Origin of the sequence: Leeuwenhoekiella aestuarii, assembly GCF_004104055.1 — a bacterium.
Classification (GTDB): Bacteria; Bacteroidota; Bacteroidia; order Flavobacteriales; family Flavobacteriaceae; genus Leeuwenhoekiella; species Leeuwenhoekiella aestuarii.
This window is the reverse complement of the sequence record NZ_QOVJ01000003.1, coordinates 230687-461372: the sequence shown is the minus strand read 5'-3', so window position 1 is coordinate 461372 and position 230686 is coordinate 230687. Positions and strand designations below refer to the sequence as shown.

Annotated in this window: 192 protein-coding genes (2 of these 192 cut by a window edge); 90 read left to right on the top strand and 102 right to left on the bottom strand. The window is 37.1% G+C overall.

What is annotated here, in order from left to right:
• Both ychF and DSM03_RS10905 read right to left on the bottom strand, forming a co-directional pair.
• Positions 1-711 carry the 5' portion of a redox-regulated ATPase YchF gene (gene ychF, locus DSM03_RS10910; RefSeq protein ID WP_128760549.1) on the bottom strand. It extends 384 nt beyond the left edge of the window, so only the first 711 of its 1095 coding nucleotides appear in the window; its start codon is at positions 709-711; its stop codon lies beyond the left edge, outside the window.
• A 151-nt stretch (positions 712-862) separates the two neighbouring features.
• On the bottom strand, positions 863-1213 hold the full coding sequence (locus DSM03_RS10905) for a 4Fe-4S dicluster domain-containing protein (protein ID WP_128760548.1): 351 nt from the start codon (positions 1211-1213) through the stop codon (positions 863-865).
• A gap of 139 nt (positions 1214-1352) precedes the next feature.
• Here DSM03_RS10905 and DSM03_RS10900 point away from each other — a divergent pair, with 139 nt between their 5' ends.
• From DSM03_RS10900 to DSM03_RS10875, 6 genes are all read left to right on the top strand, one after another.
• Positions 1353-2414 carry an acyl-CoA reductase gene (locus tag DSM03_RS10900; protein WP_128760547.1) on the top strand — a complete coding sequence of 354 codons (1062 nt, stop codon included), beginning with the start codon at positions 1353-1355 and terminating at the stop codon, positions 2412-2414.
• A 278-nt stretch (positions 2415-2692) separates the two neighbouring features.
• Complete coding sequence (gene serC, locus DSM03_RS10895; protein ID WP_128760546.1) at positions 2693-3757, top strand: 3-phosphoserine/phosphohydroxythreonine transaminase; 1065 nt, start codon at positions 2693-2695, stop codon at positions 3755-3757.
• A gap of 31 nt (positions 3758-3788) precedes the next feature.
• Positions 3789-4742: a D-2-hydroxyacid dehydrogenase gene (locus tag DSM03_RS10890; RefSeq protein WP_128760545.1), complete on the top strand. Its 954-nt coding sequence runs from the start codon at positions 3789-3791 to the stop codon at positions 4740-4742.
• A gap of 116 nt (positions 4743-4858) precedes the next feature.
• Positions 4859-5494: a DUF937 domain-containing protein gene (locus tag DSM03_RS10885; protein ID WP_128760544.1), complete on the top strand. Its 636-nt coding sequence runs from the start codon at positions 4859-4861 to the stop codon at positions 5492-5494.
• A 233-nt stretch (positions 5495-5727) separates the two neighbouring features.
• On the top strand, positions 5728-6159 hold the full coding sequence (locus DSM03_RS10880) for a DUF6146 family protein (protein WP_128760543.1): 432 nt from the start codon (positions 5728-5730) through the stop codon (positions 6157-6159).
• Positions 6160-6202: 43 nt separating this feature from the next.
• The gene (locus DSM03_RS10875; RefSeq protein WP_128760542.1) at positions 6203-6718 is read left to right on the top strand and encodes a DUF6787 family protein; all 516 of its coding nucleotides are present in this window, start codon (positions 6203-6205) and stop codon (positions 6716-6718) included.
• Positions 6719-6726: 8 nt separating this feature from the next.
• On the opposite strand, the gene DSM03_RS10870 is transcribed toward DSM03_RS10875, so the two are convergent.
• Positions 6727-8259, bottom strand: a complete 1533-nt coding sequence (locus DSM03_RS10870) for an NAD(P)H-hydrate dehydratase (RefSeq protein ID WP_128760541.1) — start codon at positions 8257-8259, stop codon at positions 6727-6729.
• 334 nt (positions 8260-8593) lie between these two features.
• On the opposite strand from DSM03_RS10870, the gene thrA reads away from it, so the two are divergent.
• The 8 genes from thrA to DSM03_RS10830 all read left to right on the top strand — a co-directional run bounded on the left by thrA (position 8594) and on the right by DSM03_RS10830 (position 20790).
• Positions 8594-11032 carry a bifunctional aspartate kinase/homoserine dehydrogenase I gene (gene thrA, locus DSM03_RS10865; RefSeq protein WP_128760540.1) on the top strand — a complete coding sequence of 813 codons (2439 nt, stop codon included), beginning with the start codon at positions 8594-8596 and terminating at the stop codon, positions 11030-11032.
• Between the two features lie 11 nt (positions 11033-11043).
• Entirely contained in the window at positions 11044-11973 is a 930-nt protein-coding gene (locus DSM03_RS10860; protein ID WP_128763167.1) for a homoserine kinase, read from the top strand.
• Between the two features lie 87 nt (positions 11974-12060).
• Positions 12061-13359 carry a threonine synthase gene (gene thrC, locus DSM03_RS10855; protein ID WP_128763166.1) on the top strand — a complete coding sequence of 433 codons (1299 nt, stop codon included), beginning with the start codon at positions 12061-12063 and terminating at the stop codon, positions 13357-13359.
• 54 nt (positions 13360-13413) lie between these two features.
• Positions 13414-14496, top strand: coding sequence for a glycine cleavage system aminomethyltransferase GcvT (gene gcvT, locus DSM03_RS10850; RefSeq protein WP_128763165.1), 1083 nt, complete (start codon positions 13414-13416; stop codon positions 14494-14496).
• A gap of 36 nt (positions 14497-14532) precedes the next feature.
• Complete coding sequence (locus tag DSM03_RS10845; protein WP_128760536.1) at positions 14533-15342, top strand: sugar nucleotide-binding protein; 810 nt, start codon at positions 14533-14535, stop codon at positions 15340-15342.
• A 7-nt stretch (positions 15343-15349) separates the two neighbouring features.
• Positions 15350-16423 (top strand): DUF3810 domain-containing protein, encoded by a 1074-nt coding sequence (locus tag DSM03_RS10840; protein WP_128763164.1) that lies wholly within the window; start codon positions 15350-15352, stop codon positions 16421-16423.
• A gap of 90 nt (positions 16424-16513) precedes the next feature.
• A complete protein-coding gene (locus tag DSM03_RS10835) occupies positions 16514-19489 on the top strand; it encodes an amidohydrolase family protein (RefSeq protein ID WP_201740428.1) in 2976 nt (991 codons plus the stop codon).
• A gap of 2 nt (positions 19490-19491) precedes the next feature.
• Positions 19492-20790, top strand: a complete 1299-nt coding sequence (locus tag DSM03_RS10830; protein WP_128760534.1) for an amidohydrolase family protein — start codon at positions 19492-19494, stop codon at positions 20788-20790.
• A gap of 85 nt (positions 20791-20875) precedes the next feature.
• On the opposite strand, the gene DSM03_RS10825 is transcribed toward DSM03_RS10830, so the two are convergent.
• Entirely contained in the window at positions 20876-22141 is a 1266-nt protein-coding gene (locus tag DSM03_RS10825; RefSeq protein ID WP_128760533.1) for a tetratricopeptide repeat protein, read from the bottom strand.
• A 28-nt stretch (positions 22142-22169) separates the two neighbouring features.
• A complete protein-coding gene (gyrA, locus tag DSM03_RS10820) occupies positions 22170-24710 on the bottom strand; it encodes a DNA gyrase subunit A (protein ID WP_128760532.1) in 2541 nt (846 codons plus the stop codon).
• Positions 24711-24959: 249 nt separating this feature from the next.
• On the opposite strand from gyrA, the gene DSM03_RS10815 reads away from it, so the two are divergent.
• Positions 24960-27506 (top strand): ATP-dependent Clp protease ATP-binding subunit, encoded by a 2547-nt coding sequence (locus tag DSM03_RS10815; RefSeq protein WP_128760531.1) that lies wholly within the window; start codon positions 24960-24962, stop codon positions 27504-27506.
• A 33-nt stretch (positions 27507-27539) separates the two neighbouring features.
• The gene (locus DSM03_RS10810) at positions 27540-27986 is read left to right on the top strand and encodes an STAS/SEC14 domain-containing protein (RefSeq protein WP_128760530.1); all 447 of its coding nucleotides are present in this window, start codon (positions 27540-27542) and stop codon (positions 27984-27986) included.
• Positions 27987-28017: 31 nt separating this feature from the next.
• On the opposite strand, the gene DSM03_RS10805 is transcribed toward DSM03_RS10810, so the two are convergent.
• The 3 genes from DSM03_RS10805 to msrA all read right to left on the bottom strand — a co-directional run bounded on the left by DSM03_RS10805 (position 28018) and on the right by msrA (position 29604).
• The gene (locus DSM03_RS10805; protein ID WP_128760529.1) at positions 28018-28326 is read right to left on the bottom strand and encodes a hypothetical protein; all 309 of its coding nucleotides are present in this window, start codon (positions 28324-28326) and stop codon (positions 28018-28020) included.
• A 116-nt stretch (positions 28327-28442) separates the two neighbouring features.
• Complete coding sequence (gene folE, locus DSM03_RS10800) at positions 28443-29042, bottom strand: GTP cyclohydrolase I FolE (RefSeq protein WP_128760528.1); 600 nt, start codon at positions 29040-29042, stop codon at positions 28443-28445.
• 10 nt (positions 29043-29052) lie between these two features.
• Entirely contained in the window at positions 29053-29604 is a 552-nt protein-coding gene (gene msrA, locus DSM03_RS10795) for a peptide-methionine (S)-S-oxide reductase MsrA (RefSeq protein ID WP_128760527.1), read from the bottom strand.
• A 310-nt stretch (positions 29605-29914) separates the two neighbouring features.
• Here msrA and DSM03_RS10790 point away from each other — a divergent pair, with 310 nt between their 5' ends.
• The 8 genes from DSM03_RS10790 to DSM03_RS10755 all read left to right on the top strand — a co-directional run bounded on the left by DSM03_RS10790 (position 29915) and on the right by DSM03_RS10755 (position 38228).
• The gene (locus DSM03_RS10790; protein WP_128760526.1) at positions 29915-30577 is read left to right on the top strand and encodes an ABC transporter ATP-binding protein; all 663 of its coding nucleotides are present in this window, start codon (positions 29915-29917) and stop codon (positions 30575-30577) included.
• On the top strand, positions 30558-31349 hold the full coding sequence (locus DSM03_RS10785) for a TIGR02757 family protein (RefSeq protein WP_128760525.1): 792 nt from the start codon (positions 30558-30560) through the stop codon (positions 31347-31349). Before DSM03_RS10790 ends, DSM03_RS10785 begins: the two co-directional genes overlap by 20 nt.
• 145 nt (positions 31350-31494) lie before the next feature.
• Complete coding sequence (locus tag DSM03_RS10780; RefSeq protein WP_128763163.1) at positions 31495-32706, top strand: sensor histidine kinase; 1212 nt, start codon at positions 31495-31497, stop codon at positions 32704-32706.
• 40 nt (positions 32707-32746) lie between these two features.
• Entirely contained in the window at positions 32747-33994 is a 1248-nt protein-coding gene (locus DSM03_RS10775) for a sensor histidine kinase (RefSeq protein WP_128760718.1), read from the top strand.
• 74 nt (positions 33995-34068) lie between these two features.
• Positions 34069-35988 carry a vWA domain-containing protein gene (locus DSM03_RS10770; protein WP_161568060.1) on the top strand — a complete coding sequence of 640 codons (1920 nt, stop codon included), beginning with the start codon at positions 34069-34071 and terminating at the stop codon, positions 35986-35988.
• Positions 35985-37238 (top strand): dihydroorotase, encoded by a 1254-nt coding sequence (locus DSM03_RS10765; protein WP_128763161.1) that lies wholly within the window; start codon positions 35985-35987, stop codon positions 37236-37238. Before DSM03_RS10770 ends, DSM03_RS10765 begins: the two co-directional genes overlap by 4 nt.
• 2 nt (positions 37239-37240) lie before the next feature.
• Positions 37241-37570, top strand: a complete 330-nt coding sequence (locus DSM03_RS10760; RefSeq protein ID WP_128760521.1) for a DUF4870 domain-containing protein — start codon at positions 37241-37243, stop codon at positions 37568-37570.
• A 1-nt stretch (position 37571) separates the two neighbouring features.
• Positions 37572-38228: an alpha/beta hydrolase gene (locus DSM03_RS10755; RefSeq protein WP_128763160.1), complete on the top strand. Its 657-nt coding sequence runs from the start codon at positions 37572-37574 to the stop codon at positions 38226-38228.
• Here the strand turns inward: DSM03_RS10755 and DSM03_RS10750 are convergent.
• Positions 38225-38710, bottom strand: a complete 486-nt coding sequence (locus DSM03_RS10750) for a hypothetical protein (protein WP_128763159.1) — start codon at positions 38708-38710, stop codon at positions 38225-38227. The two genes, DSM03_RS10755 and DSM03_RS10750, sit on opposite strands and share 4 nt — an antisense overlap.
• A 5-nt stretch (positions 38711-38715) precedes the next feature.
• Positions 38716-39480 (bottom strand): MBL fold metallo-hydrolase, encoded by a 765-nt coding sequence (locus DSM03_RS10745; RefSeq protein WP_128760518.1) that lies wholly within the window; start codon positions 39478-39480, stop codon positions 38716-38718.
• Positions 39481-39588: 108 nt separating this feature from the next.
• Here DSM03_RS10745 and DSM03_RS10740 point away from each other — a divergent pair, with 108 nt between their 5' ends.
• Positions 39589-41043 carry a TonB-dependent receptor gene (locus DSM03_RS10740; protein ID WP_128760517.1) on the top strand — a complete coding sequence of 485 codons (1455 nt, stop codon included), beginning with the start codon at positions 39589-39591 and terminating at the stop codon, positions 41041-41043.
• Positions 41044-41111: 68 nt separating this feature from the next.
• Here DSM03_RS10740 and hisS read toward each other — a convergent pair whose 3' ends face one another.
• Complete coding sequence (hisS, locus tag DSM03_RS10735; protein ID WP_128763158.1) at positions 41112-42482, bottom strand: histidine--tRNA ligase; 1371 nt, start codon at positions 42480-42482, stop codon at positions 41112-41114.
• A 141-nt stretch (positions 42483-42623) separates the two neighbouring features.
• Here hisS and DSM03_RS10730 point away from each other — a divergent pair, with 141 nt between their 5' ends.
• A complete protein-coding gene (locus DSM03_RS10730; protein WP_128763157.1) occupies positions 42624-43865 on the top strand; it encodes an ABC transporter permease in 1242 nt (413 codons plus the stop codon).
• Between the two features lie 91 nt (positions 43866-43956).
• On the opposite strand, the gene DSM03_RS10725 is transcribed toward DSM03_RS10730, so the two are convergent.
• From DSM03_RS10725 to rpsF, 4 genes are all read right to left on the bottom strand, one after another.
• Entirely contained in the window at positions 43957-44433 is a 477-nt protein-coding gene (locus DSM03_RS10725; protein ID WP_128760514.1) for a DUF6495 family protein, read from the bottom strand.
• A gap of 68 nt (positions 44434-44501) precedes the next feature.
• Positions 44502-44951, bottom strand: a complete 450-nt coding sequence (gene rplI / locus DSM03_RS10720; protein WP_073096572.1) for a 50S ribosomal protein L9 — start codon at positions 44949-44951, stop codon at positions 44502-44504.
• Between the two features lie 13 nt (positions 44952-44964).
• On the bottom strand, positions 44965-45264 hold the full coding sequence (rpsR, locus tag DSM03_RS10715; protein WP_128760513.1) for a 30S ribosomal protein S18: 300 nt from the start codon (positions 45262-45264) through the stop codon (positions 44965-44967).
• Positions 45265-45266: 2 nt separating this feature from the next.
• Positions 45267-45605: a 30S ribosomal protein S6 gene (rpsF, locus tag DSM03_RS10710; protein ID WP_128760512.1), complete on the bottom strand. Its 339-nt coding sequence runs from the start codon at positions 45603-45605 to the stop codon at positions 45267-45269.
• 204 nt (positions 45606-45809) lie between these two features.
• On the opposite strand from rpsF, the gene DSM03_RS10705 reads away from it, so the two are divergent.
• Positions 45810-46511 carry a LytR/AlgR family response regulator transcription factor gene (locus tag DSM03_RS10705; RefSeq protein ID WP_128760511.1) on the top strand — a complete coding sequence of 234 codons (702 nt, stop codon included), beginning with the start codon at positions 45810-45812 and terminating at the stop codon, positions 46509-46511.
• 43 nt (positions 46512-46554) lie between these two features.
• Here the strand turns inward: DSM03_RS10705 and priA are convergent, their stop codons facing one another.
• From priA to nadC, 4 genes are all read right to left on the bottom strand, one after another.
• On the bottom strand, positions 46555-49011 hold the full coding sequence (gene priA, locus DSM03_RS10700) for a replication restart helicase PriA (RefSeq protein ID WP_128763156.1): 2457 nt from the start codon (positions 49009-49011) through the stop codon (positions 46555-46557).
• A 68-nt stretch (positions 49012-49079) separates the two neighbouring features.
• Positions 49080-49508: a DUF2147 domain-containing protein gene (locus tag DSM03_RS10695; protein ID WP_128763155.1), complete on the bottom strand. Its 429-nt coding sequence runs from the start codon at positions 49506-49508 to the stop codon at positions 49080-49082.
• An 82-nt stretch (positions 49509-49590) separates the two neighbouring features.
• On the bottom strand, positions 49591-50541 hold the full coding sequence (locus tag DSM03_RS10690) for a YihY/virulence factor BrkB family protein (protein ID WP_128760508.1): 951 nt from the start codon (positions 50539-50541) through the stop codon (positions 49591-49593).
• Positions 50541-51398 carry a carboxylating nicotinate-nucleotide diphosphorylase gene (gene nadC / locus DSM03_RS10685; RefSeq protein ID WP_128763154.1) on the bottom strand — a complete coding sequence of 286 codons (858 nt, stop codon included), beginning with the start codon at positions 51396-51398 and terminating at the stop codon, positions 50541-50543. Before nadC ends, DSM03_RS10690 begins: the two co-directional genes overlap by 1 nt.
• 127 nt (positions 51399-51525) lie before the next feature.
• On the opposite strand from nadC, the gene rlmH reads away from it, so the two are divergent.
• On the top strand, positions 51526-51999 hold the full coding sequence (rlmH, locus tag DSM03_RS10680; RefSeq protein WP_128760506.1) for a 23S rRNA (pseudouridine(1915)-N(3))-methyltransferase RlmH: 474 nt from the start codon (positions 51526-51528) through the stop codon (positions 51997-51999).
• Positions 52000-52034: 35 nt separating this feature from the next.
• Here rlmH and DSM03_RS10675 read toward each other — a convergent pair whose 3' ends face one another.
• Positions 52035-52535 (bottom strand): GyrI-like domain-containing protein, encoded by a 501-nt coding sequence (locus DSM03_RS10675; RefSeq protein WP_128760505.1) that lies wholly within the window; start codon positions 52533-52535, stop codon positions 52035-52037.
• 108 nt (positions 52536-52643) lie between these two features.
• On the opposite strand from DSM03_RS10675, the gene DSM03_RS19215 reads away from it, so the two are divergent.
• Positions 52644-52775, top strand: a complete 132-nt coding sequence (locus DSM03_RS19215) for a hypothetical protein (RefSeq protein ID WP_262707734.1) — start codon at positions 52644-52646, stop codon at positions 52773-52775.
• A 3-nt stretch (positions 52776-52778) separates the two neighbouring features.
• On the opposite strand, the gene DSM03_RS10670 is transcribed toward DSM03_RS19215, so the two are convergent.
• The 6 genes from DSM03_RS10670 to DSM03_RS10645 all read right to left on the bottom strand — a co-directional run bounded on the left by DSM03_RS10670 (position 52779) and on the right by DSM03_RS10645 (position 62269).
• Complete coding sequence (locus DSM03_RS10670) at positions 52779-57692, bottom strand: DNA repair ATPase (protein WP_128763153.1); 4914 nt, start codon at positions 57690-57692, stop codon at positions 52779-52781.
• Between the two features lie 337 nt (positions 57693-58029).
• On the bottom strand, positions 58030-58188 hold the full coding sequence (locus DSM03_RS19270) for a GIY-YIG nuclease family protein (RefSeq protein ID WP_338068246.1): 159 nt from the start codon (positions 58186-58188) through the stop codon (positions 58030-58032).
• Between the two features lie 149 nt (positions 58189-58337).
• Positions 58338-60404 carry a flotillin family protein gene (locus DSM03_RS10660; protein WP_128763152.1) on the bottom strand — a complete coding sequence of 689 codons (2067 nt, stop codon included), beginning with the start codon at positions 60402-60404 and terminating at the stop codon, positions 58338-58340.
• Positions 60405-60419: 15 nt separating this feature from the next.
• Positions 60420-61139 carry an OB-fold-containig protein gene (locus DSM03_RS10655; protein WP_128763151.1) on the bottom strand — a complete coding sequence of 240 codons (720 nt, stop codon included), beginning with the start codon at positions 61137-61139 and terminating at the stop codon, positions 60420-60422.
• A 2-nt stretch (positions 61140-61141) separates the two neighbouring features.
• A complete protein-coding gene (locus DSM03_RS10650; protein ID WP_128760501.1) occupies positions 61142-61861 on the bottom strand; it encodes a PspA/IM30 family protein in 720 nt (239 codons plus the stop codon).
• Positions 61862-61873: 12 nt separating this feature from the next.
• Positions 61874-62269 carry a type III secretion system chaperone family protein gene (locus DSM03_RS10645; protein WP_128760500.1) on the bottom strand — a complete coding sequence of 132 codons (396 nt, stop codon included), beginning with the start codon at positions 62267-62269 and terminating at the stop codon, positions 61874-61876.
• A 267-nt stretch (positions 62270-62536) separates the two neighbouring features.
• On the opposite strand from DSM03_RS10645, the gene DSM03_RS10640 reads away from it, so the two are divergent.
• Entirely contained in the window at positions 62537-63292 is a 756-nt protein-coding gene (locus tag DSM03_RS10640; protein ID WP_128763150.1) for a helix-turn-helix domain-containing protein, read from the top strand.
• Positions 63293-63310: 18 nt separating this feature from the next.
• Here the strand turns inward: DSM03_RS10640 and DSM03_RS10635 are convergent, their stop codons facing one another.
• The 5 genes from DSM03_RS10635 to ruvX all read right to left on the bottom strand — a co-directional run bounded on the left by DSM03_RS10635 (position 63311) and on the right by ruvX (position 66848).
• Entirely contained in the window at positions 63311-64267 is a 957-nt protein-coding gene (locus DSM03_RS10635) for a sterol desaturase family protein (protein ID WP_128763149.1), read from the bottom strand.
• Between the two features lie 89 nt (positions 64268-64356).
• Positions 64357-65130: a nucleoside triphosphate pyrophosphohydrolase gene (gene mazG / locus DSM03_RS10630; protein WP_128760497.1), complete on the bottom strand. Its 774-nt coding sequence runs from the start codon at positions 65128-65130 to the stop codon at positions 64357-64359.
• Positions 65131-65228: 98 nt separating this feature from the next.
• Positions 65229-65657, bottom strand: coding sequence for a DUF5606 family protein (locus DSM03_RS10625; RefSeq protein ID WP_128760496.1), 429 nt, complete (start codon positions 65655-65657; stop codon positions 65229-65231).
• A gap of 160 nt (positions 65658-65817) precedes the next feature.
• On the bottom strand, positions 65818-66405 hold the full coding sequence (gene def, locus DSM03_RS10620) for a peptide deformylase (RefSeq protein WP_128763148.1): 588 nt from the start codon (positions 66403-66405) through the stop codon (positions 65818-65820).
• Between the two features lie 38 nt (positions 66406-66443).
• Entirely contained in the window at positions 66444-66848 is a 405-nt protein-coding gene (gene ruvX, locus DSM03_RS10615; RefSeq protein WP_128760494.1) for a Holliday junction resolvase RuvX, read from the bottom strand.
• A gap of 282 nt (positions 66849-67130) precedes the next feature.
• On the opposite strand from ruvX, the gene DSM03_RS10610 reads away from it, so the two are divergent.
• Positions 67131-67946 (top strand): 2,3,4,5-tetrahydropyridine-2,6-dicarboxylate N-succinyltransferase, encoded by an 816-nt coding sequence (locus tag DSM03_RS10610; RefSeq protein WP_128760493.1) that lies wholly within the window; start codon positions 67131-67133, stop codon positions 67944-67946.
• Between the two features lie 57 nt (positions 67947-68003).
• Complete coding sequence (locus DSM03_RS10605) at positions 68004-69059, top strand: glycosyltransferase family 9 protein (RefSeq protein WP_161568059.1); 1056 nt, start codon at positions 68004-68006, stop codon at positions 69057-69059.
• Here DSM03_RS10605 and DSM03_RS10600 read toward each other — a convergent pair.
• Positions 69056-69883, bottom strand: coding sequence for a glycosyltransferase family 2 protein (locus tag DSM03_RS10600; protein ID WP_128763146.1), 828 nt, complete (start codon positions 69881-69883; stop codon positions 69056-69058). The two genes, DSM03_RS10605 and DSM03_RS10600, sit on opposite strands and share 4 nt — an antisense overlap.
• Here DSM03_RS10600 and DSM03_RS10595 point away from each other — a divergent pair.
• On the top strand, positions 69874-70938 hold the full coding sequence (locus tag DSM03_RS10595; protein WP_161568058.1) for a glycosyltransferase family 2 protein: 1065 nt from the start codon (positions 69874-69876) through the stop codon (positions 70936-70938). The two genes, DSM03_RS10600 and DSM03_RS10595, sit on opposite strands and share 10 nt — an antisense overlap.
• Here the strand turns inward: DSM03_RS10595 and DSM03_RS10590 are convergent.
• Positions 70935-71696: a Kdo domain containing protein gene (locus DSM03_RS10590; protein ID WP_128763144.1), complete on the bottom strand. Its 762-nt coding sequence runs from the start codon at positions 71694-71696 to the stop codon at positions 70935-70937. The genes DSM03_RS10595 and DSM03_RS10590 overlap by 4 nt on opposite strands.
• 79 nt (positions 71697-71775) lie before the next feature.
• Positions 71776-72564 carry a glycosyltransferase family 2 protein gene (locus DSM03_RS10585; protein WP_128763143.1) on the bottom strand — a complete coding sequence of 263 codons (789 nt, stop codon included), beginning with the start codon at positions 72562-72564 and terminating at the stop codon, positions 71776-71778.
• Positions 72565-72666: 102 nt separating this feature from the next.
• Between DSM03_RS10585 and DSM03_RS10580 the strand changes: the two genes are divergently transcribed.
• From DSM03_RS10580 to DSM03_RS10560, 5 genes are all read left to right on the top strand, one after another.
• The gene (locus tag DSM03_RS10580; protein ID WP_128760488.1) at positions 72667-73254 is read left to right on the top strand and encodes an L-threonylcarbamoyladenylate synthase; all 588 of its coding nucleotides are present in this window, start codon (positions 72667-72669) and stop codon (positions 73252-73254) included.
• Positions 73255-73349: 95 nt separating this feature from the next.
• Positions 73350-74777 carry a CCA tRNA nucleotidyltransferase gene (locus DSM03_RS10575; protein ID WP_128763142.1) on the top strand — a complete coding sequence of 476 codons (1428 nt, stop codon included), beginning with the start codon at positions 73350-73352 and terminating at the stop codon, positions 74775-74777.
• Between the two features lie 44 nt (positions 74778-74821).
• Positions 74822-75853: a COX15/CtaA family protein gene (locus tag DSM03_RS10570; RefSeq protein WP_128763141.1), complete on the top strand. Its 1032-nt coding sequence runs from the start codon at positions 74822-74824 to the stop codon at positions 75851-75853.
• 33 nt (positions 75854-75886) lie between these two features.
• Positions 75887-76411: an IS1096 element passenger TnpR family protein gene (locus DSM03_RS10565; RefSeq protein WP_128760485.1), complete on the top strand. Its 525-nt coding sequence runs from the start codon at positions 75887-75889 to the stop codon at positions 76409-76411.
• Between the two features lie 83 nt (positions 76412-76494).
• Entirely contained in the window at positions 76495-77553 is a 1059-nt protein-coding gene (locus DSM03_RS10560; RefSeq protein ID WP_128760484.1) for a nucleoid-associated protein, read from the top strand.
• Between the two features lie 76 nt (positions 77554-77629).
• Here the strand turns inward: DSM03_RS10560 and DSM03_RS10555 are convergent, their stop codons facing one another.
• Entirely contained in the window at positions 77630-77971 is a 342-nt protein-coding gene (locus DSM03_RS10555) for a MotA/TolQ/ExbB proton channel family protein (protein WP_236638763.1), read from the bottom strand.
• A 186-nt stretch (positions 77972-78157) separates the two neighbouring features.
• Here DSM03_RS10555 and DSM03_RS10550 point away from each other — a divergent pair, with 186 nt between their 5' ends.
• Both DSM03_RS10550 and DSM03_RS10545 read left to right on the top strand, forming a co-directional pair.
• Positions 78158-79213 (top strand): sensor histidine kinase, encoded by a 1056-nt coding sequence (locus tag DSM03_RS10550; RefSeq protein ID WP_128760482.1) that lies wholly within the window; start codon positions 78158-78160, stop codon positions 79211-79213.
• Entirely contained in the window at positions 79206-79925 is a 720-nt protein-coding gene (locus DSM03_RS10545) for a LytR/AlgR family response regulator transcription factor (protein ID WP_128763140.1), read from the top strand. The genes DSM03_RS10550 and DSM03_RS10545 overlap by 8 nt, the downstream gene beginning before the upstream one ends.
• A 1-nt stretch (position 79926) precedes the next feature.
• Here DSM03_RS10545 and uvrB read toward each other — a convergent pair whose 3' ends face one another.
• The 4 genes from uvrB to DSM03_RS10525 form a co-directional block, all read right to left on the bottom strand.
• Positions 79927-81927, bottom strand: a complete 2001-nt coding sequence (gene uvrB, locus DSM03_RS10540; protein WP_128760480.1) for an excinuclease ABC subunit UvrB — start codon at positions 81925-81927, stop codon at positions 79927-79929.
• Between the two features lie 250 nt (positions 81928-82177).
• Entirely contained in the window at positions 82178-84895 is a 2718-nt protein-coding gene (locus DSM03_RS10535) for a T9SS type B sorting domain-containing protein (RefSeq protein WP_128763139.1), read from the bottom strand.
• Between the two features lie 117 nt (positions 84896-85012).
• Positions 85013-85843, bottom strand: coding sequence for an ABC transporter permease (locus DSM03_RS10530; protein WP_128760478.1), 831 nt, complete (start codon positions 85841-85843; stop codon positions 85013-85015).
• A gap of 3 nt (positions 85844-85846) precedes the next feature.
• Positions 85847-86746, bottom strand: coding sequence for an ABC transporter ATP-binding protein (locus DSM03_RS10525; protein ID WP_128760477.1), 900 nt, complete (start codon positions 86744-86746; stop codon positions 85847-85849).
• A 138-nt stretch (positions 86747-86884) separates the two neighbouring features.
• Here DSM03_RS10525 and DSM03_RS10520 point away from each other — a divergent pair, with 138 nt between their 5' ends.
• A complete protein-coding gene (locus tag DSM03_RS10520; protein ID WP_128760476.1) occupies positions 86885-87958 on the top strand; it encodes a hypothetical protein in 1074 nt (357 codons plus the stop codon).
• A 68-nt stretch (positions 87959-88026) separates the two neighbouring features.
• On the opposite strand, the gene DSM03_RS10515 is transcribed toward DSM03_RS10520, so the two are convergent.
• Entirely contained in the window at positions 88027-89838 is a 1812-nt protein-coding gene (locus DSM03_RS10515; protein WP_128760475.1) for a glycoside hydrolase family 15 protein, read from the bottom strand.
• A gap of 109 nt (positions 89839-89947) precedes the next feature.
• On the opposite strand from DSM03_RS10515, the gene DSM03_RS10510 reads away from it, so the two are divergent.
• From DSM03_RS10510 to DSM03_RS10495, 4 genes are all read left to right on the top strand, one after another.
• Positions 89948-92152 carry a bifunctional alpha,alpha-trehalose-phosphate synthase (UDP-forming)/trehalose-phosphatase gene (locus DSM03_RS10510; protein WP_128760474.1) on the top strand — a complete coding sequence of 735 codons (2205 nt, stop codon included), beginning with the start codon at positions 89948-89950 and terminating at the stop codon, positions 92150-92152.
• 179 nt (positions 92153-92331) lie between these two features.
• Positions 92332-93681: a M28 family peptidase gene (locus DSM03_RS10505; protein WP_128760473.1), complete on the top strand. Its 1350-nt coding sequence runs from the start codon at positions 92332-92334 to the stop codon at positions 93679-93681.
• Positions 93682-93727: 46 nt separating this feature from the next.
• Positions 93728-95353: a M1 family metallopeptidase gene (locus tag DSM03_RS10500; protein ID WP_128760472.1), complete on the top strand. Its 1626-nt coding sequence runs from the start codon at positions 93728-93730 to the stop codon at positions 95351-95353.
• 2 nt (positions 95354-95355) lie between these two features.
• Complete coding sequence (locus DSM03_RS10495; RefSeq protein WP_128760471.1) at positions 95356-95931, top strand: YdeI/OmpD-associated family protein; 576 nt, start codon at positions 95356-95358, stop codon at positions 95929-95931.
• 52 nt (positions 95932-95983) lie between these two features.
• Here the strand turns inward: DSM03_RS10495 and DSM03_RS10490 are convergent, their stop codons facing one another.
• The 10 genes from DSM03_RS10490 to DSM03_RS10445 form a co-directional block, all read right to left on the bottom strand.
• Complete coding sequence (locus DSM03_RS10490) at positions 95984-97168, bottom strand: aldose epimerase family protein (RefSeq protein WP_128760470.1); 1185 nt, start codon at positions 97166-97168, stop codon at positions 95984-95986.
• A 21-nt stretch (positions 97169-97189) separates the two neighbouring features.
• Positions 97190-98701 (bottom strand): L-arabinose isomerase, encoded by a 1512-nt coding sequence (gene araA, locus DSM03_RS10485; RefSeq protein ID WP_128760469.1) that lies wholly within the window; start codon positions 98699-98701, stop codon positions 97190-97192.
• Between the two features lie 41 nt (positions 98702-98742).
• Positions 98743-100392 (bottom strand): solute:sodium symporter family transporter, encoded by a 1650-nt coding sequence (locus tag DSM03_RS10480; RefSeq protein ID WP_128760468.1) that lies wholly within the window; start codon positions 100390-100392, stop codon positions 98743-98745.
• A 31-nt stretch (positions 100393-100423) separates the two neighbouring features.
• Entirely contained in the window at positions 100424-101122 is a 699-nt protein-coding gene (locus tag DSM03_RS10475; RefSeq protein WP_128760467.1) for an L-ribulose-5-phosphate 4-epimerase, read from the bottom strand.
• Positions 101115-102812 (bottom strand): ribulokinase, encoded by a 1698-nt coding sequence (locus tag DSM03_RS10470; RefSeq protein ID WP_128760466.1) that lies wholly within the window; start codon positions 102810-102812, stop codon positions 101115-101117. Before DSM03_RS10470 ends, DSM03_RS10475 begins: the two co-directional genes overlap by 8 nt.
• A gap of 92 nt (positions 102813-102904) precedes the next feature.
• On the bottom strand, positions 102905-104899 hold the full coding sequence (locus DSM03_RS10465; protein WP_128760465.1) for an alpha-L-arabinofuranosidase C-terminal domain-containing protein: 1995 nt from the start codon (positions 104897-104899) through the stop codon (positions 102905-102907).
• 23 nt (positions 104900-104922) lie between these two features.
• A complete protein-coding gene (locus tag DSM03_RS10460; protein ID WP_128760464.1) occupies positions 104923-107289 on the bottom strand; it encodes a glycoside hydrolase family 127 protein in 2367 nt (788 codons plus the stop codon).
• A gap of 1 nt (position 107290) precedes the next feature.
• Entirely contained in the window at positions 107291-108271 is a 981-nt protein-coding gene (locus DSM03_RS10455) for an arabinan endo-1,5-alpha-L-arabinosidase (RefSeq protein ID WP_128760463.1), read from the bottom strand.
• Between the two features lie 3 nt (positions 108272-108274).
• Positions 108275-109279, bottom strand: a complete 1005-nt coding sequence (locus tag DSM03_RS10450) for a glycoside hydrolase family 43 protein (protein ID WP_128760462.1) — start codon at positions 109277-109279, stop codon at positions 108275-108277.
• Positions 109280-109309: 30 nt separating this feature from the next.
• Positions 109310-110860, bottom strand: coding sequence for an alpha-N-arabinofuranosidase (locus DSM03_RS10445; protein WP_128760461.1), 1551 nt, complete (start codon positions 110858-110860; stop codon positions 109310-109312).
• A 322-nt stretch (positions 110861-111182) separates the two neighbouring features.
• Here DSM03_RS10445 and DSM03_RS10440 point away from each other — a divergent pair, with 322 nt between their 5' ends.
• The 6 genes from DSM03_RS10440 (at position 111183) to DSM03_RS10415 (ending at position 116393) form a co-directional block, all read left to right on the top strand.
• On the top strand, positions 111183-111872 hold the full coding sequence (locus DSM03_RS10440) for an NUDIX hydrolase (RefSeq protein ID WP_128760460.1): 690 nt from the start codon (positions 111183-111185) through the stop codon (positions 111870-111872).
• A gap of 134 nt (positions 111873-112006) precedes the next feature.
• A complete protein-coding gene (locus DSM03_RS10435; protein ID WP_128760459.1) occupies positions 112007-112912 on the top strand; it encodes a MerR family transcriptional regulator in 906 nt (301 codons plus the stop codon).
• Positions 112913-112919: 7 nt separating this feature from the next.
• Positions 112920-114380, top strand: a complete 1461-nt coding sequence (locus DSM03_RS10430) for a phytoene desaturase family protein (RefSeq protein ID WP_128760458.1) — start codon at positions 112920-112922, stop codon at positions 114378-114380.
• Positions 114381-114389: 9 nt separating this feature from the next.
• Positions 114390-115229, top strand: coding sequence for a phytoene/squalene synthase family protein (locus DSM03_RS10425; protein WP_128760457.1), 840 nt, complete (start codon positions 114390-114392; stop codon positions 115227-115229).
• A gap of 1 nt (position 115230) precedes the next feature.
• A complete protein-coding gene (locus DSM03_RS10420) occupies positions 115231-115683 on the top strand; it encodes a sterol desaturase family protein (protein ID WP_128760456.1) in 453 nt (150 codons plus the stop codon).
• Complete coding sequence (locus DSM03_RS10415; RefSeq protein WP_128760455.1) at positions 115680-116393, top strand: YqjF family protein; 714 nt, start codon at positions 115680-115682, stop codon at positions 116391-116393. The genes DSM03_RS10420 and DSM03_RS10415 overlap by 4 nt, the downstream gene beginning before the upstream one ends.
• 17 nt (positions 116394-116410) lie before the next feature.
• Here the strand turns inward: DSM03_RS10415 and bshC are convergent, their stop codons facing one another.
• A complete protein-coding gene (gene bshC, locus DSM03_RS10410) occupies positions 116411-118015 on the bottom strand; it encodes a bacillithiol biosynthesis cysteine-adding enzyme BshC (RefSeq protein ID WP_128760454.1) in 1605 nt (534 codons plus the stop codon).
• Between the two features lie 310 nt (positions 118016-118325).
• On the opposite strand from bshC, the gene DSM03_RS10405 reads away from it, so the two are divergent.
• The 3 genes from DSM03_RS10405 (at position 118326) to DSM03_RS10395 (ending at position 122618) form a co-directional block, all read left to right on the top strand.
• Positions 118326-120797, top strand: coding sequence for a M14 family metallopeptidase (locus DSM03_RS10405; RefSeq protein ID WP_128760453.1), 2472 nt, complete (start codon positions 118326-118328; stop codon positions 120795-120797).
• Positions 120798-120957: 160 nt separating this feature from the next.
• Positions 120958-121380, top strand: a complete 423-nt coding sequence (locus DSM03_RS10400; RefSeq protein WP_128760452.1) for a mechanosensitive ion channel domain-containing protein — start codon at positions 120958-120960, stop codon at positions 121378-121380.
• A 227-nt stretch (positions 121381-121607) separates the two neighbouring features.
• Entirely contained in the window at positions 121608-122618 is a 1011-nt protein-coding gene (locus tag DSM03_RS10395; RefSeq protein ID WP_128760451.1) for a carboxypeptidase-like regulatory domain-containing protein, read from the top strand.
• On the opposite strand, the gene DSM03_RS10390 is transcribed toward DSM03_RS10395, so the two are convergent.
• The 17 genes from DSM03_RS10390 to DSM03_RS10310 all read right to left on the bottom strand — a co-directional run bounded on the left by DSM03_RS10390 (position 122581) and on the right by DSM03_RS10310 (position 137863).
• Positions 122581-123021: a hypothetical protein gene (locus DSM03_RS10390; RefSeq protein WP_128760450.1), complete on the bottom strand. Its 441-nt coding sequence runs from the start codon at positions 123019-123021 to the stop codon at positions 122581-122583. The genes DSM03_RS10395 and DSM03_RS10390 overlap by 38 nt on opposite strands.
• 35 nt (positions 123022-123056) lie before the next feature.
• The gene (gene rimO, locus DSM03_RS10385) at positions 123057-124364 is read right to left on the bottom strand and encodes a 30S ribosomal protein S12 methylthiotransferase RimO (protein WP_128760449.1); all 1308 of its coding nucleotides are present in this window, start codon (positions 124362-124364) and stop codon (positions 123057-123059) included.
• Positions 124365-124542: 178 nt separating this feature from the next.
• Positions 124543-126183 carry an amidase family protein gene (locus DSM03_RS10380; protein ID WP_128760448.1) on the bottom strand — a complete coding sequence of 547 codons (1641 nt, stop codon included), beginning with the start codon at positions 126181-126183 and terminating at the stop codon, positions 124543-124545.
• 82 nt (positions 126184-126265) lie between these two features.
• Entirely contained in the window at positions 126266-127219 is a 954-nt protein-coding gene (gene ftsY / locus DSM03_RS10375) for a signal recognition particle-docking protein FtsY (RefSeq protein ID WP_128760447.1), read from the bottom strand.
• 130 nt (positions 127220-127349) lie between these two features.
• Entirely contained in the window at positions 127350-127502 is a 153-nt protein-coding gene (locus DSM03_RS10370) for a DUF4295 domain-containing protein (protein WP_072979645.1), read from the bottom strand.
• 3 nt (positions 127503-127505) lie between these two features.
• Complete coding sequence (gene rpmG / locus DSM03_RS10365; RefSeq protein WP_028375871.1) at positions 127506-127688, bottom strand: 50S ribosomal protein L33; 183 nt, start codon at positions 127686-127688, stop codon at positions 127506-127508.
• A 23-nt stretch (positions 127689-127711) separates the two neighbouring features.
• Positions 127712-127951: a 50S ribosomal protein L28 gene (gene rpmB, locus DSM03_RS10360; RefSeq protein WP_009780710.1), complete on the bottom strand. Its 240-nt coding sequence runs from the start codon at positions 127949-127951 to the stop codon at positions 127712-127714.
• A gap of 79 nt (positions 127952-128030) precedes the next feature.
• Positions 128031-129278, bottom strand: coding sequence for a competence/damage-inducible protein A (locus DSM03_RS10355; protein WP_128760446.1), 1248 nt, complete (start codon positions 129276-129278; stop codon positions 128031-128033).
• Complete coding sequence (locus DSM03_RS10350; protein WP_128760445.1) at positions 129278-129619, bottom strand: Hpt domain-containing protein; 342 nt, start codon at positions 129617-129619, stop codon at positions 129278-129280. The genes DSM03_RS10355 and DSM03_RS10350 overlap by 1 nt, the downstream gene beginning before the upstream one ends.
• Before the next feature lie 16 nt (positions 129620-129635).
• Positions 129636-130250 carry a fumarylacetoacetate hydrolase family protein gene (locus tag DSM03_RS10345; protein ID WP_128760444.1) on the bottom strand — a complete coding sequence of 205 codons (615 nt, stop codon included), beginning with the start codon at positions 130248-130250 and terminating at the stop codon, positions 129636-129638.
• 3 nt (positions 130251-130253) lie between these two features.
• On the bottom strand, positions 130254-131030 hold the full coding sequence (locus DSM03_RS10340; RefSeq protein ID WP_128760443.1) for a 3'-5' exonuclease: 777 nt from the start codon (positions 131028-131030) through the stop codon (positions 130254-130256).
• Between the two features lie 150 nt (positions 131031-131180).
• The gene (locus tag DSM03_RS10335; protein WP_128760442.1) at positions 131181-132518 is read right to left on the bottom strand and encodes a dihydrolipoamide acetyltransferase family protein; all 1338 of its coding nucleotides are present in this window, start codon (positions 132516-132518) and stop codon (positions 131181-131183) included.
• Between the two features lie 83 nt (positions 132519-132601).
• A complete protein-coding gene (locus DSM03_RS10330) occupies positions 132602-133720 on the bottom strand; it encodes a glycosyltransferase family 2 protein (RefSeq protein ID WP_128760441.1) in 1119 nt (372 codons plus the stop codon).
• A gap of 3 nt (positions 133721-133723) precedes the next feature.
• Positions 133724-134341 (bottom strand): recombination mediator RecR, encoded by a 618-nt coding sequence (gene recR / locus DSM03_RS10325; RefSeq protein WP_128760440.1) that lies wholly within the window; start codon positions 134339-134341, stop codon positions 133724-133726.
• 132 nt (positions 134342-134473) lie between these two features.
• Positions 134474-135598 (bottom strand): non-hydrolyzing UDP-N-acetylglucosamine 2-epimerase, encoded by a 1125-nt coding sequence (gene wecB / locus DSM03_RS10320; protein ID WP_128760439.1) that lies wholly within the window; start codon positions 135596-135598, stop codon positions 134474-134476.
• Complete coding sequence (locus DSM03_RS10315; RefSeq protein WP_128760438.1) at positions 135585-136856, bottom strand: nucleotide sugar dehydrogenase; 1272 nt, start codon at positions 136854-136856, stop codon at positions 135585-135587. Before DSM03_RS10315 ends, wecB begins: the two co-directional genes overlap by 14 nt.
• Entirely contained in the window at positions 136856-137863 is a 1008-nt protein-coding gene (locus DSM03_RS10310) for an SDR family oxidoreductase (protein WP_128760437.1), read from the bottom strand. Before DSM03_RS10310 ends, DSM03_RS10315 begins: the two co-directional genes overlap by 1 nt.
• A gap of 188 nt (positions 137864-138051) precedes the next feature.
• On the opposite strand from DSM03_RS10310, the gene DSM03_RS10305 reads away from it, so the two are divergent.
• From DSM03_RS10305 to DSM03_RS10290, 4 genes are all read left to right on the top strand, one after another.
• Positions 138052-138543: a Dps family protein gene (locus DSM03_RS10305; protein WP_128760436.1), complete on the top strand. Its 492-nt coding sequence runs from the start codon at positions 138052-138054 to the stop codon at positions 138541-138543.
• Between the two features lie 33 nt (positions 138544-138576).
• Positions 138577-139524 carry a mechanosensitive ion channel family protein gene (locus DSM03_RS10300; protein WP_128760435.1) on the top strand — a complete coding sequence of 316 codons (948 nt, stop codon included), beginning with the start codon at positions 138577-138579 and terminating at the stop codon, positions 139522-139524.
• Positions 139525-139528: 4 nt separating this feature from the next.
• A complete protein-coding gene (locus tag DSM03_RS10295; protein ID WP_128760434.1) occupies positions 139529-140407 on the top strand; it encodes a hypothetical protein in 879 nt (292 codons plus the stop codon).
• A gap of 69 nt (positions 140408-140476) precedes the next feature.
• Complete coding sequence (locus DSM03_RS10290) at positions 140477-141619, top strand: pentapeptide repeat-containing protein (protein WP_128760433.1); 1143 nt, start codon at positions 140477-140479, stop codon at positions 141617-141619.
• A gap of 5 nt (positions 141620-141624) precedes the next feature.
• Here the strand turns inward: DSM03_RS10290 and DSM03_RS10285 are convergent, their stop codons facing one another.
• Together DSM03_RS10285 and DSM03_RS10280 are read right to left on the bottom strand one after the other, a co-directional pair.
• Entirely contained in the window at positions 141625-143196 is a 1572-nt protein-coding gene (locus DSM03_RS10285; RefSeq protein WP_128760432.1) for a bifunctional GNAT family N-acetyltransferase/carbon-nitrogen hydrolase family protein, read from the bottom strand.
• A gap of 32 nt (positions 143197-143228) precedes the next feature.
• A complete protein-coding gene (locus tag DSM03_RS10280) occupies positions 143229-146936 on the bottom strand; it encodes a metallophosphoesterase (RefSeq protein ID WP_128760431.1) in 3708 nt (1235 codons plus the stop codon).
• A 57-nt stretch (positions 146937-146993) separates the two neighbouring features.
• On the opposite strand from DSM03_RS10280, the gene DSM03_RS10275 reads away from it, so the two are divergent.
• Complete coding sequence (locus DSM03_RS10275; RefSeq protein WP_128760430.1) at positions 146994-148199, top strand: Pycsar system effector family protein; 1206 nt, start codon at positions 146994-146996, stop codon at positions 148197-148199.
• Positions 148200-148247: 48 nt separating this feature from the next.
• Here the strand turns inward: DSM03_RS10275 and DSM03_RS10270 are convergent, their stop codons facing one another.
• Positions 148248-150623, bottom strand: coding sequence for a GAF domain-containing protein (locus tag DSM03_RS10270; protein ID WP_128760429.1), 2376 nt, complete (start codon positions 150621-150623; stop codon positions 148248-148250).
• Positions 150624-150807: 184 nt separating this feature from the next.
• On the opposite strand from DSM03_RS10270, the gene DSM03_RS10265 reads away from it, so the two are divergent.
• The gene (locus tag DSM03_RS10265) at positions 150808-151950 is read left to right on the top strand and encodes a TlpA disulfide reductase family protein (RefSeq protein WP_128760428.1); all 1143 of its coding nucleotides are present in this window, start codon (positions 150808-150810) and stop codon (positions 151948-151950) included.
• Between the two features lie 78 nt (positions 151951-152028).
• Here the strand turns inward: DSM03_RS10265 and DSM03_RS10260 are convergent, their stop codons facing one another.
• From DSM03_RS10260 to DSM03_RS10235, 6 genes are all read right to left on the bottom strand, one after another.
• On the bottom strand, positions 152029-155364 hold the full coding sequence (locus DSM03_RS10260) for a VCBS repeat-containing protein (RefSeq protein WP_128760427.1): 3336 nt from the start codon (positions 155362-155364) through the stop codon (positions 152029-152031).
• Between the two features lie 95 nt (positions 155365-155459).
• Complete coding sequence (locus DSM03_RS10255) at positions 155460-157067, bottom strand: SusD/RagB family nutrient-binding outer membrane lipoprotein (protein WP_128760426.1); 1608 nt, start codon at positions 157065-157067, stop codon at positions 155460-155462.
• A 1-nt stretch (position 157068) separates the two neighbouring features.
• On the bottom strand, positions 157069-160125 hold the full coding sequence (locus DSM03_RS10250) for a SusC/RagA family TonB-linked outer membrane protein (RefSeq protein ID WP_128763138.1): 3057 nt from the start codon (positions 160123-160125) through the stop codon (positions 157069-157071).
• A 402-nt stretch (positions 160126-160527) separates the two neighbouring features.
• The gene (capB, locus tag DSM03_RS10245; protein WP_128760424.1) at positions 160528-161784 is read right to left on the bottom strand and encodes a cysteate-C-fatty acyltransferase; all 1257 of its coding nucleotides are present in this window, start codon (positions 161782-161784) and stop codon (positions 160528-160530) included.
• A gap of 111 nt (positions 161785-161895) precedes the next feature.
• Positions 161896-162936: a cysteate synthase gene (gene capA / locus DSM03_RS10240; RefSeq protein WP_128760423.1), complete on the bottom strand. Its 1041-nt coding sequence runs from the start codon at positions 162934-162936 to the stop codon at positions 161896-161898.
• Between the two features lie 85 nt (positions 162937-163021).
• Entirely contained in the window at positions 163022-165103 is a 2082-nt protein-coding gene (locus DSM03_RS10235; RefSeq protein ID WP_128760422.1) for a S9 family peptidase, read from the bottom strand.
• Between the two features lie 182 nt (positions 165104-165285).
• Between DSM03_RS10235 and DSM03_RS10230 the strand changes: the two genes are divergently transcribed.
• The 3 genes from DSM03_RS10230 to gloA2 are packed head-to-tail and all read left to right on the top strand — an operon-like array spanning position 165286 to position 166344.
• On the top strand, positions 165286-165609 hold the full coding sequence (locus DSM03_RS10230) for a YbaB/EbfC family nucleoid-associated protein (RefSeq protein ID WP_128760421.1): 324 nt from the start codon (positions 165286-165288) through the stop codon (positions 165607-165609).
• Positions 165610-165617: 8 nt separating this feature from the next.
• Positions 165618-165923: a DUF6122 family protein gene (locus DSM03_RS19115; protein ID WP_128760420.1), complete on the top strand. Its 306-nt coding sequence runs from the start codon at positions 165618-165620 to the stop codon at positions 165921-165923.
• A 37-nt stretch (positions 165924-165960) separates the two neighbouring features.
• Positions 165961-166344, top strand: a complete 384-nt coding sequence (gene gloA2, locus DSM03_RS10220) for an SMU1112c/YaeR family gloxylase I-like metalloprotein (protein WP_128760419.1) — start codon at positions 165961-165963, stop codon at positions 166342-166344.
• A gap of 33 nt (positions 166345-166377) precedes the next feature.
• On the opposite strand, the gene DSM03_RS10215 is transcribed toward gloA2, so the two are convergent.
• Complete coding sequence (locus DSM03_RS10215) at positions 166378-167394, bottom strand: LLM class flavin-dependent oxidoreductase (RefSeq protein ID WP_128760418.1); 1017 nt, start codon at positions 167392-167394, stop codon at positions 166378-166380.
• Between the two features lie 123 nt (positions 167395-167517).
• Here DSM03_RS10215 and DSM03_RS10210 point away from each other — a divergent pair, with 123 nt between their 5' ends.
• From DSM03_RS10210 to DSM03_RS10200, 3 genes are all read left to right on the top strand, one after another.
• On the top strand, positions 167518-167955 hold the full coding sequence (locus DSM03_RS10210) for a hypothetical protein (RefSeq protein ID WP_128760417.1): 438 nt from the start codon (positions 167518-167520) through the stop codon (positions 167953-167955).
• Between the two features lie 189 nt (positions 167956-168144).
• Positions 168145-169167 (top strand): LacI family DNA-binding transcriptional regulator, encoded by a 1023-nt coding sequence (locus DSM03_RS10205; protein WP_128760416.1) that lies wholly within the window; start codon positions 168145-168147, stop codon positions 169165-169167.
• A gap of 107 nt (positions 169168-169274) precedes the next feature.
• Positions 169275-170588: a rhamnogalacturonidase gene (locus tag DSM03_RS10200; protein WP_128760415.1), complete on the top strand. Its 1314-nt coding sequence runs from the start codon at positions 169275-169277 to the stop codon at positions 170586-170588.
• 277 nt (positions 170589-170865) lie between these two features.
• Here the strand turns inward: DSM03_RS10200 and DSM03_RS10195 are convergent, their stop codons facing one another.
• The 4 genes from DSM03_RS10195 to DSM03_RS10180 form a co-directional block, all read right to left on the bottom strand.
• The gene (locus DSM03_RS10195) at positions 170866-172467 is read right to left on the bottom strand and encodes a RagB/SusD family nutrient uptake outer membrane protein (RefSeq protein ID WP_128760414.1); all 1602 of its coding nucleotides are present in this window, start codon (positions 172465-172467) and stop codon (positions 170866-170868) included.
• A 10-nt stretch (positions 172468-172477) separates the two neighbouring features.
• A complete protein-coding gene (locus tag DSM03_RS10190; RefSeq protein WP_128760413.1) occupies positions 172478-175501 on the bottom strand; it encodes a SusC/RagA family TonB-linked outer membrane protein in 3024 nt (1007 codons plus the stop codon).
• Between the two features lie 308 nt (positions 175502-175809).
• Positions 175810-176997: a glycine C-acetyltransferase gene (gene kbl / locus DSM03_RS10185; protein WP_128760412.1), complete on the bottom strand. Its 1188-nt coding sequence runs from the start codon at positions 176995-176997 to the stop codon at positions 175810-175812.
• A gap of 11 nt (positions 176998-177008) precedes the next feature.
• On the bottom strand, positions 177009-177962 hold the full coding sequence (locus DSM03_RS10180) for an NAD-dependent epimerase/dehydratase family protein (RefSeq protein ID WP_128760411.1): 954 nt from the start codon (positions 177960-177962) through the stop codon (positions 177009-177011).
• A gap of 167 nt (positions 177963-178129) precedes the next feature.
• Between DSM03_RS10180 and DSM03_RS10175 the strand changes: the two genes are divergently transcribed.
• Positions 178130-178591 carry an Lrp/AsnC family transcriptional regulator gene (locus DSM03_RS10175; RefSeq protein WP_128760410.1) on the top strand — a complete coding sequence of 154 codons (462 nt, stop codon included), beginning with the start codon at positions 178130-178132 and terminating at the stop codon, positions 178589-178591.
• Here DSM03_RS10175 and DSM03_RS10170 read toward each other — a convergent pair whose 3' ends face one another.
• Positions 178592-179515, bottom strand: coding sequence for a metallophosphoesterase family protein (locus tag DSM03_RS10170; protein ID WP_128760409.1), 924 nt, complete (start codon positions 179513-179515; stop codon positions 178592-178594). It abuts the gene before it with no gap.
• 145 nt (positions 179516-179660) lie between these two features.
• Between DSM03_RS10170 and DSM03_RS10165 the strand changes: the two genes are divergently transcribed.
• The 5 genes from DSM03_RS10165 (at position 179661) to DSM03_RS10145 (ending at position 184315) form a co-directional block, all read left to right on the top strand.
• Positions 179661-181103 (top strand): sensor histidine kinase, encoded by a 1443-nt coding sequence (locus DSM03_RS10165; RefSeq protein ID WP_128760408.1) that lies wholly within the window; start codon positions 179661-179663, stop codon positions 181101-181103.
• Complete coding sequence (locus DSM03_RS10160) at positions 181100-181792, top strand: LytR/AlgR family response regulator transcription factor (protein ID WP_128760407.1); 693 nt, start codon at positions 181100-181102, stop codon at positions 181790-181792. Before DSM03_RS10165 ends, DSM03_RS10160 begins: the two co-directional genes overlap by 4 nt.
• Before the next feature lie 139 nt (positions 181793-181931).
• Complete coding sequence (locus tag DSM03_RS10155) at positions 181932-182939, top strand: hypothetical protein (protein WP_128760406.1); 1008 nt, start codon at positions 181932-181934, stop codon at positions 182937-182939.
• Positions 182940-183089: 150 nt separating this feature from the next.
• Entirely contained in the window at positions 183090-183689 is a 600-nt protein-coding gene (locus DSM03_RS10150) for an RDD family protein (RefSeq protein WP_128760405.1), read from the top strand.
• Positions 183690-183871: 182 nt separating this feature from the next.
• Positions 183872-184315, top strand: coding sequence for a 3-oxoacyl-ACP synthase (locus tag DSM03_RS10145; RefSeq protein WP_128760404.1), 444 nt, complete (start codon positions 183872-183874; stop codon positions 184313-184315).
• A gap of 125 nt (positions 184316-184440) precedes the next feature.
• On the opposite strand, the gene DSM03_RS10140 is transcribed toward DSM03_RS10145, so the two are convergent.
• The gene (locus DSM03_RS10140; protein WP_128760403.1) at positions 184441-184899 is read right to left on the bottom strand and encodes a hypothetical protein; all 459 of its coding nucleotides are present in this window, start codon (positions 184897-184899) and stop codon (positions 184441-184443) included.
• Between the two features lie 90 nt (positions 184900-184989).
• Positions 184990-186264: a serine hydroxymethyltransferase gene (gene glyA, locus DSM03_RS10135; RefSeq protein ID WP_128760402.1), complete on the bottom strand. Its 1275-nt coding sequence runs from the start codon at positions 186262-186264 to the stop codon at positions 184990-184992.
• A 109-nt stretch (positions 186265-186373) separates the two neighbouring features.
• On the opposite strand from glyA, the gene fahA reads away from it, so the two are divergent.
• The 3 genes from fahA (at position 186374) to DSM03_RS10120 (ending at position 189511) form a co-directional block, all read left to right on the top strand.
• On the top strand, positions 186374-187666 hold the full coding sequence (gene fahA, locus DSM03_RS10130) for a fumarylacetoacetase (protein ID WP_128760401.1): 1293 nt from the start codon (positions 186374-186376) through the stop codon (positions 187664-187666).
• Positions 187667-187923: 257 nt separating this feature from the next.
• The gene (pnuC, locus tag DSM03_RS10125; protein ID WP_128760400.1) at positions 187924-188526 is read left to right on the top strand and encodes a nicotinamide riboside transporter PnuC; all 603 of its coding nucleotides are present in this window, start codon (positions 187924-187926) and stop codon (positions 188524-188526) included.
• On the top strand, positions 188495-189511 hold the full coding sequence (locus DSM03_RS10120; RefSeq protein WP_128760399.1) for an acyl-CoA dehydrogenase family protein: 1017 nt from the start codon (positions 188495-188497) through the stop codon (positions 189509-189511). Before pnuC ends, DSM03_RS10120 begins: the two co-directional genes overlap by 32 nt.
• A gap of 105 nt (positions 189512-189616) precedes the next feature.
• On the opposite strand, the gene DSM03_RS10115 is transcribed toward DSM03_RS10120, so the two are convergent.
• Positions 189617-190624, bottom strand: a complete 1008-nt coding sequence (locus DSM03_RS10115; RefSeq protein WP_128760398.1) for a 3-oxoacyl-ACP synthase III family protein — start codon at positions 190622-190624, stop codon at positions 189617-189619.
• Between the two features lie 339 nt (positions 190625-190963).
• Here DSM03_RS10115 and DSM03_RS10110 point away from each other — a divergent pair, with 339 nt between their 5' ends.
• The 3 genes from DSM03_RS10110 to DSM03_RS10100 all read left to right on the top strand — a co-directional run bounded on the left by DSM03_RS10110 (position 190964) and on the right by DSM03_RS10100 (position 195328).
• Positions 190964-193414: a S9 family peptidase gene (locus tag DSM03_RS10110; RefSeq protein WP_128760397.1), complete on the top strand. Its 2451-nt coding sequence runs from the start codon at positions 190964-190966 to the stop codon at positions 193412-193414.
• A 54-nt stretch (positions 193415-193468) separates the two neighbouring features.
• Positions 193469-194158: a carboxypeptidase-like regulatory domain-containing protein gene (locus tag DSM03_RS10105; protein WP_128760396.1), complete on the top strand. Its 690-nt coding sequence runs from the start codon at positions 193469-193471 to the stop codon at positions 194156-194158.
• Between the two features lie 192 nt (positions 194159-194350).
• The gene (locus tag DSM03_RS10100) at positions 194351-195328 is read left to right on the top strand and encodes an acyl-ACP desaturase (protein WP_128760395.1); all 978 of its coding nucleotides are present in this window, start codon (positions 194351-194353) and stop codon (positions 195326-195328) included.
• An 84-nt stretch (positions 195329-195412) separates the two neighbouring features.
• On the opposite strand, the gene DSM03_RS10095 is transcribed toward DSM03_RS10100, so the two are convergent.
• A complete protein-coding gene (locus tag DSM03_RS10095; RefSeq protein WP_128760394.1) occupies positions 195413-196150 on the bottom strand; it encodes a hypothetical protein in 738 nt (245 codons plus the stop codon).
• 180 nt (positions 196151-196330) lie between these two features.
• Here DSM03_RS10095 and map point away from each other — a divergent pair, with 180 nt between their 5' ends.
• A complete protein-coding gene (map, locus tag DSM03_RS10090; protein ID WP_128760393.1) occupies positions 196331-197095 on the top strand; it encodes a type I methionyl aminopeptidase in 765 nt (254 codons plus the stop codon).
• A 125-nt stretch (positions 197096-197220) separates the two neighbouring features.
• Here the strand turns inward: map and DSM03_RS10085 are convergent, their stop codons facing one another.
• The gene (locus DSM03_RS10085; RefSeq protein ID WP_128760392.1) at positions 197221-198216 is read right to left on the bottom strand and encodes an NADP-dependent oxidoreductase; all 996 of its coding nucleotides are present in this window, start codon (positions 198214-198216) and stop codon (positions 197221-197223) included.
• A gap of 1059 nt (positions 198217-199275) precedes the next feature.
• Here DSM03_RS10085 and DSM03_RS10080 point away from each other — a divergent pair.
• The 6 genes from DSM03_RS10080 to DSM03_RS10055 all read left to right on the top strand — a co-directional run bounded on the left by DSM03_RS10080 (position 199276) and on the right by DSM03_RS10055 (position 208113).
• On the top strand, positions 199276-200319 hold the full coding sequence (locus DSM03_RS10080) for a serine hydrolase domain-containing protein (RefSeq protein WP_128760391.1): 1044 nt from the start codon (positions 199276-199278) through the stop codon (positions 200317-200319).
• Positions 200320-200360: 41 nt separating this feature from the next.
• Complete coding sequence (locus DSM03_RS10075; RefSeq protein ID WP_128760390.1) at positions 200361-201557, top strand: DUF418 domain-containing protein; 1197 nt, start codon at positions 200361-200363, stop codon at positions 201555-201557.
• A gap of 40 nt (positions 201558-201597) precedes the next feature.
• On the top strand, positions 201598-202458 hold the full coding sequence (locus DSM03_RS10070) for a CPBP family intramembrane glutamic endopeptidase (RefSeq protein ID WP_128760389.1): 861 nt from the start codon (positions 201598-201600) through the stop codon (positions 202456-202458).
• Positions 202459-202674: 216 nt separating this feature from the next.
• On the top strand, positions 202675-203979 hold the full coding sequence (locus DSM03_RS10065) for a DEAD/DEAH box helicase (protein ID WP_128760388.1): 1305 nt from the start codon (positions 202675-202677) through the stop codon (positions 203977-203979).
• Positions 203980-204124: 145 nt separating this feature from the next.
• Complete coding sequence (locus DSM03_RS10060) at positions 204125-204607, top strand: hypothetical protein (protein WP_128760387.1); 483 nt, start codon at positions 204125-204127, stop codon at positions 204605-204607.
• Positions 204608-204867: 260 nt separating this feature from the next.
• On the top strand, positions 204868-208113 hold the full coding sequence (locus tag DSM03_RS10055) for a S41 family peptidase (RefSeq protein ID WP_128763137.1): 3246 nt from the start codon (positions 204868-204870) through the stop codon (positions 208111-208113).
• 58 nt (positions 208114-208171) lie between these two features.
• Here DSM03_RS10055 and DSM03_RS10050 read toward each other — a convergent pair whose 3' ends face one another.
• Positions 208172-208519: a DUF983 domain-containing protein gene (locus DSM03_RS10050; RefSeq protein ID WP_236638761.1), complete on the bottom strand. Its 348-nt coding sequence runs from the start codon at positions 208517-208519 to the stop codon at positions 208172-208174.
• A gap of 101 nt (positions 208520-208620) precedes the next feature.
• Between DSM03_RS10050 and DSM03_RS10045 the strand changes: the two genes are divergently transcribed.
• Positions 208621-209502 (top strand): AraC family transcriptional regulator, encoded by an 882-nt coding sequence (locus tag DSM03_RS10045; protein ID WP_128760384.1) that lies wholly within the window; start codon positions 208621-208623, stop codon positions 209500-209502.
• 10 nt (positions 209503-209512) lie between these two features.
• Entirely contained in the window at positions 209513-210124 is a 612-nt protein-coding gene (locus DSM03_RS10040; RefSeq protein ID WP_128760383.1) for a DUF1684 domain-containing protein, read from the top strand.
• A gap of 465 nt (positions 210125-210589) precedes the next feature.
• Here the strand turns inward: DSM03_RS10040 and DSM03_RS10035 are convergent, their stop codons facing one another.
• The 5 genes from DSM03_RS10035 to DSM03_RS10015 form a co-directional block, all read right to left on the bottom strand.
• A complete protein-coding gene (locus tag DSM03_RS10035) occupies positions 210590-212422 on the bottom strand; it encodes a DUF4859 domain-containing protein (protein ID WP_128760382.1) in 1833 nt (610 codons plus the stop codon).
• Positions 212423-212555: 133 nt separating this feature from the next.
• Positions 212556-214895: an ethanolamine ammonia-lyase subunit EutB gene (eutB, locus tag DSM03_RS10030; protein ID WP_128763136.1), complete on the bottom strand. Its 2340-nt coding sequence runs from the start codon at positions 214893-214895 to the stop codon at positions 212556-212558.
• A 218-nt stretch (positions 214896-215113) separates the two neighbouring features.
• The gene (locus tag DSM03_RS10025; protein WP_236638760.1) at positions 215114-216787 is read right to left on the bottom strand and encodes a M1 family metallopeptidase; all 1674 of its coding nucleotides are present in this window, start codon (positions 216785-216787) and stop codon (positions 215114-215116) included.
• Positions 216788-216790: 3 nt separating this feature from the next.
• Positions 216791-219490: a DUF5695 domain-containing protein gene (locus tag DSM03_RS10020; protein ID WP_128760380.1), complete on the bottom strand. Its 2700-nt coding sequence runs from the start codon at positions 219488-219490 to the stop codon at positions 216791-216793.
• Between the two features lie 14 nt (positions 219491-219504).
• Positions 219505-221844, bottom strand: a complete 2340-nt coding sequence (locus DSM03_RS10015) for an alpha-L-arabinofuranosidase C-terminal domain-containing protein (protein ID WP_128760379.1) — start codon at positions 221842-221844, stop codon at positions 219505-219507.
• A 444-nt stretch (positions 221845-222288) separates the two neighbouring features.
• Here DSM03_RS10015 and DSM03_RS10010 point away from each other — a divergent pair, with 444 nt between their 5' ends.
• Positions 222289-223134, top strand: a complete 846-nt coding sequence (locus tag DSM03_RS10010; RefSeq protein ID WP_128760378.1) for an AraC family transcriptional regulator — start codon at positions 222289-222291, stop codon at positions 223132-223134.
• Here the strand turns inward: DSM03_RS10010 and DSM03_RS10005 are convergent.
• From DSM03_RS10005 to DSM03_RS09990, 4 genes are all read right to left on the bottom strand, one after another.
• On the bottom strand, positions 223131-223823 hold the full coding sequence (locus DSM03_RS10005; RefSeq protein WP_128760377.1) for a peptidoglycan DD-metalloendopeptidase family protein: 693 nt from the start codon (positions 223821-223823) through the stop codon (positions 223131-223133). The two genes, DSM03_RS10010 and DSM03_RS10005, sit on opposite strands and share 4 nt — an antisense overlap.
• Positions 223824-223912: 89 nt before the next feature.
• Entirely contained in the window at positions 223913-225634 is a 1722-nt protein-coding gene (locus DSM03_RS10000; protein ID WP_128760376.1) for a hypothetical protein, read from the bottom strand.
• A 2-nt stretch (positions 225635-225636) separates the two neighbouring features.
• Positions 225637-226236, bottom strand: coding sequence for a hypothetical protein (locus DSM03_RS09995; protein WP_128760375.1), 600 nt, complete (start codon positions 226234-226236; stop codon positions 225637-225639).
• Positions 226220-226711: an RNA polymerase sigma factor gene (locus tag DSM03_RS09990; protein WP_128760715.1), complete on the bottom strand. Its 492-nt coding sequence runs from the start codon at positions 226709-226711 to the stop codon at positions 226220-226222. Before DSM03_RS09990 ends, DSM03_RS09995 begins: the two co-directional genes overlap by 17 nt.
• A 189-nt stretch (positions 226712-226900) precedes the next feature.
• On the opposite strand from DSM03_RS09990, the gene DSM03_RS09985 reads away from it, so the two are divergent.
• On the top strand, positions 226901-227551 hold the full coding sequence (locus tag DSM03_RS09985) for a hypothetical protein (protein ID WP_128760374.1): 651 nt from the start codon (positions 226901-226903) through the stop codon (positions 227549-227551).
• Positions 227552-227599: 48 nt separating this feature from the next.
• On the opposite strand, the gene DSM03_RS09980 is transcribed toward DSM03_RS09985, so the two are convergent.
• Positions 227600-228025, bottom strand: a complete 426-nt coding sequence (locus tag DSM03_RS09980; RefSeq protein ID WP_128760373.1) for an organic hydroperoxide resistance protein — start codon at positions 228023-228025, stop codon at positions 227600-227602.
• 261 nt (positions 228026-228286) lie between these two features.
• On the opposite strand from DSM03_RS09980, the gene meaB reads away from it, so the two are divergent.
• Entirely contained in the window at positions 228287-229327 is a 1041-nt protein-coding gene (gene meaB, locus DSM03_RS09975) for a methylmalonyl Co-A mutase-associated GTPase MeaB (protein ID WP_128760372.1), read from the top strand.
• A 5-nt stretch (positions 229328-229332) separates the two neighbouring features.
• Here meaB and DSM03_RS09970 read toward each other — a convergent pair whose 3' ends face one another.
• The 3 genes in view from DSM03_RS09970 to DSM03_RS09960 are tightly spaced (at most 26 nt apart) and all read right to left on the bottom strand, a layout consistent with a single transcriptional unit that may run on beyond the window.
• Positions 229333-229602 (bottom strand): hypothetical protein, encoded by a 270-nt coding sequence (locus DSM03_RS09970; protein ID WP_128760371.1) that lies wholly within the window; start codon positions 229600-229602, stop codon positions 229333-229335.
• Positions 229603-229628: 26 nt separating this feature from the next.
• The gene (locus DSM03_RS09965) at positions 229629-230573 is read right to left on the bottom strand and encodes an NAD-dependent epimerase/dehydratase family protein (protein WP_128760370.1); all 945 of its coding nucleotides are present in this window, start codon (positions 230571-230573) and stop codon (positions 229629-229631) included.
• Between the two features lies 1 nt (position 230574).
• A protein-coding gene (locus tag DSM03_RS09960) for a phosphatase PAP2 family protein (RefSeq protein WP_128760369.1) crosses the window boundary here: on the bottom strand, positions 230575-230686 show its 3' end. Its footprint extends 461 nt past the window's final position; only the last 112 of its 573 coding nucleotides appear in the window; its start codon lies off the right edge, out of view; it ends in the stop codon at positions 230575-230577.

Below are 230686 nucleotides of genomic sequence, written 5' to 3'. Positions count from 1 at the left end.
AGCAAGAACTAAAACTTCTGCGTTCTCATCTTTAACCGCCTCTCGTACTTTTTCAACATATTCATTTCCGCTTACAGCAGCACCTTCATCTACATTACAAACATACATCACCGGTTTATCAGTAATAAACTGCAAAGGCTTTACAAATTCTGCATAATCCTCATCAGAAAATTCAATAGCGCGAATGGAGATACCCTGCTCTAAAGACTCTTTTATTGTTACCAAAACCGCTTCTTCTTTCTGAGCATCTTTATTACCCGTACGAGATGCTTTTTTTACCTTCTCAAGCTTTTTTTCTACCGTTTCCAGATCCTTTAACTGCAACTCGATGTCTATAGTTTCCTTATCTCTTACAGGATCTACACTATTATCAACGTGTACGATATTGTCATTATCAAAACAGCGCAATACGTGCAAAATAGCATCGGTCTCTCTAATGTTTGCTAAAAACTGATTCCCCAGACCTTCCCCTTTACTTGCTCCTTTTACTAAACCGGCAATATCTACGATATCTACAGTAGCAGGAACTACACGCTCAGGATTTACCAGTTCTTCTAGTTTAGCTAAACGCGGGTCGGGTACATTTACCACGCCTACGTTAGGCTCAATGGTACAAAATGGAAAGTTTGCGCTTTGTGCCTTTGCATTAGACAAACAATTAAAAAGAGTTGATTTACCTACGTTAGGCAATCCTACAATACCTGCTTTCATGGCTTCAGAATTTTGAGGCGCAAATATAGGAAGCTTATCTAAAACAAAACACGTTAAAAGAAAACATTATATACAGCAGATTCACACCCTATTTTACATAGAAAAGCCCGGTAAAAACCGGGCTTTTCTAATTTATAGTTGATAGAAAATTCTAGTTATGATGCATAAATGCTTGTTTTCCCAGAAGTTCTTCTTCAGTTTCTACGTGATCTTCATCAGGCACACAACAGTCTACAGGACATACAGCAGCACATTGAGGTTCCTCGTGAAAGCCCATACATTCCGTACATTTATCTGGTGCGATGTAATAGACCTCATCGCTAATAGGCTCTTGAGTTTCTTCTGCATCTACTTCTTTTCCGTTAGGTAACACTACTTTACCCTCAAGATCAGTCCCGTCAGAATAGCGCCAGTCATCTGCTCCTTCATAAATAGCTGTGTTAGGGCATTCTGGTTCACAAGCCCCACAGTTAATGCATTCGTCGGTTATTATAATTGCCATAGTATAATCGTTTTCTTATCCGTAATTTTGACGCTTCAAAGCGCGCTTTAAAAGTAAATAATAAAACCTACTAATTAAATAGGCTTAAAACTTTTAAGGCGTAAAATTAAGACCTGAGTATAACTCTACCAAACCATTTATGGATTTAAACCAAAGAATTACTGCATTCTCAAACCTCGGACAATTTTTAAAGGATTTTGTGGCTAATGCCGAAAAAACCGATTTACAATTAGACGATTTTGATAGTTTAAAAGAAGAATTACACGCTGTTATTGAAACCGCAAAACGGCAAAACGCCTGGTTCTCAACTGAAAATACACGAAAAGCTTTGACGAGCTGGTCTGAAAATCTTAATTCTGAGACACTCAACAACTGGTTATCACCTTACGCTATCACTAAAACCGAAACTAAAGAAGTAGCCGTTATTATGGCGGGAAATCTGCCGTTAGTAGGGTTTCACGACTTTTTAAGTGTTTTGATCACCGGGCATAAGATCATTGCTAAATTGTCTAGTGATGATCAGTTATTGCTCCCTTTTCTTGCAAAAGTGCTGATACAGCTTGAACCACAATTTAAAGACTCAATCACTTTTACTCAGGAGCGCCTTCCTCAATTTGATGCTGTGATCGCTACCGGCAGCAACAATACAGCGCGGTATTTTGAGTTCTATTTCAAAAACAAACCCAATATCATTCGTAAAAACCGTAATGCAGTGGCGGTTTTAAGCGGAAATGAAACCCACGAACAACTGGTGGGTTTAGGAACTGATATTTTTAGGTATTTTGGGATGGGATGTCGCAGCGTTTCTAAGCTTTTTGTTCCCGAAGACTATAATTTTGATGCGTTTTTTAAAGCGATGTTTGAACATAAAGACATCATCAATCATCATAAATACGCGAATAATTATGACTATAATAAGGCGGTTTATTTGATGAGCCTCTTCCCCATTCTGGATAATGAATTTATGATCTTAAAAGAAGATGAGAACTTCTCCTCTCCCATTTCGGTCGTATTTTATGAGCGCTACGATACGAAGGAAAAACTAAACACATTTTTAAATGAGCGAGAAGCTGAAATTCAATGTGTTGTTGCAGACGGTTTTTCAGAAAATGAAATCTCTTATGGAAATGCCCAGCAACCAAAACTTAATGATTATGCAGACGGTGTAGATACTGTTGCGTTTTTATTAAAAATTAGTTAGAATTTATCAATAATTTATTGATTTATCAGATTGAATTGGCTCTCTTTTAAGCATCTTTGCATGGCTTTTTGACAACGCTATTTCAGCATTATATATAAGCTTGGAATCTTATGTATTCTGTTCTAAAAGCTGTAATTTTCCAACAGATTAAAATACCTAGGGGCAATCCCACAAGGCATTTGTTAAAAACAAATTTTCTATTTCGAGGCAAGCTTCGGGGTATTAAACCCTTTGGCGATGCCAATAAAACCAAAATTAGCAGACCAAATATTCAATCCATGAAAAAACATAATTTCAGTGCCGGACCAAGTATCCTTCCGCAGGAAGTACTAAAGCAGGCCTCTGACGCAGTATTAAATTTCAACAATCTTGATCTTTCTCTTCTAGAAATTTCACACCGTAGTAAAGATTTTGTTGACGTGATGGAAGAAGCACGTGAACTTGCTCTTGAACTTTTGGGCCTAGAAGGTAAAGGATATAAAGCACTCTTTTTACAAGGTGGTGCCAGCCAACAATTTGTGATGGCAGCTTATAACTTGCTTGAGAATAAAGCTGGTTATTTAAATACCGGTACGTGGAGTGACAAAGCTATTAAAGAAGCTAAAGTTTTTGGAGAAGTTGTAGAAGTTGCAAGTTCTAAAGACAAGAACTTCAACTACATTCCTAAAGGTTTTGATATTCCTAAAGGTTTAGACTATTTACATCTTACTACAAACAACACGATTTTTGGCACACAATTAAAAGAAATTCCTGATACAGATGTACCACTTATCGCAGATATGAGTAGTGATATCTTCTCTAGAGAATTAGACTTTTCAAAATTCAGTATCATCTATGCCGGTGCTCAGAAAAATATGGGACCTGCAGGTACAACTCTTGTTGTAGTAAAAGAAGATATCTTAGGTAAAGTAACACGCCAGATCCCAAATATCTTAAGCTACGAGCAACACATCTCAAAAGGTAGTATGTATAATACACCTCCTGTTTTTGCTGTTTACACATCATTACTAACCTTACGCTGGTTAAAAGCTAAAGGCGGTATTAGTGGAGCTGCAGAAGAAAACGAGAAAAAAGCTACGCTTATTTATTCTGAGATAGATCTTAACCCGCTATTTAAAGGTTTTGCAGCTCAGGAAGACCGTTCTACTATGAACGCAACTTTCAACTTGACAGAAGATAATCTGAAAGAAACTTTTGATACTATGGTTAAAGAGGCAGGTATTAGCGGCGTTAACGGTCACCGTAGTGTAGGTGGTTATCGTGCTTCTATGTATAACGCACTTCCATTAAACAGCGTCGGTGTCTTAGTTGATGTAATGAGCGAACTAGAGCGTAAAGCTTAACAAACCAAAATAAAATTCTAAAATTTAAAACATGAAAGTTTTAGCAAATGATGGTATTTCTCAATCTGGTGTTGATGCTTTAAAAGCAGCCGGTTTTGAAGTGATTACTACAAAAGTTGCCCAAGAGCAACTGGAAACGTATATAAACGAAAATAATATAGACGCCCTTTTAGTACGTAGTGCTACAAAGGTTCGCAAAGAACTTATTGATGCCTGCCCAAGCCTTAAATTGATAGGCCGTGGTGGTGTTGGTATGGATAATATTGATGTTCAGTATGCAAAAGACAAAGGTCTTAGCGTGATCAATACTCCTGCCTCTTCTTCTGCTTCAGTTGCAGAATTGGTTTTTGCGCATCTTTATGGTGGCGTGCGTTTTCTATATGATGCTAACCGAAATATGCCGCTTGAAGGTGAAGCTAAATTTGGCGCTCTTAAGAAAGCATATGCAAAAGGTGTTGAGCTTCGCGGAAAAACTTTAGGTGTGATTGGTTTTGGCCGTATTGGTCAGGCTACCGCTAAAGTTGCATTGGGTGCAGGTATGAAAGTGATCTATTCTGATCCTTATATGGAAAAGGCTGAAGTAAAAGTTGATTTCTTTGACGGTCAGGAAGTTTCTTTCAAATTTGAAAGCAAGTCTAAAGACGAAGTTTTACAGGAAGCTGATTTCATCACATTACACGTTCCTGCTCAGAAGGAATATGTAATCGGTAAACCTGAATTAGAAAAAATGAAAGATGGTGCTGCTCTTGTAAATGCTGCTCGTGGCGGTGTTGTAGATGAGATCGCATTGATTGATGCATTAGATTCTGGCAAACTAGCTTTTGCTGCGCTTGATGTTTTTGAAAGCGAACCAAAACCTGAACTTAAAATTCTAATGCATTCTAAGATTTCTTTATCTCCGCACATTGGTGCTGCGACTAATGAAGCTCAGGATCGTATAGGTATTGAACTTGCAGATCAGATTTCTTCAATCTTAAAAGGTTAAGGATCAAATCATAAATCACAAAAGCCGAATTTACATTCGGCTTTTTTTATGCTCAAAAGTTAAAAACTTTAACACGAGTATGTATCTTTATCGTAATAACTTAAAACCAACAAAAAATGGCTGGATTATTAGATGTATTAAATAGTGACCTAGGTAAACAATTGATTAGCGGTGCGAGTGCTCAAACCGGAGCTTCAGAAAGCAAAACCGCAGATGTTTTAAGCATGGCAATGCCGCTTTTGTTAGGAGCTATGAAAAAAAATGCTTCAAGCCCAGAGGGTGCTTCGGGACTCATGGGCGCTTTATCAGAAAAACACGATGGAGGTATTCTGGATAATTTAAGGAGTCTTCTTGGAGGCGGAAGCGTAGACCAAAGCGTTATAAATGATGGTGCCGGAATATTAAGCCATGTTTTAGGCGGAAAACAACCGGTTGTTGAAAATACCTTGAGTCAAAAAACAGGTTTAGATGCGGGAACAATTGCTCAAATTCTAAAAATTGTTGCTCCGGTTCTTTTAGGAATTATAGGAAAACAGACTAAAGAAAATGGCATTAATGATTCTGATGGATTAACCGGAATCTTAGGAAGTATGCTTGGAGGTCAGCCTAAAGAAAACCAAAGCTTAATCGAAAGTCTTATTGATGCTGATGGTGATGGAAGTGTTCTAGATGACGTTGCAGATATGGTATTAGGTTCTTACAAAAAGAAAGGTGGCCTGGGCGGTATGCTAGGAGGACTTTTTGGAAAGTAATTTTTTTGGTGCTTACCCGTACATAGAAAACAAATTTCTTTTTAAATTCAGAGTAAGCCAACTTGGAGCATTCAAACCTCCATCATCTAGTTAAACTGAGCCTGTCGAAACCAAAATGCAAACTGTAATTTAGTTTCGACATACTCAGTTTAATAAATCAATTCAAATTTCTTTTAAGTCTTTTTGTAAATAGGATATGGCAAGAGTTTTGTAGCTTTAAAAGAAAAGATACTATGAAGACATTTCTATATTTCCTCTTTGCGCTGTTTTTGGTTTACGGTTGTGCCAGTACACAGAATGATAAACCAATGACACAAACAGACCCAGCTACCACTGGAAACGATACCGTACGGATTGCTAACGACAGTCTTGAATACGAGATTATCATTATAGAACCCGGCTACAATACCTTTTTAAATTCTATCGCTCGCCCTGAAGGTTTTTACGCTCAGAATTATCTCGAAAACAAGAATAGATTTTTAGTTCCAGAATATAATCAACGGGTAAATCAACCTTTTAGATACAACAACAATTTATACCCACAGCAGATAGACTACAACAGCTCTGTAGATTATGGCTACGAAGTAAACTACAAATTATATTACTATTTTGTATACTTCAGCAGAAAATACCAGCAACGTTTTAGTGTGCCAACGCGTATTTAGAATTAAAGCTATTTACTTTAATTCTAAATAGTATATTTGGCCTGTGAAAAACTTTAAAGACAACTGGGAAATCACCCGAAACTGGCAACTCATTTATCCGCTATTAGGAATTCTCTTATCGTTAGGTTGCGGGTATTTAATTGCTACAAGACTTGATTTCTTTTTTGAATCGGACACTATTCAACATACAGGCTACTTAGTTGCCCTGACAATCCTTATTACCTATTTGATACTCAAAATCAGCTTGTATTGCTTTAGAAAATTGAAAAATCGATGGATTTTAGAATATCGATGGCAATTTATAGCAGTATTTATGGTTTTTGCAATTACCGGTTCTACTGCCGGTAAAATATCAAGTCCTGTGATGAATGCTATTGGTCTCGGTGGTGATTCAATTTCAGGGTGGGTCTATTGGCCACTACGCATTCTTATAATCTTTCCTATTTATCAGGTTCTACTACTTATTGTTGCCTGGATTTTTGGACAATATCAATTCTTCTATGCTTTTGAAAAGAAAATGCTTTCCAGAATGGGATTGGGTTTTCTGTTTACACGATAACTCATAGTTTACTTCTGAGGTTGCTTCTCTGGTTCATGGAATAAATCTAAAAAAGCCTGACCTAAAAATTCCACAATGACTCCTGCAGTTAAGCCTTCATAACCGGTATGATTAATGGCGATATCTGCAGCTCTCCCATGAATAAATGAACCAAAAATAGCAGCCGTTAACGGATCGTAACCTTGGGCAACCAATCCTGTAAGTACACCCGTTAGCACATCGCCACTTCCACCAGTAGCCATACCCGGATTCCCACTGGAATTCACATAATAATTTCCTTCAAAAACCACGATGGTATGAGCATCTTTACAAACCAGAATACAATCGTATTTTGCTGAGAAGGCTTCAGCTTTTTCCAATTTTTCAAAATCATCCTTCCAATCCCCAATTAAACGTTCTAACTCTTTAGGATGTGGAGTCAGTATAGAGTATTTAGGTAATAGATCAAGTAAAGCTTTGTTTTCTGAAAGGATATTCAACGCATCAGCATCCAAAACAAGCGGTGTTTCATTTACCTTTAAAAAGTCTTCAAACGCCTTTTGAGTAGATTTATGCGTACCTAAGCCCGGCCCTATCCCGATTACATCAGGATCCAGGTCAACCTGTATTTCTTCAATAAAATCCCCGTTATGTCGATCAGTAACCACCATAACTTCAGGTACAGAAGTCTGTAAAATAGGTAAACCCTGTCTAGTACTATATGCCGTTACAAGACCAGCACCAGAACTTAAACAGGCCTTATTGCTCAAAACCGCTGCCCCCATCTTCCCATAACTTCCAGCAATTAGCAATGCATGACCATACGTCCCTTTATGACTGAACTTTTGACGTGGACGATACATTTGTTGGGCTTCAGTTTTTCCTATAAGTTGGGCTTTGGTCTTAACTGAATTCAAATAATTGCGATCTAAACCAATATCTAAAACTTCCCAGTTATTGATGTATTTTCCACTTTGCGGAAGAAAGAAAACCAGTTTAGGTGTTTGAAAGGTAAGCACAACCGTTGCGCGCACAATATCAGAATCTGGAATGATCCTATCTATTGCCATCCCTGAAGGAATATCTATTGCCAAAGTATATGCGCTGCTTTCATTAATCAACCTAAATAATTGCTGTACCCAGGCATCAGCTGGACGATTAAGGCCTATTCCGAAAATACAATCCACCACTAAATCCTCTGGAGCAATCTCCGGAAAATCACCTACAGACTTTAATACTTCTGGCCACTTTGTAGTTTTCTTTTTAAGTTCTTCAAGCGCATTTAAAAAATCTTCACTTCGGTTCTCACTATAATTCACAATATAGGTTTTAACCGAATATCCGTTCTCAACAAGATTACGGGCAATGACAAGGCCATCACCTCCGTTATTCCCTATACCACAAAAGATTTTGATTTGTACCGGTTGTCCTTGCAATCGCTGATGTATGTACTGAAATGCATACCCCCCGGCACGCTCCATCAAATTAAATGATGGGATTGCTTCTGCTTGTTCGGTAGCTTTATCAGCTGCATATATTTGATCTTTGCTAAGAATCTTCATAAGGAAATGTCTGTTAATTAGATAATTCGTAAGTAAAAGCAAGATGAGCGCATTTAATTAGTGAATTTTCGGTAAAACAAGATATCCCTGATAATTCCTTAAAAATGCCTACTCAGGCTTGTGCTTCTCTGTAAAAATAATACTTTTGACAGCAACAGTTAAGTATCAATGAAAGCAAATACAAACACATATTTATCTCCTATCACGGCTACTCGTATCGTGATCGCTTTCATTATTATTACCCCTTTGGGGTATTGTATAAACATATAACTTCGCAACTGCTCGTGTTTACACGAAAACAACTCATTTTTAAATCATTTCAAACACAAAAGCCATGCGTGTTTTAAAATTTGGCGGTACTTCTGTAGGAAGTGTTGCAAACATAAATCAAGTCATCAATATCGTCGCTAAAGGTGCCGAAAAACAAAAAATAACTGTTGTCGTTTCTGCCTTGGGTGGAGTTACAGATTTATTGATGCAAAGCGGTATTCTTGCCAGTACTAAAGAAGATTATACTTCAGTTTTTGAAGAATTAGAGTCTAAACACCTCGAGTTTATTAAGGAACTTGTTCCTAATGATCAAGAAGCTGTTGCTGATATAGAAGGCTTATTAAATGACTTAAAATCGCTGTTACAGGGAATTTATCTCATCAATGAACTTTCGCCAAAAACCATAGATAAGCTTTTAGCCTTTGGCGAAATTTTATCTTCTTCAATCATTGCCCGTGCGATGTATGCTAAAGGTCTGGATGCAGCCCGTAAAGACAGTCGTGACCTGATCACTACAAATGATAAGCATACCAAGGCAGGTGTAAATTATAAAGTAACCAACAGTCAGCTGGAATACTACTTTGCTAAAGCAAAACAACAGATCACCGTTTTACCTGGTTTTATTGCCAGTTCTGCAAGCGGAGAAACCACAACTTTAGGTCGTGGAGGTTCTGATTTTACAGCAGCGATCGTTGCGGCGGCTCTAGAAGTGGAACAAGTAGAAATCTATACCGATGTTAGTGGTATGTACACTGCTAACCCTAAAATTGTAAAACAAGCTAAGCCTATAGATAACATCTCCTATCACGAAGCGATGGAGTTATCGCATTTTGGTGCGAAAGTCTTATACCCGCCAACCATCGTACCGGTGATGAGTAAAAACATCCCGATTCGTATTAAAAACACGTTGAAACCGGAAGACAAAGGAACACTCATCCAAAATCAAGAAGGAAAAAGTGATAATCCTATAAAAGGGTTAAGCAACATCAACAATATCGCTTTGCTTACTTTAGAAGGCGGGGGTATGGTAGGAATACCCGGTATCAGCAAACGTTTATTCGAAACCCTAAGCAATCAGGGAATCAACATCATCCTGATCACTCAGGCTTCTAGCGAACACAGCATTTGCTTAGGTGTGATGGAAGAAGACGCCGGTAAAGCCAAAAATGCAATTGACGAGGAATTTGAGTATGAGATTTCTTTGAATAAAATTGATCCGTTAACGCTTGAAATTGGCTTAAGCATCATTGCGCTGGTAGGTGATCAGATGAAAAGTCACCAGGGCACCAGCGGTAAGATGTTTAGCACCCTAGGTAAAAACAACGTAAACATACGCGCTATTGCACAGGGAGCAAGTGAGAAGAACATCTCTGCGGTTATCGCCCAAAAAGACGTTAAAAAGGCGCTAAACAGTCTTCACGAGCGTTTCTTTGAAGCACAACGTAAGCAATTGAACTTATTCATTACTGGAGTTGGTAATGTAGGTGAAAAATTATTGAATCAAATAGAGCAGCAACAAGACTACCTGAAGAAAAACCTAAACATCAATATGCGTGTCTTAGGATTGAGTAACTCGCGTAAAATGCTTGTTGACGAGAACGGTATCGACCTCAATAACTGGAAAGAAGCATTGGAAGGCGGTGAACCTGCAACACTTGATGGTTTTCACGAGGCTGTGGTCAACCAGAATCAACGTAACAGTATTTTTGTGGACATCACGGCGAATGCAGATGTTGCTGATATGTACGGCAAATACCTGAAGCAAAGTGTGGCTGTTGTGGCTTGTAATAAAATTGCGGCTTCTTCAGATTATGCTAAGTACAGTGAACTGAAACGCCTGAGCAACGCGTATAACGCACCCTTATTGTTTGAAACCAACGTAGGTGCGGGACTACCCATCATCGACACGCTCAACAACCTAATCGCTTCAGGAGACCGTGTGAATCGCATTCAGGCGGTGCTTTCCGGAAGTTTGAATTTTGTATTCAACAATTTTAAATCGGGCGAAAGCTTCCACGATGTGGTACAGGCTGCAAAAGCTGAAGGCTTTACAGAACCTGATCCACGTATCGATTTAAGCGGTGTTGATGTGGCCCGAAAGATTTTGATCTTAGCGCGTGAGAGCGGACTAAAAATCAATCTGGAAGATATAACCAATGAGCCGTTCCTTACTGAGAAAAACCTGAATAGTAGCGATGTGCCTCATTTCTTTGAAACGCTTAAAAAAGATGCTGCGCATTTTGAAAAACTGGTTGCAGATGCCGAAGCCAGGAACCACCGTCTCAAGTACGTGGCGCAATTGGACAACGGTAAAGCCAGCGTAGGTTTGCAAAGCGTACCCGAAGGGCATCCATTCTACGATTTGAAAGGATCAGACAATATCGTGTTGTTCTTTACAGATCGTTATCCCGAGCAACCGATGCAGATTAAAGGTGCAGGAGCCGGTGGAGATGTAACCGCTTCCGGATTGTTTGCAGACATCATTAGAACAGCAACGTTTTAAAAACTGAACTGATGAAGGAAATACGGGTTTTTTCACCAGCGACGGTGGCTAATGTAAATTGCGGGTTTGATGTTTTAGGTTTTGCACTTGACGGTCTTGGCGATGAGATGGTCATTCGCAAGGTTCCTGAAAAAGGCATCAAAATCACCAAAATTACGGGTGCAGAATTGCCTTATAAAGCTAAAGAAAATGTTGTTGGCGTTGCCGGTTTGGCAATGGTCGAAGCTTTAAATCTTGATTTTGGTTTTGAAATTGAGATTCACAAAAACATCCGTTTAGGAAGTGGTGTGGGAAGCAGCGCAGCAAGTGCAGCAGGAATTGTTTACGGTATCAATCAGTTTTTAGAAACCCCTTTGAGCAATCTGGAGCTAACCGCTTTTGGGATGAAAGGAGAAGCTGTTGCAAGCGGAAATGAACACGCAGATAATGTTGCTCCGTGTCTTTACGGAGGCTTCACGTTGATCACCGGATACGAGCCTTTAAGAATTGTTTCACTTCCGGTTCCTGAAGAGCTATATGTGACCATAATTCATCCGCATATCACCATCAAAACAAAAGAGGCCCGGGAGATTTTACCTGAGCAGGTTTCGCTTAAAAATGCGATCAAACAGACCGGAAATCTGGCCGGTTTAATCGCAGGATTATATGAAGCAGATTACGGTTTAATTGCATCAAGCACGCAGGATGTTTTGGTAGAACCATATCGAAAAAATCTGATTCCTGATTTTGATTTTTATAAGCAAACTGCTCTTAAAAATGGCGGTTTAGCGTTTGGAATTAGCGGCTCCGGCCCTTCAATGTTTACCTTAAGTAAAGGATTACAAAATGCTGGTGCTGTAGAGTTTGCATTAAAAAAGGCACTGAAAGAAAAAAATATGAAGTGTGAGAGTTACGTCTCTCCGGTTTCAAAGCATGGAAATAGAATTTTAGAACAAAAATAACCGGTAAAATCATCTCATTAGGAAATATTCCTAGCTGTAGGAAAAGTGAATTTTTAGAAAAAATTACCGCACGAATACCATAAGAATATGAACTATTACAGTTTAAACGGAAACACCCCGGAAGTAGGTTTAGAGGAAGCAGTTGTACGAGGAATTGCTCCGGATAAAGGCTTGTATTTTCCAGAAGAAATCAAGCCCCTTAATGCCTCATTTTTTGAAAATATCGAGAGCCTTTCTAACAACGAAATTGCCTTTCAGGCAATCCATCAATTTGTAGATGGCGTCATCCCGGATGCAGATCTAAAAGACATCATCGCCGATGTACTTTCTTTTGATTTTCCGGTTGTCGAACTGGAAGAAAACATCGCAACCCTTGAATTATTTCATGGCCCAACGATGGCTTTTAAGGATGTTGGTGCGCGCTTTATGGCACGTTGCCTGGGATACTTTTCAGCTCAAAAAGAGACTAAAGAACCGGTTACGGTTTTGGTGGCTACCAGTGGAGATACCGGTGGCGCTGTTGCCCGTGGTTTTTTAAATGTTGACGGTGTAGATGTGGTGATCCTCTACCCTACAGGAAAAGTAAGTGACATTCAGGAAAAACAATTGACGACACTTGGCGCAAACATTAAAGCGCTGGAAGTCGACGGTGTTTTTGATGACTGCCAGGCTATGGTAAAAACCGCCTTTCTGGATGAAGAAATCACTTCTAAACGTAAGCTAACCTCAGCCAATTCGATTAATATCGCGCGCTGGTTACCGCAGTTATTCTACTTCCTATTTGCCTACAAACAAGCAAAATCTAAAGGGAAGGAACTGGTGTTTTCAGTACCTAGCGGAAACTTTGGGAACATTTGTGCCGGTATGGTGGCTCACAAACTGGGGATGCCGGTAAGGCATTTTGTGGCTTCGGTAAACCAAAATGATATCGTACCTGAGTTTCTAAAAACCGGGGTTTACAAACCAAAACCTTCAGTCGCAACGATAAGCAACGCGATGGATGTAGGTGATCCGTCAAACTTTATCCGTATTCAAAAACTGTTCAATAACGACCTCGAAGCCCTTTCGCGGAAATTATCATCATTCTCTTACAACGATGAGCAGACTAAAGAAGCGATGCAGCACATCTACAAAGCGACCGGGTACATTGCAGATCCGCACGGTGCAGTAGGTTATTTAGGACTTAAAAACTATCTCAAAGACCATCCTGATGCCTACGGAATCTTTTTAGAAACCGCGCATCCGGTGAAGTTTTTACCGGTGGTTAATCCGGTGATTGATGCAGAAATTGCGATTCCCCCACAAATTGAAGAAGTTATGCATAAGGAAAAGCACGCTACGGCCATTAAAAACTACGAAGAATTTAAGTCTTTTTTGTTGGGCTAGTCTCCCTCGTTTTAAATGCAGTTTTGATACATTTGTGCTCTTAAAAAATCACAGATGAAAGCTACTGCACTTACTAAAATACACGAAGCTCTTGGAGCTAAAATGGTTCCGTTTGCCGGATACAATATGCCTGTTTCTTATGAAGGCGTAAATGCTGAACACGAAACCGTGCGCAACGGCGTCGGGGTTTTTGACGTTTCGCATATGGGCGAGTTTCTGGCAATTGGAGAAAAAGCACTCGATTTGCTTCAAAAGGTGTGCAGCAACGATATTGCTAAGCTAAAAGTTGGCGGCGCCCAGTACAACTGCCTACCTAACAATGAAGGCGGAATCGTAGATGATTTAATTGTGTACCACATTCGCGAAAATGAATATTTGCTGGTAGTCAATGCTTCTAATATTGAAAAAGACTGGGAATGGATCAGCAGCCATAACGAATTCGGCGTTGAACTGAAAAACATTTCAGACAACTTCTCACTTCTGGCTATTCAGGGACCAAAAGCTATTGAGGCGATGCAGTCGCTAACTGACACGGATCTTTCGGCTATTAAATTCTACAATTTTGAAGTAGCTCCTTTTGCAGGAATAGACCATGTGATCATCAGCGCAACCGGCTATACCGGAAGCGGTGGATTTGAGATCTACTGCCATAACGAATACGCAGAGCAACTCTGGGAAAAAGTGTTTGAAGCCGGAAAAGATTTCGGCATTAAGCCCATAGGTCTTGCCGCACGCGACACCTTGCGCCTGGAAATGGGTTATTGCCTGTATGGAAATGATATTGACGACACCACCTCTCCTATTGAAGCCGGACTGGGATGGATCACGAAGTTCACTAAAGACTTCGTTAATTCTGAAGCTTTAAAGGCCGAAAAAGAAAACGGTCCTGAGCGCAAACTCGTAGGTTTTGAATTGACTGAACGCGGAATTCCGCGTCATGGTTATGAGATTGCAGATGCAAATGATACGATTATTGGCGTAGTTACATCTGGGACAATGTCTCCGTCTTTATCGAAAGGTATTGGTCTGGGGTACGTCAAAACAGATTTAGCAAAGACTGACACTGAAATTTTCATCAAAGTGCGCAATAAAAACATACCTGCTAAAGTTGTAAAACTGCCTTTCTATAAAGGCTAAAACTTAAAATTTATCCCTACACAAAATACACATAGAATATTAATTCTGGGAGCCAGTGGTTTCTTGGGTGGCGCACTGTATAAAGAATTACACCGCTACTACGATACCTATGGCACGTATCATACGGGGAAAATTTATTCAGACAATCAGCATTTCATTCATTTTGATGTCACACAAGACAGTATTTATGAAGTCCTGAATCAAGTAAGACCTACTTTGGTTATTTCTGCATTAAGAGGAGATTTTGAGGGTCAGGTTGAAGCGCATGAAGATTTGTGTGATTTTGCACAGCGCACCGGTATTTTTGTGATCTACTTATCTTCAGCTAATGTCTTTGATGCCTTTACCAATTACCCCAGTTATGAGTTTGACAAAACACTTTCTGAGAGTAAATATGGAAAGTTAAAAATACGTTGTGAAAATTTTTTACTCAATTTCCTACCGGAAGAACAATACGCAATCATCAGGTTGCCTATGGTTTTTGGAGTTAATTCACCACGGATTAGACAGATTAAAAATGCAGTTTTACTTCAGGAACAAGTTGAAGTTTTTCCGCATTTAATTATGAATACCACCACAGACCGAAAGCTGGGGCAGCAAATACATTTTATCATAAACAGAAAGCGTTTTGGAATCTTTCACTTAGGCAGTAATGACCTCATTCATCATCAGGAATTTATTAACGAAATCATTGCTAAACTTGACTTAAAAATCAAACCGCAATTTAAACTGGTTTATACATCTAACTTTGATAGGTATTTGGCTGTTTTGCCAAAAGACAACAAATTACCCGGTCATTTGAGTATTACCAATGAAGAAGTAGTCGCTGAATCACAGGTTTATTAGAAAATATATGAAACTCAAAAAACTGTTTCTTTATACGGGTTTACTAATTCTACAAGTAGTTGCTTTAAAATTCATAGCCCGTTTTCCACAGTTTATTGAGACCTATTACAGCAATGGTTTATACCAGTATTCTTCAAAATTATTTAGGTATGTTTTGGGCTGGATTCCCTTTTCTTTTGGAGATGTGATGTATGCTGTAATTATAATCTACCTTGTTTTTTCCATCGTAAAACTATTTAGAAAACGCTTTAGAAACGGCTTAAAATTTCTAACGGAAGGACTTCTTTTTGCCAATATTATTTACTTCAGTTTTCATTTACTTTGGGGTTTAAATTATTACCGGCTTCCACTGCATCAAGCTTTAAATATAGATAAAGAATACACTACTGAAGAATTGATAAGTCTCACCCAAAGACTCATAAAAAGATCTAATGCACTCCATAAGGAGTTACAAGAAAACGACAGCCTTCCTGTCGATTTTCCGTACACGCTAAATGAAATTTTCAAAGAAACCCCTAACGGTTATGAGATCGTAGAAAACAATTTTCCGAAATTAGACTACACACCAAAAAGTATTAAAAACTCATTATTTCGACTTCCGCTGAGTTATATGGGTTTCGGAGGCTACCTCAATCCCATTTCGCAAGAAGGTCAAGTAAACGGATTGCTACCTGCTCATCGCTGGCCACTGGTAAGCTGTCATGAAGAGGCGCATCAACTGGGTTTCGCTAAGGAAAATGAAGCCAATTTTATTGCAGTAATGGCAACCACCAATAATCCCAATCCATACTTTCAATATTCGGGTTGTATTTTTGCTTTGCGCTATTGTCTTAATGATGTGTATGCCCGTAATCCTGACGCTGGTGAATTACTCACTAAAATTATACGTCCCGGTATAATCGCAAACTACCGCCAATCCCGAGATTTTTGGATTGAATATCAAAATCCCTTAGAGCCGCTTTTAGCTAAATTTTATGGTGGCTACCTTAAAGCCAATAACCAACCCGCTGGTATGCAGAGCTACAGCTATGTTGTTGCATTGCTTGTAAACTATTTTAAAGGAAATTCTCAAATTCTCTAAGCGTTAAAAATTTCTTAATTACGCTCAAAAAGTCCTAAAGAAGCCAGCCATAACTTAATTTAGAAGGATTCTCTTAAATTAAGTTAAATTATGAACAAAAAACTATTCTTGACCGGATGGTTATTATTCATGTTCTGTCTGGTTTCAGCACAAGAATATTTTCCGGTAAACGATGGGGTAAAAACCATCAACACGAATTACACATTCTTTAAAAATGCAACGCTGCATCCTTCTCCGGGAGAAACTATTAAAGACGGAAGCCTCCTCATTAAAGATGGCAAAATAGTTTCGGTAGGAAAATCTGTAAAAGCTCCTAAAAATGCTGTTGTTATTGACCTGCAAGACAAACACATATATCCTTCGTTCGTTGAAATGTATTCTACATTTGGGGTTGAAGTTCCTAAAAGACAAGGAGGCGGTCGCAGTCCTCAATACGAACCAACACGCGACGGTTATTACTGGAATGATCATATACGGGCAGAGACAAATGCATTAAACGATTTTAAATATGACAACAAAGCTGCTGAAGACTTATTAAAAGCTGGTTTTGGTGTAGTGAGTTCACATAAAGCAGATGGTCTTGCGCGAGGTAATGGTATTCTTGTAGCTTTAAATTCTGACGGAAATACTGCTGAGCGTTTGATAGATACCCGCTCTGCTCAGTTCTTTTCTTTTGATAAATGTAATCTTTCACAACAATCGTATCCAGGTTCTATCATGGGTGCTACTGCACTCATAAGACAAGTATTTGTAGATGCAGATTGGTATGCAAAAGGAAATGTAGATACTCGAGATCTTTCACTTGAAGCATTAAACGCAAATATGGATTTACCGCAAATCTTTGTGGGTAATGGGCTTTATGACGATTTACGCATAGCCAGTCTTTCTAAAGAGACCGGAGTTCCATTTACCATTGTAGGCGGTGGTGATGAGTATAAGCGTATTGACGAAGTCAAAGCTACGCAAGCTTCTTACATAATTCCTGTAAATTTTCAAGATGCTTATGATGTTGAAGATCCGTATCAGGCTGACTATGTTAGTTTAAGCCAAATGCTAGAATGGAATCAAGAACCTACCAATCCTGCCAAACTACAGGATGCCGGATTGAAGTTTGCGATTACAACAAATGACCTTAAGTCTCCAGATGAATTATTTCCGATGCTTCGTAAAGCCTTTAAATACGGTTTAAAAGAAGAAACAGCATTAAAGGCTTTAACTACGATACCGGCAGAATTACTTGGCAAATCTGACGTTTTAGGAGCTTTAAAACAAGGAGCTTGGGCAAATCTGCTGATAACCTCAGGAAATATTTTTGATGAGGAATCTATAGTTTACGAAAACTGGGTTCAAGGTTCTCAAAACATAATTAAAGATGCTTCAGTTATTGATATTGATGGGAGCTACACTTTGAATGTAAGCGGCAAATCCTATGAAATGACTATCTCTAAATCTACCGAGAAACCTTCGGTAACCGTTAAAAATGGAGATACCAAATTAGGTTCAAAGATTGGTTACACAGATGGATGGCTGAATGTTATGTTTACCGGTATTGATTCCGACACAAAAGAATACACACGCATCATCACACAAGTAAGTGCGACAACTCCCTGGAGTGGGAAAGCAATTCTTCCTGATGGAAAAGAAACCAGTTTTACCGCTACTAAAAAAGCTGATTCAGAAACTGAAGAAAAGAAAAACGAAAACGATGATAAAGAAGAAACTTCTCCAGTAGTTATACCCCTCACCTATCCTAATGTTGCTTACGGGTATGATAAAAAGCCAGAAGCAAAAACTATTTTATTTAAAAACGCAACTGTCTGGACAAACGAAGAAGCAGGAATTCTTGAAGAAACCGATGTTTTAGTAAAGAATGGAAAAATAGCTAAAGTTGGTAAAGATCTTAGTGCCGGCGGTGCAATGACCGTAGACGCCACAGGAAAGCACTTAACAAGCGGAATTATAGATGAACATTCGCATATTGCTGCATTTTCAATTAACGAGTCGGGTCAAAACTCCTCAGCTGAAGTTCGTATGAAAGATGCTGTGAATCCTGATGACATAGATATCTATAGAGATCTTGCTGGTGGTGTTACAACCATTCAGTTACTTCACGGTTCTGCTAATCCTATAGGCGGTCAATCTGCAGTAATGAAACTCAAATGGGGTTCCAGTATTGAAGAGATGGTTTTAGACGAAGCCAAATTTATCAAATTTGCTTTAGGGGAAAATGTAAAACAATCCAATTGGGGTAGCTACAGCAGATTTCCTCAAACCCGTATGGGAGTTCAGCAGATGTTTACAGATTATTTTCAGCGCGCCCGGGAATATCAAAATAGAAAGAATAGTGGCAAGCCTTTTCGCAAAGATTATGAGATGGAAACCTTATCTGAAATCTTAAATGCAGAACGCTTTATTACTTCGCATTCTTACGTGCAAAGTGAGATCAATATGTTGATGAAAGTAGCTGACAGCTTTGATTTTAGAATCAACACATTTACACATATTCTTGAAGGGTATAAAGTTGCAGATAAAATGGCAGAACACGGTGTTGCTGGTTCTACCTTTAGCGACTGGTGGGCTTACAAATATGAAGTTAATGATGCAATACCCTACAATGCAGCAATTATGTGGAGTCAGGGAGTCTTAACAGGAATCAATAGTGACGATGCAGAAATGAGCCGTAGATTGAATCAGGAAGCTGCAAAAACAATGAAATATGGTGGTGTCCCTGAAGAAGAAGCCTGGAAGTTTGTTACATTAAATCCGGCCAAAATGTTACATATAGAGAACCGCACCGGTAGTATTAAAGAAGGAAAAGACGCCGATCTTGTACTTTGGTCAACCTACCCAATGTCTGTAAGTGCAGTTGCTGAAAAGACTTTAGTAGAAGGTGTTGTTTATTTTGATATTGAAAAAGATAAAGAATTGAAGCAAGAAATAGCTGAGAAAAAGAACAAATTGACTACAATGATGCTAGGTGCCAAGAACAAAGGTTTAAAAACGCAGCCTGCTAAAAAAGATGAAAAACAGCGTTTAGATTGTGACACATTAGAAACCTTAAACTAATTATGAAAACAATTAAAAAACTATATATCCTACTGTTATTTGCAGCTTTTAGCCTGCATGCTCAGCAAACTCCAGCTCCTAAACAAAGTGGAGATATAACTCTTACCGGAGGTATCGCTCACATTGGTAATGGTGAAGTGATACAGAACAGTCTTATTTTTATCACCGATGGAAAGATCATAGGCGTTTATGATGCTACGATGACTAAACGACCATTAAAAGGCGAGATCATAAAAATTGATGGACAACATGTTTACCCTGGATTTATAGCTCCTGATACAACCTTAGGACTTGTTGAGATCTCTGCGGTGCGTGCTACTGAAGATCAGGATGAGATTGGTGAGTACAATCCACATATAGAAGCGATCATCGCTTATAATGCAGAATCTAAGGTTGTTGAAAGTATGCGTCCTAATGGGGTGCTTATCGCTCAAAGTGTGCCCCAGGGCGGAACTATTTCGGGAGAGTCCTCTGTTGTACAGCTAGATGCCTGGAATTGGGAAGATGCAGCGGTAAAAAGAGGTGATGGTATTCACCTCAACTGGCCAAACAGTTTTAGACGTGGTCGCTGGTGGTTAGGAGAAGATGCAGGCTATAGCCCTAATAAGGATTACGCCTCTGACATCACCGATCTTAAAGATTTTATAGTACAGTCCCGCGCTTACGAATCTGGTGATTCATCTATAAAAAACCTGCCGTTTGCGGCTATGCAAGATGTCTTAGACGGAACACAAAACCTTTACATACACGTAGATTCTGAAAAAGAAATCTTAGATGTACTAAAATTCAAAAAGGAAATGAATTTAGAGAAAGTGGTTTTAGTAGGCGCCTACCGCGCTTATAAAGTTGCCGATCAAATTGCAAAAGCTGATGTACCTGTTATTCTAGCACGTGTACACAGTCTTCCGGAAGCTGAAGACGATGATTATGATATTTCATTTAAAATGGTTAAGACGTTAGTTGATGCTGGTGTAACAGTCGCTTTGGGTAATAGCGGTGAATACTGGCAATCCCGTAATATTCCGTTTTATGCCGGGCAAACTACTGCCCATGGTCTTAGTTTTGAAGATGCCTTGCAACTTATCACAAAGAACGCTGCTACCATATTGGGAGTTGGAGACAAACTAGGAACTTTAGAAGCTGGTAAAGATGCTACTCTTTTTATTAGCACCGGAAACGCATTAGAAATGATGGGAAACAATATAACTCACGCTTTTATAAACGGAAGAAGCATCAGTCTTGAATCGCATCAAACTGAGCTTTGGAAACGCTATATGGAAAAATATGAAAGAACAGAATAGATTCTTTTTAAAAACTTAAAGCATAAAAAAAGTCCGATTCAAAAAATTGAATCGGACTTTTTATTTATAAGCTATTTGCTAAATTTTAGCCTTGCATAGCATCTAATTTAGTCTTGTACTCTTTAGCCTCTTCATCATTTCCTAATTGAACGTGAATGTTATATAAAGTACGTACAGCTTCGATATTTGGCTTATCACCAGAAGTTGCTTTCTCTAAATAAGGCACAGCATCATTATAGAGTTTTAAACGTTCAGCTTTAAGTTCCTCATACTTTTTATTATCTGCCTTAGTATTCCCCAAAGAGTTCATTTGCTCAATAATCTCTTTATCTTTACCTAACATCAATGCTGCTATATTTAAGTTAGCACCGGCATAATTCGGATCAATCTCTAAAGCTTTTCTGTAATAACCTAAAGCTTTCTCTGTGTTGCCAGAATCAGCAGCTCCAACACCTAGATTGAAATAAAGACCTGGATTATTGGGGTCTTTCGCGATTACTTTATTTAAAGTAGCCTCATACTCTTCAGTCATCCCCATTTTAAGATAAACATCAGCAGCAGAACGTAATAAAGCATCATCATCAGGATTCTCAGCTAAGGCATCTTTAATTGCTCCTAGAGCTTCTTCGTTTTTACCTTCCTGAATATAAATCAAAGCAATGTTCTTAGCGATTTCACCAGAACGAGACTCGGTAACTTCCGTTTTAGGATCTTCGTGAGAACCAGACTTTACAAATAAATCTCTTTGTTGCTCTGATGGAAAACTCTCTACTTGTCCGTTTTCTTTATTCTTAGCAGTATACTTAGTCTCGATACCTGTGTACCCTAAGTCTTTTAATTTACTGTAATAATCTAAAGCAGTATCATAATTCTGACCGTTTACTGCATTAGAAGCCGCAAAATAAAGGTAAGACGTATCCTTAGGCGTAAGTGTATATAATGTATAGAGTTTATTAGCTGCTGCATCATATTTTTGAGCATTCTGATCGTCTACAGCCGAAGAAATAACAGCATTCATAGCGGTTTGCTTGTAGTTCATCGCTTCGTCACCATATTTATCACCATCATTGAACTCACTAACCTTTGAAAAAGCTTCCATAGCTTTGAGGAGATCATCAGCATTTTTATTTTCTTCACCTCCTAAATACGCTCTACCTTTAACGAAGTAGTAATATTCTTTTTCCTTTTCATCCATTTGGCCCATCATACCTTCAAGACCATTTATCTCAGTTTGTGCCTCGGCATAACTACCAGACTCGACTGTTTTTTCGGCAGATTTTATCTCTTTTTTCTGCGCAAAAGTTACAGCGCTAAACGATAGTGCCGCCAGCAATAAAGATTTAGTTTTCATTATTTGTTAAATTTATATTCGACTTTAATTATTCTTCCTCGTCAGAAGAAGGTTTTTCAATACTTGGATTATCTGTTTTTTCAGCATCATTTACAATTACTTCTCCGTCTTCATCAACTTCGATATCATCTTCATCTTTCTTGACTTTAGTAACTGCCGCAATGGTATCTCCATTCTTAAGATTAATCAAACGTACACCTTGTGTTGCACGTCCCATAACTCTCAATTCTGAGACAGCCATTCTAATTGCAATACCAGATTTGTTTATGATCATAAGATCATCTTCATCTGTGACGTTATTGATAGCAACTAGATTTCCGGTTTTTTCGGTAATAGAAATTGTTTTAACTCCTTTACCTCCACGGTTTGTAACTCTATAATCTTCAACAAGAGAACGTTTACCATAACCATTTTCTGAAACAACAAGAACATTAGACTCTGAATCATTCACAGCCACCATTCCTATTACTTCATCATTATCATCTGCAAGAGTTATGCCACGCACACCAGATGCGTTTCTACCCATAGGTCTAGTCTTCTCTTCTTCAAAGCGAATAGCTTTACCAGACTTGACTGCTAGCATCACCTGGCTATCTCCTGTTGTAAGTTTAGCCGCAAGTAATTCATCCCCTTCTTTAATGGTTATCGCATTAATACCATTTGTACGTGGTCTTGAATATTGCTCCAGAGAAGTCTTCTTAACCTGTCCTTTTTTGGTTGCCATAATGACATAACGACTGTTGATATACTCCTCATCTTTCAAGTCATTTGTACAAATAAATGCTTTTACCTTATCATCTGGCTCAATATTAATAAGGTTTTGAATCGCTCTACCTTTTGAAGTTTTGCTTCCTTCTGGTATTTCAAATACACGAATCCAGAAACATTTTCCTTTTTGGGTAAAGAAAATAAGATATTGATGGTTTGTACCTACAAAGAGGTGTTCTAAGAAATCTTCATTACGGGTAGTTGATCCCTTTTGACCAACTCCTCCTCTATTCTGAGTCTTATACTCAACTAAAGAAGTACGCTTAACATAGCCAGCGTGCGAAATAGTAAGCACAACCTTCTCGTCAGGAATCAAGTCTGTGATGCTAACATCGCCACCCGCAACATCTATACTGGTACGACGCTCATCACCATATTTTGCTTTAATTTCTTCTAATTCTTCTTGAATTATTTCCATTCTACGCTCCTTGCGCGCTAAAATATCTTTAAGATCTTCTATAAGCTTAATAATATCATCATACTCTTCGCGCAATTTGTCTTGCTCAAGACCGGTGAGCTGTCTCAAACGCATCTCTACGATTGCACGAGCTTGTATTTCACTCAATTCAAAACGCTCAATTAATTTATTACGAGCTTCTTCTGCATTACTACTTGCTCGTATTAATGCAATTACCTCATCAATATTATCTGAAGCGATGATGAGCCCTTCTAGAATATGAGCACGATCTTCAGCTTTCTTCAACTCAAACTCTGTACGTCTCACAACAACTTCGTGACGATGCTCAACAAAATGATGAATCATATCTTTAAGATTCAGCATTTGTGGACGACCTTTTACAAGAGCGATGTTGTTTACACTAAATGAAGATTGTAAGGCGGTGTACTTATATAGCGTATTAAGCACAATATTAGGAATCGCATCACGCTTAAGAACATATACAATACGCATCCCTTTACGGTCAGATTCATCACGTATAGAAGCGATACCTTCTATCTTCTTATCGTTAACAAGATCAGCGGTTTTCTTGATCATATCAGCTTTGTTCACCTGATATGGAATCTCACTTACAATGATACATTCTCTTCCTTTAACCTCTTCGATAATTGCTTTAGCTCTAAGTACTACACGACCACGACCTGTCTTAAATGCCTCACGCACACCATCATACCCGTAAATAATTCCACCGGTAGGAAAATCTGGGGCAGTAACGTGTTGCATCAACTCGTCTATTTCGATATCGTTATTTTCGATATATGCGGTAATACCGTTTACAACTTCAGTAAGATTATGAGGTGGCATATTTGTCGCCATACCCACTGCAATACCAGATGCTCCGTTTACTAAAAGTCCGGGTATTCTTGTTGGTAATACGGTAGGCTCTTTTAAGGTATCATCAAAGTTTAAGGTGTGATCTACAGTATCCTTATCAATATCCGCTAGCATTTCTTCAGAAATCTTACGCATACGTGCTTCAGTATATCGCATAGCTGCCGGGCTATCACCATCTACAGAACCAAAGTTCCCTTGACCATCTACAAGCATATAGCGTAAACTCCATTCCTGAGCCATACGCACCATAGTGTCATATACAGAAGTATCCCCGTGTGGGTGATACTTACCCAGTACTTCCCCTACGATTCTTGCTGACTTTTTATGAGCAGTATTCGAACGAACACCTAATTCGTGCATTCCAAACAAAACACGTCTGTGTACAGGTTTTAAACCGTCACGAACATCTGGTAGCGCACGTGACACGATGACCGACATTGAATAATCAATGTAGGCTGATTTCATTTCATCTTCAATGTTGATAGGAATTAACTTCTCTCCTTCAGCCATATGTATTTATCTTTAAATAATTGGTTTAAACAGTAAGGGGCAATATACGTTTTTCTCGTGTGTTTTCGGTATTTCACCTCTAGCCACATACCGCTTTTTATTAACAAAAATTAATTTTGGTTTTTAATAAGTATGCTTAACTTCCATTGTGTCTTTGAAAGTAATTTTGTCAATTTACTTACAAAGTTATGAACGGAACGGTTTTTGAATTATTCTATTTAAAAATCTAAGAAAAAGATTGGAGCGTTTATGGATGATAATTTTTCCCCAAGAGTTAAAGATGTAATAGCCTTTAGTAAAGAAGAAGCTTTAAGGTTAGGTCACGATTTTATAGGAACCGAACATTTGATGTTAGGTCTTCTTCGCGACGGAAGCGGCAAAGCTATCGAGATTTTACAAGCTTTAGATGTAGACCTGAGTCACTTAAGACGTAAGGTTGAGATCCTAAGCCCTGCCAATCCCGGTTCTGGCCTGGCCAGCAATGACAAAAAGAATTTACATCTCACCAGACAGGCAGAACGTGCCTTAAAAACTACTTTTTTAGAAGCTAAACTTTTTCAAAGTTCTTCTATTAACACAGCGCATCTTTTGCTTTGTGTTTTACGCAACGAGAACGACCCAACGACCAAGTTGCTTAATAAACTCAAAGTGGATTATGACAATGTAAAAGATCAATTTAAGCTTATGATGACTAGTGATGACGATTATATAGAGCCTATTAAAAGTGAATCGTTTAGTGAAGACGATGGCACTGCAGATTCTTCTAAAGAAAATCCTTTTAATGCTCCCGGAAATAAATCGAATAAAAAATCTAAAACTCCGGTATTAGATAATTTTGGTCGAGATCTTACAGCAATGGCTGAAGAAGATAAACTGGACCCGGTTGTAGGCCGTGAGAAAGAAATAGAGCGCGTTTCTCAAATTTTGAGTAGACGTAAAAAGAATAACCCGCTACTTATAGGGGAGCCTGGTGTAGGTAAATCTGCAATTGCAGAAGGTCTTGCTTTACGCATTGTTAAGCGTAAAGTTTCACGTATTCTTTTTGATAAGCGCGTAGTAACCTTAGACCTTGCTAGTCTTGTTGCCGGTACTAAATACCGCGGTCAGTTTGAAGAACGCATGAAAGCGGTGATGAATGAATTGGAAAAGAATTCTGACATCATCCTCTTTATTGATGAAATTCATACTATTGTAGGTGCAGGTGGGGCTACAGGTTCGCTTGACGCGAGTAATATGTTTAAACCTGCCTTAGCACGTGGTGAAATACAATGTATTGGTGCTACTACGCTTGATGAGTACAGACAGTATATTGAAAAAGATGGTGCTTTAGAGCGTCGTTTTCAAAAGGTTATTGTTGAGCCTACTAATGAAGAAGAAACCATTGAAATCCTTAATAATATCAAGGATAAATATGAAGATCACCATAACGTTGAGTACACTCCTGAAGCTATTAAAGCCTGTGTTACACTTACAAGCAGATACATTACAGATCGTTTTCTTCCAGACAAGGCAATTGATGCTTTAGATGAAGCTGGATCTCGTGTGCACATTGTAAACATTGATGTTCCTAAAAAGATCTTAGATCTTGAGCGTCAGCTAGAAGAAGTACGCGAGCGTAAAAATTCTGTGGTTAAAAAGCAGAAATATGAAGAGGCTGCAAAATTACGTGATGACGAGAAAAACATTGAAAAAGAGTTAGCCGTTGCGCAACAAAACTGGGAAGAAGATTCTAAGCAACATAAAGAAACGGTGACAGAAGATAATGTCGCTGACGTTGTTTCTATGATGTCTGGAATTCCTGTTAATAGAATCGCTAAGACCGAAAGCAATAAACTTGCTGAGTTACCTAAATCTATTAAATCTAAGGTTATCGGTCAGGATGAGGCTGTTGCGAAAGTTGCGAAAGCTATTCAGCGTAACCGTGCAGGACTTAAAGATCCACATAAACCGATTGGTTCATTTATCTTTTTAGGTCAGACCGGTGTAGGTAAAACCCAGCTTGCAAAAATTTTAGCAACTGAATTGTTTGATAACGAAGATTCACTTGTACGCATTGATATGAGTGAATACATGGAAAAATTTGCCATTTCTCGCTTAATTGGTGCTCCTCCGGGATACGTAGGTTATGAAGAAGGTGGTCAGTTAACCGAAAAAGTAAGAAGAAAGCCATACTCTGTGATCTTATTAGATGAGATCGAAAAAGCACATCCAGATGTCTTTAATATGTTGCTTCAGGTTCTTGATGACGGTTATATTACAGATTCTTTAGGTAGAAAAATCGACTTTAGAAATACGGTTATCATTATGACCTCAAACATTGGTGCCCGTAAATTGAAAGATTTTGGTCAGGGTGTTGGTTTTGGTACTGCAGCACGTCAGCAGCAAGCAAATGATAACGCAAAAGGTGTAATTCAACAAGCCCTTAAAAAGGCTTTCGCCCCAGAATTCTTGAATCGTGTAGATGATGTTGTTGTATTCAATGCATTAGACCGTAAAGAGATTCACTTAATCATTGATATCGAACTTAAAAAGCTTTATCAGCGTATTGAGACCCTAGGTTATCATCTAGAACTTAGCGATAAAGCCAAAGACTTTATTAGTGACAAAGGATTCGATAAAGAATATGGTGCAAGACCTCTTAAGAGAGCTATTCAAAAATACATTGAAGATGCTCTTGCAGAAGAGATCATAACCTCTAAAGTAAGCGAAGGTGATAATATCTTTATGGACATAGAGGAAGGTAAAGACGAATTGACAATTAGAATTGAGAAGACTGAAAATTCAGCTCAATCTTAAAGTGAATATAAATTAAATTAAAAAAGTCGCCAAATGGCGGCTTTTTTTTATAGTAAACAAAATGCTATATTACAGATTGTTACGGTATATTACACATACTCAACCTCAACAGTATTTATGCTTCAATTTCAATTTGGATACATTACGTTTGAAAGCTCTTTAGCCATTGGCAGAATGAATCATGGAATCAAAATTGACCTTGATAAAGCTAATGAGATTTTCAATGCTTGTTTAGAACATTTTACCAATAAACCATTCGCATATATCACTATAAGAGAACAGTCTTACAGCGTGGATCCGTTAGTTTATATAGAATTATCAAAACTTGAAAATTTTAAAGCGATGGCAATAGTAACCAATAGTTTATTAGGTATTACAAATAGCCACATCGAATCTCAGTTTATAAAAAAACCTTTCAAATGTTTTACTGAAACTAATGAAGCAAAACAATGGGCATTAACTATTTTAAACAGAGAATAAAAAAAGGATGCTAATTAGCATCCTTCTTTTATTAATCATTAATACGAATAGGAATTACTCGCTCATTTCTTTCGGGTTGCGAGCTTATTAAATATGTGTAAATCCACATTAAGGTAAATGATGGGATTATATCTGTAAATGGAAGGATCTCTTCTATAAATACTAAGATAGAAGCGATCTTACCATTTCTACCAGGATACATTTGTCCCATTTGTTTTGCTGCATAGGGTGCCCAAGCTAAATCCAAAAAAGGACCTACCACCGGTATAGCCATAGTCAGCATACCTATAAGATCAAAAAGAACACCTTTTAATAATAAATTATAGTTTAATGTTTTCATTTAAAGTTGTTTTTAAACAGTATTGAAATACAGAGAACATTCTCATATTCAATTATCCATCCTATATAATTTGTAGCAGGATAAGACATTTAAAGGTAAGCAAATAACCTGCCAAACTAACTTAAATCTGAACCTATAAGCTTTAAAAATTCATTACGCGTTTCATTATGCTCAAACTGCCCTCTAAAGCCTGATGTCGTTGTTGTTGAATTTTGCTTTTGAACACCACGCATCATCATACACATATGCGACGCTTCAATAACAACTGCTACGCCCTGAGGTTTTAAAGTAGTATTTATACATTCTAAAATATCATGCGTTAAACGCTCCTGTACTTGTAATCTTCGGGAAAAAACATCTACAACTCTAGGCAATTTACTAAGTCCCACAATATGACCATTAGGAATATAAGCTATATGTGCCTTACCGAAAAAAGGCAACAAATGATGTTCACATAAAGAATACAACTCTATATTCTTGACGATAACCATCTCATTATAATCCTCTTTAAACATTGCTCCGCGTAATATCTCACTCGCATCTACATCATAACCGCTTGTAAGGTACATCATCGCCTTAGCAGCACGCTCTGGTGTTTTCACAATACCTTCTCGCTTTACATCTTCACCCAGCCCCCCGATAATAGACTTATAGCAATCTTTTACATCTTCCTGAACTTCAATATTGTACTCTTCAAATTGTTTGTATGGAGTCATAAATTATTTTTTATAAATAAACCTCCTGAAGTTTATCTTGATAAAGTTGTTTTATTTTATTGACTTTGGGGTTTATAATAAACTGGCAATAACCCTGCATCTTATTTTTATTATAATAAGAATCGTGCTCTTCTTCTGCCGGATAGAAAACCTCTGCCTTGGTCACCTCTGTAACAATTTTAGAATCAAAAACCTGTTCAGAATCCAGATATTTAATAAAATTCTCAGCTTTTTGCTTTTGTTCTTCGGTATGGTAAAAGATCGCGCTTCTGTATTGTGTACCCACATCATTACCTTGACGGTTTAATGTAGTAGGATCGTGTGTGGTAAAAAATACCTGAAGTAACTCTTGATAAGATATAATACTTGGATCGTAATCAAATTGTATTCCTTCAGCGTGGCCGGTCCTACCCTGGCATACTTCGCGGTATGGTGGATTTTTTATGAATCCACCGGTATAACCGCTTTTCACATTATAAATACCCTTAAAACGCTGAAAAACTGCTTCGGTGCACCAAAAACAACCATTAGCAAATGTAGCTTTTTCTAATTTCTCACTCATCATAACAAATATATAACCTGATACTAGTTTAAAAGTTAGTTTAACCTTTTGTTAATACATTTCATTAAATCGTTAAACAAAATGATAAAACTCTTCTGCATACCCTCTAATCTTTCGCGCTGTCTTATCTTTGAAAAGCATTATTAAAGCCGATCTTTATTAAGCTAGAAATGTTACAAACTAGTCGGTAATTTGTAGTTTATCTTACGGTGAAAAAGCCGATAATTATATGCATTAGCTAGTCATACCTAACGACTATTTTAAATATAATTTAAGTCAAATATCAACTTAAGCTGATTTTAAAAATACAATGATTAAAGCTGAAAATATTCATAAATCCTACGGTTCTGTTGAAGTGCTAAAAGGAGTTGATTTAGAAATTAAAAATGGCGAAGTGATATCTGTTGTAGGCGCTAGTGGTGCCGGTAAAACTACGCTCTTACAAATCTTAGGCACTTTGGATCTTGCAGACAAAAAACCCAACACCAACCTAAGCATAAACGATACGCTAATTACCAAATTGACCGAGAAAGAACTCAGTAAATTTAGAAACCTTAATATTGGTTTTATTTTTCAATTTCATCAACTTCTACCCGAGTTTACAGCACTGGAAAACGTATGCATCCCAGCATTTATTGCTAAAAAAAGTAAAGCAGAAGCAGAAGCTAAGGCTAAAGAATTATTAGGCTTTTTGGGGCTTGACCATCGCATTAACCATAAACCGGGTGAATTATCTGGTGGAGAACAGCAACGCGTTGCTGTAGCGCGATCCTTAATCAATGAACCGGCATTGATTTTAGCCGATGAACCTTCTGGCAATTTAGATAGTGAATCTGCTGAAAATTTACACAAACTCTTTTTTAAACTACGCGACACCTACAATCAGACTTTTGTAATTGTAACGCATAATGAAGATCTTGCTGCAATGGCAGATCGCAAACTAACTATGGTAGATGGCAAAATCATCGCTTAAGCTTAACAAAACTCAACTCAAAGAATTTCTGAATGAAAAAGCGGCATTATATGAAAGTCCAAAATTTATAGTTACAGATCCTATTCAGATTCCGCATCAGTTTACTCAAAAAGAAGATATTGAAATTATAGGTTTTCTGGTTGCTACAATCGCTTGGGGAAATCGTAAAAGTATCATTACGAATGGCAATAAACTTGTAAATCTCCTTGAGGGCAATCCATATGATTTTGTAATCAATCATTCTGAAGCAGAGCTAGATCATTTACAAAATTTTGTCCACCGAACTTTTAACGGTATTGATCTCATAACTTTTATAAAAAGTTTGAAAAATCTTTATTTGAACCACGGGGGACTAGAAGCGGTTTTTTCAAAATACAGATCAAAAAACTCTTTACAACCAGCTATATCTGAATTTAAAAAGATATTTTTTGAAATAGAGCATTTACAACGCACTCAGAAGCACGTAAGTGACCCTTCAAAAAAATCTGCGGCAAAACGTATCAACATGTTTTTAAGGTGGATGGTTAGACCCAATAACGCAGGAGTAGATTTTGGAATTTGGAATCAAATTCCGGCTGCTGCGTTATCTTGCCCATTAGATGTACATTCAGGAAGAGTTGCTCGGGATCTGGGACTTTTAAAACGAAAACAAAATGATGCTGTAGCCCTCGCTGAATTAGACACACAGCTGAGAAAACTAGACTTAAAAGATCCTGTAAAATATGATTTTGCGCTCTTTGGCTTGAGTGCTTTTGAGAAAGATTTATTTTAAATCACTAAGTAGTGTTCATAATGTTATTTAGTACATTTATTCTCGACAAATATTCTCAACAAAGACAACAACTTTTACTTAGAAAAAGTTATTAAATGTACCTATCCCCCAAGCACGCTAATAAATCAAGGCCCTAAAATTAAACATGCAATTACCAGCCAAACCCACAAATGAACAAGATCGTCTGCTAGAACTTCAGCAATTGAAGCTGATGCACACAGAAGCAGACCCTAACTTTGATGTCATTACCAGACTCGCTTCGGCTATTTGTGATGTTCCAATCGCTTTGATCTCATTAATAGATTCAGATAAGCAATGGTTCAAGTCTAAAACAGGCTGGGATATTTGCGATACAGAGCGTGATATTTCATTTTGTGCACACGCGATTCTTCAGCCAAAGGACATAACAATAATTCCAGATTCTAGATTAGATGAGCGGTTTAAAGATAACCCGTTGCTGACTTCAGATTATCCGGTAATATTTTATGCGGGAGTTCCTTTACTTACTAAAAAGGGAAATGCCATAGGAACATTGTGTATCATAGATCACAAGCCTAAATCCCTCTCAAAATCACAGATAGACTCTTTAAAAGATCTGGCTTCTCAAGTTGAAAGTCTTTTTGAATTGCGAAAAAGCAATCTTCAATTGCGAGAAGTAGAAAGCTTACTTCAGAAGAAAAATGAACAATTGAGAAAATTTGCGGGCACGATATCTCACGATATGAAAATGCCGCTCGCAAATATGATTCTCACTACAGATATTTTAAAAGCAAAATACGCCCCAAGTTTTGACGAGCAGGGTAACAACTACCTCTCTTATCTAAAACAATCTTCATTTTCGCTTAGCGATTATATAGACAATTTACTTTCATACTATGAAAGCGAAGAACTCCCTGTGCAAAATCTTGAGGTATTTGATTTAAACAATCTCTTGGAAGACATTATAGATTTATTGAACATCAACGAAGATTATATCATCAACCTCCCTGAAAACGGAATCAATTTACAAACCAATAAATCTGCTTTAAATCAGATTTTATTGAACCTGATCACAAATAGCCTCAAGTATAACGATAAAGAAACCGGCATCATAGATATAAACTGTGTTGAAGATCATGCATATTATTACATTCAGGTTTCTGATAACGGTAAAGGTATTCAGAAAGATAAAATAGAAAGTATTTTTGACCTCTTTAGCACAGCTTCAGAAACAGATAATAAAGGTAAAAAAGGCAATGGTATAGGCCTCTCTACCGTACGTAATTTGGTTCATTCTTTAGGCGGGATTATCAGTGTTAGTAGTGAAGAAAATGAAGGTGCTGCTTTTGACTTTACAATAAAAAAAGTAAGCGCATAATCTGAATATTTGTTTGCTATATTTACATACATTTAATGTGATGTTGCAAATAGACGAACAAAAAAGACAAAAGGCGGTTAACTCATACAAACTGGTAGGCACCTTGCCTGAAAAGAGTTATGATAATATCACGCAGATAGCTTCATACATCTGCGGCACACCCATTGCATTGATAACAATGCTTGATTATAACCGCAACTTTTTAAAGTCTCACTATGGGGTTCCTTTTAATGAATCGCCTCGTGAGATCTCTTTTTGCACACACGCCATACAAACTAAAGATCCTATTTTTATAATACCAGATGCTCGACTAGACGATCGGTTTAAAGATAATCCTTTAGTCACTGGTGATATGAAAGCTATTTTTTACGCTGGCGTACCGCTCGTAGATAGAGGCGGTCATGCGTTAGGAACGTTATGTGTTTTTGATCACGAACCTCGCGAACTCAATGAAGAGCAAATCAACACTATGATTGCTCTTGCGAGTCAGGTTGTGAGCCTGTTTGAACTGCGTCGTCAAAACATTGAAAACAAAAATCTTCAAAAAAATCTACTTAAGAAAAATAGTCTTCTAAAAGAATTTGCCGGTGTGGTTTCTCACGATATGAAAATGCCTTTGGCAAATATCATTACTACTACAGATTTGTTGAAGACAAAATACAAAGAGCTGTTAGACGAGAAGGGATTAGATTATCTCAATTACCTTAAAAGCTCTTCGTTTTCGCTAAGCGAATATATAAATGGAATTTTACAGCACTACGAGAGCGATAATCTAACAATAGATCAGCGGGAGTCATTTGATATTCACGATTTATTAGAGCAAATTGAAGATATGCTCAATCACGATTATAAGACTGTGATCATCCTACCGGAAGCAAATCGCATCATAAATTGTAATCGTGCTGCGCTACATCAAATTTTCATTAATTTATTAGGTAACAGCATCAAATACAATGATAAAGAAGAACCGGTAATTACTGTTGATTTTAAAGAGGATGAGAGTTTTTATCATTTTAAAGTCATGGATAACGGTATCGGGATTCCTGAAGAGAAAATAGAAGAGATTTTTAATCTGTTTTCTATTGTAGCTTCAAAAGATAAAAATGGAAACCGCGGTAACGGTATAGGTCTTTCTACTGTTAAAAAGCTGGTTGCTAATCTGGGCGGAAAAATCAGTGTTACTTCTACCTTGGGTGAAGGAAGCACCTTTAGATTTTCGGCTCGAAAAGAGAACATCCCAACATTGATTAGCGGTCCAGAGAAAGAGAATTCAGATTTAACAGAATAACAAAATAAAGCAGGAAAACACAAGCTTTAAAAAATCAAAACCAGTATTTTCGTTCAGCCGAAATGTGCTTACTTATGCAGTTTAAAAATCCAGAAATTCTTTACGCGCTTTTTCTACTGCTTATCCCCATTCTCATTCATTTATTTCAGTTAAGACGCTTTAAAAAGACACCTTTTTCTAACGTTGCTTTTCTAGAAAAAATCATTCAAAACACGCGCAAAAGCAGCTCATTAAAAAAGTGGCTCGTTCTATGTACACGTATTTTAGCTTTAGGCTTTTTGATATTGGCTTTTGCTCAACCTTTTTTCCCTGCCTCGCGAAGAGCAGTAAAACCTCGTGAAACGGTTATTTTTATTGATAATTCGTTTAGTATGCAGGCAACGGGTAAAAAAGGAAATCTGTTAACCGAAGCCAAACAAGATCTATTAACAAACCTGCCTCAGGATGAACGGCTGACTTTGGCAACCTGGGATAATGTTATAAAAGATTTTGATCCTGCAACAGACCGCAATCTTTTATTAGATCTCGATTTTACAGCAAAAACCACAAATGCCAAAAGTTTATTATTACGGTTAAACACTTACTTTTCTAACGATCAAACAACAGCTAAACAGCTGATCCTCATTTCAGATTTTCAAGATGCTGGTTTGCGACAAGCTTTAGATACCAATCAAGTTTCTCAACACAGAGTTGTCTTACAATCAACTACATTAGAAAACTATGCTTTAGACAGCTTAAGATTAGAGCGAACCGGGGAGCGTTATAATCTAAAAGTACTCCTGCGCAGCTCCTTCCCTACTCAGGCAGAACTTCCGGTTTCATTATTTGATAAGGAAAAACTAATTGCTAAGGCTTCGGTTCAATTTAAAGAACGGGATACTGCCTCAGTGAATTTTCAGTTGGATGCTGATCAGGCAATAGCCGGAAATTTGAGTATCGTAGACCCTGATTTACGTTTTGATAATGATTTTTATTTCAGTATAAATAAAACAAATCCACTGAAGGTTTTAGCAATTTCAAATGCTGACGACGATTTTTTAAAGAGGTTGTACAAATCAGAAGAGTACCAGTTCACCTCTGTTTCTGAAAATCAGTTGGACTATGGTATGTTGTCGGAACAAAACCTAATTATTTTAAACGAAACACAAAAAGTACCGGAGGCGCTGGCTAATCTTCTCAAAACTCACGCACAACAAGGCGGATCATTAATATTGATTCCTGCTATAGATGTACCTTCAAGTACTTACACGAATCTTCTGAATACATTCGGCTTCACTGCATTCTCTGAAAAAAGTGACCTCCCACAACGCATTACAGATATCAATTATGATCACCCGTTGTATGAAAATGTTTTCAACGCAAGGTCTTCTAACTTACAATCTCACGTCATACAGACATATTTTCCTTTAGAAACAACCAATTCAATTCTAAGCTTAGAGAATGGCGCACCATTTCTAGCAGAAAATAATAATCTTTATATTTTCACAGGCGGACTTAACATAACCAATAGCAATTTTATTAACGGGCAACTCATTGTACCAACCTTCGATAAAATTGCGAGAGCAGCACTTTCGCTTCCACAAACTTATTATACCTTAGGTACACAGAATAATTTTGATATCAACACTGCCATTCCTGAAGATGCGGTTGTAGTTCTTGAAAAAGACAACCAGCAATTCATTCCGCTTCAGAAAAAACAAGGAAATAAAATTAGTATTTCAGCAGAAGAAGGTATTGAAAGAGCCGGTTTGTATGCACTAAAATATAAAAATGACACACTGGCTACTGTTGCTTATAATTATAATCGAAACGAAAGCAAATTGCAAGAAGTTATCCTTGAACCTATTAAAGGTGTATCTCAAAACTCAAATATACCTGACTTATTGAATACATTAGAACAAGAGACAAATCTCAATTTTCTTTACAAATGGTTTGTTATTTTTGCACTGCTCGCATTTGCATTAGAAATGCTTATCCTAAAAAAGTTTAAATGAACGCACGCATCACTCAGGCAACGCTACTGGATGAATCTAATCCGCACCACGGTAAGCAAGTAGATATCCGTATTGAAAAAGGTATAATTACCGAGATTGCTTCAACGCTGGAAGCAAAAAAAAATGAAGATCTCATAAACTTTGAAAATCTCTCAGTTTCACCAGGTTGGTTTGATAGCAGTGTAAGCATAGGAGAACCGGGGTATGAAGAACGAGAAACTATAAAAAATGGACTGCTCGTTGCTGCAAAAAGCGGATTTACAGGAATTGCTTTGAATCCGAATTCTTATCCAGTGCCAGATACGAGTTCGTCAATTGCATTTCTAGAAAATAAAGCCGCAAATAATGCCGTGCAACTTTATCCAATTGGCGCATTAACACAAAAAGCTGAAGGAGTAGATCTTGCAGAATTGTACGATATGCAGCAAGCGGGTGCGGTCGCTTTTGGAGATTATCAGCACGCCATTAAAAATCCTAATTTGCTTAAAATTGCTTTGCAATACACACAAGGCTTTAATGGTCTGGTTTTGTCTTTTCCACAGGAAGATGATTTAATCATAAAAGGAATGGCAAACGAAGGAGAAACTGCGATCAAACTTGGTTTAAAAGGAATGCCGGCGCTTGCTGAGCATTTACAAATTGCCCGCGATCTTTATATTTTAGAATATACAGGTGGTAAATTACACATCCCGACAATTTCAACTGCTCAAAGTGTTTCATTGATCAAAGATGCTAAAGCAAAAGGTTTAGATGTCACGTGTAGCGTTGCCATCACAAATCTCTTTTTTACAGACGCCGCTTTAGAAGACTTTGACACTCGCTTTAAAGTTACACCGCCACTGCGCAATGAAGTGGATAGGAAAGCTCTTGTTGCCGGAATTAAAGACGGTACAATTGATATGGTCACTAGCGATCACAATCCTCTAGACATTGAACAGAAAAAGCTAGAGTTCGATCACGCGAAATTCGGTACAATTGCTCAAGAAGCAACTTTAGGAGCATTATTAACATTGGTTTCAGAGAAAAAAGCTGTGCAACTATTAACTGCAGGGCGCAAGCGTTTTACTCAAACTACCTCTAAAATTGAAGTTGGTCAACCTGCAAACCTAAGCTTATTTACTACAAAAGGAACCAGCATATTCACTAAAGAAATGATTCTTTCTAAATCTAAAAATGCAGCTTTCTTAGGTGCAAAACTAAAAGGAAAAGTTTATGGAATCATCGCTAACAAGCAGTTTATAACCTCATAATAATGATACACGAAGATATTAAAACAGGAAAAACAGCTGCAGTTGTAGCTTACCTCACTATGATAGGTTCTATCATAGCTATATTTATGAATATGGAACCTAAAAATCCGTTTGCCCGATTTCACATCAGACAAGCCTTTGGGATATTTCTAACCTTTTTTGCATTAGGCTTTTTGGTCTCTTACTTAAACAGCTGGCCTGCATCTTTTGGTTTTTACATCTTTATTTTTATCCTCTGGGGCTACGGCTTTGTCAATGCCATTCAAGGAAACATCATACCAGTACCACTTCTGGGAAAATACTTTCAGAAATGGTTCACATTTATAGAATAATATGAGCACTTTATCGCTAGAACATCTTATACAAAAACCCCGAATTCAAGCTGATTCTAAACCACCGCTTTTACTACTCCTTCACGGATATGGCAGTAATGAGCAGGATCTATTTTCTTTTGCACCCGAATTACCCGAAAAGTATTTTATAGTTTCTGCTAAGGCTCCTTTACCTATGCAACCTTATGGAAATGCGTGGTATACCATTCACTGGGATGCGACAGATGGCAAATGGTCTGATGATGAAGAAGCTATTGCCGCGCGTGAACTGATCTCTAAATTTATTGACGAGGCAGTTGCCGCATATGATCTTGATGCAACAAACGTGACGCTTTTAGGATTTAGTCAGGGATGTATTTTGAGTTATGCCGTGGCGCTAACCTACCCTGAAAAAATAAAAAATATTATAGGTTTAAGTGGCTACGTTAATGAAGCGATCACTAAACCAAAAACCGACTTGTCAGCCTACGAGCATTTATCAGTATTCAGTTCACATGGCACAGTAGATCAGGTCATCCCTGTGGATGCAGCGCGCAAAATTCCGGCATATTTAGCTGATTTAAATATTGAAGCAAAACTCAAAGAATATCCCGTAGGTCACGGTGTCGCTCCACAAAATTTTTACGATCTAAAAGACTGGCTGCTGAAACACGCTTAAGGATAAATCACGCTTTGTAATGTTTCAAAACCTATGCTTCCATCTTTTGCTACATCATAAAGTAAAATGATTTCGCCCCAACGCGTACCATCGCTAAAGTCAGCTATAACCCACTTGTGATTTAAAACTTCTACTTTATTGATTTGAAAAACTCCCGTGGCATTTTCATATGGAATCAATTTGTTTCCTGATGTTTGATTCTCACTTACCAAAGCAGATTCGATTTTTGCTTCTAAGTCTGTAATATCTATGCCGAAACGTTCAAAATAAGTATATGCGTGCTCGTTATCTTCTAATTTGAAATAACGTCCGTCACTATATTCGGTTAGCGTTTGTATAGAATCTTCAGCTTTTTCCAGACGATCCTTAAGTCGGGTTATTTGAGCGTCCTGAGATTCATAAACTTTTGTTGAATTCACGTATTGAAATACAACCCATAAGGCTGTAAATAAAAATAAATACATAAATATATTTCTGCGCATATTTTCTAAAGTTCTAGTTGTAAACCGTCGTAGGCCAGGTGAATATTTTCAGGCAATCTCGCTTCTACTTCAGCGTGAAAACCCAATAAATGACTGATGTGAGTAAAATAAGTTTGTTTCGGTTTAATTTCTTCAACAAAGGCAAGTGCTTCCTCTAGATTGAAATGCGAATAATGCGGTTCTTCACGCAATGCATTTACGACCAAAACATCAAGATTTTTCAGCTTTGCTTTTTCAGCTTCGCTTATGGTTTTTACATCTGTCAGATAAGCAAAATTTCCGAAGCGATACCCAAAAACCTGCAATTTGCCGTGCATAACATTTATGGGCTCTACTTCAAGCTTATTAATAGTGAACAACTTATTATTTATAACCTCATGAATAGCTACTGCAGGCGCACCGGGATACCTATTTTCAGTCTCGAAGATATAATCAAAACGTTTTTTCAGTTCGGCAACAACACGTTTATGTGCATATACCGGAATGTCTCCCTGTCTGAAGAAAAAAGGCCGTATATCATCTAAACCTGCAGTGTGATCTGCGTGTTCATGAGTAAACAATAAGGCTTCGAGATGATTAACCTTATGGGTCAACATTTGCTGTCTAAAATCTGGCCCACAATCTATAACATAATTTGCGCCTTCAAATTCTATTAAAATGGATACACGCAAACGTTTGTCTCGAGGATCTGTACTCATGCAAACCGGGTGTGTGCTACCTATAATGGGGATTCCCTGTGATGTACCTGTGCCTAGAAAGGTGATTTTCAAACCTGTGAAATTTAGCACAAAACTACACTTATTTTTTTGTAAGCCCTACCATTTTGCTACCTTTAACCCGCAAAGGAATTACCAGTACTCACCCAAAAACAAAGCAGTATGCCGATCACAATTCAAGGTGACAAAGAGTTTGAAAATATCCCTTCAATAAATAACAAAGCACTACGCATAAATCTCAACCAAAACATCTACGGTACTTTTGCTGAAATAGGTGCAGGTCAGGAAACAGTAAGGCATTTTTTTAGAGCAGGTGGTGCCAGTGGTACTATTGCAAAAGCGATGTCTGCTTATGACAAAGATTTTAGTGATGCAGTTTATGGTGTTGAACAAGATCAGCGCTATGTTACCGAAGCAAGGCTTAAAAAAATGCTTGCTCACGAGACTAATTTATTAGAGAATCGTATCTCACGCGAGAAACACCCTAATAAGATTTATTTTACCTATGCAAATACGGTCGCTACCATAGATTTTGCTAAAAAATATAAAGGCCACGGCTGGGTAGGAATTAAATATCAGACCGAGCCACAGGCAGAATTCAATGAGATCATTCTTCATATCCGCTTTCACGAGACTGATGCCCGTTTACAACAATTAACACTAGGTACACTGGGTGTAAACCTTATATATGGAGCCTATTACAAATACGACTCTCCTAAAAAATTATTACGATATTTATACGACCATATCGATAAAGACCAGATCGAGATTGATATGATCAATTTCTCGGGCCCTGTTTTTTCTAAAGTTGATAACCGTTTGATGAGTTTACAGCTGGTAAAAAACGGATTTACAGATGCGGTAATGTTCGGGCCTGACGGAAACAATATTCTTTCTGCTAAAATTCTTTACAAAAAGAACATTCTTGCACTTCGTGGAAGTTTTAGACCTGTAACTAAAGTGAATACCGATATGTATCGCAAATCACTTGAGATTTTCCTAAATGAAAATAGGGTCAAAGAAGATAATACAGAAGTGATTTTTGAGATCACACTTTCTAACCTCAGAGCCGAAGGTGAGATTGACGAAGAAGATTTTATGGCGCGTGCCCGCCTGCTTTGTAATCTGGGTCATACGGTAATGATCTCAAACTTTCAGGAATATTATCGCCTGGTTGAATACTTCTCACGTTATACTAAAGAACGCATGGGACTTGCGATGGGCGTAAATAACCTGATCGATATTTTTGACGAATCGTATTACCGCCATTTGAGTGGAGGTATTCTGGAAGCCTTTGGTAAACTATTTTTTAAAGATTTACGTGTCTATTTATACCCTATGCGTGATCCGGAAACAGGAGAGTTCTTCACCAGCGAAAATCTTAAAGTACACCCACGTATGAAAGAACTGTACAAGTTCTTTAAATACAATGGCCGCGTAGTAGATATTGAAGATTACAATCCAGACATTTTAAATGTATTCTCAAGACAAGTCTTAAAAATGATTTCTAGTGGAGAAGATGGCTGGGAAGCTATGCTACCTAAAGGTATTTCCGAGCAAATAAAAGATCAACGCTTATTTGATTACAAGCCATCTGCTGCTGTAGAAAACGAATAAGACTTCAATAAAAGCATAAAAAAATCCCGAATTGAATTCGGGATTTTTTTTATATTATCTTTTACGAATTAGCTTAAAGCTTCTATTAATCCTTCTATAGATACACGTTGTTGCTCACCGCTTTTCATATCTTTTAAGGTATAAACGCTTTCTTCCATTTCTTGAGTTCCTGCAAGGACAACAAATTTTATATTGCGTTTATCTGCATGAGACATCTGCTTTTTCATTTTTGCAGCATCCGGGTAAAGCTCTGCTGTAATACCTGCATCACGTAAAGACTGCACAGCTGTTAAACAATACAAGGCCTCATTCTCACCAAAGTTTATAAATAACAAACGCGTTCCTTTAATAGCTTGTTCTGGAAATAAACCTAATTCCTCAAGAACTAGGTAAATTCGATCTAAACCGAAAGAAATCCCTACTCCACTCATATTTTTAAGACCAAAAATCCCAGTAAGATCATCATAACGACCACCGCCACCTATGCTCCCCATCTTAACCCCTTCTGGCGCTGAAACTTCAAAAATAGCACCGGTATAATAATTTAAACCGCGAGCGAGAGTTACATCAAGGTCTAAAGCAACAGTCTTAAGACCTAAAGCTTCAATTTTTGTATTGATGTATTCCAATTCTTCTATACCTTGTTTTCCGGTTTCTGAATCAACAAGCAACTCTTTAAGCAAGCTTAATTTTTCAGCAAAACTTCCATTTACATTAAAGATTGGTTTTACACGTTCTATAGCTTCTTCAGTAATGCCTTTTGTAAGCATTTCTTTAACTACACCTTCCTCGCCTATTTTATCTAATTTATCTAAAGCCACTGTAAAATCGATCAGCTTATCTGCCGCTCCAATTGTTTCGGCAAGACCAGAAAGTATTTTACGGTTATTCATTTTTACAAGTGTTCCTTTCAGTCCTAAATCAGTAAAAACTGAATCGTATAACTGTACAAAAGCAACTTCCTGAAGTAACGAATCAGAACCTACAGCATCTGCGTCACACTGAAAAAACTCTCTAAAACGACCTTTCTGTGGGCGGTCTGCACGCCAAACCGGTTGTATTTGATAGCGCTTAAATGGAAACTCAATCTCATTTTGATGCTGAACAACATAACGTGCAAAAGGCACCGTAAGATCATAACGCAAAGCTTTTTCTGAGATTTCAGAAGTCAATGCATTGCTATCTTTAGATTCATACGTTTTTTCAGAAACCTTGTTTAAATAATCTCCACTATTCAAAATCTTAAAAATAAGGCGATCTCCTTCATCACCATATTTCCCCATCAGGGTGCTGCTGTTTTCAAATGAAGGTGTTTCTATAGGTTGAAAACCAAAAAGCTCAAAATTATGTCTAAGCGTATTGATGATATAATTACGTCTTAAAACTTCTTCAGGTGAAAAATCACGGGTTCCTTTAGGTATACTAGGTTTTTGAGCCATTTTATAATTTGTTGTCTATTTAAATAAATGCCCGATAGGGGCTGCAAATATCTTAAAATTTGAGGGTTTGTCTGTCTTAATTTTATAAAACGGTAACTTTTTTAGATTTTAGTAGACCTATGAGTTCAAATCGCATACTCTATGTTCTCACTCTTTAGAGAAAATATTCGCATAGCCTTTGATTCTATACGCAGCCAACTGCTTAGAACCATTCTTACAGTAGTAATTATCGCAATTGGGATTACTGCTCTCGTAGCTATATTAAGTCTCGTAAAAGCTTTAGAAAACACCATTAGCAGTGACTTCTCATCTATGGGCGCTAATACGTTTAATATTCAGCGTTATGAATTTACCACACAACGTCGTGGGAGTGGTGAGAAACAGAAAATAAATCCTGTTATTCGCTATACCGAAGTGCGTGATTTTGAAGACCGCTACAATTACCCGTTAACTAAAGTTTCTGTTTCATTCACCGGCACAACTACTGCCGAAGTAAAGTATGAAAATCAAGATACAGATCCCGAAGTCACTGTTCTGGGAGCAAATGAGAACTTTCTGGACAATGCCGGTTTAGAATTAGATTCCGGAAGAAATTTCAACTTATTTGATGTTAAGAATAATAATAATGTTTGTATTCTAGGAAGTGATTTTAAAAACGGACTCCTAAAAAATGTCAACCCCTTAGACAAAACGATAAGTATTCGCGGAACTAAATTTAAAGTGATCGGTGTTCTTGAGGAAAAGGGCTCCACGTTTGGGAACAATCAGGATTTAAGGGTTATCATTCCGATTCAAATTGCGCGCTCTATGTTTACGCAACCTAATATTAATTATTCTCTGAGTGTAAAAGTTGAAAATAAAGACATGCTTGATGGGGCTTTAGATGACGCTATAATCACCTTTAGAAACGTAAGAAAACTCGCTCCTATTGAAGAAAACAACTTTGGCATCGGTCGCAGCGATGATCTTATTAACCAGATCTCACAGATTAGTGGATATCTTTCAGTGGCGGCTTGGATCATCAGCCTGATTACAATTCTAGGTTCATCTATAGCGCTTATGAATATCATGCTGGTCTCTGTAACAGAACGTACACGGGAGATTGGTGTGCGTAAAGCGCTGGGTGCTAAAAAATCTATTATTGCCGGTCAGTTCTTGATGGAAACTATAATGATTGGGCAATTTGGTGGAATATTAGGAATCATTTTAGGAATCGGAATAGGGTTGCTGATTTCTACTGTGGCTAATTTCAATTTTACAACTCCGTGGATGGCAATGCTAGCCGCGGTAACTGTTACACTTATTGTAGCCGTTGTAGCAGGATTGTTTCCGGCTTTAAAAGCAGCCAAATTAGACCCTATTGAATCGCTTAGATACGAGTAAACAACCTCGGATCATTAATTCCATTTTTGGTGTAAATAAAAAAAGCCCGATTGATATATCAATCAGGCTTTAATAGTTTAACAAGTTTGAATTAATCTACTTCAACAAATTTTTCAAACCATTTGTATAAGTCGCCCTGAGTAATATTGGCTCCCTGGCGAATTAATACAAAAATATCATTGTTGCGGTCATCAGATATAAGCTTACTAGAACTATACAAGTTCACTTCGTCTTTCATAAAGTTTTCCTGCAACCATTTATAACCTTGCGCAGTAGTGATATCTATACCTTTATTTTCTACTTCAATAGAGATCATACTTATTTTAAGATCTCCCACTTTAAATAAAAACATATGTTGCTGCGAGAAATGCTCTAGATATTCTACTTTTCCTAAAACACCTTCCCAAACCAGATCGCTAAAAACATCGAGCTCCTGCTCTGCTACTTCAGGTTTGTTTTTTTTGATATCGTCCCACTCATCAGCTGTAATAGATTGTGCTGCAAGAAAATTTATAAATTCTTGATGCATCTCGTCTAATTGTTCTTTAGAAAGTCTGATATACTTCATAATCTGAGAATTTTTTAAATAAAAAAAGCTTCCGTCAGACGGAAGCTTTTAAGTATAGTTTAAAAGGCTTAAGCCTCTGCTACCACGTCAAATGTAAGATTTGATACTACCTCACGGTGAAAACGAAGACTAGCATCGTATTGACCTAAACGCTTGATGTTACCACCAGCGATAGTGATGTATTTTTTATCAATCTCAACACCTTCTTTAGAAAGTGCATTTGCAAGATCTGCATCAGTAATAGAACCAAATAATTTGTCAGCTTCACCAGACTTAGCTGTAAGTTTAATCTCTAAACCGTTTAATTTTTCAGCTTGTGCTTTAGCAGCATCAATTACTTGCTTCTCTTTGTATGCACGTTGCTTTAAATTTTCAGCTAGTACCTTCTTTGCAGAAGGAGTAGCTAAAACAGCGTGACCTTGTGGAATCAAAAAGTTTCTTCCGTAACCGTTTTTTACAGTAACTAAATCATCAACAAATCCTAGATTGTCGACGTCTTTCTTAAGTATAACTTCCATCTTTATCTAGTTTTTATTTATATAAATCCGTTACATAAGGCATAAGGGCAAGGTGTCTTGCACGCTTAACCGCTACGCTTACTTTACGTTGGTATTTTAATGACGTACCTGTAAGACGACGTGGTAACAATTTACCCTGTTCGTTTACAAAAGACGCTAACCAATCTGCATCTTTATAGTCAATATATTTAATACCAGAACGCTTAAAACGACAGTATTTTTTTGCTTTTGAGGTCTCGATATTTAACGGAGTTAAATATCTGATTTCCCCATCTTTCTTAGCTTTCGCTTGTTGCTCAATAGATGATGCCATAACTATGCTTTTTCTTTGTTTCTTTTTCTACGCTTTTCAGCCCACTCAATCGCGTGCTTGTCTAAGCTTACCGTTAAGAAACGCATAACGCGCTCATCACGTCTAAACTCTAGTTCAAAATTTGCGATAACCTCTCCCGGTACCGTGAATTCAAAAAGGTGGTAAAAGCCACTTTTTTTGTTTTGGATTGCGTAAGCTAATTTTTTTAGCCCCCAATCTTCTTTAGCTATCATCTTGGCGCCGTTAGAAACAAGAAAATCTTCAAATTTCTTTACTGTTTCCTTTACCTGGTCATCAGATAAAACGGGATTCAAGATGAAAACAGTTTCGTAATGATTCATAAAATAGTTTATTTAAAAATGAGTGCAAAAGTACTTTTAATTTTTCAGATAACAAAAATAGAATTTGAATATTCGACTATAAACAACTCTTTTTCCTCATAAAATTAAATTCATTGAAAAATATCGATGAACTACACAAAAAAGTTGTTTTATACATATATTGTAACTAGATTTGATAAACTAACGCCATCTCAAAACACAACTTTGGAAGAATTAATTTTAGACTGTGCTGTTGTAGACGATTCTAGTCTGCAACGTCTTGCAATCGTAAAGATGATTAAAGATCATCCTAACCTGCGTCTTGCTGCACAATACAACAATGCAATTGAAACAAAAAATGGCCTTCTGGAAACTAAGGTTGACCTTATTTTCTTAGACATTGAAATGCCTATTTTAACCGGTTTTGATTTACTGGATGATCTGGTACACAAGCCGCAAATCATCTTCGTAACCGGCAAAACTAAGTATGCTTATAAGGCTTTTAACTATAATGCTATTGATTACCTAAGAAAACCGCTTACAAAAGATAGGTTCTTAAATGCAGTACATAAGGCTATAAACCTTCATCGTCTTAAAACGGAAGGCAATGTAGAAGATGATGATTACATCTTCGTAAAAAGCAATTTAAAGAAGAAGAAAGTATTTTTGAACGATTTAAAATTCATCGAAGCCTTAGGAGATTATGTGAAGTTAGTTACTTACAACGAACCTATCATTGTACTTTCAACGATGAAGGCTTTTGAAGCCCAGCTTCCGGCAGATCGTTTTATGCGTATTCATAAATCATATATTATTAATATGGATAAGGTTGAAAAATACAATAGTAGAAATATAGAGATCGAGGGAGACAAAATTCCATTAAGCAGACATAAGAAAACTAAACTTATGGAAGCACTCTCTAGATAAAAATAAAAAAAATCCTGCTTGAATAAAGCAGGATTTTTTTTATTTAATAGTTGTCTACATCAAGAACTATTTTTACACTTCGGTATTGAGAAATACTCATAAAAGTACTTCTAATCTTTAGGATCGCTTTCTTAGTTTTCTCTAGACTTTGCTTTCTAGGAATTTTTATAAGAATGTTTCTGTAGTACTCATTACGGATCCTTGAAACCGGTGGAGGCTCTGGCCCCAAAACCTGATCTTTAAATACATTCTTCAATGCTTGTCCCAGCCATACAGAAGATTCTTCTATCTTTTGAAAATCCCGATGTTTGAGTGTAATCTTAATTGTTCGGCAAAAAGGAGGATACTTATATATATGACGTTCTTCGAGTTGCTCGTGATACATCTTCTCATAAGCATTCACAGAGACTTGCTGTAAGATCTGATGATGCGGGTTATAACTTTGTATTAATACCGTACCACGCTTTTGGGTGCGGCCTGCTCTACCGGAAACTTGCTGTATCAATTGAAAACTCCGCTCGTGAGCTCTAAAATCAGGAATATTGAGTAAGCTATCTGCATTTAAGATTCCTACAAGAGTTACATTCCTAAAGTCAAGCCCTTTTGTAAGCATTTGCGTTCCTACAAGTATATCTATCTCGCCTTGCTCAAAAGCTGTAATGATTTTCTCAAAACCATATTTACCTCGAGTTGTATCAGAATCCATTCTTCCTATATTATGCTCGGGGTACAATTCTTTAAGCTCTACTTCTATTTGTTCTGTACCAAAACCTTTCGTATCTAATTCTTCACTTCCGCAGGCCATACATTTTTGCAACATCGCAATATGATAACCACAATAATGGCAGCGTAACTGACTGCGGTGCTTATGAAAGGTCAAACTCACATCACAATTAGGACATTGCGGGGCATGCCCGCAGGTGTTACACTCTAATATAGGAGAATATCCTCTTCTATTCTGAAACAAGATTACTTGTTCTCCAAGGTCAAGAGCATCAGTGATCGCACGTAGTAAGTCGTCACTAAAGTGACCGGTCATTCGCTTTTTACGGTGTTTCTCCTGAATATCTATAATGCTATTTTCGGGCATTAAAATATTACCATAGCGTTCTTTCATCGTGACCAGACCATATTTTCCTGTACTCGCATTATAATAGGTCTCTAATGAAGGGGTGGCAGAACCCAAAAGCACTTTTGCTCCTTGCTGATAGGCCAAAACGATACCTGCATCACGAGCCTGATAACGAGGTGCAGGATCATATTGCTTATAACTGCTCTCGTGCTCTTCATCAACAACAACAAGTCCCAGATTCTCAAAAGGAAGAAATAAAGCACTACGCGCGCCTAAAACAAGTTGGGCTTTTGGCGCTTTATTTAAAACATTATTCCATACTTCAACACGCTCATGAACGGAATATTTAGAGTGATAAACTGAAAGTTGGTTTCCAAAAAACTCTTGCAAACGGGAAACAAGCTGTGTTGTAAGAGCGATTTCAGGTAATAAATAGAGTACCTGTTTTCCTTCACTTAGATACTCTTTTATAAGATTAACGTAAACTTCTGTCTTACCAGAAGCTGTCACGCCGTGTAGCAAGCAAACCTCGTGCAGATCAAATGACGCTTTTACTTCATTTAAAGCATTCTCTTGCTGGGCATTTAATTGTTTAACGGCACTATCTTCCTTCCCGGAATAGGTAATACGATCTTTCTGAATCTTATACGTTTCAAAAATCCCTTTACATATTAGTGCTTTTAATTGAGCAGAAGAAGCTCCACTTTGCTCCTGCAATTCTTTGGCCTTTATTGGTTTTTTAGCACGTGCCTGTATAGAAAAATAATTGAGTAATAACTCTCGCTGTTTTGGAGCTCTATTGAGTTCATCAAGTGCAATATGCATATTTGCCTCTTCCTCATATTCTTTAGTAAGACGCACATATTTTACCAACTTAGGCTTATAAGCTTCATAAAGCTCCTGATCAAGTGCTACAAGATCAAGATCTATCAAGCGGTTTATACTGGGCAGCACTTTCTTTTTTCCCAAAACCTGCATCACTTCGCTAATGCGTAAAATAGGCTGATCTTTAAAAGCATTTAAAATGGCAACACTTTCATCATCTAAATCCTCAAGATGCTCTTCTGTGAGATTCTTAGAAAGTCTTTTTATTATGGTCTCACTTTCTAACAAGAAAGCGCCGGGCAGAGCAGCGCGCATAACTTCACCCAAAGTAGCCATATAATAGCTTGCCATCCACTGCCAAAAATTCAATTGTGCAAGATGAACTACAGGTACTTCATCAAGAATTTGCTCTATTTCTTTAGCTTCATAAATACGCGGCTCTTCCTGATGTACGCGTATAGCTAAAGCTGTATAAATTTTGCTTTTACCAAAAGGCACAGCGAGGCGCATCCCCGGCTTTATGAAAGAATATTCAGCTTCACTGATGCGATACGTGAACGCATTTTCAACAGGAATAGGTAAGATTACGTCTACAAAATACACGAGGGTAAAGATAAAAAAAAGGCTGTCTCTAGTTTTAGAAACAGCCTTAGTTTATAAGAAGTTTTATGTTATTTCACTCGTGTCCAATATTGGGTTCTTCCTAGTAATGAAAAACCTATGTAACCACGAACTTTTAGTTTATCTGGATTCTCAAGTTCAATTAAACACTTATAGAGTTTTCCACTTTGAGGATCTAAAATTTTACCATCATTATACTCGTCGCCATCTTTTTCTAAACCTTTGATGATCACAAGATCCTGAATGGGTTTCCCTTTATCAGAACCGGGGCAATCTACACATTTAGCATCTTGACGATCTTTATTTAAGATCTCCGCAATTTTACCGTAAACCTTTCCGTCTTGTTTATAAATTTCAACAATTGATTTTGCTTCACCGGTTTCATCATCAATAGTTTTCCATTTACCGGTAACATCTTGAGCAAGCATTCCTGCTGTAGAAATAAGAGCAAACATTAAAAAAGCGCATATTTTTTTCATAATCGTTATTTAAAAGGGGTTATAATTTTTAATTCAACAGAATACCTATATCAATAATAAGATATTTTTAATAATTCAACAGTTAAATTGAAGATATTTGGGATTTTTTGAGGTCTCTTCGCTTTTTCAGGCGGTACATCGTAGCATTTAATTCAAAACCCAAAAGCAATAAGTTAGAATTGAGCCAGATATAAACCATCATAATCAATAACGCTCCTATTGAACCGTATAACTGGTTATAAGTTGCAAAATTATTAATATAAATACCAAACAAATAAGTTGTTACAACAAATAATATTGTTGTTAGAGTTGCACCTATTGAAAAAAAACGGGTGCTTTTTCCTTCTTTGGTTCCAAAATAATACAGCGTTGCTACCACTCCATAAATCAGAATTAAAAGGGAAATAAAACTCCCCAATCTTGACATCCACAAATTATCTTCATTTACGATACCGCGCCTTTTTAATTCTGTAATAGAAAACTGAAGGTAAAGTACCGCTATAACAACTAGAAGCAACAACAGTGCCAACATTAGCGAAACACCCAGAGCAACTGCATATTGCTTAAACATATTTCTATTAGTGACCGAATGAAAACTATACTCAAAGCCAGTGAATATCGCATTCACGCCGTTTGCCATCAAGAATATAGCAAATATTAAAGTAAATGATAAAAGTCCGCCGCGTTGGTTCGCTGCAATATCCAAGAGAATAGGATCAAAAAACTCCTGAGTTTGTGGCGGTAATAAATTATTGATAAAGGAAAGAAAATCGGTTTGAAATCCATTTATTGGAACGTATGGAATCAAGTTTAAAATGAATAGAAAAAAAGGAAAAAGCGCCATAAAAAAACTGAATGCAACTGCACTTGCACGGGTTGCAAAAGTTCCTTTAATAATGCCAATGGCATACATTTCCCAAAAGTCGTAAAGCGACAAGCCTTCAAAGCCGGGTAAAATAATTGTCTTTGCCCATTTGACCAGAGGTAGTAATAATGGAATCGTCTTTAATTTATCATCCCACTCGTCACTCATCAAACTGCCTTTAAGCTTAAATCCATATTATAAACCGAATGCGTTAAAGCTCCACTTGAGATATAATCTACCCCGCATTTAGCATATGCCGCGAGAGTCTCTTCATTTATATTTCCCGAAGATTCAGTAAGACATTTATCGCCAATGGTTTTTACCGCAGTACGTGTATCCTCATAATTGAAATTATCCAGTAAAATGCGATAAACTCCACCTGCATCAAGGATTTCATCAACCTCCTTAAGATCTCGAGCTTCAACAATTATTTTAAGATCTAGATTGTTTTCTGCTAAATACTTTTTAGTTTTCGTTAGTGCTTCAGCGATACCCCCTGCAAAATCAATATGATTGTCTTTCAACATAACCATATCATACAATGCAAAACGATGGTTCTCACCACCGCCTATTTTTACAGCCATTTTTTCTAAAGCTCTAAAACCCGGTGTGGTCTTACGCGTATCAAGAATTTGAGTATTTGTTCCATCTAAAAGGTTCACATATTGTCTAGTCTTGGTCGCTATCGCACTCATTCGCTGCATAGCGTTGAGCACCAACCGCTCGGCTTTTAAAATACTTTGAGAACTGCCAGAAACAAAAAAAACAATATCACCTTCGTCAACAGATTCCCCGTCTTTAATCAAAACTTCTACTTCAAGTTCTGAGTCTACATAATCAAAAGCACGCTTAGCAAAGTCTACTCCTGCAATAACGCCAGCTTCTTTTACTAAAAGCTTAGCCTTACCGGTTGCATCTGCGGGGATACAAGCTAAAGAACTGTAATCACCAGGACCAATATCTTCCCGAATGGCATTTTTTATAATTAAATCTACTTCCTCTAAAAGCTTAATTTCTGAAATCATAAATATGGAACGATTTTTTTGCTAAGTTAGACAAACAACCGGGCAATTTACAATACCTAATTACAAATATTGTTAAGTTATATACTTTTATAAAGTGCTCAAAATTGAAAAATACTAATTTTGAAGAATGAATATAAAACTGCTCTGCATCGGCAAAACCGACGATCGAAATCTGGAAGAACTCATCGCTATTTATACCAAACGACTGAAGTTTTATGTGAATTTTGAAATCGAAATTATTCCGGATCTCAAGAAAACCAAAAATCTTTCTGAAGAACAACAAAAAGAAAAGGAAGGTGAATTGATTCTTAGCAAGCTTCAAAGTGCAGATGAATTGATTCTTTTGGATGAAAACGGAAAAGAGCTGAGCAGCGTAAAATTTGCCGATTACCTTCAGAAAAAAATGAATAGCGGTATTAAAACTCTGGTTTTTGTAATTGGTGGGCCTTATGGTTTCTCCCCACAAGTATATGCTGCAGCCCGCGGAAAGATTTCACTTTCAAAAATGACTTTTTCGCATCAAATGATTCGGCTATTTATGACCGAGCAGGTGTATCGGGCATTCACCATTTTACGCAATGAACCGTATCATCATCGCTAGAAGTTAAAGGAACTTAAAATCTTTGGTTCAACTTTCTACTTATTACTTTCAGGCTTTAATTGAATAGGTAACCAAATCTCTTCTTCAGATTCCGGATGTTCAGGACCGTAGTACTTGTCGCCCAGACGTTCAAAATGCGCACGATCATCAAGCCGGTAATCAGATTGCGGAAGCCAAGTCCCGTAAATATAATTGGAAGTCTCTACAAATTTTTTAACCGGACCCACGTGCTTAAAAACTGCGTAGAGTCCACCAGCAAGTGTTTTGGTTTGCATTCCTTCAGGTAAGGCATCAAAAGAAGTGACCTCAACCGCAGCCCAGCGTTCAAACTCCGTCTCTCTGGTAAATTCTTCCACCTTAAAACCCGGCGGATAAACCTGCATCGAATAAAAACCCGAATCTACCCGGTTGACAATTTCCTTGTGTCTACTCATAAATCCTTTCCACAAGGCTGCAGTGTCATCAAAAGATAATGTCGTTGTGATGCAACTGCCTACTAACTTTCTGGGTTCTATTTCTTTTAATTCTGGAGTCATAAAAGTGATTATGTTCTTAAAATACACATTTTTATTAAAATCAAAACATGGGAATCTTTTAACCGCATTTCTAAAAGGGGTTCTGTATTATTAACCAAAATAAAAATTATGAAACCCAGACAACTCATCAGCCGTTTTTTCCTTTTTACTACTGCTATGCAAATTGGTTACTATGCCGTTATTTTTGCAGACCGAAATAAAGAAACGATTAAAAAAAAATACAAAAAGCTTAAAAAGTAAGGTCTACGAATTTTTCAACCCTTTTTGCAGAACATTTTTTATTCCTTCAAGATTATCTGAAAACTGCATCATTTGAGCCAACACTTGTGCCATGTCATTGGCGTCACCAAAGCCTTTAAGCTTATTGTTTTTGACAAAGGTTTCTTTGATTGATTCCCAGCGGGTTTTTTCTACTTCTGAGATTGAATTAATAAGTGTTTTGTATTTCAATAAGTTGGCTTCGGCAGAGCCGGTAAGGGTTTGCGCTTCGCTTTCATAATGGGACAGCAATAAAGTTTGCAATTCGCTATCATTCATCACAGACACAACTTTAGCTACCAGTTTATTCATATCTCGATACGAGCCTTGCAACTTAAAAGCAGGCTCCGTACGATAAGCATCTTCCATCGCAGCAGATTTGATGTAAGCTTCATTTACCTTAAGAATCGTATTTCTTATTTTCAACACCTTTTCAAGTATTGAAATATATTCCTCCAATTCCCGATTGCTGTGGTTACCTTTTAATTGCAATTCATTATTTCCGGTTTCCAGACGCTCTAGCAAAGTGTACACATCTTCAAAATGCGTACTGCTCAATTGCTGCAACACCGGGTTCGCCGTAAGTGAGTTTTCAATTAAACTCAGCTTAAACAGATCTGCAGTATCTCCAATGATATCTCCCAGATTGTAAATATCAGCCCGGTTTGCCAACATATCGGGAATTTGAAATTTAGCACCACTCTCAGTATATGGATTCCCAGCCATAATCACACAGAATTTCTTTCCGCGTAAATCATAGGTTTTGGGTTTTTCTTTGTACACCCCTTCAATTTTACGGGTACCATCAGAAAGCGAAATAAACTTCTGCAGAAACTCGGGATTGCAATGCTGAATATCATCAAGATACAACATCACATTGTTTCCCATTTCAAAGGCCAGATTGAGTTTTTTCAATTCTTCCCGCGAAGCAGAATTGGTCGCAGCAGCAGGATCTACCGAAGTTACCTCATGCCCTATCGCCGGACCGTTTATTTTCATAAACACCAATCCCAGACGGTTGGCGATATATTCCATCAAAGTGGTTTTACCGTAGCCTGGTGGCGAAATCAAGAGCAGCATCCCCATACGATCGGTTCTCGTAGTATCACCTACCGTTCCCAATTGTTTGGCCAGGTTGTCTCCAAAAAGCGGAAAATACACCTGATCAATCAATTTATTACGCACAAAAGACGTCAATACTTTGGGCTTGAATTCTTCAAGCTTCAGTTCTTCTTTGAGGCTTTCAGTCACTTCGTGTTTCGCTTTTCGAAAGGCTTCAAAAGCAGGTACATCTTCAGCCATAAACTGACTTAAAGTTTGCGTAAAATCATGGTAGTTAAATACAAAACTTCCGTTTTCTAAAGTTTTGTGATCACCTTTAAGACCAATAATGATTTCGCCCGGCGAAATAGCATTCACCTTAGAAACGGAATCGTCTTCAAATAAAATTAAACACACCACCTCATCTGCGTAGCGCAAGAGCTGGTCGGGAAGCATTCCGCTTTTCGCCTTAGATTCATTGCGTATAAATGCGCCAACCCACTGCCGAACCAGTACAATCTTAGACTCGTAATCCGCCTGAGATTCGTAGCTGCTTTTAAATTTGAGATCAGCCTGTTTGCTTTTTAAATTTCGGTTAAACGCATCTTTGAGCTCAATCGCAACTTCGCTGTTCACGAAAGTATCGTCACGCTGTAATTCTGCAAAGAGATAATTAGCTACAGCCGTAGCTGATTTGATTTCAAAAAGCTGTGTCTTTTCACTAAAAGCTTCCAGTTTCTTACGAAGCATCTCGATGATAAAATCATATTCTTCATCTTCCGGAAAGAACTGTAAAACTTCCCCACTGGCTTTCAGCTTATTATTAATCTGCTGCTGCATTTCTGGTTCCAGACTGTTCCAGAAATATTGCGCATACGCACGAATTTTAGGATGATAACGGAGTAATCCCAAGTCAATATGCTTCTGCACCAAAGTTTTTAAAATCTGAACTGCATCCTGGTCGTGAACTCCTTTTACGTAGCCTTCACTGTAGTTTGAACTGCTAAATTCCTGCACCTTCGCAAGCAATTCTTCTTCTGAAGCCTGATGCAAGGCATTTTTATCTGATGCGTTAAAAATGCGGTATGCTAAATACGCTGACCGGTACACCTGATCGTTTTCTGAAACGAATTCCTGATCCCAGATTTGGCGTGAATTGAGCAATACAGGATGATTAAGCGTTTGGTAAAAATCGGTTCCGGTAAGGTGATAGGCCAATTCGCCATCTTTTAAAACGATCGTTAAATCTAAAGGTTGGCGGTTTACACCAAACTTATGCTTGCCTAAACGGATCACATTTTCACCATCTTCATAGAGGTCCAGCTTGTCTTTAAGCTTTCGCAAAGCATCTTCCCGTGCGACCTTAAGCGCGGTTTCCAGTTCTTCGGCCTTACCACTATCTTCGAGTTCATTAAGCTGCACGATGATATCTCGCAACTTATTAATCATTAAATCTGAAGCAAAATAGCCATTGATCTCATCGGCAGATCCCAGACTTTGAGCGCGTTTTGAAACGCCTTTTAAAATACGCTCAGATGCGTTTTGCAAAGCCAGCGCTTTTTTATTTCGCTTCTCTACCAGTGAATTTTTTCGGGCTTCAAAAGCTGCATAAACTTCTTCCCGTTTCTCCAGAATTACAGTGATAAACTCTTCAAAATCTGCAAACTTGCCTTCAAGCTCCTCAAGTTGAATGGATATTTTATTCTGAAACTCATCACACTTTTGCGGCGTAGAAGCGATATCAATATAATTGATGATACTTTGATCTATCAACTTAAGTTGTGCAGTAAAATCGGCCTGGGCTTCTGCACTTCCCAGCGCTTTCTTTTTATTTTTAAGCGCCGCTTTTAGCTGATTAATCGTTGCAAAAATCAGCGAAATTGCATCAACGATCTGAGTCGCGTGAGCGGTATCTTCTATCTCAAGATTGGTAACAATATCAATCAACAATTCCAGATCTGCGGCGATCTGATTGACCTCTTCTTCCAGCTGCTTGGCCTCGATGACCTTTTTAACCGAATCTAGTTTTTTGTTTTTTTCAGCCACCTGATCGTGGTAAGGCTGCAGGGCTTTGTCGTCCAGTAAAAACTGAACACATCTGCGGGAAATCTTTTGCGTTTGCTCGCCAATTTCAGTTTCCAGCGTATTTAGAAAATCAAGGTCTACGTAACGTACATCGCGCAGACTTATGACTTTACCACGCAACATACGCAGCTGGGTCAAGAGCGCCACAAAATCATTAATGGTTTTAAAAGACGAACTTTTGATCTTAGCAAAAATGGCTTCGGCTTCCTTTTGTAATTCTTTGGTTTGCCGGGCGGCATTGCGGCGGAGTTCGGTTACTTTTTCAAACTCATCTATCGCAGCATTTGCTGCTTTATTGATTTCGCGTAGCGGAAGATCTAAGCGCTGCGTATCTTCTTCATTCAACCAATAATAAGCATCCTGAATATCTTTTGAGGCCTTGGCAACATCTGCGTAGAGTCCGTCATAGTTATCCTCTTTGTTAAGCAACGTAATCAGCGCCTGAGACTCTGCCATCGCTTTGACAATATCCTTGTTCCCTATTTTGTAGAGAAGTGAATCGGTATGCTGTGAGGGCATATAATCACCCTTGAGGAACGGCGTTTGCCAGATCTGCACTACGTGGTGTTTGGTCTGGTTGTCTTCTGCCGTGAAATAGCAAAGTTCGCCATTTTCAAGCAGCGTAAAACCACTACAAACTATCGGGGTTTTAATCTCCTGACTGATGATGTTATACGACATCAGTTTATAAACCCCTTTTCCGGGCTCGTAAAACACATACATAAAATCTTCCCCATTAGGCGAAACGATCTTTTGCTGAAATTTTAATTCGAAAATGCCGTCATCAAAGATTTTATATTCCCCGGTTTGGAGGTAGTATCCATTGGGGAAAATAATGCCCTGGTCATCTGGCAGCAGTACAGCAGCAACCCCTACACTTTGAATTTTATGTACCTGTCTGATCTTGTGATTGTATACAAAATACCGTGCATCTTCCTGAAAAGGCTTTATTTCCAGCGCGATTAAGTTTCCTAAATCTGCAAAGCGGTACTGCCCGTCATCAAGTGTTTGATCATACTGCTCTACAGGCTCAGACAAAATGCCCTTACCGTCTTCAGTATTGTCCTCTATTTTAATGGTAAGATCACCGCCTATCGTCTCTACAAAAACCCGATCTAAAATCGACACGTGCGAGTGCACCCCATAGCGATGCATATCGCGGGTAACCGGCTGCCATTTAAACTCGTGCTGTGGGGGAAAACGGTACTCGTGATCACTGCGATTGTCTACATATTCCAGCTTATTCTCTTTAATGAGCCACTTAAATGTCTTGATATCAGTCACACTTTCGCTCAGCTGAAAAACCATATGCAAATAATTACCTATGATCGCAAAGCGCGAAAAAATGGTATTGCGGTAGTATTTGTAAAGGTTGGAAAAATCAGTTTTGAAAGTATCATCTTCCAATAAATCCAGCGAAATGGGCTCAAATCGATTTTCAGTAAAGCGATACATACTGAACACATCTGAAAGTTTGATTTCAGTACGGAGGCCAAAATGCACATTATAACCAAAAATACAGGTATCTCCCAGCGAAACGATATCCCGCGCAATACAGTTGTTCTCTGTATTGATACGGTCGTTTGCAATGAGTTTGGTTTCTAACGAACCAAAAACCGTTTTTCGGGACTCATTGAGTTTTGCCAGTTTATCCTGAAGCTCCTGCTTTTGCTTTTGTAAACGCCCGCGAATGATCGCGTAGGTTCCGCCATCTAGCGTTTCGCCAGCAGGTTTTTCTTCGGGGTTGTTTATAGGTGTTGACGTTTCAGTCATTTTTAAATTTAATTTTTAGGCAATTGTAATATTTGATGTACTTGGTCTTCGACCCCCGATGTTTAGGGGCAGACTGAGACTCAAACGAATTCTGCTTCCTGAGTCTTCAACAAGCTCAAACTAAAATACCTTTGTCACACTGAGCCTGTCGAAGTGCTACTAACTGTAGACCAAAACTCTAAGCTGATTTTTAAATTTTATTACCAAACTGCGTGTAATTTTTCGAAAACAAAATCAAATCATCCCAATTACCTTCAATAAGAGCTATTTTCTTTCTTCTACTCCAACCTTTAATCTTTTTCTCCCACAAAATTGCTTGATCTGCCTGATTAAAGCTTTAACTCCAAACTAATTCGACAGGTCTACGTTTAAATGTATAAGAATCTCTTTTTACTCCTGAATTGTGCTGATCAATGCGTTGTTCCAGATTATTCGTTACTCCTGTATAAAAGCTATTATCGTTGCACTTTAGTATGTAAACGAAATAGTTTTTCATTGAATGTTTATTGGTTGCATAGGTCTTCGACAAGCTCAGACTGACAGTTAAAAAATACTTTTTGAGTCTTCCACTCCTGAAGCTTCGGGACAGACTGACATTCGACAAGTTCAGATTGACTTTTGAGTCACACTGAGCCTGTCGAAGTGCTACTTCAGCTTCTTGCTGTCGATACCTAAACCTTTAGCCAGGTTGAATAGGTTACTGAACAACGTCTGTTCTTCGCTGTCATGCGATTGGTCTTTAAGATGCATCAACAGGTTTGCAATTGTCAGGTTTTTAATGTCTTCTGAAGAAACGCCGTACTTATCTGCAAATTCCTTTACTTTTTCAAGCAAATTTCCTTTGACATCGTCGCTTCCTAAGATTGCATTTTTTACATCCTGAATATTGGTACTGTTCTCAACCAGACGGTCATAACCTTTAGCCTTAGTAATCTGACCAATAATTTGATCAAAGAACATAGTCTCGCCACCTACAATATCAATCTTCGCCGCTTTTAACGCGTCTCCTATCACCTGTGCCTGAGCGTCAGCAATATCTTTCTGAATATTGATATGCGCCAGATCCACTTGCAATTCTTTATCCAGACGAAGTTTGAACTCCTCGTGTTCTTTACCTACACCGTCAAGCTTCTTCATTGCATTAGCTTTCTCTTCAATACCAGCTGCATCTGCCAGCGCTTTGCCTTTGATCACATCGGCTTCAGCCATACCGTCTTTACGTTTAGCTTCGGCTTTTGCTTCCATACCGGCAGCTTCGGCTTTCATTTTCTTCTCAATGATTGAGGCTTCTACAATACCCTGACGCTCATTAGCATCAGCTTTTGCGTGCATTACCTGAGCTTCAGACATACCTACAGTCGCTTCTTCTTTGGCTTGTGCTTCGGCTAAAATCTTTCGAGCCTGCGCTTCTTTTTCTGAAGCTTCTTTATGAGCAAGCGCTTCGATATTGATCTCTTCTGCTTTTTGCTTAGCTGCTTCTTTTTGCGCTTCTGCAGCCTTGATGGTTTTGATCAAATCTTCCTGAGCGTTCGCCTCGGCAATAGTGATTTTTACCTGCTTATCCCGGTCTGCAGTTTTAAAGGCCTGAATATCTTTCATATTCTCCTGTTCTTCAACCACTCCTTTCTCCAGCATCACCCGATCGCGAATCACATCCTGAATATTCTTCTTCTCTACTTCTACTACTTTTTCTTTCTCAATCTGAGCCAGAGTTACCACACGCTCTCTCTCGGTAGCTTCCAGTAAACGGTCTTTTTCAACACGTTCGGTCTCAACCGCATCGGTACGTTGCTTGTTTTTAGCGGCCACGATAATCTGGCGCTCCATATTTTCTTCGGCAACTTTTACTTTCTCCTGCGTCGCGATACGTGCTGTCTCCGATTTTAAGCGCTCTTCTTCTGCTACCTTCATCGTTTCAGCCTCTTCACGCGCTTTGATGTTGGCGATCTCGCGCTTTTGCTGCTCTTCTTTTTCAGCCAATTGCTTGTCTAATTCCAGAATTGCTTCACGCGCCTCCACATCCTGCTTGCGAATGGTTTTCTCTTCATCCCGCTTGATCAGGTTAGCCTTCACATTTTGAACCGCGGTTAATTCAGTAATTTTCTTGATACCTTCCGCATCCAGAATATTGTCTGGCTTTAGATGCGTAACCGGAGTTTGCTCCAGAAAGTCAATAGCACAATCCTCTAAGGTATATCCATTGAGATCTGTACCAATGATGTCTACAATTTCGTCCCGAAACTCCCGACGTGCTTCATACAATTCAATAAACTGAAACTTTTTTCCTACTGTTTTTAGAGCTTCAGAAAATTTAGCTTCAAAAAGGTCTTCAAGGGTTTCAATACGCGATGCGCGAGCGACACCAATAGTTTGCGCCACTTTCTTGATATAAGTAATGTCATTGTTCACCCTAACGAAAAATGCCACTTTAATGTCGGCGCGCATATTGTCTTTACAAATAAGACCTTCTACACCCAGGCGTTCAATCTGGATTTTCTTAACTGAAACATCCATAATTTCCACTCTGTGGAAAACCGGCACTACATAAAGCCCTTTATCTGTTGCCACTTTAGTACCCCCAAAACCGGTACGTATAAGTGCCTGACCCTGATGCACTTTTTTGTAAAACATCGCGATGATCGCGAAATAAACGATGATTAGGAACAAAAGAACTCCCAATCCAATTCCAATAATTGGTAAAACTTGATTCATTTTTGATTGATTTATTTAGTCGTTATAATTTTCTACGAGGTAATAATTTTGATCTGCAGATTGTTTGATGATTAGTACGGTACTGCCATACGTCAGCGCTTCGCCGGTAAGCGATTTCACATAAACTGACATGGCATTGCCGTCTGCGAGCACTTCGGCATTTCCCATTTTTTCTCCGGAAATGGAAGAAAGCAAGGTCGCTTTTCTTCCCAGAAAATCAACAGCTACATCGCCATCTTTATTTAAATGTCTGAAGAAACCTTTAAAGGGTGTGGTAAATAATTTATTCACGATTAATGCCGGAAATAACGCCAATAGCATAACTGCAAAGCCAAAAACATTATCATAGGTAAAGGTTAAGGCAGTAGTCAAAGTCGTCATCAACCACCAGATAAAAACCCAACAGGTAAAGGTGAACATAAACGGAAGCCCAACAAAGTTGAAGTAGATGAGAAATATTTGCCAGCCTTTCAACGGCTTGCGTCTTTTTCCTACTACATTTTCCTTGGTCACCTCAACATTAGACACGTCTTCAAAGTCCATATTACCGCCTTCGAGACCTATGTCGAGATCAACATCTGCGTCAACATCTATATCGACATCCACGTCAATATCCAGATCGAAGTCAATACCGCCTATCATCGTAACAATCCAATACAAGATTAGTATGATCAATAATATAGACAGCACTATATTGACTTGTGAAAAAAGTACTTCTGTTAATGTTGCGTTCACTATTATCCCTGGTTTTTAGAGTCGTCAAGACCCAGTTGTGCTTTTAATTTTTCGAGTTCGTCTTCGGCCTTTGCACCGGAGGTGTCGGCTGCTTTGTCCAGCTCATCGTCAATAGACTTTGATGCATTGGCGATATCGCCGTAGGCTTCTGCAAGCGCTTCCTCCTGTGCTACTTTTTCTTTCATACGCTCCAGCATAGAAACGGTACCGGTACTATCCAACTCTGCCATTTGTTTATTGAGATTTTTTGTGGCATTGCTAACCTTTACCCGTGCTTTAAGCGTTTTAAGTTCGTTCTCCCATTTGCTGATATTCGCTTTAATATTTTGAATATTCTTTTGCAATTGAGCCACGTTGTTGTCAAACTTTTCCGATTCGGTTTTTGCCTGAGCAACCTGCTTTTCAGACTCTTCTTTCTTAAGTAAAGCTTCTTTAGCCAGACGATCTGCCTCAGCAGCATCCATTTGCTTGGCGTGTGCTTTTTTAAGAATGACAATCGCTTTGCTCTGGTATTCTTCGGCTTTATCCTGAAATTCTTCCTGATCGTTTTTTGCCCGTATTGCTAAAGCTTTAACCTGAGCCAAAGCTTCTAAGCTTTTATCCAGGTCTTGTTTCATATCCCGGATGCCCTGCTCGGTTAATTTGATGGGATCTTCCATATTATCAATTGCAGAATTTGCTTCTGCCTCTCCTATTTTAAATAAGCGTCTAAAAATGTTCATGGGTTCTAGGTTTTAATATTTTGAAAATTCTATTATTTTATCTGAATATTCACTCATCAAAAGGCTGAGTGAGTTTAGAGAGCCTTCCAGCTCATTGAGATCCATATTCTCTATTTGAAGAGTATCTCTAAAAATTACTTTTTCACCGGTCTCATTGAGTACAAAAGCGCCGTGAATGATATCCCGGTTTTTTTGCAAAAGACCTTTAAAAATCTTCTCTGACTGGTTGTTTATTTTAAAAATAAATTGTTCCAAAATGAGAATGGGTGGTGCAACCCCCAAAATCAGATTTTTAATCCCTGAATTTTCTTTTTGAACGACCAGTATACCATCTTCAGGGTTCTGAAAGGTGACATTAAAATCAAGTTCAAGTAAATAATTTTTGGTTATAAAGAAATGATCTTTCATCGACTTTTGGTTACAGGTTGTTAAGGATTTCTAAAAGTTAATAATACGAAAACTAGTTTTTAATTGTTCAGATTACGCTAATTATTATTGTAAACAATGCGTGGATTAATGCTGTCATACCGTTTGATTTTTGATTGATGAATGTTTTTTACAATATTGTCAAATAGAATAGCTACTAAAAAAATTAGCTAGACAAAATAGTTTTTGCTAATATTGTTAGGTAAATATAATTAAATATTTTTAGATTGCAAATAAAATTAGCAAAATATGTCTTTTTTTGGTAAAAATATTCGAAAAATACGAAGTGTAAAAACGCTAAGTCAACAGGCATTTGCTGAGCTATTCGACTTAAAAAGAGGGACTTTAGGAGCTTATGAAGAAGGTAGAAGCGAACCTAAGATAGAAACCATTATTAAAATTGCTAATTATTTTAGCATAGCTATAGATGATTTGCTAACTCGAGAACTTACAGTAAATGAATTACTGAAATTTAAAAGTTCTCTATCTGAACAACACGAATTACCCCATCCAGAAACTTTTAAACAGATACCATGCATAACAGAAAAAAATTCTATAGAATATATCTGTAATTATCAAAATCAACGTTTTGTACAAGATATGGTTCAGGTTATATTACCTGTAGATAACTCTGAAGCTATGCGTGGTTTTGTAGTGACTAATCTAGAAATGACTAATCAAAATCAAGGGCTTTTTCCTAAAGATGTAGTTTTAGGGACATTGGTAAAAGAGGGTAATTATAAGAATATTGAAGATGGCGCAATTGTTCTGGCTCTTATAAAAGACCAACTTATACTGCGCAAAGCTTACATATTTAGTGATGCAATAATTTTAAAAGCAGAACATCAGAATATTGATGAATTGAGATTTCCGCTTTCTGAAATTAATGAGATCTGGAAAATAACTTCTGTATTTCAAAAACGTATAACTTCTATTGGTTCTGGTATTGAAGATAAACTGTCTATGCTTGAAAAAGAATTTGCTAAACTGAGAAGTCAAATCTAATTAACTCCTGATAAAAAATTATTCTGCAGCCAATTCTAAATTTAATCGCTCTTGTTCAGCTTCTTTTCTTAATTTCTTGCGCATTTGTTTAATGGTAAGGGTGCTACCATCGTGGCTCCATCCAGGAGGTCCAAAAATGTACATAAACTTATGCTTCAATTTTGGAGAGCGTTTCATATCACTCCAGATGTCTTTATATTCGTGTGTAAGAATAATTAACGGATTGTAGCTGTTGGGTGCATGGGTCACACCATACTCTATATCTATTTCTTCATCAAGCTCTTTGAAGGTACCAAATATGCGATCAAAAACATTGAGAAAACCACCGTGGTTTTTGTCCATATATTCCAGATTTCTGGCGTGATGCACCTGATGCATCGTATGCGTATTGAATACTTTATCGATGATTCCAAGTTTCGGAACATACTGTGAGTGCAATTGAAATTGCCATAATGCTTCAATACCTAAACAAACGACCAGCATCTCTGGCGGAAAACCAATAGCAACAATCCACACATAAAATAAGGGTTTATAAAAAATAGTAAACCAGCCATTTCTTACGGCTGTACCCAAATTGAAATTATCTGAGGAATGATGTACGATATGAGCTGCCCAGAAAAACCGAACCATATGATTTTGCCGGTGAAACCAATAATAGGAAAAATCATCAGCAAGCTGGCATAGAATCCAAACATACCATGCATAACCAAATGATTCCCAGCCAAATATATTTGTTCGCACTCCTTCAACAATCGGGTTAAAAATATCATAAACCCAATTAAATAGTAGGATTACTGTCACTGTTTTGATTAACGGCGCAATAAGTGTAGAGCCTATACCCATTGTAAGACTAGCACCAAGATCTTTCCAATTGTATAATTCGTCGTTATCGTGATGTTTGCTATAGGTAAGTTCTACCAGAATGAGACCTAAAAAGCAGGGAACTCCGTAAATTAACGGGTTTGTAAAATCCATAAAATTGGTTTAATCTCAAAAATAGACTTTACACTTTAGAAAACAACATATTTAAGGTTAAACCCTAAATTATTGATGTATAATAAGTTTTAAAGCTTTTTAGCTTCTTCCCAAAAGACATCCATTTCGCCTAAAGTCATATCCCGAAGTTCTTTATTACTCTCTTTAGCTTTTGATTCTAAATATTGAAACCGCTTGATGAATTTTTTATTGGTACGCTCTAAAGCACTTTCCGGATCTACTTTTAAGAAACGCGCATAATTAATCATCGAAAAAAGTACGTCACCAAATTCAGCTTCTATCTTTTCTTGATCCTGTGCCTGAATTTCATCTTTCAATTCTCCCAACTCTTCCTGAAGCTTTTCAAAAACCTGATCGGGTTCTTCCCAATCAAAACCTACGCCAGCAACTTTATCTTGTATGCGACTTGCTTTTACAAGAGCTGGTAAAGATTTTGGCACACCTTCTAAAACTGATTTCTTACCTTCTTTCAGCTTTAGATTTTCCCAGTTGCGTTTTACATCTTCTTCGTTTTCCACATCTACATCCCCGTAAATATGTGGATGCCGGGAAATTAATTTTTCGCAAATTCCGTTTGCCACATCAGCGATATCAAAGTCTTCGGTTTCGCTGCCTATCTTAGCATAGAAAACAATGTGCAGCAGTAAATCTCCGAGCTCTTTCTTAACCTCCTCCAGATCGTTATCTAAAATGGCATCACCCAACTCATAGGTTTCCTCAATAGTGAGGTGTCTCAGACTTTGTATCGTCTGCTTACGGTCCCAAGGGCATTGCTCCCGCAGTTCATCCATTATGGTTAGTAAACGATCTATTGCTTGTAACTGATTTTCTCTAGTACTCATAGCTGCAATTTAAGTATTAATACGCTTCAGGATTGTTCTAAAAACAAAAATCCCGTGACAGAATCACAGGATTTTCAAACTATTTTATACTGAAGTTCTTACTCTTCTTCATCTGCTTTTGGCGCTTCTGAAACGTCTTCGGTTTGCGCTTCTATAAGATCATTTGCCTGTAGCAAATTATACCACTGTATCACTTTTTTAATATCACTCGCATATACGCGGTCTTCATCAAAATTAGGAAGAACATCAAAAAAGTACGCTTCTAACTCATTTTTAGAGGCCTTGTGATCAATCGCTTTACCACCGTCTTCTTTAGCCGAAATCTTAGCAAATACTTCACGTAATGGCTCTTCACCATCTAAGGTGTAAATAGAAATTTCTGAAAGTACACTTACGTTATGTCTCAAACCAACCGGTATTTTCTTGCCATCTGTTAAAGACTCTGCAATAAAACCAGAACGTGTTTGCGCTCTTAAGTGATATAAACCTGGTTTTCCTGAAATCGAAACTATTTTATCTAAACTCATATGTTGTATTTAACTAAAAACTAAACGTATTTTCTTTGTAATTCCCTACGGTCTTTCCTCAGGATACTTTTTAAAACGGATTTGTAAACTTTCTATTTTAAAAGGGCGCAAATATCTAGGCTATTTTTTTATTATCAAAATAAAAAATCAGCACTTCCTATTAGCGTCCTTTTTTTTCTGGAAAACGCATGCGATAGTCTGCATTGGTTTTTCCTTTACTGATACCTGCCAGTTTACTTTTTATAATTCGTTTTTTAAGACTGCTCAATTTATCTGTAAATAAAATCCCTTCTATATGATCATATTCATGCTGAATCACTCGCGCTAATAAGCCGTCAAATTTTTCAACGTGTTCTTTAAAATCTTGATCTTGGTATTTAATTTTAATATTGGGACATCTAAAAACATCCTCGTTAATCCCAGGAATACTTAGACAACCTTCACTAAAAGCCCATTCGTCACCAGTTTCCTCGATAATTTCGGGATTTATAAATGCCTTTTTAAACGTTTTAAGTTGTGCTTGTTCTTCTTCAGACAAGTCCTCGTCATCCGCAAAAGGAGTTGCATCAACTACAAATATCCGAATTGCTTTTCCTATTTGAGGAGCAGCAAGTCCTACTCCACTCGCGCCATACATGGTCTCAAACATATTAGCTATAAGTTCATCTAACTTAAGATAATCTTGAGTTATAGGAGCGGCTTTCTTTCTCAAAACAGGATCGCCGTAAGCAACAATGGGTAATATCATTTTAAACTTCTTTTCGTAATTATTAATTGATCAAAACATTATCTATATAGATACGATTGAAGAATTATAGTTGCACTTATCTCATCAAGAAGTGCTTTATTTTTCCTCTTTTTCTTTTTCAATCCGCCATCTAACATAGATTGAGCAGCCATTTTTGAAGTAAACCGCTCATCGATACGCTCAATAGGAATTGTGGTGATCTTTTCTAAGCTTTCGCGAAATTTTGCAATATCTACTTCAACATCTGAAGCGATATTATTCAAGCGCTTAGGTTCACCTAATAAAATGAGTTCGACAGATTCTTTAGCAAAATAATCTTTTAAAAAAGCCAGCAACTCTTTAGTATTTACAGTCGTAAGGCCAGAAGCTATGAGCTGCAGTTCATCAGTCACCGCAATACCTGTGCGTTTTGTACCAAAATCTAAAGCAAGAATACGCCCCATTTTATTTTTTGGCAAAAATAAGGCATTCAAAGGGAATTTAAACACCTGATATTCCTTTTACTCGATTATCAAGACTTCAGTCTTAAATAAAAACACAGGCTTTAAGAGAAATAAATCGAAATCTAATATTGATTTTTTAATGAAACTCCCTATCTCCTAAACATAATATTTAATCCTATTCTAATAAGGAAAACAAATACCTGTATCTTGGTTTTTTAAAATTAGCTAGGCTATATTTGAAGCCGCAAAAATTGAACTAATCAACTAAAAACAAGTTTAAAAATGCAACAAGTAAAAAATCTTATCGAAGCAGCCTGGGAAGATCGCTCCCTACTTTCTGATAAAGTAACTCAAGATGCCATACGTGAAGTTATAGAACTTATAGATGGTGGTACGCTGCGCGTTGCAGAACCCAAAGGAGATGACTGGCAGGTAAATGAATGGGTTAAAAAAGCAGTTGTACTGTATTTTCCTATTCAAAAGATGGAAAAATTAGAAGTTGGTATTTTTGAGTACCACGATAAAATGCCCCTTAAAACAGGTTATCAAGATAAAGGAATACGTGTTGTACCTCACGCTGTGGCGCGCCATGGAGCTTTTATATCTAAAGGTGTTATCCTGATGCCAAGCTATGTAAACATAGGTGCTTATGTAGATGAAGGTACTATGGTAGACACTTGGGCAACTGTGGGGAGTTGTGCACAAATAGGTAAAAATGTTCACTTAAGTGGTGGTGTAGGAATTGGTGGTGTTTTAGAACCTCTGCAAGCAGCACCTGTAATTATTGAAGATAATGCTTTTGTTGGTTCTCGTTGTATCGTTGTAGAAGGAGTACGCGTAGGTAGAGAAGCCGTTTTAGGAGCAAATGTGGTACTTACTGCATCTACTAAAATCATAGATGTAACTGGTGATGAGCCTAAAGAAATGAAAGGAATCGTACCTCCCCGCTCTGTAGTAATTCCTGGTAGTTATACTAAGAAATTTGCAGCCGGAGAATACAATGTCCCTTGTGCATTGATCATAGGTACTCGTAAAGAAAGTACAAACAAGAAAACATCTCTCAACGACGCGCTTCGTGAGTACGATGTAGCGGTTTAATACAATAGTTTAGATCGATTTAAATTTATTCAGATATTCAATACGTCAATGGTCTTTATGAAAATACTAATTGTTAAAAATAAGCGTATTGGAGATGTACTTGTAGCTTCTATAGTTGCAAATAATCTTAAGAAAATTTATCCGCAAGCACACATTACATTTTTATGTTACGATTATGCAGCACCAGTCTTGCTGCATAATCCTAACATCGATTACATTTGGACCATTAATGACAAAAAGTTAAAAAAGGGGCTTTCGATTTTTAAGCTTTCTTCGGAAATTAAGAAGCAACACTATGATCTTATTGTGGACTTATATGTTAAGCTGCAAAGTCAACTGATTTCCCTTTTAAGTGGTGCCAACAGGAGAATTGCCTTTGAGAAAAAAGCACTTCCATTTGCATATACAGATAGAGTCCCTTTCTTAAAAACTAAAATCTCTAACTACGGTAAGGCTATAGACGATCGTTTAAATGTATTGCGTTATTTAAATTCTGAAATTGAATACGATGCCCAACCTAAAATATATCTAACTAAAAATGAAATTTTTATAGCGAAGAATATTCTAACTTATCACGGTTTCGATTTTTCCAAAAAAAGCCTTATGCTGGGAGTTCTAGGTAGTAACCCTTCAAAATCACTTCCGTTAGACACCATCGCTAAAATTATAGATTATATCACCGCGAATTACGATCTTCAAATTCTATTTAATTATATACCCAATCAAAAGCCTTTAGTAGATCTATTATTGAAAAAAATTAAAAACAATTCTAAGATTTTTACTGAAATTTTAGGGAAGGATATTCGTGAGTTTAGTATTATTATGTCACAGATCGATTTTTTAATTGCAAATGAAGGGGGGGCTGTTCATATTGCTAAAGCGCTGAATAAACCTACCTTCACTATTTATTCGCCATATGTTAATAAAGAACATTGGGCTACCTTTGAAGACGGAAAACACAATCAATCTATTCACTTAAAAGATGTTAGACCTGAACTTTTCGAATCGTTAAATTCAAAAACTATTAAAAAAGAGACTAAAAACCTCTATTCACAATTTTCTGCAGAAGCTATACTCTCAAAAATGAATTCATTTTTAGCTCAATTCTTTTAGCCTTGGCGTTTAATCCCAAATGGAGATTTTACTGTTTTATTTGTTTTGGTAGCAGATCTAATAGCATTATTTATAGCTAGCGCTTTTTCGTTAACGTATCCTCTTGCATGCTCTAAATGCAAGCAAATAGCACTGTAGCGAATCTGCTTTCCTTTAATTCCATAATTTACAAGACGTTCGCCCATTTCACGGTCTTCACCACCGTATTGCATGCGCTCATCAAAACCGTTAATCGCAAATATATCATTTTTCCAGGCTGAGGCATTATGACCATTCCAAGTTGGTTTGGTAGGTGTGAGGGTATTTAAAATGTTTGCTTTAAAACCTTTCGCAGTTATCTTGATATTTCTAAAACTCTTAGGCATACCTTGAGAATACAGCCATTTTTTTTCAAAACAACGTTCCTGTAAAATATCCTCAATTTTAATTGCTTCAGAAGTAGGCATCGGGAGTTTGTGATAACCACCACTTAGAAAATAACCACGTTTCCGGTATTTAACGTGCTGTTCTACAAAATCCTTACGAGGTATACAATCCCCATCACTCATAATAACATACGCACCGTTGCAAGCGACTAATGCTTTATTCAAAATAGTTGTTTTTTGAAAACCGGTGTCCTTATGCCAAATATGCTGAACAGGAATCGCTGAATTGGCACAAAATTTATCTACAACCGCTTTCGTTTCTTGTCCAGATCCATCATCTGCAACAACAATTTCAAAATCACGATAAGTTTGAATCTGATATCCTGCAAGTGTCTTTTCTAGCCACTTTGGGGCATTATAGGTACTTATAATTATTGAAATTTGTCTTTTTGCATGCATCGGTAAAGCTTTGGTCAAAATTAACTAATTTAGCCGATAAAGATTCTTTAAAATTGGCGCAAACTCACTTAAGTCTCATCATACCTACTTACAATGAAGAGCGGTTTATAAAACAAGCTATTCAATGCTCACAATTTGCAGATGAAGTAATCATTATTGATTCTTACAGTACTGATACTACCACTCAGATAGTTAAAGAATTAGGGTGTAAATTGATACAGCGGAAATTTGACAACTTTTCAAGTCAGAAAAATCATGCTATCTCAGAAACTACCAATGATTGGATTTTTATATTAGATGCGGATGAATACATTTCTCCAAGACTACAAAGCGAAATTTTAGATACTATAAATTCTGCGAAGCATAACGCCTACCGTATTTATCGTCGCAATTTTTTTGTGAACCGTTTTCTAAAATATGGTAGTGATGGCAATGATAGTGCTATTAGACTTTTTAATAAAAATTACTGCTGGTATGAAGGGCTTGTTCACGAGCGTGTTATTGTGAACGGCAGTCTGGGAAAATTAAAGATTCTTATGCAACATTATACTTGGGTAAATCTGCGCAATTTTCTAATTAAGAAGAATAGTTATGCCGCACTACAAGCTCAACAAATATTAGAAAAAGGTAAAGAAGTTTCATATCTAATACTAATCATTAAACCTTTAGGGAGATTTATAAGTGAATATCTAATTAGAGGAGGTTTTCTAGATGGTATTGCCGGGATTATTAGCACCCGTATGAACAGTTATGGGGTAATAAGCCGCTATCTAAAACTTCGCAATTTGCAAAGAATGACTACTGATAAACGCCTTCTTCATTACGATATCTTTACCTTAAAACTGAACGAAGAAGCAGCAAAAGAATCGAAGAACAGACCTAAAACCGGACTTTTAAAAATCTATCTTCTTCCTAAACTTGTATTTATAAATTACTATTTTTTTAAAGGATATTTTTTTAAAGGAATGGATGGTTATGCATTAAGTTACCTCTACAGCTTTAAAGAGTTTCAAAGTTTAATTTGTAAATGGTTTAGGGACAGAGGTGTTAATTAGGCCTTCTTCCAGAATCTTAATTTTTTCTTTAAACCTCTTTTACGCCAAAATTTTAGCTGAAAATCTTCGGTAGCCTTCCACATTGCAGCTTTGGTTTTGGCAACATCATAGTTTCCTACTTTGGCATATTCTTCAGCCATAACATCAACCATTTCCTTCTTTGGAGTTAATCGGGCAAAATTTTGAATTCGGCTTTCAAAATCAAGCGGTTTAAATTCCATTCTATTTAAATCAACTAGATAAAAGTCGTATCCGATTTCCGTTTTTACAATTAGAGTGTTCCCGGGGGAATGATCTAAAAAATGAACACCATTTTCATGCATTTTAAAGGTAAACTGAGTAAATTGCTTTAAAATATTTATTTTATCAGGATAATCATCATTTTCTATCAAGACTCTGAATGTAAGATCTGCTTCAATTAGCTTGCAGGCATAAAAACTTCTTCCAAACACGAGTCCGTTTGAAGCTATGCCATACCCAAGGGGAAACGGAGTTAAAACACCCAGGTCAAGCAATTTACACGCATATTCATACGAGCGTTGGGCTTTAGATTTTCTAAAATACTGGTAGGCGATTTTATTAACAAAATTAGGCACCTTAAACGCTTTGATCGTGATTTGAGTGTCATCAAGATCAAAAATTTTAATCTGATTCCGGTTGCCATCTGCAAGAATTTTTCCTTCCTGCTCAAAATTCAAAAAGAACTCCTTTAGTTTTAAAAGATTATTTTTGACCGATTTGTGAACTGTGACTTTCATGAAGAAATTTATAGTACAAAAGTAATTCTATTTAAACAAGAACTCAACACTGATCTTCTAAAGAAAGAAGCTAGTTTTTTCAATTAAGATAATCGCCAAGTCCTATTTTAGGAAATATGCGCTTCTTTTCTAAAACATCCTTAAAATAACTAGAGTTTTTTTCAACTTTCTCTCGTGACTTCTCAGGATGCCAAATATGAAAAACAATTCCTGCGTATCTTATTCGCTTACCCAAAACTCCATTGTGTAATAAACGGGCAGCAAAATCAGAATCTTCTCTACCCCAACCAGTATAAAATTCATCATAACCTTGAATTGCCAAAGCATCTTCTCGCCAGTATGAAAAATTACATCCCCTAATCTTAGAAGATAAATTAGATAAAGGCTTATAAACGCTACTAAGGATAGGGATATGCAATGCTCTTGTTCTCTTTTTTATTACTTTAGAAAATACAGAAAATCGAACCTTTTTCTTTTTAAATAATGAGTCTATAAAATATTCTTGAATGTTCACCCGACTACCGTACAGAAATATTCCTACTTCAGACAACCTGATGTGATCCTCAATAAATCTATGGTGTAGAATACAATCGCCATCAATTTGAATAATATAATCAGAAGAACATGCCATCAAGGCTCTATTGAGAATTTTTGATTTTCTGAAACCTTTGTCTTTTTGCCAAATGTGATGTACATTATTGCAAAATTTTGTTTTAAATTCCTCTATAACACCTTTTGTAGTCTCATCAGAGCCATCATCAGCTATCAAAATCTCATCAGGATAAATACTCTGATTTAAAACACTTAAAAAAATCATTTCTAAAGCTTGAGGCCAATTATAAGTAGGAATTATTAAGGCAACTGTCATGTTCTATTTCTATTAGATGTGCTAAAATAGGAATTACAGGTCAACTAGTTTTAAAAACAAGCTTTAAACAAATAACTTTGCAGCTTCTAAGCTTTAAGTAAAATGGCAAAAAAAAGATACGATCAGAATATAATTAATGAAGTGAATGAGTCACTGGCTGTTTTAAAACGCGGTGGTCTCCTACTTTACCCTACAGATACAGTTTGGGGTATTGGCTGTGATGCGACTAATGCTGAGGCGATAGATAAAGTTTTTACGCTTAAAAAACGTAAGGAAAGTAAAGCGCTCATTTGTCTGGTAAGCGATATGAAAATGCTCAACCAGTTTGTTGAAGAAATTCCTGAGGTTGCCTATAATATTTTAAAGTACGCAGATCAACCTACCACTATCATTTATGACGATCCTATACGAATTGCTGAAAATTTAATCGCTGAAGACAATACCTTAGGCATTCGCATTGTGCAAGATGAATTCTGCCGGGCTCTGATAAGAAAACTTGGTAAACCATTGGTTTCTACCTCGGCAAATATCAGTGGAGAAAAAACTCCTATGCGCTTCCCCGAAATAAGCCAACCTATTTTGGAAGGAGTAGACTATATCGTAAATTTGCAGCGCAAACATAAATCGACCAAATCCTCTACGATTATACGCTTGAGTAATGATGGTCAGGTTAAGGTTTTACGCAAATAGTCTTAAGGGTAATTCCAAAAGATCGTATTAGTCAATTTTTAAATTCGGGTTTTGACCTGAAATATTAATCTCGATTACCGAGTAAATAAGAATACATGCCAGTTCCCCATTTTCCGGAGGCTTTAAAGCCAAAAATCTTTGATACAATCACGCAAGCTTCGGAAGAATTAAACCTTGAAACCTACGTGATTGGGGGTTATGTTAGAGATTTTTTACTTAAAAGAGGTGCTGCTAAAGACATTGATATTGTTGCGGTAGGAAGCGGCATTGAACTTGCGCAAAAAGTAGCTTCATTACTTCCGCATAAACCCAAAGTTCAGGTATTTAAAACCTATGGTACTGCCATGCTACGCGATGGTGATATCGAAGTTGAATTTGTAGGTGCACGTAAAGAGTCCTACAATGAGAACAGCCGCAACCCGGTCGTAGAAGATGGCACTCTAGAAGACGATCAGAACCGCAGAGATTTTACCATTAATGCTTTGGCTTTAAGTCTTAACAAAGCTACTCGTGCAAATCTGGTTGATCCCTTTAGCGGTCTTGTTGATTTAGAGCGTGAGATTATTAGAACCCCTTTAAATCCTGATATCACCTATAGTGATGATCCGTTAAGAATGATGCGTGCAATACGCTTTGCTACGCAACTAGATTTTACAATTGAGCGAAAATCTTTAGACGCCATTTCTGAAAACAAAGAACGCATCAAGATTATTACGAATGAACGCATTGTAGACGAACTCAACAAAATAATGTTGAGTAAAAAGCCATCAAAAGGATTTTTACTTTTAGAAAAAACAGGCCTTTTAAAGTACATCCTTCCAGAACTTACTGCTTTAAAAGGAATAGAAGAAAAAGAAGGTCAGAAGCATAAAGACAATTTTTACCACACGCTTGAAGTTGTAGATAATATTTCAGAAAACACTGAAGATCTTTGGCTGCGTTGGGCTGCTTTATTACACGACATTGGTAAAGCACCTACTAAGCGTTTTGATAAAAAAATAGGATGGACATTTCACGGGCACGAGTTTGTTGGTTCTAAAATGGTTTTCAAACTTTTTAAAAGGTTAAAAATGCCTTTGAATGAAAAAATGAAATTCGTTCAAAAGTTGGTTTTGATGAGTTCACGCCCTATCGTTATCGCTGAAGATTTTGTGACTGATAGTGCAGTGCGAAGGTTAATATTTGATTCTGGAGAATATCTTGAAGATTTAATGATGCTTTGTGAGGCAGATATTACAACCAAAAACCCTAAGAGATATCGTAGGTATCACAATAATTTTAAGACGGTTCGCCAAAAAATTGGAGAAGTTGAAGAACGCGATCATTTACGCAATTTTCAACCGCCGGTTAGCGGAGAAGAAATTATGGAGACTTTCAATCTGAAGCCTTCACGTGAAATAGGCATTATTAAAGAGGCAATCAAAGAAGCAATTCTTGAAGGTGACATTCCTAATGAGTATGAGGCAGCTCACGCATTCATGCTTAAAAAAGGAGCTGATCTGGGACTTGAAGTTGTAGGCTAATTTCAGAAAATAAGGATTTAGAACATTATTATAATTTAAACCGGGTGTATAAAAAATCAATCATAGTCTCGCTCATTCTTGTCTATCTGGTAATCATTGCCGGTGCGGTTGTTCGTATGACAGGTAGCGGTATGGGATGTCCAGACTGGCCAAAATGTTTTGGGTATATCATTCCTCCTACTGACGCTAGTGAACTCCAATGGAAAGCAGAAAAATCTTTTGAAAAAGGTCAGGTTATTATTGTTGAAGAAACCTTACGCGTTGCCAAGACCGATTTTACAACAGCAGACACCTTCAACCCACAAAACTGGAATGGTTACTATAAACACGACTACGCTATATTCAACCCGTGGCACACGTGGATCGAATATATAAACAGACTTTGTGGAGCTCTGGCTGGTATTGCTTTTCTCGTTATACTAGTCGCTGCTATTTTTAAAGAGCGCAATCCCAAACGCATTTTGTTATCGCTACTTGCCGTGTTTATGATTGGTTTTCAAGGATGGATCGGTGCTACCGTGGTCTATTCAGTTTTATCTCCTATTCGTATTACCATACATATGGTTATTGCTTTGCTAATTGTTGCATTGCTTATTTACATGCTCTATGAAGCTTCCGACCTAAAAAACAGGTTTATATTCAGTAAATCATTTAAAACAGGAATGCTGGTTGCAATTGTGCTAACCCTGATTCAGATTGTTTTAGGAACACAAGTAAGACAATATATAGACGAGCAAGTGGATCTGGTTGGCTATTCAGCGAAGTCACTTTGGCTTGAGAATCCTGAAGCTTCATTTTACCTACATCGCTCTTTTTCGGTTATAGTTTTTCTTTTAAATGCGTGGTTATTCTATAAGAATCGAAAATCAGGTTTAGGTCATAAAAATTTCAATTGGGTCGTGGTTCTAATTTCCATAGAAATTTTAACCGGTATTTTAATGTATTATCTTGACTTTCCGTTTTTAACCCAGCCGCTACATTTAGTAATTGCTTCGGTTTTATTTGGCATTCAATTTTATATTTTGCTCACTGCCTTTAAAGAAAATACCAAGCCTGCCGTGGCAGCTGCACACTAAATTGTATCTTTACCCGCTTAAAAATTTTTGAATATGATTTACCGTTTTCGCATCATTTTAGATACCGAAGAGGATATCTTTAGAGATATCGAGATCGAGCAAACTGCTACCTGTGAAGACCTGCACAACAGCATCACGCAGAGTTTTGGTTTTGACGGAACCGAAATGGCTTCATTTTACATAAGTGACGATGAGTGGCGTCAGGGCGAAGAGATCGCACTTTTTGATATGGGTGAAGGTCAGACACCTTTACGCACTATGATTGAAACACCGCTTGAAGAAGTTCTTTCTGAAGATCAGACCCGTTTGATCTATGTCTATGACTTCTTAAATCTGTGGACGTTTTTTGTAGAACTTGGTGAAATTGCTGAAGTTGAAGATGGCAAATCATATCCTAATTTAATGTATGTTCATGGGCAGATTCCTGCTCAAGCTCCTGAAGCAGATTTTTCTGGCGATGAAGATGATTTTGATGAGGATGATCCTTTTGCTGAGGATGACGATGACTACGACATTGAAGATTATGATGGCCTCGACTTTGACGAAAACTGGAACTAAAAATAGACTTCAGATCATAGATATTAGATTTTAGACATAAGAAGTCTAACTACTAAATCTTAAAATCTAAATACAACAAAATAATGATCAATTTATATTCGGCTCAGATAGAGTCGCTTTCTATACACCGTATTGGTAATAAAAGTCGTAACGAAGGGGCGTTTCTCTCTAAAGAACGTTATCAACTTAATGACGAGATCACACCCTTGATTAAAGAGTTTTTCTTCAAGCCTTTTAGAGATAAAGAAGAAAACTACTATCAATTTGTTCACGAGGCAGATCTGGAGTTTCACTCGTTAGCTAACCTCGTTGCTTCCATTTTTAATAATCCTGCTCAATCGCACGAACTTTCTATAGAAGTTGCAAAATTGCTTTATGAGCAATCTAGCCATCCTCATATAAAACCGGGTGAGGTTTATGTTGCTCATATTGAAAATGTAATGGCAGATAATGAAAAAGTTGATGCTATCGGGATCTTTAAATCAGAATTAAAACAAGACTTTTTACAGTTTCAGGAAGGTGAAAGCAACCTGAAAATGCAATTAGAACAAGGCGTTAACCTGAATAAATTAGACAAAGGTTGCCTGATCTTGAATAAGAATTCTGAAAACGGTTATAAAATTCTCTCTATAGATTCTAACCGATATGATACTAAATACTGGTTAGAAAATTTCTTAGGAGTAGATATTCTTGCTGATGAAAATTTCTACACCAAGAAGTATTTAAAATTCTGTCAGGATTTTGCAAAAGACGTGGTTTTACCTGCAGAAGATAAAAAGGAAGAGGTGATGTTTATGAACCGGGCAGTAAATCACTTTGCTAAAAATGATGAGTTTGTAGAGCAAAATTTCATGAATGAGGTGATGGAAAATCCGGCGCTTATCCCGGAATTCAACAATTATAAAATAGAAAAAGCCCCTAAGTATAAAATTGAAGATCTTACCACCTTCCCGATTTCAAATACCGCGGTAACCGGTGCACGTAAACGTATTAAAAGCGTTATTGAATTAGACACTAACATTCAGATAAAACTAGATTTTGTTAATCCTGAAAGTGCAGAGAAATTTGTAGAAAAAGGATGGGACGAAGAAAGACAGATGTATTATTATCTGGTTTATTTTAATAAAGAACAAAAATCTTAAAGATTTAAAATTAATAATAGAAAAGCCGAATCTACAATTAGATTCGGCTTTTTCATTTTTGATTGATGAATGAGAATTACTTTTTGAGATTGAGAATCAGGATAAACAAGCGACCGAAAATAAACGTAACCAGAGCAAATACAGTACATAAAAAAGCCACTTTGAGGCCGCCAGCCATCATTCCCTGAGAAACGTTCTGCATAGAATCAATAGCATCAAATGCTTCTATTAAGCCAATCACACTCCCCAAAATTCCCCAACTCAATATAAACAGGCTTATATTGCTCAGTAAGGTAATCGTGTGTGCCTTATCTCCTTTGGTGATCAATTGCTTTACAAATAGCCCTACAAGTATGATAAATACAATAACTATTGGCCACATAAAAAAAGGACCGCCTTCTTGAATTCTGTCTAACATAATTTAGTTGTTTAAAAGATTATAGCTCAAAACTATCAGATTTTATACTATCTAAAATTAATTAGCGACCAATGACATGTATTTAAAGGGATTTAACATCTTAAAGCACCATGTAAAAACAGGACTAAATTCAGCCATTCGTCTCAAAAACGTCAAAATTTCCTGCATTTTTAGCATCTTGCGCTTATGGATTTGTTGAAATTTAATCAGACGCGCATTTTTGCTACACATACGGTGTTATGGATAGGTGTTTGGTTTTTTTTCGTCTATTTTTTTAGCTACAATACCACAAATTCACTTTATGTAACGTGGTTCTCCAGCATTCTGCTTCCACTTACAATGCTTACCACATATGCAACAGTTTATTACCTCATCCCAAACTATCTGATGCAAAAACGGTATTGGCTTTTTGGACTATACTCAGTATATGTACTGATTTTTACAGCATTTCTTGCTACAGTAACAATGATCGGAAGTTTCTTATTTATCTCAAATCTTAAATTAGAAAACACACCTGTAATGAGCCGAAACCTACCCTTTATTTTGATTTTGATTTATCTCGTTGTAGGATTGGTCAGTTTTGTATACATACTCAATCATAATTTTAATACCATTTCCCGCAACAAAACACTCGAAAACAAAATTCTTGACACCCAACTTCACTTAAAAGAACAAGAGCTGAGCTATCTTAAGAAACAGATTCACCCGCATTTTTTATTCAATTCACTCAATACGATTTATGGTTTTGCGCTGAAACAATCAACTCAAACCCCAGAAATCATCTTAAAACTTTCTAATCTGCTTGATTATATTTTGTATCAGGTTTCAGAAAAGCAAGTGTCTTTTCAACAAGAATTAGATCATATTGAAGAGTACATCAGTCTGGAGCAAATTCGCTTTCAGGATACGTTAGAAGTGATTATCAATAAAAACGAAATAGAAAAAAATTGCAGTATACCGCCTATGCTCTTTATTCCGTTTGTTGAAAATGCCTTTAAGCACGGAAATATTCTAAACGGAAAACTAAAGATCAGGATCGATTTTGAAGTTTCAGATTCACATCTGAATTTCAAAATTGAAAACACCATGATCTCTGAAAATATAGATAATCATCAAAACGGTATAGGTTTAGAAAATATCAGAAAACGACTGGATCTCTTATTCCCAAATCATTACGAATTAGAAACAAGGAGATTTAAAAACAGATTTGTTGCAACATTAAAAATCAATCTTCATGAGTAAACCACTCAAGGCTATAATCGTAGATGACGAGCCCACTGCACGCGAAATTTTGATAACTCATCTCAAAAATATCGCGTTAATACACATTGAGGAAGAATTTAAAAATGCATTGGAAGCGCTTTACTTTTTGAAGACAAATACGGTTGACATAATCTTTTTAGACATCAATATGCCTGAAGTTTCAGGTTTGTCGTTAGGAAAACTTGTTCAGAAAGAGACCAAACTCATTTTTACCACAGCTCATCGCGAGTATGCAGTTGAGGGTTTTGAACTTCAGGCGGTAGATTATTTATTGAAACCTATTTCATTTGACCGGTTGCTGCAGGCCGTTTATAAATGTGTGGGACAAAATGTTGAGCAACAACAAAAAGAATTAATAATTGCAGAGGAAGACGCCAATAACTTTGTGTTTATACGTTCTGATCGAAAAATGATTAAGATTGATTTTAGCGAACTTCTTTATGTGGAAAGTCTGAGTGATTACATTAAAATTCATACCCAAACACAGACTCACGTTACCCGAGAAACGATTTCTAATTTTGAAGCAAAGTTACCCGTAAACCAATTTATACGCATACACCGCTCTTTTATAATCGCTGCTTCGGCAATTAAAGCTTACACCGCAGAACATATAGAGATCAAGTCAAAAACATTACCCATAAGCCGAAGCTATCGAGATTCCGTTTTAAAATTTTTGACAAAGTACGAGTAGTTTAAGCCAGTTCCTTAACCTGCTCCTGATATGATTTTATACGATCGCGTAATTTTGCCGCTTCCATAAAATCAAGCTCTTTCGCAGCGGTTTCCATCTTCTTACGGGTATCGCGTATCAACTGCTCCAACTTCGGTTTGCTCATATAAGCCGTGTCTGGTTCTGCTGCCATATTGGTAAGTTCTTCTGCCTCAAACTTGAATTTTTCCTTCTTAGCTAAAGCACTATCCAGTGACTTTTTTATAGCCATTGGTTTTAATCCGTGCTTCTCATTATATGTGATTTGCTTTTGTCTGCGATATTCTGATGCATCAATGGTCTCTTGCATACTTCGAGTAATTTTATCAGCATACATAATCGCGAGTCCATTTATATTACGTGCAGCGCGACCAATAGTCTGAGTTAAAGAACGGTTACTTCTCAAAAAACCTTCTTTATCTGCATCTAAGATAGCAACTAACGAAACCTCAGGTAAATCCAGTCCTTCACGTAGAAGGTTTACACCTACGAGAACATCAAAAATTCCTTTACGCAAGTCAGACATAATTTCTACACGCTCTAATGTGTCTACATCAGAGTGTATATACCGCGTTCTAATATCTACACGCGTCAAATATTTGGTAAGCTCTTCAGCCATACGTTTAGTAAGTGTAGTAACTAAAGTACGTTCATCTTTTTCAACCCGCTTTTGTATTTCTTCAATCAAATCATCTATTTGATTCAAGCTGGGACGCACCTCAACAATTGGGTCAAGTAGTCCGGTAGGTCTTATAATTTGCTCTACGTAAGTTCCTTCAGATTTTTGCAATTCGTAGTCTGCCGGTGTTGCACTCACATAAATCACCTGATTTTGTAAGGCTTCAAATTCTTCAAATTTTAAAGGTCTGTTATCCATCGCTGCAGGAAGCCTAAATCCATATTCTACAAGATTTTCTTTACGGCTTCGGTCACCACCATACATCGCACTTACTTGAGAAACGGTTACGTGACTTTCATCAACCACCATCAAATAATCATCAGGAAAGTAATCTAAAAGACAGAAAGGCCGTGTTCCTGGCTCTCTCCCGTCCAGATAGCGCGAGTAGTTCTCAATGCCACTACAGTAGCCGAGTTCGCGAATCATTTCCAGATCAAAATTAGTTCGTTCTTCCAGCCGCTTTGCTTCTAAATGTTTGCCAATTTCTTTGAAATATTCTACCTGCTTTACCATATCAAAGCCTATCTGATCAATAGCTCCTTGTAGTACATCTGGACTGGTCACAAACATATTTGCAGGGTAAATATTCAAGCGGTCGTATTTCTCGAGAATTTCATTTGTGGTTATATCAAAAGCTTCAATTTCTTCGATCTCATCACCAAAAAAATGCACCCTAAATGCATGATCATCATATCCCGGGTAAATATCTACCGTATCCCCTTTTATGCGGAAATTACCCCGATTGAATTCAGCAGTGGTTCTACTGTATAAACTTTGCACGAGACGTTTCAGTAATTGGGTTCGAGAAATTACCATATCTCGCTCTAGAGCAATAACATTCTTTTGAAATTCCACCGGATTACCGATACCATATAAACAAGAAACCGAAGCCACTACGATGATATCACGACGCCCAGATAGTAACGAGGAGGTTGTACTCAGTCGTAATTTTTCGATCTCTTCATTTATTGAAAGATCTTTTTCTATATATGTTCCTGAAGTTGGGATATAAGCTTCCGGCTGATAATAATCATAATAAGACACAAAATACTCAACCGCATTCTCAGGAAAAAAAGCCTTAAACTCACTGTAGAGCTGTGCGGCCAATGTTTTATTATGCGCCAGAACCAATGTAGGCTTTTGAACTTCTTGTAGGACATTTGCCACTGTAAAGGTTTTACCACTACCAGTAACACCTAATAAAGTCTGGTAGCGCTCGCCAGCGTCAATACCGCCCACCAGCTGATTTATTGCTGATGGCTGATCTCCTGTAGGCTTAAATTCTGATTGTATCTTAAATTTCAAAGTATAGCAGTTTTAAACTTGATTACGAGTTCTTAATTTTTTTATAAACTACCTCGTGGAAAGCCCATAAAACATTCGTTAGAAACAAATTTTCAATTTCGTGGCAAGCCTCAGGGTATTGAACTCTTTGGCGGTGCCAATAAAACAAGAAATGTTTTGAATCTCGGTTCTTACGTAAAATTAAACTATTTGAAGGTCAAGGTAAAGTCTCGCTATCTTAGGATTAACTTAAAATTTATAAAAGAACTATTTAGCGTTTTAAAGTGAAGTGCGATTTGAATTCCCGACCATCTTCGAGTAAAACTCGAAACCAATAGTCATCAGACGGTAAATTTTCACCAATATAAGTTCCGTCCCAGCCTTCTGATAATGGATTCAGTTCTTTTAATAATTTACCATAGCGATCAAAAATACGAATGACTGTATTAGGCTGTATTAAATCACTTATTCCCTGTATCTGCCAGTAGTCGTGATAACCGTCACCATTAGGCGTAAAATATTTTGAAAAACCAATGATACTGAATTCTTGTTCAATAATACCACAGTTTTCTTTAGATCTTACATAAACTCTATGAAAGCCGGGAGCAAGATTGTAGAACGTTGTGTCGTCCTGATAAGGCCCAAACTCGTTATCTATCGCCAACTGGTACTCGCCATTTCCTGAAATGGTAAATGTTGCGGTATTATTTTCAGTAGCGTCTGTCACTTCTATATGTTCAATAACTGCAAGTTCTTTTTCCAAAATAGTAATTGATTCTTCTCTAAAACATCCCGACACGACATCGGTTATCCTCAAAGTGTGTGTAGTTGCCAAATTGGTTTCCAAGTATGGCGTAGTCTGACCTTCAGGAAGCCACTTATAGATGTAGGTTCTTGATGTATCTAAATTAGAATAATCAGGATCATACGTTTCTAACTCCGGAAAATTTACAGCGCAGTAAATAGCTTCTTCTTCTAAACTAAAATCTGGTCTGGGAATCAATACAAGAGCAACCGGACTAATAGCAAAACAAGAATTATTATTTTCAACTCGTGCATAAACGGTTTCCTTATAGGGTGTTTGATTGGTATAAATTGTTGGCAATTTCAGATTAGCATCTTCAAGCAGTGCTGCTTCTTCGCTAGCATAATAATTTACAGTATAACTTCCTATAATTCCACTCAAAACCTGAGTATTAGCTTCACTTAGATCAAATTCTCCAAAGCCGGTATCATCGAGGTCACAATCCTCTAGCAAAGCTGAATTTGCAACAGTACTACTTACAACCAGGGTAACGTCTACCGAAACTGCACATCCTGCTGGATTTTCTATTCGAGCATATAATGTTTGGGTTGGTGCTGTATTCTTATAACCTATGGGATCCAATATATTCAAATTCAATTGAGCCTCATTCAAGGTCTCGTGATACGTAATTGTAAAATCTGGATCATTACCTGTTAATTGCTCTTCAGCTTCCGTAAGGTTAAATATACTAAAGCCATCTGCAGTAGCAGCATCTTCACATTGAGTTAATATTGTAGGGTTTTTAGGTGGATACGCGTAATACGTTACTTCTGCTACTCCTACTTTTTCGCAACTACCATCATTAGGATCTAATCTAAACTCATACGTCTCTGTATAAGGTAAAGTAACTCCCGTAGGTTGAGTGATCTCAAGTTCATAACCCGTCTCACCAGCAATTAGAACATCATCTTTGTACCAGGAATAGGATGCTCCTGTAACGGGTTCATATCCTAACGTATAATTATTGCCATCGCAAAGATCTAACTTCTTACTATCCAGATCATTTTGAATGATATCAAGCTCATTAAATAAAGACTGATTAAAAGGAGGCAGACCCTGATAACTTATGCCGCTTCCTAAATTGATTCCCTTATCATTATAATTGGCTGCTAATCCTGCACTATTTGGATTTTCAATAACACCTAAATAATTAGAGCCCACTTGATACGCAGTACTTAAAGCTCTATATATTTTTGCGTTAGGCCCCAATTGTAAACTACCGCGATAATAGCTTTGTTCATCTAACACAATCTGACTTGTAGATATATCTGTAGCTTCGGTATCGTACTGAAGTAGAGTTGAAAAATGGTTTCCGGGTGGTAATCTAGAATCTTCATTATTTGAGCTACTTACATACAAATAACGATTATTAGGAGAAAACTCAACGCCATAAGATGCATAGTTTGTTCCGTTAATCACAAGACGACTAGCACTAGAAACTACTCCGGTATTCGGATCAAAATCGGCCAAAAATAATCCATCTGCAGCATTTGCTATTGCCAATTTTGAACCATCTGGAGAGAATTTTAAATTACCTCTTGGATCCTGAACAGCCACAGTTATCTGTGATTTTACAGGTGTAGTATTTAAACCTGTATTACTTAATTCATATGCGTATATAGTATTTAATAAATTCTCATTACCGCTAGCGCTAGAGAAAGTTACCATCCATACGCTGTTAGTAACACAACTCTTGATCACCGCACTCAGTTTTTCTGAAGAGAAATTCAAAAGCTTATTATTTTTTGTAGTTACGACACCATCAGGATTGGAATTAAAATCCACAATACTGTAATTTAGCCCCTCACTTACTTCATCTGGTTGCGTTCGAGTATCAACTGTAAATATGTAATATATACCCGGTGTATTGGGCTGGGGTATTATTATGGCAGACTGGGTACTTGAAGGATTTCCAAATAAATTTGTCCCATTTTGCATTATAGAATGGTCTGCTGCATAAACAGTTATGCCATCGGTATAAAAAAGTAAATTACCGTCATCATCAGATATTGTTGCACAACCTTCTAGCGTGTTAAGTTGACCATCTGTAAGTACCGTTGGTGTAGCTGTGCTAAAGTTTAAGCCAGCTCCATTCCCAAAATACCAGTTATTCGCCTGACTTTGTGAAAAAGCATTGATACTTACCGAAAGGAAGAAAAACAAAAAAAAGGGAATGCTGCGCATTAAAAAGTTTGACCGTGTGATTGTAGTTATTTTAAATACAATTACAATTTAAATGATATTCTTCGTTTAGCGAAATAGTTTCGGCAAAGCAAAGCTTTAAAACGGTAAACTCAACACTTACAAATCTCTTTTCTTAAGCAGAGCATATGCTCCATAAATAAATAAAAATATCCATACCGAAACAATTGCTACTTCATACCAATGTACAGCATAATCAATAGCGATATCTGCCTGTAACTGGTTGGCCGCTGTTTCAATAAAGTTTAAACGTTGAAAAGGTAGATTAATCAGATTTTTCATCGCTTCAAGCGGAAAGAACTGCACAATAGCATCTGCTGTTTCAGCGCTGCCTTTCCAACGTAAAATACCGTAGGTTATGTTTTCAAAAATCCACCAAACGAATAAAAACCCTAATGCAAAAGCAGAACGTTTCACTAAAACTCCTAAGAATAAACAGAATGAGAAAAAACCAACCAACTTAAAAAAGTATGCCAGTAGAAATTCCATTTCTCGAGTTACAATACTAAACTCTGTGTAGTCTGAAAAGGAATAACCTAGAATAAGGGTCATTATAAAAATAAACAGTGTAGAGAGTAAAGCAAAAGCCACAACAGTATAGAACTTAGAAAGCATAAATTCTTTCTTACTCAACCCATCAATTAAATTTTGTTTGAGTGTACGGTTGCTATATTCATTAGAAATCATCGAAACGATCACAATAGCTAGAAAAAATTTAAGCGTCGCTGCAACCCAGGTATTGAAATGCCAAATAAACGGAAAGTTAAAAATACCTTGATCTGCGATACGTATCTGAAAATCTCCAAGATTAAATTCTATTGAAGCGATAAGCGCTATAAATGATAAAATCACAAAATAAGCGATACTCAGCACTTTTGAAGAACGGCTGTGTTTTAGTTTATAAAATTCTATAGTAAGTAATCGTAGCATATCTTAATTTAGGTTGGCAGTAAGTTGTAAAAATTGTTCTTCTAGGCTTTCTTTACGTTTGACCATATGAGAAAGAACCAATCCCTGATTGAATAAAAATGTATTTAATTCTTCTGCAGAAAGAGGGTTTTTAAGAAATCCAGTTACAAGACCGTTCTCTTCTTTAACCGAAGTAAAATCAGGATGTCCTTCGAGAACTGTGATAAGTTCCTGTTGCTTTTCGCAACGCAATTCAAAAAAGCCATGACTGGCATTTAATTCTTCTACAGGGCCTGCGTAAAGTTTAATTCCCTTTCTGATAATTACAACGTGAGAACACACTTTTTCAACCTCATCTAGCAAATGCGAAGCGAGTAAAATTGTGGTACCGCCACTTGCAATATTTTTTATAATTTCTCTTATTTGATGAATTCCCTGAGGGTCCAAACCGTTAGTCGGTTCGTCAAGAATCAAAATTTCAGGATCATTAAGCAAAGCCGAAGCGATTGCCAGGCGTTGCTTCATTCCTAAAGAAAAAGTGCTGAATTTACTGTCTTTTCTATCCAGTAAGTGAACAACTTCTAACTTTTCTTCAATCTTACCGGGATCAACATCTTTTATCGTGCAAACCAGTTCTAGGTTTTGAGCAGCAGTCATATACGGGTAAAAATTAGGGCGCTCAATAATAGCTCCTACTTTTTTAAGTGCATGGTGAGTGGTATCACTCCCGTCAAACCATTTAAAATTGCCAGAGGTTGCATTCACAACATTAAGAACCATACCCAAAGTGGTAGATTTACCACTTCCATTAGGGCCCAGAATACCATAGACATTGCCTTTCTCAATAGTAAAGCTCAAGTCATTGACCGCTTTTACTTTACCGTAATGTTTGGTGAGATTATTTAGTGTAAGAATTGTTTCCAAAAGCGTAATTTTAGAATTAACGTTCAGTAACAAGACGGAAGAACCACTGTTTTGTTACATCACATTAGTACCTTTACAATTCAAACTGACTTATTTCGATATTTAGAAAGTCTGATTTTGAGCATAAATACGCAATCTATGGAAGAGAAATTAATGTCGCGCAAAAAGCCAACTTATCCCATTGGTGAGAAGCTTCAAGAATATTTGAACAAGTATAACAGAGCTACACAGATCCCTGTTTTTTATGATGATTTATTACGTTTTTCTGGCGGAATAAATATTTACGATAAAAATGATAAAGATACCTTATGGATCAGTGTATACTACCCGGAACACGAACGTAAAGAAATTGAAGAAAGCCTGAAGCGTGTTTATGCTATTTTACATTCTGATGGTAATGAAAACGTATTGCCTTTCTTAAGTGTTACATCGATCGACTATTGCACTTTCGGTAACTCAAAGCCTTTCCGCATAAAAGTCAATAATATTTTCAACGACAACTATACGTATTTCTATGTCAAGAAAGCGGATGCAAGCAGAATCTATGGTTTAGATCTGGAGCATATTTTATCTCCCAACCGCATCAATTTTTTGGTTTATAAAGACACGCTAATAGAAGAACATATTGTGGGTATTCCCGGTGATGTTTTTATTTCAGATTATCTGGAAGATTGTGATGATGTTGGTAAAGCGCAATTGGCTAAAGAGTTTGTAAAGTTTAATGAGCGTTGTATGATATTGTTATTAGGCGATATGCGATCGTATAACTACGTCGTGATTCCTACTCATGATTTTGATCATATTAAGTATAAAATACGCGCTATTGATTTTGACCAACAGTGTTATGAAGGAAATTTTAAAGTGTATAAACCACATATTTTTAAAGAGAACTTTAGAATGGTAGAACTGGTTTCTAACCGACTAAGAGACAAATCTATAGAGCAATACCGTGAAGAAGAACGTGCTGTACTCGCAAAAAGAATTATCACTTCTAAAAATCGCTTACGACGTCTACTAAAATGTATGACGCAAGACCAAATTTCTTCAGAAAAAAACCTCAAACAACTGCGCAGTCAGTTATATGAATACACGATGGATATGAAATTTAAGCGTGCAAAGTCTATGGGACAAATTGTAAAAACTGCTTTGGCTTTTGTAAAGCGTAATTATGAAGATGTAAGTATGAAGCGTATAATGGAAGCAAGGTATTAATAGAGATTTTAAAACCACAAAACCCCGTAAATACGGGGTTTTGAATTCTTTATAAATAGGTATACTTTTTAATACAAAATCGGTTTAAAGTGAATCTCTTCTTCCTCTTCCCCTCCATACTTGGCAAAATTCGTTGCTGTTTCAATTAAGGCAAGGTGTGAATATGCCTGCGGAAAATTCCCCAGCAGACGCTTGGTTTTAAAATCAATATCTTCACTGAATAAACCTAGGTGGTTGCTATACGATAACAATTGATCAAAATATTTGATTGCTTTTTGGCGCTCACCTATTTTAAACAAACTGTCAATAAACCAGAATGTACAAATGGTAAATGAAGAGCTAGGCTCTCCAAAGTCATCTTCATTCTTATAACGATACATCAAACCGTCTTTACAAAGTTCGCGCTCTGTTGCTTCAACTGTGGATACAAACCGTGGATTCTTCGCATCTATAAAACCGTATTGTTCCATAAGTAAGGTAGACGCATCCAGATCTTTTGAGCCGTAATATTGAGTATAAGCCTGCATATCTTCATTCCAGGCATTTTCGCAGATATCATCGTGAATCTCTTTTCGCAACGCTTGCCATTCTTCCAGATTCCGGTGGCGTTTTAAAACTTCGGCTATTTTAATAGCACGATCTATCGCAACCCAGCATAATAATTTAGAGAATGTAAAATGGCGGTCTTCAGTGCGTAGTTCCCAGATCCCTTTATCGGGTTCTCGCCAGTTTTGTTTTACAATTTTGATAACTCCCAGAACAACCGTCCAAAGCTCTTCACTGTTTTCTAAAGTAGTCTCAAACTGTATAAATTGCTGATAGATAACTTCCATCAGAATTCCATAGATATCATTTTGCTTTTGAATGTACGCAGCATTTCCTACGCGTACCGGTGCAGAATCTTTATAACCAGAAAGATGATCTAGGGTATATTCTTCTAAAATCTTTTCGCCATTGATACCATACATTATTTGCATTTTCTCATCCTTATCGGGTAAGGTGTCTATAATAAATTGCAAGAAGTTATGTGCATATTTCGTGTGGCCCAAGTTCGAGATCACGCGTATCACCATCGATGCATCACGTACCCAGCAAAAACGATAATCCCAATTGCGCACTTCACCTATAGTTTCTGGTAAGGAGGTTGTAGCAGCAGCAAGCACCGCTCCAGATTTTTCAAACGTGAGTGCTTTTAGGGTGAGTGCACTACGCATTATCTCATTTTGATAAAGCGGATATTTAGTAGTCACCTCACTCCAGTTCATCCAGTAAACCTTAGTACGCTGAAATTTAAGGTACGCACGATCTAGTGTTTGTTCCATCAATTTCTCGTGATACGACATCAACATAAAAGCATTTCCCTCTAGTGTTATGGCCTTTTTATTGAGAATATCCTCTTTTTCGAGATTAGTATATAAATAGAGTGAATCGTATTTACCATCATCGGTATAGCTTTCTATATATTCCCCTTTGTTTACAGTAATCGTTTTTACACTGGCATATTCTAACTTAGGATCGTAGTTGCAAACAAACTTGGGAGCTCCTTTTACTAATCTGATGAATCTGATGATGTCTGGTGGAGCATAAAAAGACCCACTTCTTTTTTCATAACGCGGCATAAAGTCAAATACCTCAAAAGCATCAGTCCCGTTGTCATACATAGTACGCAAAATGTTAGTCTGCCACATGTATTTTTGAGAGATTTTATAGTCCTCCCCCACTTCAAAACTCTGAGAACCTCCTTTTTCTTCATCCAGTAATTTCGCAAAAACTGATGGAGAGTCAAAAATGGGAAGACAACACCAATCGAGAGATCCTTTTTCTGATATTAAGGCTGCGCTTTTGCAGTTTCCTATGATTCCGTAGTTTAAATTATCCATGAAAGTTTTTAAAATATTCTAAAGTTCTATTAAACGGCTAGTGTAACCGCTTCGATTTTCCGAAATTTAAGCATTAACAAAAAATCTAACCCTCCGATTACCTGTTTTTATGAGTAAAACTATCATTATATCAAATCGACTGCCTTTACAATTACAAATCGACAATAAAACCATTAAAGCAACTCCAAGTGTTGGAGGTTTAGCAACGGGGATGAAATCAGTTCACCGCGACAGTAATGGTATTTGGATTGGTTGGACTGGTCTTACCGAAGAAGAAATTCCCGCAGACCTGCGCGATGAAGTTGTAGAAGCCACCATACAAGAACAATGTGTACCTGTTTCGTTAACCGAAGAAGATATTGACGGCTTTTACTACGGATTCTCCAACCGCACTATTTGGCCGCTTTTCCATTATTTTATGGAATATACAGAGTTTGAAAAAGAAAGCTGGCAAAGTTATGTTACCGTAAACCAAAAATATGCTGAGGTAGTTCTAGATAATATTGAAGAGGGCGATACGGTTTGGGTGCACGATTACCAGTTGATGTTGCTTCCGGCGCTTATTAAAAAAGAGCGACCAGATGTACAAATTGGTTTCTTTTTACACATTCCCTTTCCTTCTTATGAAGTTTTCAGAACGCTTCCGTGGAGAGAAGAAATTTTAAAGGGGTTATTAGGTTCAGATCTCATCGGCTTTCATACCTACGATTATCAGCGTCACTTTTTAAGTTCAGTTTCTCGTATTTTAAGAAATGAAGTCAGCTTTAACGAAATTACTCTTAAAGATCGTATTGTAACGGTTAACTCGTACCCAATGGGTATTGACTATAATAAGTTTTCTGAAGCTGCAGCAAAACACGACGCAGCAAAAAATCAATCAGAATTACAACGCCGTCTCGATCTGCATATAGATTCTACACCAGATGCAAAAATGATCCTTTCTATAGATCGTCTTGATTACAGTAAGGGAATCGCAAACCGCATCAGAGCTTATGAATATTTCCTTGAAAAATATCCTGAGTTTAAAGAGAAAGTTCGCTTGGTTATGCTTGCTGTTCCTTCCCGATCTAATGTTCCACAATATCAATTATTGAAAAAAGAAGTTGACGAACTGGTAGGTCGTATTAATGGAAAGTTTGCTTCCGTAAGCTGGACACCGATTTGGTACTTTTACCGCTCAATGCCTTTTGAAAATCTAATTGATCTATACACCACTTGTGAAGTGGCACTTTTGACACCTATTAGAGACGGAATGAATCTGGTTGCTAAAGAATATGTCGCAACGAGAACCGATAAAAAAGGTGTTTTGATATTGAGTGAAATGGCCGGTGCTGCTCAAGAAATGAGTGAAGCCCTCATTATAAATCCAAATAATTTTGAGGAAATCGCAGATGCTTTAAAACAAGCAATAGAAATGCCTGAAGCTGAACAAATCAAACGCAATAAATTTCTTCAAAAACGATTAAAAAGATATAACGTAGAAAAATGGGCTAACGACTTTATGACCTCATTACGTGATACTGCACACAAAGCAGACATTGTAAAAGCAATACGTATGCGCGCAGATCAGGAAGATGAAATGTTTGAGACTTATAAAAAAGCAGACAAACGCATTCTTTTCTTGGATTATGACGGAACTTTAAGAGGTTTTGTAAACAACCCTGAAGATGCCAGCCCTGACGATGACTTAATAGAATTAGTAAGAACTATACACAATCAAGATAATACCGAAGTAGTAATCATAAGCGGTCGTGACCGCCATACTTTAGGAACCTGGTGGCAAGATGTACCTATAACGCTTATCGCAGAACACGGTGTTTGGAAAAGACCTGTAGGCGGTGAATGGGCTGTCACAGAAAATCTTAAAAACGATTGGATGGATACGGTTCGGCCTATTCTTGAACAGTTTGTAGACCGTACTGCCGGTACGTTCATCGAAGAAAAAAACTACTCTCTGGCTTGGCATTATCGCAATGCTGATCCAGATTTAGGTGAGAAACGAGCTAGCGAACTCTCTAATGTTCTTAAAGAACTTTCAGCAAATAATGAGTTGGGTGTTTTAGACGGGAACAAAGTATTGGAAATTAAAGACAGTACGATTCATAAAGGTAAAGCGGTTACCAAACATATTTTTGGCAAAGACTATAGTTTTAAGTTTGCAATAGGTGATGACTGGACCGATGAATACATGTTTCAGGATTTACCTGATGATGCGTTTACTATTAAAGTTGGTTTACAAAAAACAGCAGCTAAATATTATGTAGATGATACAGACCGTGTGCGTGATTTGCTTAAAAAGTTTGCAGCATCCTAATAAAATTATACTTAGATAATTTACTCGATAATCAAGTTTTTAACGCTTTTAAGTCTTGCATCGAAATCAAGGTCTATTTCTTTATAATGTCTTGTAGGCTTGATCCAAGATGATTTACTTTTATGGCGAGCAGATTTATTTTAAATTTCTGCTCGCCTTTTTTAATCCTAACAATTGATATGAAATATACATTTACTTTTATTTTTCTTTCTTGTTTTACAGCCCTTCTGGCTCAAAACAATGTCCCTTCAGAAACAGATTTACGCATCTACGGGATAATCGGTGCGGTATCTGCAGATCGCATAGAAAAAGATGTTCGCACTCTTGCAGGTTTCGGCACCCGAAACACCTTTAGCGATACCTTAAGTAATACACGCGGTATAGGAGCTGCTAGAAGATACATTAAAGGTGAATTTGAAAAAACTTCTCAAAACTGCGGAAATTGCCTAGATGTGTTTTATCAGAAAGATTTGGTTACTCCAGATATGGGTAGCCGTATTCCTAAAGAAACATATGTGGTAAATGTTGTTGCGATTCAAAAAGGAACTAAATATCCTAACCGCTATATTATTATGAGCGGTGATATTGATTCTCGCGCAAGTGACGCTACAGATTTTACAACCGATGCTCCCGGAGCAAATGATAACGCAAGCGGAATGGCAGGGACTATGGAAGCTGCCCGTGTGCTTTCTAAATATAAATTTGAGAATAGCATCATTTATGTAGGATTATCTGGTGAAGAGCAAGGACTCTTTGGCGGGAAAGGATTGGCAGAGTATGCTATTAAAAAAGGTTGGGATATCATCGGGATTTTAAACAACGATATGATTGGTAATATTGAAGGTGTTGATGGAGTAATCAGTAATCGGGATTTTAGAATTTTTTCTGAACCGGTACCGGCCAACGAAACTGAAAAACAGCGTAATGCCCGTCGTTTTTATGGGGGTGAAGTTGATGGAAATTCTCGCCAATTGGCGCGTTATATTCATAAAAATGTCTCTGATTATATGCCCGAAATGAACCCGATGATGATTTACCGTTTGGACCGTTTTGGACGTGGGGGGCATCATAGACCCTTTAATGATTTAGGCTTCGCCGGAATCAGAATTATGGAAGCTCATGAAAATTATACACAACAGCATCAAGACATCCGTAAGGAAGATGGTATTGAATATGGAGACGTTGTTGAGCACGTTAACTTCCCATATGCAGCAAAGCTTACAGCAGTTAACGCGATTAATCTGGCAAGCTTAGCCTGGGCACCACCTGCACCCAAAACAGTGAAGATTGGTGGTATTGTAGAGGCAGACGTTAAACTGCAATGGACTAAAGTAGAAGGTGCTTTTGGTTATAAAGTTTACTGGAGAGATACTACATCTCCTACGTGGGACCACAGCCGTTATGTAGGTGATATTTCAGAAATAACTTTAGATGGGATTGTAATTGATAATTCATTCTTTGGTGTTTCAGCGGTAGGTGCAAATGGTCACGAGAGTCCAGTAGTTTTTCCTAATAATATAATGAGATAGAAATTATTTGGAATAACTTTTGAATTCCATATTCTAAATACACACCATGCATAAATTACTTTCTCTGGCACTTGGACTGCTAACTGTGTCAGCAATAGCTCAAAAAACAACCTTCACACATCAAGATTCTTTAAAGGGAAGTATCACTCCTGAGCGTGCTTGGTGGGATGTTTCACATTACGATTTAAAAGTTGATGTAGATCCTGGTAAGCAATTTATTTCAGGAACTAATACTATTACCTATAAAGTGATCGATCCGTACCAAAAGATACAAATCGATCTGCAAGAGCCTATGAAGCTTTTGAGTGCAATTCAAGATGGTAAAGAATTAGTGGTAAAAAAAGATGGAGCAGCCCATTTTATTTCGCTGAAAGCAAAACAGAAAAAAAATGCTGTAAATAAACTCGAAGTAAAATTTGAAGGAAAACCAGTGGTTGGTAAACGCTTACCCTGGGATGGTGGATGGACCTGGCAAGAAGACAACAATGGGAAAACCTTTGCGGCTAACGCAAATCAGGGTATTGGTTCGTCCATCTGGTGGCCTAACAAAGATATTCCTTATGACGAAGTAGAAGGTCTGGATTTCTATATTACAGTTCCTAAAGGCTTGATGGGCGTGGGTAATGGTAAAATCATAGACTCTACTTCAATTAAAGATAAAACAACCTTTCATTGGGCTGTTGAAAATCCTATCAACAATTACGGTGTTAGCGCAGATATTGCAGATTATGCGCACTTTTCAGAAACTTATGAAGGTGAAAAAGGAAGCCTTGACTTAAATTTTTATGTACTGAAGAAAAACCTTAAAAAAGCCAAAGAACAATTCAAGCAAGTCCCTAAAATGCTAGAAGCTTTTGAACATTGGTTTGGCCCTTATCCATTTTATGAAGATGGCTATAAATTAGTTGAAGTACCGTATTTAGGTATGGAGCATCAAAGCAATGTAACATATGGTAATGCCTACGGAAATGGCTATTTAGGTCGTGATCTTTCTGGTAGCGGATGGGGTTTAAAATTTGATTATATCATCATTCACGAGAGTGGCCACGAGTGGTTTGCGAATAACATTACAAATAAAGATGTTGCAGATATGTGGATTCATGAAAGTTTCACCACCTATTCTGAAAACTTATTTGTTGATTACTTCTACGGAAAAGAGGCTTCTTCAGATTATGTCATTGGGATGCGAAATGCTATTCGTAATGACCGCCCTATCATTGGTACGTATGGTGTAGATCACGAAGGAAGTGGGGATATGTATTTTAAAGGTGCTAATATTTTGCACACCTTAAGACAATTGATCGAAGATGATGAAAAATGGCGTGAAATTCTGCGCGGACTGAATAAAGAATTTTATCATCAAACCGTGACCACAGCTCAGGTTGAAAATTATATAAGTAAAAAAAGTGGAATTGATCTTACCGAATTTTGGAATCAGTATTTGCGTACTACGATGATCCCGGAGTTAGAATATACTATTAACGGAACTACTTTGAAATTCCGTTATGCAGATATTGTTGAAGGGTTTGATATGCCAATTCAGATTATGGTAAACCAAGAAAAAATATGGATTTACCCTGCTGCAAACTGGAATACCAAATCGTTTGATGAACCTATTTCTGAATTTGAAATAGACCGCAATTTTTATATTGAATCTGAAGAATTAGATTAGCAATGACTAAACCCAAACGTCCACTAATTTATTTTAAAAATACTGAAGAATGGCGTAATTGGCTACACGAAAACCATCACTTAGATGATGGTGTAGAACTTGTATTTTATAAAGTAGATTGTGAAGAAGAAAGCATGCGCTGGCAAGAAGCGGTGCAGGTTGCGATTTGCTACGGTTGGATCGATAGCACCGTGCGCGCCATTGACGATAAAAGACGAAAGCAATACTTCTGCAAGCGTAAGCCTAACAGCGGCTGGAGCGCAATCAATAAAGATTATGTCGCTCACCTCGCTGAAGCCGGACTAATGCACAGTAGCGGACTAGAAGCCATAGAGACCGCAAAACAAAATGGCGCCTGGAATTTACTGGATGATGTTGAAAAAGGCATTATCCCTCATGATTTGAAAAAAGCTTTTGATGAAAACCCTAAAGCTTACACCAATTACCTCGGCTTTTCAAAAGGCTATCGAAAGAGTTACCTCTATTGGCTCAATCAGGCAAAACGCGAAGAGACGCGCAAAAAACGTATTACTCAAATCATTGAGCTTTGTGAGGAGAATATTAAGCAGCGTTCATAAAAAAAGCCCGATACTTATTAGTACCGGGCTTTTAATTATATAAAACTCAAGATTAATCTTGTACCGAAAATTTAAAGGAGGTTGTAGTCTCATATTTTTCCCCGGGTTTAAGAACCGTTGAAGGAAAATCAGCTTGATTTGGTGAATCTGGATAATGCTGAGTTTCTAAACAAAAACCACTACGATACGCATAGGTGCCTTCACCATCCTTCTGAGTAAGCGTACCATCAAGGAAGTTACCGGTGTAAAACTGAATAGCAGGCTCTGTGCTCATAATTTCCATAAACCTTCCGCTTTCAGGATCAAGAGCAGTAGCTGCAAGTTTCATTTCACCGCCGGTTCCATTTAAAATCCAGCAATGGTCATAACCCAATCCTTTCTTTAACTGATCGTCTTCAGCATTGATTTCAGCACCAATTTTCTTCGGCTTATTAAAATCAAAAGTTGTTCCTGCAACAGATTTCAGCTCTCCCGTAGGGATCAGACCAGCATCAACAGGAAGGTATTGATCTGCGTTGATCATTACTTCAGTATCCAAAATAGTGTTGTCAAAATTACCTGAAAGATTAAAATACGTGTGTTGAGTCAAGTTAACCACAGTAGGCTTATCGGTAGTCGCTTCATACTTTACCATCAATGTATTGTCTGCCTGTAAAGTATAAGTTACCGTAGTTTCTAAATTACCAGGGTATCCCATATCGCCGTCAGGACTTAAGTAGGTAAGTTTTAAACCTACGTTATCGCCGTCTTTTACTTCTTCGGCATTCCAAACCACTTTGTCAAAACCGGCGGTTCCACCGTGAAGACTGTTATCCCCATCATTTACAGGTAATGTGTATGTTTCTCCGTCTAACTTAAATTCTCCTTTAGCAATTCGGTTTCCGTAGCGACCAATGATTGCACCAAAATACGGTGAACCTTCTACATACTCCTCCAGGCTATCAAAGCCTAAAACCACATCCTGAAAAGTACTGTCTTGACTTGGCGCTTTTAAACTGGTGATGATACCACCGTAAGTGATGACATCTACTTCCATTCCATTCGCGTTGACTAAAGCATATTTCTCAACAGGTATACTGTCCTGAAACATTCCAAAATTGGACTTGATTATACTTGCTTCTGCCATTTCTTCCACGACAGGAGTGTCTTCTTTCTTGGTATCATTTTTACAATTTACCAAAGCAAGTGACATCCCCAGAACAATTGGAATGACTAAAAATTTTTTATTTAATTTCATACTCTTTTATTAGATTGATAATTACATGCGATGCTGAAAAATCTGATAGTATGCTTCGTTAGCGTTGATTGTATCTTTAAAATCACGCACACCAGTCTGATCATCTATAACCAGCAATTCAATACCTGCAATATCGGCAAAATCTTCCATAAATTCAGTAGTCACCGCCTGGCTGTAAACAGTATGATGTGCACCACCTGCAAGAATCCAGCTAGTTGCAGCAATATCAAGATCTGGCTTACAATCCCAAAGCACACGAGCTACCGGTAAATGTGGTAAATCTGCTTCTGGCTTTACAGCTTCAACTTCATTGACAATTAAGCGAAAACGGTTACCCATATCTACTAAAGAAGCATTGATCGCAGGACCTTCTGGTGAATTAAAAACCAAACGTGCAGGATCTTCTTTACCGCCTATTCCTAGTGGGTGTACTTCACATTTAGGTTTTGTATCAGCAATAGAAGGACAAATCTCAAGCATGTGAGAACCTAAAACATAAGATCCTTGTGGTGTGAAATGATACGTGTAATCTTCCATAAATGAAGTTCCACCTTCAAGACCTATGGCCATAACTTTCATCGCACGAGTTAAAGCAGCGGTTTTCCAGTCACCTTCTCCTCCAAAACCGTAACCATCTGCCATAAGGCGCTGTGTAGCGATACCCGGTAATTGTTTCAGTTCTCCTAAATTTTCAAACGTATCTGTAAAAGCTCCAAAACCGCCTTCTTCTAAAAAGGCTCTTAGGCCCAATTCAATTTTAGCTGCATCAACCAGAGATTGACGTTGTGCTCCACCGTCTTTTATTGAATCAGCAAGCTCGTATTCCTCATCATAAGTCTTCAAAAGAGCATCAAGGTCTTCTTGTTTGATCTCATTTATTTTTGCTACAATATCTGAAGAGTCAAATCCATTTACGGTAAAACCAAAACGCATTTGTGCTTCTACCTTGTCTCCTTCAGTTACTGCTACTTCACGCATATTATCACCAATACGAGCAACTTTAAGGTTTTGAAATTCATTCCATCCAAGAGCCACACGTGTAAATACACCCAATTTTGTTTGTACACGTTTGTCTCCCCAATGACCTACTACTACTTTGCGTTTTTTACGCATACGAGACATCATAAAGCCAAATTCACGATCACCATGCGCAGATTGATTTAGATTCATAAAATCCATATCAATCTCACCCCAAGGGATCTTTGCATTAAACTGTGTGTGCAAATGGCAGATAGGTTTTTGAAGTAAATTCAATCCTTTAATCCACATTTTCGCAGGTGAAAAGGTATGCATCCATAAAATTAATCCGATGCAATTTTTATTGCTGTTAGCCTCCAGGCATAAGTCTGTAATTTCATTTGGAGTCTTTACTAGATCTTTATAAACGATCTTAATCGGGATCGCTGCAGAGTCGTTAAGACCCTTGGCTATTTCTTGAGAATGTGCAGCTACTTGATTAAGCGTTTCTTCGCCATATAAGTGTTGGGTTCCTGTAACAAACCAAACTTCGTACTGGTCAATATTATAATTCATAAATTACTGTAATCTATTATGTTAATTAGTTGTTTGAACTTTTAAGAAAAATACACGTAGATTCCTATCACAGCGATGCAAATAAATATACCTGCAGGTTTAAGATATTTCCAAGGAGTGATATCTACCTGACGCGTATATTCTTCTATATAATCTGTCTTGCGTGGGAAAAATTTGCTCACACCAAAAAGGATAACGAGTACCAGACCAAAGATGATCCCCATAATGTGTAAGAAACTTGGGAAAGCTTCTTTAGCGATCTGAGCAAGCTCTGAAGCGTCTGTTACACCTGCTAATTCTGCTGCAGCAACCGCATCACCCGCAATGATAGGCTTAATGATGTAAAGTGTTACCAGATAAGTTACAACAGCAAATACAATTGCAATGTTTGCAGCTTTCCCTGAAACTCGTTTTGAGAAATAGCCTACTAAAATTATTGCTAAAATCGGTACACTAAATGATCCGTTAAGTTCTTGGAGGTAGTTAAAAATACCACCCTCTACTCCATAAAGTAATGGCGCTATTGCCATAGAGAAAACGGCTAAAAAGATACCAAAGGTTTTACCAGCACGTACTACTTGCTTTTCTGAAGCATTATTATTGAAATACTGCTTGTATAGATCTAAACCGAATAAGGTAACCGAACTATTTAATGCTGAGTTGAACGAACTCAAGATCGCACCAAATAAAACTGCTGCAAAGAAACCTACAAATGCTGTAGGCAAAACTGCTTTTACAAGCATCGGATACGCCTCATCTGCATTGGCAAGGTCACCGTTAAAATATTGAAAAGCAATGATACCGGGAAGCACTACAATGATAGGTCCTAATATTTTCACAACTGCTGCAAGGCACAACCCTTTTTGTCCTTCAGCGAGATTTTTTGCTCCTAAAGCACGTTGAATAATAGCTTGATTGGTTCCCCAATAATAAAAATTTACAATGAGCATCCCGGTAAACAAGGTTGTCCACGGCACCGAAGAATTGGGTCCACCCAGAATTTCAAACTTTTCAGGTAGGTTTGTAGTAAGTACATTCATCCCTTCAATAACACTACCATCACCCACAGCCATTAAACCGAATATAGGAATCAACAAACCTCCTACAATAAGTCCAACTGCGTTTATAGAATCTGAAACCGCAACAGCTTTAAGTCCTCCAAAAATTGCATAAATAGATCCTATAATTCCAATTCCCCAGACAGTAACCCAAAGTGCAGACTCGGGCTCCATCCCCATACGTTCTGGGATATCAAACATCGTGTTAATCGCTAATGCACCAGAATAAAGTACAGTAGGCAGCATCGATATCGCATATGCCATCAAAAACAGGATTGACACAATCGTTTTCGTAAGTTTTCCGTAGCGCTTCTCTAAAAATTGAGGTATGGTTGAAATCCCACCTTTTAAATATTTAGGCAAGAGTACGAAAGCGGTAAAAACCATAGCAACAGCTGCTATAATCTCATAAGCTGCTATAAGTATACCTTCGCTAAAACCTACACCATTAGTACCTATTATTTGTTCGGTAGAAAGATTTGTTAATAATAAAGACCCGGCTATAACAGGACCTGTTAAACTACGACCTCCTAAAAAGTACCCATCTGATGTTGTTTCATCTGTAGTACGCGAAGCGAAATACGAAATAACCGCCACTAGAAGTGTAAATGCGGCAAAAGTGATTAATCCCATAATATGATAATGTAATTGATTAGTTTAAAAATTAACAGCCCTGACCGTAATATGCATCCTTACCGTGCTTGCGTTCATAATGCTTTTTTATAAGCGAATCTTTAAGCCTTGGAGCATTAGGATTTATCTGCAGCGTCAATTGCGCCATACGAGCTACTTCTTCTAACACTTTACTGTTGTATACCGCTTTAGCCGCTGTCTCTCCCCAGGCAAAAGGTCCATGATTTCCCAAAAGCACCATATTTACCTCTTTGTAATCCAGGTTTTTATCTTTGAAGCAATCTAAGATTTGAATCCCTGTGTTATGCTCATAATTACCCGCGATTAGATCGTCATGCATAGGTGGTGCGCAGGGTATATCTGCAGTTAAATGATCTGCATGAGTTGTACCAAAAACAGGAATATCCATCTGTGCCTGAGCCCAGGCTACAGAATAGGTAGCGTGCGTGTGCGCGATACCTCCTACATCTTCCCAATGCTTATATAAATAAGCGTGTGTTTTAGTGTCTGAAGACGGACGCTTATCCCCTTCAACAATAATGTTATCATAATCTACAATAACAATGTCTTCAGGTTTTAAACTTTCATAAGGAACTCCACTGGGCTTGATAGCAAATACACCATTTTTACGATCTACTGCACTAACATTTCCGAAGGTATAAATAACCAGACCTAAAGCATCTAGCTCCATATTTGCTTCGTAACATTCCTCTTTTAACGATTTATACATGAGCTTCTGTTTTCTTTTTAGATTTTACAATCGACTTTTCTACAAATTGGCTTAAAACTTCATAGCGCTCCATCAAATCGGCAAATTCTTCAAGATGCTCTGGTTGTGGATGATATTCTGCTTCATAATCACTTCCTAAAGTTTTACTCGCTTCAATTACATCAGGGTAAATCCCTGCTGCAACAGCTGCATAAACCGCTGCGCCAAGAGCTGGAGCCTGATCTGAAGCTGCAACTTTAATTGGAACATTAAGTGTATTTGCCAGTGACTGCATAATAAATTTTGATTTACGCGCAACACCACCGATACCAACAACGGTTTTGATCTCAATACCCTCATAGGCAAAACGATCTAAGATCTTTTTAGAACCAAAGCAAATTGCATTGACCAAAGCTTTAAAAATATGTGGTGCCCGGGTTCCCATATTGAGGTTGGTAATAGCAGCTTCCAGTTCCTGATTGGCATCAGGCGTTCTTCTACCGTTGATCCAGTCTAATGCAACCGGAATCGCCTCATTATGCGGGATCGCTTCTGCCGCGTCAGATAATTTTCTGATAAAATCTGAATCGATCTCTTCTTTAAGCTTTTCTTTTTGTTCTGCGGAAAGTATATCTGAAGTCAACACCAGATTATCAATAGGCCAACTCAATACATCTTTAAACCACGCTAATAAATCACCAAAAGCAGATTGCCCGGCCTCAAGACCTACAAGCCCCGGAATAACCGAACCATCAACCTGACCACAAATACCACGAACGGTTTTATTTGCTGTAACTTCTGGTGAAGAAACGCTGATATCACAAGTAGAAGTTCCCATTACACGAACTAATGTGTGCTCTTCAACCTTAGCTCCCACGGCACCTGCATGCGCATCAAAAGTACCAACCGCTATAACCGTGTCTTTAGTGAGACCTAATTTTTCTGCCCAGGCAGCACTTAAATTTCCAGCTATTTCGTCTGATGTATACGTTTCTGAATATAAGTTATCTCTTAGTGTAGCCAAATACGGATCTAATTTCCCTAGAAATTCTTCGGGAGGAAGCCCGCCCCAGCTCTCGTGCCACATCGCCTTATGACCGGCAGCACAACGGCTACGCTTGAAGTTTTCTAATGAAATCCCCTCAAGTAATGCATAAGTTATCCAGTCGCAATGCTCCATCCAGGAATGCGCAGCTTCCTTTACTTTTTGATCTTCTCGAACTACATGTAAAATTTTTGCCCAAAACCATTCTGACGAATAAATTCCGCCTTCATATTTTGTAAAATCTTCTCCACCCCAATTGCGAGCCAGTTCATTGATTTCATTAGCTTCTGCTATAGCGGTGTGATCTTTCCACAACACCATCATGGCATTAGGGTTTTCTTCAAAACCTTCAGTAAGTGAAAGCGGAATTCCCGCTGCATTTACCGGAATTGGAGAAGAACCTGTTGTATCTATGCAAATCCCTTTTACAGATGCAGCAGGAACACCACTTCTTGAAACAACTGCTTTTATCGTATTCTCTAATCCTTCTAAATGATCTAATGGATGTTGTCGAAAACGATTTTCTGAAGCATTGCAAAACAGACGCTCTTTCCAACGTTTGTAAAAGCTTACTTCAGCTTCTATTTCATGACCATTTGAAGCATCAATGAGAACTGCTCTTACAGAATCAGAACCGTAATCCAGCCCTATTACATATTCTTTCATAAACTAAAATCTTACTATGTAACAAATCTAATATAATCTCTTTTAAAATGTAGAAATGACACTTAATATTTTTAAGGAAATTTTATGAGTGACTAATGAATCGGTATTCTAATGACATTCAACGAATAAGGAGCTACCTCATACATTGCCGAACTACCTCTTACCTTGATTTCTTCAGTAATCGGACTAATTTCATCTTGTGATTCAAAAGAATTTTCTTGTGAAAGATTCTCTTCTTTCAACACCAAAACCTTTCCTTTCCCCTTCAATTTTTTCCCTTTAAAATTTAAAGAAATCTCTTGTACATCGCTTGATGTATTTACAACTTTTACCACAACCTCACCTGCCTCAGAATCTAAAGTAGCAGACGCATAAAGCCCGTCCTGACCTACTAAATTTTTTCCGTCTTGAGTTACCGCTATCAAATCGGTTCCTTTGTTAGTTGAATATAATTTTTGAACTTGGTAATTAGGTGTCCCATATGATTCAAGGTTGTTAAACCAAATCATATCTGGCGTCCACTGCCATCCTTCGGCGTGTGCCATCAAAGGAGCATATGAAGTAAGTTGAACAATTTCTGCATTACGCTCTAGACCAGTCATAAATGCTGCTTCTGCTAATGCAGTATCCCAATTATTTTTATTGTCTGGGCTTGCTATGGCTACACTTTGAGCCGCGTATTCTCCTGCAAAGATTTTAGGCCCGTTACGATCGTAACTGTCATAACGTGTAGCATTTTCTTTAAACCACTCTGGGCTTCTGTAATAATGCTCATCTATGATCTCTGCTCCTATTTCTTTCAACTCTTTCATTCCGTATTCAAAGTAATCTCCATCAGGAAAGGGTCCACTACCTGAAACAATGATAATATTAGGGTACTTTGAAGAAATCGCTTCATTAAATACTTTATAACGCTCAATATATTCTGGTCCCCATTGCTCGTTACCTACACCTATATATTTCATATTAAAAGGTTCTGGATGGCCCATATCTGCACGCACTTTTCCCCAAGGCGTATCTGTGCTTCCATTTGCAAACTCGATAAGATCTAATGCATCCTGAACATAAGGCTCCAATTCATCCATAGGTACTAATTCGCCAGTGTTGAATTGACACGCAATACCACAACTTAATATAGGAAGCGGCTCTGCTCCCAAATCTTCCGATAGCTGAAAATATTCAAAAAATCCCAAGCCAAAAGACTGATAATAATCTGGAGTTAAACGGTGATCAAACTCTGTATTCCAACGGTTTACTAAACTTGGACGTTCTTCTACCGGCCCTACAGTTTTTTTCCACTGATAACGGCGTGCCAGTGTACGCCCTTCAACAATACAACCTCCAGGAAATCGCAAAAAACCGGGATCTAAATCATATAATAACTGAACCAAATCTTTACGTAAGCCATTCTCTCTACCGTTCCATGTATCTGTAGGAAAAAGAGAAACCATATCTAAACCTAATTCTCCAGTTCCTTCAAAAGTCAACTTTAAAGAACCTTTCATAACGGTTTTATTCGGAACCATTTCAACCTTATAATTTTTCCATTCTGATCCAGAAACCGGTACCGAAACCTCAGCAATTGTATTGCCGTCTTCGTCTAATAAAAAAGCATTTACTTCAGAAACAGTACCTTCCATCTGTTTGGCGTTAAAGGTAAAACGATACGTGTCTCCTTCTTTAATTCCCATCCCGCGGAAGCCTTCATTATGTAGCTCATAACCTTCAGCATTCTTAACCTGAACTCGAATGAAGTTTAAGTTGCCCTCTCCTTCAAAATATTTAACCGGCATCGCAAAGCCAGATTCATTATTGTAAGAATGTCTGTCACTATTGGGTTGCGACCAGCCCATCATAGAGATCGTAAATTCAAAAGAGCGGTTTTTAATCATTTCTGCATACAAACCACCGTCTGCAGCAAAGTTGATATCTTCAAAGAAAATACCATACATCGTTGGCTGTATTGGTGCGATGGTCTCGCTCATATCTACCATTAATTCTTGCTGACTAAAGGCAGTGTTATTTCTCAACAGTGCGGAAGCCATTATAGCTATCAAGCCTATCTTTTTTAGTGTTTGTGATATCATCTTTTAAGTGTGTTTGTTGGCTTTTATTCTTTTGTCTTGATTGTATTAATCAAGCGAACGCCATAAACACCAGCAGTTACAGAACCTTCTTCAGCCTCAAAACGTACCGTTAATATTTCATTATCTGCGACTAATTCAGCCGGTAATTCATAATCTACTGTAAAGAATTTATCACCTGCTGCACCCATTAATTGAGGGTTTGCAATGACTTCTCCATTTACTAATATCTTAAAATCACGATTGGTATCTTTGCCAAAATAAGTCACCCGCAAAGCTTGAGCTTTTGCTTCTTTATTTTTGAGATCATAACTAAACCAACCTGTCGCATCACGCCAGTGCCTGTTTTGATTAAGACCACTGTTTGAATTTTGAGATTGGACACCGTGATCTGATTCGGGTTGTTGCTCACCGGGAGCGACAAAATCTAAAGTTATTGAGCGTAAATATGCTTCTGCTTCTTGTTTCTCTTTCAACTCGCGTTGCATTTTAGCAAGACCTTGTGGAGTTTCCCGTTTAAAATAAATGGAATAACGCTTCTCATGAATTTTATAAAAAGGCTGCAGTACCAAATCTTTATATTCTGAAGGATAGAATAAATCTGAAGCCTTAAACTCCAGTGCCTTTCCGGGAATAGGTTTAATTTTATCTAAAATAGACTTTCCTTCTTCAGAAATAAACATCGGGGCTTCATTTAAAGGTAGAAATGGACCATCTGCGATATGACCGCCGCGACTATCATCAGCAAAAAGTCCGTCTTGATTATCTTCACCTGTTACTGCTGCCAAAACAATAGGGCCATACTTTACAGAAACGTAACCCGATTCATCAGGGATTTCCTCCAGACTTAAATGCATCGGTAGTTCAAGCTTTATACGATCTCCATTTTTCCATTTACGCTCAAGTGGAAAATAAGAACCCGGAGTTACAGCTATTTGCTGAAGTTTTCCATTTACATAAAGTCTTAATTCTCCGGCCTTAACCCATTGCGGATAACGCATCATCAAAGTCGCCTTAGTCTTCTTTTTACTACTCCAGATCAGTTCTGTTGAAGATTTATCAGGGAATTTTGTCTCTTGCCGAACAGATGCTTTCTTTTCATCCCAATTCACTTCAGAAGGAATAAACAGATTCACGTAAAGCTTATCGTCGTGCTTCGCATAAATAAGCTCATTGTATTTAGTATGATTCTCCATACCAGAACCTACACAACACCAAAAACTGGTCTCAGGTTGTGAGTATACGCGATAATGACCAGGTCTGATAGGCGTAAAGTACACAAAGCCACCATCTGGATTTTGGGTAGATAAAATATGGTTATACAAGCCACGCTCGTAAAAATCTATATAGTCTTCGTTTGCTGTATCCTCAAAAAGCATTTTACTCAATTTGAGCATGTTATAAGTATTGCAACTTTCTGGTCCCTGCTCACTGCTCAAAACCGAAGAAAAATCATCGATTGGGTTGAAATGTTCTCTAACACTATTTCCTCCAATACTTATTGAACGCTTTGAAGTCACGTTCTCAAAAAAGTTTACAGCCGCATCATTATATTTTTTTGCACTTTCCAACTGACTGATGCGCTCAAAACCGATGAATTTTGGAATTTGCGTATTGGCATGCATTCCCGTTAAAATATCCTGGCTTGCAGCTATAGGCTCTAAAACTGACTTCTGCGAAAAGTCTTCAGCGAGTTTTAGGTATTTCTTATCACCGGTTATTGCATAGACATCGGCAAACACTTCGTTAAGCCCGCCGTGTTCTGAACGTAACATATCCTGAATTTGCTCCTCACTTAAATCTTTAGTGACATCCAGAAACCAGTCAGTTAACTTGATAAGTATATCTTTTGCCTGCGGAATTTCGGCGTGTACCCAGGCATCTTTCAGTCCGTTAAACGTCTTATGAATGTTATATAAGGGTACCCATTTATCATTGAGGCTGAAGCTTCCTGCATTAATTTTTCCGCTTTTAATTTCGGTCCAAAGCGCTTCACTTCCCGGCACTCCACCTATGTACCCATTAGCGTTGGCTTGCTGTACTTTGTGAAGTTCAGCCAATGTGTAATCGAGAAGCCCTTTTGCTTTTTGATCTCCGGTAGATGCATAATACATAGATAAAGCAGAAATGTAATGACCTGCGGTATGACCGTCAAGTCCAGAATTTTCCCAGTTAGTGTAGGATTCTGCTTTGGGTTCTAAACCCGCCTCTCTTAAAAAAGGAGCTAATAAACGGTCTGGATCGAGTTGCTTTATATATTCAAAATCGGTCAAAGCGGCTTCTTTAAATACGCCTTCAGTAACTGAAACCTGATTCAATGGAAACATTTCTACCGCTTGCTGTGCTGAAGTAGAAAGACCAAAAACTAAAAAACTAAAAACTAGATTTTTCATATTAATCGAGTACTTTTTCTTTTAAACTTGGCCAGCCTTCTGCATCCCAGGTTAATTCAGAAATTTTTAATTTCGGCGTCCCCCTGTCATTAGCATCATAGGCGTGAAAAATGATATAATCCTTCCCGTCAAAAGTGTAAGCACTATTGTGACCAGCACCATACCAGTTATCATTTCCTTCAATAATCAAGGTTCCTCCTCCGTTATTTAATGCTTTACCTTCCTTGTCAACATAAGGTCCTACAGCATTTTTAGAACGACCTACCACAACTTTATAGGTGCTATTTTCACCACGACAACACAAATCCCAAGATAAAAACTGGTAGTACCAGTTGTTCTTTTTAAAGATAAAAGGAGCCTCTAAAGCAGCATCACCAGGATTGGTGTCTGCCAAATCAAAAGACCGCTCTCTGCGGGCGATGGTATGCCATTCCTGCGGTTGAGCTATAGATTTTAAATCTTCAGAAAGTTTTACCATTTTAAGCCCCTCCCAGAAGCTACCAAAAGCCAACCATGGCGTTTCGTTATCGTCAAAAACAAGATTAGGATCTATAGCGTTCCATAAATCACGGTTGGGTACAGACTGTATAACAATTCCATGATCTTCCCAGTTGTAATTGGGGTCTTCACTATCTAGCGTTGTATTAATAGTCAATCCTATTGCCGAAGTATTTTTCGCGAATGTGGAAACTGAATAGTACAAATAGTACTTACCATTATAAAACGTAATATCCGGAGCCCAAATGTGATTATTAAAATCGGCAGCAACATCATCTGCCCAAACCGGTTCTTCAATAAAAACCTGAGGTTCTCGCTCCCAGTTTTTAAGGTCTGGTGAACTGAAAACAGAAATTCCTCTTCCGGTACAAAAAATATAATACGTATCCCCTTGTTTGATCGCGACGGGGTCGTGCACCCGTATATCTTGTGCAAAGAAATTACTGAAAATAAACAGGCTTAAAAAAGTGAATAAAGTTTTCATAGTCTAATTTTCAGGTTGAATGCCTTCTGAGCTCATCACAATGCGTTTGATGGTTCCGTCTTTATTGTAGTATAAGCGATCTACACAAACCGAGCGGTGAAAGCTGCTACCGTGGGTTGGAATACTTCCATTATGATACACAAAATACCACTTACCTTCAAATTCAATAATAGATTGATGGTTAGTATTGGAGTTGCCCGCAACCTCATTTAAAATGCCTTTATATTCCCAGGGACCGGTTATAGATTTTGACATCGCATAAGCCGTTTTCTCAGGAAAATCATATGCATATGATAAATAGTACCAATCACCACGTTTGTGAATATATGGGGCTTCGGTAAATTTTGGTAAATCTACCGTATGTATGGGGCCATCTATCTCAATCATATTGTCTTTGAGTTTTACATATTTACAAACCTGATTTCCCCAATATAGATATGGGGTTCCGTCATCATCAATAAAAACAGTAGGATCAATATCATCCCAGCTAATATCAGTCTGGGTTGTCATATCATTTGTGATCAAGGCCTTACCTAGAGCATCTTTCCACGGGCCTTCCGGGCTATCGGCAACAGCCACACCTATCGCCTTACCGGGTTTAGAATCGTTATGTTCAACAGTTACAAACCAGTAAAACTTACCGTCTTTCTCTAAAACCTCAGCAGCCCAGGCAGAATGAATTGCCCAATCAAAATCTGTGGGTTTTAAAGGTACCGGATGCTCTTTCCAGTTGATCATATCATCTGAAGAATACAACAGCCACTCATTCATTATGTAACGCTCCTGATCATCAGGTGCCTGGTCATGACCAGCATAAATGTATACCCGACCATCATACACCAGTGCTGCAGGATCTGCGGTGTATTTATCTGTAATAATGGGATTGTTGGTGGAGCTTTCAAGCTTTTTAAACAATTCTTCTTCCCGCTGCTGATCCTGAGCAAAACCCAACGTAGCTGCACAAAAGTATAGACTAAAAAAAAATGACCTTCTTTGACTTTTACTCATTTTGCATCTTTATATTCCTAGCCCAGAATTTTAGTTTCCCTCAAGAACCACTACCGAAAACGGAGGCAACTCCACTTCAAGAATTCCTTTTTTAAGTTTGAACTTTTTGAATTTTTCAGGCTGAATCTTTTCCGGTGATTCAAAGGTATTATGATCTTCAAGTGTTTTTGAAGTCAGAATTTCTGCTGTAAAGCCTTTCAGTTTTAAAGCGCTTACATCAACACTTATGGTATTTGACTTATTAGCATCGATGTTTACCAAAGATATGTGCACCTTACCTTCAGCATCTTTTGAAGCCGAAGCATTTACAGCCGGAAGTTTTTCGTCATTATATGCATAATCTGGCGTAGCAAGTTCGATAGGAATAAGCTGCGCATCCTGATGTACGTTGTACATTTTCATCACGTGGTACGTGGGTGTTAAAATCATCTTCTCTCCTTCGGTAAGAATAACAGCCTGAAGCACATTTACCACCTGAGCCAGATTGGCCATTTTTACACGTCTTGCGTGATTGTGGAAGATATTCAATGTCATACCGGCAATCATCGCATCACGCATAGTATTCTGTTGGTATAGAAACCCTGGATTAGTATCCTCCATAACATCATACCAGCCGCCCCACTCGTCCACGACAAGATCAACTTTACCTTTAGGGTCGTATTTATCCATGATCTCCACATGCTTGGTAACGAGTTCTTCCATCAGCCAGGCTTGTTCCATAGTCTTAAAATACTGCTCCTCAGAAAACCCTACTGAAGGTCCTTTGGCATTCCAGTCTATTACCGAATAATGGTGTAACGCAACACCCTGAAGTAAGTTATGCGGAATGTCGCGCATCAACACTTCAGTCCAGTGATAATCATCATTACTAGCTCCTGAGGCAATTTTGTACAACCCGCCTTCAAGACCGGCATCAGACATAAATGTGGCATACTTTCGGTAGATGTCTGCGTAGTATTCTACTCGCATGTTTCCGCCACATCCCCAGGCTTCGTTACCTACTCCCCAGTATTTTACACCCCAGGGCTTATCGCGACCATTTTCTTTCCGCCAGTCAGACATAGGGCTTATGCCGTCAAAATTAACATACTGTACCCAGTCTGCTAATTCCTGTACTTCTCCACTTCCTACATTTCCGGCCAAATACGGCTCAGCACCAAGCTCTTCACAAAGGTTTAAAAAGTTATGTGTACCAAAGCTATTGTCTTCGGTTACATTACCCCACCATGTGTTTACGATCGTAGGTCGCTCACTTTGCGGCCCTACTCCATCTTTCCAGTGATACGTGTCAGCAAAGCACCCTCCCGGCCAGCGTAGATTAGGAATTTTCAACTCTTTTAATGCATTGATGATATCGTTACGAACACCCTCAGTATTTGGAATATTGCTTTTTTCACCCACATATAGACCGTCGTAAATACAACGCCCCAAATGCTCTGCAAAATGACCATAGATATGACGACTTATCGTAGGTGCATCATCTGATGGTATTATTCTTATCGTTGCATCTTGCGCACTAACTAAAGAGAAGCAGCTGAGTGCTACCAGTAATGCACCTATAATTTGTAGTTTATTCTTCATCTGTAAATTATTTGTATTTGATATTTTTATATTTCTATTTAAATCTCTTCAATAAGATATATCGCTTTCGTAACATCTAATCGAAATTTAAAATTGTTTAATACTTCAAAATTAAATAAGTGTGTATTTTACATTTCCAAATGTATGCAAACATTTTAGAACTAAAAAAACATATTTTAAGAAAATTTTAATTTTAGCAGCTATTTATTAACATTTCGTGATTCGATAACTGTTTTTATTACTGTATTATTAACATTTATTTTATTTTTGGGATCTTACTTAGCTATATTCTATATTTTAGCTTTTAAATAAATGTGTTGTTATGCTCAATAATTACAATACCGAAGACAAAGTGCTTCTTGCGGTAGATTGTATAATTTTTGGATTTGATCAGGAAGATTTAAAAATCCTCTTGATTAAACGGGATTTTGAACCTGAAAAGGGAAAATGGTCTCTAATAGGTGGGTTCTTAAAAATGACTGAAACTTTAGATGATGCAGCAAATCGTATTTTGCACCATCTCACCGGTTTTGAAGAGATCTATATGGAGCAGCTTTACAATTTTAGTAAGGTAGATCGGGATCCCGCAGAGCGAACACTTTCGGTGGCGTATTATGCTTTAATTAATATTGAAGATCACGACGAGAAACTTATTGAACAATATTCTGCTAAATGGTTCAGTATAGATGAAGCACCATCACTCATATTTGACCACAATCAAATGGTACAAAAAGCCATTTTAAGATTACGTCGTAGAGCTATCTCAAAACCCATTGGTTTTGAGCTTCTTCCCGAAAAATTTACAATGCGTCAATTGCAAAAATTATACGAATCTATTTTAGACGAAAAATTAGACAAGCGCAATTTTATTAATAAAGTGAATGGTCTGGACATCTTGGTAAAACTTGAGGAGAAAGATATGACCTCATCTAGAAAAGGTTCGTACCTCTATCAATTTGACAAAGAGAAATACGACCGAAACGTAGAAGACGGTATCACTTTTAAGATATAACATAACTCCGTCATTAGTCAATTCTTACCGTTTTTCTTAATACAATGCTAAAGTTTCTGTTTTGTTGAAGTTTTAGACAATTCTTTTAAACAAAATATTAAATTTGAGTACTTGAGAACGACTACAAACAGTTTATGAATACGGTAAAAACCTCTTTTAGCATCAAAGATTTAGAAAGCTTTGGTGGCATAAAAGCCCATACGATTCGTATGTGGGAACGCCGTTATAATCTTCTCGAGCCAGATAGAACTGAAACAAACATTCGTACTTATTCTATAGGAGATCTTCAAAAATTATTAAACGTCACTTTCTTATTAGACCACAATTATAAGATCTCAAAAATTGCAAAGCACTCAAGTAAAGAGATCGCAACACTAGTTTCAGATATTGTTGAGGAAGACGATATGGGCACTAATCATCATGCAGTCAACTCATTCAAAATTGCGATGATGAATTTTGATCAGAAACTTTTCAATAGAACCTATGTAACCCTAAAGCAATCGCTATCGTTTAGAGAAATCTTTTTTAAAATATTCATCCCATTATTAGAAAACATAGGCTTACTCTGGCAATCTGGAGTTATTAATCCTGCTCACGAGCATTTCATTTCAAACCTTATCAAACAAAAAATTCTAATCAATAAAGAGCTTTTAGAAAATGCTGATCGTGATGGATGTGAAAAAATGTTTATTCTCTTTTTACCAGAAAATGAGATTCATGATCTAGGGTTGATGTTTTTAAATTATGAGATCGTTGCACACGGTTTTAAGTGTGTATATCTCGGACAGAATATTCACATTGAAGATTTAAAATACTTAGCAAGTACACAACAACAACCTTATTTTGTGTCCTATCTTACAGTTAATCCCTGCGAAACTTCTGTAGCCGATTTTGCAAAACGTTTCAATAAAGATATTGGACGAAATAATATGCCTTTGTACCTTCTGGGAAGAATCATACAAACGGCTAAACAATCAGAAATGCCTGAAAACGTAAAACTTATAAAATCTATAGATGCGTTTAATACGCTGCTTAACTAATTAATTTATGTCTAAAAAAATTGCAATTATAGGTTCTGGTTTTTCGGCTCTTGCAGCTTCTTGTTACTTAGCAAAAGCTGGTCATTATGTAAGTATTTACGAAAAGAACAGCAGTCTGGGTGGTCGTGCAAGACAATTTAAACGCGAGGGGTTCACCTTTGATATGGGACCATCGTGGTACTGGATGCCAGATGTTTTTGATCGATTTTTTGAAGATTTTGGTAAGAAAACCTCGGACTACTATTCGCTAGAAAAATTGAATCCTGCTTACAGTGTCTATTTTGGTAAAAATGAATACATCACAATTGAAGATACATTAGAAAAAATTAAAGCGACTTTTGAGCTTATTGAGCCGGGCAGCGCTTCAAAACTACAAGAATTTATAGACGAAGCCGGGGCCAATTATGATGTTGCGATAAAGGATTTAGTATATCGTCCCGGAGTTTCTCCACTTGAACTTGTGACACCTGCTACTATAAAAAAAATAGGTAGCTTTTTTAGCACGATAAGCAAAGATGTACGCAAATCTTTTAAGAATCCAAAACTGGTTTCAATACTAGAATTTCCTGTTTTATTCTTAGGTGCAAAGCCAGATAAAACGCCTTCTTTTTATAGCTTTATGAATTATGCCGATTTTGGTATAGGAACATTTCATCCTAAAAATGGGATGCACGCTGTTGTTGCTGCAATGGTTAATTTAGCCGAAGGTCTTGGGGTTAAAACTCACGTCAACAGCACTATTGGGCGCATCCGTACATCGGGTTCAAAAGCTACAGGAATTGAAGTAAACGGTAAAACTATTGAAGCCGATATTGTACTTAGTGGCGCCGACTATCACCACACCGAAACCTTACTTCCTAAAAACCTCAGACAATATTCTGAAGAATACTGGGATAAAAAAGTATTTGCTCCCTCTTCTCTACTATTTTATGTAGGCTTTGATAAAAAAATTGAACGCGTTAATCATCATACCTTGTTTTTTGATGTGAATTTTGAAAAACATGCCCGTGAAATTTACGATGAGCCAGAATGGCCAGACGAGCCCTTGTTCTATGCAAACTTCCCATCTATTTCAGACGATAGTATGGCACCAGAAGGTAAAGAAGCTGGTTTTTTTCTGATTCCGTTGGCTCCCGGAGTTTATGATTCTCCAGAACAGCGTGAAAAATATTTTGAAATAATTATAAATCGACTTGAAGAACTTACGGGTCAATCTGTTAAAAAAAATATTATATTTAAGGAATCCTTTTGTGTAAATGACTTCGTTGAAGAGTACAATTCATATAAAGGAAATGCGTACGGATTAGCGAATACCTTGTTACAAACCGCATTTTTAAGACCTAAACTTAAGAGTAAAAAAGTTGATAACCTCTACTTTACAGGCCAACTCACTGTCCCGGGACCGGGAGTGCCTCCTGCTCTAATCTCCGGTAAACTAGTGGCCGGTTTGATAACTAAAAATGACTAAGAAAAAGAAATGAAAGAAATTTTCGACAACGTATCCTTAGCTTGTTCAGAAACGGTGACGCGCTCGTATAGCACTTCATTTTCTACGGCTACCCGTATGCTTGCGCCGAGTATAAGGAAGGACATTCACAACATTTATGGTTTTGTAAGGTTTGCAGACGAAATCGTAGATACCTTCCACGATTATGACAAAAAAGAACTCTTTGAGCGCTTTGAAAATGACCTGGAGCACGCACTTGAACACAAAATAAGTTTAAATCCTATTCTCAACTCTTTTCAGCATACTTTCCATACCTATAAGATCGAAAAACATCTTGTAGATGCTTTTATGAACAGTATGCGCCTAGATCTTTCTAAAAGTAAATATCTTACGCAAGAGGAATACAAAAATTATATTTATGGCTCTGCTGATGTTGTAGGGCTTATGTGCCTTACTGTATTTGTAAAAGGAGACAGAGCTAAATATGATGAACTTAAAGAAAGTGCACAAAGCCTAGGCTCTGCCTTTCAAAAGGTAAATTTTTTAAGAGACCTTAAAGCAGATCACGAAGAATTAAGCAGAACGTATTTTCCCAATACTAACCTCAATGCTTTAGACGAAGCATCAAAGCAAAAAATTATTGCAGAAATCGAAGCTGATTTTGCAAAAGGTCTTTCTGGTATTTGTAAATTGCCTGTAGAAGCAAAATTTGGTGTTTATACCGCATACCGTTATTATAGAAAATTGTTACTCAAGTTAAAAAACACTCCGTCTTTGGAGATAAAAAATGCACGTATTCGTGTTCCTAATTATGTGAAGGCATCTCTACTGGCGCGTAGTTATGTAAAATATAGATTAAACCTTATTTAAAATGCAAACATTACTCTGGATCTTTGTTTTCTTGCTCACTTTTGGCATTATGGAGTTTATGGCTTGGTTTACTCATAAATATGTTATGCACGGTTTTTTGTGGTCATTACACAGGGATCACCATCATAAAGACCACGGCTCTTGGTGGGAGCGCAATGACTTTTTCTTCATCTTTTATGCATTAGTAAGTATAGGTTGCTTTCTATTATGGCAATATGAAAATGTGTGGATTGGTTTACCTATAGGACTTGGTATTTTTGCCTATGGTGTTGCCTATTTTATGGTACATGATATTTTTATCCACCAGCGTTTTAAACTTTTTAGAAATGCTAACAATTGGTATGCTAGGGGAATTAGAAGAGCTCATAAAATTCATCATAAACATTTAGGTAAAGAAGAAGGTGAATGTTTTGGAATGCTTGCTCCTCCCTTAAAATATTTCAAAAATAAATGAGCTTTTTAACCGCTTCTTGGAAAAAGCTCTGCTTTGCTAATTACACCATCGACCCTGAGATACTCAAGCCTTATGTGCCTGCACATACAGAACTTGATTTTTATGAAGGGAAATGTTACGTAAGCCTTGTAGGTTTTTTATTTGACGATGTTAAACTTAAAGGCATCACGATTCCTTTCCATAAGCGGTTTGAAGAAATTAATCTCAGGTTTTACGTAAAGTATTTTAATGGTAAAATCTGGAAGCGTGGTACGGTTTTCATATCTGAAATCGTTAGAAAACCTGCTATTGCCTGGGTTGCTAATTTGCTTTATAATGAGCAATACAGCGTTTTTAAGATGCATTATAAGCACGACCTTACTGATGAAGAAAACTTCTTTAGTTATGGGTTAGACTTTGAAGAGAACTGGCAATTGTTTCAAGTTGCAACAGCTACTAAAACGCACAACTATAAACCCGGCAGTATAACCGAATTTATTACAGAACACTTTTGGGGTTATAGTAAAAAGAATAAGAATCAAACCTGGGAGTACGAAGTGCGTCACCCTATTTGGGAAGCTTATAAAGTTCTGGATTATGAAGTGATTTTTGACTTTGGAAAAATCTACGGTTCAAAGTTTAATGAACTATCTACTCGCGATCCTGATTCTGTACAATGTATGGAAGGCTCTGCAATTAGTATTGAAGGTAAAAAGCTTATTAAAAAATAGAAACCTTTTAACAAAAGCTATTTAATAATTACCGTAAACCTATAATCTAAAGGATCTAAGGCTTCAAACAACTGCGGGATCAAATCTGAACCGTATTCTAAATAAAATTCAGAAAAGTTCATGATACGCTCTTGTAGATTTTCTAATGGGAAAAGCTCGTTTTGAATAGATGTTAATCTTCTTACGTGATCTCCTAATTTTTTCTTTTGTGCTTTAAGCAAGCGCTTTTCGAGGTTATCTAAACCTTTTAACTGCTTTACTTCCTGAGCTTTTACAGCTCCTAAAAAGGAAGCATCGGTTTCTGATGCCAACTTGTATAAATCCTCGAACTGTTTAACGAGATGTTCTTTTTGCGTACTAAAATCAACATCTATATTTGATATTTTTCTAATCTTTCGATTAATGAGATCATTCTGATTGAGAAAAAGATCTTCTATTGAAACGTTGAGTTTTTTTAATTTCTCCTGTTGCTTTTCAGTTATTAATAATGCAGAATTACGCACCATCAACATTGGGAACGTAACTTCAACAGCATCAAAAAAGCTTTTCAATTCTAACCAGTAAGCAATCTCTCCGCCTCCACCTATATACGCTAGATTAGGCAAAATAACCTCTTGATACAAAGGTCGCATTATGACGTTAGGGCTAAATGCTTCAGGTGTTTCTTCTAACTTAGTTAATAATTCTTCCTCAGAAAATTCAATTGAAGTATTATTTACAAAATAACGACTGTCCTTTTCAATAATACGTTCTCTAATACCGTCTGCCAGATAAAAAAGATTGATATCTCGGGCATTAACTTGAATAGAGTAACCCGCTTTTTCCAGTTTTTCTGCTTGCGTAGTCACAGCTTTACGGGCCTTGTTTTGAAGCAACTCCTGCTTCATATAAGGAGTAAAAATAGACTTCAACTGGTGATCATCACCATCTACAATCACTAGCCCATATTGACTAAAAATATGATGTGCTAAATAACGGGTAGCTTCCGTAAGCGTGTCGTGTTTAAGGTAAGCAGATTCAAACAAATTACAAAGCTCTTTAGCTAAATGCGTGTTTCCTAATTCTGCGCAAATAAGATTAAAAACCTCTTGCAGACCTTTCGTTTTAAGACCCCCTACTGCTCCCTTATCATTATCCTGTATATCCTCCCGGTTCCATTGTATTTTCTTACCATGAAGTCTAAAATAATTGATTTCGTTAAAATCATGATCTTCGGTAGCCATCCAATAAACCGGAACGAAATTATACTCAGGATAGGCCTCTTTTAATTTTCGCGAAAGCGTAATTGTGCTTATAATCTTATACAAAAAATAAAGTGGCCCGGTAAATAAGTTAAGTTGGTGACCAGTTGTTACGGTAAATGTATTTTCTTGTTCTAATTGCTCAATAGCTGATTCTAAAGCCTCTCCTGCCTCTAAGTTTTTATATTGATTACGCAAAGCGGAAGCTAAAACAGAACGATTCTTTGCAGAAAAAGATTTTGCTTCTAGCTGCTTTTTAAAATTCTCCAATGTCGGAAAATTACCATAAAATTGATTCAGACTCTCTTTCTTATCTAGATAATCACAGATGAGTTTAGAGAAATATCCGGTTTCTTTATACACTATTTTATGAATCGACATGGAGTTCTTTTTTCAATATCAACGATTCCGCAAAAATTATTACTTTAATCGTCAAAAACTAGTTTTCAAGGTAATTATTAGTAGTCAAATTTTAGATTTCACAACGAGAGCAAAAATAAAAGAATAGCCCAGTTTTACAGCCCAAATTTACGTTAATTCACAGAGAACAACTTACTCACAATTTTAGTAGTTTTACTGTTCGCTCGATAATCGAGATTTAATCATTTAAAGGCTATATTCTAAGTAAATATGCTTTTATAAACGATTTCTTGGACTTGGCCAAAATACTGCTTACTAACCTAATTATTATATGTACAGATTTACACTATTAATTACCCTACTTTTTACTAGTTTGAGTTTCTCTCAATCTCTGCAGTCGCCCGAAGAATTTCTAGGATATAAAATAGGGACAGAATTCTCTAGACACGCAGATGTTGTGTCATATTTTGAGTATGTAGCTTCCAATTCTGATTGGGTTACTTATAAAGAGTATGGAAAAACCAATGAACGTAGACCCTTAACCTATGCCATAGTTACAACTCCAGAAAACCAGGCGAATATTGAAACTATTAGAACCAATCAACTTCAAAACGCCGGTATTGAGAGTGGAACTGCAAATCCTGATAAAGCCATCGTTTGGCTGAGCTATAATGTACACGGTAATGAAGCAAGCAGCACAGAAGCTTCAATACTTACACTTTATGAATTAATCACGAATAAAAAAGAGTGGTTGAAAAATACCGTTGTTATTATTGACCCTTGCATTAATCCTGATGGTAGGGATCGTTATGCTAACTGGTATAACAAAGTAAAAGCAACGCCATTCGACACCAATCCTGATGCTGCAGAGCATAACGAGCCCTGGCCTGGTGGTAGAGCAAACCATTACTTGTTTGATCTAAACCGCGATTGGGCCTGGGCAACTCAAAAGGAAACCCGGCAGCGCTTAAAAGTTTATAACAGTTGGTTGCCTCATATTCACGTAGATTTTCACGAGCAAGGCATAAATAACCCGTATTATTTTGCTCCAGCAGCAGAACCTTATCACAAGATAATAACCCCGTTTCAGTTTCAATTTCAGCAAGAAATAGGAAGCAACCACGCTAAGTATTTTGATCAAAATGGATGGCTGTTTTTCACCCGAGAGGTGTTCGATTTACTTTACCCAAGTTATGGCGACACCTATCCTACTTACACCGGCTCTATAGGCATGACCTATGAGCAAGCAGGCGGTGGGCATGCAGGTTTAGGCATCAAAAAAGCAGACGGTACAATTCTAACATTAGTAGATCGTGTAGCCCATCATTTTACTACTGGGATTTCTACTGTTGAAATGGCTGCCAATAATGTAGAAAGACTTAATTCTGAATTTAAAAAGTATTACAGCAACCCTGATGTAGCATATAAAAACTTCACGCTTACCGGGGAAAGCGATCATCAGGCTGCTTTGGCTGAACTTTTAGATACACACGGTATACAATACCGATTTGCCTTTTCCGGAAAAACAAGTGGATACAATTATGATTCTAAGAAGCAAGGAAGTATGAATTTTGACCAGGCTCTGGTTGTGAGTACAGATCAACCTAAAGGTAAACTGGTACACGTACTTTTTGAGCCAGAAGCAGCTTTGTCTACTCCGCTTACTTACGATATAACTGCTTGGAGCTTACCATATGCATACGGTTTAGAAGCGGTTGCAAGTACAAAAGCGAATTCTGAAACTAAAACAGATCCTTCAAATCATGAGCCTAATGTAATATCAAATAATGCAGCTGGCTATATCTCAAAATGGAATAGTATGGAGGATGCAAAATTCTTAAGTGCCTTGCTTCAGGCAAATATTAAGGTTCGGTTTTCTGAAAAAGCTTTTACAAACAGTGGGGTAGACTATCCTACCGGTTCTTTAATTATTACCAGAAGCGATAATAACACAACTGAATTTGATTCCAAATTAATTACAATAGCTAATGAATTTAAACGCAAACTCACCCCTGTAAAAACCAGTTTTGCATCTGCAGGTCCAGATTTTGGTTCGTCATCAGTAAAACTGATTAATAAAGCAAAAATCGCAGTTTTAAGCGGAGAACAAACTTCTTCATTAAGTTATGGTGCAACTTGGCACTTTTTTGAACAACAATTAAATTATCCTGTAACTTCTATTTTAGCCGAAGATTTGGGGCGTATAAACCTAACTGATTATGATATTCTGGTCTTGCCTAGCGGGAGATACCGTTTTGATGAAAACACCTTAGATCAATTAAAGTCTTGGGTTCGTAGTGGTGGAAATTTAATAGCTATAGATAATGCATTAAGATCTTTTAGCGATAAAGATGGTTTTGGTTTAAAAGAGTCTGAACCTCTAAAAAATGGAGATACTATTGTTGATAAATTGGTTCCTTATGCAGAGCGTGAAAGTTCACGAGCTAAAGAACTCATTAGCGGTAGTATATTTAAAACACAAGTAGATAACACCCATCCGTTGGCTTTTGGATACAGTGATACCTATTACAGCTTAAAAATAGGTAGCGATGCGTATGCCTTGCTAGACAACGGCTATAATGTTGCTTATTTGAATGACAGTCTGGAAAGTGTATCAGGCTACGCTGGTGAAGATGCTTTAAAGGCTTTAAAAAACAGTTTGATTTTTGGTGTTCAGCCTATGGGTCGAGGTACTGTAACGTATATGGTAGATGATCCGCTTTTTAGAGCATTCTGGCAAAACGGAAAATTATTTTTTGTAAATGCCCTATTTTTAAATAACCCTAATAACTACAGAAACTAACGTGATTCTCACAGAAATTGAACTCAAACTAATTGAGAGTTTTGTACTCTTATTTGTATTATTAGTAATACGATATGCAGTATCTAAACTCATTATCAGACGATTTAAGAAGGCTAACTTTGATATTACACGTAAACAAATAACCGTCAAAGTCCTCAACATGCTATTTTTTCTCGTGCTGGGCTTTTCGATGGTAATTATTTGGGGCTTTTCGGGAGCAGATGTAATTGCCGGTATTGGATCTGTAATCACGATTCTGGGTGTTGCTTTTTTCGCGCAATGGTCATTGTTATGCAACATCACTTCAGGATTGATTCTCTTTTTTAATCATCCTTTAAAAATTGGTGATTATGTAGAAATCGTAGATAAAGATTTTCCGATGTCAGGACAAGTTGAAAACATCACCCTTTTCTTCTTACACCTTCGTAACAAAGATAACCATGTCTATACTTTAGCAAATACCATTGTTGTTCAAAAAACAATGCGCATTATGAAACCAGAAGAATTTTTTGAGGAAATAAAAAAATTAGAAGAAGAACAAGAAGATAAAAACACACCAGGCACAGAAACTGCACTTGATTAAATTAAAAATATCTCTAAAAAATATGCTGAGCCTGAAAAACTTATATATTTCATTGTGGGTAATGCTTGACTCAGCTCAAAAAAGTTCAGTAATTAAGACTTGAGGTACAAGTTATTGATCAAAATTTAAAACCTCAAAAATCTTTGAAAAAATAAAAGCACATAAGCATTTATATTGAAAACTATTATTGTAGTTTTATAACTATAATAATAGTTTTTTTTTGTTCTATGCATATCTTTTTGTTTTTTACAGGGTTGATATGCTGTGTAACTGCATCGGGACAAAAGCACCTTAGCGGCTACGTTTACAGCGCTAAAGACTCGACAGTTCTAGAAGCTGTTAGTATTTATTTTGATGGCACAACAATAGGTACAATAACTAATCAAAATGGCCACTACTCCATTCCTATACAAGAAGGTATAAAAAGTCCATTAGTTCTCACAATGATGGGTTATTCTCCGGTTTACATCAACAATTATTTAAATACAGATGGGAAAATGCCTCCTGTTTACTTAGAAGAAATGACTGAGCAACTGGATCAAGTATTTCTCGAAACCGATCCCTGGACACGCGAACGCAAATTAAAAGTGTTTATGCTTGAATTTCTAGGACACTCACAAGAAGCTCTAAAATGTAAGATACGTAATCCTGAGGTACTCAAACTTCATTACAGTCCATCTCAATTAAAACTTACTGCTTGGGCTAACGAGCCTCTTATTATTGAAAATAAATATATGGGTTATACGGTAGACTATACCTTAAGTGATTTTCATGTAAATTATGAAAAAAGCCTTAATTCAGGAATGCAGTTTGTAAATATGGTTTACTATGAAGGCTTTAATTTTTATCAGGAATTGAAAAAGAAAACACGTAAAAAATATATCAAAAACCGAGAAAACTCCTATTCAGGTTCTACACTTCATTTTATGCGTTCATTAGCACAAAAGAAGTTACACGAAAATGGCTTCAGAATCTTCTATGATAAATTTGAAGCTCCACCTTATTTACATTTTGAATTTAGAAAAGTTCAAGATAAAACTTATGTAAAACTGCTGGTTGACAAGTTAAGTATCCTTTACGATAATGATGAACAATCAGCTATTCAAACCAATCAGCCTTTTATGATAGATGCTTTTGGAAATCACACCCCCCCCAATGCTATAATTATGGGGGGTGCGATGTCTACAAGAAGATTTGCTTTTATGCTTCCGTTAGATTATAAGCTTCTCCCTGAGTAAGTTCCTGCTGAACAAAGTCATTTTTGAAGTATCTTAAATCTTCAGCTTTGAAATAATTGAGATCCAGCATTTCACCATTTCCCATACCTGCGTTAATCGTTAAACTCTTATCGGTCAATTTGATAGATTTGATCGCATTCCGATTAAAAACAATTGGTTTTTGTTCTGGTGCTTTTAGCATCAGGTTCTGATCGTCCCACTTGATAACAGAAAATAAACTGTTACTGTAAAGCTGATAACCTAGCATACCGAGCATTGAGATACCTACAACAAGATACCACCAATTTAAAATGGAATTATCTTCTGTAAATTGGGGAATAAGTCCGATAACGACATATAGCACACCAAATACTAATAAATAATTGCGTTGCTTTTTGTGCAATTTCGAAGTTATTTTTTTCATCTCTAGAACTATATATATGCTTCTAAATATAAATATTATTTTTTTACAGGCTCTGCATATAGGTCAAAATCTTCAGCTTCAGTGATTTTTACCCAAGTGTATTCTCCGGTTTTTAAATAATGTTGCGAAGCGTCAATAAGCACTTCATTGTCCACATCTGGCGAGTCAAATTCCGTACGGCCTACAAAATAGTTTCCCTCTTTTCGGTCAATAACAATACGGAACTCCTTCCCTATTTTCTCTTGATTTAACTCCCAGCTGATCTGTGATTGCAACGCCATAATTTCGTTAGCTCGCTCCATTTTAACATCTTCAGGAACATCATCTTCCAGATTATAAGCATGTGTATTTTCTTCGTGAGAGTAGGTAAAACAACCCAAACGCTCAAAACGCATTTCTTTTACCCAATCGCGTAACAGCTCAAAATCTTCTTGAGTTTCGCCGGGATACCCTACGATCAAGGTAGTCCTAATCGCCATTTGCGGTACTTTCTCTCTAAAGGTATGCAATAGTGCATTGGTCTTTTCATAAGTCGTCCCACGACGCATAGACTTCAGCAACTTGGTCGAGATGTGTTGCAATGGGATGTCAATATAATTACACACTTTAGGTTCTTCATTCATCACGTCGAGCACATCCATCGGGAAACCGGTAGGAAACGCATAATGCAGACGAATCCACTCAATACCTTCAACTTTTACGAGTTCGCGTAAAAGCTTTGCCAGTGCACGTTCTTTATACAGATCAAGACCATAATAGGTTAAATCCTGGGCGATAAGAATCAGTTCTTTGATCCCATTTGCAGCTAACTTTTCTGCTTCAATTACCAGATTTTCTATCGGCGTACTTTTGTGTCCGCCACGCATTAACGGGATAGCACAAAACGAACAAGGGCGATCACAGCCTTCAGCAATCTTTAAATAGGCATAGTTTTTTGGAGTAGTAGTCAAACGTTCTCCTATCAACTCATGCTTATAATCTGCTCCTAAAGCCTTTAATAATCCGGGTAATTCTGTGGTTCCAAAATACTGATCAACATCCGGAATTTCCTGTTGCAAATCAGGCTTATAGCGTTCAGAAAGACAACCGGTTACAAAAACCTTATCTACGATACCATCTTCCTTTTTTTGAACGTATTCTAAAATCGTATTAACCGATTCTTCTTTAGCATTAGCAATAAAACCACACGTGTTGATCACCACAACATTACCTTCCTCTTCGTGAACAACTTCTTTGTTATTTGCCCGCAATTGTCCCATCAAAACTTCACTATCATAAACGTTCTTAGAGCAACCTAAGGTCACTACGTTTATTTTATTCTTCTTAAGGGTTTTAGTACGCATAATGCTCTTTATTTTGGGGCGCAAAGATACGGTGTTTTAACGATTTTATGCCTTAAATTAGATGAATCTTAAATTCAGTGAATATGAGACCATTACTTTTAAGATCACTTATTATGCTACTACTGAATTGCTCTTAGATGAATAATTAAATTATTTAGGTAAGAAATAATAAAAAGAATCACTCCTTAAAATCTGCAGGAGTCTTTCTCTTTTTTGAAATCGTCTCATAGGCAAAAGCTAGTTCTAATAACTGAGCTTCTGATAGTGTGGGTGCGATAAACGTTAATCCCATCGGGCGATTATCCTTCTGATAGCCCATAGGTACCGTAATCGCAGGGTATTTTGCTACAGCTGCATATCCTGCCATATAGTTATTTATTGAAAGTACAGCATCTAGATTATTGGCTTTTATCGGTTCATCAAAGAACTTTCTTCCATTACGCTCTAAGGTATCTTTAATTGCCGTGAACTCTTCGGTAGATGCAGAATCTGCTAAAACCCCATAAAATAATTTTTGACCGTAAGGCATTCTAATCAAAGAATCTTCTTTGTTGTAAACTGTGATTTCATCTAAATCATTTACTGAAAGTTTATCAGAACCATATTTTGAGATGTAAGCAGGTAAATCTACTTTCATATCCAGATTTAAAACCCGTACAAATTGCGGTAAATCAATTTCAGGTCGTTCTAACTCAACTAAAGTGGCGCCAGCTTCTTTTAAAGCCTGTACTGCCTGCACGTACAAGGTATCCTCATAGCCTTTGTAATATCCTAAGCGTTTTTCTTTTAAGAATCCTTCAGGATCTAAATTCTTCAAAGCGTTGATATAATTTGTTTGCGGTGCATTTAAACTTACAGCCTTTTCATCTTCAGAATCCAGACCGGTCATTGCCTGAAGCATAATCGCATTGTCGATCACAGAGCGTGTCATCGGCCCCGGGGTGTCTAACGTACTTGAGATGGGCACAATTCCTCCACGAGAAAGTAAACCTATGGTAGGCTTCAAACCTACAACTGAGTTTGAACTTGATGGTGACAAAATAGATCCACTAGTTTCTGAACCTACCGCGGCGACAGCAAAATTAGCCGCCATTGAAACACCGCTGCCCGAACTAGAACCGCCAGTATCATGAATTTTTCTTCCGTAAGGATTTAGAGTTTGACCGCCTACTGCAGAATACCCGCTGGGGCAATCACCACAAAAGAAATAAGCCCACTCGCTCAAGTTAGCTTTACCAAGAATCAAAGCACCGTTTTCTTTTAATTTTTGAGTAATATAAGCATCACCTGTAGTGTTTTTCTCAAAAACAACCGCTCCGGCAGTAGTTGGCATTCCGGAAGCGTTTATATTATCCTTTAATAAAACCGGCATCCCGTAGATTGAATATAGATCAAGATTTTCAGGTCGATTTGCATCCAATTCGCCTGCCTCTTCTAAAACTTTTGGATTTAATGCAATAACTGAATTCAATGACAATTCATTATTGCGGTCGTATTTTTTGATTCGGCTTAAATAAAATAAGGTAAGCTCTTCATAGGTAAGTTTACCATTTGCTACAGCCTCCTGTATTTCAGGAATTGTTTTTTCAAAAATCAGAGGTTTGAGTTTATCGTACTTCGTTTCGATAAATGTTTTTACCTCAAAATTGAATGATTTCCACAAAACTGATGTATCTAAAACCTTAGAATCTAAAACAGCATACTCACGTTCCTGATTACTATCTTTTTGAATTTCTGGGCTTTCCTGAGTATTGGTGTTCGATTCTTTTTTACAAGAGAGTAGTATAAATAGTGTACAAAGAAGTAAAATTTGTTTCATAGGGTTTTAATTTTCCACCTAAAATACAAAAAGGCATCTCATAAAAATGGATGCCTTTATATTTTAAACAATTTGGTAAATTTTAGACTCTAAAAAAAGAATCTACGAATTCAATCTTATTAAATACTTGTAAATCTTCAATTCCCTCGCCTACACCTATATACTTTACAGGAATTTGAAATTGATCACTAATACCAATTACAACACCACCTTTTGCCGTACCATCTAGTTTAGTAACGGCTAAAGATGTTACTTCTGTAGCAGCTGTAAACTGCTTAGCCTGCTCAAAAGCATTCTGCCCGGTAGAACCATCTAAAACCAATAGAACTTCGTCTGGTGCATCGTCAACTACTTTTTGCATCACACGCTTTACTTTAGTCAATTCATTCATCAAATTGACTTTATTATGTAAACGTCCTGCGGTATCTATGATCACTACATCAGCATTCATTTTAACAGCGCTTTGCACCGTATCAAAAGCCACTGAAGCAGGGTCACTACCCATTTGTTGTTTTACAATAGGAACATCTACGCGATCTGCCCAGATTTGTAGTTGATCTATAGCAGCTGCTCTAAAGGTATCACCTGCTCCCAAAACAACGTTAAGCCCTTTCTTTTTAAACTGATATGCTAACTTACCAATGGTCGTTGTTTTACCTACACCATTCACACCCACTACCATAATCACATAAGGTTTTTTAGCAGGAACCGAAAAGTCTGTAGCATCACCTGAATTGGTCTCACTCATCAAACCAGCGATCTCTTCTCTAAGAATTGTATTGAGTTCTTCTGTACCTAAATACTTATCCCTCGCAACGCGCTCTTCAATTCTGTCTATGATTTTAATCGTAGTAGCTACCCCAACATCACTAGAAACTAAAATCTCTTCAAGATTATCTAAAACCTCATCATCTACTTTGCTTTTACCAGCAACAGCTTTTCCTAGTTTGTTTAAAAAATTCGTATTTGTTTTCTCCAGACCTTTGTCTAAAGTTTCTTTTTTTTCTTTTGAAAATATTTTTTTGAAAAAACTCATCGTATTCAGGATGCATTGGTTAGCAGTGCAAAGGTATTCTCTTTAATGCTATTTAAAAACTTGTTGAAATAAAAATACAAAAAGCCGTTACACCAAAGTGTAACGGCTAAGTATAAACATTTAGAATGTCTTATTTTTTGTCTAAAAACTCTCCAACCATTTCTGGTGCCATAACAGCTTCTACAAAAGTGTAAGCTCCTGTCTTAGGAGATTTTACCATTTTAATGGCTTTGGTCAAACGTTTTGAACCGGTCTGTAATGTTGCTACTGATTTCTTTGCCATGTCTTATTTTATTTCTTTGTGAACAGTCATTTTATTCAAGATTGGATTGAATTTCTTCAATTCCATTCTATCTGGGGTGTTCTTTTTGTTCTTAGTGGTAATATAACGAGAAGTTCCTGGTTTCCCAGAAGCTTTATGCTCTGTGCACTCTAAAATTACCTGTACTCTATTGCCTTTCTTTGCCATAATTCCTAATCGTTATACCGTTATTACTTAGTAAGAAAGCCTTTTGCACGTGCTTCTTTAAGCACAGCAGTAATTCCTTTCTTATTTATATTTTTAAGAGCGGCTGTAGAAATTTTTAATGTAATCCACTTATCTTCTTCCGGAATATAAAAACGTTTTTTGATTAAATTGGCATCAAATTTACGCTTGGTTTTATTCATCGCGTGAGAAACATTGTTTCCTACCATTGCTTTTTTGCCCGTAAGCTCACAAACTCTTGACATGATTCTAAACTTTATAATGTGTTACTGAAAAACAGGGTGCAAATTTACACAACTAAAACAAGTTGACCAACTTAAAACACTAGTTTTTTAAAATTTCTTTTTGCAGGAGTTCAAAAGCTTTATTTACGCTTTTAGATATAACTCGCTCCCTCTGGCTTCCCATCTTAAATTCTTGAGAAAACACACCGTCTGGCGTTGCTATACCAATAATAACTGTACCTACTTCAGCATCAGAATCTCCTTTTGATGGTCCTGCATTTCCTGTTGTAGAAATCGCATAATCTGATTTATACCAATTTTTGACAGCTGAAGCCATTGCTTCGGCTACCGGAGCGCTTACTACAGAATGTTCATCAATCACAGATTGTTCAATTTTAAGCAATTCGACTTTAGAATGCGTCGCATAGGTAACCATACCTCCTTTAAAGTAGGCCGAAGCTCCAGGAATTGACGTGATAGCTGAGGCTATCTGCCCTCCAGTGCAACTTTCTGCTACAGAAAGTGTTTTTCCTTTTTGAACAAACAAACGACCTACAACCGTCTCTATAAGCTCATCGTCATCATAGCCTACAATAATATCTCCTATCAACTTATGAAGACTTATAACTTGCTCTTCAAGCTTTTGATCTAGCACTTCTTTAACAGGTCCTTTTGTAGAAAGTCTAAGGCGAACTTTTCCTAAAGCTGGTAAATATGCAAGCTTAATTTCTTTTGGCAGCTCATTCTCCCAATCTTCAATTTTATCAGCAATCTCACTTTCCCCAATTCCATAGGTCTGCAGCGTCTTATGAACGATAAAAGGTCTACTGAATTCTCGCTGCAATCTGGGAATAACCTCATCAGTCATTAAGGCTTTCATCTCAAAAGGAACGCCCGGCATAGAGATAAAAACAGTATTACCATCTTTCATCCACATCCCGGGCGCTGTGCCGTTTCTGTTCATCAAAACAGTTGATTTACTCGGCACCAAAGCCTGAGAACGATTTGCAGGTAACATAGGTCTATTGACGTGATGCTTAAAAATGTGCTCGATATTTTGAAGCACTGCAGCATCTTCAACTAAATGATCTTCAAAAAATTCACAAAATGTATGCTTAGTAACATCATCTTTTGTGGGACCCAGACCGCCGGTTATAATTACAACTTCAGCAGCGTCTTTCGCAGAAGTAAGACTGTTTATAATGTGTTGTTTATCATCAGAAATAGAAGAAATCTCACGAACTTCAATTCCTATCTTGTCTAACTCCTTTGCAATAAAAGCTGAATTGGTATCTACAATCTGGCCAATGAGAATCTCATCACCTATTGTTATTATATGTGCTCGCATTACATTTTCCAATCTTTTCGCATCTCGGCAATCGCATCATTAACCATTGTTACAATAGTATTAAGTTGCGGTCTGATAGCTGATGTAGGTTTGTTGCTATCTGCCCAGCGCTCCATAGCCGAAATTTCACGAATAAGATCAATACCAAACATCTCTAAATTTGGTTTCATTTTATGAGCAAACTGGTATGCCATTTTATGATTATCATTATCTATGGCAAGTTGCATACTTTCAAGATCTGGTGGAATCTCAACTAAGAAAGCTTCAACAACAGTTTTCATAAATTCTTTATCCCCGCCAGACATATCTTCAAGCTGGTATAAATCGTAATGAGTAGGCATATTTATATAATTTGGGTTATTTTATATTGACGGTAAATAGGGGCTCATTTTCTAAATAACCAGTCAGTTTATCATCTATAGCAACAGGACCAACACCAGCAGGTGTCCCCGTAAACAGTATATCTCCTATTTTAAGAGTCATAAACTGAGAAACGTAGGCAATCAACGTATCTATGTCATAAATCATATTTGCCGTATTTCCCTTTTGTACAATTTCACCATTTTTTTCTAAATGAAAATTAATATTATTTAAATCTTTATAATTTTCTTTAGAAACCCAAGTATCCCCTAAAACTGCAGAACCATCAAACCCCTTTGCTTTCTCCCAGGGATGTCCTTTTTCTTTACATTCTCTTTGCAGATCACGCGCGGTAAAATCTATACCCAGCCCTAACTCTTCATAATATTTATGTGCAAATTTAGGCTGAATATATTTACCCAATCTATTAATACGTACTAAAAGTTCAACTTCATAATGTACTTCATTAGTAAACTCTGGTATGACAAAGGGATGCTTTTTTAATAAAACTGCCGAATCTGGTTTTAAAAAAAACACAGGTTCACCTGAAGGTTTACTATTGAGTTCTTTAATGTGATCGCTATAGTTCTGACCGATACAAATGATTTTCATAAGCTAAAACAATTTGGTATTCAATTTTCTAAGCTTAATAGCAGTGAGTACTTTTTTAGTATAAAGCGGGAAATCTGCATTTTGAATCCAGCCAAAATATCCGGGTTCATTCTCAAGAACATCTTCTACCTTTTTTCCTTTGTGCTTTCCGAAAGAAAAAATCTCTTCACCTTCTTTATTAAAAGCTATAAAACCGGCAAAGTCTGCAAACTTCTTACGAGCACTAAATTCTGCCAGACTCTTCATATTATTTTCTAAATCCTCATAACGGTCAAGTTGAGATTTTAAAACTTCATACGTTGCTATCGTATCGGCTTCTGCACTATGCGCATCTTCTAAAGTCTGATCACAATAGAATTTATAAGCTGCACTCAAGGTACGCTGCTCCATTTTATGAAAAATGGTCTGTACATCTATCGCATTACGGTTTTTCATATCAAAATCAACATCAGCACGAAGCATTTCTTCGGCAAGTAGCGGAATATCAAAGCGATTGGAGTTAAAACCGGCCAAATCTGAATCTTTTATCAGATTATTTATTGTAACCGCGAGCTCCTTAAAAGTGGGTTTATCAGCAACATCTTCGTCCTTAATTCCGTGTACTGCAGTTGTCTCTGCCGGAATAGGAATAGTGGGATTTACAAGCCAAGTGTGCTTTTCTTCTTTTCCATCAGGGAAAACTTTAAGTACAGATATTTCAACTATGCGGTCTTGAGCAACGTTGATTCCTGTTGTCTCAAGATCAAAAAAACAGATAGGTCTGGATAGGTTTAAGTTCATAGGTTGTTCAATTTTCACAAAAGTACAATTACCTTAAGCAATACTCTAACTTTTTAAAAACCTATCACATCACTTAAAAAAGATCTTAAAAGTTAATTCAAAAAAAACCTCCCTGTATGAGGGAGGTTCATCTGATGTATTTGCTAAAATTTATACTTGTCTGTCAACGTCCCAAGCTTCAAGATACTGAGCAACGCGTTGAACAAATTGCCCACCAAGCGCACCATTTACAACACGATGATCGTATGAATGCGACAAGAACATTTTATGACGAATACCTATAAAATCACCGTCTGGAGTTTCAATTACAGCAGGAACTTTACGTATAGCTCCTAACGCTAAAATCCCCACTTGTGGCTGATTGATTATGGGTGTTCCCATCACGCTGCCAAAAGTACCAACATTTGTCACCGTATACGTTCCGCCTTGCGTATCATCTGGTTTTAACTTACCCTGTCTGGCTCTAGTAGCCAAATCATTAACGGCTTTTGCCATACCTACCAGATTAAGCTGATCTGCATTTTTAATAACCGGAACAATTAGATTTCCGTCAGGTAATGCAGCTGCCATACCCAAGTTTATATTTTTACGTTTAATTATCTTATCCCCATCAACCGAGATGTTGATCATAGGAAAATCGCGTATGGTTTTTGCCACAGCTTCCATAAAAATCGGAGTAAATGTAAGCTTCTCGCCTTCCCGCTTCTGAAAATCATTTTTAATACGCTCTCTCCATTTCCAGATTGCAGTAACATCAACTTCTATGAACGACTGCACGTGCGCAGAGGTCTGTACAGAAGCTATCATATGTTTTGAAATCATTTTGCCCATACGGCTCATTTCAATGATCTCGTCTTCTCCATTTACACTAACTGGAGTTGGCGCTTCTTTTGGAGCTGCTTTAATGGGTTCTGATTTTGGTTCTTTAACCGGGGCTTTACCAGATTTACGTGATTCAACATATTTTAGAATATCGTCTTTCGTAACACGCCCTTCAAGACCAGTACCCGAAATTTTATCTAATTCTTCCTGTTCTATACCTTCTTGTTGCGCAATATTTTTAACTAAAGGAGAATAAAATCGATCTCCGTCGTTGCTTATTGCCGATACTCCTACAGTTTCTTTTGCTGCATTTACCAATTGTGCTGCTTCGTCTGCACTTGTTTCCGTCTGTTTTTCTTCAGCTTCTTCAGTAGTCACACTTTCTTCTTCAATTGCAGAATCTGTTTGATCATCAGAAGAATCTCCTTCAATCTCGATAATAGCGATAGTTTGCCCCACCTGAACCACATCGTCAGCTTCAAATAACTTCTCAATGAGTACACCTTCTACTTCGCTTGGAACTTCACTATCAACTTTATCAGTGGCAATCTCAACAACTGGTTCGTCCATTTCTATGGTGTCCCCTACCTCTTTGAGCCAGTTTGTCACTGTAGCTTCAGCAACGCTTTCTCCCATTTTCGGTAATTTTAGTTCAAATTTTGCCATATTATCAAAATAATTATTAGTTGACTTTATATTTTTGCGAAATTAATAAAAATAAACGTATTCCGCTTTATATTACTAAAGAACTACCATTTTATGAGTTCTCCCTGACTTGTAGAAGTATCACTTCCCACGCTAAAATTACAATTTGGGGGTCGTATGCGAAACCTATTTTTACTGTTTTTTAACAACTGCATGGCTCTTAAAACCTCACCAACTTCAAGATCTTGAAGGTCAAAAATCACGGTTGCAGAAGTTTTCTGCAATTGCGATATCTTAGTAAAGGCTATCACTTTCAATGATTCAAAATTTTTCAGATGGAAAGTTTTGCGTATGTCTGATTGCTTTGACACCCAAAATATAGTTTTATCTGCAGCTCTGTTTTCTGGTTTGTCGCGTTTATTCGACTTAGTTTCGGCAATCAATTTTAAAACCAAAGTAAGTATACCATTCACAAACCTACCTTTTGAATAATGCTTTTTCTGAAAGGTCTGCATAGCTTTGTAAAATCTTCTGTGGTATTTTCTATTTTTAATCGTGCTCTCTCCCTTAAAATGCAACGCAGTTAACTGACCAAAATAATAATTCCTATAACCGTTTTGAATCAATTTAAAGCTCAGGTCTATGTCTTCTCCATACATAAAATAATCTTCATCAAAGCCATCAACATCATTGAATACACCCCTTCTAATAAATAAAAATGCCCCCACTAAAACCGGAACTTCCCCAATCTCATCTTGAGCTAACTGATTCGCGTAATATTTAGAAGTGTCCCCTGTTAATTTCTGAAAAGCAACTTCAATATTTGGAATATTTCTTTTACTCTCAGGCAAATAGGCTCCTGTGCCGTCATTAAGTCGTATTCCTACTGCTCCTAAATCTTTTTTATCGCTTGAGAAGTCTAAGAGAATTTCAAAACAATTTTCTGGTAGTACGACATCTGGATTTAGTATACAAATAAACTCACCTTTAGCTTGTTTTACACCTAGGTTATTTGCCTTTGAAAATCCCAAATTCTTTTTGTTCTCTATTAAAAGAACTTCAGGAAAATGGGTCTTAACGAGGTTTACACTTTCGTCCTCAGAATTGTTATCAATTACTATAATTTCTGACTCTAGCTTAGCTGTTGCGCGTTGAACGCTCTCTAAACAAAGGTGGAGAAAATAAGGAGTTTTATAGTTGAGAATTAATACCGATAGCTTCACAGGCTAATTCTTTAACGAATTTTCAAAAGGAATCCTGTTAAGAATACTGCGTCCTAAAGTCACCTCATCTGCATATTCTAGCTCATCACCTACTGCAATCCCTCGAGCAATTGTAGAGGTTTTTATCCTGTATTCTTCCAATTGCCTATAGATATAAAAATTTGTCGTATCGCCTTCCATAGTTGAGCTTAGTGCAAAAATTATTTCTTCTATCTCACCTGCTTTTACTTTTTCTACTAAAGAATGAATGGTTAAATCCTGAGGGCCAATCCCGTCTAGAGGAGATATTTTTCCACCCAATACGTGGTATTGTCCGCGATACTGACTCGTATTTTCTATTGCCATCACATCACGCACATCTTCTACCACACAAACCACCGAAGCATCTCGATTGGGGTTTGAACAAATTTCACAAAGCTCTACATCAGAAATATTATGGCAATTTTTACAAAACTTGATATCGGTACGTAATTTAGTAAGTGCTTGTGTAAGATGCTCAGTCTGACTCTCTGATTGCCTTAGTAAATGCAACACCAGCCGCAAGGCCGTACGCTTACCTATTCCCGGCAATTGAGACATCTCGTAAACTGCCTGCTCTAAAAGTTTTGATGAAAATTCCATAGAAAAATAAAAGAATAGCGTTTCAAATCCGCTTGTCGCGTAAAGGTAACAAAGATTTTAAACCGAATAAAAAGCTTAAGAAAACTTGTTAAAACTTAATCCTACTGAAGTATTCTAAGTAAACAGTGAAGACTATAACTTCTTTTTTACTATGTCAAGAATTCGTGCAGAAGCTTTACCATCACCGTATGGATTATGAGCCTTGCTCATTGCTTTATAAGCCTCGGGCTGATCTAAAAGTTCTAAAATTGCTGATTTTAGCTTTATCGAATTTGTATCAACTAATTTTACCGTCCCTGCGGTTACCGCTTCGGGACGCTCTGTAGTATCTCTCGTTACTAAAACTGGCTTGCCCAGTCCCGGAGCTTCCTCTTGAACGCCACCACTATCGGTAATGATAAAATAAGAAGCGTGCATAATCCAGATAAAATCTGGGTAATTCAGTGGTTCAATAAGTGAAACATTCGCAATATTGCCCAAGATCTCGTGAACGGTATTTTTTACATTAGGATTTAAGTGCACAGGATAAACCAAATGCACATCCTGACGCATTTCGGCAATTTCCTTAAAAACCTCACAGATACGTTGCATTCCTGCACCAAAATTTTCTCGACGGTGCCCCGTGATCAATATAATTTTTTTTGAACTGAATGGAATTTTTTCAGCGAAATGCGGTGTTTGCTGAGAAACCTTTATTACTGTTTCTTCTAAGGCATCAATAACTGTATTTCCGGTTATGAATATCTGAGATTCTTGGATATTTTCCGCTAAAAGATTGGCTTTAGATTTTTCAGTAGGTGCAAAATGAAAATCTGCAATACGCGTCGTTAGCTGTCGATTAATTTCTTCAGGAAATGGAGATTGCTTATTGAAAGTGCGCAAACCTGCTTCTATGTGTCCTACTCTCGCACCAGCATAAAAGGCTGCCAAACTAGCTACCATACTAGTCGTGGTATCTCCATGTACAAAAACAAGCTCTGGCTTATACCTACTCAAAGGCTCTTTTAATGCTTCTAAAGCTCTAGCAGTAAGTGAAAATAAGTCCTGATTGTTCTTCATCAAATCCAGGTCGTAATCTGCTTCAATCTCAAAAAAATCTAAAACCTGATCCAGCAATTCTCGATGCTGAGCTGTTATACAAACGCGTGTGTCAAAATAAGAGTCCTTTTTAAAATACTTAATTACAGGAGCCAGCTTTATAGCCTCAGGACGTGTACCAAATACGAAAAGTACGGTCTTTTTTTTAGAGTCTGCCATCAACCCCGTTTTTTAAAAATCCTTTTACATCATAGACAATGGCATTTTCCTCTTTTAGCAATTCAAAATCTATTTGCTCAAATGGAGCGTGTGCCACGGCTAAAACGACAGCCTCAAACTTTTTGGACTCAATACTATCTAATAATTCAAAACCATATTCCTTTTTAACTAACTCAGGATCCGCGAGAGGATCATAAACTGAAACTTCAGCTCCATATTCTTTTAAATCTGTTATAATATCAATAACTCGAGTATTGCGAACATCTGGGCAATTCTCCTTAAAAGTAATTCCCATAACCAAAATTCGGCTGTTCTTAAGTTTAATATCTCTCTGTGCCATCAGTTTAACTACCTGGGATGCTACATAAGGCCCCATACTGTCATTCAATTTTCTTCCGGCTAAAATAATTTCGGGATGATAACCTACTTGCTTTGCTTTTTGAGCCAAGTAATATGGATCTACACCTATGCAATGCCCACCTACCAAACCGGGTTTAAACGGAAGAAAATTCCATTTTGTACCGGCAGCTTCTAAAACCGCATTAGTATCAATATCGAGAAGGTTAAAGATTTTGGCAAGCTCATTTACAAAAGCAATGTTTATATCACGCTGTGAATTCTCAATCACTTTTGCAGCTTCGGCAACTTTAATAGAAGCAGCCTTGTAGGTTCCGGCGATTATAACAGAAGCGTATAATTCATCAATTTGAGAAGCAATTTCTGGTGTAGAACCTGAAGTTACTTTTCTAATTTTATCTACCGTATGGATTTTGTCACCAGGATTGATGCGTTCTGGTGAGTAACCTGCATAAAAATCTTTATTGTAAACCAAGCCTGTTTCTTTCTCTAGAATAGGAATACAAATCTCTTCTGTAACACCGGGATAAACTGTAGACTCATAAATCACAATATCACCTTTTTTAAGGTACTTGCTAACTAATTGGCTTGCACTTACTAAAGGTGATAAATCAGGATTATTATTCTGATCGATTGGTGTAGGAACCGTTATAATATAGACGTTGGATTCTGCTAAATGATCTGAATCAGCCGTACAGAACAGTCCATACCCTGTAGATTGCTCTTTTTTTAAAACAGCATTTAAAGTATCCGTTTCAAGTTCGCCTGTTTTATCAAAGCCTGCATTTAACTGTTGAATTCTATCTGAATTGATATCAAAGCCGGTAGTAGCATATTTAGTTGCAAACAAGCTTGCTAGTGGTAAGCCCACATAACCCAGCCCAATAATTCCAATCTTCATTAAGTTTCTATTTTCAAATTCTCATAATACCAGTCAATAGCTTTAGTTAAACCTTCAGAAATATCACATTGTGGTTTATACCCTAATAGATTTATAGCTTTTTGTATAGAAGCTAAAGAATGTGGTACATCTCCCGGACGCTCTGGTCCAAATTCAGGTTTAATTTTAGCTAACGAACTGTCGTAATTGAGTAATCGTTCTTTGAGCAAATTTACTAATTCAACTAATGTTGTACGCTCTCCAAAAGCAATATTATAGATTTCATTTAAAGCTCGCTTATTTGAAGTAGTTAATGCTAATAAATTAGCTTCTACAACATTATCGACATAAGTATAATCTCTCGAAAAAGAACCATCACCGTTGATTACAGGGGATTTACCTTGCAATAAGGATGATATAAATTTTGGAATAACAGCAGCATAAGCTCCGTTAGGATCTTGTCTTGGACCAAAAACATTAAAATAACGCAAACCTATACTATCAAAATCAAAAGATTGCTTATAGACTTCTGCGTACAATTCATTAATTAATTTTGTAACTGCATAAGGTGATAGCGGTCTGCCTATTTCACTTTCAATTTTTGGCAAAGCAGCATTATCCCCATAAGTCGAAGAACTTGCTGCAAAAACAAACCGTTTTACCTTGGCCAATCTCGCAGCTTCAATAACATTTAAAAATCCTGTTACATTAACACCATTTGTAATTAAAGGTGTCTTCAAACTTCTTGGGACAGAACCTAAAGCTGCCTGATGACTTACATAATCAAAATTTTGCAGCGCTTTTTTACACGTATCAAAATCTCTTATATCACCTTCTATAAATTCAAAAGACGAATTGTTATAAAATTCTTTGATATTTTCGAATTTACCGGTAGATAAATTGTCTAAACATTTAACATTAGCACCATGTTCTAGCAATGCCTCAATTAAATGCGAACCTATAAAGCCGCAGCCTCCAGTTATTAAAACATTCTTATTTTTTAACTGCTTAAAATTTGTATTTCTCATGAAGTAGGGATCAAGACTACTAATATATTATTTTTTTATTTAAAAATTTTAACTTTTATTTAACTTTATTATACTATTTAACATCTTTTAAATTTTGAGGTTAAACTTTTACTAAACGGATTAAGTAATTAGTCTCTAAGAAAAATCAATAGTAAATTTGATATACATAAATAATTACTATCAAAACTATGAATTACCTAAATTTAGATATTAAAAAAACAGAAGCTACAGTTGAAAAACTTAATGTACTTCTTGCAGATTATCACTTATATTATCAAAAACTTAGAAACTTTCACTGGAATGTAATTGGCGAAAACTTTTTTGATCTTCATGCAAAGTTTGAAGAAATGTATACCGACACATTAATTAAAATTGATGAAGTAGCTGAACGAATCCTAACCTTACGCTATCAACCAGTAAGTAATCTCACAGATTACCTTAAATTATCTAATATTGAAGAAGCTCCGAGTGAGATTAAAGATATTGAGATGGTAAAAGTACTTTTAGACGACCATAGTTTACTGTTAAAGCAAATGCGATCTACAGTAAAAACTGCAGACGAAGGTGGTGATGAAGGTACCATAGATTTATTAGGTGGTTATATAAGAGAGTTAGAAAAAACGAGCTGGATGTTAGACTCTTGGAGAATGACAAAAACTTCAAACCATAAAAAATCGTAAATTATAATACAAAACTAAACTATACCATTAACTATGCTAATTTTACAAGAAGCTGCATCAAAATCTGACCTAACCTTTTTAGGGTTTGACCTTTACAAACTAATAGACAAACTTCAAGGTTGGGGTGAAAGTTTAATATTAAAACTACCCAATTTTATTGTTGCAGTTTTAGTCTTTGCAGTTTTTTGGTTTATTGCCAAATACGTATCCAAATTTGTTCGCAATATTTTAATGCGTGGCGTAGGCCAAGATTCTATTAAAGTAATGGCAGGTCAAACAGCTTTTGCGATTACGGTGTTAATTGGTTTCTTTGTTGCATTAGGTATAATGGATTTAGATAAAGTTTTAACCTCAGTATTGGCAGGTGCCGGTGTTGTGGGTCTTGCTATTGGTCTGGCTTTACAGGGAACCCTAAATAATACTTTTAGCGGAGTTATTTTAAGTTTTATGCCACGTCTGCAATTAGGAGATTGGGTTGAGACGAATGATTATGCAGGTGTTGTTGAGGATATCACTTTGCGTAATGTCACTTTAAGACAATCAGATAATAATTATGTTATTGTTCCTAATTCTAACATCGTTGATTCTCCCTTTAAGAACTGGAGTCAAACAGCCCGATCACGTGTTTTCATCAATTGTGGTGTGGGTTATGAAAGTGATCTAGAAAAGGTAAAAGAACTTACTTTAGAAACCTTAAACAGTACTTTTGAACAGCAGAGTAAAGAAGAAATAGAATTTTATTATGAAGGTTTTGGAGACAGTTCCATAAACTTTGTTGCGCGTTTTTGGGCTCCCGTTTCTAAAAGAAGAGATATGCTCATCGCTCAAGATAAAGCCATAATAGCTATCAAGAAAGCATTTGATGCTAATGATATAAACATTCCATTCCCAATACGTACTTTAGATTTTGGCAAAAACAAATTTAGATCAGAGACTATAACTATCGCCAACTCTGGTGACAGTCAATCTTCAGAAGCATAATCTTATGTTTAAAACCGCCTTTTATTTCGTTATAATTCTCTCTATTTTCAGTTGTCAGGATTATGGTAATCTCGATAAAAAAGGTGGTTTAGCTCGTAACCTCGCAGAAGTTTCTGGCTTAGCGGTTTTTGAAAATGACACCCTAATTTACACCGCTGCAGATCACGGAAATCCTAATTATATCTATGGGTTAGATAGTAATGGCAATATTCAGCGGGAAATCGTAATTAGCAATGCACCTAATGAAGATTGGGAAGATCTTACAACTGACCCAAATGGTACGCTTTATATTTCTGATACGGGGAATAATGAGAATGAGCGCGAAGATCAATTTATTTATATCATTGAAAATTTCGCAAGCCTTGCAGGCACTTCAGATACCTTGCAAGCCAAACGTATTACATTTACACTTTCAGATCAAAAAGATTACCCGCCAGATTTAAATAATCTTAATTTCGATATAGAGGCTTTGCTGTATAAAAAAGGTAGCTTATATATGTTTACCCGCAACAGAAGCCGGAATTTTGATGGAACAACTAAAGTATACAAACTTCCGGCGCGTCCCGGTAATTATCAGGCACAACTTATTGATCAATATATTGTATGTGAAAATTTAAACACTTGCGCAGTTACAGGTGTTGCATTATCTCCAAAAGGCGATAGAATTGCACTACTCACTTCAGATAAGATACTAATGCTTTCAGAATTTAAAGGGGAAAATTTTTTCTCTGGAAAAATTGAAAGATTAGACCTCAACTACACCTCCCCAAAAGAAGGGATCGCTTTTAAAAATGATTCTACCCTATACATAGTAGATGAACGCAGGGCTCAAACCGGCGGAAATTTATATGAATATTCTATTACAGGAAAGAATACACCTTAAATAGGTTTGACAACATTCTTAAAAGCTGTTCGTTTATAGTATTTTTAAACAGGACCAGACTTTAAAAATATGATCGAAGAACGTCTTTCTGAACTTGAAGCCGAAAATGAAAAGCTAAAAGCTAAACTCGACAAGCAAGAGTCTAAAAAGAAACAGCGCCGCAAACTGGGTTGGACTTTCTTAAAACGCTCTTCAGGTATGATTCTAGGGGCCCAACTTAAGAAAAGTATTGAGCGGTTTTTAGACGAAATGGCGCAACAACAACGCGTATCTAGAGAAACCATTTCAGAGTTACTGAGCAGTATTATAATAAGGCTTACACGTGTGGGATTTTTACTGGTTCTAACAGCTGTTCTACCTTCTATCTTATTAATTTTTCAAACCTATTATCTCGCCAAACAGAATACATTGATTACCGGTCAGAGCAAAATGTTTCAGCAACAAAATACACGTCTGGATCAGCAAACCTATTTACAAGAAGCAGATCGTCGCGGTCAGACCCTTTTGATAATGGATAATATGCTGAAAGAAATAAGTAATGATGTTGCCGCCAGTTCTCAGAACAAAATAGAAGACGCCACTGCAGGAAGACTTATTGCTTTGAGCAAAATGCTGAAACCCTACAAATACCTCGAAAACGACAGTCTTATAGCTCACGTTACTAGCCCAGAACGGGGTTATCTTTTAATTTCTCTTCTAGAAACAGGAGTAAACCTCAACAGCACCACAAGAACCCGTACTAACGGAAAACTAATTGAGCGCTTAGATTTTACCTATGCAGAATTGAGAAACATTTCACTTAAAGGTTATGACCTGTTGAACATTGATCTTTCTTATGCTGATTTAAGAAATTCAAACTTTAACGGCACCGATTTTGAAAATGCAAACTTTAGTAATACTGACTTAGCTAATACAAATCTGACCTATACGAGCTTCAATAATGCCAATCTTGAATCTGCAAAACTTCAGAATGCGATCTTAGATCATGCCAACTTGCAAAACGCAAATTTAAAAATGGCAGATTTGAGAAATGTGAGCCTCTTAAAGTCTAAAATTCTAGATGTAGATCTTACAAATGCCCGTGTGAATAAGACCTTCGAACGGGATGTTATAAAACAGTTGAACAAAGAGCAAAGCGACTGGCTGTTTTCAACCTTTGAAGTCGTGGAAATTGATGATGATAACTATCAATTATTGCCAATCAAAAATTAAAAATATTATTTTTTCTTCCATTTTAACTGAAATAAATCTTTTCTACGATCTATGAGATTGTGAACACTACCAAACTGATTCAATTCTTTTAAAAGGTCAAGATCAACGTCTGCTACAAGAATCATCTCGGCATTCGGCGTAGCTTCAGCCTTCACCCCGTTTGTAGGAAACTGAAAATCACAAGGTGTTAAGACCATACTTTGGGCAAATTGCATATCCATATTATGCACTTTAGGAATATTACCCACACTACCAGCAATCGCCACGTAACATTCGTTTTCAATCGCTCGTGCCTGTGCACAATGACGTATACGGCTATACCCATTCTGGGTGTCGGTTAGGAAGGGAACAAAAAGAATATCCATACCTTCATCTGCAAGCAAACGTCCCAGTTCTGGGAATTCTACATCATAACAAATAAGAATTCCTATTTTACCACAATCTGTATTAAAAGTTTTTAGCACTTCTCCTCCACTCATTCCCCAGGCTTTAGCCTCATCTGGAGTTACATGTAATTTATAAAACTTCTCTATTGTTCCGTCACGTTTACATAAAAAGCCAACATTATAAAGTGTGCCGTCTTCAATATAAGGCATACTCCCTGTTATAATATTGATGTTATAACTTACCGACAGTTCAGAGAAACGATCTCTTATACGCTCTGTATATTTTGCAAGTTCACGAATAGCATCAGGCTCAGAAAGGTGATTGTAGGCAGCCATAAGCGGTGCATTGAAAAACTCTGGGAACAAAGCAAAATCTGAGCGATAACCCGAAATGGTATCTATAAAATACTCTGCTTGCTCTATAAGCTCTTCAAAGTTCTTATACGTTCGCATCTGCCATTGCACCAGGCCTAAACGCACCACGGTTTTGATTGCATTTGGTTTTTTTGCAGGTTTCTGATAATAAATATTATCCCATTCCAGAAGTGCCGCATAATCTTTAGACTGCTTATCTCCTTCCAGATAATTTGTGATGATTCGTTTTACGTGAAAATCATTACTCAGTTGAAAATCAAGAACCGGATCGTTAATCTCACGTGATCTTACTTTCTCAATATAAGCCTTAGGAGAAAGTTTGTCTGCATGCTGATGGTAATTGGGCAATCTTCCGCCAAAAACAATACGCTCCAGATTGAGGTTCTCGCACAATTCTTTACGATAGTCATATAAACGACGACCTATACGCATCCCTCGATATTGTTGCGAAATAAATATCTCTATTCCGTAAAGGACATTTCCTTTAGGTGTGTGAGTACTGAAAGTCTCGTCACCTGTTATTTGCATATAGGTATGCGTATCTGTAAACTTATCATAATCTACAATGATTGAAAGCGCACAGCCGGCAATCTCACCATTGACTTTTACCACAACCTGACCTTCGGGGAAAATTGATATCAGTTTTTGAATGTCTTTTTTCTTCCAGTATGGATCTGTAATATTAGGATACACAGCAATCATGATCTCTTTGAGCTCCTCATAGTCTTTAACCTTGAGATACTCTAGATTGATTGTGTCTACGCGTTCACGCTTCTCTAAACCCTCTGTATTATCAATATTGTCTATTTCTTTCATATATAAGTTGCCTAACGGCGAAAAATTTAATCTTAAAAATTGAAACCAAATCCAAATGAAACGCGGTAGCCTTCACTAGATTTAAAAAGGTTGAATGTACCACTCAACGCATCTGCACTATTTACCCAAAAACCTATACCATATGAGTCGTGCCATTTCTCTGAATTGTTATCAAAATCTGACCAAACTCTACCTAAATCATAACCTCCAAAAACTCCTATCTGCAGCGGTAAAAATCCTGTTTTAAATGTGTTGAAAGCATATCTTAAATCTCCTGAAGTTGCAAAAGCTCGTTCACCTGTAAAACGGTCAAAACGATAACCGCGTAATCCATTATTTTGCCCCAACGTTGCCGCCTGATAAAATTCAGTATTATCTCCAAATCTAAACTGACTACTCGCAGAAGTCTTAAGCACCAGCTTTCTATTTGCGCTTATCGCGTTATAAAAACCAATGCTTGGATTTAAGTACAAAAACCGTTTCCCTGTTTCGCTAAGACTATTTGTAAACCCACCGTTAAGTATAAAATCCATCCCTCGTGTGGGAGCTAACGAATTATCTTTACTGTGATATTCATAAGTGGCATCTAAAGTTGCAAAATACTTACGCTTGTCCTGCTCTATGATATCTACGATGTCAATATATCTAAAGTTGTTATCTGCCACCTTAATCCCTTCAAAATTTGCCTTCACTGAAAACGTACTACCATAATCAGAATTACGTAAAAGCCCTACAGAAGCTTCCATACGGCTCAAACGAACCCGGTTGAAATTCATTCCAAACTCTTCATCATTATTGGTTGACTCGTTCCCGTAGCCAAAAAAGTTTCTGGCATAATTAGGTGTAGTATATCTACCCGCTAAAACTAAATTCCAATCATTCATAATACCCGCAAACTCTCCTTTATACGAAAAGTCAAGACCACTTGTTGCAAAATAATACAGCACACTAAAGCGATGCTGCTGCGAAAAAGGGTTCTGTTTAAAACCTTGTACAGTGTATACATCAGAAAGTCCCAGACTTATACCATTGTCTGGGTTATAACCAAATGCTGGAGTTAAAACATTAGAGCGTAAGAATTGTTTCTGATAATCATAGGTATTGTAATCATATACATCTGTGAGCCTAAAATTCGCCTTTCCCTTTTCTTCAATAGTATTGGGTAAACTCTCGTGATCGTAAATTTTAACCTTTCTTCCACTTTTAATACGATAGATATCATTATTCTGCCCACCGATTATTCGGGTAAAAATTGGGTTGTTTCCTTCTCCTTTTACCTCAAAAACATCATCGTCATCAAGACCATAAATCCAAATCTGTTTAGTTTCATCAGAAAAATAAGTGCGATCATGTATTAAATCTGCCTTCTCTCCATCTTTTATTCGCCAGGCTTTTATAGTAGTCTGATTGTTTCCACGAGTTATCTCAAAATAATCATCTTTATCTGTACCTACAACCATTTGTAGTTGTACCAGATAATCATAAAATGACTCTGCTATATTGACTAAGTTATCACGCCGCCCTTTTAAATTCTCTTTTATATCCTGTATAGATTGACCATTACTAACCTCGGGTGGAAGATCTGTGAAAGCTTCTTCTATAACATCATCTGTAACATGCTCTTTTATGTACTCTGCCTGAGCTAACCAGACTTCTTTTCCCGACTGCTGTGCCAAAGCACGATCAAGCTTGATACCTGCATTATTAAACCATTTCATATCATCCAGATTCTTATCATAAACCTGAAACTGTTTTGCCATGCCAAATAAAGTACGGGCAACATCTAGAATAGCTCCATCAAAATTGGTAAATACCTGATCACGATCTCTAGGAATGGGTACAAATACATCTTTACCATCTGTAGTTTTAAATTCCGCCCAACGCCACTGGTCGTTATGTCTATCCCAATCTCCTATAAGCATATCAAACATACGGGCACGTATATAAGTAGGCTCGTCTACCACATTAGACTCATCACTGCGCAATTTGCTTAGAATATCATCTGTACTCTCTATATCATCAGGATAATTAAAAGTCTCCCCACTGTACTCTTTAACCGGTCGCTCAACGATCATATAAAGTTGATCGCCATAATCTTCATTATACAGACCTAAAGCAGGTTGTTTTGGCACATAATATAATCTAGGTGTTGTATGTAAAACCTGTGCAGCATTGCTCAAACGCGGAACTGCAAAAGCTCCGTATGGATGTGCAGATGTATAAAAATCCTGAATCAGAGATTCTGGTAATGTATTTTTTAAATCCTCTTCTGCATCAGCATTTTCTTTTAAAATAACTTTTTGTAAAAACTGAACCGCACTTTTACGTAGCGCTCTCATATTGTATTCTCTACCGGTGTTATCTTTAAGCCGAAGAGAAACGGTCTGATGCCCCCCACCTGGTCGCACAACTTCAAGACCTCCATATAGTGTATCTAGTAGAGCTACAGGAGCTGTCACTTTTTTGCCATAAACTTCGCGGTAATGCTCGCCCCATACTCTTTCAAAAAAGTCTGACCGCTCTGTTTCTTCTATAGAATAAACAGAAGTTTTTACCGTGGCAGGAAAATCTGTAGGTAAATGAGAATAGTCTTCTACCTTATCAGGGCCATATATTTCTTTCTGAAAAAACAATTCAGGTTCTCCGGTTTCTTGATTAGTTCCGTAATAACGAACCCAAGAAGAACCATCTTTAAAAATATCTAACTGAGCAAAGCCTTCATAATCTGAACTAAACAAACCATCATTACCTAAATACGCATAAGATGATTTAGAACCCGACCCCGAAACGATCTGTCTAACCTCATCGTGCTCAATGTACTGCAAGCCATGTTCGTGCCCAGAAGTAAAAATAATTTTATTGTGTCCCTGAGCTAAAACACGCAAACGCTTCATTAACTCATTGTATTTCTCATTAAAACGATCTTGTTTTGAAACTCCTCCCTGTGTTCTAATCTGAGTTACTAAAGAACCTAAGATGGGTACAGGAATTTTCTGTTGAGATGGATATAAATGTTTGTCTAAAGCAAATTTACCACCGTGCACTCCGTTTGTGTACATTGGGTGATGCATAGCTATTACCAGAGTCTTATGCTGATTTTTCTTAATCTCATTTTCAAGCTCAATAAAAAACTTCTCCCGATCTTTAATATTATCACATTTATCATTAATCTCCGGGCTTTTGTCCCAATCTTCTAAATACCATTGTGTATCTAAAAGGATCATATGTACAGACTCATTAATATCATAACTCACTAGTGGGCAACCATCTTTAGGTAGAAAAATATCATCTAAACCGGTTACTTTTTTCAAATATTCTTCTTCTCTATTTAAACCGTGTAAATGATCACTATACCAGTCATGATTTCCGGGAATAAATATGGGCGTTCCTCCATATTTTTCAAAAGTCTCAACCTGCGCATCAAGCCTGTGTTGAGCAAGAGGTCGCTCTTCTGTTCCTTCGGGAGGCATCCCTACCGGATAAATATTATCACCTAAAAAAATAGCAAATGACTCCTCATTTGCTTTATCTAAAAACTTCTTAAATAATTTAATCCCCTCGGTGCTTTCGCCCATTTCAGAATTACCGGCGTCACCTAGTAAATAAAAAGTACGATCTATTTTTTTTGCTGATGGATAAATCCCTTGTTCAACATCTTCTTTGTATCTGGAAGTATAAGTGGCGCAAGCCGAGAGAAACAAGCAGATTACAAGTGTTAGAAGTATGTTATTTTTTATCATGAAAATAATTTTGGGAATTCTTTTTCGTACTTTCCCTTACTTTAATAACCAAATTTTATGGCTGAAACAGCAGAAAAAACAAAGGGTACTTTTTCAAAAGCAGATCAATTTGTTCTAGAACTTTTTAAGGAAAAACTTCCTAACAGTTATCTATATCACAATTACAATCATACCGTAAGAGTTGTTAAAAGTACTAAAGAAATAGCCGAAAATTCTCAAATTAATGTTAAACAGAAAGATGCTTTAATTCTTGCTGCATGGATGCATGATACGGGTTATACCAAGACTCGAGACGGTCATGAAGAAGCTAGTATTGAGATTGCTAAGGATTATATGGAAAAAGAGAATGTTGACGCCGAAACACAACAACTTGTTGTTGAACTTATCGCATCAACAAAAATGGGTGAAGAACCTCAGAATGAATTAGAGCGCATCTTAAAAGATGCAGATAATTCCCATTTTGCTAAAGAATATTATGCTCAAACTAGCGAGTTTTTAAGACAAGAATTACTCTTAACAGAAACTAAAAAGTTTACTCCAGCAGAATGGCGTGAAGAAAACATTCAGATGTTTACTCATAAGCATAAATTCTATACTGATTATGCTGCCAGAAATTGGAAAAACCAAAAGGATGAGAACCTTATTTCTCTATTGAAAAAAGAAAAGAAAAAGAAGAAAAAATACCGGAAGGAAGAAGTTAAAGCCAAACTTAAGGCCAAATTTAAAGATGAAAGTCCGGATCGCGGGGTACAAACGTTATATCGTACAACTTTAAGAAACCACATCAAATTAAGTGATATTGCAGATACAAAAGCAAACATTTTACTTTCAGTAAATGCTATTATTATTTCACTGGCGTTATCTAATATGATTCCTAAGCTAGATGCACCTAGTAACCGCCATTTATTGATACCAACTCTTGTGTTAGTTATATTTAGTGTAGCTTCAATAATCATGTCTATACTTTCTACGCGTCCTAATGTCACTTCCGGAGAGTTTACAAGAGAGCAAGTGAAGAAAAAACAAGTGAATATTTTATTCTTTGGGAACTTTCACAAAATGAAATACGATCAATATCAGTGGGCTATTAACGAGATCATCTACGATAAAGATTATATCTATGAAGCACTTACTAAAGATTTATACCTTTTAGGTGTTGTTCTGAACAAAAAATACATGCTGCTTAGAAAAACCTACACCGTTTTTATGGTAGGAATAATCATCTCTGTAATAAGTTTTATCATCGCATTCTGGATGATGTAATTATCAGAAATAAAAAAAGCCCTGAAATAATATTTCAAGGCTTTTTTATTAATCTAAGATCTCCATTAAATCTTCATAAGTAATTGTTTCTTCATCATTACTACGCGGTAAGTTTGAAGTATATAAAACATTTACTCGTATAGCTTTAAGTCCTACTACTCCTTGAACATCTTCAAGTTCAAGATATTCAATTTCAGATCCTAAATATTCTTTACGCTGCAAGTAGTTAATATAACGTGTATACTCTTCTGCATCGTTATCCTGAGAATAAATAATGGCGATTTTACCTTTTTGTGTTATACGCTCATCTGTTCCTTTAACAAGAGCTTTATCTATACGCTTTTTGATAATTTCATATCGTGCGTTATATGTACCGTCAACATCAAATTTCTTCTCATCCATTCTATATCTAATAGACAAAGTTGTGCTGAAAACAAGAATCAATGAAGCAGCATCTAATTGCAATTCTGCTCCTTCTTGTTTATGATAGAAGTGATTTTCCATCTCACACATCGTACAAAGCTGCCACAATCTAAGGTTGTATAAATACACTTTATTGAATTTCTCCTTAGGAGTCATAGATGCACCAATATAGATATTGTGATCTACACCATCTGTCTTATAACGTTCAAAATAATGCGGAAAAATTTGCTGCGCTTCTTGTTGTTTTCTATCTAAAAACGTTGCTAGATTTTGATTAATGAGCTGAACCGTATCATCATAATTTTTACGATTTTGATAAATCAAACCAGTATCTTTATTAATAGATTCTTTATAATTATCAATTTCTCTTTTTAGCTCAGGTATTTTGGTATTAAGATGACTCAATAACGGATTTACCTCTTCTTGAAGTAATGCGAAAACCTCGCTTTCGCTATTGGCATTTAATCTTTCTTTTATCTCTTCAGTAAACTCTTGAATTCTAAACTTTACCTGCTCATAAATAGGTATTGGATTAGATTCTAATGCCAGATCGAGAATACCGTGAACCATCTCTAACTGAATCAAAATATCCTGTTGAATGGCTTTATTACGCTCATCTGAAGAACCAACAATATCTATCTGCCCATAAAGTGGATAAACATCTTCAAAGGCTATATCCTTAAATGCAGCAAATTTACCCGCATTTTGATTATTGATAAATCGCTTAGCTTCCTCTTCAAAAATCCATAATACACTAGGGTGAATACTTGTACATTCATTTTGAATAACTGCCTTTATCCTATTCTCTTCTTCAAACTTTTTTCGTTCTACAGTTGAGATAATATAGGGTAACACATCGTCTAATTTTGTTGCATTAAGACTATGTAAAGAGTTTCTTTTAGAAGATGCCAATTCTAGAACGGCAAGTAATTCATTACCCAATGTTATTGGAGCAAGCATACAGCTTTTAATATTCTGTTTTAATAAATTTTGAGCTAGTACTTCATTTTCATTCTTTCTAGCATAATCTTCCACATCGGGTATTACAAAATATTTTTTATCGTGTATCAACGTATTATAAGAGCCGTCGCACATACTTTGACGACAATCAGAGCGAGTTTTCTCATTAAGAATAAAGCTTGTTGCATCACCGTCACTCATTCTCGTAAATAGATCTTCATCCTTATCAAATTCTGTAAACCCAACACGCAAATCAGGAATATTAAAAATTGAACTGAATATATTCTGAAACTGTTTTGCAGTATTTCCCTGCTTTAAATTTTTTTTAGAAAGTAATGTACTTTTTAAGTCTGATATAGAATCGTCAACCGTAACGTCTGTAAGGTTTAAAATAGTAATACCCTTAAGAATCCAGCTTTGAGGCGGAAAATATTCTTTCCACATAGACACATTGTCTCCATTTTCTATCAACTTGTCTACGATTTCCGGAGTGATTTCAATAGAAATATCTGTAGGTTCACAGAATGTAAAATCTGCATTCATAGACGCTCTGTAAGTACGTATAACTCCATTTTTATCAGGAATCTCGTAAAACATAGGTCTTTTAAAATCTATATCGTAGTTATAATAACTATTCAAAATAACCACACATCCTATGATGTAGTAATAATTAGGATCCAGATTTCTAATAGCTAAATCAAAATCTTCTCCTGCATCCTCAATAATTGAAGCAAATCTTCGGGTAGGATTGAATATCTTATTCTTAAAAGGAATTGTAGCTGCTTTAATTTCATTTTTAGTTAAGGCAGCGGGAAAGAGATTATCAAGTAGCGTACTTAGAGTTTCTTGGAGTTCATCAATCTTCTCAGAGTCTTCAATACCATCTATAAGTTCAGGAAAAGATTCTGCATATTCCAGAATAGATTTTAAATAATTCTTAGTCACCTCATTTTTAGATTGGTGCATACGCTTTTTAAGCATCTCTAAAACTTTAGCGAAACTCAACTGTATCTGTAGTGGAAATTCATTTAAATCTTCCATATCCTTAATCTTTACATTCAAAATACTAAAATAGTTCTGAACCCGTTACTACAGGTTTGTCTTTAACATAGGTTTAAACTTACATTATATTCTGTCAAATATTGAGCCCACTTGATATAGCTAACATAACTTCTAAGAAAACTTAAAATCACGTATATTGCAGCACAACTAAATCTAGATAAGAATGAATAAATTTTGTTTACTAATTGCGGCAGCAATTTTACTTATATCCTGCGGCTCTGATGCCGGTTTTAAGATTAACGGTACCACACCAGATATTAATAACGGAACCAATGTTTTCTTACAGAGAATTGATGCAAATAATCAATTACAAAACATAGATACGACTGTTATTAAGGAAGGAAAATTCAGCTTTAATCCTGAACCCGTTAGTGCTCCAGAAATGATGGTTTTAACTTTTGAAAGCGCTCGTGGAAACGTAATACTTATCGCCGAAAACGAAGAGATTACCGTAAAAGCGTATAAAGATAGCTTATATACTTCTGAAGTTAACGGTGGTGCAGAAAATGACTTTTTTAAACTCTATTATGATGATGTGGTTGCATCTAATAAAGAAAAGCAAAAATTACAACAAGAAGGGATGGCTGCAATGCAAAGCGGCGATACGTCAAAAGTAACTATCATACGTAACGAATTTGACGCCATTAATGATGCAGATACACGCAGAAGAATTCAATTGATTGAAGAGCATCCCAGTGAATTTGTTAGTGTTATCATTTTATCTGATTTAGTAGGTACACAGGCTATTGAAGCGGATAAAGCTGAAGAATTATTTGAAAGTCTTGATGATAATCTAAAAGAAATTGATAAAGGTGTTAAACTTAATGAAATGATCGCTAAGCTAAAGTCTCAAGAAGCTGCGGCTTCCCAAGCAGAAATAGGTAATAAAGCTCCTTCTTTTACCGCTCCTACACCAGATGGATCAGAATTGGCTTTAGCTGATGCAATGGGTTCTAAGTATACAATTATAGATTTCTGGGCAAGCTGGTGCAAGCCTTGTCGTCAAGAAAATCCAAACGTGGTTGCTGTTTACAAAACCTATCACGACAAAGGTTTAAATATCATTAGCGTTTCTTTAGATCGTGCAAATGACAAAAATAAATGGCTTACTGCCATAGAAAATGATAAAATGGACTGGTATCATGTTTCAAACCTTATGGAATGGCAAGATCCTGTAGCTCGCAAATATGGGATAACTGCAATCCCAGCAACATATCTCATTGATGCAAACGGTACTATTATAGATAAAAATTTACGTGGAGAAGCTCTTGTTTCTAAAATGCGAGAACTTTTAGGCGAAGGATAATTTTCTAAAAGACCTTAAAAAAGCAAAAGCCCTGAACTCAATATTCAGGGCTTTTGCTTTATAGGAGAAAAAAACTTATTATTTCTTCAGTTCAAAAGCCTGAACCTTAGCATTATTATTACCTACTAGTATAATTTCTTTTCCCTGAACTTGAAGTGGTACAATACGCTTTACATCGCCATTTGCAAAGAAACCAGAATCTTTAGACGTTTGCACCTTAAAAGCTCCTGTTCCATCTCCTAAAAGTAAAACACCGGTACCGCTATCTGCACGTGGTGTTTCGATCTCTGAAACAAATAAGTTACCAGCAAGCAAGGCATCCAGATTTCCGTCTTTATTAAAATCTTGAACGATTATATCATTTATAGGCGCAAGCTGCACTTCTGTGGGAAGTTTATGAACCTTAAAATTATCTCCCGTATTTTCTAAATAGATAGTATTAAAAGTATCTGCTGTATAGTGCAAAGATCTTTCAAGATCTTTTTTCCCATAGACCTCATCGATTTCTAAAGAGGCAAAAATATTATATTGCTTAATCTCTTTTTTTAAACTTGGAATTTGCTCTGAAGAACATGAAAATCCACGTAAGGGGAAATGACCATCGCCATTGTAATAACCTAAGACAATATCGCCTTTTCCGTTATTATCAAAATCATCGTAATAAATATCAAAAGGTTTTTCTAATGTGGTCTGATACTTATAATTAGCACCCAAGTTACCAATAATAAAATCCTCGTCGCCATCATTATCAAAATCTCCCTTTTCTATACTAAACCACCAACCCGAAGTTTCTGCCAAAGCAACTATTTCTTTCTTGGTAAGACGACCATCTTCATTCTCAAAATAGGTAATTGTCATCCACTCACCTACGACCAGTAAATCCAGGTCTCCATCTGCATCAACGTCAGACCAGACTGCATCGGTAACCAAGCCTAAATTTTTAAATTGTGGAGCTAATTCTTCAGTAAGGTTAGTGAGTTTTCCATTTTCATTAACCAGTAACTGGCTGGTTGCCGGTAGCGGATATTCGTGTGGTGTTATTCTTCCACCAATAAAAAAATCAATGTCTCCATCTCCTTCATAATCAGCTGCGATAACTTTAGAACCACTTTCAGTTAGTGCGTTTTCAATCTCTTTTTTGATGAAAGATCCTTTGGTATCATTCTCATAATAGCGATCCATATAAAAGTCTGAACCCTTAGCTTCTTCATTTCCTCCACTTACAACAACTAAATCTTGAAAACCATCCCTATTTACATCAGCAAATACTGCATCGAGATCCTCTTGAGAAGCATCATTTTTAAAAACTCCTGCCATTAATTTTTTAAAGCTTCCATTTGTTTGCTGAATATAAATAGAACCGGAAAAACCGGCAGCACCGCCTATATAAATATCTTCTAACCCATCATTATTAATATCACCTTTTGCCATCGCAGGACCAAATTGTGACAATTTATGTGGAAGCAATACCTGCTCTTCAAAATCATCATAATCATTTTCAGGTGTTTTTAATTTTATAGGAAATTCTGAAGTTATATCCTCAAAATAATCATTTGTTGACCCGAAACTGTAAATAGAATTTCCGTCCTGCGCGTTTTCGTCAGAAACACTCAGCTGTTGATTTGCCTCAACATTTTTTAAACGCACTTGCTTCCCGTTAGGCCAAGAAACTATAACACTATCAACGCTAGTTGAAGCACCAAGACCAAAATGTGCTACCTGTTCACTGGTAGAATAGATACCCCGAACGTTTGTCAACTCTTGCATTTGGGTATCACCGTTAACATAGACCGAAACACGCGCCCCCAAAACAGCTAAATTATTTTTACCAAGCGGTTTAATTCTCAAATAATTGCTAGATGCTTGATGATCTGAATTGTTGCGATAAATGAATGCTTCTGCATTTATGTTATTAACCACGATGTCAAGATCGCCGTCGTTATCTAAATCAACATAAGATGCACCATTAGAAAAAGATGCCTGATCCAGTCCCCATTCTTGTTGAACCTCAATAAAATCAAGATTACCAGTATTTTTAAAAGCGAAGTTTTTTAAAGGTTGAGACGGAATTAATTCAACCACCTTATCTACATCTAGAATATCAAAAATAGTTTTGATTCCGCCACCATCAGGATGCTTGAGAACCCAATCATGAGTAAGCTTGTTAATGTAAGCTGCAACCTCTTTATCTGCATCTGTATTTCTTATGTCTCGCAAAAGACCATTGGTAACATAAGTGTCTTTTAATCCATCGTTATCAAAATCTGCAATTAGATTTGCCCAGCTCCAATCAGTAGCTGCCATACCGGTATACTGACCTATATCGCTAAAGCTTCCGTTACCGTTGTTAAGTTGTAATGTGTTATACATATATTGATAATAACCGCCGTCACTCACAACTTTCCAAAACGATTTTGGGTTCATTCCGCTCATATTAGATTTTAGACGATAATTGTCTTTAGCAACCATATCTACCACAAATACATCAAGAAGGTTGTCATTGTTCAAATCTGCAGCATCCACGCCCATACTGTAATATGGGATGTGTTGTAAAGCTTCTTCAGTTTTATATGAAAATGTTCCGTCTTGATTATTAATGAAAAGAAAATCTGGAGCCGCAAAATCATTCGCGACATATAAATCTGTCCAACCATCGTTGTCAAAATCACTTGCTGAAACTGCATTAGGAAATCCTGTGATTGAAACTCCGGCTTGTTCTGAAGTTTCGGTAAATGAAGTTCCACTATTGTTTTTAAAGAGTTTTAAATGATATTCTTCTTTTCTCAACTCTGTCCCAGAGAAAATTGAATAACTACCAGGGTTTGGTGGTTGCGTGAGTAACAAAAGATCAAGAAAACCATCTTTATCATAATCAAAAAAAGTTGCGTGACGCGTGCGTTCATCATCAGCTACACCATATTCCGCTCCACGTTCTGTAAACGTATTATCCTGATTATTTATGTATAATAAATTCTTACGCAATTCTGGCTTGTCATCATAAAGCTCTCTGCTCACATAAATATCTTGAAAACCATCGTTATTAACATCTGCAATAGTAACACCTGTAGACCAACCACCGTCAAACTCAATTCCGGCTTCCTTTGTAATTTTTTTAAACTTTAAATCACCTTGATTCAAATAAAGTTCGTTAGCAACTAAGTTCCCTGCAAAGAATAAATCTTGTAGTCCGTCATTATTTATATCAATTACTCCTACTCCTGCTCCACCGTAAAAATTAGCGTAAATCAGGATATTTTCAGTCTGAGAATCTTCTAAAGTATTCACGAAATCGACTTCGGTCTCAGATGCAGGTAATAAATCAAAAAGTTTTGTTGCTTGTGCATTTGCTGTAATAGAAATAAGCGAAGAAACAGAAAAAATCCACAGTGCAATTAAAGAGAATCTCTTTATCATAATTAATCTATTAATTAAGAAACTAATTTATAAAAAAAGGAGGGCTATTGCCCTCCTTTAATTTTTATACTATAAATCTTAGAAGACAACTGATATTAGTTGTTATCCCACCATACATTAGATGTCCATACATCTCCTCCCATTGCTGAAGCAGCAGCAGAATAGTTTTCAGGATTGTAGGTAGACTCATCTGCAGGATAAATTTGTCGCACAGGTATCGTACCGTTAGAAAAGTTTCCAGTATAATTTACAGGAGTTAATTCTGGATATGCAGATCTTCTCCAGTTTGACCAAGCTTCCGTAAAGTTACCAAGTAAACCGGTAGTCGCCCAGTATTGAATGTTGATCATTTTTAATGAAGCTTCTGTAGAAGAAACATCTAAAGGATTAGCAGCCACATATGCCGTAATATCTGCAGTAGCGATCTGCGAACCTCCATATTTATTGATCGCAGTCATTGCTCCACTTAATCCGTTAGCATAATACTCAGCAGCTGTGCCACCTACATTATAACCTCTTACAGCAGCTTCAGCAAGTAATAACTGAGTTTCTGCATATGTCAATACAAATACAGGAGCCTCAAGATTACGATACATAGAAGTTGGTCGAGAATATGCTCCAATTGGTGCATCAGAATCATCTTCACCGTTTGCGTCAGTAGGGCCTGGATAGTCTGGTGCATTAGAAATATCTGTAGCTCCTCCGTTAAGGTCATAACCGTTAGGCATTCCTAATTGAATTGTAGGGTCTGAATCTCCACTTAAACTTGCATCTTGATTAGCAGCTAAACCAGCTTCAGGAACTTCAGCAATTACACTCAAACGAGGATCATCTGTTGAGTTTAAGTAATCGATCATTACATCAGACCAGCGTACTTCATAGTAATCTGAAGCTGTTGCCAAAGCGGCACTATTACTGTTGTGGAAACCTGTTGAGTTATCGGTTAAAAGAATCGCTTCATCAGCGGTAGAAGCAAACACACCACCTGCGGAGGCAGTTTCAACATAAGATTGTGCAAGAGATTCGTCTACATTTACTAAACGCATAGCCATTTTAAGCATCAAAGAATATCCAAATTTTTTCCATTTGCTAATATCCCCATCATAAAAAATATCATTAGTAGGACTATCTGCAGAAGTATCTAGTGCGCTAATTGCGGTATTCAACTCTTCTAATAATTGAGGATATAATTCTTCTTGCTTATCATAAGAAGGTCTTGATATACCATCTTCTAATTGCAATGCTTCGTTGTAAGGCACATCACCATACACATCAGACATAAAAGCAATAGACTGAATTTTAACAATATCTGCAATATTTGCAAGGTTAGGATATCCTTTATCTATTGCGAGCTTTTTCATCTGATACATCTCTGAAGCAACACGATAGTTATCAGACCATATGCTTGCAGCGTATCCCGGTGTACTACCAGAAGGCACATACTTATCTGCATTGGTATAATAGTTTGCAATAGTTGATGTAGAAGCCATTAACTGCACCCACATAGATTGAAACAGAATAGGACCTCTATATCCCGTTGTACTGTTTGCATATTTATATAGTGCGTCTGGTAATATAAGATTAGGATCAAAAATTTCACCTGAAGCTTTATCGGGATCTGTATTAATTTCCGTGAAGTCGCTATCACAAGATGCTAATCCCAGAACTACAACAGCTGTTATAAGTTTTATATATTTTTTCATTTTACTTTATTTTGAAATTTACGTTAAGACCAAGAGATCGTGATGATGGTAAACTACCTCCTTCAATACCTAAGAAGTTTACTGTTGAACCAAAACTACTTTCAGGATCTATGTTTTCTGCTTTACGCCATAAGATCGCAAGGTTACGAGCTACAAGAGAAACTCTAATTCCTTCAAAGAATTTTACATTGTCAAACATTTCAGAAGGGAAAGAATACCCTAAAGTAACTTGACGCAACTTGATAAAATCACCATCAACTACACTCTTACTATTAATTCGCTGAATTTCATTTTGATAATATGTCTGAGCATCTACAGTTACTCCATCATTGGTTAGACCGTTCTCACGACCAACTAAAGTAGCTTTACTTAAACCGTTAAAACGAGCATAGTATTCTGTTGCTGATAGTACTTTATTACCATAGTTAAAATCAACTAAGAAAGCCAGATTGAAGTTTTTGTAAGAAAAATCGTTATTAAAACCACCATAAAATTTAGGTAGCACCTGACCAAATGACTTTAACTCACCGCGTACCGGTAAACCTTCAGAATCGTATTGAATACTTCCGTCATCATTATAAGCATAATCATAAGCTCTAATCTGAGGACCAGCTTCTCCTACAACCATAGCTGTTGTTGCCGCTCCTACAACTGCTCGGTTTGTACCTAGAGTTAATGGATTATTATCTGTATCTGTTTGAAGTACTTCATTTTTCAAATAGGTAAAGTTAAAAGAAGAATTCCAAGAGAAATTCTCTGTAGTTACAGGAGAACCGGTTAATAAAACCTCTAAGCCTTTGTTTTGAAGTGAACCAGTTGCTACAACACCTTTATTAAAACCAGATGCCGCGCTATAATTTGCGTTATATATCTCATCATGCGAAGTTTTAACAAAATACGCTAAATCCAAACCTAGCTTATTATTAAACATTTTCAAGTTAAGTCCAACTTCAAATTCATCAAGGGTAAAAGGCTTTAGTGCTAGATTAGGTAGATCGCTAGGGCTAGAACCCGTAGCAACTCCATTTATAGAATTACCAGCAGTGTAGTAAAAACTTGTTCCATATGCTGCCCCAGGTTCTCCACTGGTAACTGCATATGACGCTCTTAACTTACCAAAGCTTAAAGCATCTATATTGAGAAAATCATCAAAAATAAAAGATGTTGTAACCGAAGGAGTAAAGATACTGTTATTATTCTCAGGTAGAGTTGAATAAACATCATACCGACCAGTAGTAGTAACAGTTAAGAAATTTTTATAACTAAAATCAAAAGAATAATATCCTGACTGAACCTCTTTTTCTTCATAGTCGTATGACCTACCAATATTTACCACATTTAAAGGAGAATATAAATATGGGAAGATAAACGGACCACCACTTACTCCTACAGTCTGATACTTGTTTCTTCTCAAAGTAGCACCGGCTAGAGCATCAACTTCAAAGTCTTCTGTAATACTAAAGTTAGTTCCAAAAATACCATCAATATTTAGTTCTGATCGGGTAGACTGTCCTTTTCCGCTCAAATTTCCGTTTGAATTTGCTTCTGATAAATAAGCTAACCCATAAGGATCAACACTAAAAAATGTATCATTAGAGGTATCATTACCTAAACGTAATAAAGCATAAGTGTCATCGGTAAAACTATATTTAGAAGATAATATTGAAATAAAACGCTTACGGTTAGGGTCGTTAATGCCTTGATTTGTGATGAAATAAGGATTTGTTGCATATGCATCATCGCTAAAAATGATCTCTTGACCATTCTCATCAAATCCTGGTGCAAATATCGTATGATCTACGTTAGGTGCTAATAAGTAAAAATTTGTTGGGTTTTTAGGACCGTCACTTAAAAAAGGCTGGTTATCATAACGCTCATCAGTATAATTTACTGTTGCTGAAACGTTTAACTTATCTGTGATATTTTGATCAGCTGTAAGGTTTACTGTTATACGGTCAAGACCACTATTTGGAACTATTGACTCTGAATTTAAATTGGATAATGAAAGTCTAAAAGAACCATCACCTACCCCTTTAGAAACTGAAAGTGTATTGGTAAAGGTATTACCTGTATCATAAAAGTCGATATAACTGTTACCGGCTTTGCTATACGAATACGTATTACCATCATAACCTATAACATCACTACCATCTAAACGCGCTCCCCAGGATCTGCGATTAGTTGCTTGCGCAATAGCTGCACTTCCAGGCTTAAGACCATTGATACCTTGACCATAAACAGATTGAAAATCTGTTAAATCTATTGCTTTTTCAACCTGAAAATTTGAATTTAGAGTAATGCTATAATCTCCTTTACTTCCTTTCTTAGTGGTAACCATTATAACCCCGTTAGAAGCTCGTGATCCATAAAGCGCTGAAGCTGATTGACCTTTAAGCACCGTCATAGATTCAATATCATCTGGGTTGAGGTTTCCTATACCGTCACCGCCATCAGAACCACCCCATTCTCCTGCAGAACCACGCTGTGTATTATCCATTGGCACTCCATCAATAACGAACAATGGAGAAGTAGAACCCGTATTAGCACTTGACAAACCTCTTAATAAGATTTTAGCTGTACCACCAGGACCACTGTTGGTTTGTTTTATTGATAAACCTGAAACCTTACCCACTAAACCGTTTGCAACGTTAGTTTCTCGAGCCTGAGTTAGACCATCACCATCTACTTCGGTCACAGAATAGCCCAGTTTACGTTGATCTTTAGTAATACCTAAGGCTGTTACCACAACTTCACCTAGTTGCTGAGCATCCTCTTCCATTTTCATATTGATCATTGTTTGACCACCTACTGTAACGTCTTTAGTTAAAAAACCTAAAGATGAGAATGTAATTACAGGATTAGAAGTGGTTAACTCTAATGTATAATTACCGTCAAAATCTGTAGAAGCACCGTTAGTAGTACCCTTCTCGATGACATTTGCTCCAGGGAGCGGAACACCGGTATTATCTGTTACCGTACCGGTAATGGTCTGTGCCACTAACCCTTGCATAAAGAGCAGTGTAACAAACCCAAGTATATACTTTACCTTCACATTCATGTTGTTAAATTTTGAGTTAATTAATTGTTATGAAAAACTTAATACACCTAAAGGTGTCTATAAATCTGTGTTAAAAAAAACAATTTCGACATGTAACGTTTGTGAACAGGTCAATAGCATCATTTTTAGCATAAAATGCTTTAAAACACCTTAATCAACATTACATATATTTTAGAAGAACACTTAGAAATACCTTATTAAACAAGCCAAATAAAAGGTTTATATAGAATACAACTAATAATTTAAATCAAATGCTGAAAATATCGCAATTAGTATTTAAAGAATGTTCTCTTGTAAAATTCTTAGCACGAAAATCAAAAAAATTGATACACCTACATATAAAGCATAAAAAAGCCTGATTATTAAATAATCAGGCCGTAACTAAAATATATTACTGTTGGATTAAGCTTCAGAAGCTTGCACTCCTGCTGATAATCTTTTATAAGTACCATTTTCTAGACGCTCTCTAATTGAAGAGAATGCATCAAGTGTTTCTTCTACATCTTGTAAAGTGTGAGATGCTGTTGGTATCAAACGTAGCAAAATCAATCCTTTAGGAATTACAGGGTAAACTACAATTGAACAGAAAATACCGTGGTTCTCTCGTAAATCTTTTACCAATGCCATAGCTTCAGGAATGCTACCTTTAAGATAAACAGGAGTAACACAACTCTGCGTAGTTCCTATATCAAAACCACGCTTCTTAAGTCCGTTTTGTAATGCATTTACATTCTTCCAAAGCTTCTCTCGAAGTTCTGGCATAGTACGCAACATGTCTAAACGCTTAAGCGCTCCTACTACTAACTGCATTTGCAAAGATTTCGCAAACATTTGCGAGCGTAAGTTATATTTTAAATAATCTATGATCTCTTGATCTGCAGCTATAAATGCCCCAGTACTCGCCATAGACTTAGCAAATGTAGCAAAGTAAACATCAATTTGATCCTGAACACCTTGCTCTTCACCTGCTCCTGCACCTGTAGCTCCTAATGTACCAAAACCATGTGCATCATCTACAAATAATCTAAAATTATATTTTTCTTTAAGCGCAACAATTTCTTTTAATCGTCCTTGTTCCCCACGCATTCCAAAAACACCTTCGGAAATTAAAAGAATTCCTCCTCCTGTTTGCTCTGCTAATTTAGTTGCACGTTGTAGGTTCTTTTCGATACTTTCAATATCGTTATGCTTATAGGTAAAACGCTTACCCATATGTAAACGCACACCGTCTATAATACACGCATGAGCATCTACATCATAAACAATGATATCGTCTTTGGCAACTAGGGCATCAACAGTAGAAACCATTCCTTGATAACCAAAGTTCAACAGATATGCAGCTTCTTTTTTTACGAAAGCAGCCAGCTCAGTTTGCAGTTGTTCGTGTAGAGAAGTGTGACCACTCATCATACGAGCCCCCATTGGGTATGCAGAACCATATTCAGCAGCTGCCTCAGCATCTACTTTACGTACTTCTTCATTGTTAGCAAGCCCTAAATAATCATTAATACTCCAGGTAATAACATCTTTACCTCGAAATTTCATTCTGTTTGAAATAGGCCCTTCTAATTTAGGGAATACAAAATATCCCTCTGCCTGTGCTGCCCATTTCCCTAAAGGACCTTTGTCCTTATAAATTTTGTCAAATAAGTCTCTCATACATCAATATTCAAACAAAAAGAAACTGTCTTTTTGTTATTCTTTGCTATTTTCTTATCAATTTAGGGTTAATCATTTATAACTAATTTCCTGAAAAATAATATTCAGGATTTACTTAATAAATTCAATTTTATCTACGCCCACTTCATTTTCTGCATCAAAGAAGCCTTGTTCGTTCATCCAGTCATCACTATATATTTTACTCATATAGCTTCTACCATGATCAGGAAACATAATTATAACTTTAGAATTTTCATCAAATTCTCCTGCAGCTGCCATTTGAATAGTTCCTTGTACTGCAGCTCCACTTGTATAACCCACAAATAAACCTTCAGTCTTTGCGATTCTGCGTGCGGTGTGTGCACTTTCTTCATCAGAAACTTTTTCAAAATAATCTATCACATCAAAGTTTGTTGCGGTAGGTATTAAGTTTTTACCCAAACCTTCTATACGATATGGATAAATTTCATTTTTATCAAATTCTTGAGTCTCGTGATATTTTTTAAGAACGCTTCCGTAAGCATCAATTCCTAAAATACGGATATTAGGATTCTTTTCTTTTAGATATTTTGCTGTTCCGGAAATTGTTCCCCCGGTACCACTACACGCTACAAAATGCGTCAGCTTACCTTCGGTTTGTTCCCAAATTTCAGGACCTGATGTCGCATAATGTGCATCAGCATTCAACTGATTAAAATACTGGTTGATATAAACAGAACCTTTGTTTTCGTTATGAATGCGTTTTGCAACTTGATAATATGATCTAGGATCGTCTGCACTTACATTGGCCGGACAAACATAAACTTTTGCCCCCATCGCTCTCAGTGCATCTATCTTATCTTTTGAAGATTTTGAACTAACGGCAAGAATACATTTGTACCCTTTTACAATACTCACCATCGCAATACTAAAACCTGTATTCCCAGAGGTTGTTTCTACAATAGTATCACCAGGCTTTAAGATTCCTTTTCGTTCTGCATCTTCAATAATATAAAGTGCTATACGATCTTTTGAAGAATTACCCGGATTAAACGCTTCAACCTTAGCGAAATAAGACCCTGGAAGATCTTTTGTAATTCTATTGAGTCGTACTAAGGGGGTGTTACCTACCAGCTGAAGGACGTCATTATAAACGTTAAGGTGTTCTTTCATAGAAGAATTATCGTTTCGAGTACTCTTTTAGTAATTCCTAAAACCGTTATTTAAAACCTTGCAAATTTACAGGAAATTTTTGGAATTACTTTGATTTTCCTGCTAAATCAATTAGAAAGGCATAATCTTTTGCGGTTTCTTTTAAGGCTTCAAAACGGCCTGAAGCCCCGCCGTGACCGGCATCCATATTAGTCTCAAAGTAAATTTTAGTGTCTGCAATATTCTTATCGCGTAAACGCGCAACCCACTTTGCAGGCTCCCAATACTGTACTTGACTGTCGTGATAACCTGTTGTAATTAATATGTTAGGATAATTTTGCACGGTTACCTGATCATAAGGAGAATATGACTTCATATAATCATAATACTTTTTATCATTAGGATTACCCCATTCATCGTATTCTGAAGTAGTTAGCGGGATACTATCGTCTAACATTGTGGTAACTACATCTACAAACGGAACAGCCGCAATCACGCCATTGTAAAGCTCTGGAGCCATATTTAAAATACCCCCCATTAGTAAACCGCCAGCTGATCCTCCATAGGCATATAGATTATTTGAGTTGGTATAGCCTTGTTCTATTAAATAAGTAGAGCAGGCTATGAAATCTGTAAACGTATTCATCTTTTTAAGAAGCTTCCCTTCTTCGTACCAGTTTCGACCCAAATATTCACCACCACGTACGTGAGCAATAGCAAAGATAAACCCGTTATCAAGCAGACTCAATCTGGAGGTCGAAAAAGCAGGATCTGTAGTAATCCCATAACTCCCGTATGCATATTGTAGTAAGGGGTTACTTCCATCTAAAGTGATTCCCTTTTTGTAAACAATAGAAATGGGAATTTTAACACCATCCTTTGCCGTTGCCCAAATACGTTTTGACTCGTAATTATCTTTATCAAAATTTCCGCCTAAAACCTCAACCTCTTTCAAAATCTCTTTTCCCTTAGTTCTCATATTAAAAGAAACTACAGAAGGCGGCGTATCTAAGGCATTGTAAGAATACCGAAGTAATTCGGTATCAAAATCGGGGTTAATACTTGCAAATACTGTATAGGTCTCGCTATTAAAAGGTAAATAATAGTCCGCAGTCTCATCCCAGCGTTTGATATTTATTTTATTTAAACCATCGTTACGCTCTTCTACCACAAGATATTCTTCAAAGATCTCTATATCCTCAAGTAAAGTATCTTCACGGTGTGGAATTACCTCAACCCAATTTTCCATTGACGGTGTTACAACCGGAGTTTTGACCAATTTAAAATTAGTCGCCTTATCTTTATTGGTTACCAAATAGAAATAATCACCAAAATGCGACACTCCATATTCTAAGCCTCGTGTGCGCTCCTGAATAATTTTAAATTCAAAATCAGGTCCGTTCGCTTCGGTGTATCTGTATTCACTGGTCAATGTGCTCGAAGCTCCAATGAAAATATATTTAAGGGATTTTGATTTGAAAATACCTACATCAAATGTTTCATCCAACTCTTCATACACCATAACATCTTCTGATGCTTCGGTACCTAAAACGTGTTTAAAAATCTGACTACTTCTAAGTGTTTGCGGATCTTTTCGGGTATAAAAAACCGTTTTATTATCGCCTCCCCAAGTTGCTCTTCCGGTTGTATTCTTAATTACTTCCAGATAAATCTCACCTGTCTTTAAATTTTTAAATTGTAAATCATATTGTCTGCGGCTTACCGTATCTATTCCATAAACAGCGATCTCATTATTTTCTGAAATAGAATAACCTGCCTGCTTAAAATAAGAATGTCCTTCTGCCATCTCATTGTTATCAAACATAACCTCTTCTGGCGCGGTCATCGCTTCTTCTTTTCTACAATATAATGGATAGTTTTTTCCTATTTCAAAACGGGTATAATACCAGTAACCGTTATATTTATAAGGCACACTCTCATCATCTTCTTTTATACGAGCTTTCATCTCCTCAAAAAGCTTTTGCTGCAAAGGCTTTGTATGAGCAGTCATGTGCTCATAATATGTATTCTCAGCTTCCAGATAAGCAATCACCTCTGGATGATCACGCTCATTCATCCAGTAATATTCGTCTATGCGTATATCTCCGTGCTTTTCTAACTCATGTGGAACTTGTTTTGCATCTGGAGGCAAAAGCTGCGTATCTAAAGATTGTGTATCATTTTTCATAAGGGCGCAAAAATACGGGTAATCTCAGACATTTTTTAAAATAAATTAAACTGAATTTCCATTTGTATTAGCTTCACTCATCTTCATTTTTATGTGAAAAGTTTATTTTTTAGTTAAAACCCGTTTAGACTTTTAAATCTGAGTTTTTGTACTTTTGAACACTAACAATTTAAATACAAATTATGTTTGGAGATATGATGGGCATGATGGGAAAAATTAAGGAAGCCCAACAAAAAGCCGAAGACACAAAAAACCGTTTAGAAACGGTTTATATAGACGAAAAAAGCAGCGATGACTTACTAAACATTACAGTAAGTGTTGCTGGTGCAATTAAAAAAATTGACATTAAAGACGAACTCCTGGAAGACAAGGAACAGTTAGAAGATTATCTTATTTTAACGCTTAATAAGGCTTTATCACGAGCAAAAGCCAGCTATGATCAAGAGCTTGCAGCTCTTGCAAAAGAAGGTATGCCAGACATTCCTGGCCTTGATATGTTTAAATAAAACCGAGTTTGTTACAAACACTCGTACATTATAGTTTACACTTAGCAGTACCCGGGTTAATTGCCTGGGTATTTTTTAGAAATAACTGGCTAAAAGCGTGGCTCATTATGCTTTTAACGATGCTCGTTGATCTAGACCATTTACTGGCCACACCTATATTTGACCCCGAGCGATGCAGTATAAATTTTCATCCGCTGCATACATATTGGGCTATTGGCATATACTGCGCTTTACTTTTTGTTCCAAAACTTCGAGTGGTAGCAGTGGGACTTATCTTTCATATGATCACCGATTTTATTGATTGTCTATGGTGAACTTTCTTATCGTTCTTTCGGATAACATCAATTCAAAATGCTAAAACACATTCATCATATTGCAATAATCTGTTCTAATTATAAAGAATCTAAACAGTTTTATACTAAAGTTTTAGGGCTCACAATTATTACGGAAACCTTCCGCGAAGCAAGAAACTCATACAAACTCGATTTAGCTTTAAATGGTGAATATATTATTGAATTATTCTCCTTCCCAGAACCACCAAAGCGAACCTCAAAACCAGAAGCTTGCGGCTTAAGACATCTAGCTTTTGCCACAAATGATATCGAAGCTGCAATAACTGAATTGAATCAGAAAGGAGTAAAAACCGAACCCATACGCATTGATGAACTTACCGGCAAGCGTTTTACCTTTTTTACAGATCCAGATGACCTTCCGCTTGAACTCTATGAAGTTTAAGCTTGAAGAAGGTTCTACATATTTAAATCTCGATTACCGAGTAAAAATCTCACTCACTAATTCGTAAGATTTTAGACGAGCCTGATGATCATAAATGTGTGAAATGATAATCAATTCGTCAATTTGAGTTTCAGCTTTAAATTGAGCCAGACCCTTCGCTACCGTTTCCTGAGAACCAATAAAACTGTAATGCATCATTTGCTCGATCTGCATACGCTCTAATTCTGACCATTCTCCATCCATAGAATCTACCGGTGGAGAAAGTGGCTTTCTAGTATTTCTTATAACTCCAAGCATAAAGCGCTTTGCACTTGTTGCTAAACGTTCTGCTTCCTCATCAGTCGCTGCCGCAATAACATTAACACAAGCCATAGTATAAGGCCTTTCTAACTGTTCTGAAGCTTCAAAATGCTGATGGTATAACTTAAGAGCATTGTGTAGATGTGTTGGTGCAAAATGACTTGCAAAAGCGTAAGGCAACCCTTTTCTACCGGCAAGCTGCGCACTAAACGTACTCGATCCTAATAAATACAAAGGAATATTTAATCCTTCTCCCGGAGTTGCTCGCACGGGTGCTGTACTATTTTCTTCTGATAAATACGTTTGAAGTTCGTCTATATTATTAGGGAAATCCTGTACCGTTTCCTGCTGATATCTTCGTAGAGCCATTGCAGTACGCTGATCTGTTCCTGGAGCACGTCCTAGTCCCAGATCAATACGATCAGGATACATCGTTGCCAATGTCCCAAACTGTTCTGCCACTACAAGCGGAGCGTGATTTGGCAACATCACACCGCCAGACCCAATACGCATCCTAGTTGTTTGCTGAGCAATATGACCTATCAAAATGACAGGAGCTGAACTTGCCAAACTTTCCATATTGTGATGCTCTGAGATCCAAAACCTGTGATAACCCAATTTTTCTGTATTTTGAGCCAGGTCTACACTACGTTTAATGGCTTGCTTCGCATCAACTCCCTCTACTATAGGCACTAAGTCTAAAACTGAATATTTAGTACCTGATAAATCATTCTTATTTATAGCTTTCATAGCGATATAGTCCTAAAATTTGTAATTTCCTTACTTTAATTTACAGGCATTATACATTCAATATTTTTGATAGAACTGTAAATTATTTAAACTGAAAAACTTAGGTTTTATTCAATATTCCTTATGAAAAAACTTTTCATCCTTATTTCGATCACAGCAAGCATTATAAACTGTAAACAAGAGAAAAAAACTGAGGATAAATCATTTCCCATTGAAGTTGCCTGTTATGGCTATAATGGAAACGGAACGAATATAAGTTTTAGAATTACACGGGTTGATCCCGTGGTTCAAGGAACTCTTATTTACAATTGGGCTGAAAAAGATCGCAACTCTGGAAGCTTTAAAGGAACATTAGAAGATAATATTATTTTGGGCTCCTATACTTTTTTATCTGAAGGAAAACAAAGTATAAGAGAAGTTGCTTTTAAAATTAAAAACGGAGTGCTCATAGAAGGCTTTGGTGCCATAAAAAATGTTGGAGGTGTCGCAACATTTGAAGACATTACCACATTGAACTATGATGGAAGTATTGTATTAGAAAAAGACAAGTGTTTGAATTAAAATTGTGAACTAAAATTTTCGTTTTTACAAGTTTTAAATTACTATTTAAATTTAACCCTCTAAGTCAAGCCCTTGCTACGACTGAAACGATTTATTGTATTTTATACGTTTAAAAAATCAAACGTTTGAACTGTATATTTTTTTGGTAATTTTAAAATCGAAATAAAATGCACTCAACAGTTTCTGTTTATGAAAAAAAAAAGACCTTCTCTTAAGGATATTGCAGACGCACTAAACATCTCAACAACAACGGTTTCCTTTGTTTTAAACGGCAAAGGAGAAGAAAAGAAAATCTCTAAAGAGCTCATCGCTAAGGTTGAAGCGCATCTAAAAGAAATAAACTACAAACCTAATCTTGTAGCCCGTAGTTTACGTACCGGGAGTACCAGAGTTTTAGTTTTTATGGTTGAAGACATAAGCAACAGCCACTTTTCTAAAGTAGGTAGAATTATTGAAGATATATCCTACAAAAATGATTACCGAGTTCTTTTTTGCAGCACAGAGAATGATGTAAAGCGTACACAAGATCTAATTCACCTGTTTCACGAACGTCAGGTAGACGGTTTTATAATCGTACCTCCACCGGGAATTGAGAAAGAAATTTCATATTTATTAGAAAACGAAGTTCCGGTAGTTCTTTTTGACCGTAAGATTCCAGATTTAGAAGCAGACTACGTTATTATCAATAACTTTGAAGGCGCTAAACAATCTACACAACACCTCATAGATTCTGGTTATAAAAATATTGCTTTTATAACCATAGATCTAGATCAGATACAAATGCACGATCGTGAGGCTGGCTATATAGCGGCTTTAGAAGAATCAGGTTTTTCTCCTAATATTTTAAAAATTCCATACGACACCAGTAACATTCCTTCTTCGAGAGAAAAAATTAAAAAATTCATAGAAAAAAATAAAGATATTGATGCCATCTTTTTTGCAACTAATTATTTGTCACAGAGCGGTCTTAAATGCATTCATCAAATAGATGCAAAACTCATAAATAAGTTGGGCATTATTAGTTTTGATGACAGTAACTTTTTTGAAATGTATTCCCCTACTGTAAGTGCCTTTGCCCAACCGGTTGATGAAATGGCAAATCAGCTGATGAAGATCATGCTCAGCAAATTAAAAAATAAAGAACAGGGCGTGCCATCAAAAGTAGTTTTAGATGGAACCTTGGTTACTCGCGAATCTTCTTTAAAAAAATAGACCTCCATTTCTCACAATCAGAATGATTATTCTAAAAGTTCAGGATAGAACAGGATAACGATATCGATGTATATAGATACTTTTATAAAAATGAATTAAAAGATTCTATGCATACGTTTATAAAAAGCTTTCTATTTTTGGTCTTGATTATTAACACTGTAGCTTACGGGCAGGACCGCTTTCCTGATGGTACGGTGATACCAGAGTGGTTTCATAATACAGAAGGAGTACATCTTGATGATTTAGGTAAAAAATATGTAATTACTGATTATGGCGTCATAAATGACAGCACGCTGATTCAAACTGAAAAAATTCAGACAGTTATTGATTCTGCTGCTAATAATGGCGGTGGTGTAATAATCATACCTAAAGGTATTTTTTTAAGCGGGTCTCTGTTCTTCAAGCAAAACACACATTTATATCTTGAAGATAATGGAGTCTTAAAAGGAAGTGATGATATCAGTAATTTTCCTGTAATAATGACCCGTATTGAAGGAGAAAGTGTAAAGTACTTCCCGGCGCTTGTAAATGCCGATAAACTTGACGGATTTACCATTTCGGGAAAAGGCACCCTTGACGGAAATGGTTTGCGCTACTGGAAAGCTTTCTGGTTACGACGCGAATGGAATCCTGATTGTACCAATAAAGATGAAATGCGTCCAAGACTCGTTTACGTTTCTAACAGCAAAAACATACAGATTGAAAACATCAAACTGAAAAACTCTCCCTTCTGGACAACTCATTTTTACAAAAGTGAATATATAAAGCTTTTGAACCTAACAATCACATCTCCTAAAGAACCTGTAAAAGCACCAAGTACTGATGCGGTTGATATTGATGCTTGCCAAAACATGCTGATCAAAAACTGTTATATGGCAGTTAACGACGATGCTGTAGCCTTAAAAGGTGGTAAAGGCCCACACGCTGATGAAGATCCTAATAACGGTGAAAACCGAAACATTATCATCGAGGATAACACCTACGGATTTTGTCACAGTGCACTTACCTGCGGAAGCGAATCTATTCACAATTACAACATTATTTTTCGTAGAAGCACCGTTGACACTGCCCATCGTATTTTCTGGCTTAAAATGCGCCCTGATACGCCACAAACCTATGAGTACATTACCATTGAAGACATAAAAGGAAGTGTGCGAAGCATGATTCTCATTAAACCTTGGACTCAATTTTTTAATCTAAAAGGAGAAAAAAGTATAATCAAATCATCTGCCCACAATATAAAGATGAAAAACATCAAATTGACCTGCGAGATTGGGTTTAATATTGTTGCTTCAGATCAATATAAATTATCTGATTTCACTTTTGAAAATATTAAGCTAGAAACACCTAATGGTCAATTAGAGAATACAGAATCTATAGAGAACCTTGTTTTGAATAATGTAAAAATCGTTGAAGATTAGTTATGATCTAAACCGTTTTATTCCTGCTAATTAAGCCATCTAAAGAGAAAATCAGTAAAGAATTATTATCTTATATAAACGAATTAAGCACTGCAACTTTATTATTCTTTTTAATCTGCATAGAGTGTATTGCCACTATTAATTTTTGCTTCCCATGAATTAAAATAATCTAATCCACATCAACTGATTATAGACTTTACACCAGGTATAGATCGTAAAATAAAAAAGCCTCATTCGTTAAGAAATGAAGCTTTTTTTAAATCAAGTCTGGTTTTTTCTAATATCCAGGATTTTGTTCTAAGTTAGAATTAGTTTGCATCTGACTTAATGGTATTGGAAAAATTTCTCTAAAATCTCCATTAGGTGAATGTGAAAACCAAGATTTTGTGGTGTAAACTCCAAAGCGAATCAAATCTTGTTTTCTATGATGTTCTCCTACAAATTCCCAGGCTAGCTCATCCAGAAATCTACCGTACTCGATGTCATCACCACCTTCATAATTTGTAATTTGACCATCTTCATATTTTCCGTATTCATAAGTACTCCCTTCTAATAATTCTGCTCCGGTCACAACTGCTTTAGATGGATCTGAATCTTTAAAAGCTCGCTGCCTCACCTGTGACACAATGCTTGCTGCTTCATCTGCTCTTCCTAAACGTAATAAACATTCTGCTTTGATCATTAAAGCATCTGTATATCTGTAAAAAGGAACATCTGTACCATACGTTGCTACTACACCTGCGCCTATTTCGTAACGTACAAATCTATAACCTTCCGTTGGTCCGGCTTCATTTACACTTTTTATATAATTTGTATAATTCAACTGGCTATCAGGGTCGTTTTCGTCAAGCAATATGGGTGCTCCAGAGCTAGAATATTGTAATCCTCCCAACCAGGTTGTTTCTAAACGTGCGTCATCTTCATCGTAAGTATCAATAAATTGAGGAATTCCAGCACTACCACCCCAAGGAGACCCTGCTAAATCAAAAGTTTCTCTACTTTTCCCATAAAGTGCTTTAAAAGCTAAATAAGAACCACTAGCCTCAATATTATCGTATGGGATTGCAAAAATAGTTTCTACTAAATTCTCATTGTCTAATGCAAAAACATCAGAAAATTCAGAGGTTAAACTAAACTCTCCACTATCTATGATATCCTGCACTTCACGCATAGCCTCTTCCCACTTTGACTCGCCTATATAAACTTCTGAATTTAGGTACATTTTAGCTAAAGTCATTTTTGCCGCGTATTGATTAAACCTACCGTAGCTTCCCAGACCATCTGTACTTAACAATGGAATAACTTCATTCAATTCAGCGACTATAAAATCATAAACTTCTTTATTATCGCTTTGCTCCGGTAAAAATCCTTCTGGCAAATCAAAACGTTTTACAAGTGGAACACTTCTATAATTATCATATAAAATGTAATAACACATTGCGCGCATTGCTCTCAGCTCTGCTAAATAAACATCTGTTGCTTCATTATTTTCCAGACCTTCTATCTGTAGAATTGCTCTATTAATTTGATTAATACTACTATAAGTTCTACTCCACAAACCTTCTATATGAGATAAATCTGAAAGCCAAGTGTGTTGATGCATATTAACATATTGTTGCCCCCAGCCTATTCCTACACGAGCAGGAGTAACTATTAAATCTGAAGACTCTTCATACACATCAAACATTCCGTCCCATCCCCAGTAAATAGATCGAAGAGAAGCATAAGGAGGTACTATAATAGCATCTAGATCATCTGCTGTTAGGGTAGTTCCTTCTGCAGTTATACTACTATAAACCGTTTCATCAAGATCTGTACAACTCACTGCTGTCAAACCAAAAAACAATAAACAAACTTTAATATCTTTTATAAATTTCATAATCAACGATTTAAAAATTAACATTGAGCCCTAGCGTAAAGGTTCTTGTGCTTGGGTATTTATCTCTATCATCGGTTCCCTGAGTCAACACAGAACCTCTGTTTATTTCAGGATCAATACCAGAGTAACCTGTAATGATTGCTAAATTATTTCCTGATACATACAATCTTAAAGCATCAATAATATCCCAGTTTGTAGTATTGAAATTATACCCTAAAGTCACATTGTTTAATTTAAGGTAATCTCCATCTTCTATGTAGTAACTCACAAACTTTTGCCCTATTTGATTACTTAACGTTACGTCTTTACCATAAACAGGATCAAAAGCAGAATTCAAAACATTATAAGGAATATGTGGGTACTCGTAGAATACACGCTGAGCATTAAGTATTTGAAAGTCTAACGCTCCTGTAAATACAAAGCTTAAGTCAAAACTTTTGTACTTAAAAGTATTTGTAATACCTATATTATATGCAGGTATTCCATTACCTAAAAATTGTCTGTTTTCATCTGTATCCAATGCGTTATCCCATGGCACTCTACTTCCGTCAGGAAGCTCTATTGTCCAGTAATTCCCCTCGCCAAAAGCATCTCTTGCTTCATAAAAATCAACATCTACAGACTTTAAGCCCCAGAATTGACTAACAGGTTGTCCTACCTCAATACGATGTGTAATTTGAGAAACAGGTTCACTTAATGTCCCATAATTGATATAATTACCTTCTATTTGATAAAGATCATTAGAAAGGCTTACCAGCTTATTCTTATTGTGCGATAAAGTTATATTAGCATCCCAAGAAAAATCTTTGGTATTAACAGGGTTTACATTAAGTAATAATTCAAACCCTTGATTTTGCATCTCTCCTACATTTGCTTTTGTTACACCTACGAGGTTAGGGGGAGTAGGTACGCTATAATCAAATAGTAGATCTTTTGTTCTTTTATGATATACATCTAAACTACCATTAATTCTATTATTGAAAAATCCAAAGTCAAGACCAAAGTTAAATTCGCGAGAAACTTCCCATCTAAGATCCGGGTTGGGATTACCACCTTGTAAATCTGGAGTTAGTCCTCTAATCCATTCCCCGTTTAGATATGCTCTAGAGCTATAAGAAAATAAGGATTGAGATAAGTATGATGCATCAGGAATAATACCTGTTTCCCCATAACCAGCACGTAGTTTTAAGTTATTTACAAAATCTGCATTTTCCATAAACTCCTCTCTGCTAATATTCCAACCAATAGAAACAGCTGGGAAATTACCCCACTTATTATTAGTACCGAATTTAGAAGAACCTTCTCTACGTATGCTTGCTAATAAGTTGTATCTAGATTTATAGCTATATGAAACTCTACCGAAGAAACCTATAAGAGTATTGTCATCTTTACCACTTCCCATACTGGCTAATCCATTCTGAAGACCTTGACCCTGCCCTAAATTATTATATCCAAAAGCATTAGTAGGAAAATCTCTATTTGTAGCATAAAAATTTTCATTTACATTATACTGATAACTATAACCTCCTAATACAGAAAACGAGTGATCGTCATATGTTTTGCTATATTTTGAAGTAAATTCGAGTAGGTCTGTTTTACTTTTAGAAGTATATCTTGAAGCAAAACCATTTCTACTATCTCCGTTATAGCCTAAATATTCTTTTGCTTCATAAAAACCTCTAAGATTAGTATTTCTGTTACTACCTACAAATAAATTATTTACCCAACCTTTTACAGGCTCTAAAGTTATATTTCCATTTAATCGAACCCAATCATTCTGAATATCTCCATCTGTTAAATCAATCATACTCACAGGGTTTACATACTGTAAAACCGTACCATCTTGAACATAATCTCCTTCATCGTTATAAATACGATCTGTTGGATTACGTATTAATGCTTGCCTGTAAATTCTACTATCAAAAGAAGCCCCATCACCTAAAGCTCCTATATCCTGAGAGCCGGCTAAAAAACTTGCTGTAAATTTTAAAACACCATCATACATACTATGCGTAAGGTCTGCTCCTATTCTAAACTCTTCGTTAAATGATTTCTTAAAAACACCTTGCTGATCCATATAATTAGCATTCACACTATAAGTAGAGTAATCACCACCACCACTAAAAGTAAGGTTATGATTTTGTGTAACTGCAGTTCGTGTAATCTCATCAAGCCAATCTGTCTCGTATCCTAAGTCATTATACTGGGGTAAATCAATACCATCTGCACGTAACCTGCGCACATCTCCAGCATCTAAAAAATCTGCTTTTCTTACAAATTGTGAAGAAGAAACATAGTGTGAGTAAGATAAAGTAGGCTTCGTATTTACCTTACCGCTTTTTGTAGTTATTAAGATAACTCCATTAGCTCCTCGCGTACCATAGATTGCTGAAGCTGAAGCATCTTTTAAAACATCTATACTCTCAATGTCATTAGGAGCCACACTATTTAAACTCCCTGGTAAGCCATTAATCAAAATAAGAGGCTGGGTATTTCCCTGAAGTGTAGAAACTCCTCTTAAAGAAACGTTTGAGGTAGCTGACGGATCCCCCGAACCATTAGATATACTTAGACCGGCAACTTTACCTTTAATAAGGTCCCCGGCGTCTTGCACCAGACCAGGATTAAAATCTTCAGATTTTACGGTAGCAATTGCTGTGGTAACCTCTTCTCTTTTTTGAGTACCATAACCTATTACCACTACTTCTTCCAGACTTTGTGTATCTGTTTCTAGAGTAATATTTAAAACTGAAGAAGAACCAGCAGCAACCTCTTTAGTAATAAAACCAACATAAGAGATCTTAACTATTGAATTATCCTGAGCAATTTCTAAATCAAAATTTCCATCAAAATCTGTTGTTGTTCCATTTGAGGTTCCTTTTTCTACCACAGTGGCTCCTATAATAGGCATACCCTGATTGTCTACAACTGTCCCGGAGATTTGTTTTTGACTAAAACCTATAAATGGCAACAGCAAGATTAAAAGCCTTAAATGGCTCAAATATCGAGCTAAATTAATTTGCGAATGCGTCATAACATTAAGTAAGATTTAACTATTAGATTGATAAATTTTTTATTGCTTCCGAAAGTATCAATACCTATAGTCAATCTTAACCCAGATGTTACCCAATAATTATATTAAATTAACAACATTTTAAAAAATAGTTAATCGTGTTTTCTCTAATAAAAAAAGCCTCAATTTTTTAAAAAGTGAGGCTTTTTTTATTGGCACCGCCAAAAGGTATAATACACCGAGGCTTGCCGCGAAATTGAAAATTTGTTTCTAAGGAAACCTCATGGACTTGCCCCGAGCTAGTTTATTAGAAATTTTAGTTTATTCTATTAGATCACACCAAGCGCTTTACCTACTTTAGTAAAAGCAGCAACTGCTTTTGTTATGTGTGCATCATCATGACCTGCAGAAAGTTGTACGCGAATACGCGCCTTTTCTTTAGGCACTACCGGATAGAAAAATGCGATTACATAAATCCCTTCATCTAAAAGTTTAGCTGCAAATTCTTGAGCCAATTTTGCATCGTATAACATTATTGGAACAATAGGATGTTCACCGGGTATGATGTCAAACCCAGCTTCTACCATTTCATTTCTAAAACGTGTCGCATTGTTTTGCACCTTAGTTATTAAGTCTCCTGATTCACGCAGCATATCAATCGCTTTGATAGAAGCTCCCGCAATTGCAGGCGCTAATGTGTTTGAGAATAAATAAGGTCTTGATTTTTGACGTAGCATATCTACGATTTCTTTACGAGCAGCTGTAAAACCACCAGAAGCTCCACCTAATGCTTTACCGTAAGTACCGGTAATGATATCAATGCGCCCCATTACGTTATTATACTCATGCGTTCCTTTACCATTCTCACCTATAAACCCAGTCGCGTGACAATCATCTACCATTACCATTGCATCGTATTTTTCAGCAAGATCACAGATTTTATCAAGTTGGGCGATAGTACCATCCATAGAAAAAACTCCGTCGGTAACAATCAATTTACGTCGCGCCCCGGAAGCCTTTTTCAATTCTTCCTCTAGCGCTTCCATATCATTGTTTTTATAACGGTAGCGTGCGGCTTTACACAACCGGATACCGTCTATGATGCTGGCGTGATTCAATTCATCTGAAATGATTGCATCTTCTTTAGTCAAAATTGGCTCAAAAACACCACCATTAGCATCAAAAGCTGCTGCATATAAAATACAGTCTTCCATCCCTAAAAACTCAGCTGTTTTACGCTCAAGTTCTTTATGAATATCCTGCGTTCCGCAGATGAAACGTACAGAAGACATACCATAACCATGGCTTCTTATGGTATCTATACTTGCTTCTATAATATCTGGATGAGAAGAAAGTCCTAAGTAATTGTTTGCACAAAAATTGAGTACTTCACTTCCTTTCTCAGTATTTATTTCGGCTTTTTGAGGTGTGGTTATAATGCGCTCTTCTTTATATAGACCGGCCTCTTTTATCTCTTCTAATTCTTTTTGTATACTTTTTCTAACTGATGTGAACATGAGTCTCTTTTTTAAGCGTGCATAAACGCGTTAGTTCTTTTTTTTTGATCCAATCTATATAACATTTCTTCGGTCATACGTTTTAAATCATATTCTGGCTCCCAACCCCAATCCATACGTGCAGGAGTATCGTCTAATGCGACAGGCCAGCTTTCAGCTATTTTCTGACGGTTATCTGGATTGTATACTACTGTAAGTTTAGGAATATTTTTACGGATCTCTTCTGCAATCATTTCCGGAGAAAAACTCATTCCCTGAATATTATAACCTACGCGAGTGATTGCTTTCTTTGGAGCATCCATCAAACGGATTGTCGCATCAATTGCATCATCCATATAAAGCATAGGCAATTGAGTATCTTTTCTCAAATAACACTCAAAATCTTCTCCTTTTATCGCTTTATGAAAAATATCTACTGCGTAATCTGTTGTTCCTCCTCCCGGAAAAGACTGGTAACTTATGAGTCCCGGATAACGCAGGCAACGTACATCCATTCCATATTTTATATTATAATAGTTTGCCCATTGTTCTCCGGCAACTTTACTAATTCCGTAAACGGTTGTTGGATTTAAAGGAAAGTCATTTGAAGTAATTTGATTACGGGCATCAGCTCCAAAAACAGCAATAGAACTCGGAAAAAAAACTTTTCGCACGTCATTTAATCGCGCTGCCTCTAAAACATTGAAAAAAGTTGAATTATTAAGATCCCAGGTTTTTAAAGGTTCTAATTCTCCTTTTGCAGATAAAACTGCTGCCAAATGATAGATTTGAGTAATTTGATGCGTACGCACAACTTCATCCAAAGCTTCCAGATTAGTAGCATCAAGCTCTAAAGTTTCACAATCAAATGTATCTCTAATGTGCAAGTCTGTTGCTACAACAGAATTATTGCTATACTTGTTGATCAACGCCTCGGTTAAAGCGGTTCCTAACTGACCAAAAGCTCCTGTAATCAATATTTTCATGACTGAAAGTTTTAACAGTATAAAAATATAAAGTAGCAATCTGAAACCTTTTAATTATCTGTTAAATCAAAAAAATAAAGTATTTTTATCTTTAAAGTATTCTTTAAATAGATAAAAAATCCTTTTATTGATATATAGCGTAGAACTATCAGCAAATTTTTCTGAATATGGAAATTCTTGACGAAACCGATTTAAAAATTTTGAGAATCTTGCAGGAAAATGCAAAACTCACTACTAAAGAAATTGCAGACCAATTGCACTTAACGGCTTCACCGGTTTATGAACGTATACGTCGCCTAGAAAAAAAAGGTTATATCAAAAATTATGTAGCAATTCTTGATAAAAAGAAACTTAACAGACCAGTCACAGCGATTTGTATGGTTTCGTTACGCTATCATAATGAAGGCTTTATTGACACGTTTGAAAAGCAAATTAAAGAGTTGGTCGAAGTACAGGAATGCTATCACATGGCCGGGAAAGTTGATTTTTTCCTTAAAATTCACTTGGAGAGTCTGGAAATGTATCACGAATTTGTGAGAACCAAACTTTCAAAAATTCAAAATATTGGAGTGTTAGAAAGTTACTTTGTACTCAAAGAAATTTACAATACCACGACTATCGCCTTTTAATTACTGAAGTTTAAGTTTTGTATCTGAAGCTCTTTTATAACCTTCAATTTTTAATTGACGCTCTGTTAGTTCAACTATACTAAAACTGTTGTTTTCTAAGCCTGCATAATCAACCATTCCCAAACGGGTAATGTAATTTATGCCTTCAATGATTGCTATATCTTCTTTATGAACGTGCCCATGCAAACAGGCTACTACCCAGCTACTTTCCTGCAGTATCTGCTGAACCGCTTTATAATTAGTCACGTGAAATTTTGATCCTTCTTTGTAAAACTCATAAAGTGGATGATGACAAAAAACGACCGTAGGTTTTTCATTTTGAGATAAATCGTTGCGAAGCCACATTAATTCTTTTTCAGGAATGTTAGCGTCTTCCCAATCTGAAACTTCAGCAAAAAAATGGTCTTTCCCATCTGCATCGTAGTTTGCATCCAGTACGATGAAATGAAAGCCACCGGCATCAAAAGAATAATAGTTTTGTGCGGTCTCATGACCGGTATTCCTAATATTCTCCAAGAAAGTCTCTTTACGAATGCTATCAACATCGTGATTACCTAAAGCATGATATTTAGCTCCTTCAAATTCTTGAAATACCCCCTCAATAGCCTCTAAATAGCGAAGCGTATCTTCAGGTTTCGCTTCAGGGCCCTGATCTTTAAAGTCCCCGAGATGAATGAGAAAATCCAGATTTTGAGAATTGAGTTCTTGTATTGCTTCCTGCATTTTTGGGATAGAATCGCGGTAATAAAGGGTTCCTGCCACATCGCGATCAGCATAGTGTGAATCTGTCATAACACCAAATCGCACGGGCTTCTCGGTCGTATTTTTACAGCTCAATACTAAATTGGGCATCGTTAATAACGTGGTGCCGGTTAATGCAAAAAGTTTGATGGATTGACGCCTACTGAAGCTGCTTCTTTTCATAAATGGTTTTTCTTGCTTACGAAATTAGCTATTCTCTTTTAATGCTAATGGATATTTAAACCATAACAGCATTACCCCAATCCATAACCTTTATTTTTGAGTTAGCCAAAGGCCCTTTACTTTAGCTTTTGTAAACAAAAATCATATGGCAACATTATCTACAAAAACATATCAAGTAAATACAAGTACACAAACCATACTTATACATTCCGGGTTTATTCTTATAGGATTGAGCTACTTGTTTTATTTATTACCAAATTGGTATTCTAACAATCAGTTTCATCCTTGGGCACCTGCAATTTTAGCTGGAATTGATGTTATTACGATGTATGTTTTTTTCTTTCTAATCCGTTATTTTAATAAATCAAAAATATTTGTATTCTCTTTAGCCTTATTAGCCTCCTGTATCTTTTTATATTATTCGGCAGGTTTAAATATGATACGAAATTTTCCTACTGTTTTAAAATTTAGTGAAGTTTCTATCTGGTTTAGCAAATCGTGGATACTCGCTACAATTCCCAGACTGATAATTATTCTGGTAGCATCTTTCGCTTATTACATTTTATTAAATCTTAAATTTTTCATTGATTTAATAAATAAATATTTCAATCTAGAGATAGTTATAAATGCTGTATTGACTCTTGGACTTCTCTTCTACAAAACTCCAAACTATAGGGAAAGCGATTTTATGGAAACCATGATGATAAAATTATTACTAATTACTTTATTTTATGCTCATGCTTTTTTAATTAGTCCATTACTTTTAATAACCAAAAAGTACAAGAGATTTACAATATGGCTTGTTGTTTCCTACATTTTGTGCATTAGTGTTTTTTTAATACCTATTTATTATAAAGGCGTTATTAACTCATTTGATGATTTTTTACGTTTTCTCACTAATCTTACCATTGTATTAACAATCTGCACAGCTCTTGGTTTATTATATGGCTTTATAAGATTTCTGATTATAAAAAGGTTTAAAAAGACTCAAAAAGCTCTTGGCAACACCACCTCAGAACTTTTACTACTCAAATCACAAGTAAATCCTCATTTTTTATTCAATACACTCAATACACTTTATGCCACTGCACTTGAGGAAAAAGCAACTGTTACGGCAAGCGCAACTGCAAAACTGGCAAACTTAGTTCGTTATATGCAGCAAGATATGCAACAGGAATTCATTCCGCTGGAGCGCGAAGCGGGTTATGTTTCAGACTACATCAATATTCAAAAATTACGCATAGCTTCTCCTCTCGAAGTGAACACCGTTTTTGAAGATTTAAATGATACGCAGATCAGCCCCGGGCTTTTAATTCCTTTCGTAGAAAATGCTTTTAAATATGGTATTGACCCGGATAGAAATTCCAGAATTGATAGTATACTTCGGGTTCAGGAAAACACAATTTATTTCAGATGTGAAAACGAATACAATATAAATCACACCACCTATTACCGGGAAAAAGGTTTTGGGATTGGTATTAAAAATACAAGGGAGCGTCTGGATCTTATATATCCTAAAAAATACCAACTCGACGTAGAAAAAACAGAAAATTTATTTACAGTTACCTTAAAAATAAATACGCTATGATTAGAGCCATTGCTATAGATGATGAACCCAAAGCGATCAGTATCATACGTCACCATACTGCTTCCATATCTGATCTTAAACTGATTGATACCTTTACTAATCCTGAAAAAGCCTTACACTTTCTAAACACAAACGCTGTAGACTTGATTTTTCTGGATATCAATATGCCTAAACTCTCCGGTATGAACTTACTCAATCAGCTAGAAGTAGAACCATTGGTAATCATAACTTCTGCGTATTCCCAATTTGCATTGGAAAGTTATTCATTTAAAACAGTTGATTATTTACTAAAGCCATTTGAGCTCGAGCGTTTTGAAAAAGCAGTATCTAAAGTTAAAGAACGCCTTGCAACAAACTCCGTTTCAACTTCTCTATTTTTAAAAGACGGCTACCAAAGTGTACGTGTCAATACTTCCGAAATTCAGTATATAAAAAGTGACGGAAATTATCTGGATGTCTACTTAAATGATCGAAAAATCAGTCCGAGAATGACTTTTTCTGAAATACTAAAATTACTTCCAGATAATTTTATGCGGGTTCACAATTCCTATGTAGTAAACCTTAGCAAAGTAGACAAACTCAGTACAGATACTATTAGTATAAGCGAGAAAACAATTCCCGTGAGTACTTCAAAACGAGAACTACTTTCCAATAAACTTAATTTAAAAAACATCAGTCATGGCCTTTAAAATCACCAAAAATAACTATCTCCAGATTTTATTAAGCGTTTTTCTACTCTCTTCCATTAGCTGTGATTTTAGACCAAAGACTTGGGGGCCCCCACCTTATTCTGGCTTAGAACCTATTCTTGAAAAAAATATTACAGGAATGAAACATCAACAACTCTACATAACCGATTTAAATCCCGGCTGGTACCTTTCACCTTCCGGTACTGTAGACGCTATAAGATCTAAAGAATATATGAGATTTTATACCGGAGAATTGTTGAAGATTTATACACTACCGGATACCATTGATCCCAATGCTGAACCACAACCCGAAAATACCATTTATAAAATCCTTAATTTTAATGGTTTAAAAATAACCGGTGATTTGAGCAGTGGTCTATCTACTGAAAACATTCAACAGACACCTGAAGATAAGGCAATTATTGAGTATAAAGATAGTCTAGAAACCTATTTTAAAAAATTAAATCAGATTGAGCAAAGTACTTTTAACTATAGGGATTACCTAGAAATCAATAAAAACCTCTTTAATTATATAGATACAACTTTAGATGATGTACGGGATCTTTGGGTAAAGATAACCTATGCAGAACTTGCCGCTCGTCAAGGATTTTTATCGCAAGAATATTTTGCGGAAAGTATATTTTGGCCTTCAGATGATGATCGCTTAAATAAGCGTATGTCTAAAGCGGACATCCATACTGTTAGAGGACTTCCTCCAATTTCAATTAATAACGAAATTAAAAGTTATCTACTTTCAGAAAAGTATGATGAAAATCCTTTCTTTGAAAAGGGTAATAAGCCAGTATTAAAAATAATGATTACCGATTCCTATTCAGATAATGAAAAGTATATCCTAGAAGAATTGATGTCGAATTTAAAAGTAAAGTTTGGCAACGCTATACACATTCTAAAAGTTCCTGCTAATAACAGCTATATTGATTTCAAAAAATTATTTATACAATCCATGCACGAAACTTTACTTGATGGTAGAGAAAGTAGGGGTTATACTCAGGTCGATGCATTACAAACCACCATCCTCGATAAAGACAATAAAGTACTATTAAACACAAAAGCAGATGAATATCTTGAAAACCAAATACAAGGTATTCTGGATTATTTAGAAAATCAACACACTTCTTCGTTATAGTTTAAAGTTCTAAACAGTACTTTTCAAATTTTCTATTTTGAATAAAATCTATCTTAGAACCCGACATTAAAAAAATACAGAATAGAAAGCAAGATATGGCACACCTAGAGTTTTGCTAAATTTATCGCACCTTTAAAAAAATAAAAAATAATGAGTAAGCAGAAGCCCTATTTGTCTAAACTTAAAAAATGTTCAGACAAAGAACTGGTTCGCATCGTTACCGTAGAAGTTCACAAATATGAACCAGAAGCTGTACAAGCTGCAGAAGACGAGCTCTCACGAAGAAAAATATCTAAACTGCAAATGGCCAATTTGGTAAAGTCTGTAGCTCAAGATAATGATGCGGTAAAAGAAATTCAGAATTACGTGAGCAGTTCAGGAATGCGATTTACGAATTTCCTAATTGATTTTGTGATTTTTGTATTGTTGGTTTTGATAGCAAGTTTAGCTCTTGATTCGGTATTTGTAACTACAAACAATAATCTTTTACAAGCTATAGGTTACGGAATGATTCTCCTGATATTTCTAGCGTACTATGGACTCTCAGAATATTTCTTCCAAAAAACAGCCGGAAAATATATTACCAAAACAATAGTTGTAACAGAATCAGGCAACAAACCGGACGGAAAAACAATTCTCATCCGCACGTTGTGCAGATTAATACCATTTGATAGACTTTCTTATCTAATTGTGAAAAGAGGATTGCACGATAGATTTTCAAAGACGCGTGTTATAAAAGATCGAGAGTAACTTTGCGACACCCGCAAAGCATTAAACTGAAAAATTCATTTTAGAGCAAGATAAGTCTCGAAGCATGCAAATCTCGATTATTAAGTAAAACTCTCAATAAATTATTCCGCTACTGCGAAAAAAACTGAACAAGCTATGTTGTTTTAGACTAATTTCGCCCGCCTTAAAAACAAAATTGCTACATGCAAAAGAAAGCTCTTATACAAGAATTGCGCACACGTTTAAACACTAAACTTGCTCAATTACAGGATACAAAAGCCAGCCTTATTGAATCCCGCGAAAGCGATGGTAAAAGTAGTGCCGGTGATAAATATGAAACTGGTGTTGAAATGATTCAGCAGGAAATGGAACGCACACAGGGTCAAATGGATCAGGTTGAAAAACAGAAAGAGGTTTTAAACCGAATCAGTATGACGCCAAATACGTTAATAGGAGAAGGTAGTCTGGTGCTTACCGATAAAGCCAACTATTTTATAGGAATCCCATATGGCGAAATTAAGCTGGATACTGTAAATGTATATTGCATCTCGAGTGCTTCTCCTATAGGCGAATTACTAACAGGCACTCAAGCCGGGGAAACTATAACCTTTAGAGATCAAAAAATAACGGTAACCGAAATTTTATAACTAAAAAACCCGAGGCAATAGCTTCGGGTTTTTTAGTTATAAAATTGATACTGATAGAAGACCATTTAAGTTTTTTTAAACATCCTAACCTTTAAAGTATTCAGGATTTTTTTTGCTAGATAAGGCTAACTAGCTAAGTCTGTATTTCTCACAATTTCACAAATTGCCTCAGTACATATTGGCTTCTCAAGAAAACCCTTGATTTTATCTTTCTGCTTTAAAACAGTATCGGTCAATGGTTCTAAGGGACTTAAAAGCAAATATATAAGCGTCTGTTTAATTGTCTCATTAGGAGAACTTGAACAATAATTCAGGAAATTATTGATACATTCTTCAGAGGAGCCTTCTCCAAGAAAAACCAAATCCGGGTATTCTTTATTAGAAAACTGTTGCTGATTCTCCATGAAATTATAAGCCTCAATACAAGAACTGAATAACTTCACAGTGGTAGTTCCCCATATGTTTTTTAAAAGCCTTTCAGTCCTATTTTTAAAATCAACATTGCTCTCAACCAGATAAATAACGCGCCCCTTAGTCATAATTCTAATTAATAATATATTGCCCCTAAATTTAAAACGAGGCAAATAAAAAATACTATAGAATATATCAAGCTTTTTTTAACAAAAAAACCGACGAAAAACGTCGGTTTAAAATTTTATACAAGTAATTGAATACTAGCTCTTAAACAAAGGACGATCTCCCATCATTTCGTTTACCTGACCGGCAAGTTCTTCTAATTTATCATCATCCTGAAAATTCACTAATGCTGCATCTATAAGCTCAACAACCTTAGCCATATCAGCTTCTACTAATCCACGGGTAGTTACCGCGGCAACACCTATACGCATCCCGGAAGTTACAAATGGAGATCGGGTATCAAATGGTACCATATTCTTATTAACGGTGATATCTGCTTTTCCTAAAGCTTCTTCAGCATCTTTACCAGAAATATCTTTATTCCTAAGATCAATCAACATCATATGATTGTCTGTTCCGCCAGAAATAATATCGTACCCTTTTTCAACAAAAGCAGCAGCCATAACAGCAGCATTCTTTTTTACCTGAACCATATAGTGTAAGAAATCATCAGTAAGTGCTTCTCCAAATGCAATGGCTTTTGCAGCGATTATATGCTCTAAAGGACCACCTTGATTCCCTGGGAAAATTCCGCTGTCTAATAAAGAAGACATCATACGTAAGTTTCCATTCTTTAATTTGATACCAAATGGGTTTTCAAAATCTTTACCCATCAATATTAAACCACCGCGTGGCCCGCGTAAAGTTTTATGGGTTGTTGTTGTACAAATATGACAATGCGGTACCGGGTCTCCTATGATTCCTTTTGCGATCAAACCGGCAGGGTGTGCCATATCACACATTAGAATCGCTCCTACTTTATCTGCGATTTCACGGAAACGCTTATAATCGATCTCGCGGCTGTATGCAGATGCACCGGCAATGATCATCTTTGGCTTTTCTTGCACAGCAAGCGCTTCGATCTTGTCATAGTTTAATAATCCGGTCTCTTTATCAACACCATAAAATAGAGGATTGTATAAACGACCTGAGAAGTTTACCGGCGAACCATGTGTAAGGTGCCCCCCGTGAGAAAGATCAAAACCTAAAAAAGTTTCTCCCGGTTTCATTACGGCGTGAAAAACTGCAGTATTCGCTTGTGAACCGGAGTGTGGTTGTACATTAGCATATTCTGCTCCAAAAAGTTCTTTGGCGCGGTCTATTGCTATTTGCTCTACCACATCTACTACCTCACAGCCTCCATAATAACGCTTTCCGGGGTACCCTTCTGCATATTTATTGGTAAGCACAGAGCCCGCAGCTTCCATAACTTGCTCACTGACAAAGTTCTCTGATGCAATTAACTCTAAACCATTAAGTTGACGTTGTTTTTCTTCCTGAATAAGATCAAAGATTTCAGTATCCCGTTGCATGCTTTATAAAGTTTGTTAAATTAGGTGCAAAAGTAATCATTAGAATTGGTTGGTACTATTTTAATTCTATATTTGAAATGAGCATTTACTAACATTTTATTAAAAATATATGCCTTCAAAGACTAACGATCCTAAACGTAAAACCTGGCTTGAAACGCCTGCACAAACAGATTTCCCTATTCAGAATATTCCTTTTGGCGTGTTTTTAACTCGTGATGATATCATCACCATAGGTACACGCATTGGTGATTTTGCAATAGATCTGGGTGCATTGCATCAATTGGGTTATTTTGAAGGGATACCACTTACAGATGATATTTTCCTACAGGATACCCTAAATGATTTTATCGCCGACGGTCGTAAAACCTGGCGTGCCGTACGCAATCGTATTTCTGAAATTTTTGAAGAAAGTAATGCTGATCTAAGAGACAATTCTGATCATCGTGATACAGTTATTTTTGCGCTCGATGAAGTCGAAATGCAACTTCCTGTACAAATAGGTGATTATACTGATTTTTACAGCAGTAAAGAGCACGCTACTAATGTAGGCTCGATGTTTCGTGATCCTGAAAATGCACTGATGCCAAACTGGTTACATATGCCCGTTGCGTATCACGGTCGTAGTAGTTCTATCATCCCATCTGGGATTCCGGTTCACAGACCGCAAGGTCAGAAGTTACCTAATGGTGCTACTGAACCTATTTTTGGGCCGTCGCGTCAGTTAGACTTTGAATTGGAGATGGCATTCATCACCACAGACGCAAACGAATTGGGACAACCCATTCCTGCAGATCAAGCTGAAGAATACATCTTTGGTCTGGTATTATTTAACGATTGGAGTGCCCGCGACATTCAGCGTTGGGAATATGCTCCATTAGGACCGTTCTTAGGAAAGAACTTTGCTTCTTCGGTATCACCGTGGATTGTTACTTTAGATGCTCTAGAGCCATTTAGAACTGCAAGCCCAAAGCCGGAAAAAGAATTACTTCCGTATTTAGAATATACAGGTAAAAAGACTTTTGACATCAACCTTGAAGTTAGCATCAAGCCTGAAAATAAAACAGAAACAGTAGTTTCTAAATCTAACTTTAAGCATTTATACTGGAATATGAGCCAGCAACTGGCGCATCATACTATTAACGGTTGCCCTGTAAACAGTGGAGATATGATGGGTAGCGGTACCATTTCAGGGCCTACTCCCAAGTCATATGGTTCTATGTTAGAACTAAGCTGGAAGGGCTCTAAACCAGTTAAATTGAAAGAAGGCGGTGACCGCAAATTCATTGAAGATAAAGATACCGTGATCGTACGCGGACATTGTGAAAAAACCGGAGCTGCCCGCATCGGTTTCGGCGAGGTTTCCACAAAAATACTTCCGGTTTTTAAACCGAAGAAAAAATAATTGGCTTTAAAAGACTTTTAAAAAACGCCCTAAATCTATCTGATTTTAGGGCGTTTTTTAATAAGATACACCTAACTTTACAACTAGAAATGGGGTGCTTACTCAATTGAATGTAGGCTGAGATGATACCCGGGAGCAACTGCTCTACACCTGATCCGGATAATGCCGGCGTAGGGATTTAAGCCAAAAAGGGTTCTCCTTTTTGATGCCTCTGTGGCACATCTCCTCATGTTTTTGGTAATTCAAAACCACATCTGATGGAAGGTTTTTTTATGAATTTTATTTGGCTACAATGGTTGGGTACCGCTTTTGGTATTACTCAGGTTTTACTTGCCCACAAGAACAACGTCAACAATTATATTTTTGGCATTATTAGTATAGTTATCGGGATGTGGGTGCTGTACCATTCTAAACTCTATGCCGATATTTTGCTGCACCTCTACTACCTGGTGATGAGCGTATACGGTTGGCTGTATTGGAAGTTTGGCAAGCAGCAACACGAAACACCTATCACCTATGCTACCCGTAACGAACATTTAAAAGCAGCGGGCATTGTTGCCGGTTGCTTTGTGTTGATGTGTTATTGGCTCACGCAGCATACCAATTCTGATGTACCCTATCTGGATTCTGTAGTAAGCGCATTTGCCTGGGCAGGAATGTGGTTGATGGCCAAGCGAAAAATTGAAAACTGGATCTACCTCAACATTAGCAACATCATTTCTATACCCCTACTCATTAACAAAGAACTATACATTTATGCCGGCCTTACCGTTTTCTTATTTATTGTGGGTACTTCGGGATATTTAAAATGGCGAAAACTAATCAAAAATGAACAAGAACTCAGACCACAAACTGCTTAGCAAACGTCTTTTAGGGGCGAAAAAATTAAGTCCGGAGATTCTGGAATGGATTACTAGTGAAAACCTATGGAATATCTGGGTACCTAAAAGCCATGGCGGATTAGAATTAACGCTGGTTGAAGGACTGCACAAACTGAAAGAACTCGCTCAAATAGACGGAAGCCTGGGCTGGACAGTCACGCTCTGCAGCGGTGCCAATTATTTTATAGGAAACCTGAAGCGGGAGACAGCGCAGCGTATTTTTACAGGCACCCATCAAAAACCCATTCTGGGCGGTAGCGGGGGCTTATTTGGCGTAGCCGAAAAAACAGGCGATCAGTATAAACTTTCCGGAACCTGGAAGTATGCTACCGGAGGCCCCTATCTCACCCACGTCACTGTCAATGCAAAAATCAAAGAAAACGGAAAAGAACTCTTACAGGAAGATGGAAGCCCGCTATTTAAATCCTTTGTCGTTCCCAAAGCAGGTGTTAATCTTATTGACGACTGGAATACGATGGGAATGCAGGCCTCAAGTACCTGTTCCTTTAACATTGAAGATTTGATGGTTGAGGAAGCAGATAGCTTTCAATACGATCAGTTTAACCTACCCAATCCTATTTTTAAAGTCAACTTTCGGGTATTTGCAGATTTGACGCTCTGGGTCAATTATATCGGTATGTCTACCCATTTTAAAGAAGAAGTCCTAAAAATTGATAAAGATTTAGATATTAAATCACTGAAAGATACCATCGCTAAAGCCAATCAAAACAGTGATGCCTTTGCTGAAACTATTGAACAACAAATAGAATTTGGTAAAGGTCTTACTGCTGATTTTATCATACTGGTTCACGAGACCGCTACTGCTTCGGTAAGACGGCTTTCTCAAGCAATTATTGAGATGTATCCACATTTAGGGATCAATGCTGCAAGAGAAAACAATATCATCAATCAGATTTTTAGAGACTATTTCACAGCCACGCAACACCGCAATTTCACCCGCTAAGCGGAATTAAAAATTAAAAAAGGCAACAAATTAATAGTGTTACCTTTTTAGATTTTATTGAAATTCTCGCCCATTGGAAGAGATGCCCGGAGGGCAGAGAGGTCTCTACCATTTAATAATCGCACTTGCCCAGGTGAATCCGCTACCAAAGGCTGCAAGTACCACTGTATCCCCTTCTTTTATTTTTCCATTTTCCCAGGCTTCAGTTAACGCGATTGGGATTGATGCTGCTGTGGTGTTTCCGTATTTTTGGATATTGTTATACACCTGATCGTCAGACAACCCAAACTTTTTCTGAACGAACTGCGAAATTCGCAAATTCGCCTGATGCGGAATCAGCATATCGATATCTTGCGCCGTAAGGCTATTCTTTTCGAGACCTTCATTAATCACTTCCGCGAAGCGCACAACCGCATTTTTAAATACAAATTGGCCGTTCATATAGGGATAATAGGGGATATCTTCCTGAGGATTTTTCTCGATCAACTCGGGCACCCACTCCATAGTACTCGGACCTTTAAGCGAGAGTTCAAGCGCATGTTTACCTTCACTGTGCAAATGCGTAGATAAGATACCTTTGCTGTTATCCTCTTCCCGGGTAAGCACTGCAGCTCCTGCCCCATCGCCAAAAATCACCGAAACGCTACGACCCCGTGTGGTCATATCCAATCCGCCACTGTGATTTTCAGAACCAATCACGAGAATGTTTTTATACATTCCGGTCTTGATAAACTGATCTGCCGTAGAAAGGGCATACACAAAGCCGCTACATTGATTACGCACATCAAGAGCGGGTACGGTATGCATATCGAGCATTTCCTGCACCTGCACCCCACATCCTGGAAAATAATAATCCGGGCTCAATGTGGCAAAAACGATCATATCAATGTCCTGAGCCGTCATTTTTGCGCGCTCTAGAGCGATTTTTGCTGCTTTTACACCCATTACCGCTGTGGTATTGCCATCCCCTTCTTTGATATGGCGCCGTTCTTTGATACCCGTACGCTCCTGAATCCAGGCGTCATTTGTTTCCATTACTTTAGACAAATCATCATTGGTTACCACGTTCTCAGGAACATAAGCACCCATACCGGCTATTCGAGAATTATACATAGTTTAAAAAAATCTATTGGTTTTTACAGGTGTAGCAAAATACCCACCTAATAAGTCGCCTAAGATACTGTTTCTTCAATTTTAAATGTTTTAAAGTATTCCTCTTTAGCTATGCGTGCATAATAAGTGCCTTTAATAATTATAAATTTTTAGTACCCAGTTTCAATGGTGAGAAGTGGAAAAAAAACGATTCAACCTTTTCACGATTCAACGATTAAACTTTACATGTTTCAACTTTCCTACAAAACAGAAAACCCTAAACTTTCCAAACATTTTTGATTAAATTACAGAGCATTATAAATCGATTATCGATTCAATCCAAAAAAGCACATTCCTACTATGAAACAACTCCACCTCTTTAGCCTTTTATTTCTGCTCACCGCATCGGTGTTCGCTCAGGTCAATCTGGACTACCAGAAACCGCCTGAAGAAATTCTCGAACTCGTTGATGTACCCCGGGCTCCAGCCGTGGTGATGAACTCTGATGGAGACACCATGCTCCTCCTCTACAGAGACAGCTATAAAACCATCGCCGAACTTTCTGAAGAAGAACTACGCCTGGGCGGACTGCGCATCAATCCAAAAACCAATATTGGCAGCAGAACGACCTTTTACAATGATGTAAAAATCAAAGGTGTTGATGAGATGGATGCCCGCGAGATCAGCGGACTACCCGAAAATCCTAAGCTGAGTAATTTCAGCTGGTCACCGGACGAAAGCAAAATGGCCCTTACTAACACCACAGATTCGGGTGTAGAAGTTTGGATTCTGGATTTGGATAAAGCTTCTGTTAGTAAATTGACCGAAGCAACACTCAACGCCAATATGGGCAATCCCATCAGCTGGTTTAAAGACGGAAAAAGTCTGTTATTGAATATGCTTCCGGCTACCCGAAAAGAATTGATAAATACGGCTGAAGCGGTACCTACCGGTCCTACGATTTCTACCAGTGACGGTTCTAAAGCACAAAACCGCACCTATCAGGATTTACTGCAAAACCCCAATGATGTGGCTAACTTTGAGCAACTGGCCACTTCTGTTTTGGTAAAAAAAGACCTTGATGGTACCTCAACCATCTGGCATACTGCAGATATGTTTACAAACGTATCCTTTTCGCCCGATGGCGAATATGTAATGGTTACCAGTATTCATAAACCCTTCTCCTATATCGTTCCGTATTATCGCTTTCCGGAAACCGTAACCGTATATAAAAAGGACGGAACCGAAGTAAAAGTAGTTAATGAGGTACCACTAATCGAAGAATTACCTCAGGGCTTTATGGCGACTCAAACCGGAAAACGCAGCCTCAACTGGCGTGCAGACAAACCTGCTACTTTAGTCTGGGCAGAGGCCTTAGATAAAGGAGACCCCGAGGTGGATGTTCCATTCCGCGATCAGGTTTATATGCAGGAGGCGCCTTTTACCGGTGCTGTGAAACCGGTGATTAAAACCATAAACCGTTACAGCGGCATAACCTGGGGCAATGATTCTACCGCTGTTGCCTACGATTACTGGTGGAATACGCGAAATACCAAAACCTATACCTTCAATCCCGCTGATGCTTCGGCAGAACCAGTATTGATTTCAGACCGAAATTATCAGGACACCTACAGCGATCCCGGAAATTTTGTAACGCACGAAAATGATTATGGACGAAACGTACTCACACTTATTGACGGAAACGCTTACCTGATAGGTGACGGTTTTAGCGACCGCGGACAGTTTCCATTTATAGATAAAGTGAATTTGACAACTCAGGAAAAAGAACGCATTTATGAGTCAGAATACACCGATAAACTTGAAAATTTACAGGAGGCAATTGATATGGAAGCCGGAAAAATCCTGGTTCGTATAGAAGCCCCTACCGAATATCCCAATTATTACATCCGCGATCTAAACAATAATAGCTTAAAGCAGATCACGCGATTTGAGAATCCGTTTAAAAGTATTCAGGATGTACACAAAGAAGTGATCAAGTACAAGCGCGATGACGGACTCGAACTTTCCGGGACTTTATACCTGCCGGTGGGTTACGATATGGAAAAGAAGGAGAAAAAACCGATGCTGCTGTGGGCTTATCCTACCGAGTACAAAGACAAAAATAGCGCCGGGCAAACCACTTCAAACCCCAATGAGTTTACCTATCCCTATTACGGTTCTATGGTATACTGGGTGACCCGTGGTTATGTGGTGCTTGATGATGCTTCATTCCCTATTGTAGGTGAAGGAGACACCGAACCTAATGATACCTTTATCAAACAACTTGTTGCTAACGGAAAAGCGGCGATTGATGCTGTTGATGAACTCGGTTATATAGACCGAAATAAAGTAGCCGTTGGTGGACACTCCTACGGGGCTTTTATGACCGCAAACTTATTGTCGCATTCTGATCTTTTTGCTGCCGGTATCGCCCGAAGCGGAGCTTATAACCGTACGCTGACGCCTTTTGGGTTTCAGTCTGAAGAGCGTAACTACTGGGAGGCACCAGAAATCTATTATGAGATGAGTCCGTTTATGCACGCCGATACGATGAAAACTCCCTTACTGCTGATTCACGGAGTGGCTGATAACAACAGTGGAACCTACCCATTACAAAGTGAACGTTATTTTAATGCGTTAAAAGGATTAGGCGCAACGGCACGATTAGTGATGCTACCTAAAGAGAGTCACGGTTATGCCGCTAAAGAATCAATACTGCATATGCTGTGGGAACAGGATCAATGGCTGGAGCAGTATGTAAAGAATCGAGATGTAAGCGATATCAAGAATAAAGAAGAGCTTAGAAAATAGTTTTTTAGTTGGCAGGTTAAAAAACGATTTAACAGAAAACAGTAAACCGAAAAAATGTATTTTAAACTTCACATACCCGAACCCTGCCACGAGGACTGGTCGTTAATGACACCTGCTTCGCAAGGTCGGTTTTGTGCGAGTTGTAAAAAAGAAGTTGTCGATTTTACTGAGCTGTCGCGAAAACAAATTGCCGATAAGGTTAAAAACGGTGAGAAAATTTGTGGGCGGTACCGCAAAGACCAACTGGAAACCACTTATTTTACTCCGGAAAATAAACCTTTTAAAAATCTGGGAATTGCTGCTGCGTTTACATCACTGTTAGCATTATGCGAACCAGCGATGGGGCAGGAAACTGAAGTTAAGACAGAGCAAAAGGATCAATATGACGGGCGAAATGATCATCTTTTTGTTAGTAATAAAGATGTCTTCACTTTCAATGGAACTATATCTGAGGAATCTGACGTCCCACTTCCAGGTGTTTATGTTGAGTTGATAAATTCTGGAAAGACGTTTCAAACTGACTTTGATGGAAATTTTACTATAAAACTATCAGCTGAAGACTTTAAAAAGTATAACACAATCAGATGTAGTTATGTGGGTTTTGAAGTACAGGAATTTAAACTTGATAAGGAGAATTTGAATCGAACATTTAAGCTTACAATGACCGAAGCTTTAATGGGGGAAGTAATAATAATTAGAAATCAAAATAAGCAGACAAAAAAACCACGTTCTAAGTATCAGTAAAAAGAATTTTAATCAAAGTAGTCGAATAACTTTGAAAACACAAAACTGAGAAGCTAGAAACTATGCACGCATAGTAAGATTTTATAGCATTTAAAGTACAAACCGTCTAAAACTGCTACCTTTACGCACGATGCTTAAGCGTTTTTTAAGCACAAACCCTACATATGTCATTTAACGATTAGCATAATACCCATGGAATTAAATAATATACGTCTAGAAGTCATGCAAACCATAGGAAAATCTATGGATGAGTTGATAGGCAAATACCTCAAATCTGTTGAAGAAAACTGGCAGCCTACTGATATGCTTCCAGATGCGACAAACCCGGAATTCATTGACGATGTTAAGGAAATTCAGGAGCTTTGCCGCGAGATGGATTACGACCTTTTTACCGTTTTGGTAGGTGATACGATTACAGAAGAAGCGCTTCCTACCTACGAATCCTGGCTAATGAGTGTGCAGGGTGTAGATCAGGTAAATGGTAACGGATGGTCTAAATGGGTTCGTGCCTGGACGGCTGAAGAAAACCGTCACGGTGATCTTTTAAACAAATACTTATACCTATCCGGTCGTGTGAATATGCGCGAGATGGAAGTAAGTACACAATACCTTATCAGCGATGGTTTTGATATTGGTACCGGGATGGACCCGTATAAGAACTTTGTATACACGAGCTTTCAAGAGTTGGCTACCAATGTATCACACCGTCGTGTAGCTTCGTTTTCTCGTAAATCAGGTAACAAACAACTTGCTAAAATTTGTAATACCATAGCAAAAGACGAAGCCCGTCACGCTTCTGCTTATATGGAGTTTGTACGTCGTATTTTTGAACTGGATCCTAGTGAAATGATGATGGCTTTTGAAGCGATGATGCGCAATAAAATTGTAATGCCTGCTATGTTCTTACGCGAAAGTGGTCAGCAGATAGGCGAACTCTGGGAACATTTTTCTGATGCGGCTCAACGCTCAATGGTGTATACCACACAAGATTATATCACCATTTTAAAATCATTAGTTACCGACTGGAAGATTGATGATATTAAAGGGCTTAACGATAAAGGAGAGCGTGCCCGCGATTATCTAATGAATCTGCCTGATCGTTTAGAACGGATCTCGCAACGTATCGTAGTACCTAAACGCGATCACACATTTAGATGGATTGCTACCTAGTAGTTCATACTTTTTTAAAATATCAATCCCCGGTAAACACTGTTTACCGGGGATCTTTTTATTATAATTTCAGAATAAAAGATCTTAGTCACATATAATCTTCCAGTTTTTAGCATTGGGTAGATTTTTTGATGCAATGTGATAGGTAAAAGAAGTACAGCCGGCAATAGATGCTTTTAAAAGTTCTAAAACCTCTGGCTTAATGTAGCCTATTTTTTCTATAAGAGCTCCTGTAAGTGCTCGGGTACGTGCATTATATGCCTTAGCAAGCTTGATGAGTGTTTGATGTTCTCTTCCTGTAAAAGCAGTTAACCGCTGTGTGATGTAAAAACACATTTCGTCTGGCGTAACAACTGTAGTTTTGTGTATAAATCGCAACACATCTAACACTCTAAAATAGGGAATATGAGCTGGAACGATAGGATTCTCCTGTTTTATAAATGTTATTTTAAAAGGTCCTCGTTTTAAGGGATTACGTACTTCTGCTATACCAAGTTCGATTTGTGTAGGGTTGGTATGGTCAAAACTCAAAGCGGCAATACTACTGACACCGGTAAGGTAGCCTATTTGTTTTCCATCTTTAAAAAGAAAATCTTTAACAACTTCATACGGTTTGAGCGACAGATCTTCTTCTACAGCTATAAGTGGTTTGTAGAATTTATCTTTAGCCAACTTATTGATCGTACCCTTTCTGGATAAGCTATTGAGGTATCTTTCGATCGCCTCTTCTGAACCGGGAATATCCTTAAATTCATCGTGGGTAAATACATACCCTTCTGGTAATTCTTCTAAATACTCCTCAAGATAGTCTATATGCTTCATCTGCTTGTTTCTAAGTTACTCCTATTAAAAGACATCTTTTAAAATGTAATTGTTACAGTTATTAACGAAGAATTGTGCAAAAACTTATTCTCAATCCCAAAATTCTGCGGTACATCTTGCTTCACTTTCCACGCATATTTTTAAAAAGACTAACTTTGCAGCAATACAAAATCCCACATAATGTCTATTACTAAAGAATCTGAATTAGTAGGAATACAAAAAATAAGTGAAGTGGTTGCCACAACGCTTAGACTGATGCGTGAGTATGCAAAAGTTGGAATGTCTACTAAAGAACTAGACAATTATGGTGCTAAGCTTTTGAAAAAGCACGGAGCAAAATCAGCTCCTTTTGAGACGTATGGTTTTCCCGGTTATACGTGCATCAGTGTAAATAAAGAAGTTGCTCACGGTATTCCTTCTAATAAAAAAATCTTAAAAGAAGGTGACTTGATCAACATAGACGTTTCTGCAGAACTCAATGGCTTCTGGTCAGACAACGGAGGTTCGTTTATATTGGATAAAGATCTGCATAACCACCAGCCGCTGGTAGATGCGTCTAAATACATTCTACAAAAAGCAATCAATCGCATTAAAGGTGGTGTTAAGATTGCAGACGTTGGTCATCTTATAGAAACCGAAGCGAAGAAAAAAGGCTTTAAGGTCATTGAAAACCTTGCCGGCCATGGCGTAGGCAGAAGTCTGCATGAAGCACCTGACAACATCCTAAACTATCGGGTACGCAGCAATCGCGAACGCTTTAAGAAGAATACTACGGTAGCTATCGAAACCTTCATTTCAACCAGATCCAACACAGCGGTAGAATTGAATGACGGCTGGAAGCTTGTAGGTAACAGAGGCGGTTATGTCACACAGCACGAACATACGATTTTAGTTACCGATGCTGCTCCTGTGATACTGACTCAGGCAAATGGCATCTGGAATTGAGTTGAGTTTAAGTACCTGAATTCTGTGTAAAAAGATTCTTTATTCAAAAATGAATATAAAAAATGCCCCGGGTATCAATCGTTATTGAGTCTCGGAGCATTTTAAATTCTGTGTTATTTAAGAGATTAAACCTTAACCACCATTTTACCTTTATTCTTACCCTCAAAAAGATCTAAAAATGCTTGAGGAATATTTTCAAAACCTTCTACAACAGTTTCAGAATAATCCAGCTTATCTTCTTGTAACCACTGTGCCAATTGCTTTATAGCCTCTTCAAACTTAGACGCATAATTAGAAACTATAAAACCTTGCATCAGCGCGCTATTCTTAATTAAAAAGGGTTGTACACTCAGGCTCTGAGGTATAGAAGTTTTATTATATACTGCGATAGCTCCACAATTGATAATACGGGCAAATTTATTGATGTGATAGAGTACTGCATCTGAGATATCACCTCCTACATTATCAAAATAAATATCCACACCATCAGGACAAGCATCTCCGATTGCACTTTTAATATCTGATGTTTCCTTATAATTGATACCGGCATCAAAACCAAATTTGTCTTTCAACAGGTCTATCTTTTCGTCACTTCCTGCGATACCTACCACACGTAATCCTAATATCTTACCTATTTGTCCCACGATACTTCCTACAGCTCCTGCAGCTCCAGAAATCAACAAGGTCTCCCCTTTTTGAGGCTTCCCTATTTCCATAAGGCCGTTGTAAGCCGTTAATCCGGTCATTCCTAAAACTCCCAAATAAGCAGAAAGTGGTGCTTGATTTGCGTCTACTTTTTGCAGGTCGTCTGTAGTGATGACTTGCTGTTGCTTCCATGGCATAACTTTAGAAACAAAATCTCCTGCTTTAAAGTTCTCGTTTTTTGAAGTGATCACTTCTGCAACCACCCCAGAAGTCATAGGTTCACCCACCTGAAAAGGCGGTACATAGGATTTTGTATCGTTCATACGACCTCTTAAGTACGGATCTACAGAAACGTAACGTGTTTCTACCAATAACTCTCCTTCTTGTGGCTCACCAATTGATTCCTTTATAAATTTAAAACTATCTAAAGTTGGCTCACCTTCTGGTCTTTTATTGAATAATATTGTCTGTGTCATATAATTCTTTTTTTGCAAAATTAGCCAACGACACTTCAATTGAGTCTTATTTAAATTCTTTAATATGTATTTAACTTACTACTTGAATTTATGCTAAAAATTAGATTTTGAAATTCTTTATTTCCGGCGTATTTAGAGAAACTTCTATTACTTTTCGATTAAAAGATCAGAATTAAAAAGCAAGCATGTAATAATCAAAAAGCTCTTGTTAAAACAAAAATCTAATCGATAAAAAACATTATTGTTCAAAAAATGATCAATACTACTTTTAACTCTAGTGGGGTTTGATTCAGATCGGTTTTAGCTCAGATTTCCTTCAGTTTTGCTTCTTATATGCTTTGAAGGGATTTTTAAGTTAGAATTATTTCAGTGACTTTCAAATGATTGTTTAAAAAACAATACCTCTACGGAATACAGTAACTTAATTATATAAAAGATGCTTAGCTTTAGGAGCAATAACTATTTTGTCTTCTTAAAGTTGACTTAATACAACAGTATAGAGAAGAGATAATTTAAATTAAACTTTTGAATACTTTCAATCATCAACCTCTAATAATTAAGCGCATCTTAGCTGATTTAATTAATTACACGCTGATTTATGGGTTTAGTTTTGCTTATTTGTTTAATTTCGGTAACCCTGATGAAGATGGGATCTTTACCATAACTGGTCTTCCTGCATTAATACTTATACTAATCTAGTTCTTAATAACAGTGGGTTGTGAAAGCGGTCTGGGTGGAACTATTGGAAATTCTGTTTTAGGTCTTCAAGCCATTCCTGAGAATGGACGCAACCGAAAGCTTTTAGTTAGCGAGACGTTAAAACGGCACCTTTTTAGACCCGGCTGATAGGTTTCTTTTTGGACTGGTTGGTATTATCACAATTAAAAATTACAGATAAGCATCAACACGTTGGAGACATTTGGGCTAAAACCATTGTAGTTCCTATTAAAAGCTTTGAAACCAAAGTATCTGATAAACCTTAATCTAAGAATTCTAATTTCATAATTTGTAACAAATCTATCTGTAAGTTAACCTATAGGCTAAACCCTGTATAACCCAATGGCTTCTAAACGTACAACAACAATAATTAGAGTCCTGCTTTTAGTAGGAACACTTACCTCTTTATATTTTGTTCCGTGGCCCATTGTAACAGCCTGGATCAAACCTTTACCAGATAGCATTCAAGAACAGGTTAATAAAGCCCAAGACTACGGCTTTGACGGAATCATTGTCTATATTGATCAGACTGGTAAGAAGCCGCAATGGTTCACTGCCGGGACTCACAACAGAGAAACACAAGAACCGGCAAGAGCAGATGCTCTATTTAAAATAGCAAGTGTAAGTAAACTCTACACAGCTGTAGCCATTACCAAGTTGGTGCGCGATGGACAGCTTGATTTAGATCAGACTTTAGCACATTATTTTCCAGAGTTGTCAGATCGCATTGAATATGCAGAGGAGATCACCTTGCGTATGCTCGTACAACACCGCAGCGGGATTCCTAATTTTACCGATACGTATATGTATTGGGCAAAGCCGAAAGACAACAACCAAGAGCGGCTGGCATTGATTCTAGATCAACCGGCGGACTTTAAACCGGATACCGATTATGCCTATTGTAATACCAATTACCTACTGCTTCACGAACTCATAACAAAAGTGACCGGAAAAATTTCTTTCGCTTATATAAAAGAGAATATTCTCGCACCTCTTAACCTTGAGAATACCTATGGTTCTATTCACAATGTTGATCCAGATCGGGTAATGAGCGGGTATTATGTGGGCTATCCCAACGACTTAAAAAAAGACGATAATGACCTAATGCTTGCTACAGCTCAGGATCTGGCCACTTTTATTCGTGCTCTTAATGAGGGTTCGGTATTTAGGGATGCTCAGGAACGTGCTATTTATAATTCGATTTATAAATTGAATCACACCGGACTTATTCCCGGTTATCAGACCATTGCTGAATATCATAAAGACCTTGATGCTGTTGTCATACAATTTACTAACACCGTAAATTTTGAAGGATACAATTGGAATCTTTCAGAAATAATGTACAACAGGGTCGTAAAAATTTTAACCAAAGAGTCTTCCAATTAAATCGAGTAGTTTTAAAGCATTGAAAATTCAATTGAAAAACCTTGAGTACGCTTCCTACAAAACCTAACACACGCATTGAAGTACTAGATATATATCGTGGTTTTGCAGTGCTGGGAATTTTTGTGGTTAATATTGTGATTATGCATTCTACCTTTATCAATCAGGACGCATATCTTGCTCAATTTACAGCTCCTGCAGATCTAATCACTCAAAAAGTTTTGCAGCTTTTCTTTTATACTAAATTCTTTCCCATATTTTCCTTGCTCTTTGGTCTGGGGATTGCGATGCAAGTTTTAAAACGAAAAAATGAACACAAGCCCATAAAAGGATTTTTATCACGCAGAATGTTCTTTCTTTTCTTGTTTGGTGTGCTTCACATCGTATTCATCTGGTCAGGTGATGTATTGCATCTTTATGCACTACTAGGCTTTTTTACATTTATTTTTATCAAGCTTTCCAATAAAATTATAATTACGCTTGCGCTGATTTTATTATGCTTTCCCTTTTATGATTTCTTTTTAGAAAGCTTTTTTAATACTATTCATTTTGAGCCTTATGTGTATTTAAGTGATTATAATGGCGCCAAAATTAATGACATAATCACAACCGGAACCTATCTAGAAGGGCTACACTTGCGCTTTTTAGAATATGTAACCAATCTTCCTATGCTTCTCGGCTTTCTTGCACCTGTAGCTTTATCGATGTTTCTTTTGGGATTGTTTTTAGGTAAAAATAAAATCGTAAATAAACTTGAGCTTTTTATTTTCAAGATCAAAACACCAATTCTTGTAGTCGCACTGATAACCAATTTATATCGGGTGCTTTTTTTAGAAATTTTAACCGATTTGGATTGTTACAAAACTGAACTTATACGAACGCTATTCATCAAATTGATGGTCATATGTGATGTAGCAATGGGGTTGTTTTATCTATGGCTCATTGGGTGGATCTGGTATTACACACCCTGGCAAAAAGTATTAAATCCTTTAAAATATGTTGGCCGTATGGCGTTAACGAATTACATCTTACAAAGTTTCCTAGGTCTCATACTATTCTCTTCAATAGGGTTCAAATTATATGAAACGTTAAAACCTGTTGAAACGCTTATCATTGCGCTTATACTATTTTGTGTACAGGTAATACTGAGTAAAATTTGGCTGAAGCACTTCAAATACGGCCCCTTAGAATGGATCTGGCGCTGTCTTACTTACAAGAGACTAATTCCTATTTCTAATTGATCCATATACGTATTGCTCATATAAAAACACTTAAAATAAAATGACCGAACAAACCTCACGATTTAAGGGTTGGCAACGCATCCTGCTGTTTATTGCACCTTATCTATTTTGTGTTATAGCATTTCAACTTTTAGGAATGCTCGTCGCTCAAGTAGATTTTACAGATTCCTCACAAGCTAGATCCACGACTCAAAGTCTGATCATTCATTTTTTTGATTTGCTGGGTACGCTACTTATACTTTGGCTTTTTATGCGCTTTGTAGATAAAAAACCCTTTATACAATTGGGCTTTCAAACCAAGAATCGACTACACGAGTTTGCATTGGGTTTGCTTTTAGGATTGCTTATTATGAGTTTAGGCTATGCTAGTTTATATGTCTTAAACGAACTGGTTTTTTTAAGTTTCAATATAGACTTTACAGAATTACTCCTTTCTGCTTTCTTTTTTCTCATTATTGCTGTAGTAGAAGAAAGTGTCTTTAGAGGCTACCTACAACGTAATTTAATGCTTTCGTTTGATAAGTATGTGGCTCTGCTCATTTCTGCAATGATCTTTTCACTTGCTCATGGCTTAAACCCTAATGTAAGTGCGTTTGGGCTATTTAATATTTTCCTTGCAGGAATTTTGCTGGGAATTTCATACACGTATACTAAAAACCTTTGGTTTCCAATTGCTTTGCACTGGAGTTGGAATTTATTTCAGGGCCTGTATGGCTTTAATGTAAGTGGACAAAATTTTTACAACTTGATCAACATTAAAATCGAAGAAGCAAATAAACTCAACGGTGGTGCTTTTGGCTTTGAAGGTTCCTATTTATCTGTTATCGCACAAGCTATTGCGATAGCCGCTATCATTTATTATTTCCAAAATAAATCTAAAGGTCATGTCACAATCCAATAATAACAGCGAAACCCCAGATTCTAAAAGACTTCTCTTACTTGGTGCCGCTTTTATTATAGGATACCTTATTTTTTCCAATTGGGATACACTTAAAGATCTGTTGTTATTTTAGAGAAACACACTTTTACAAAACGCATCAACCTACAAACCAGTATTTTAAGTTAAATAAGGCCTAAGCACTTAAAATAACCGTATCTTTGCCGCTTATTAGAATTTATGACATTTAAAGAATTAGGTCTTATAGACCCTATCCTTAACGCTCTTGCCGATAAAGGATACACCCACCCTACCCCCATTCAGCAACAAGCCATCCCAATACTTCTTAAAGGAAAAGACTTATTAGGCTCGGCACAAACGGGCACCGGTAAAACGGCAGCGTTTACCATTCCTATCTTGCAACAAATTTATAACAATATTGGTTCGGGTAAAGGTGGCCGAAAGCTCAAAGCTTTAATCATTACACCTACGCGAGAGCTCGCTATACAAATTGACGATAACCTCGCAGAATACAGTAAATACACCGGTATAAAAAATACGGTGATTTTTGGTGGAGTAAAACAAGCTTCTCAGGTAAGTGCAATGCGCAAAGGAGTAGATGTTTTGACCGCAACACCAGGCCGTTTACTCGACCTGGTCAAGCAAGGTTTTATCAGCTTAAAAGATATTGAATATTTGGTGCTTGATGAAGCAGACCAAATGCTCGATATGGGTTTTATACACGATATCAAAAAAGTCTTGAAACTTGTACCGCATAAGCGCCAGTCGCTTTTCTTCTCGGCTACGATGCCTAAGGCAATCATAGATCTTTCTAAGCTTATTCTGGGCGACTTTGAAAAAGTAAGTATCGCTCCTGAAAAGCCTACAGCAGAGCGCGTGGATCAAACGGTTTATTTTGTGAGTAAAAAAAGCAAAGCTAAATTGCTGAAGCATCTTATTGAAACGGAAAAACCCGAAACTGCATTGGTTTTCTCACGTACAAAACACGGCGCGAATAAGATTGTAAAAATATTAGATAAAGCCGGTATCAATGCTGCTGCCATTCACGGTAACAAATCACAAGCTGCCCGTCAAAAAGCATTGAGTGCTTTTAAAGATGGAAAAACGCAGGTTCTGGTCGCTACTGATATTGCCGCAAGAGGTATTGACGTTTCAGAATTAGAAATGGTTATACAGTACGATTTGCCTAACGTTCCTGAAACTTATGTACACCGTATAGGACGTACCGGTCGAGCAAAAGCAAGCGGTGTAGCTCTTAGTTTTTGTGCGCAAGATGAGCGCCCCTATTTAAAGGATATCGAGAAACTCATCAAACAAAAAATTCATGTTGTTGCAGAGCATCCATTCTTAATTGATAGTCCTGATGATCCTTCTGAAACTGAAGCTGCCAGACCACCTCGTAATAATAACCGCAACAGATCTAATAGATCACGTGGTAATTCAGAAAATAAAAGTCACAGACCAAAAAAGCAAACAGCGGGAAGGCCTAATAAGCGTTTCAACTCAAAGCCGAAGTCTGAGTAAAATTTATGTATATCCTATACAAATCCGCTGTAGTTCATCTGTAGCGGATTTTTTTTTGGTCATTTTAAAAATCTAACTATTATTTAACAAACCATACACTACTTTCTTTTTTATATTTAATCTGTTAATTAACGACACCGACACTATGAAAAAATTAATTGTATTAGCAGTTTTTGCTGCAATACTTTTTGTGAGCTGCGACGACACCCGTAAAACATTACACGATAACTATTTAGAATTTGTAATGCATACTGACAGTCTTGAGGTCGTTCACGAGGCGATGACTGTTTCTCACGAGCAACTTAAAGCAGATACCAGAACCTTAAGCGATAAATTGAAGGAAGTTGAAGAAACCGATTCTATTGCGATGGCTGATCTGCAAAAGCATCAAATGTTGCTCAAACAACAAGCCGAAACGTTGAACAAACTCAAAAGCACCATAGAAAGCCACAGCGAGCTAAAAGCTTATTTTATGTCAGATAGTATTACTGTAACCCAAATGGAGCAACAGCTTACAGATATGGAAGCGAACAATGAGGAGATTGCAGCGCGTCTCAATCAGATCAAAACCGAATTGAAAACTATTGAAGCCGAGCAAGAGGCTTTAAAACAAACTTCAGATAAATAATAAGCAATTACCCTATTGTTTTTTTTATCGTTCTCTAAACAGAATCACTAAAATTGAAAAGTCCGTTGAAAATAAATTCAATGGACTTTTTTCATTTGAAAAGTGCAGTTTAGATTAAATTCAAAGCGGTTTTTAGTAACTTGAAAATCGTAAACTACTTCGAGGCAGACCCGCGAAGCATTAAACTAAAAAATACATTTTAAAACGAGATAAGTCTTGGAACATTTAAATCTCGATTATCGAGTAAAATCAATCAAAACATGAAAATCAAAAATCAAATCTTAAGTATAACAGCTGCACTTCTCTCTCTGAGTGGTTACTGCCAGATCGATCAAGTAGATACCCGGTTGCTGGACGAGCCGGCTATAAGCAAAGATCATATAGCTTTTATTTATGCAGAAGATCTTTGGGTAGCTAATAAAGACGGTTCACAACCGCGCAGGCTCACTATAGATGAAGGTGTTGAATATAACCCGGTGTTTTCACCTGATGGTAAAACAATCGCTTTTAGCGCTGAATACGATGGTAATATGGATGTCTTTACCGTTCCCACCGCAGGCGGAGTGCCTACCCGATTAACCTGGCACCCGTATCCTGATTATGTTCGGGGTTTTACCCCAGATGGCAAGCACGTACTTTTTGCATCACAACGGGCAATTTTCACCAATAGATACACAGAACTTTTTACAGTTCCTGTTAATGGTGGTCAGGCGGCAGAATTAGAAATCCCTAATGCCTTCTGGGCAAGTTATTCTAGTGACGGAAAACACATTGCATACACTCCAATTCCTGATCGTTTTAACCAATGGAAACATTACCGCGGCGGCGCACAGACGCGTATATTTATTTTTGATACTGCAACTCAGGAAATTGTTGAAATCCCAAAACCAGCTTCAGGAAGTAATGACACCCAACCAGAATTCTTAGGGGATCTGGTTTATTTTAGAAGCGATCGAGATGGCGTATTCAATTTGTACAGTTATGATATCAACACCAAAAAAGCTGAGCAATTAACTGATTTTAAAGACTATGGCTTACAAGATGTTTCGATATCTGAAACCGGGATTATTATTTTGGAACAAGCGGGTTATTTACACACTTTTAATCCGGCTACAAAAACTTTAAAAAAGCTGACTATTGGTATTGCTACAGATTTGTTAGAATTACGTCCGCGCTTTGTGAGTGGGAGCGACTATGTGCGAAGCGCCGGTATCTCTCCTACAGGTGCACGTGTTGTTGTAGATTTTAGAGGTGAAATTGTTACCGTACCGGCAGAAAAAGGAGATGTTGCTAATTTAACAGAAACTCCGGGTGTTCACGAGACCTTCCCTAAATGGTCGCCAGACAGCAAGTCTATCGCTTATTTCTCTGATGCAAGTGGTGAGTATGAATTGCATATAAAAAATCAGAACAGTCTAGATGAGGCTAAAGCCATCCAATTAGATGGCACTGGTTTTTATGCCCATTTACACTGGTCTCCAGATAGTAAAAAAGTGGCTTATGTAGACAACGGAAGAAATCTATATATCACAACAGTTGCTACAGGTAAAACTGAAAAAGTAGCGCAAGATATCTTATATCAACCGGCAGATTATCGAGATCTTTTCGGGAGCTGGTCTGCAGATTCTAATTGGCTAGCTTATACCTTGATTACCGAAACTAATTTTGAACAAGCCTATATTTTTTCGCTTAGCGAAAACAAATCCTATCCTATTTCAGACGGCCTTTCAAATGTTACCGAACCTACATTTGATCCAAGTGGAAAATACCTTTATCTAACCGGCTCTACAGATGCAGGACCGGTTGTGAACTGGTTTGATCAATCTAATCAGGATATGGAATCTTCAAATGCACTTTATTTAATCACCTTACAAAAAGAGGTGAAATCTCCTTTTGCTAAAGAAAATGATGTAGAAGTTATTGCTGAAAAAGAAGAAGAGGCTGAAGAAAAAGAGGATAAAAAGGAAGAAATCCCTACTTTAAAAATAGACTGGGATGGTATTATGAACCGTATGGTTTCAGTACCTGTAGGAACAGGACAATTTGGTTCGTTAGCTGTACCAAAAGAAGGGATGTTGTATTATTTATCTTACCCTTCTCACGATGGAGCAACTACTATGCATCTCTATAATCTTGCAGAACAAAAAGATGAGGAATTACTTGAAACCTACTCCTTCGAAATTTCCGCCAACGGCGAAAAAATGCTATATGCCGATTCTGGCAGTTGGTTCGTTTCAGACCTTGGTAAAAAAGCTGACAAAGCTCCCTTAAATTTAGAAGGCATTCAAGTTAAAATTGATCCTAAAAAAGAATGGAAAAACATCTTTAATGAAGCCTGGCGTGTAAACCGTGATTATTTTTACGATCCAGCAATGCATGGTGTTGACTGGGATGCAATGAAAGAAAAATACGAAATATTTGTACCTGATGCTGCTGCAAAAAGTGACTTGTATCGCTTGATGAGTTGGATGTTTGCAGAACTATCTGTAGGGCATCACCGTTTTGATTATCGTGGGGATAACAGAGTGGAGAAAGAAAGCATAAGCGGTGGTTTACTGGGTGCTGATTATGTTATGAACAATAACCGCTATCAAATTTCAAAAATATACGGCGGTCTCAACTGGAATCCGGATCTGCGTTCTCCACTTACAGAACCCGGAGTAAATGCGAGTGTAGGTGATTATATCATCAAAGTAGATAGTAAAGAAGTGACTGCTTCAGATAACCTGTATCGTTTCTTTGAGAATAAAGCCGGCAAACTGGTAACGCTTACTTTAGCTGCAAATGCGAACGGCGCTAATGCTCACGATGAAGCAGTAACAACTATTGCTTCTGATCGCGATTTAAGAAACCGGGATTGGGTAGAAGGTAATATTAAAAAAGTAAATGAAGCTACAAATGGTCAGGTTGCTTATGTCTATGTGCCCAATACCGCTACTGGGGGTCACGAGTATTTTAAACGGTATTTCTACCCACAAGCCGATAAAAAAGCGATCATTGTTGATGAGCGTTTTAACGGGGGTGGTCAGCTGGCTGATTATGTGATTGACCTGCTCAATAAGCCAATGCAGAGTTATTGGAATTTCCGTTACGGAAAAGACATGAAAGCACCCAGTGCTTCGATACAAGGGCCTAAAGTGATGCTTATTGATGAAACTGCCGGTTCTGGTGGAGATTATTTACCGTATTTATTCCGAAGAAATAAACTGGGAACCCTTGTGGGTAAACGTACCTGGGGCGGACTCGTAGGCGTTTTGGGGTATCCGGAGTTTATAGATGGTGGAATGGTAACCGCACCAAACGTAGCTTTTTATAATGAAGAAGGTTTTGGAATTGAAAATGTAGGGACTCCACCCGATGTGGAGGTAGAACAGACTCCCAAAGAAGTAATTGCCGGGAAAGATCCACAGCTTGAAAAAGCGATTGAGATCATCTTAAAACAACTGAAGGAGAATCCACCAAAAACGTTGACTACACCTCAATATCCGGATAAAACGAGAAATTAATTTTGAAATCAAGAAAACCTGAGCAGCCGCTCAGGTTTTTTTATACTAATTAGCATTCTCATTTATTATAGAAAAGATAAATCCATAATGTACGAGCTAGTTTAAAATTGAAAGTACTCGCAAGTATAATCACTGCCACTACAATTAAAAATGCAGTCATTAACGAGGTATTGAAAACAAAGTGCATAAGTACAAATATCGAAAGAAATTCTGCAACCGTAATTCCATAACTCACATACATAGCACCTATAAAAAAACCCGATTCTTTTTCAAATTTTAAATTACACGTTTTACAATGTGTATGCATTTTTGGCACGTGAAAGGAAAACAACTGATGATTGGATTCAAAAATAGCTCCTTCTTTACAATTGGGACATTTAAACTTTAATATCGTAAGTAAACTCATAATTGTCCTTTTGAATTATTTTACAAAGGTATTCTGAAGATGGTATTCCTGTGTTAGACCGAAGACGTACTTTTTTGTACATTTAGGACATACATCTGGTTATGCAAAAAATTCCGATACTAAAATTAGAGACCTTTGATAACTCATTTACAGACTCTAATTTTTATGCAAATGATTTTGCGAAGCACATAGTTACCAATTCAAAACTGGTACACAAGCCCCACACCCATAATTTTTATTTGTGTGTCCTATTTACAGAAGGAATGGGTACGCACGAGATTGATTTCACCACGTACCCCATTCAAGCCGGTTCGGTTTTTTTTCTCAGTCCCGGACAAACGCATTTTTGGCAATTTGAGACTCAACCTCAGGGATATTTTTTTTTTCATACACTTGAGGTTTTTGAAATTACGCTTTCAAAACAGCGTCTTGAAAATTTTCCTTTTTATTATTCGGTAAACAATTCTCCTACACTTACTCTGACTCCCTTTCAATTAAAAGATATCACAAAAAGATTTGAAGAAATTTACACCGAATACAGCACTAAGAAACTTTACAAAACTGAAAAACTAACGAACCTGATCAATCTTATTTATATTGATCTTTCCCGTCTTTATATTCCGGAAGAACACGTATTTGAAAGTTCAATTTCAGCTACCTACTTCACTATTCTCAAGTCGTTTGAAAAATTATTGGATTTACAGTTCAGAAGCGAAAAATCAGCTTCATTTTATGCAGAACAGTTGAATATAACAACAAAACACCTCAACCGGATAATCAAAACTATTTTAGATAAAACCACAACCGATTTAATACACGAGCGTACGCTTCTGGAGGCCAAGAGACTTATTGTACATACTGAAAATTCGTTAAATGAAATTTCAGAAATTTTAGGTTTTGAAGATTATGCCTATTTCTCGCGTATTTTTAAAGCCAAAACCAATCAAAGCCCCAAAGCTTTTAAAAATCAATATGCTCATTAAACGATACCTTATGCTTCGCACTTTCTTACTCGCAATTTTGTTTGTCGGCCTATACGAAAACTTAACTGCCCAATCTGATTATGAAAACAAAATTCTTCAATTTCAAAAAGACCTTAATGCAGAATATAAAAATCCAGAGGAATCTCCGCTAACTCCGGAAGAACAAAAAGTTTTTAAAGGACATCAATTCTATCCTATCGATTCCACATACCGGGTTATGGCTCAATTTTACCGTATTGAAAATCCGGCAACAATTGATTTTGCGACTTCTTCAGGTAAGATAAAGCAAGAAGAAACCTATGCAATTGCTTCGTTTGAATTAGATGGAAAACCTTATCAACTTACTATTTATCAAAGCCCAGAATTACGGGAAACTGAAGAATACCGGGATTATCTTTTCTTGCCATTTACAGATTATACCAGTGGTGTAGAAACATATGGAGCCGGGCGCTATATTGATCTAAGAATTCCTGAAGGGGAAACGATTGTCATTGACTTTAATAAAGCATATAATCCGTTTTGCGCGTATAGTCCTAATTACTCCTGCCCCATTCCACCGCAAGTTAATGATCTAAAAACAGAAATAAAGGCGGGTATACGAGGTCCTGAAAAACATAAGTGATTTAATAATTGCCAGAGGGATATCTCAACAATAATAAAATCAACTGAGATAAGCTGCTTTTTTATGGACTGCCTATTAATTTTTATAGAAATAGATTTGTCACTTAATCCTAACGGATATACTCCGCACGCCTATAATCCTTTTTAAAATCTTACCAATCGGCATATAGGGAAAAGATGCGTGATTTTATTTTAATTTTTCGCATAAAGAAATCTACTTTACCTATCCGCTTTCAGAGTAATCCATAACTGCTGAAGTTCTATATAAATACTAAAATCACATGTAGTAAAAAATAAGATGGAAAAGCTTTAAAGTCTTATCTCTGGACAGTTTGTTCCCATAAATCAAAACGCACCTAAAGCATCTAAGGAAAAGTTACTACTCCCCAAAATACCAAAGATGCGTTTAAAAAAAAATAGCAAAGCTAATTCTCCGGGAAACTCTTATAATCCGGTTGCTATTCGATTATTCAATCTGTATTTCGAAAGTGAACGTAGCCTGTACTGACTTTCCGCTTTCATATTCATAAATCAAAGCCTGCTTGATCGTATAGGTATCTCCCGTTGTTAAGCGACTGGGAAACTGCCCAATACTGAATTTTAATCCGGCCTCATCAAATTCTGAAAATAAATATGCGGTATCACCCCAACTTACTACATCGCCAGCCGAACTAAACCAGTGCCCATAACCATTTGCTGTGGTTTCTGAAATCAAATTCCCATTACTGTTTATAGCATAAAATTTAATAGCACCTCCAATATTGGCCGTGATTTCATTGGTAGAAAGCTGAAAAGCAGTGGCTAATTGATCTGCATCTACAGCTACCGTTTTACCGGAATACGCTTCGGCATCTGCAGGAAAAGTAAGATTATACTTAAAGTCTTTAGACTCCGGCGTTTCTTCTCCCGATGAATCAACATAACCTAAAATATTGGTATTGGTAAATTTTACCGAATAAGGCCATTCTTTATCATTGCTGTTATCATCATCCCACGCGTGTGCACTATACTGCGTAGGCGCACCGGTAACCACCAGCCATAATTTCGAACAATTTTCGGGCACCGTAAAACTGTATTCACCTTCGGCAGAACTTTGCATCGTTCCGTAAACACGTTCTCCTCCATTCTTAAGTGCAACAAAACCATAACGCCATCCTGCTATCGAAGCATCTACCGTATTGAATCCTGCTGCATTAGCTAGGCCTTTGAAGTTTACCTGAATTTCTGTATTGGCTTCTGGTACTTTAAGTGGAATCACATTATATCCGGTTGTTTGCGGGGCATAGGTTTTAGCCACCATATGCGTACCATCTTCGCCTGTGGTGTAATCAAATTTTTGAGTTCCTATATAATCTTCTCCTAAATCGCGGAGTTCGTCAAGATCCCAGGTAACCATTTTGGATGCTGCATCGTAGATCTCATCATTTAAGGCTTCAGTATCAATACCGGTTAAGCGCATATAAGCCTGAATCGGATCTTCGGGCTGTTCGGCTTCACGCCATAAACGGCCTATAAAATCCTGCCCATGCAATTGAGTCCAGTAATAATGGATGAAATAACTGGCATACCGGTAGTTTTCATGATGAAGGTGTTTATTGTAATTCTCGATATAAACACTAAAATCATAAGCTGTAAAAACCTGTGACGGAAAAGCTTTAAATGCCTGCCACTGGGCCGTTTGTTCCCAGAAGCCATTGCCACCATTTCCTCCAAAACCATAACGAAAACCGTGACCATTACCTAAATCGGCAAACACTTGATATTGAAAACAGTGACCTATCTCATGGGCCAATGTATGTCCTGCGGGTTGTGTAGTCCCGGGACTAATCCATAATGCACCAATAACATCATCATAACCAGCTCCTGTTGCCAGCCACTCATCCTGATAGTAAAGGAAAATCATCATCTTGTAGGTGTTGAGCTTGGTGTTTTCCAGATTCAAATCTGCAAATTTGAGCTGCTCTACATTTAAGGTATAAAACACTTCGGCCTTTTCCAGAAGATTGTCAATGTTAACACGGTATTGCTCAGGGATTGTAGTTGAGCCAGGGTCTACATCATTATATTTTGCGTCCCAAAAGATGATGAAATGTTCAGACTCGCGGCTGCGATCAAAACTCCATGTACTGGAATCATCTTCATAATCCATATCACCAAACTCTTGAGGTTTGTATATCTCAAAATCTGATTCCACAGGTGGCTCTTGTGGATTTTCATCTTCTTCAAAAGATTCTACTGTGCAAGACCAAAGACTAAAGACTAAAACAAATAATGTAAGAGTTCCGTTAATTTTTTTCATATATCAGCTGTTATTGATTGAATCACTTCAAAATTAACAGGCTTCTAAATCAAAAAATCATATAATCTAAACCGGTATTAAACATAAGTTAACCTTTTTAACAAAACCTAAAATCTTTTCTAGAAATATAGCTCTACGCACTCTTCATCGCTTTCAGCTCTCTAAAATCCTTTTTCAGCAAACTTGTTAAAATAGTTGCTGTTTGTTGTGCTGCTAATTCAGGATCAAGTGCTGTATCAGAAATACCAGATACCACACGGGTAATATCGTGATCTACCCAACGCTTTTGTGACCAACTTTTTGGAGGTGCCGCTGTGAGATAGGCTGAGTAATTATGATGTCCGCTGCCGGGGCGCTCACCTATGATGTGCACAATGGCTTTATTTTGCCGGCCTCTACTAGTTCCAAATAAATGCTCTCCACAGGCGTAACCGGCACGTACGCGTCCATGGGTTACGACCAGATTTTTAGTACTGATGCTTAAACCAGCATTTTTCAATTCTTCTTTTAGTGTAATCAAAAAAGGTTTTAAATGACCTTCATCCATCAAAGCTCGAGCATTTAAACCATCAGAAATGATGATTTGTACATCTGGAACTGCAGACCAACTTTGTCGTAATTTTTTGAGCTTGCTTGTGGCATTAAAGGATAGTTCTTCACCACTCTCGGGATGATATACATAGTCTTTGCGATCTTCAGATCGTGTGGTGATCAATAATGCATTTTCAATACTATTTGCAAATTGTTCAGCCATTGGCGTCCATAAGCTTTCTTTAGCATCCTCATAAAGCTTCTTAACCTCAGCTTCGAGTTGTGGATCTAAATCCCAAATTTGGTCTCCATATCCTTCTGCAATTGATACACCACGATTTCGTATTTTCTGGAGTTGAAGTGACGCTTCCTGATCAATTTTAGCTTTGCTTCTGGAATCACCTTTTGCTTGTCTAAACTTATAATACACCCATTTTGGGTCTCCAAAATGTTCAGTGGGCTTTCCTTCAGCATCTATAATTTCTAGCTCTTTAAAGAATTCCCACATCGCATCATTTACTTTATAACCAAATTTTTCGCGTATGCGTACGTGATCTGCAAAGGAGGTCGTCAAATAACTCAACATAGGGTCATTTTTAGTGGGTAGTGCCATCAGATATGCAGGATTAGCGGGCATCAGCTGCTCAATACACCAACTCAAATCATCTAGCGAAATGTCCATATGCAAGGTTGAACAAATATCGAGACCTATAGTAAGGCCGTGTAACTTACCCATCACTGTATCTTCTAAACAACAACGTACTAATTGTTCTCTAGTCTTAAAAACTTCAGGACCTATAAATCCTGCAACATCATTTACATGAACCCAGGGTTGGGGTCCTTTCGGGGTTTGTTGTTTGAGTTGTTCTTGCAAAGCCCGAACAAAGCCATATTTTCTAGATTCGTGTAAAACCATATCAAAACCGGCTCCATGACCGTTTGTAAAATCAGCTCCCTGACCGGTTTCTGCATACAAGCCATATTGCGCGTTACGCAGCTTCGTATACTTCTGCATCTTTTTTATAGTCACATCAAAAGTTTTATTGGCTGCTACTGTACCGGCAAGACTTTGAAACCAAATACCTGTGGTCCCGGGTTGACTTTGTTCTACTTTGGCCTGCACATCTATATGAGAAAGTACGCAGTTAGAAAGCGTTTCTTCTAAACGGAACGTTTGCAAAATATCATAAAGAGTAGCTTCAATTTTTGCTACAGAAACCGGATCACCTGATACCGGATTAGTACCCAGAACTAAATCACCTACCGCATAAGACCAGGCATCAAAAACCTGCCATGCAATGTCATCCGGGTGGTCTGTTGGAGAATTAGGCTGTACGCGCGCGCTCAAGTAGCCTTTACTCCCAATCTTACTTCCCGCTAAAGGGTTGAACACTTTCTGACCAACCAGAATCAATTCTTCATTAGACATCAATTTAACCACACAACCTATTACGTCGCTAGAAAGTGCCGGCATAATACGCTTGATCTCAGCTTCCGGTTGTTCTAAAATAAAGGTTTTTAATTCTCCTAAAGTGAACTCTTGAAGTGCTGAAGAAGGAATCTGTGTAGTTTGTTGCACTAGGTTATACAAGTCATCCTCGTAGATTAAGTGTGCATCTATGGCCTTAACTTTGGTATTACCCAAGAGTTCACGAGCCGTTCTTCGAGATTCTTCATCCGCCGCTGCAAGACCTAAAGTGAGGTCGCCTTCTTTAAATTCGTTTGCTGCACCAATTATTTTTCGATACAATTCAAAATCTAATTTATCTTGATTTCGCTGAATGTAACTGAAAATATCTTCACCATTTTTTGCTGGATCAAGCTTTACAGAATTTAAAGACTCACCTTGTTCTCCTGCAAAATTACATCCATTAAAAAGTAGTGTTGCCGTGCTCATAAGACCCATTTGAATTAAAAAATTCTTTCTAGAAATTGCTTCCATAGTAAATTGTTCATCTACTTAAAGTTAGCTAAAAAGTAATCGGGCTTTGTTTGTAATGCGTTAAATCGATCTGATTTTGTGGATTTTATAAAATAGATCGTCTGTATTATCATATATGAAATTTAAAACCTCATTTAAACAAAAAAAGCCCTAAAAACTATTACAGTTTTAGGGCTCTTCAAAATATAAACCGACAATTTAAAAGTTAGTTTTTAAACTTAATCAAGCTTAGTTACCAGTTCAACGTTTAAATAGTACATATACTCAATACGTGCTGGTGTAAACAAATATTGATTTTTATTGGTAATAGGTGTGCTTTTCCATTTGTTCGCCACAGGATAAATTTTAAGCTCTTCTGAAGTACCAACCAAACTCAACGGAAGATTAAATTCAGGTAAAGAATTTACATACCTGTATTTAATTTCGTGATGCTCTGCATCAACATACAGTTGTAAAGTAGGAATATCAGTTGTGGTTAAATAGTGTTGAAAAACATGCGAATAATCAAACCCGGCTTTTCTGGAAACATATTCCTGCACCTGTTTGCCATCAACAGTTTGGTTATGAAAGGTCTGATTCAAACCCGCCAGTATATTACGAAATAGCGGATCATTATTAATACTGTGACGAATGCTATGCAGCATATTCCCGCCTTTTGGATACATATCTCCACTACCTTGTGCATTCACTCCATATGCTGGAATAATTGGTGTTTTGTTACCTATTCCCTGACGGATGCCGTAATTGTAATCATTTGCAGCTTCTGGCCCGTAATTATAATCTATAAAAAGTGTCTCGCTGTAATTGGTAAAACTTTCGTGTACATACATATCAGCGAGATCGTTTGTGGTAATGTTGTTACCAAACCATTCGTGACCACTCTCGTGTATGATTATAAAATCCCAAGTCAAGCCCAGACCGGTACCAGATCCATCACGACCTCGATATCCACCTGCATAGTAATTTCCGTAAGAAACTGCAGATTGATGTTCCATCCCGGTATTATCAACTTCTATAAGCTTGTAACCGTCTTCGTAAAACGGATACGGTCCAAACCAGTATTCAAAAGCATTAAGCATACTATGCACTTCTTTTGGCATATAGTCTTGAGCTTTATCCAGATTGTAGTCCAACACCCAATAGTTGAGATCCAGATCACCCTTAACTCCCGGGTAAACCTCTTTAAAATTCTCATAATGGCCAATATAGGGTATGAGTGTATAATTACTAATTGGGTTCTCTACACCCCATTTGTAACTGGTTGTACCGTCCTTATGCTCGGTTTTATTCAATAATCTTCCATTTGCGATTGCGGTAAGCTCACCGGGCACACGCATTGTTAATGATGCTCCACGGTCTGGTTCATCACTCTGATGATCTTTATTAGGATACCAGATAGATGCACCAAGCCCCTGACAGGTAACGGTCATTAGAGGTCTCCCCTCTTTATCTTCGGAAAACGACCAACCACCATCCCAAGGCGGACGCACTGCAACATGCGGATTCCCACTAAAAAACACTTTCACTGTATGCTCAGAATTCAATTGCTGTGGCTCGGTAATTACCCAATACACATTTCCTTCTCGCCTAAATGTAAGCTCTGTTGAATCGTCAAAAAGAATACGATCTATAACAAGCGGTTCTTGCAAATCTAGTTGCATCACATCTGGATGCTCTTCCTGAACCACCTTATAAGTTATCTCATTATATCCGCTGGTATATTTAGTCTTATAAACCGGTTTTACAGCGATATCATAACGCATTACATCCCACCAAGCGCGCTCTGGTGTTATACTCCCGCGTAAAGTATCTGCTTTTGTAAATTGCTGAGCAAAACCTGCAAGGGAACAGAGGCTCAGACTTGTAATGACTATTAATTTCTTTATTCTCAAAATTTAGGGTTTTAGAGTAATACTAATCGCTTTGTTTTTTAATGGAATTTTATAAGCTCCTCTTACCTGATTATACTTGAGCTTATAGCCTTCCGGAAGGTTTAGATACGCATCTGAAGTATAAACATCTTTCGCAGCTAGCTTCAGTATAACTTCTTTTGTTTTAGTATTATAAATCACCGTTTCAACCTTTCCGGCATCAAGGGTTATCCATAATTTTAAAGGCTGAATGAACACTGCATTTTTAGCAGCCGTTGTTAATTGCATGCTCAATTCATTTTTAGATTCAGAAAGATTTCCACCGAAAGCTAAATAACCTAAATCTTCATCCTTAACCAGATAGGCAGAAGAATTAACGGCATATCCATAAAAATTAGAACCATAATCCCCTGAAAGGTAATCAATATCTAACGTAGAAGGCCAACTGTGGAAAGCTGCCGCTCCAAAACCATCTTTAGTAATATTAGCAACCGAACCCAGTAAACCACCATAACCTACTTTTAATAAATGTAGATCTTCTGGATTCTCGCGATAAGCATCTAAAACAGGAATTGCATTCAAGCCAGAACCGTAATGATGTATTTGTCGCTCTACGCGAGAAAGTTTACCTCCATACAAGAAATCCCAGTAACGACGGGCGTTACCGTTATATGCCCAGTGCGGCATTGTTGGCATATAGGCTAAAATGGCATTTAAAGTCACTGCTGCTTTTGCATCATAACCAAAATAATCTGACCACATATAAACCTCTTCCTGACCGGTAGAATCCCATGGCATTTCACTACCAAAAGGATACGCCAAACTCTCCCAGTGATCAGTACGCTTTTTCATTTCAGCTTCTAGAACTGTCGCTTCTTCTTCAAGATTTTCTCGTTTTAGATCTTCTAAAACATATAAAAAAACGGAGCCTTCCATCTGCCCAAACTGCGCATAATACGGCGCATGATTAACCATTGCTAAAGTCGTTTCATAAGCTTGCTCCAGATACCACTTCCAGTCTTTTTGCGTTACCAGATTTTGATGATATCGTGATAAGCGATAAAGCGTCCAGTAAGCAGCTACAACGTGTGGATAGTTATAAGATCTACCAGGGTCTGCTGCACCTTCTTTATTCCAGGCAGCCCAAGTTTTCCAGTTAATTGTATCATTATACGTACCTGCCGGCATCTCTTCTGGCTCGTAATAGAAAACACTTTTACGCACACCGTACTTATGCTCGCCCTCATTATTTTGCAAAACTCCCCAAACGGTTTGATTTACAAAATCTTCTAATTTTGCTACTTGTTCCTGATCAGGTTGAATGAGTTCTTTCATTGCTCCTCCTAACCAACTTCCGGCTCCACCTTCGTCACTCAAACCAGCAATCCAGGCACGAGAATCCTGAGTTACTTGTCTCTTGTTTTCATAATCATAAGAGATTAATGATGGTGCTCTATTAAACACATCGGTATCGTCATCAAACCATTGCTTTTCATATAAGAACTCACCAAAATCAGAAACGAGTTCTTCTTCTGCTTTGATTACTTTATAATTAATGGTTTGCGTTTTTCCATCTGTATACGTTAAGTTTAAACGTGCTCTCCCCCATTGGTTTCCGGTAACTTCGTAAACGATATAACCGGTTTTGGTATTCTCTAATTTTTCTACCGAAAGTAATCCTTTAGGTTCAATTGATACTGAAGCGACAGCTGCCTTGTATTTTAAAAACAGCTTTGCTTTTACATCCTGCGGAAGTACATAACCAGGAGCACTAACAGCAACCGGAATCTCTTGCTCTGTCAAGGTTTCAGAAACCTGCTGAATAGATGGAGATAAGGTTAATCGTATGGAGAACGTACGGGTCTCTTCCGGGTTTAAAACTGTACTTGTAGGAGTGTTCCACTGGTTTACACCTTCCCACTCGTTAGTAGCATAAGCTTTACTTAAAGACATCCACTCGTGGTAACCTTCAAAAACAATACTGCGTGGTGTAAGATCATCTAACAACGGGCGGTAGGCTTCAAATGGCATATTCTCTTCAGGAAGCACTAAAAGCACTTTACCCTTTCCGTCTAACTTTTTAACTTCAAGATAACCTGCATCCTCTCCGATATACGGATCAAAAAACACATTTTTAGCGTGAGCTTTCTCCAGAGAATTTCCTTCTAAAATGTTATTAAAAATCATTGGGATTCCCAGCGCTCCCAACTCAATTTTGTGATCAGTTGTATTTTTAAAATCAAAAGCTAAGATCAGATCTCCGTCTTCTACTTTATAATATCTAATAATTTCTAACGGAAGACCTTCTGGCAAAGTTGCCGCTAAATCTGCAGCTGCAAGTGCTCCTGCTTTTGTAAAGGCTTTAACCGGCTTGCGCTGGTATGCGGTAGAATACAATTTCCACGCTTCTGAATCTGCATTCCGAATTCTAAAATTCACATCTCCTAACTGGTATAGGCTATCTCGAGATCTGATAGCCAGGCGATCTCCCGGAGTAAAGTCAAAATCGGGATTTTCTTTTGGGGATAAAGCTGCGACTGTTTGAGACGCTTTAACCAACTTTAAAATAAACTGGGTGGTTTCATAGGTTTCAAAGCCCTGCTCCAAACCTAAAGTAGAATCTTTAGCGGTAATTTTATCCCAATATCCCTGGGCGTTGACTGTGCTTGCAGCACATAAAAATACAAAGAGAAAACTCTTTATAGTGTTCTTATAGTTATTCATGCGTATGTTGATTTCTAATTTAATTTGAACTTATAAATCCCTGCTGATTCCTTTCTGATCGAAATACTGTTATTATTGACTTTAAATGCTTCTTCTAAAAGGTAAATACTCGCTTTATGCGCCACATCATTATAAACCATATCATTTTCACCGGTAATGATAAATGCTTGTCCTTCATCATCAATTTGTTGTTCTAAAAAGTCCAGTTTCAATCTATATTCCTGATGGGTCGCATTAACTACCGAAAGTGTCAAATAATTTCCATCTTCGGTTAGGGTTGCGGCAATTTCTAAAGGTTGTGGTGCTCCACTAATGGCTACCGGTCTCGTACCAAACTCCTTGCGGTAAGTTTTTAAAACCAAACCGGTTCCTTCTAACCAGCTATCTGTATCTGTAGTTTTTATCGCTCCGATCACATTTACAGTTTGTGCATAATTTGCCATAAAATACATATCTGATTGGCGCGAAAATTCATTAAATCCTGCGGCGATACCCAGAGCATCTCTTAGAAAATATCTAGTTCCCAGCAAACCAAATTCATGCAAACCGTACCAGTAATTCCACTCGTCTAGTGCTATTTTAATAGTTCGATCTTTAATCTCAGGGATTTCCCTTCTGGCACGTTTGTGCTCTTCTGCAATTTCTCTAATCGCATCAGGCATTTGTTTTACATGTGTCAATAGACCCCCTGCGTGCCAATCCTGGCGGTAAAAATGCTCACTGATATAGGTCGTATTTTCTGCAGTATGGGAGTACATCATATCATTCCATGCTCCCGGAAAACCTACAGCAATCAAGTCTATATCGGGATCTACAGCCCACATTGCTTCAGCAACCTTATTATGCTTTTTCACATAGTCTTCAACAGGCATATGACCCAGTTGCCAATCGCCAAACATCTCATTCCCTACTGCCCAAAGCTTTACATCGTAAGGTTCTGCATGACCATTTTCTGCACGCCAGCTCCCCATCTCTGTCGAGACATCGCCATTAAAATAAGCGACTTCATTAGCAGCCAATTCTGCATCTCCCAGACCGGTATTTACAGCAATATTAGCTTCTGCATTAAGAATTTCACAAAGCTTCATAAATTCGTGAATTCCCACATCGTTGTATTCTAAACCATCCCAGGCACGTTCATAACGTGTAGGTCTTGCATCGGGATTACCTATACCGTCTTTCCAATCATACCCGGAAACAAAATTCCCACCCGGCCAGCGGTAGATAGGCGCATCCAGTTCTTGTAATAAAGCGATCACATCAGGGCGGAAGCCGTCTATATTATCGTTAGGCATTAGTGAGACTGCGGCAATTGTAACGTTACCGGCGCCTTCAAAAGAAATAGTTAGCTTTGCAAGATCTCCAAAATTTGCAGTCGGTTTCAGTTCAAATTCTTTGGTAATAAAATTTGCACTATTAGAATTCATTAAACCTATAGAAATTGTTGAATAAGTTGATTCTAAACCAATTTTGACGTCCGTAATATCACCTTCTGCTTTGTAAACAATACGACCGCTATAAGATTTATCAGCGTATAAGGAAATAGAGTCCTGATAAATAAGAACTGAATCATCTTTGATATCAAAAACAGGAAGTGGCATTTCTGAAAACCCATTTTTAGCATCTAAAGCAATCTTGGTTGTATCTATTGTCGTTTCCCATGGAGAATCGCTGGTTCCGGGCTTATGATAAAATTTTCGATCAGATAGCATTTCAGCCCATAGACCACCATAGATAGATTTACCCATATGCTCTATAAACTGTCCGTAGATATAGGGAGACATGGGCTCTTTTTCTTTTGATAAATCTATCGAAATTGTCGGTTGCAAAACTTGAGCAGAGATTTCTTCAACCTGAATTTCCTTAAAATAGGCTTTACCTTTTGCAGGGCCACTCTTACCCAATATACAGGCAATAATAAAACTATCATCACCTTCAGAATCAAATTCCATTGTTACAGGTGTCCAATCTGTTGTACCCGTAAAAACCGTATCGTTCTCAATTTCAAAATTCCCCAAATCAAAACCTGCTCCCGCTCCCGTTTTTTCTGCGAATACATTTTCGGTTTTTATAAATCCGGTAACTTTATAATGGGAATATGGTTTAATATTAACCTTCTTAAATATACGTCCTGCCTGAAGCGTATCGTGTGTAATTATCAAAACACGGGTCTCTGAATCGGTTAAACTAGTATCACTGTAATTCTCCTGATTACTCCAGTATTCGGTTTCCCAATCGGCATTCTTAAAGTTTTGTGTAGTGGCTGGTGAGAGAATTTGTACAGTATCTGTTACAGCTGTCTTAGAACAACGCAATAATAAACAGAATAGCAAAAAAAATAAAGCCTTACGCATAAATATCAGTTTAATAAGTACCATCTGGAGTTAAATATTCAATATAACATGTTGCCACTAAAACAATCCTTATAAATAATCTTCGCATAAAAGATAACTTATCAAGTAAAGTCCCTACACTGAGAAGTCTATTGACTGCTTTTAGTCATAATTATATCTAATTGATAAAATAACAGATTTTTACAACAATAAAATTTGCCGATATTAGCTGTAGATTGTTATATATTACCTAAAAATCACCTATGACTATTCCGTTGTAGTTAATAATGTATCAAAACAAACAGAAAACGTTATAATAAAACGTTTTAATCAAAATGAAGATTCTGTAAATGTTAAAGTGACCTTCTAATGGTCTATAAATAACCAATATTGATATTATATTAACCCTAAACTTGACCTGTATCTATTTTTAGTGCAAACTTTATAGCACAATTGTTACAAATCATGAAAGTTCTCCCATTTAAAATCCCTAAGCCCGGAAAAGAAGCTCTAGTCTATCAAGAAGATCACGAAGACCGTTTTTATGACAAACTTCATGAACATGAAGAAATACAAATAAGCTATATCGCAAAAGGATCTGGCAGTTTGATCTTGGGTGATACCATTAATGAATATCACGAAAATGACATACTTGTTATTGGTGAACACATTCCACACGTTTTTAAAAGTGATGACAATGCCACCGATAAATCAATTATGTATACACTCTTTTTTACTAAAAACTCTTTTGGTAAAGAATTTTTTAAACTAACTGATCTTACCGGAATTGATAACTTTTTCAACGAGGCAGAATACGGAATGAAAATCTCTTCTAATTCTGAAGAACTGATAAGAAAGTTCTCCCGTTTAAAGAACCAAAACCGCATTGAGCGCTTGGCCACTTTTTTACAGATACTTGACCGCATTCAACAGTCTGATAAAGTGCCTCTATCTTCTTTTGTATACCACAAAAAATATACAGAAATCGAAGGAAAACGAATGAATGATGTCTATGAGTATACGCTAAATCATTTTCAGGAAAACATCACATTAGACACGATTGCAGAAGTCGCTAATATGACAAAGAATGCATTTTGCCGTTATTTTAAAAAGCGAACCAATAAGACCTTTTTACAGTTTTTAATCGAATTGCGAATTGAACATGCCTGTAAATTGCTTTATAAAGAGCGGGAGCTCTCTGTTTCTGCAGTTTCTGAGCTTTGTGGGTTTCAGAACATAGCTAATTTTAATAGAAAATTTAAAGAGCTTAAGCACACTACGCCCACGCGTTATCGTATCAATGTAGCTTAATTGATCTTTAATAATAGTTGAGGATCAGGACAATTCTCCTGATAGAAAGGCAGTTTTTTTTGAGTAGAAACTCCTGGATAATCTCCCGCATAATTCTCGATATCTTTTATGATCTGAAAATGCAAATGCGGACTGTAATCACCGTTTTCACTTGGTTCCCCGAGGTGAGCGATTAAAGCTCCTGCTTTTACTTTTTGACCAAAAGATAATTTATTTATAGATTCTCGCGATAGATGCCCATAAAGGGTATAAAAGACCAAATCTTCAAATTGGTGTTTTAGCACGATACACGGGCCATAATCACCATAGTTACGGTTATCTTTAAAACTATGTATAATGCCTTCCAAAGGTGCTAAAATTGCTGTACCGGCACCGCACCACACATCAAGCCCCAGATGAATGTTTCGTTTCAAATCTGGGTTATCATTATTAAAATAAATGCTTCGGTCGTAGATGCTTCTTTTCTCTAAATACCCACCGTAAGCTACCTGACCACCGGTCTTAGCTAAAAAAGTTTTGATGTAAACCTGTATCGCTTCCGCAGAAGTGGTATCAACTTCTTCTAAAATTGTATTGGTCACTGAAAGATCTAAAAAACGATAGGTATGAGCCTTATAAGCTGCATCCACCACAGGAGTAAATGTAGTAGTCAACTTAGCTAAACGTTCTAAAAAAACTGCGTGTTCCATCGCGCCAAAAATACAATTATCACACAACTATAAGGCATAAAAAAGTCCGTTCTGGCAGGAACGGACTTTAAAACAATTAAAACTAAAACTCAATTAAGAACAATATCACTGTACTTAGATGATATTGCAATTATACTGTCTGTATTACGGGATTTATAAAAACCGTTAACCATACTGCTGTTATAGCCTTCCATCACTTTTGCATCTAAACTTTTAGGGTAGTTTAAGCGGCTGCGGACACCGTTAAAATTAAAATGGAACGGTGTTTCCGGGAGATTAACTACCACATCGCTATTCTCTACACTAATATTTAAGGTCTTAAAATTCTTGCCTAATTTAGGGATAGATAACTCTCCAAAACTTCCGGTGATCACAGCGGTGTCTTCTAATTCTTTAATAACAATACTACTTGCACGAGAATCTATATTGATGCTTTTTACTTTTTCTATCACACAATTTTTAAGGTAACTGGCTCGTAAAGTGCCGTAATCCCAAGATGCTACATCCACCGGGCTATATGCTACATTGATCAAGGTCTTATCTCCAGAAATAGTCTCTGCGATAAAATCACCGTGAGCCAGATTCACACGTGCATTAGTAGCCGACTCAATCTGAATATTACCGTGACGCACATTGAGATCTAAGCGTGCTTCTTTAGGCATATGCACAATTATCTTGCGCTTGTATGAACCTTTTGGTTTTGATGCTGTCACAGCAGGAGAATCGCCACTAAAACTATAGGTCATTTGAGTGCTCACATTCCCATTAGCATCACGGGTAACCGTTTTCTTTAAACTCCCGCCTTGCTCTTCTGCCATTTGTTGCAGTTTTTGAGCAAAATCATTGCTCCATCCTTGCATTGCTTTACCTACATTTTGACCCATAGCGGCCATATCACTTTCTAATGCCCGGCCAAAATTAGCTCCTAATGCTTCCGCAGAACCACCAAACTGCTTACCAAAGCGTTCTCCCCAGGCTTTCATATCATCACCAAAATCATCTCCCCAGTCCTCTATATCCTTACGCCATTTTTCTACCTGATCAAGATTTACGTTAGTACCGTATTTCTTATTCATAGCGGTTACATAGGCTTTTTTATTCTTGTTATATTGCGCACTGTCAAAACTCATCTCTTTTCCGAAAGGAGATTTTGGCATGCCCAAAAGGCTACTGCCTGCAAGACCTTGACCAGCAGCTACTTTTTTCTTGTTGTTTTGCTCCCACTTTTTCATTACCACATCAAAGTCTTCACCAAAAGTCTGTTCTACTTTACGCTTGTATTGCTCCAGATATTTGGTGCCATCACGTTTGTACGCCTGGTAATCAAAAGAAATCGCATTCATTCCTTTATAATATTCAGCGGGTAGTTGCATTGAAGAAAACTGCTCAAGCATCGGGCTGATCATATTTTGCATTACCGGTTTCATCATCTGCATAGAAGATGAAATGAGATCGTTTACTCCACGCATTTGCGTATTGCCTAAGGCTACAGTAACCGCTGCAGGTGCTCCCCTGCTAATGATGCGTACTCCAGAGCTATTGCCCTGAATGCTTATTTGCCAGCTTTCTAAAAGCTCTTCGATTTCTTCTTTAGAAAGATCTTCAGATTCTATAATCGCTTCTACTGCTACTTCATTTTTGTTCCAGTCATCAAAAACCACATCTGCATATTGTGTATCTGCAATAATCGCAGCATCAGAACTCGTAGAAAAACGCTCATCAAGCTTCGTGGTCTTGGTCTGTGCAATCACCTGCGGAATAACACAAACAGCAGCTAAAAGGGTTACATAAAAATTAACAATGATTCTCATTATTATAGGGTGTTGGTTTGAATCTCACTAGATTGAGATTCTTGTAATTCGTTTAATTTTTCTTTCAATTTGGTCAAAAGATCCAGACGGAACTGCAGGTTATCTATTAAAGCCTGTATGTTCTGATCATTTACTCCGGTCTCTACTAAATCTGCGTTGAGACGATCGTATTCTTGGTTCAATTCTTCTAGCTGCCCCATAAAGGCATCTACAATTGCTTTGTTGTCTTCCGTTACGTTGAGTTGGGCCAGTTCCATATGAATACTCGCTAAATAGCGATCTTCAATCTGCTTGTATTCTGGTGAAAAATCACTCAGTTGAACCTTAGTGGTTTCTGTAGCTGCTACAGAATTAGCTTCTACTTGTTCTGGTTCTTGGGTAGTACCAGACAACGGGTTTTTAAGCAATAAGCCTGTTACTGCAATGAGTACAACAAGTACTGCAGCGATTTTCATCCAGAGATAACCTTCTGCCTTTGCTTTTTGTTGTGTGCCAAAGTTAGCATCAAGCCGCGCATTAAACCGCGCTTCATGACCTCTCTTAAGCCCTTCAGATGGAATGCTTAAATCATTCTTAAACAGTTCTCTAATATCCTGTGCCATGATATTTTGTTTTTAATTTTTCCTGCAATTTTTTCTTTCCGCGGTGAACCAGCGTACGCGAAGCTACCTCGGTTATTTCTAATATTTCTGATATTTCCTGATGGTCATAGCCTTCTATTAAGAAAAGCATCACAGCATAGCGATACCGTTCTGGCAATTCTTCAATAGCTTCTTTGATCTGATCTAGCGTAATCCCATCATCTACAGACCAGTCATTATACTCATCTACAGTACCTAATACTTGTTCGTTGATGGCAACCAGTTCTAGTTTTTTGGCCTTCAGCATATCGATACTTTTATTGATCACGATACGTTTTAACCAAGCTCCAAAGGTTACTTCACCATTGTACTGATGCATCTTGGTAAAAGCCTTTACAAAGCCTTCTTGCATAGCTTCTTCAGCTTCAAACGAGTTCTTCAAAAACCGAAACGCCACGTAGTACATGCCTTCGCTGTATTTGTTATACAGCTGCATCTGCGCCCGCCGGTCGTTTTGCTTACATCGTTCAAGTATTTCGGTAATTTGCAAAATGGTATTTGGTTAGTTGCTAATTCCTTTTATAAAGACGAACTGATTTCGTCTGCGTTGCAAAATTGTAATTAAATAATTTAGATAAACTATGAGTGGCAGGTTATTTGATTCTGAAATCGAAAATAGAATGGAATGAAAGGACTTTATTTTCTGATTTTAATACTGCTTTTAAGTTTGTATTCTTGTGAAAACCCAACCGAAGCTGTTGACACTTTACCAGAAGTTCAAACTTTATTTTTTCCAAATAAAGAACAAATCAGCCAATTTTCATCTGATTCTATAACTGATTTGGCTGATTTTACAACTTTTGCTCAATATCTAAAGGTTGCACAGCAGAAAGCCTGTAATAGCAAGTCCAATCTAATAAGTTTTAAAGAAAGAAATACAGACTATAATGTAAAAAGCTTCACAGAATGTCCTGAACGTAGAAATTTTGGGTGTAACTTCCGTACCACTTTTATAAATATTGAAAATGATCTTATTTTAGAATATAACGAAGTCAGCCATGAGTTATCTGAACTAGATGAGTATTTACTGGATTTAATCTCTAAAGAATATGATTACAATAAGTCTGATCAGCAAAATAAACTAGTTATCACTATTACTTATACAGAAGATGTTTCTATAACAAACTTTAAAGAGACACTCATTAAAATTATTCAAACGATTACTCGAATTGAAGAATCACAAAAAATACACCTCCCTTGCTATCTTTACATGGGAACAAATTTCATGCCTCCGCCTCCACCTCCACCTCCAATGCCTAAAAATTATAGCCCATAAAAAAACCCGCTTTTTGAGCGGGTTTTTAATTTTAGGAATGTACTTAAACTACTCGTCTAAAAGCAAGTTTAAAGTCACATCAATATTATCCATCGTAGCACGAGAATATGGGCAAACTTCATGAGCTTCATTCACAAGCTCTTCGCCCTCTTCTACATCTACCATAGGCAGGTAGCAATCTAACACAACCGCTAATTGAAACATCTCCTCTTCGTTTTTCCCAATTTTTACAGTTGCAGTCACAGTATAATCACCAAGATCTACTTTTTTCCCGCGTGCTACGTGTGCTAGTGCACTTCCAAAACAAGCAGAATAACCAGCCGCAAAAAGCTGCTCAGGATTAGTACCTTCTCCTCCTGCACCACCAAGTCCTTTAGGCACAGATAAATTAAAGTCTAAAGTTCCGTCGTCTGATGAAACACTGCTGTCGCGACCACCGGTTGCGGTAGCCTTCGCTTTATATAAAGCTTTCATATCTAGAATTTTTCATGAATTAATAGTTGAAGATACCAATACTGCTTTGAGGAATCAACACGATATTCTTAAAGATTTCCCAAAAGTCGGTTTTTAGAGTTCTAATGTTTAGGTTTTGTTGATTGACTTCTATTTTCACTTCGCTCCTAGCTTCATTAACTTATAACCGGAAACTTCTTATAATTTACAATTTGTACTTTGCCTTCAATACTTCGTATTTCAAATTTCTCCTACCTTTATACTGCATAAAATACATCAAACTTGAAACCTAAAAAACCTGAACATATCTATTCCGCATCTGCAAAAAAAATAATTGCCACACGCAAAAAGGCCCTTCAGGCTGAAGATCTTATCCAAAAAATAAGCTGCGGAAACACCACAGCTTTGAGTCAGGCAATAACCCTTATTGAAAGTACTGCTGTTAAGCATCAGCAAGTAGCACAAGAGGTTTTAAAGGGTTGTCTACCCCTTTCCGGTAATTCAGTACGCATAGGGATTACAGGTGTTCCCGGCGTGGGTAAAAGTACGTTTATCGAAGCACTGGGCACGCATTGCATCAACACCGGGAAAAAGCTTGCGGTCTTAGCAATAGATCCTAGCAGCTCAATCACTCACGGAAGTATCCTTGGCGATAAAACCCGCATGGAACAACTCGCTACAAACCCAAATGCTTTTGTCAGACCTTCTGCTGCGGGAGATTCTCTGGGCGGTGTAGCCCGCAAAACCCGGGAAGCCATCATACTTTGTGAAGCAGCCGGTTATGAGGTTATTTTTATCGAAACCGTAGGTGTAGGTCAGAGCGAAACGGCAGTTCACAATATGACTGATTTCTTTTTACTGCTGAAATTAGCCGGAGCGGGTGATGAATTACAAGGCATCAAACGCGGAATCGTAGAAATGGCAGATGCGCTTATCATCAACAAAGCAGATGGAGAAAATCTAGCTGCTGCTAAAAAAGCTAAAACGGCATTTGCCAAAGCCTTGCATCTGTTTCCGGCAAAAGAGAGTAGTTGGCAACCGCAGGTTGCTTTATGTAGCGCTCTCGAAAATCAAGGCATTGAAAGCATCTGGGAGCTTATTGAAGAATACCTCAGCACTGTTAAAGCGAATCAGTTCTTCAATGAAAATCGAAAAAATCAGAATAAATACTGGTTACAGACTAGTATTGAAAATGCGTTAAAAGATGACTTTTATGCAAACACCGAAGTTCAGGATCAATTACAGAAACTTCTAAATGATTTAAATGCCGGTAAAATTACCGCTTTTCAGGCTGCGCAGGAATTGTTGAAAAAAGCTAAATGAAATTATTATTTGCCGGACTTCAATCTTTTATACCGTTTTTCATTCATACGATATTTTAAAAATGCCATTACCAGTCCTAAAACCAATCCAAAGATCGCAAATTCTAAAAATATATACAGATCAAAAATTTCCTTAAAGATAAAAGTGAGAACTAATTTATAAGTCACGGTCAGCAGTACGATCTGGAGAATTACACCTAAGAAAAAGGATACTTTAGACGCGCGTTTTACTTGCCAATCTTTTATGAACTTCCGGTCTTTCTCACTCAATCTCATACGTACTAACCTCTTTAATTTCAGAACTAGTCTACAAATTCTTTACGGTACCAGGCAATCTGCTTTTCTAAACCTTCCTTCAATGTAGTAGACGGATTGTAATTCAGCAAACGGCGGGCTTTCTCAATATTGGCTTTGGTAAACATCTGGTCTCCGCCACGTTTAGGTACAATATCTTTACGGATCTTTGTATCTAATAATTCTTCAACAATTGCAAAACCTTCCGCAGTAGTGTGCTCCTGCTCTGTCCCCAGATTGATCACTTCGCCATCAATGGCATCTTCTTTACCAATCACACTTACCACGCCGTCTATAATATCATCTACAAAGGTAAAACTGCGCACGTGCGCTTCACTTCCTTCAAATAGAGGAAATTCCTGATGAAAAAAACCACAGCCTATCAACTTGGTATACAATTTCTCAGGCCGCTCTCGTGGACCGTAAACTGAAAATAAACGCAACGAACAGGTTTTCATCTTTTGCTCCCGTGTTTTAGACAATACGATTTGCTCAGCAGCAAGCTTGGTAACACCATAAAAAGAAGCTGGCTCGGGTGCTGCATCTTCAGTTAAGGTTGCACGTAAACCATATATAGAAGAAGTAGATATATTAGTAAACAGCTTTAATCCTTCACATTTTAATGCAAAATCTATCAGATTCTTGGTCGCTACCAGGTTATTCATCAGGTAATCTTCAAAACTAGAAGTCGCTGCTATACCGGGTTGTGCTGCAAAGTGAAAGATGTAATCAAAATCAGTATCCAGTTTTTTATAATCTTTAGGCTCCCGCAGATCTACCATCACAATTGGGATTCCTGCTTCCTTAAGATCCTTGGCATTTCGATCCTTTAAATCCGGACTGTAATAAGGTGAGAAGTTGTCTATTCCCACTACTTCAAAATCCATTTTTTTTAAACGTTCGGCACAATGCGAACCTATAAAACCGGCTGCACCGGTTACTAATGCTTTCATACTAATACGTTTCTTTTAAAAATTTAGCGTAGCTAAAACGATGCAACAGTTGCATCAACCAGCCGATGAGCGCACCGATCAACACCCCCGTTAGAACATCTCCGGGATAATGC

Bases quoted from the DNA above. Each gene is read 5' to 3' on its own strand.
- DSM03_RS10415 (WP_128760455.1), top strand. From the start codon at position 115,680: ATGAGCTTTTTAACCGCTTCTTGGAAAAAGCTCTGCTTTGCTAATTAC.
- DSM03_RS09965 (WP_128760370.1), bottom strand. From the start codon at position 230,573: ATGAAAGCATTAGTAACCGGTGCAGCCGGTTTTATAGGTTCGCATTGT.
- DSM03_RS10785 (WP_128760525.1), top strand. From the start codon at position 30,558: ATGGCAAAATCATCGCTTAAGCTTAACAAAACTCAACTCAAAGAATTT.
- DSM03_RS10885 (WP_128760544.1), top strand. From the start codon at position 4,859: ATGGCTGGATTATTAGATGTATTAAATAGTGACCTAGGTAAACAATTG.
- araA (WP_128760469.1), bottom strand. From the start codon at position 98,701: ATGAATTATAATATTGACCAGTACGAAGTTTGGTTTGTTACAGGAACC.
- DSM03_RS10870 (WP_128760541.1), bottom strand. From the start codon at position 8,259: ATGAAGATTCTTAGCAAAGATCAAATATATGCAGCTGATAAAGCTACC.
- DSM03_RS10205 (WP_128760416.1), top strand. From the start codon at position 168,145: ATGAAAAAAAAAAGACCTTCTCTTAAGGATATTGCAGACGCACTAAAC.
- DSM03_RS10805 (WP_128760529.1), bottom strand. From the start codon at position 28,326: ATGAAAACATTAAACTATAATTTATTATTAAAAGGTGTTCTTTTTGAT.
- DSM03_RS10390 (WP_128760450.1), bottom strand. From the start codon at position 123,021: ATGAAAAAAATAACTTCGAAATTGCACAAAAAGCAACGCAATTATTTA.
- DSM03_RS10435 (WP_128760459.1), top strand. From the start codon at position 112,007: ATGAATACGGTAAAAACCTCTTTTAGCATCAAAGATTTAGAAAGCTTT.
- ruvX (WP_128760494.1), bottom strand. From the start codon at position 66,848: ATGGGGCGTATTCTTGCTTTAGATTTTGGTACAAAACGCACAGGTATT.
- DSM03_RS10890 (WP_128760545.1), top strand. From the start codon at position 3,789: ATGAAAGTTTTAGCAAATGATGGTATTTCTCAATCTGGTGTTGATGCT.
- DSM03_RS10585 (WP_128763143.1), bottom strand. From the start codon at position 72,564: ATGACAGTTGCCTTAATAATTCCTACTTATAATTGGCCTCAAGCTTTA.
- DSM03_RS10420 (WP_128760456.1), top strand. From the start codon at position 115,231: ATGCAAACATTACTCTGGATCTTTGTTTTCTTGCTCACTTTTGGCATT.
- DSM03_RS10180 (WP_128760411.1), bottom strand. From the start codon at position 177,962: ATGAAAATATTGATTACAGGAGCTTTTGGTCAGTTAGGAACCGCTTTA.
- DSM03_RS10880 (WP_128760543.1), top strand. From the start codon at position 5,728: ATGAAGACATTTCTATATTTCCTCTTTGCGCTGTTTTTGGTTTACGGT.
- DSM03_RS10610 (WP_128760493.1), top strand. From the start codon at position 67,131: ATGCAACAAGTAAAAAATCTTATCGAAGCAGCCTGGGAAGATCGCTCC.
- DSM03_RS09980 (WP_128760373.1), bottom strand. From the start codon at position 228,025: ATGAAAGCTTTATATAAAGCGAAGGCTACCGCAACCGGTGGTCGCGAC.
- DSM03_RS10545 (WP_128763140.1), top strand. From the start codon at position 79,206: ATGAGTAAACCACTCAAGGCTATAATCGTAGATGACGAGCCCACTGCA.
- DSM03_RS10840 (WP_128763164.1), top strand. From the start codon at position 15,350: ATGAAACTCAAAAAACTGTTTCTTTATACGGGTTTACTAATTCTACAA.
- DSM03_RS10300 (WP_128760435.1), top strand. From the start codon at position 138,577: ATGCTAATTTTACAAGAAGCTGCATCAAAATCTGACCTAACCTTTTTA.
- capB (WP_128760424.1), bottom strand. From the start codon at position 161,784: ATGAGAGACTTATTTGACAAAATTTATAAGGACAAAGGTCCTTTAGGG.
- thrA (WP_128760540.1), top strand. From the start codon at position 8,594: ATGCGTGTTTTAAAATTTGGCGGTACTTCTGTAGGAAGTGTTGCAAAC.
- DSM03_RS10085 (WP_128760392.1), bottom strand. From the start codon at position 198,216: ATGACACAGACAATATTATTCAATAAAAGACCAGAAGGTGAGCCAACT.
- DSM03_RS10460 (WP_128760464.1), bottom strand. From the start codon at position 107,289: ATGAAAAATCTAGTTTTTAGTTTTTTAGTTTTTGGTCTTTCTACTTCA.
- DSM03_RS10335 (WP_128760442.1), bottom strand. From the start codon at position 132,518: ATGGCAAAATTTGAACTAAAATTACCGAAAATGGGAGAAAGCGTTGCT.
- DSM03_RS10215 (WP_128760418.1), bottom strand. From the start codon at position 167,394: ATGAAAGCTATAAATAAGAATGATTTATCAGGTACTAAATATTCAGTT.
- DSM03_RS10495 (WP_128760471.1), top strand. From the start codon at position 95,356: ATGACTAAACCCAAACGTCCACTAATTTATTTTAAAAATACTGAAGAA.
- DSM03_RS10790 (WP_128760526.1), top strand. From the start codon at position 29,915: ATGATTAAAGCTGAAAATATTCATAAATCCTACGGTTCTGTTGAAGTG.
- DSM03_RS10550 (WP_128760482.1), top strand. From the start codon at position 78,158: ATGGATTTGTTGAAATTTAATCAGACGCGCATTTTTGCTACACATACG.
- DSM03_RS10035 (WP_128760382.1), bottom strand. From the start codon at position 212,422: ATGAAAAAAATTAACGGAACTCTTACATTATTTGTTTTAGTCTTTAGT.
- DSM03_RS10650 (WP_128760501.1), bottom strand. From the start codon at position 61,861: ATGAACATTTTTAGACGCTTATTTAAAATAGGAGAGGCAGAAGCAAAT.
- DSM03_RS10780 (WP_128763163.1), top strand. From the start codon at position 31,495: ATGCAATTACCAGCCAAACCCACAAATGAACAAGATCGTCTGCTAGAA.
- fahA (WP_128760401.1), top strand. From the start codon at position 186,374: ATGCCTTCAAAGACTAACGATCCTAAACGTAAAACCTGGCTTGAAACG.
- DSM03_RS10290 (WP_128760433.1), top strand. From the start codon at position 140,477: ATGATCGAAGAACGTCTTTCTGAACTTGAAGCCGAAAATGAAAAGCTA.
- DSM03_RS10860 (WP_128763167.1), top strand. From the start codon at position 11,044: ATGAAGGAAATACGGGTTTTTTCACCAGCGACGGTGGCTAATGTAAAT.
- DSM03_RS10310 (WP_128760437.1), bottom strand. From the start codon at position 137,863: ATGAGAAATACAAATTTTAAGCAGTTAAAAAATAAGAATGTTTTAATA.
- DSM03_RS10555 (WP_236638763.1), bottom strand. From the start codon at position 77,971: ATGTTAGACAGAATTCAAGAAGGCGGTCCTTTTTTTATGTGGCCAATA.
- DSM03_RS10825 (WP_128760533.1), bottom strand. From the start codon at position 22,141: ATGAAAACTAAATCTTTATTGCTGGCGGCACTATCGTTTAGCGCTGTA.
- DSM03_RS10055 (WP_128763137.1), top strand. From the start codon at position 204,868: ATGAAAATCAAAAATCAAATCTTAAGTATAACAGCTGCACTTCTCTCT.
- DSM03_RS10015 (WP_128760379.1), bottom strand. From the start codon at position 221,844: ATGCGTAAGGCTTTATTTTTTTTGCTATTCTGTTTATTATTGCGTTGT.
- DSM03_RS10265 (WP_128760428.1), top strand. From the start codon at position 150,808: ATGAATAAATTTTGTTTACTAATTGCGGCAGCAATTTTACTTATATCC.
- DSM03_RS10345 (WP_128760444.1), bottom strand. From the start codon at position 130,250: ATGAAAATCATTTGTATCGGTCAGAACTATAGCGATCACATTAAAGAA.
- DSM03_RS10810 (WP_128760530.1), top strand. From the start codon at position 27,540: ATGGCGGCTTTTTTTTATAGTAAACAAAATGCTATATTACAGATTGTT.
- DSM03_RS10445 (WP_128760461.1), bottom strand. From the start codon at position 110,860: ATGAAGAATAAACTACAAATTATAGGTGCATTACTGGTAGCACTCAGC.
- DSM03_RS10170 (WP_128760409.1), bottom strand. From the start codon at position 179,515: ATGAAAAGAAGCAGCTTCAGTAGGCGTCAATCCATCAAACTTTTTGCA.
- gyrA (WP_128760532.1), bottom strand. From the start codon at position 24,710: ATGGCTGAAGGAGAGAAGTTAATTCCTATCAACATTGAAGATGAAATG.
- gcvT (WP_128763165.1), top strand. From the start codon at position 13,414: ATGAAAGCTACTGCACTTACTAAAATACACGAAGCTCTTGGAGCTAAA.
- DSM03_RS10455 (WP_128760463.1), bottom strand. From the start codon at position 108,271: ATGAAAACTTTATTCACTTTTTTAAGCCTGTTTATTTTCAGTAATTTC.
- thrC (WP_128763166.1), top strand. From the start codon at position 12,061: ATGAACTATTACAGTTTAAACGGAAACACCCCGGAAGTAGGTTTAGAG.
- DSM03_RS10010 (WP_128760378.1), top strand. From the start codon at position 222,289: ATGAAAGTTCTCCCATTTAAAATCCCTAAGCCCGGAAAAGAAGCTCTA.
- DSM03_RS10270 (WP_128760429.1), bottom strand. From the start codon at position 150,623: ATGGAAGATTTAAATGAATTTCCACTACAGATACAGTTGAGTTTCGCT.
- DSM03_RS10255 (WP_128760426.1), bottom strand. From the start codon at position 157,067: ATGAAAAAATATATAAAACTTATAACAGCTGTTGTAGTTCTGGGATTA.
- DSM03_RS10575 (WP_128763142.1), top strand. From the start codon at position 73,350: ATGCCAGTTCCCCATTTTCCGGAGGCTTTAAAGCCAAAAATCTTTGAT.
- DSM03_RS10430 (WP_128760458.1), top strand. From the start codon at position 112,920: ATGTCTAAAAAAATTGCAATTATAGGTTCTGGTTTTTCGGCTCTTGCA.
- DSM03_RS10305 (WP_128760436.1), top strand. From the start codon at position 138,052: ATGAATTACCTAAATTTAGATATTAAAAAAACAGAAGCTACAGTTGAA.
- DSM03_RS09970 (WP_128760371.1), bottom strand. From the start codon at position 229,602: ATGAGATTGAGTGAGAAAGACCGGAAGTTCATAAAAGATTGGCAAGTA.
- DSM03_RS10285 (WP_128760432.1), bottom strand. From the start codon at position 143,196: ATGAAAGAAATAGACAATATTGATAATACAGAGGGTTTAGAGAAGCGT.
- DSM03_RS10065 (WP_128760388.1), top strand. From the start codon at position 202,675: ATGACATTTAAAGAATTAGGTCTTATAGACCCTATCCTTAACGCTCTT.
- wecB (WP_128760439.1), bottom strand. From the start codon at position 135,598: ATGGCAGACTCTAAAAAAAAGACCGTACTTTTCGTATTTGGTACACGT.
- pnuC (WP_128760400.1), top strand. From the start codon at position 187,924: ATGGAAGGTTTTTTTATGAATTTTATTTGGCTACAATGGTTGGGTACC.
- DSM03_RS10730 (WP_128763157.1), top strand. From the start codon at position 42,624: ATGTTCTCACTCTTTAGAGAAAATATTCGCATAGCCTTTGATTCTATA.
- def (WP_128763148.1), bottom strand. From the start codon at position 66,405: ATGATATTACCCATTGTTGCTTACGGCGATCCTGTTTTGAGAAAGAAA.
- DSM03_RS09990 (WP_128760715.1), bottom strand. From the start codon at position 226,711: ATGCAGCTGTATAACAAATACAGCGAAGGCATGTACTACGTGGCGTTT.
- bshC (WP_128760454.1), bottom strand. From the start codon at position 118,015: ATGTCGATTCATAAAATAGTGTATAAAGAAACCGGATATTTCTCTAAA.
- DSM03_RS10165 (WP_128760408.1), top strand. From the start codon at position 179,661: ATGGCAACATTATCTACAAAAACATATCAAGTAAATACAAGTACACAA.
- DSM03_RS10100 (WP_128760395.1), top strand. From the start codon at position 194,351: ATGGAATTAAATAATATACGTCTAGAAGTCATGCAAACCATAGGAAAA.
- DSM03_RS10200 (WP_128760415.1), top strand. From the start codon at position 169,275: ATGCATACGTTTATAAAAAGCTTTCTATTTTTGGTCTTGATTATTAAC.
- DSM03_RS10590 (WP_128763144.1), bottom strand. From the start codon at position 71,696: ATGAAAGTCACAGTTCACAAATCGGTCAAAAATAATCTTTTAAAACTA.
- DSM03_RS10195 (WP_128760414.1), bottom strand. From the start codon at position 172,467: ATGAAATTTATAAAAGATATTAAAGTTTGTTTATTGTTTTTTGGTTTG.
- DSM03_RS10475 (WP_128760467.1), bottom strand. From the start codon at position 101,122: ATGTATAAATCGTTAAAAGAGGAATGTTACGAAGCAAATATGGAGCTA.
- DSM03_RS10815 (WP_128760531.1), top strand. From the start codon at position 24,960: ATGGATGATAATTTTTCCCCAAGAGTTAAAGATGTAATAGCCTTTAGT.
- DSM03_RS10465 (WP_128760465.1), bottom strand. From the start codon at position 104,899: ATGATATCACAAACACTAAAAAAGATAGGCTTGATAGCTATAATGGCT.
- DSM03_RS10635 (WP_128763149.1), bottom strand. From the start codon at position 64,267: ATGGATTTTACAAACCCGTTAATTTACGGAGTTCCCTGCTTTTTAGGT.
- hisS (WP_128763158.1), bottom strand. From the start codon at position 42,482: ATGGCTCAAAAACCTAGTATACCTAAAGGAACCCGTGATTTTTCACCT.
- DSM03_RS10830 (WP_128760534.1), top strand. From the start codon at position 19,492: ATGAAAACAATTAAAAAACTATATATCCTACTGTTATTTGCAGCTTTT.
- DSM03_RS10440 (WP_128760460.1), top strand. From the start codon at position 111,183: ATGCTCAATAATTACAATACCGAAGACAAAGTGCTTCTTGCGGTAGAT.
- rpsR (WP_128760513.1), bottom strand. From the start codon at position 45,264: ATGGCATCATCTATTGAGCAACAAGCGAAAGCTAAGAAAGATGGGGAA.
- DSM03_RS10675 (WP_128760505.1), bottom strand. From the start codon at position 52,535: ATGACTCCAGAATTAAAAGAAATAGAACCCAGAAAGTTAGTAGGCAGT.
- DSM03_RS10500 (WP_128760472.1), top strand. From the start codon at position 93,728: ATGCATAAATTACTTTCTCTGGCACTTGGACTGCTAACTGTGTCAGCA.
- DSM03_RS10690 (WP_128760508.1), bottom strand. From the start codon at position 50,541: ATGAGTGACGAGTGGGATGATAAATTAAAGACGATTCCATTATTACTA.
- DSM03_RS10425 (WP_128760457.1), top strand. From the start codon at position 114,390: ATGAAAGAAATTTTCGACAACGTATCCTTAGCTTGTTCAGAAACGGTG.
- DSM03_RS10740 (WP_128760517.1), top strand. From the start codon at position 39,589: ATGCCGATCACAATTCAAGGTGACAAAGAGTTTGAAAATATCCCTTCA.
- DSM03_RS10115 (WP_128760398.1), bottom strand. From the start codon at position 190,624: ATGTATAATTCTCGAATAGCCGGTATGGGTGCTTATGTTCCTGAGAAC.
- DSM03_RS10160 (WP_128760407.1), top strand. From the start codon at position 181,100: ATGATTAGAGCCATTGCTATAGATGATGAACCCAAAGCGATCAGTATC.
- DSM03_RS10070 (WP_128760389.1), top strand. From the start codon at position 201,598: ATGACCGAACAAACCTCACGATTTAAGGGTTGGCAACGCATCCTGCTG.
- rpmB (WP_009780710.1), bottom strand. From the start codon at position 127,951: ATGTCAAGAGTTTGTGAGCTTACGGGCAAAAAAGCAATGGTAGGAAAC.
- DSM03_RS10005 (WP_128760377.1), bottom strand. From the start codon at position 223,823: ATGGAACACGCAGTTTTTTTAGAACGTTTAGCTAAGTTGACTACTACA.
- DSM03_RS19270 (WP_338068246.1), bottom strand. From the start codon at position 58,188: ATGAAAAACTATTTCGTTTACATACTAAAGTGCAACGATAATAGCTTT.
- DSM03_RS10260 (WP_128760427.1), bottom strand. From the start codon at position 155,364: ATGATAAAGAGATTCTCTTTAATTGCACTGTGGATTTTTTCTGTTTCT.
- DSM03_RS10370 (WP_072979645.1), bottom strand. From the start codon at position 127,502: ATGGCAAAGAAATCAGTAGCAACATTACAGACCGGTTCAAAACGTTTG.
- DSM03_RS10155 (WP_128760406.1), top strand. From the start codon at position 181,932: ATGAAACATCAACAACTCTACATAACCGATTTAAATCCCGGCTGGTAC.
- map (WP_128760393.1), top strand. From the start codon at position 196,331: ATGTCTATTACTAAAGAATCTGAATTAGTAGGAATACAAAAAATAAGT.
- DSM03_RS10625 (WP_128760496.1), bottom strand. From the start codon at position 65,657: ATGAGTTTAGATAAAATAGTTTCGATTTCAGGAAAACCAGGTTTATAT.
- DSM03_RS10520 (WP_128760476.1), top strand. From the start codon at position 86,885: ATGGAAGAGAAATTAATGTCGCGCAAAAAGCCAACTTATCCCATTGGT.
- DSM03_RS10565 (WP_128760485.1), top strand. From the start codon at position 75,887: ATGATTTACCGTTTTCGCATCATTTTAGATACCGAAGAGGATATCTTT.
- DSM03_RS10600 (WP_128763146.1), bottom strand. From the start codon at position 69,883: ATGCATGCAAAAAGACAAATTTCAATAATTATAAGTACCTATAATGCC.
- DSM03_RS10040 (WP_128760383.1), top strand. From the start codon at position 209,513: ATGCTTCGCACTTTCTTACTCGCAATTTTGTTTGTCGGCCTATACGAA.
- rpsF (WP_128760512.1), bottom strand. From the start codon at position 45,605: ATGAATCATTACGAAACTGTTTTCATCTTGAATCCCGTTTTATCTGAT.
- kbl (WP_128760412.1), bottom strand. From the start codon at position 176,997: ATGTTCACATCAGTTAGAAAAAGTATACAAAAAGAATTAGAAGAGATA.
- rplI (WP_073096572.1), bottom strand. From the start codon at position 44,951: ATGGAAGTTATACTTAAGAAAGACGTCGACAATCTAGGATTTGTTGAT.
- DSM03_RS19215 (WP_262707734.1), top strand. From the start codon at position 52,644: ATGAAACCCAGACAACTCATCAGCCGTTTTTTCCTTTTTACTACTGCT.
- DSM03_RS10315 (WP_128760438.1), bottom strand. From the start codon at position 136,856: ATGAAGATTGGAATTATTGGGCTGGGTTATGTGGGCTTACCACTAGCA.
- glyA (WP_128760402.1), bottom strand. From the start codon at position 186,264: ATGCAACGGGATACTGAAATCTTTGATCTTATTCAGGAAGAAAAACAA.
- DSM03_RS10770 (WP_161568060.1), top strand. From the start codon at position 34,069: ATGCAGTTTAAAAATCCAGAAATTCTTTACGCGCTTTTTCTACTGCTT.
- capA (WP_128760423.1), bottom strand. From the start codon at position 162,936: ATGAAAGAACACCTTAACGTTTATAATGACGTCCTTCAGCTGGTAGGT.
- DSM03_RS10045 (WP_128760384.1), top strand. From the start codon at position 208,621: ATGCAAAAAATTCCGATACTAAAATTAGAGACCTTTGATAACTCATTT.
- nadC (WP_128763154.1), bottom strand. From the start codon at position 51,398: ATGATTTCAGAAATTAAGCTTTTAGAGGAAGTAGATTTAATTATAAAA.
- DSM03_RS10760 (WP_128760521.1), top strand. From the start codon at position 37,241: ATGATACACGAAGATATTAAAACAGGAAAAACAGCTGCAGTTGTAGCT.
- DSM03_RS10640 (WP_128763150.1), top strand. From the start codon at position 62,537: ATGTCTTTTTTTGGTAAAAATATTCGAAAAATACGAAGTGTAAAAACG.
- rlmH (WP_128760506.1), top strand. From the start codon at position 51,526: ATGAATATAAAACTGCTCTGCATCGGCAAAACCGACGATCGAAATCTG.
- DSM03_RS10905 (WP_128760548.1), bottom strand. From the start codon at position 1,213: ATGGCAATTATAATAACCGACGAATGCATTAACTGTGGGGCTTGTGAA.
- DSM03_RS10480 (WP_128760468.1), bottom strand. From the start codon at position 100,392: ATGGGATTAATCACTTTTGCCGCATTTACACTTCTAGTGGCGGTTATT.
- DSM03_RS10395 (WP_128760451.1), top strand. From the start codon at position 121,608: ATGCATATCTTTTTGTTTTTTACAGGGTTGATATGCTGTGTAACTGCA.
- DSM03_RS10725 (WP_128760514.1), bottom strand. From the start codon at position 44,433: ATGAAGTATATCAGACTTTCTAAAGAACAATTAGACGAGATGCATCAA.
- DSM03_RS10210 (WP_128760417.1), top strand. From the start codon at position 167,518: ATGAAAAAACTTTTCATCCTTATTTCGATCACAGCAAGCATTATAAAC.
- DSM03_RS10120 (WP_128760399.1), top strand. From the start codon at position 188,495: ATGAACAAGAACTCAGACCACAAACTGCTTAGCAAACGTCTTTTAGGG.
- DSM03_RS10400 (WP_128760452.1), top strand. From the start codon at position 120,958: ATGCTATTTTTTCTCGTGCTGGGCTTTTCGATGGTAATTATTTGGGGC.
- DSM03_RS10080 (WP_128760391.1), top strand. From the start codon at position 199,276: ATGGCTTCTAAACGTACAACAACAATAATTAGAGTCCTGCTTTTAGTA.
- DSM03_RS10775 (WP_128760718.1), top strand. From the start codon at position 32,747: ATGTTGCAAATAGACGAACAAAAAAGACAAAAGGCGGTTAACTCATAC.
- ftsY (WP_128760447.1), bottom strand. From the start codon at position 127,219: ATGAGTTTTTTCAAAAAAATATTTTCAAAAGAAAAAAAAGAAACTTTA.
- DSM03_RS10900 (WP_128760547.1), top strand. From the start codon at position 1,353: ATGGATTTAAACCAAAGAATTACTGCATTCTCAAACCTCGGACAATTT.
- DSM03_RS10145 (WP_128760404.1), top strand. From the start codon at position 183,872: ATGCAAAAGAAAGCTCTTATACAAGAATTGCGCACACGTTTAAACACT.
- DSM03_RS10670 (WP_128763153.1), bottom strand. From the start codon at position 57,692: ATGACTGAAACGTCAACACCTATAAACAACCCCGAAGAAAAACCTGCT.
- DSM03_RS10660 (WP_128763152.1), bottom strand. From the start codon at position 60,404: ATGAATCAAGTTTTACCAATTATTGGAATTGGATTGGGAGTTCTTTTG.
- DSM03_RS10280 (WP_128760431.1), bottom strand. From the start codon at position 146,936: ATGATAAAAAATAACATACTTCTAACACTTGTAATCTGCTTGTTTCTC.
- folE (WP_128760528.1), bottom strand. From the start codon at position 29,042: ATGACTCCATACAAACAATTTGAAGAGTACAATATTGAAGTTCAGGAA.
- DSM03_RS10470 (WP_128760466.1), bottom strand. From the start codon at position 102,812: ATGAAAGAATATGTAATAGGGCTGGATTACGGTTCTGATTCTGTAAGA.
- DSM03_RS10250 (WP_128763138.1), bottom strand. From the start codon at position 160,125: ATGAATGTGAAGGTAAAGTATATACTTGGGTTTGTTACACTGCTCTTT.
- DSM03_RS10095 (WP_128760394.1), bottom strand. From the start codon at position 196,150: ATGAAGCATATAGACTATCTTGAGGAGTATTTAGAAGAATTACCAGAA.
- DSM03_RS10510 (WP_128760474.1), top strand. From the start codon at position 89,948: ATGAGTAAAACTATCATTATATCAAATCGACTGCCTTTACAATTACAA.
- DSM03_RS10050 (WP_236638761.1), bottom strand. From the start codon at position 208,519: ATGAGTTTACTTACGATATTAAAGTTTAAATGTCCCAATTGTAAAGAA.
- DSM03_RS10645 (WP_128760500.1), bottom strand. From the start codon at position 62,269: ATGAAAGATCATTTCTTTATAACCAAAAATTATTTACTTGAACTTGAT.
- DSM03_RS09985 (WP_128760374.1), top strand. From the start codon at position 226,901: ATGAAAGGACTTTATTTTCTGATTTTAATACTGCTTTTAAGTTTGTAT.
- DSM03_RS10000 (WP_128760376.1), bottom strand. From the start codon at position 225,634: ATGAGAATCATTGTTAATTTTTATGTAACCCTTTTAGCTGCTGTTTGT.
- DSM03_RS10190 (WP_128760413.1), bottom strand. From the start codon at position 175,501: ATGACGCATTCGCAAATTAATTTAGCTCGATATTTGAGCCATTTAAGG.
- DSM03_RS10515 (WP_128760475.1), bottom strand. From the start codon at position 89,838: ATGGATAATTTAAACTACGGAATCATAGGAAACTGCAAAAGCGCAGCC.
- DSM03_RS10275 (WP_128760430.1), top strand. From the start codon at position 146,994: ATGGCTGAAACAGCAGAAAAAACAAAGGGTACTTTTTCAAAAGCAGAT.
- DSM03_RS10450 (WP_128760462.1), bottom strand. From the start codon at position 109,279: ATGAGTAAAAGTCAAAGAAGGTCATTTTTTTTTAGTCTATACTTTTGT.
- DSM03_RS10355 (WP_128760446.1), bottom strand. From the start codon at position 129,278: ATGCGAGCACATATAATAACAATAGGTGATGAGATTCTCATTGGCCAG.
- DSM03_RS10505 (WP_128760473.1), top strand. From the start codon at position 92,332: ATGAAATATACATTTACTTTTATTTTTCTTTCTTGTTTTACAGCCCTT.
- DSM03_RS10295 (WP_128760434.1), top strand. From the start codon at position 139,529: ATGTTTAAAACCGCCTTTTATTTCGTTATAATTCTCTCTATTTTCAGT.
- rimO (WP_128760449.1), bottom strand. From the start codon at position 124,364: ATGCGTACTAAAACCCTTAAGAAGAATAAAATAAACGTAGTGACCTTA.
- mazG (WP_128760497.1), bottom strand. From the start codon at position 65,130: ATGAGTACTAGAGAAAATCAGTTACAAGCAATAGATCGTTTACTAACC.
- DSM03_RS10560 (WP_128760484.1), top strand. From the start codon at position 76,495: ATGATCAATTTATATTCGGCTCAGATAGAGTCGCTTTCTATACACCGT.
- msrA (WP_128760527.1), bottom strand. From the start codon at position 29,604: ATGAGTGAGAAATTAGAAAAAGCTACATTTGCTAATGGTTGTTTTTGG.
- DSM03_RS10105 (WP_128760396.1), top strand. From the start codon at position 193,469: ATGTATTTTAAACTTCACATACCCGAACCCTGCCACGAGGACTGGTCG.
- DSM03_RS10605 (WP_161568059.1), top strand. From the start codon at position 68,004: ATGAAAATACTAATTGTTAAAAATAAGCGTATTGGAGATGTACTTGTA.
- DSM03_RS10175 (WP_128760410.1), top strand. From the start codon at position 178,130: ATGGAAATTCTTGACGAAACCGATTTAAAAATTTTGAGAATCTTGCAG.
- DSM03_RS10230 (WP_128760421.1), top strand. From the start codon at position 165,286: ATGTTTGGAGATATGATGGGCATGATGGGAAAAATTAAGGAAGCCCAA.
- DSM03_RS10110 (WP_128760397.1), top strand. From the start codon at position 190,964: ATGAAACAACTCCACCTCTTTAGCCTTTTATTTCTGCTCACCGCATCG.
- DSM03_RS10580 (WP_128760488.1), top strand. From the start codon at position 72,667: ATGGCAAAAAAAAGATACGATCAGAATATAATTAATGAAGTGAATGAG.
- DSM03_RS10380 (WP_128760448.1), bottom strand. From the start codon at position 126,183: ATGAAACAAATTTTACTTCTTTGTACACTATTTATACTACTCTCTTGT.
- DSM03_RS10150 (WP_128760405.1), top strand. From the start codon at position 183,090: ATGAGTAAGCAGAAGCCCTATTTGTCTAAACTTAAAAAATGTTCAGAC.
- DSM03_RS10490 (WP_128760470.1), bottom strand. From the start codon at position 97,168: ATGAAATTAAATAAAAAATTTTTAGTCATTCCAATTGTTCTGGGGATG.
- DSM03_RS10530 (WP_128760478.1), bottom strand. From the start codon at position 85,843: ATGCTACGATTACTTACTATAGAATTTTATAAACTAAAACACAGCCGT.
- DSM03_RS10755 (WP_128763160.1), top strand. From the start codon at position 37,572: ATGAGCACTTTATCGCTAGAACATCTTATACAAAAACCCCGAATTCAA.
- DSM03_RS10535 (WP_128763139.1), bottom strand. From the start codon at position 84,895: ATGCGCAGCATTCCCTTTTTTTTGTTTTTCTTCCTTTCGGTAAGTATC.
- DSM03_RS10340 (WP_128760443.1), bottom strand. From the start codon at position 131,030: ATGAACTTAAACCTATCCAGACCTATCTGTTTTTTTGATCTTGAGACA.
- recR (WP_128760440.1), bottom strand. From the start codon at position 134,341: ATGGAATTTTCATCAAAACTTTTAGAGCAGGCAGTTTACGAGATGTCT.
- DSM03_RS10835 (WP_201740428.1), top strand. From the start codon at position 16,514: ATGAACAAAAAACTATTCTTGACCGGATGGTTATTATTCATGTTCTGT.
- rpmG (WP_028375871.1), bottom strand. From the start codon at position 127,688: ATGGCAAAGAAAGGCAATAGAGTACAGGTAATTTTAGAGTGCACAGAG.
- DSM03_RS10350 (WP_128760445.1), bottom strand. From the start codon at position 129,619: ATGCCTACTCATTACGATTTATACCAGCTTGAAGATATGTCTGGCGGG.
- DSM03_RS10750 (WP_128763159.1), bottom strand. From the start codon at position 38,710: ATGCGCAGAAATATATTTATGTATTTATTTTTATTTACAGCCTTATGG.
- DSM03_RS10020 (WP_128760380.1), bottom strand. From the start codon at position 219,490: ATGAATAACTATAAGAACACTATAAAGAGTTTTCTCTTTGTATTTTTA.
- DSM03_RS10060 (WP_128760387.1), top strand. From the start codon at position 204,125: ATGAAAAAATTAATTGTATTAGCAGTTTTTGCTGCAATACTTTTTGTG.
- DSM03_RS09995 (WP_128760375.1), bottom strand. From the start codon at position 226,236: ATGGCACAGGATATTAGAGAACTGTTTAAGAATGATTTAAGCATTCCA.
- DSM03_RS10765 (WP_128763161.1), top strand. From the start codon at position 35,985: ATGAACGCACGCATCACTCAGGCAACGCTACTGGATGAATCTAATCCG.
- eutB (WP_128763136.1), bottom strand. From the start codon at position 214,895: ATGGAAGCAATTTCTAGAAAGAATTTTTTAATTCAAATGGGTCTTATG.
- serC (WP_128760546.1), top strand. From the start codon at position 2,693: ATGAAAAAACATAATTTCAGTGCCGGACCAAGTATCCTTCCGCAGGAA.
- DSM03_RS10235 (WP_128760422.1), bottom strand. From the start codon at position 165,103: ATGAAAAATGATACACAATCTTTAGATACGCAGCTTTTGCCTCCAGAT.
- DSM03_RS10695 (WP_128763155.1), bottom strand. From the start codon at position 49,508: ATGAAAAAAATATGCGCTTTTTTAATGTTTGCTCTTATTTCTACAGCA.
- gloA2 (WP_128760419.1), top strand. From the start codon at position 165,961: ATGCTAAAACACATTCATCATATTGCAATAATCTGTTCTAATTATAAA.
- DSM03_RS10405 (WP_128760453.1), top strand. From the start codon at position 118,326: ATGTACAGATTTACACTATTAATTACCCTACTTTTTACTAGTTTGAGT.